This is a genomic window from Actinoplanes subglobosus (assembly GCF_042650585.1).
Taxonomy (GTDB): domain Bacteria; phylum Actinomycetota; class Actinomycetes; order Mycobacteriales; family Micromonosporaceae; genus Actinoplanes; species Actinoplanes subglobosus.
This window is the reverse complement of sequence record NZ_JBHSBL010000018.1, coordinates 112,405-340,393: the sequence shown is the minus strand read 5'-3', so window position 1 is coordinate 340,393 and position 227,989 is coordinate 112,405. Positions and strand designations below refer to the sequence as shown.

The 227,989-nt window shown below is 71.0% G+C and carries 201 protein-coding genes, 3 tRNA genes and 3 pseudogenes (2 of these 207 running past the window's edge); 73 read left to right on the top strand and 134 right to left on the bottom strand.

Annotation, left to right across the window (positions count from 1 at the left end):
* Nucleotides 1-10 carry the final stretch of an aminotransferase class V-fold PLP-dependent enzyme gene (locus ACFO0C_RS23450; RefSeq protein WP_378068805.1) on the top strand. 1,184 nt of this gene lie to the left of the window's left edge, so only the last 10 of its 1,194 coding nucleotides appear in the window; its start codon lies off the left edge, out of view; its stop codon occupies nt 8-10.
* Between the two features lie 7 nt (nt 11-17).
* On the opposite strand, the gene ACFO0C_RS23445 is transcribed toward ACFO0C_RS23450, so the two are convergent.
* The 17 genes from ACFO0C_RS23445 to ACFO0C_RS23365 form a co-directional block, all read right to left on the bottom strand.
* Nucleotides 18-482 (bottom strand): M23 family metallopeptidase, encoded by a 465-nt coding sequence (locus ACFO0C_RS23445; protein WP_378068804.1) that lies wholly within the window; start codon nt 480-482, stop codon nt 18-20.
* Nucleotides 483-554: 72 nt separating this feature from the next.
* Nucleotides 555-878 (bottom strand): DUF2469 domain-containing protein, encoded by a 324-nt coding sequence (locus ACFO0C_RS23440; RefSeq protein ID WP_378068803.1) that lies wholly within the window; start codon nt 876-878, stop codon nt 555-557.
* The gene (locus ACFO0C_RS23435) at nt 875-1,708 is read right to left on the bottom strand and encodes a ribonuclease HII (protein ID WP_378068802.1); all 834 of its coding nucleotides are present in this window, start codon (nt 1,706-1,708) and stop codon (nt 875-877) included. Before ACFO0C_RS23435 ends, ACFO0C_RS23440 begins: the two co-directional genes overlap by 4 nt.
* Before the next feature lie 96 nt (nt 1,709-1,804).
* A complete protein-coding gene (locus tag ACFO0C_RS23430; protein ID WP_378068801.1) occupies nt 1,805-2,278 on the bottom strand; it encodes an NUDIX hydrolase in 474 nt (157 codons plus the stop codon).
* 24 nt (nt 2,279-2,302) lie between these two features.
* Complete coding sequence (lepB, locus tag ACFO0C_RS23425; protein WP_378068800.1) at nt 2,303-2,962, bottom strand: signal peptidase I; 660 nt, start codon at nt 2,960-2,962, stop codon at nt 2,303-2,305.
* On the bottom strand, nt 2,959-3,849 hold the full coding sequence (gene lepB / locus ACFO0C_RS23420) for a signal peptidase I (protein WP_378068799.1): 891 nt from the start codon (nt 3,847-3,849) through the stop codon (nt 2,959-2,961). The genes lepB (ACFO0C_RS23425) and lepB (ACFO0C_RS23420) overlap by 4 nt, the downstream gene beginning before the upstream one ends.
* A gap of 164 nt (nt 3,850-4,013) precedes the next feature.
* Nucleotides 4,014-4,370: a 50S ribosomal protein L19 gene (rplS, locus tag ACFO0C_RS23415; protein WP_378068798.1), complete on the bottom strand. Its 357-nt coding sequence runs from the start codon at nt 4,368-4,370 to the stop codon at nt 4,014-4,016.
* A gap of 123 nt (nt 4,371-4,493) precedes the next feature.
* Nucleotides 4,494-5,258 (bottom strand): tRNA (guanosine(37)-N1)-methyltransferase TrmD, encoded by a 765-nt coding sequence (trmD, locus tag ACFO0C_RS23410; RefSeq protein ID WP_378068797.1) that lies wholly within the window; start codon nt 5,256-5,258, stop codon nt 4,494-4,496.
* A 10-nt stretch (nt 5,259-5,268) separates the two neighbouring features.
* Nucleotides 5,269-5,835 (bottom strand): ribosome maturation factor RimM, encoded by a 567-nt coding sequence (rimM, locus tag ACFO0C_RS23405; RefSeq protein WP_378069129.1) that lies wholly within the window; start codon nt 5,833-5,835, stop codon nt 5,269-5,271.
* A 6-nt stretch (nt 5,836-5,841) separates the two neighbouring features.
* The gene (locus ACFO0C_RS23400) at nt 5,842-6,099 is read right to left on the bottom strand and encodes an RNA-binding protein (protein WP_014447131.1); all 258 of its coding nucleotides are present in this window, start codon (nt 6,097-6,099) and stop codon (nt 5,842-5,844) included.
* A complete protein-coding gene (rpsP, locus tag ACFO0C_RS23395) occupies nt 6,077-6,568 on the bottom strand; it encodes a 30S ribosomal protein S16 (protein WP_378068796.1) in 492 nt (163 codons plus the stop codon). The genes ACFO0C_RS23400 and rpsP overlap by 23 nt, the downstream gene beginning before the upstream one ends.
* A 134-nt stretch (nt 6,569-6,702) precedes the next feature.
* Complete coding sequence (locus tag ACFO0C_RS23390; protein ID WP_378068795.1) at nt 6,703-7,383, bottom strand: DUF402 domain-containing protein; 681 nt, start codon at nt 7,381-7,383, stop codon at nt 6,703-6,705.
* Nucleotides 7,384-7,385: 2 nt separating this feature from the next.
* Entirely contained in the window at nt 7,386-8,792 is a 1,407-nt protein-coding gene (gene proS, locus ACFO0C_RS23385) for a proline--tRNA ligase (protein WP_378068794.1), read from the bottom strand.
* 81 nt (nt 8,793-8,873) lie between these two features.
* Nucleotides 8,874-9,950, bottom strand: a complete 1,077-nt coding sequence (locus tag ACFO0C_RS23380; protein WP_378068793.1) for an amidohydrolase family protein — start codon at nt 9,948-9,950, stop codon at nt 8,874-8,876.
* 18 nt (nt 9,951-9,968) lie between these two features.
* Complete coding sequence (locus ACFO0C_RS23375; RefSeq protein ID WP_378068792.1) at nt 9,969-10,562, bottom strand: Uma2 family endonuclease; 594 nt, start codon at nt 10,560-10,562, stop codon at nt 9,969-9,971.
* An 86-nt stretch (nt 10,563-10,648) separates the two neighbouring features.
* Nucleotides 10,649-12,205, bottom strand: a complete 1,557-nt coding sequence (ffh, locus tag ACFO0C_RS23370) for a signal recognition particle protein (protein ID WP_378068791.1) — start codon at nt 12,203-12,205, stop codon at nt 10,649-10,651.
* A 64-nt stretch (nt 12,206-12,269) separates the two neighbouring features.
* Nucleotides 12,270-12,488 (bottom strand): hypothetical protein, encoded by a 219-nt coding sequence (locus tag ACFO0C_RS23365; protein ID WP_378068790.1) that lies wholly within the window; start codon nt 12,486-12,488, stop codon nt 12,270-12,272.
* A 228-nt stretch (nt 12,489-12,716) separates the two neighbouring features.
* Between ACFO0C_RS23365 and ACFO0C_RS23360 the strand changes: the two genes are divergently transcribed.
* Together ACFO0C_RS23360 and ACFO0C_RS23355 are read left to right on the top strand one after the other, a co-directional pair.
* Nucleotides 12,717-14,474, top strand: coding sequence for a stealth family protein (locus ACFO0C_RS23360; protein WP_378068789.1), 1,758 nt, complete (start codon nt 12,717-12,719; stop codon nt 14,472-14,474).
* 24 nt (nt 14,475-14,498) lie between these two features.
* On the top strand, nt 14,499-15,761 hold the full coding sequence (locus ACFO0C_RS23355; RefSeq protein ID WP_378068788.1) for a nucleotide sugar dehydrogenase: 1,263 nt from the start codon (nt 14,499-14,501) through the stop codon (nt 15,759-15,761).
* Nucleotides 15,762-15,814: 53 nt separating this feature from the next.
* On the opposite strand, the gene ACFO0C_RS23350 is transcribed toward ACFO0C_RS23355, so the two are convergent.
* From ACFO0C_RS23350 to ACFO0C_RS23330, 5 genes are read right to left on the bottom strand one after another with little or no spacing between them, the layout of a single operon-like run.
* Nucleotides 15,815-16,279: a GtrA family protein gene (locus tag ACFO0C_RS23350; RefSeq protein ID WP_378068787.1), complete on the bottom strand. Its 465-nt coding sequence runs from the start codon at nt 16,277-16,279 to the stop codon at nt 15,815-15,817.
* Nucleotides 16,266-17,222 carry a glycosyltransferase family 2 protein gene (locus ACFO0C_RS23345; RefSeq protein WP_378068786.1) on the bottom strand — a complete coding sequence of 319 codons (957 nt, stop codon included), beginning with the start codon at nt 17,220-17,222 and terminating at the stop codon, nt 16,266-16,268. The genes ACFO0C_RS23350 and ACFO0C_RS23345 overlap by 14 nt, the downstream gene beginning before the upstream one ends.
* On the bottom strand, nt 17,219-18,790 hold the full coding sequence (locus ACFO0C_RS23340; protein WP_378068785.1) for a hypothetical protein: 1,572 nt from the start codon (nt 18,788-18,790) through the stop codon (nt 17,219-17,221). The genes ACFO0C_RS23345 and ACFO0C_RS23340 overlap by 4 nt, the downstream gene beginning before the upstream one ends.
* On the bottom strand, nt 18,787-19,407 hold the full coding sequence (locus tag ACFO0C_RS23335; protein ID WP_378068784.1) for a hypothetical protein: 621 nt from the start codon (nt 19,405-19,407) through the stop codon (nt 18,787-18,789). The genes ACFO0C_RS23340 and ACFO0C_RS23335 overlap by 4 nt, the downstream gene beginning before the upstream one ends.
* A gap of 10 nt (nt 19,408-19,417) precedes the next feature.
* Nucleotides 19,418-21,577, bottom strand: coding sequence for a glycosyltransferase (locus ACFO0C_RS23330; RefSeq protein WP_378068783.1), 2,160 nt, complete (start codon nt 21,575-21,577; stop codon nt 19,418-19,420).
* 82 nt (nt 21,578-21,659) lie between these two features.
* Between ACFO0C_RS23330 and ACFO0C_RS23325 the strand changes: the two genes are divergently transcribed.
* Complete coding sequence (locus ACFO0C_RS23325) at nt 21,660-24,119, top strand: glycosyltransferase (RefSeq protein WP_378068782.1); 2,460 nt, start codon at nt 21,660-21,662, stop codon at nt 24,117-24,119.
* A 15-nt stretch (nt 24,120-24,134) separates the two neighbouring features.
* Here ACFO0C_RS23325 and ACFO0C_RS23320 read toward each other — a convergent pair whose 3' ends face one another.
* Nucleotides 24,135-24,308, bottom strand: a complete 174-nt coding sequence (locus ACFO0C_RS23320) for a hypothetical protein (protein ID WP_378068781.1) — start codon at nt 24,306-24,308, stop codon at nt 24,135-24,137.
* Complete coding sequence (locus ACFO0C_RS23315) at nt 24,305-24,559, bottom strand: type II toxin-antitoxin system Phd/YefM family antitoxin (protein ID WP_378068780.1); 255 nt, start codon at nt 24,557-24,559, stop codon at nt 24,305-24,307. The genes ACFO0C_RS23320 and ACFO0C_RS23315 overlap by 4 nt, the downstream gene beginning before the upstream one ends.
* Nucleotides 24,560-24,769: 210 nt before the next feature.
* On the opposite strand from ACFO0C_RS23315, the gene ACFO0C_RS23310 reads away from it, so the two are divergent.
* Complete coding sequence (locus ACFO0C_RS23310; protein ID WP_378068779.1) at nt 24,770-25,234, top strand: CAP domain-containing protein; 465 nt, start codon at nt 24,770-24,772, stop codon at nt 25,232-25,234.
* Nucleotides 25,235-25,346: 112 nt separating this feature from the next.
* On the opposite strand, the gene ACFO0C_RS23305 is transcribed toward ACFO0C_RS23310, so the two are convergent.
* The 8 genes from ACFO0C_RS23305 to ftsY all read right to left on the bottom strand — a co-directional run bounded on the left by ACFO0C_RS23305 (nt 25,347) and on the right by ftsY (nt 37,132).
* Nucleotides 25,347-27,320 (bottom strand): acyltransferase family protein, encoded by a 1,974-nt coding sequence (locus tag ACFO0C_RS23305; protein WP_378068778.1) that lies wholly within the window; start codon nt 27,318-27,320, stop codon nt 25,347-25,349.
* Nucleotides 27,320-28,354 carry a class I SAM-dependent methyltransferase gene (locus ACFO0C_RS23300; RefSeq protein ID WP_378068777.1) on the bottom strand — a complete coding sequence of 345 codons (1,035 nt, stop codon included), beginning with the start codon at nt 28,352-28,354 and terminating at the stop codon, nt 27,320-27,322. Before ACFO0C_RS23300 ends, ACFO0C_RS23305 begins: the two co-directional genes overlap by 1 nt.
* A 56-nt stretch (nt 28,355-28,410) precedes the next feature.
* Nucleotides 28,411-30,780, bottom strand: a complete 2,370-nt coding sequence (locus ACFO0C_RS23295; protein ID WP_378068776.1) for a glycosyltransferase — start codon at nt 30,778-30,780, stop codon at nt 28,411-28,413.
* Between the two features lie 64 nt (nt 30,781-30,844).
* Complete coding sequence (locus ACFO0C_RS23290) at nt 30,845-33,115, bottom strand: [protein-PII] uridylyltransferase (RefSeq protein WP_378068775.1); 2,271 nt, start codon at nt 33,113-33,115, stop codon at nt 30,845-30,847.
* Nucleotides 33,116-33,119: 4 nt separating this feature from the next.
* Nucleotides 33,120-33,458 carry a P-II family nitrogen regulator gene (locus ACFO0C_RS23285; RefSeq protein WP_378069128.1) on the bottom strand — a complete coding sequence of 113 codons (339 nt, stop codon included), beginning with the start codon at nt 33,456-33,458 and terminating at the stop codon, nt 33,120-33,122.
* A gap of 33 nt (nt 33,459-33,491) precedes the next feature.
* Nucleotides 33,492-34,877 (bottom strand): ammonium transporter, encoded by a 1,386-nt coding sequence (locus ACFO0C_RS23280; protein WP_378068774.1) that lies wholly within the window; start codon nt 34,875-34,877, stop codon nt 33,492-33,494.
* Nucleotides 34,878-35,115: 238 nt separating this feature from the next.
* Nucleotides 35,116-35,913 (bottom strand): aminoglycoside phosphotransferase family protein, encoded by a 798-nt coding sequence (locus ACFO0C_RS23275; protein ID WP_378068773.1) that lies wholly within the window; start codon nt 35,911-35,913, stop codon nt 35,116-35,118.
* Between the two features lie 37 nt (nt 35,914-35,950).
* Complete coding sequence (gene ftsY / locus ACFO0C_RS23270) at nt 35,951-37,132, bottom strand: signal recognition particle-docking protein FtsY (RefSeq protein ID WP_378068772.1); 1,182 nt, start codon at nt 37,130-37,132, stop codon at nt 35,951-35,953.
* A 140-nt stretch (nt 37,133-37,272) separates the two neighbouring features.
* Here ftsY and ACFO0C_RS23265 point away from each other — a divergent pair, with 140 nt between their 5' ends.
* On the top strand, nt 37,273-38,952 hold the full coding sequence (locus tag ACFO0C_RS23265; protein WP_378068771.1) for an alkaline phosphatase D family protein: 1,680 nt from the start codon (nt 37,273-37,275) through the stop codon (nt 38,950-38,952).
* A gap of 49 nt (nt 38,953-39,001) precedes the next feature.
* Here ACFO0C_RS23265 and ACFO0C_RS23260 read toward each other — a convergent pair whose 3' ends face one another.
* From ACFO0C_RS23260 to ACFO0C_RS23245, 4 genes are all read right to left on the bottom strand, one after another.
* A complete protein-coding gene (locus ACFO0C_RS23260; protein ID WP_378068770.1) occupies nt 39,002-39,667 on the bottom strand; it encodes a hypothetical protein in 666 nt (221 codons plus the stop codon).
* A gap of 95 nt (nt 39,668-39,762) precedes the next feature.
* Nucleotides 39,763-40,377, bottom strand: coding sequence for an HAD family hydrolase (locus ACFO0C_RS23255; RefSeq protein WP_378068769.1), 615 nt, complete (start codon nt 40,375-40,377; stop codon nt 39,763-39,765).
* A 9-nt stretch (nt 40,378-40,386) separates the two neighbouring features.
* A complete protein-coding gene (smc, locus tag ACFO0C_RS23250) occupies nt 40,387-43,968 on the bottom strand; it encodes a chromosome segregation protein SMC (RefSeq protein WP_378068768.1) in 3,582 nt (1,193 codons plus the stop codon).
* A 202-nt stretch (nt 43,969-44,170) separates the two neighbouring features.
* On the bottom strand, nt 44,171-44,365 hold the full coding sequence (locus ACFO0C_RS23245; RefSeq protein ID WP_043532705.1) for a hypothetical protein: 195 nt from the start codon (nt 44,363-44,365) through the stop codon (nt 44,171-44,173).
* 737 nt (nt 44,366-45,102) lie between these two features.
* Here ACFO0C_RS23245 and ACFO0C_RS23240 point away from each other — a divergent pair.
* The 3 genes from ACFO0C_RS23240 to ACFO0C_RS23230 are packed head-to-tail and all read left to right on the top strand — an operon-like array spanning nt 45,103 to nt 49,144.
* Nucleotides 45,103-46,626, top strand: coding sequence for a DUF3492 domain-containing protein (locus ACFO0C_RS23240; protein WP_378068767.1), 1,524 nt, complete (start codon nt 45,103-45,105; stop codon nt 46,624-46,626).
* Entirely contained in the window at nt 46,623-48,593 is a 1,971-nt protein-coding gene (locus ACFO0C_RS23235) for a hypothetical protein (RefSeq protein WP_378068766.1), read from the top strand. Before ACFO0C_RS23240 ends, ACFO0C_RS23235 begins: the two co-directional genes overlap by 4 nt.
* Nucleotides 48,590-49,144 carry a spherulation-specific family 4 protein gene (locus ACFO0C_RS23230; protein WP_378068765.1) on the top strand — a complete coding sequence of 185 codons (555 nt, stop codon included), beginning with the start codon at nt 48,590-48,592 and terminating at the stop codon, nt 49,142-49,144. The genes ACFO0C_RS23235 and ACFO0C_RS23230 overlap by 4 nt, the downstream gene beginning before the upstream one ends.
* Before the next feature lie 103 nt (nt 49,145-49,247).
* Here ACFO0C_RS23230 and mutM read toward each other — a convergent pair whose 3' ends face one another.
* From mutM to rsmD, 9 genes are all read right to left on the bottom strand, one after another.
* On the bottom strand, nt 49,248-50,093 hold the full coding sequence (mutM, locus tag ACFO0C_RS23225; RefSeq protein ID WP_378068764.1) for a bifunctional DNA-formamidopyrimidine glycosylase/DNA-(apurinic or apyrimidinic site) lyase: 846 nt from the start codon (nt 50,091-50,093) through the stop codon (nt 49,248-49,250).
* A 12-nt stretch (nt 50,094-50,105) separates the two neighbouring features.
* Nucleotides 50,106-51,269 carry a mannosyltransferase family protein gene (locus tag ACFO0C_RS23220; RefSeq protein WP_378068763.1) on the bottom strand — a complete coding sequence of 388 codons (1,164 nt, stop codon included), beginning with the start codon at nt 51,267-51,269 and terminating at the stop codon, nt 50,106-50,108.
* Nucleotides 51,266-51,991, bottom strand: coding sequence for a ribonuclease III (rnc, locus tag ACFO0C_RS23215; RefSeq protein WP_378068762.1), 726 nt, complete (start codon nt 51,989-51,991; stop codon nt 51,266-51,268). Before rnc ends, ACFO0C_RS23220 begins: the two co-directional genes overlap by 4 nt.
* On the bottom strand, nt 51,988-52,950 hold the full coding sequence (locus ACFO0C_RS23210; protein ID WP_378069127.1) for a phosphate acyltransferase PlsX: 963 nt from the start codon (nt 52,948-52,950) through the stop codon (nt 51,988-51,990). Before ACFO0C_RS23210 ends, rnc begins: the two co-directional genes overlap by 4 nt.
* A 36-nt stretch (nt 52,951-52,986) precedes the next feature.
* The gene (gene rpmF, locus ACFO0C_RS23205) at nt 52,987-53,160 is read right to left on the bottom strand and encodes a 50S ribosomal protein L32 (protein ID WP_378068761.1); all 174 of its coding nucleotides are present in this window, start codon (nt 53,158-53,160) and stop codon (nt 52,987-52,989) included.
* A 5-nt stretch (nt 53,161-53,165) separates the two neighbouring features.
* Entirely contained in the window at nt 53,166-53,729 is a 564-nt protein-coding gene (locus ACFO0C_RS23200) for a YceD family protein (RefSeq protein ID WP_378068760.1), read from the bottom strand.
* A 76-nt stretch (nt 53,730-53,805) separates the two neighbouring features.
* Nucleotides 53,806-54,303, bottom strand: coding sequence for a hypothetical protein (locus ACFO0C_RS23195; protein WP_093622215.1), 498 nt, complete (start codon nt 54,301-54,303; stop codon nt 53,806-53,808).
* A gap of 65 nt (nt 54,304-54,368) precedes the next feature.
* Nucleotides 54,369-54,848: a pantetheine-phosphate adenylyltransferase gene (coaD, locus tag ACFO0C_RS23190; RefSeq protein ID WP_317790494.1), complete on the bottom strand. Its 480-nt coding sequence runs from the start codon at nt 54,846-54,848 to the stop codon at nt 54,369-54,371.
* A complete protein-coding gene (gene rsmD, locus ACFO0C_RS23185) occupies nt 54,845-55,408 on the bottom strand; it encodes a 16S rRNA (guanine(966)-N(2))-methyltransferase RsmD (protein WP_378068759.1) in 564 nt (187 codons plus the stop codon). The genes coaD and rsmD overlap by 4 nt, the downstream gene beginning before the upstream one ends.
* Nucleotides 55,409-55,723: 315 nt before the next feature.
* Between rsmD and ACFO0C_RS23180 the strand changes: the two genes are divergently transcribed.
* On the top strand, nt 55,724-56,665 hold the full coding sequence (locus tag ACFO0C_RS23180; protein ID WP_378068758.1) for an LPXTG cell wall anchor domain-containing protein: 942 nt from the start codon (nt 55,724-55,726) through the stop codon (nt 56,663-56,665).
* 78 nt (nt 56,666-56,743) lie between these two features.
* Nucleotides 56,744-58,045, top strand: a complete 1,302-nt coding sequence (locus ACFO0C_RS23175; RefSeq protein ID WP_378068757.1) for a hypothetical protein — start codon at nt 56,744-56,746, stop codon at nt 58,043-58,045.
* Between the two features lie 51 nt (nt 58,046-58,096).
* Here ACFO0C_RS23175 and recG read toward each other — a convergent pair whose 3' ends face one another.
* The 3 genes and pseudogenes from recG to ACFO0C_RS23160 form a co-directional block, all read right to left on the bottom strand.
* Nucleotides 58,097-60,271, bottom strand: coding sequence for an ATP-dependent DNA helicase RecG (gene recG / locus ACFO0C_RS23170; protein ID WP_378068756.1), 2,175 nt, complete (start codon nt 60,269-60,271; stop codon nt 58,097-58,099).
* A pseudogene (locus ACFO0C_RS23165) lies at nt 60,268-61,173 on the bottom strand (DAK2 domain-containing protein); the annotation flags it as partial. The pseudogene ACFO0C_RS23165 and the gene recG, both read right to left, overlap by 4 nt.
* A 1,005-nt stretch (nt 61,174-62,178) precedes the next feature.
* A pseudogene (locus ACFO0C_RS23160) lies at nt 62,179-62,805 on the bottom strand (DAK2 domain-containing protein); the annotation flags it as partial.
* A 157-nt stretch (nt 62,806-62,962) separates the two neighbouring features.
* On the opposite strand from ACFO0C_RS23160, the gene rpmB reads away from it, so the two are divergent.
* Together rpmB and ACFO0C_RS23150 are read left to right on the top strand one after the other, a co-directional pair.
* Nucleotides 62,963-63,154 (top strand): 50S ribosomal protein L28, encoded by a 192-nt coding sequence (gene rpmB / locus ACFO0C_RS23155; protein ID WP_026207002.1) that lies wholly within the window; start codon nt 62,963-62,965, stop codon nt 63,152-63,154.
* A 402-nt stretch (nt 63,155-63,556) separates the two neighbouring features.
* A complete protein-coding gene (locus ACFO0C_RS23150) occupies nt 63,557-64,480 on the top strand; it encodes a hypothetical protein (protein WP_378068755.1) in 924 nt (307 codons plus the stop codon).
* Nucleotides 64,481-64,937: 457 nt separating this feature from the next.
* Here the strand turns inward: ACFO0C_RS23150 and ACFO0C_RS23145 are convergent, their stop codons facing one another.
* Nucleotides 64,938-65,396, bottom strand: coding sequence for a GNAT family N-acetyltransferase (locus ACFO0C_RS23145; RefSeq protein ID WP_378068754.1), 459 nt, complete (start codon nt 65,394-65,396; stop codon nt 64,938-64,940).
* A 466-nt stretch (nt 65,397-65,862) separates the two neighbouring features.
* Nucleotides 65,863-66,801 (bottom strand): thiamine-phosphate kinase, encoded by a 939-nt coding sequence (locus ACFO0C_RS23140; protein ID WP_378068753.1) that lies wholly within the window; start codon nt 66,799-66,801, stop codon nt 65,863-65,865.
* 98 nt (nt 66,802-66,899) lie between these two features.
* Between ACFO0C_RS23140 and ACFO0C_RS23135 the strand changes: the two genes are divergently transcribed.
* The gene (locus tag ACFO0C_RS23135) at nt 66,900-67,133 is read left to right on the top strand and encodes an Lrp/AsnC ligand binding domain-containing protein (protein WP_014447186.1); all 234 of its coding nucleotides are present in this window, start codon (nt 66,900-66,902) and stop codon (nt 67,131-67,133) included.
* 2 nt (nt 67,134-67,135) lie between these two features.
* The gene (locus ACFO0C_RS23130; protein WP_378068752.1) at nt 67,136-67,762 is read left to right on the top strand and encodes a DUF3515 domain-containing protein; all 627 of its coding nucleotides are present in this window, start codon (nt 67,136-67,138) and stop codon (nt 67,760-67,762) included.
* A gap of 5 nt (nt 67,763-67,767) precedes the next feature.
* Here ACFO0C_RS23130 and ACFO0C_RS23125 read toward each other — a convergent pair whose 3' ends face one another.
* Nucleotides 67,768-68,862, bottom strand: a complete 1,095-nt coding sequence (locus ACFO0C_RS23125) for a D-alanine--D-alanine ligase family protein (RefSeq protein WP_378068751.1) — start codon at nt 68,860-68,862, stop codon at nt 67,768-67,770.
* Between the two features lie 120 nt (nt 68,863-68,982).
* Between ACFO0C_RS23125 and ACFO0C_RS23120 the strand changes: the two genes are divergently transcribed.
* Nucleotides 68,983-69,447, top strand: coding sequence for a hypothetical protein (locus ACFO0C_RS23120; RefSeq protein ID WP_378068750.1), 465 nt, complete (start codon nt 68,983-68,985; stop codon nt 69,445-69,447).
* 10 nt (nt 69,448-69,457) lie between these two features.
* On the opposite strand, the gene ACFO0C_RS23115 is transcribed toward ACFO0C_RS23120, so the two are convergent.
* From ACFO0C_RS23115 to ACFO0C_RS23100, 4 genes are read right to left on the bottom strand one after another with little or no spacing between them, the layout of a single operon-like run.
* Entirely contained in the window at nt 69,458-69,817 is a 360-nt protein-coding gene (locus tag ACFO0C_RS23115) for a hypothetical protein (RefSeq protein WP_378068749.1), read from the bottom strand.
* A complete protein-coding gene (locus tag ACFO0C_RS23110) occupies nt 69,814-70,923 on the bottom strand; it encodes a cystathionine gamma-lyase (RefSeq protein ID WP_378068748.1) in 1,110 nt (369 codons plus the stop codon). The genes ACFO0C_RS23115 and ACFO0C_RS23110 overlap by 4 nt, the downstream gene beginning before the upstream one ends.
* Entirely contained in the window at nt 70,920-71,912 is a 993-nt protein-coding gene (locus ACFO0C_RS23105; RefSeq protein WP_378068747.1) for an NAD(P)H-dependent glycerol-3-phosphate dehydrogenase, read from the bottom strand. The genes ACFO0C_RS23110 and ACFO0C_RS23105 overlap by 4 nt, the downstream gene beginning before the upstream one ends.
* Nucleotides 71,909-72,634 (bottom strand): lysophospholipid acyltransferase family protein, encoded by a 726-nt coding sequence (locus ACFO0C_RS23100; protein WP_378068746.1) that lies wholly within the window; start codon nt 72,632-72,634, stop codon nt 71,909-71,911. Before ACFO0C_RS23100 ends, ACFO0C_RS23105 begins: the two co-directional genes overlap by 4 nt.
* A 165-nt stretch (nt 72,635-72,799) precedes the next feature.
* On the opposite strand from ACFO0C_RS23100, the gene cofC reads away from it, so the two are divergent.
* Genes cofC through ACFO0C_RS23080 form a run of 4 tightly spaced genes read left to right on the top strand, consistent with a single transcriptional unit; the run spans nt 72,800 to nt 76,911 of the window.
* Nucleotides 72,800-73,432 (top strand): 2-phospho-L-lactate guanylyltransferase, encoded by a 633-nt coding sequence (cofC, locus tag ACFO0C_RS23095; RefSeq protein ID WP_378069126.1) that lies wholly within the window; start codon nt 72,800-72,802, stop codon nt 73,430-73,432.
* A gap of 20 nt (nt 73,433-73,452) precedes the next feature.
* Nucleotides 73,453-73,650: a cold-shock protein gene (locus tag ACFO0C_RS23090; RefSeq protein WP_378068745.1), complete on the top strand. Its 198-nt coding sequence runs from the start codon at nt 73,453-73,455 to the stop codon at nt 73,648-73,650.
* Nucleotides 73,651-73,705: 55 nt separating this feature from the next.
* Nucleotides 73,706-76,024, top strand: coding sequence for an RNA degradosome polyphosphate kinase (locus ACFO0C_RS23085; RefSeq protein ID WP_378068744.1), 2,319 nt, complete (start codon nt 73,706-73,708; stop codon nt 76,022-76,024).
* An 11-nt stretch (nt 76,025-76,035) separates the two neighbouring features.
* Entirely contained in the window at nt 76,036-76,911 is an 876-nt protein-coding gene (locus ACFO0C_RS23080; RefSeq protein WP_378068743.1) for an NUDIX hydrolase, read from the top strand.
* Here ACFO0C_RS23080 and ACFO0C_RS23075 read toward each other — a convergent pair.
* The 4 genes from ACFO0C_RS23075 to leuC all read right to left on the bottom strand — a co-directional run bounded on the left by ACFO0C_RS23075 (nt 76,838) and on the right by leuC (nt 80,325).
* Nucleotides 76,838-77,299 (bottom strand): hypothetical protein, encoded by a 462-nt coding sequence (locus ACFO0C_RS23075; protein ID WP_378068742.1) that lies wholly within the window; start codon nt 77,297-77,299, stop codon nt 76,838-76,840. The genes ACFO0C_RS23080 and ACFO0C_RS23075 overlap by 74 nt on opposite strands.
* A gap of 91 nt (nt 77,300-77,390) precedes the next feature.
* Nucleotides 77,391-78,104: an HU family DNA-binding protein gene (locus tag ACFO0C_RS23070; protein ID WP_378068741.1), complete on the bottom strand. Its 714-nt coding sequence runs from the start codon at nt 78,102-78,104 to the stop codon at nt 77,391-77,393.
* A gap of 160 nt (nt 78,105-78,264) precedes the next feature.
* Nucleotides 78,265-78,855 carry a 3-isopropylmalate dehydratase small subunit gene (leuD, locus tag ACFO0C_RS23065; RefSeq protein WP_378068740.1) on the bottom strand — a complete coding sequence of 197 codons (591 nt, stop codon included), beginning with the start codon at nt 78,853-78,855 and terminating at the stop codon, nt 78,265-78,267.
* A gap of 15 nt (nt 78,856-78,870) precedes the next feature.
* Nucleotides 78,871-80,325 (bottom strand): 3-isopropylmalate dehydratase large subunit, encoded by a 1,455-nt coding sequence (gene leuC / locus ACFO0C_RS23060; protein ID WP_378068739.1) that lies wholly within the window; start codon nt 80,323-80,325, stop codon nt 78,871-78,873.
* Nucleotides 80,326-80,374: 49 nt separating this feature from the next.
* Here leuC and ACFO0C_RS23055 point away from each other — a divergent pair, with 49 nt between their 5' ends.
* The 4 genes from ACFO0C_RS23055 to ACFO0C_RS23040 all read left to right on the top strand — a co-directional run bounded on the left by ACFO0C_RS23055 (nt 80,375) and on the right by ACFO0C_RS23040 (nt 85,494).
* On the top strand, nt 80,375-81,061 hold the full coding sequence (locus ACFO0C_RS23055) for an IclR family transcriptional regulator (protein WP_014447202.1): 687 nt from the start codon (nt 80,375-80,377) through the stop codon (nt 81,059-81,061).
* 31 nt (nt 81,062-81,092) lie between these two features.
* Nucleotides 81,093-83,834 carry an AAA family ATPase gene (locus ACFO0C_RS23050; RefSeq protein ID WP_378068738.1) on the top strand — a complete coding sequence of 914 codons (2,742 nt, stop codon included), beginning with the start codon at nt 81,093-81,095 and terminating at the stop codon, nt 83,832-83,834.
* A gap of 128 nt (nt 83,835-83,962) precedes the next feature.
* Entirely contained in the window at nt 83,963-84,751 is a 789-nt protein-coding gene (locus ACFO0C_RS23045) for an alpha/beta hydrolase (RefSeq protein ID WP_378068737.1), read from the top strand.
* Nucleotides 84,727-85,494: an MBL fold metallo-hydrolase gene (locus tag ACFO0C_RS23040; protein ID WP_378068736.1), complete on the top strand. Its 768-nt coding sequence runs from the start codon at nt 84,727-84,729 to the stop codon at nt 85,492-85,494. Before ACFO0C_RS23045 ends, ACFO0C_RS23040 begins: the two co-directional genes overlap by 25 nt.
* Before the next feature lie 207 nt (nt 85,495-85,701).
* Here ACFO0C_RS23040 and ACFO0C_RS23035 read toward each other — a convergent pair whose 3' ends face one another.
* The 5 genes from ACFO0C_RS23035 to ACFO0C_RS23015 form a co-directional block, all read right to left on the bottom strand.
* Complete coding sequence (locus tag ACFO0C_RS23035) at nt 85,702-86,373, bottom strand: N-acyl homoserine lactonase family protein (RefSeq protein ID WP_378068735.1); 672 nt, start codon at nt 86,371-86,373, stop codon at nt 85,702-85,704.
* Nucleotides 86,374-86,617: 244 nt separating this feature from the next.
* Nucleotides 86,618-86,693: transfer RNA gene (locus tag ACFO0C_RS23030), tRNA-Glu, on the bottom strand.
* Between the two features lie 477 nt (nt 86,694-87,170).
* A tRNA-Glu gene (locus ACFO0C_RS23025) sits at nt 87,171-87,243 on the bottom strand.
* A gap of 49 nt (nt 87,244-87,292) precedes the next feature.
* Nucleotides 87,293-87,364: transfer RNA gene (locus ACFO0C_RS23020), tRNA-Gln, on the bottom strand.
* Nucleotides 87,365-87,427: 63 nt separating this feature from the next.
* Nucleotides 87,428-88,231, bottom strand: a complete 804-nt coding sequence (locus ACFO0C_RS23015; protein ID WP_378068734.1) for an SDR family oxidoreductase — start codon at nt 88,229-88,231, stop codon at nt 87,428-87,430.
* A gap of 46 nt (nt 88,232-88,277) precedes the next feature.
* Between ACFO0C_RS23015 and ACFO0C_RS23010 the strand changes: the two genes are divergently transcribed.
* Nucleotides 88,278-88,985, top strand: coding sequence for a TetR/AcrR family transcriptional regulator (locus tag ACFO0C_RS23010; protein WP_378068733.1), 708 nt, complete (start codon nt 88,278-88,280; stop codon nt 88,983-88,985).
* Here the strand turns inward: ACFO0C_RS23010 and ACFO0C_RS23005 are convergent.
* Genes ACFO0C_RS23005 through ACFO0C_RS22990 form a run of 4 tightly spaced genes read right to left on the bottom strand, consistent with a single transcriptional unit; the run spans nt 88,974 to nt 91,762 of the window.
* Complete coding sequence (locus ACFO0C_RS23005) at nt 88,974-89,768, bottom strand: fumarylacetoacetate hydrolase family protein (protein WP_378068732.1); 795 nt, start codon at nt 89,766-89,768, stop codon at nt 88,974-88,976. The genes ACFO0C_RS23010 and ACFO0C_RS23005 overlap by 12 nt on opposite strands.
* Nucleotides 89,769-89,806: 38 nt before the next feature.
* Nucleotides 89,807-90,049, bottom strand: a complete 243-nt coding sequence (locus ACFO0C_RS23000) for a helix-turn-helix transcriptional regulator (RefSeq protein WP_378068731.1) — start codon at nt 90,047-90,049, stop codon at nt 89,807-89,809.
* Between the two features lie 7 nt (nt 90,050-90,056).
* On the bottom strand, nt 90,057-90,872 hold the full coding sequence (locus ACFO0C_RS22995) for an ABC transporter permease (RefSeq protein WP_378068730.1): 816 nt from the start codon (nt 90,870-90,872) through the stop codon (nt 90,057-90,059).
* A complete protein-coding gene (locus tag ACFO0C_RS22990) occupies nt 90,872-91,762 on the bottom strand; it encodes an ABC transporter ATP-binding protein (RefSeq protein WP_378068729.1) in 891 nt (296 codons plus the stop codon). Before ACFO0C_RS22990 ends, ACFO0C_RS22995 begins: the two co-directional genes overlap by 1 nt.
* Nucleotides 91,763-91,895: 133 nt before the next feature.
* On the opposite strand from ACFO0C_RS22990, the gene ACFO0C_RS22985 reads away from it, so the two are divergent.
* On the top strand, nt 91,896-92,837 hold the full coding sequence (locus ACFO0C_RS22985) for a 3-methyladenine DNA glycosylase (RefSeq protein WP_378068728.1): 942 nt from the start codon (nt 91,896-91,898) through the stop codon (nt 92,835-92,837).
* A gap of 1 nt (nt 92,838) precedes the next feature.
* Here ACFO0C_RS22985 and ACFO0C_RS22980 read toward each other — a convergent pair whose 3' ends face one another.
* Both ACFO0C_RS22980 and arfB read right to left on the bottom strand, forming a co-directional pair.
* Nucleotides 92,839-93,246 (bottom strand): hypothetical protein, encoded by a 408-nt coding sequence (locus tag ACFO0C_RS22980; RefSeq protein ID WP_378068727.1) that lies wholly within the window; start codon nt 93,244-93,246, stop codon nt 92,839-92,841.
* 18 nt (nt 93,247-93,264) lie between these two features.
* Nucleotides 93,265-93,702: an alternative ribosome rescue aminoacyl-tRNA hydrolase ArfB gene (arfB, locus tag ACFO0C_RS22975; RefSeq protein WP_378068726.1), complete on the bottom strand. Its 438-nt coding sequence runs from the start codon at nt 93,700-93,702 to the stop codon at nt 93,265-93,267.
* A 68-nt stretch (nt 93,703-93,770) separates the two neighbouring features.
* On the opposite strand from arfB, the gene ACFO0C_RS22970 reads away from it, so the two are divergent.
* The 6 genes from ACFO0C_RS22970 to thrS all read left to right on the top strand — a co-directional run bounded on the left by ACFO0C_RS22970 (nt 93,771) and on the right by thrS (nt 99,729).
* The gene (locus ACFO0C_RS22970; RefSeq protein WP_378068725.1) at nt 93,771-95,084 is read left to right on the top strand and encodes a M16 family metallopeptidase; all 1,314 of its coding nucleotides are present in this window, start codon (nt 93,771-93,773) and stop codon (nt 95,082-95,084) included.
* Nucleotides 95,081-96,421 carry a M16 family metallopeptidase gene (locus ACFO0C_RS22965; protein WP_378068724.1) on the top strand — a complete coding sequence of 447 codons (1,341 nt, stop codon included), beginning with the start codon at nt 95,081-95,083 and terminating at the stop codon, nt 96,419-96,421. Before ACFO0C_RS22970 ends, ACFO0C_RS22965 begins: the two co-directional genes overlap by 4 nt.
* Nucleotides 96,422-96,506: 85 nt before the next feature.
* Nucleotides 96,507-96,788, top strand: a complete 282-nt coding sequence (locus tag ACFO0C_RS22960) for a hypothetical protein (protein ID WP_378068723.1) — start codon at nt 96,507-96,509, stop codon at nt 96,786-96,788.
* 53 nt (nt 96,789-96,841) lie between these two features.
* On the top strand, nt 96,842-97,837 hold the full coding sequence (locus tag ACFO0C_RS22955) for an endonuclease/exonuclease/phosphatase family protein (RefSeq protein WP_378068722.1): 996 nt from the start codon (nt 96,842-96,844) through the stop codon (nt 97,835-97,837).
* Nucleotides 97,834-98,373, top strand: a complete 540-nt coding sequence (locus tag ACFO0C_RS22950) for a GNAT family N-acetyltransferase (protein WP_378068721.1) — start codon at nt 97,834-97,836, stop codon at nt 98,371-98,373. Before ACFO0C_RS22955 ends, ACFO0C_RS22950 begins: the two co-directional genes overlap by 4 nt.
* Before the next feature lie 150 nt (nt 98,374-98,523).
* Nucleotides 98,524-99,729, top strand: coding sequence for a threonine--tRNA ligase (gene thrS / locus ACFO0C_RS22945; protein ID WP_378068720.1), 1,206 nt, complete (start codon nt 98,524-98,526; stop codon nt 99,727-99,729).
* Here the strand turns inward: thrS and cimA are convergent.
* Complete coding sequence (gene cimA, locus ACFO0C_RS22940; protein ID WP_378068719.1) at nt 99,712-101,301, bottom strand: citramalate synthase; 1,590 nt, start codon at nt 101,299-101,301, stop codon at nt 99,712-99,714. The two genes, thrS and cimA, sit on opposite strands and share 18 nt — an antisense overlap.
* Before the next feature lie 247 nt (nt 101,302-101,548).
* Here cimA and ACFO0C_RS22935 point away from each other — a divergent pair, with 247 nt between their 5' ends.
* Entirely contained in the window at nt 101,549-102,295 is a 747-nt protein-coding gene (locus ACFO0C_RS22935; RefSeq protein ID WP_378068718.1) for a tyrosine-protein phosphatase, read from the top strand.
* 61 nt (nt 102,296-102,356) lie between these two features.
* Entirely contained in the window at nt 102,357-103,238 is an 882-nt protein-coding gene (locus ACFO0C_RS22930) for a hypothetical protein (RefSeq protein WP_378068717.1), read from the top strand.
* Between the two features lie 238 nt (nt 103,239-103,476).
* Here ACFO0C_RS22930 and ACFO0C_RS22925 read toward each other — a convergent pair whose 3' ends face one another.
* Together ACFO0C_RS22925 and ACFO0C_RS22920 are read right to left on the bottom strand one after the other, a co-directional pair.
* On the bottom strand, nt 103,477-104,574 hold the full coding sequence (locus tag ACFO0C_RS22925; RefSeq protein ID WP_378068716.1) for a branched-chain amino acid aminotransferase: 1,098 nt from the start codon (nt 104,572-104,574) through the stop codon (nt 103,477-103,479).
* A 144-nt stretch (nt 104,575-104,718) separates the two neighbouring features.
* Nucleotides 104,719-105,747 (bottom strand): 3-isopropylmalate dehydrogenase, encoded by a 1,029-nt coding sequence (locus ACFO0C_RS22920; protein WP_378069125.1) that lies wholly within the window; start codon nt 105,745-105,747, stop codon nt 104,719-104,721.
* Between the two features lie 408 nt (nt 105,748-106,155).
* Here ACFO0C_RS22920 and ACFO0C_RS22915 point away from each other — a divergent pair, with 408 nt between their 5' ends.
* Nucleotides 106,156-106,506, top strand: coding sequence for a hypothetical protein (locus tag ACFO0C_RS22915; protein ID WP_378068715.1), 351 nt, complete (start codon nt 106,156-106,158; stop codon nt 106,504-106,506).
* Here the strand turns inward: ACFO0C_RS22915 and serA are convergent.
* The 5 genes from serA to ACFO0C_RS22890 form a co-directional block, all read right to left on the bottom strand.
* Complete coding sequence (gene serA, locus ACFO0C_RS22910) at nt 106,503-108,074, bottom strand: phosphoglycerate dehydrogenase (protein ID WP_378068714.1); 1,572 nt, start codon at nt 108,072-108,074, stop codon at nt 106,503-106,505. The two genes, ACFO0C_RS22915 and serA, sit on opposite strands and share 4 nt — an antisense overlap.
* A gap of 30 nt (nt 108,075-108,104) precedes the next feature.
* A complete protein-coding gene (ilvC, locus tag ACFO0C_RS22905; protein WP_106316312.1) occupies nt 108,105-109,118 on the bottom strand; it encodes a ketol-acid reductoisomerase in 1,014 nt (337 codons plus the stop codon).
* A 32-nt stretch (nt 109,119-109,150) separates the two neighbouring features.
* Nucleotides 109,151-109,669, bottom strand: a complete 519-nt coding sequence (gene ilvN / locus ACFO0C_RS22900; RefSeq protein ID WP_106316311.1) for an acetolactate synthase small subunit — start codon at nt 109,667-109,669, stop codon at nt 109,151-109,153.
* Complete coding sequence (locus tag ACFO0C_RS22895; RefSeq protein WP_378068713.1) at nt 109,666-111,495, bottom strand: acetolactate synthase large subunit; 1,830 nt, start codon at nt 111,493-111,495, stop codon at nt 109,666-109,668. Before ACFO0C_RS22895 ends, ilvN begins: the two co-directional genes overlap by 4 nt.
* Nucleotides 111,496-111,635: 140 nt before the next feature.
* On the bottom strand, nt 111,636-113,990 hold the full coding sequence (locus ACFO0C_RS22890) for a putative bifunctional diguanylate cyclase/phosphodiesterase (RefSeq protein WP_378068712.1): 2,355 nt from the start codon (nt 113,988-113,990) through the stop codon (nt 111,636-111,638).
* Between the two features lie 102 nt (nt 113,991-114,092).
* Between ACFO0C_RS22890 and ilvD the strand changes: the two genes are divergently transcribed.
* On the top strand, nt 114,093-115,940 hold the full coding sequence (gene ilvD, locus ACFO0C_RS22885) for a dihydroxy-acid dehydratase (RefSeq protein ID WP_378068711.1): 1,848 nt from the start codon (nt 114,093-114,095) through the stop codon (nt 115,938-115,940).
* 178 nt (nt 115,941-116,118) lie between these two features.
* Here the strand turns inward: ilvD and ACFO0C_RS22880 are convergent, their stop codons facing one another.
* The 4 genes from ACFO0C_RS22880 to ACFO0C_RS22865 all read right to left on the bottom strand — a co-directional run bounded on the left by ACFO0C_RS22880 (nt 116,119) and on the right by ACFO0C_RS22865 (nt 125,263).
* Nucleotides 116,119-117,165: a hypothetical protein gene (locus tag ACFO0C_RS22880; protein ID WP_378068710.1), complete on the bottom strand. Its 1,047-nt coding sequence runs from the start codon at nt 117,163-117,165 to the stop codon at nt 116,119-116,121.
* 119 nt (nt 117,166-117,284) lie between these two features.
* Nucleotides 117,285-122,726, bottom strand: a complete 5,442-nt coding sequence (locus tag ACFO0C_RS22875; RefSeq protein ID WP_378068709.1) for a peroxidase family protein — start codon at nt 122,724-122,726, stop codon at nt 117,285-117,287.
* Nucleotides 122,727-122,858: 132 nt separating this feature from the next.
* Nucleotides 122,859-123,593, bottom strand: a complete 735-nt coding sequence (locus tag ACFO0C_RS22870) for a hypothetical protein (protein ID WP_378068708.1) — start codon at nt 123,591-123,593, stop codon at nt 122,859-122,861.
* Nucleotides 123,593-125,263, bottom strand: a complete 1,671-nt coding sequence (locus ACFO0C_RS22865) for a multicopper oxidase family protein (RefSeq protein ID WP_378068707.1) — start codon at nt 125,261-125,263, stop codon at nt 123,593-123,595. Before ACFO0C_RS22865 ends, ACFO0C_RS22870 begins: the two co-directional genes overlap by 1 nt.
* A 138-nt stretch (nt 125,264-125,401) precedes the next feature.
* On the opposite strand from ACFO0C_RS22865, the gene ACFO0C_RS22860 reads away from it, so the two are divergent.
* Nucleotides 125,402-127,126 carry an AfsR/SARP family transcriptional regulator gene (locus ACFO0C_RS22860; protein WP_378068706.1) on the top strand — a complete coding sequence of 575 codons (1,725 nt, stop codon included), beginning with the start codon at nt 125,402-125,404 and terminating at the stop codon, nt 127,124-127,126.
* A 96-nt stretch (nt 127,127-127,222) separates the two neighbouring features.
* Here the strand turns inward: ACFO0C_RS22860 and ACFO0C_RS22855 are convergent, their stop codons facing one another.
* The 4 genes from ACFO0C_RS22855 to ACFO0C_RS22840 all read right to left on the bottom strand — a co-directional run bounded on the left by ACFO0C_RS22855 (nt 127,223) and on the right by ACFO0C_RS22840 (nt 132,782).
* A complete protein-coding gene (locus ACFO0C_RS22855) occupies nt 127,223-129,346 on the bottom strand; it encodes a PKD domain-containing protein (protein ID WP_378068705.1) in 2,124 nt (707 codons plus the stop codon).
* Nucleotides 129,347-129,600: 254 nt separating this feature from the next.
* Complete coding sequence (locus ACFO0C_RS22850) at nt 129,601-130,455, bottom strand: carbohydrate ABC transporter permease (RefSeq protein WP_378068704.1); 855 nt, start codon at nt 130,453-130,455, stop codon at nt 129,601-129,603.
* Nucleotides 130,452-131,432, bottom strand: a complete 981-nt coding sequence (locus ACFO0C_RS22845) for a carbohydrate ABC transporter permease (RefSeq protein WP_378068703.1) — start codon at nt 131,430-131,432, stop codon at nt 130,452-130,454. The genes ACFO0C_RS22850 and ACFO0C_RS22845 overlap by 4 nt, the downstream gene beginning before the upstream one ends.
* A gap of 66 nt (nt 131,433-131,498) precedes the next feature.
* On the bottom strand, nt 131,499-132,782 hold the full coding sequence (locus ACFO0C_RS22840; RefSeq protein ID WP_378068702.1) for an ABC transporter substrate-binding protein: 1,284 nt from the start codon (nt 132,780-132,782) through the stop codon (nt 131,499-131,501).
* Nucleotides 132,783-133,054: 272 nt separating this feature from the next.
* On the opposite strand from ACFO0C_RS22840, the gene ACFO0C_RS22835 reads away from it, so the two are divergent.
* Complete coding sequence (locus tag ACFO0C_RS22835) at nt 133,055-134,068, top strand: LacI family DNA-binding transcriptional regulator (RefSeq protein WP_093618989.1); 1,014 nt, start codon at nt 133,055-133,057, stop codon at nt 134,066-134,068.
* On the opposite strand, the gene ACFO0C_RS22830 is transcribed toward ACFO0C_RS22835, so the two are convergent.
* The gene (locus ACFO0C_RS22830) at nt 134,065-136,536 is read right to left on the bottom strand and encodes a putative bifunctional diguanylate cyclase/phosphodiesterase (protein WP_378068701.1); all 2,472 of its coding nucleotides are present in this window, start codon (nt 136,534-136,536) and stop codon (nt 134,065-134,067) included. The genes ACFO0C_RS22835 and ACFO0C_RS22830 overlap by 4 nt on opposite strands.
* Nucleotides 136,537-136,719: 183 nt before the next feature.
* Here ACFO0C_RS22830 and ACFO0C_RS22825 point away from each other — a divergent pair, with 183 nt between their 5' ends.
* From ACFO0C_RS22825 to ACFO0C_RS22815, 3 genes are read left to right on the top strand one after another with little or no spacing between them, the layout of a single operon-like run.
* On the top strand, nt 136,720-137,097 hold the full coding sequence (locus ACFO0C_RS22825) for a PH domain-containing protein (protein ID WP_378068700.1): 378 nt from the start codon (nt 136,720-136,722) through the stop codon (nt 137,095-137,097).
* Between the two features lie 37 nt (nt 137,098-137,134).
* Nucleotides 137,135-138,319: a PQQ-dependent sugar dehydrogenase gene (locus ACFO0C_RS22820; protein ID WP_378068699.1), complete on the top strand. Its 1,185-nt coding sequence runs from the start codon at nt 137,135-137,137 to the stop codon at nt 138,317-138,319.
* A 48-nt stretch (nt 138,320-138,367) separates the two neighbouring features.
* Nucleotides 138,368-140,014, top strand: a complete 1,647-nt coding sequence (locus ACFO0C_RS22815) for a metallophosphoesterase family protein (RefSeq protein WP_378068698.1) — start codon at nt 138,368-138,370, stop codon at nt 140,012-140,014.
* On the opposite strand, the gene ACFO0C_RS22810 is transcribed toward ACFO0C_RS22815, so the two are convergent.
* Nucleotides 139,995-141,044: a hypothetical protein gene (locus ACFO0C_RS22810; RefSeq protein ID WP_378068697.1), complete on the bottom strand. Its 1,050-nt coding sequence runs from the start codon at nt 141,042-141,044 to the stop codon at nt 139,995-139,997. The genes ACFO0C_RS22815 and ACFO0C_RS22810 overlap by 20 nt on opposite strands.
* Nucleotides 141,045-141,178: 134 nt before the next feature.
* On the opposite strand from ACFO0C_RS22810, the gene ACFO0C_RS22805 reads away from it, so the two are divergent.
* Nucleotides 141,179-142,216: a hypothetical protein gene (locus tag ACFO0C_RS22805; protein ID WP_378068696.1), complete on the top strand. Its 1,038-nt coding sequence runs from the start codon at nt 141,179-141,181 to the stop codon at nt 142,214-142,216.
* 73 nt (nt 142,217-142,289) lie between these two features.
* On the opposite strand, the gene gatB is transcribed toward ACFO0C_RS22805, so the two are convergent.
* Complete coding sequence (gene gatB, locus ACFO0C_RS22800) at nt 142,290-143,789, bottom strand: Asp-tRNA(Asn)/Glu-tRNA(Gln) amidotransferase subunit GatB (RefSeq protein ID WP_378068695.1); 1,500 nt, start codon at nt 143,787-143,789, stop codon at nt 142,290-142,292.
* A gap of 95 nt (nt 143,790-143,884) precedes the next feature.
* On the opposite strand from gatB, the gene ACFO0C_RS22795 reads away from it, so the two are divergent.
* The gene (locus ACFO0C_RS22795; protein ID WP_378068694.1) at nt 143,885-145,324 is read left to right on the top strand and encodes a M1 family metallopeptidase; all 1,440 of its coding nucleotides are present in this window, start codon (nt 143,885-143,887) and stop codon (nt 145,322-145,324) included.
* Between the two features lie 35 nt (nt 145,325-145,359).
* On the opposite strand, the gene gatA is transcribed toward ACFO0C_RS22795, so the two are convergent.
* The 9 genes from gatA to ACFO0C_RS22750 form a co-directional block, all read right to left on the bottom strand.
* The gene (gene gatA, locus ACFO0C_RS22790) at nt 145,360-146,823 is read right to left on the bottom strand and encodes an Asp-tRNA(Asn)/Glu-tRNA(Gln) amidotransferase subunit GatA (RefSeq protein WP_378068693.1); all 1,464 of its coding nucleotides are present in this window, start codon (nt 146,821-146,823) and stop codon (nt 145,360-145,362) included.
* Nucleotides 146,824-146,826: 3 nt separating this feature from the next.
* A complete protein-coding gene (gene gatC, locus ACFO0C_RS22785; RefSeq protein WP_317790419.1) occupies nt 146,827-147,126 on the bottom strand; it encodes an Asp-tRNA(Asn)/Glu-tRNA(Gln) amidotransferase subunit GatC in 300 nt (99 codons plus the stop codon).
* 25 nt (nt 147,127-147,151) lie between these two features.
* Nucleotides 147,152-149,182 (bottom strand): putative bifunctional diguanylate cyclase/phosphodiesterase, encoded by a 2,031-nt coding sequence (locus ACFO0C_RS22780; RefSeq protein ID WP_378068692.1) that lies wholly within the window; start codon nt 149,180-149,182, stop codon nt 147,152-147,154.
* A gap of 125 nt (nt 149,183-149,307) precedes the next feature.
* Nucleotides 149,308-151,599: an NAD-dependent DNA ligase LigA gene (gene ligA, locus ACFO0C_RS22775; protein WP_378069124.1), complete on the bottom strand. Its 2,292-nt coding sequence runs from the start codon at nt 151,597-151,599 to the stop codon at nt 149,308-149,310.
* A gap of 47 nt (nt 151,600-151,646) precedes the next feature.
* Nucleotides 151,647-152,645 (bottom strand): methionine synthase, encoded by a 999-nt coding sequence (locus ACFO0C_RS22770; RefSeq protein WP_378068691.1) that lies wholly within the window; start codon nt 152,643-152,645, stop codon nt 151,647-151,649.
* Nucleotides 152,638-153,726 carry a tRNA 2-thiouridine(34) synthase MnmA gene (gene mnmA, locus ACFO0C_RS22765; protein ID WP_378068690.1) on the bottom strand — a complete coding sequence of 363 codons (1,089 nt, stop codon included), beginning with the start codon at nt 153,724-153,726 and terminating at the stop codon, nt 152,638-152,640. Before mnmA ends, ACFO0C_RS22770 begins: the two co-directional genes overlap by 8 nt.
* Nucleotides 153,727-153,735: 9 nt before the next feature.
* On the bottom strand, nt 153,736-154,911 hold the full coding sequence (locus ACFO0C_RS22760) for a cysteine desulfurase family protein (protein ID WP_378068689.1): 1,176 nt from the start codon (nt 154,909-154,911) through the stop codon (nt 153,736-153,738).
* A 202-nt stretch (nt 154,912-155,113) separates the two neighbouring features.
* On the bottom strand, nt 155,114-156,046 hold the full coding sequence (locus ACFO0C_RS22755; RefSeq protein WP_378068688.1) for an electron transfer flavoprotein subunit alpha/FixB family protein: 933 nt from the start codon (nt 156,044-156,046) through the stop codon (nt 155,114-155,116).
* Between the two features lie 20 nt (nt 156,047-156,066).
* Entirely contained in the window at nt 156,067-156,843 is a 777-nt protein-coding gene (locus tag ACFO0C_RS22750) for an electron transfer flavoprotein subunit beta/FixA family protein (protein WP_378068687.1), read from the bottom strand.
* Nucleotides 156,844-157,255: 412 nt separating this feature from the next.
* On the opposite strand from ACFO0C_RS22750, the gene ACFO0C_RS22745 reads away from it, so the two are divergent.
* The 3 genes from ACFO0C_RS22745 to ACFO0C_RS22735 are packed head-to-tail and all read left to right on the top strand — an operon-like array spanning nt 157,256 to nt 158,360.
* Nucleotides 157,256-157,630 (top strand): YidH family protein, encoded by a 375-nt coding sequence (locus tag ACFO0C_RS22745; RefSeq protein ID WP_378068686.1) that lies wholly within the window; start codon nt 157,256-157,258, stop codon nt 157,628-157,630.
* Complete coding sequence (locus tag ACFO0C_RS22740) at nt 157,630-157,983, top strand: DUF202 domain-containing protein (protein WP_378068685.1); 354 nt, start codon at nt 157,630-157,632, stop codon at nt 157,981-157,983. The genes ACFO0C_RS22745 and ACFO0C_RS22740 overlap by 1 nt, the downstream gene beginning before the upstream one ends.
* A gap of 38 nt (nt 157,984-158,021) precedes the next feature.
* The gene (locus ACFO0C_RS22735; protein WP_378068684.1) at nt 158,022-158,360 is read left to right on the top strand and encodes a PLD nuclease N-terminal domain-containing protein; all 339 of its coding nucleotides are present in this window, start codon (nt 158,022-158,024) and stop codon (nt 158,358-158,360) included.
* Between the two features lie 216 nt (nt 158,361-158,576).
* Here the strand turns inward: ACFO0C_RS22735 and ACFO0C_RS22730 are convergent, their stop codons facing one another.
* A complete protein-coding gene (locus tag ACFO0C_RS22730) occupies nt 158,577-160,841 on the bottom strand; it encodes an Hsp70 family protein (RefSeq protein WP_378068683.1) in 2,265 nt (754 codons plus the stop codon).
* 42 nt (nt 160,842-160,883) lie between these two features.
* Nucleotides 160,884-161,657, bottom strand: coding sequence for an enoyl-CoA hydratase/isomerase family protein (locus ACFO0C_RS22725; protein WP_378068682.1), 774 nt, complete (start codon nt 161,655-161,657; stop codon nt 160,884-160,886).
* A gap of 81 nt (nt 161,658-161,738) precedes the next feature.
* On the opposite strand from ACFO0C_RS22725, the gene ACFO0C_RS22720 reads away from it, so the two are divergent.
* From ACFO0C_RS22720 to ACFO0C_RS22695, 6 genes are read left to right on the top strand one after another with little or no spacing between them, the layout of a single operon-like run.
* Nucleotides 161,739-162,200 carry a DUF6232 family protein gene (locus ACFO0C_RS22720; RefSeq protein ID WP_378068681.1) on the top strand — a complete coding sequence of 154 codons (462 nt, stop codon included), beginning with the start codon at nt 161,739-161,741 and terminating at the stop codon, nt 162,198-162,200.
* Entirely contained in the window at nt 162,197-162,550 is a 354-nt protein-coding gene (locus ACFO0C_RS22715; RefSeq protein ID WP_378068680.1) for a DoxX family protein, read from the top strand. Before ACFO0C_RS22720 ends, ACFO0C_RS22715 begins: the two co-directional genes overlap by 4 nt.
* A gap of 51 nt (nt 162,551-162,601) precedes the next feature.
* The gene (locus tag ACFO0C_RS22710) at nt 162,602-163,144 is read left to right on the top strand and encodes a PAS domain-containing protein (protein WP_378068679.1); all 543 of its coding nucleotides are present in this window, start codon (nt 162,602-162,604) and stop codon (nt 163,142-163,144) included.
* Nucleotides 163,141-164,061 (top strand): methyl-accepting chemotaxis protein, encoded by a 921-nt coding sequence (locus ACFO0C_RS22705; protein WP_378068678.1) that lies wholly within the window; start codon nt 163,141-163,143, stop codon nt 164,059-164,061. The genes ACFO0C_RS22710 and ACFO0C_RS22705 overlap by 4 nt, the downstream gene beginning before the upstream one ends.
* A 36-nt stretch (nt 164,062-164,097) precedes the next feature.
* Nucleotides 164,098-164,640 (top strand): PAS domain-containing protein, encoded by a 543-nt coding sequence (locus tag ACFO0C_RS22700; RefSeq protein ID WP_378068677.1) that lies wholly within the window; start codon nt 164,098-164,100, stop codon nt 164,638-164,640.
* Nucleotides 164,637-165,572 carry a methyl-accepting chemotaxis protein gene (locus ACFO0C_RS22695; protein WP_378068676.1) on the top strand — a complete coding sequence of 312 codons (936 nt, stop codon included), beginning with the start codon at nt 164,637-164,639 and terminating at the stop codon, nt 165,570-165,572. Before ACFO0C_RS22700 ends, ACFO0C_RS22695 begins: the two co-directional genes overlap by 4 nt.
* Nucleotides 165,573-165,635: 63 nt before the next feature.
* Here the strand turns inward: ACFO0C_RS22695 and ACFO0C_RS22690 are convergent, their stop codons facing one another.
* The 3 genes from ACFO0C_RS22690 to ACFO0C_RS22680 all read right to left on the bottom strand — a co-directional run bounded on the left by ACFO0C_RS22690 (nt 165,636) and on the right by ACFO0C_RS22680 (nt 168,727).
* Nucleotides 165,636-166,529 (bottom strand): ribokinase, encoded by an 894-nt coding sequence (locus tag ACFO0C_RS22690; RefSeq protein ID WP_378068675.1) that lies wholly within the window; start codon nt 166,527-166,529, stop codon nt 165,636-165,638.
* A complete protein-coding gene (locus tag ACFO0C_RS22685; protein WP_378069123.1) occupies nt 166,529-167,404 on the bottom strand; it encodes an ABC transporter ATP-binding protein in 876 nt (291 codons plus the stop codon). Before ACFO0C_RS22685 ends, ACFO0C_RS22690 begins: the two co-directional genes overlap by 1 nt.
* Before the next feature lie 144 nt (nt 167,405-167,548).
* Nucleotides 167,549-168,727 carry an ROK family transcriptional regulator gene (locus tag ACFO0C_RS22680; protein ID WP_378068674.1) on the bottom strand — a complete coding sequence of 393 codons (1,179 nt, stop codon included), beginning with the start codon at nt 168,725-168,727 and terminating at the stop codon, nt 167,549-167,551.
* Nucleotides 168,728-168,899: 172 nt separating this feature from the next.
* Here ACFO0C_RS22680 and ACFO0C_RS22675 point away from each other — a divergent pair, with 172 nt between their 5' ends.
* The gene (locus ACFO0C_RS22675; RefSeq protein ID WP_378068673.1) at nt 168,900-170,561 is read left to right on the top strand and encodes a glycoside hydrolase family 3 N-terminal domain-containing protein; all 1,662 of its coding nucleotides are present in this window, start codon (nt 168,900-168,902) and stop codon (nt 170,559-170,561) included.
* A 295-nt stretch (nt 170,562-170,856) separates the two neighbouring features.
* Here ACFO0C_RS22675 and ACFO0C_RS22670 read toward each other — a convergent pair whose 3' ends face one another.
* Nucleotides 170,857-175,731: an NAD-glutamate dehydrogenase gene (locus ACFO0C_RS22670; protein ID WP_378068672.1), complete on the bottom strand. Its 4,875-nt coding sequence runs from the start codon at nt 175,729-175,731 to the stop codon at nt 170,857-170,859.
* 166 nt (nt 175,732-175,897) lie between these two features.
* Here ACFO0C_RS22670 and ACFO0C_RS22665 point away from each other — a divergent pair, with 166 nt between their 5' ends.
* Entirely contained in the window at nt 175,898-177,805 is a 1,908-nt protein-coding gene (locus tag ACFO0C_RS22665; protein WP_378068671.1) for a penicillin-binding transpeptidase domain-containing protein, read from the top strand.
* A 1,750-nt stretch (nt 177,806-179,555) separates the two neighbouring features.
* Here the strand turns inward: ACFO0C_RS22665 and ACFO0C_RS22660 are convergent.
* The 3 genes and pseudogenes from ACFO0C_RS22660 to ACFO0C_RS22650 form a co-directional block, all read right to left on the bottom strand.
* Nucleotides 179,556-180,665, bottom strand: a pseudogene (locus ACFO0C_RS22660) (arginase family protein); the annotation flags it as partial.
* Between the two features lie 29 nt (nt 180,666-180,694).
* The gene (locus ACFO0C_RS22655; protein WP_378068670.1) at nt 180,695-181,645 is read right to left on the bottom strand and encodes a tetratricopeptide repeat protein; all 951 of its coding nucleotides are present in this window, start codon (nt 181,643-181,645) and stop codon (nt 180,695-180,697) included.
* A 296-nt stretch (nt 181,646-181,941) separates the two neighbouring features.
* Nucleotides 181,942-183,147, bottom strand: coding sequence for an FAD-dependent oxidoreductase (locus ACFO0C_RS22650; RefSeq protein ID WP_378068669.1), 1,206 nt, complete (start codon nt 183,145-183,147; stop codon nt 181,942-181,944).
* Nucleotides 183,148-183,200: 53 nt separating this feature from the next.
* On the opposite strand from ACFO0C_RS22650, the gene ACFO0C_RS22645 reads away from it, so the two are divergent.
* Nucleotides 183,201-183,782: a PadR family transcriptional regulator gene (locus tag ACFO0C_RS22645; RefSeq protein ID WP_378068668.1), complete on the top strand. Its 582-nt coding sequence runs from the start codon at nt 183,201-183,203 to the stop codon at nt 183,780-183,782.
* Between the two features lie 20 nt (nt 183,783-183,802).
* On the opposite strand, the gene meaB is transcribed toward ACFO0C_RS22645, so the two are convergent.
* Nucleotides 183,803-184,771 (bottom strand): methylmalonyl Co-A mutase-associated GTPase MeaB, encoded by a 969-nt coding sequence (gene meaB, locus ACFO0C_RS22640; protein ID WP_378068667.1) that lies wholly within the window; start codon nt 184,769-184,771, stop codon nt 183,803-183,805.
* Nucleotides 184,768-185,952, bottom strand: coding sequence for an acetyl-CoA C-acetyltransferase (locus ACFO0C_RS22635; protein WP_378068666.1), 1,185 nt, complete (start codon nt 185,950-185,952; stop codon nt 184,768-184,770). Before ACFO0C_RS22635 ends, meaB begins: the two co-directional genes overlap by 4 nt.
* Before the next feature lie 82 nt (nt 185,953-186,034).
* Here ACFO0C_RS22635 and mce point away from each other — a divergent pair, with 82 nt between their 5' ends.
* The 4 genes from mce to ACFO0C_RS22615 all read left to right on the top strand — a co-directional run bounded on the left by mce (nt 186,035) and on the right by ACFO0C_RS22615 (nt 191,131).
* The gene (gene mce, locus ACFO0C_RS22630) at nt 186,035-186,502 is read left to right on the top strand and encodes a methylmalonyl-CoA epimerase (protein WP_378068665.1); all 468 of its coding nucleotides are present in this window, start codon (nt 186,035-186,037) and stop codon (nt 186,500-186,502) included.
* A 279-nt stretch (nt 186,503-186,781) separates the two neighbouring features.
* The gene (locus tag ACFO0C_RS22625) at nt 186,782-188,125 is read left to right on the top strand and encodes a cell division protein DivIVA (protein WP_378068664.1); all 1,344 of its coding nucleotides are present in this window, start codon (nt 186,782-186,784) and stop codon (nt 188,123-188,125) included.
* A 244-nt stretch (nt 188,126-188,369) separates the two neighbouring features.
* Nucleotides 188,370-189,764, top strand: a complete 1,395-nt coding sequence (locus ACFO0C_RS22620) for a Laminin subunit beta-1 (RefSeq protein ID WP_378068663.1) — start codon at nt 188,370-188,372, stop codon at nt 189,762-189,764.
* Nucleotides 189,765-189,910: 146 nt separating this feature from the next.
* On the top strand, nt 189,911-191,131 hold the full coding sequence (locus tag ACFO0C_RS22615) for an AI-2E family transporter (protein WP_378068662.1): 1,221 nt from the start codon (nt 189,911-189,913) through the stop codon (nt 191,129-191,131).
* A gap of 50 nt (nt 191,132-191,181) precedes the next feature.
* Here ACFO0C_RS22615 and ACFO0C_RS22610 read toward each other — a convergent pair whose 3' ends face one another.
* Nucleotides 191,182-191,961 carry an alpha/beta hydrolase gene (locus tag ACFO0C_RS22610; protein ID WP_378068661.1) on the bottom strand — a complete coding sequence of 260 codons (780 nt, stop codon included), beginning with the start codon at nt 191,959-191,961 and terminating at the stop codon, nt 191,182-191,184.
* Nucleotides 191,962-192,015: 54 nt separating this feature from the next.
* A complete protein-coding gene (locus ACFO0C_RS22605) occupies nt 192,016-192,276 on the bottom strand; it encodes a hypothetical protein (protein WP_378069122.1) in 261 nt (86 codons plus the stop codon).
* Between the two features lie 119 nt (nt 192,277-192,395).
* Here ACFO0C_RS22605 and ACFO0C_RS22600 point away from each other — a divergent pair, with 119 nt between their 5' ends.
* From ACFO0C_RS22600 to ACFO0C_RS22590, 3 genes are read left to right on the top strand one after another with little or no spacing between them, the layout of a single operon-like run.
* Nucleotides 192,396-193,889 carry an aldehyde dehydrogenase family protein gene (locus ACFO0C_RS22600; protein ID WP_378068660.1) on the top strand — a complete coding sequence of 498 codons (1,494 nt, stop codon included), beginning with the start codon at nt 192,396-192,398 and terminating at the stop codon, nt 193,887-193,889.
* A 9-nt stretch (nt 193,890-193,898) separates the two neighbouring features.
* The gene (locus tag ACFO0C_RS22595) at nt 193,899-194,561 is read left to right on the top strand and encodes an ABC transporter ATP-binding protein (protein ID WP_378068659.1); all 663 of its coding nucleotides are present in this window, start codon (nt 193,899-193,901) and stop codon (nt 194,559-194,561) included.
* On the top strand, nt 194,558-196,042 hold the full coding sequence (locus ACFO0C_RS22590; protein WP_378068658.1) for a DUF6297 family protein: 1,485 nt from the start codon (nt 194,558-194,560) through the stop codon (nt 196,040-196,042). The genes ACFO0C_RS22595 and ACFO0C_RS22590 overlap by 4 nt, the downstream gene beginning before the upstream one ends.
* 134 nt (nt 196,043-196,176) lie before the next feature.
* Here the strand turns inward: ACFO0C_RS22590 and nucS are convergent, their stop codons facing one another.
* Complete coding sequence (gene nucS / locus ACFO0C_RS22585) at nt 196,177-196,836, bottom strand: endonuclease NucS (RefSeq protein ID WP_378068657.1); 660 nt, start codon at nt 196,834-196,836, stop codon at nt 196,177-196,179.
* Nucleotides 196,837-196,907: 71 nt separating this feature from the next.
* Here nucS and ACFO0C_RS22580 point away from each other — a divergent pair, with 71 nt between their 5' ends.
* The 4 genes from ACFO0C_RS22580 (at nt 196,908) to ACFO0C_RS22565 (ending at nt 202,178) form a co-directional block, all read left to right on the top strand.
* Nucleotides 196,908-197,528: a DUF4126 domain-containing protein gene (locus ACFO0C_RS22580; RefSeq protein WP_378068656.1), complete on the top strand. Its 621-nt coding sequence runs from the start codon at nt 196,908-196,910 to the stop codon at nt 197,526-197,528.
* Nucleotides 197,525-198,862: a hypothetical protein gene (locus ACFO0C_RS22575; protein ID WP_378068655.1), complete on the top strand. Its 1,338-nt coding sequence runs from the start codon at nt 197,525-197,527 to the stop codon at nt 198,860-198,862. The genes ACFO0C_RS22580 and ACFO0C_RS22575 overlap by 4 nt, the downstream gene beginning before the upstream one ends.
* A gap of 38 nt (nt 198,863-198,900) precedes the next feature.
* Entirely contained in the window at nt 198,901-201,363 is a 2,463-nt protein-coding gene (locus ACFO0C_RS22570) for an FtsK/SpoIIIE domain-containing protein (RefSeq protein ID WP_378068654.1), read from the top strand.
* Nucleotides 201,364-201,431: 68 nt separating this feature from the next.
* Nucleotides 201,432-202,178 (top strand): hypothetical protein, encoded by a 747-nt coding sequence (locus tag ACFO0C_RS22565; protein ID WP_378068653.1) that lies wholly within the window; start codon nt 201,432-201,434, stop codon nt 202,176-202,178.
* 754 nt (nt 202,179-202,932) lie between these two features.
* Here ACFO0C_RS22565 and ACFO0C_RS22560 read toward each other — a convergent pair.
* A complete protein-coding gene (locus ACFO0C_RS22560; RefSeq protein ID WP_378068652.1) occupies nt 202,933-203,781 on the bottom strand; it encodes a 3-hydroxyacyl-CoA dehydrogenase family protein in 849 nt (282 codons plus the stop codon).
* Between the two features lie 118 nt (nt 203,782-203,899).
* On the opposite strand from ACFO0C_RS22560, the gene ACFO0C_RS22555 reads away from it, so the two are divergent.
* On the top strand, nt 203,900-204,235 hold the full coding sequence (locus ACFO0C_RS22555; protein ID WP_378068651.1) for a hypothetical protein: 336 nt from the start codon (nt 203,900-203,902) through the stop codon (nt 204,233-204,235).
* On the opposite strand, the gene murA is transcribed toward ACFO0C_RS22555, so the two are convergent.
* Nucleotides 204,236-205,522, bottom strand: a complete 1,287-nt coding sequence (murA, locus tag ACFO0C_RS22550) for a UDP-N-acetylglucosamine 1-carboxyvinyltransferase (protein WP_378068650.1) — start codon at nt 205,520-205,522, stop codon at nt 204,236-204,238.
* Nucleotides 205,523-205,564: 42 nt separating this feature from the next.
* Here murA and ACFO0C_RS22545 point away from each other — a divergent pair, with 42 nt between their 5' ends.
* Both ACFO0C_RS22545 and ACFO0C_RS22540 read left to right on the top strand, forming a co-directional pair.
* Nucleotides 205,565-206,143, top strand: coding sequence for a cob(I)yrinic acid a,c-diamide adenosyltransferase (locus tag ACFO0C_RS22545; RefSeq protein ID WP_378068649.1), 579 nt, complete (start codon nt 205,565-205,567; stop codon nt 206,141-206,143).
* Nucleotides 206,113-206,523, top strand: coding sequence for a VOC family protein (locus ACFO0C_RS22540; RefSeq protein ID WP_378068648.1), 411 nt, complete (start codon nt 206,113-206,115; stop codon nt 206,521-206,523). Before ACFO0C_RS22545 ends, ACFO0C_RS22540 begins: the two co-directional genes overlap by 31 nt.
* Before the next feature lie 348 nt (nt 206,524-206,871).
* Here ACFO0C_RS22540 and ACFO0C_RS22535 read toward each other — a convergent pair whose 3' ends face one another.
* From ACFO0C_RS22535 to ACFO0C_RS22470, 14 genes are all read right to left on the bottom strand, one after another.
* The gene (locus ACFO0C_RS22535; RefSeq protein WP_378068647.1) at nt 206,872-207,687 is read right to left on the bottom strand and encodes a PhzF family phenazine biosynthesis protein; all 816 of its coding nucleotides are present in this window, start codon (nt 207,685-207,687) and stop codon (nt 206,872-206,874) included.
* 77 nt (nt 207,688-207,764) lie between these two features.
* A complete protein-coding gene (locus tag ACFO0C_RS22530) occupies nt 207,765-208,232 on the bottom strand; it encodes a DUF2550 domain-containing protein (RefSeq protein WP_378068646.1) in 468 nt (155 codons plus the stop codon).
* 8 nt (nt 208,233-208,240) lie between these two features.
* On the bottom strand, nt 208,241-208,522 hold the full coding sequence (locus ACFO0C_RS22525; RefSeq protein ID WP_093619050.1) for a F0F1 ATP synthase subunit epsilon: 282 nt from the start codon (nt 208,520-208,522) through the stop codon (nt 208,241-208,243).
* Nucleotides 208,523-208,621: 99 nt separating this feature from the next.
* The gene (locus tag ACFO0C_RS22520) at nt 208,622-209,716 is read right to left on the bottom strand and encodes an LCP family protein (RefSeq protein WP_449191303.1); all 1,095 of its coding nucleotides are present in this window, start codon (nt 209,714-209,716) and stop codon (nt 208,622-208,624) included.
* 144 nt (nt 209,717-209,860) lie between these two features.
* Nucleotides 209,861-211,303 (bottom strand): F0F1 ATP synthase subunit beta, encoded by a 1,443-nt coding sequence (gene atpD, locus ACFO0C_RS22515; RefSeq protein WP_378068645.1) that lies wholly within the window; start codon nt 211,301-211,303, stop codon nt 209,861-209,863.
* On the bottom strand, nt 211,303-212,238 hold the full coding sequence (locus ACFO0C_RS22510) for a F0F1 ATP synthase subunit gamma (RefSeq protein WP_378068644.1): 936 nt from the start codon (nt 212,236-212,238) through the stop codon (nt 211,303-211,305). Before ACFO0C_RS22510 ends, atpD begins: the two co-directional genes overlap by 1 nt.
* Before the next feature lie 2 nt (nt 212,239-212,240).
* Nucleotides 212,241-213,788 (bottom strand): F0F1 ATP synthase subunit alpha, encoded by a 1,548-nt coding sequence (gene atpA, locus ACFO0C_RS22505; RefSeq protein ID WP_378068643.1) that lies wholly within the window; start codon nt 213,786-213,788, stop codon nt 212,241-212,243.
* Between the two features lie 75 nt (nt 213,789-213,863).
* Nucleotides 213,864-214,688: a F0F1 ATP synthase subunit delta gene (locus ACFO0C_RS22500; protein ID WP_378068642.1), complete on the bottom strand. Its 825-nt coding sequence runs from the start codon at nt 214,686-214,688 to the stop codon at nt 213,864-213,866.
* Nucleotides 214,688-215,233 carry a F0F1 ATP synthase subunit B gene (locus tag ACFO0C_RS22495; protein ID WP_378068641.1) on the bottom strand — a complete coding sequence of 182 codons (546 nt, stop codon included), beginning with the start codon at nt 215,231-215,233 and terminating at the stop codon, nt 214,688-214,690. Before ACFO0C_RS22495 ends, ACFO0C_RS22500 begins: the two co-directional genes overlap by 1 nt.
* 26 nt (nt 215,234-215,259) lie before the next feature.
* Nucleotides 215,260-215,484, bottom strand: a complete 225-nt coding sequence (locus ACFO0C_RS22490) for a F0F1 ATP synthase subunit C (RefSeq protein WP_378068640.1) — start codon at nt 215,482-215,484, stop codon at nt 215,260-215,262.
* Nucleotides 215,485-215,561: 77 nt separating this feature from the next.
* The gene (gene atpB, locus ACFO0C_RS22485) at nt 215,562-216,365 is read right to left on the bottom strand and encodes a F0F1 ATP synthase subunit A (RefSeq protein WP_378069120.1); all 804 of its coding nucleotides are present in this window, start codon (nt 216,363-216,365) and stop codon (nt 215,562-215,564) included.
* Nucleotides 216,362-216,523 carry an AtpZ/AtpI family protein gene (locus tag ACFO0C_RS22480; RefSeq protein ID WP_170167211.1) on the bottom strand — a complete coding sequence of 54 codons (162 nt, stop codon included), beginning with the start codon at nt 216,521-216,523 and terminating at the stop codon, nt 216,362-216,364. Before ACFO0C_RS22480 ends, atpB begins: the two co-directional genes overlap by 4 nt.
* Nucleotides 216,524-216,803: 280 nt before the next feature.
* A complete protein-coding gene (locus tag ACFO0C_RS22475) occupies nt 216,804-217,235 on the bottom strand; it encodes a hypothetical protein (protein WP_378068639.1) in 432 nt (143 codons plus the stop codon).
* A gap of 139 nt (nt 217,236-217,374) precedes the next feature.
* Nucleotides 217,375-218,685 (bottom strand): serine hydroxymethyltransferase, encoded by a 1,311-nt coding sequence (locus ACFO0C_RS22470; protein ID WP_378068638.1) that lies wholly within the window; start codon nt 218,683-218,685, stop codon nt 217,375-217,377.
* Nucleotides 218,686-218,767: 82 nt separating this feature from the next.
* Here ACFO0C_RS22470 and ACFO0C_RS22465 point away from each other — a divergent pair, with 82 nt between their 5' ends.
* Complete coding sequence (locus ACFO0C_RS22465) at nt 218,768-220,225, top strand: SDR family oxidoreductase (protein WP_378068637.1); 1,458 nt, start codon at nt 218,768-218,770, stop codon at nt 220,223-220,225.
* A gap of 37 nt (nt 220,226-220,262) precedes the next feature.
* On the opposite strand, the gene ACFO0C_RS22460 is transcribed toward ACFO0C_RS22465, so the two are convergent.
* The 4 genes from ACFO0C_RS22460 to prmC are packed head-to-tail and all read right to left on the bottom strand — an operon-like array spanning nt 220,263 to nt 223,376.
* Nucleotides 220,263-221,228, bottom strand: coding sequence for an L-threonylcarbamoyladenylate synthase (locus ACFO0C_RS22460; protein ID WP_378068636.1), 966 nt, complete (start codon nt 221,226-221,228; stop codon nt 220,263-220,265).
* Nucleotides 221,225-221,818: an arsenate reductase/protein-tyrosine-phosphatase family protein gene (locus tag ACFO0C_RS22455; protein WP_378068635.1), complete on the bottom strand. Its 594-nt coding sequence runs from the start codon at nt 221,816-221,818 to the stop codon at nt 221,225-221,227. The genes ACFO0C_RS22460 and ACFO0C_RS22455 overlap by 4 nt, the downstream gene beginning before the upstream one ends.
* A gap of 1 nt (nt 221,819) precedes the next feature.
* Nucleotides 221,820-222,464: an L-threonylcarbamoyladenylate synthase gene (locus tag ACFO0C_RS22450; RefSeq protein WP_378069119.1), complete on the bottom strand. Its 645-nt coding sequence runs from the start codon at nt 222,462-222,464 to the stop codon at nt 221,820-221,822.
* A 24-nt stretch (nt 222,465-222,488) separates the two neighbouring features.
* Complete coding sequence (gene prmC, locus ACFO0C_RS22445; RefSeq protein ID WP_378068634.1) at nt 222,489-223,376, bottom strand: peptide chain release factor N(5)-glutamine methyltransferase; 888 nt, start codon at nt 223,374-223,376, stop codon at nt 222,489-222,491.
* Nucleotides 223,377-223,443: 67 nt separating this feature from the next.
* Between prmC and ACFO0C_RS22440 the strand changes: the two genes are divergently transcribed.
* A complete protein-coding gene (locus ACFO0C_RS22440; RefSeq protein WP_378068633.1) occupies nt 223,444-224,940 on the top strand; it encodes a GGDEF domain-containing protein in 1,497 nt (498 codons plus the stop codon).
* Nucleotides 224,937-226,307 carry an outer membrane protein assembly factor BamB family protein gene (locus ACFO0C_RS22435; RefSeq protein ID WP_378068632.1) on the top strand — a complete coding sequence of 457 codons (1,371 nt, stop codon included), beginning with the start codon at nt 224,937-224,939 and terminating at the stop codon, nt 226,305-226,307. The genes ACFO0C_RS22440 and ACFO0C_RS22435 overlap by 4 nt, the downstream gene beginning before the upstream one ends.
* Here the strand turns inward: ACFO0C_RS22435 and prfA are convergent.
* Both prfA and rpmE read right to left on the bottom strand, forming a co-directional pair.
* Nucleotides 226,291-227,382, bottom strand: coding sequence for a peptide chain release factor 1 (gene prfA / locus ACFO0C_RS22430; RefSeq protein WP_378068631.1), 1,092 nt, complete (start codon nt 227,380-227,382; stop codon nt 226,291-226,293). The two genes, ACFO0C_RS22435 and prfA, sit on opposite strands and share 17 nt — an antisense overlap.
* A 79-nt stretch (nt 227,383-227,461) precedes the next feature.
* Nucleotides 227,462-227,686 carry a 50S ribosomal protein L31 gene (rpmE, locus tag ACFO0C_RS22425; protein WP_378068630.1) on the bottom strand — a complete coding sequence of 75 codons (225 nt, stop codon included), beginning with the start codon at nt 227,684-227,686 and terminating at the stop codon, nt 227,462-227,464.
* A 196-nt stretch (nt 227,687-227,882) separates the two neighbouring features.
* On the opposite strand from rpmE, the gene ACFO0C_RS22420 reads away from it, so the two are divergent.
* On the top strand, nt 227,883-227,989 hold the beginning of the coding sequence (locus ACFO0C_RS22420) for an RNA ligase (protein ID WP_378068629.1). It continues 961 nt past the right edge of the window; only the first 107 of its 1,068 coding nucleotides appear in the window; the start codon lies at nt 227,883-227,885; its stop codon lies off the right edge, out of view.

Here is a 227,989-nt window from a genome sequence, read left to right as displayed (position 1 = left end):
TCAGCGCTGAGGCACGGTCACGGCGGATCGAGGGGCAGCAGGCGGTAGCGCGCGAGGCCGAGCAACGCCAGCGGATCGAGGTAGGCCTCGTCGCGCCGGAGGCCCCAGTGCAGGCAGGCGGCCTGCGGGCAGCCCGGATGACCCGGCTCGACAGCCCCGATCGTCGTGCCCGCCGCAACGGCCTCACCGACCCGCACGGTCGCGGTGACCGGCTCGTAGGTGGTGCGCAGCCCGCCGGCGTGAAGGATGCTGACGACACCCCGCCCGGCCAGCGGCCCCGCCCAGGCCACGATGCCACCACCGGCGGCCCGCACCGGCGCGCCCGCGGGCACACCCAGGTCGACGCCACGGTGGCCGGCCAGCCACGGCTCAGGAGGTGGGTCGAACCGCCGTAACACCTGTGGCGGCAGCACCGGCCACTGGAAGGGCGGCACCGCGCCGAAGGTGGGCAGCAGGAACAGGATCACGGCGAAGACGGGCATGCCGCCGAGCCTGCCGGGCCGGAACCCGTGTGGCGACCGCCCCTGTGGACAACCGCCGACTGTGGATGACCGTCAGCTGCTGAAGCCCGGCTCGTCGGGCAACGAGATGTCCGGCTTCTCCAGCTCCTCGACGTTGACGTCCTTGAACGTCATCACCCGCACGTTCTTCACGAAGCGGGCCGGACGATACATGTCCCACACCCAGGCGTCGTGCATCTCGACCTCGAAGTAGACCTCACCGTCGGAGTTACGCACGTGCAGGTCGACCTGGTTGGCCAGGTAGAACCGGCGCTCGGTCTCCACCACGTAGGAGAACTGGCGGACGATGTCGCGGTACTCCCGGTAGAGCTGCAGCTCCATCTCGGTCTCGTACTTCTCGAGATCCTCTGCGCTCATCGTGTCTCGCCCTCCATGGCACTATCTTCCCCCACCGACGGCGACGGCTGAGGCTGCTCGCCCGACGCCACGCCGACGGTACCCTCAGCAGCCTCCGGAATCAGCAGCGGCTCGGTAACGGAAACGTCGAACAGGGCGGGTGGCGGGTCGGCCGGGCGCCGCGCCCGTGGGGGCCGGTTGCCGCGGCCGGATGCCGCGGCGACGTTCACATACGAGAAGCGGTGCTCCGGGCACGGGCCGTGGGTGGTCAGCGCGGTGCTGTGCTCCTCGGTGATGTAGCCCTTGTGCACCGCGAAACCGTAGTCGGGGAACCGCTCGTCGAGCTCGACCATCAGCCTGTCCCGGGTGACCTTGGCCAGGACGCTGGCGGCCGCGACACAGGCCGCGACCCGGTCACCTTTCCACACGGCCAAGCCGGGCACGCCGAGACCGTCGACCGGGAAACCGTCGGTCAACACGTACTCCGGGCGGACGTCGAGGGAGGCCAGCGCGCGGCGCATCGCCGCGAGATTGCAGACGTGCAGGCCGCGGGCGTCGACCTCGGTCGGCGGGATGATCATCACGGACCAGGCGAGAGCCTTGGCGACCACCTGCTCGTAGACCCGCTCGCGGGCGGCCGCGGTCAGCAGCTTGGAGTCGGCCAGGCCGGGGATCTCGCCGCGCCTGCCCTCCGGCAGGATCGCGGCGGCGGCGACCAGCGGACCGGCGCAGGCACCGCGGCCGGCCTCGTCGGCGCCGGCCACATGCCGGAAGCCGCGGCGCTGCAACGCCTGCTCCAGGGCATACAGCCCGGCCTCCCGGCGGACGACGGTGCGGGGCGGGGCCAGCATCAGAAACCCCGGACAACGACGGCGACGGTACGCGACGAGGCCGGCACCCACCGAACCTCGGAAGCGACGACGCCGAGACGTGCGGAGGCCGGCATCTCAGGACTCCTCGCGGACGGCGTCGACGGTCAGCCCGCGCAGCAGGACGGCCAGGTCGGCCGGGTAGATCTCCTCGCGGCTCGCCTCGATCTCCGCCACCGACCACCACCGGTGCTCGGTGATGGTGAGGCGCTCCTCCTCATCCATCCCCGCCGTGTCGACCTGCCAGTCGGGCACCCGGAGGAGGTAGAAATCCTGCTCCTGCCGGTATTGCCGCCCGTCGTAGGAGAACTCGGCCACCTCGTGCCGCACCGGCTCGCCGAGCAGGTCGGTCGTCACCCGCAGACCGGTCTCCTCGAACAGCTCACGGCAGGCGGCGTCGACGGTCGTCTCGCCCGTGTCGAGCCCGCCACCGGGCGTGAACCACCAGCGCAGCCCGGGCCGCGCGGGGTCACCGCCGTGCAACAGCAGCACACGACCGGCCAGATCGACCAGGAGGACCCGGCCGGCGCGGCGGTCAATCACCTCGGTCACGCGACCAAGCCTATTGCGCGAGTGTTACTTGCCCGCGTCGGGGATGCCGTCGAACTCGTCCGGAACCGACAGCCAGGTGGCCCGGCCGACCGGCCAGAAGATCGTGAAGGCACGCCCGACGACCGAGTCGATCGGCACGGTCGCCTCGTTGATCTTGCCCGGCTCATCGGTGGCGCTGCTGTCGATGTAGTGCTGGAGCGAGTCACCGGACGCCTCCCGGTGGTCCCCCATGACCCAGAGCCGGCCGGCCGGAACGGTGATGTCGAAGTTCTGGCTGGCGACCTGGTTGCGGGTGCCGTCGGACTCGACATACACATACGACTCGTCGATGGACGTCCCGTTGATCATCAGACGGTGCTGCTCGTCACAGCAGACCACGTTGTCACCCGGCTGGCCGATGACCCGCTTGATGAAGTCCTCGCCGTCGTTGCCGGACTGCCAGACGCTGGGCGCCTTGAACACCACGATCTCGCCCCGCCGCGGCTCGCGGAAGTCGTAGACGAGCTTGTTGACCAGCACCCGGTCCCAGAGCTCAAGGGTGTGCTGCATCGAGGGCGACGGGATGTAGAACGTCTGCAACACGAACGCGCGCACCAGGACTGCGACGAGGATCGCCACGCCCAACAGGATGGGTAGTTCACGCCAGAACGACCCCTGGCGCTTCTCGGTCTGCTCGTCAATCACGCTCGGAGCCTACGTCGTCTGGTCCATAACGACATGCCGGAACGCGCGGATAAAACCACACCGAACAGAAGGGGGAACACGTTTGTGGCGACCACCGGCTCCTCCTCCCGCATCGGGATCGGGCGCGACGCGGCGGCCGAAGGGTACTGCTCGGCGAACTGCTGCCACACGTCCGGCACGTCCAGGCTGGTGAACCGCTCACTGGGCCAGACCACCACGAAGGCCCGGCCGATGATGTTCTCGATCGGCACCGTCCCCTGGCAGCGGGCGTCCTGCGAGACCGAACGGTGGTCACCCATCACGAACATCTCGCCCGCCGGAACGGTCACCTCGGTGAACCTGCGGCTGGTGCACTGGCCCGCGATCGGGGGCTGACTCAGATCGGAGTTGAAGCCGTCGGCGATGTACGCCTCGTCGATGCCGACCCCGTTGACGGTGATCCGCCCGCCGGAGTCGCAGCAGGCGACCTTGTCACCCGGAAGACCGATCACCCGTTTGATGAAGTCGCGCTCGCCGGGCCGGCTCACACCGACCAGGTCACCGACGGTCCGGCCGAGCTTGGCGAGGAAGGTGTTGCTGACCTCCTCGGTCACCTCGGGCGCCCAGTTGTCGGTGCCCCGGAACACCACGATCTCGCCGCGCACCGGATCGCGCATGTCGTAGACGACCTTGTTGACCAGGACCCGGTCCTTGATCTCCAGGGTGCTCTGCATCGACCCGGAGGGGATGTAGAAGGCCTGGACCAGGAATGTCCGAATCAGCACCGCAAGGCAGAACGCCACGATCAGAAGCAACGGAAGTTCCTGCCAGAGGGGCATCTCCTTCCGAACCACGCCTCGCCGCCGTCGTGCCGGCCGATAGCCTTCCATCGGATCCACGCTTCGCATCTCCCGCCGCCTACCGGCCGAACCGCCCCCGGATACAGCACTACCGCCCGAGTTTCCCGGCTAGGGAGAGTTACGGGCGGTAGGACTGGAATGGTTCACCTACAACGCGTCCGGCACGGGCGCAAGCTTAGTGCGCCGGCGCCCGCACGGACACATCTCGATGATCAGACGGTCTGCTTCTCCCGAAGCTCCTTGATCTTCGCCTTCTTGCCACGCAGCTCACGCAGGTAGTAGAGCTTGGCGCGACGGACGTCACCACGGGTGATGACCTCGATCTTGTCGATCGCCGGGCTGTTGAACGGGTAGGTCCGCTCGACACCGACGCCGAAGCTGATCTTGCGGATCTTGAAGGTCTCCCGCAGGCCGGAGCCGTGACGGGCGATCACGACGCCCTGGAAGACCTGGACACGGGACCGGTTACCTTCGACGACCCGGGCGTGCACCTTGAGCGTGTCACCGGCCCGGAAGTCCGGAAGGTCGGTGCGCTTCGACTGGGCGTCAAGAGCGTCCAGCGTGTTCATCGCTGCATCCTCGTACTCTGTGGCGCGTCGGGAGTTCGGCGCGCGGTGGGTGATTCTGACCCCGCCCGACTCCACGGGGTCCTCGTCCCGTCCCCACGGCGCGGGGCTGAGACGGCAACCTCATTACTTTGCCACACCCGGAGCCGGGAGCTGTAATCCGGCTTCGGCGATGGCCTTCCGGTCCTTCTTGTCGAGGGAATCCGGCGGATACGCGGCGTACATGTCGGGGCGCCGCTCGGCGGTGCGCAGCAGGCTCTGCTCGCGCCGCCAGCGGGCGATCCGGCCATGGTCGCCGGAACGCAGCACGTCCGGCACCTCACGGCCGCGCCAGGACTGCGGCTTGGTGTAGACCGGGGCCTCCAGCAGGCCGGCCGCGTGCGACTCCTCGGTCAGCGAATCGGCGTTGCCGAGCACCCCCGGCAGCAGCCGGGTGATCGCCTCCATGATCACGATGACCGCGACCTCGCCGCCGAAGAGCACGTAGTCGCCGAGTGACACCTCGTGCACCGGCATCCGGTCCGCGGCGTCGTCGATCACCCGCTGGTCGATGCCCTCGTAGCGGCCACAGGCGAAGACCAGGTGGTCCAGGCCCGCGAGCCGGTGGGCGTCGGCCTGGGTGAAGGGCTTTCCGACCGGCGACGGTACGACCAGAGCCGCACCCGGAGACGCGACGGCGTCGAGAGCCTCGCCCCACGGTTCAGGACGCATCACCATGCCGGGACCGCCCCCGTACGGGCTGTCGTCCACCGTCCGGTGCACGTCATAGGTCCACTGACGCAGATCGTGCACGGTCAGGTCCAGGGTCCCGGTGGTCCGCGCCTTGCCGATCAGCGACAGATCGAGCGGGGCGAAGTAGTCCGGGAAGATCGAGACGATGTCGACCTTCACAGGCGAGCCTTCACAGATCCAGCAGGCCTTCCGGGAGGTCGACGACGATCCGGCCGCCGCGCAGGTCCACGGTCGGGACGATCGCCGTGACGAACGGGATCAGAGCCGTCCCGCCGCCCTTCTTCGCGAGCACGATCAGATCCGACGCGGGCGCGTGCTCGATCCGCTGCACGGTCCCGTGCTCGGTCCCGTCGGCGGACTCCACGCGCAACCCGACGAGCTGGTGGTCGTGGAACTCCTCCGGATCCTCCGGCGGCGCCACGTCAGCGCTGTCCACCTGGAGGAACACGCCCTTCAACGCCTCGGCGACGTTGCGGTCGTGGACGCCCTCGAAGACGGCGATGCCGCGGCCCTGATGCCAGCGGATCGACTCGAGGACGAGCTGTCGGGGAACCTCGTAGCGAGCACCGGGAGCGGGAGCGGCCGCCGGGCCGGCGCTCACCCGGCGGTCCCTGGGGACCTCCGTGATGAACACCGACCCGGCGGTGAAGCGTTCCTCGGGCTCGTCGGTCCGCACGACCACCGAGACCTCGCCCCGGATGCCGTGCGGTTTACCGATCTGGCCGACGACGAGCAGCATCGATCAGTACGCGTCGACGATGTCGACCCGGATGCCACGACCGCCGATCGACCCGATCACCTGACGCAGGGCCTTGGCCGTCCGCCCGCCGCGCCCGATGACCGTACCCAGGTCCTCGGGGTGCACACGGACCTCGAGCCGCTTGCCACGGCGCGAGTCGACCAGACGAACCCGGACGTCGTCCGGGTTGTCGACGATGCCCTTGACGAGGTGCTCCAGCGCGGGCCGGAGCGCCCCGTCAGCTCGCGTCGGCGCCGGCACCGGCCGGGTCCTCAGCGGTCTCGGCGACAGCCTCGCGGTTCGGCTCAGCGGCCTCGACCGGCTTCGACTCGGCCTTGGCCTCGGTCTTCGCCTTCTTCGGCGTGGCGGCCGGCTTGGTCTCGACCAGACCGGCGGCAGCCTTGGCCTCGGCCTCGTAGACCTCGGCCTTGCTCTGCTTGCTCGGCGCGACCAGCAGCGGGGCCGGGGCGGGCAGACCCTTGAACTTCTGCCAGTCGCCGGTCTTCTCCAGGATGCGCTGCACCGGCTCGGACGGCTGGGCGCCGACGGACAGCCAGTACTGAACGCGCTCGGACTTCACCTCGATGACCGAGGGGTGTTCCTTCGGCTGGTAGATGCCGATGTACTCGATGGCGCGGCCGTCGCGCTTGGTGCGCGAGTCGGCGACGACGATGCGGTACTGCGGGTTGCGGATCTTGCCCATCCGCAGGAGCCGGATCTTAACGGCCACGGTTTTTTCGCTCCTGATGACTGCGTGGTTGAGCCGAACGGAACCCACGTGGGGATTGCGGGACCGAATGTCTCGTGGACTGGCGTCGCGATCAGGGGTTAGAGGGCGCCTGACGCATGCCGGATACCAGCTAATCATTCTGCCAGACGAACCGGCGGGTCTCCCAACCGGGCCACCACCGGCCGGTCCCAGCCGGACGGCAACTCGGCCGGGACGGGCCAGGACGGATCGGGCCGGAAATCGGTCCAGGTGCCGTCGAACGGGAACTCCCCCGCCTCGAGGCTCGCGATCACCCGGCGGCCCTCGGCCCACACCGCCGCCTCGTCGGGCACCCAGTAGAGATCCGGGTGGGCCAGACGCTCGGCGAAGTCGTCCTCGTCCTTCCAGCGCCAGACGCGGTCCGCACCGGCCACGATGTCGAGGTCCTGGTCGATCACGTCGATCCCGCCGACCGCACCGTCGTCCCAGCGGACCGCGGCCTCCTCCAGGTTCACGTAGTACCCGGTGAAGTCGCCCTCGTCGTCCCGGAAGAACCAGACCGAGTGGTTCGCCCCCGGCGGGAAGAACCGCAGCACACCCGGGCCACGCCACTGCGCGGTCCGGGGCGCGCGCTCGGCGGCCATCCAGTCGGGAAACGCCAGATCGCGCGGGAAACGGCCGTCCAGCGTCGTCTCGACCGCGATGGTCGAGCCGCGGGCCACCCAGATGAGCAGCCCGCGGTCGTCGTCGGAGATCACCCGGCCCGGATGCACGAAGGCGATCCGGCCGTGGTGGGTGTCCCGGTGGAGAATCAGCCGACCCGGTTCGAACGTCACGCTCAGTACGAACGACCCAGGTAGGCGATCAGGTCCGGCTCCTCGTCCGACTCGGGCATCGAGCCGTCCTCACGGGTGAGGCAGCGCACCGTGATCGCCTTGCCGTTCGCCTCCTTCTCGCCGGCCTCGCCGACCGCCGACCACGGCACCCGGGCGAAACCGGTCTGCGAGGCCTCGATCGCCTCGGCCAGCGTCTTCACCTCGACCGTGCGCTCCTCGCGGAAGGCCAGGGCGTCGTCGTAGAGGCGCTGCTGGTCGGCCTTGAGCGCGGCCACCACGGCGTCGGTCACCTCGGCCAGGGCGATCGGCGACTTCGTGCCGTCGATCCGGCGGGCCACCACGGCGTTGCCGTTCGCCAGGTCACGCGGGCCGACCTCGATCCGGATCGGGATGCCCTGCAGCTCCGCGTCCACCGCGCGACGGCCGAAAGGGATGTCCGCGCGGTCGTCGAGCTTCACCCGTACACCCGCGGCTTTGAGGTCTTTGAAGAGCTGGGCCGCGGCCTCGGCGACGCCCTCGCCCGCCTTGACCACCATGATCTGGACCTGGACCGGCGCGAGGCGCGGCGGAAGCCGCAGGCCGTTGTCGTCGCCGTGCACCATGATCAGGCCGCCGAGCATCCGGGTCGAGGTGCCCCACGACGTGGTCCAGGCGTGCTCGACGGTCCGCTCGGCCGACGAGTAGGTGATGTCGAACGCCTTCGCGAAATTCTGCCCGAGCTCGTGCGAGGTGCCCATCTGGAGCGCCTTGCCGTCGCCCATCATGGCCTCGACGGTCATCGTGTTGGTGGCGCCGGCGAAGCGCTCGCCCTTGGTCTTGCGGCCCGGGATGACCGGGATGGCCAGCATCTCCGTCATGAACGCCTCGTAGACGTTCTTGTGGATGTCACGCGCGTGCTCGCGGGCGTCGGCCTCGGTCGCGTGCGCGGTGTGGCCCTCCTGCCAGAGGAACTCGGTGGTGCGCAGGAAGGTCCGCGGGCGCAGCTCCCACCGGACCACGTTGGCCCACTGGTTGAGCAGGAGAGGGAGATCACGGTACGAGTCGACCCACTTGGCCATGAACTCGCCGATCACGGTCTCGCTGGTGGGGCGCACGACCAGCGGCTCGGCCAGCTCCTTGCCACCGGCGTGGGTGACCACGGCCAGCTCCGGCGAGAAGCCCTCGACGTGGTCGGCCTCACGGCGCAGATAGTTCTCCGGGATGAAGAGCGGAAAGTACGCGTTCTGGACGCCCTGCTCCTTGATGCGGGCGTCCATGTCGCCCTGCATCCGCTCCCAGATCGCGTAACCGACCGGCCGGATCACCATCGTGCCGCGCACCGGGCCGTTGTCGGCGAGCTGCGCCTTGGCGATGAGGTCCTGGTACCAGCGGGGGAAGTCCTCCGCACGGGGAGTGAGCACGCGAGCCATGAGGAAGCATCGTAGTCGCGCCCCGGGCGCAACCGGCCGGGTGGGCATCCCGTGTCCCTCGCCGGGCGTCTCCACCGCTGATCACCTGACGACGGCACCCCGCAGCACGATCCGGCTGGGCGCCCGCACCACCCGCAGGTCGGCACGCGGGTCGGTCTCGTAGACCACCAGGTCGGCGAGGCCGCCCTCGACCAGGCCGGGAAAGCCGAGCCACTCCCGCGCCCGCCACGACGCGGCGGCCAGCACGTCGGCCGCCGGGATGCCGACCTCGTGCAGGTAGAGCATCTCCTCGGCGGCCAGGCCGTGCCGGATGCCGCCGCCCGCGTCGGTGCCGATGTAGATCGGGACACCGGCCTCGTGGGCGGCGAGCACCACTGACGGGAAACGGTCCCGCAGCGCGATCATGTGGTCGGCGTAGTCGTCGAACTTGCCGCGCGCCGAGTCGGCGATCTTCCCGAACGTCCGGATGTTGATCATCGTGGGCACCAGGGCGGTCTTACGCCGGGCCATCTCGTCGATCAGGTCGAGCGTCAGCCCGGTGCCGTGCTCCACCGAGTCGACCCCGGCCCTGACCATGATCTCCACGCCCTCCTCCGAGAACGTGTGCACCGCGGCCCGGGCACCGGAGGCGTGGGCGGCCTCGACGGCGGCGGCCATGGTCGCGGCATCCCAGCTCGGTGCGAGATCACCGACCCCCCGGTCGATCCAGTCGCCGACCAGCTTCACCCAGCCGGTGCCCGCTTTCGCCTGCGCGGTGACGGCTGCGGCGACCTCGTCGGCGGCCACCTCGACGCCGATGTCCCGCAGATAGCGGCGAGGGGCTGCGACATGGCGGCCGGCGCGGGCGAGGCGGGGCACGCCCGGTTCGTCATCCAACTCGGGGTACGGAAAAGGGGAACCCGCATCACGCAGGGCCAGGACACCCGCGTCACGGTCGATGACGGCCAGCTCACGGGCCTGGTCGACACTCTCGATCGGTTTCGCCCCGAAGGCGATGCCGAGGTGGCAGTGCGCGTCGACGAGCCCCGGAACGAGGAACCCACCGTCACTGATCGTCTCGGCCCCCGCCACCGGCTCGTAGGTGACCCTGTCCCCCACCAGCCACAGATCACGGACCTCACCGTCCGGCAGAACCGTCCCACGCACATGAAACGCCATGCCGTAAGTCCTACCGGATCAAGCCCCGTCCCGCGCAGCGAGGTATTCGTCACGCAAGGCGGTAAGTCCTGGCAGATCGATGGTGATCGGATAGGGCACCTCGGTGTTGAACACCTTGTCGGTGCTCACGACGATCTCGTAGACCCCGGTCCGGCCTGGATGGAAAGCCGTGAGAGTCACTCCGCCCCGCCCCGTCGGGTCAACGACCCAGTAATGAACAACCCCGGCCGCCGCATAAACCCTGCTCTTCGCATGCATGTCCCGGAAGTGGGACGTCGGCGAAATGATCTCCAATAAGAGCAAGGCCCGATCGATCGGCGCCGGGGTGAGCGCCATGACACTTTTGTGCACCACAACGACGTCAGGCCGAGGCTCGTTGCTGCGATCAATCGCCAGCGAGTAGTCAGGAACTGCGTCATGATCCGGCGGACAGTTTTCCTCCAGCGCCTGCGTGAGCTTGTAGCCGAGCTTCTGATGAATACCGGTAGGGGACGGCAAAATCAGCCTTCCGTCGATCAACTCATAACGGAGTCCCTCGGGAAGGCTGGCCAGATCGTCAGTAGTCCAGTCCTGCTTGTCGCGCAGGTCGGGTAGATGAAGGGCAGCGGTCACAAGCTCCTCCTCGCTGGGATCGCCACCCACCATACTTGCCCCTCGACTATTAGCGCAATACAACTTGAACCATGACTAGCCCTAGGTTACCGGTTGTCGTCCTTGGGCTTGCTCAGCTTGTTGAAATCGAGCTTCGGCAGCTTGAAGCCCGGCGGCACACCCTGACCCCCGCCGAGCGCGCCCGGGTCGAGCCCCGGCGGCAACTGCGGCATACCGCCCGGGAAACCGGCCGGCATCCCACCCGGACGCCCGCCGACCCGCGGCCGACCGCCACCCTTGCCCGGCTTGCGCTTGTTCTTCGAGCTCTTCGTGGCGCTGCGACGCCCGCCCGGCAGGCCCATCATGCCGCTCATCTGCTTCATCATCTTCTGCGCGTCGGCGAAGCGGTTGAGCAGCTGGTTGACGTCCATCACGGTGACGCCGGAGCCGTTGGCGATACGCAGCCGGCGGGAACCATTGATGATCTTCGGGTTGGTGCGCTCGCCCGGGGTCATCGAGCGGATGATCGCGGTGACCCGGTCGAAGTGGCTGTCGTCGAGCTCGTCGAGCTGGCCCTTGAGCTGGCCCATGCCCGGCATCATGCCGATGATGTTGGCGATCGGGCCCATCCGCCGGACCGCGATCAGCTGGTCCAGGAAGTCCTCCAGCGTGAACTGCTCGCCACCGAGCAGCTTGCTGGTCATCTTCTCCTTCTGCTCATCGTCGAAGGCCTGCTCGGCCTGCTCGATGAGGGTCAGGAGGTCGCCCATGTCGAGGATCCGCCCGGCCATCCGGTCGGGGTGGAAGACGTCGAAGTCCTCCAGCTTCTCGCCGGTCGACGCGAACAGGATCGGCTGGCCGGTGACGTGCCGGACGGAGAGCGCGGCACCACCGCGGGCGTCACCGTCGAGCTTGGACAGGACCACGCCGGTGATGCCGACGCCGTCCCGGAACGCCTCGGCGGTACGCACCGCGTCCTGGCCGACCATGGCGTCGATGACGAAGATGACCTCGTCGGGGTCGACGGCGGCACGGATGTCGGCGGCCTGCTGCATCATCTCGGCGTCGATGCCGAGGCGGCCGGCGGTGTCGACGATGACGATGTCCTTCGCCGTCCGCTTCGCGTGCTCGATCGAGTCGCGCGCGACCTGGACCGGGTCACCGACCCCGTTGCCCGGCTGCGGGGCGTAGACGTCGACCCCGGCCCGCTGGGCGAGCACCTGGAGCTGGTTGACCGCGTTGGGGCGCTGGAGGTCACAGGCGACCAGCAGCGGCTGGTGGCCCTGGTTCTTCAGCCAGCGGGACAGCTTGCCGGCCAGCGTCGTCTTACCCGAGCCCTGAAGGCCGGCCAGCATGATCACGGTGGGCGGCTGCTTGGCGAACTGGAGCCGCCGCCCCTCGCCGCCGAGGATCTGGATGAGCTCCTCGTTGACGATCTTGATGATCTGCTGAGCCGGGTTCAGAGCCTGGGAGACCTCGGCGCCGCGGGCCCGCTCGCGCAGGCTGGCGATGAACGCCTTGACCACGGGCAGCGCGACATCCGCCTCCAGCAGCGCGAGACGGATCTCGCGCGCGGTGGCGTCGATGTCGGCATCAGTGAGCTTGCCCTTGCCGCGGAGCTTGCCGAAGATCCCGGAGAGGCGGTCACTCAAAGTGTCAAACACGGTGCGACTTCCCGTTGGTCTGAATGGTCACGTCGACCGCAAGCCTAGCCGTACCGCCGGTTCCTCACCGGTTCCGCATGCGGTAGGTCCGCGCTGCCGCCTCGATCCGACGCTGGGTGCGGGTGCCGGGAGCGAGTGAGCGCTTGGCCGCCGCGTAGAGGACGGCGCCGCCACCGAGGACCAGAGCGCCTAGGAACAGGTACCACAGCAGCGGTCCGAGCAGCCAGCTGGCCACCCAGCCCACCGCGACGAGCCCCACCACGAACGCGATCGCCTTACCCATCGCCGGCCTCCCGCCGTCGTCTGACATCACCTCTTCCACCATGCCTTTCCGGCGCAACGGCCCGCATCGGCCGAGACCCCCATCCGTTCCCCTAAGGGTGAAGTCGGCACGACCGGACACGGCTGGCCCACCAAAGCCGTATAACGCACTTAAAGGGGATATAGACCGCAACTTCCATCTGACCGGGCCGTTGAGCCATCGGCGGATGAGCGGCGAAAGGACGACGGCGTGGCCCTGCGACAGGTCCTGCGGCTGGCCCCCTGGCCGGTCCGACGGCGGATCTTCGAGACGGTCGAGACACGTGTCCTACCCCGCGTCGCCCCGGAACGGCGGCTGCGGATCGCCCGCACCCTCATGCCGCTGGGACCGGGCCGGAGCCCGCGGGACAGCGGGGGCACGCTGCGCGTACGCACCGCCGACGGAGTCCTGACCGCCCGCACCGACCCGGCCGCCGCACCCACCGAGGTCCGCCGCCGCAACCTGGACCGGGTGGTGCGGGCTCTCGACGAGGCCGGCGTCGACTGGTTCCGGGTGCCGGTCCGCGCGACCGGGCGTACCGGCGTGGCTGTCCGGGCCGCCGACCGGGCCGCCGCTCTCGCCGCACTGCACCGGCACGCCGCCGACGACCACGGGTCGCTGCGGGTGGCCCGCCCCGGCCGGCGGCGGCGGGAACCCCAGGTCGTCGCGGTGTGCTGGCCGGTCACCGACCCGGGCGGGAGCCTGGTGCTCGGGCACGACCTGGCCTGCGAGGTCGAGTTCTGGACCGAGCGTGACGGCCGCCTGGTGTCGCCGCGCCGGAACCCGGTGGCCGACTCGATCCCGGCCGGTGAACCGGTGACCGTCGCGCCGGAACCGGTGTTCGGGGCGTTCAGCGCACCCGACGACACGACCGGCTACCGGACCCGGCGGATCTTCACGTCCGTCGATCCGGACCGCGTCGACTTCCCGATCGACGTGGTCTACACGTGGGTCGACGGCGGCGACCCGGACTGGCAGCGGCGCAAGGCCCGGGCCCTGGCCGACAACCCGTGGGTCGGCGAGGTCAGCACGCAGGCCGCCAACGACTCCCGGTTCGCCAGCCGCGACGAGCTGCGCTACTCGCTGCGCGCCCTGCACTGCTTCGCCCCGTGGGTGCGCCGGGTCTTCCTGGTCACCGACGACCAGACGCCGGCCTGGCTGGACCGGGCCCACCCGCGGCTCACCGTGGTCAGCCACCGGGAGATCTTCGGCGACACCGGGCGGCTGCCGACCTTCAACTCGCAGGCCATCGAGTCGCGGCTGCACCGGATCCCGGGACTCGCCGAGCACTTCCTCTACCTCAACGACGACGTGATCCTGGGCCGGCCGGTCACCCCCGACCTGTTCTTCACGCCGGGCGGGCTGACCAAGTTCTTCGCCTCGGCGGCCCGGGTCGACACCGCGCCCCGCGGCCCCGCCGACCGGCCCGCCGACTCGGCCGCCAAGAACAACCGGCGGCTCATCCAGGAGACCTTCGGCCGGATGCTGACCCGCAAGATGATGCACACCCCGCACCCGTCGCGGCGCAGCGTCATCGCCGAGATCGAGGAACGGTTCGCCGAGCAGGTCACGGCCACCGCCGGGCACCAGTTCCGGCATCCCGACGACATCTCGCTGCTGTCGTCGCTGCAGCAGTACTACGCGTACCTCACCGGCAAGGCCGCGCCCGGGCGGATCCGCTACCAGTACACCGACCTGTCCGAGCCGACGACGCCGCTGCGGCTGGCCCGGCTGCTGCGCGGCCGCGACGTGGACGCGTTCTGCCTCAACGACGTGGACGTGCACAGCGCCGCCGTCGCCGACCAGGAGGCCCTGGTCGGTGAGTTCCTCCCGGCCTATCTGCCCTTCACGTCCCCGTTCGAGCTGCAACACCGGAACGTCCGCACGATCGCGGCGCCCCGTCAGCCGAGCCCCGGCCGGGACGACCGGCCGGTCCCACCCGATGTGGCGCTGCCGCCCGTCGCCTGACATTTCTGCACGAAGGAGACTCCCTTGAGCTACGACGTCGTCATCCTCGGCCTCGGGTATGTCGGTCTGCCACTGGCGCAGCAGGCGATCCGGGCCGGCATGTCGGTCCTCGGTTTCGACATCGACGAGACCGTCGTCGCCGCACTCGGCGACGGCCGGTCCCACGTGGACGACCTGAGCGACACCGACGTGGAGAAGATGCTGGCCGGCGGTTTCGTGCCGACCTCCGACGAGGCGCTGATCGGGCAGGCCCGGACCGCCGTCATCTGCGTGCCGACGCCGCTGGCCGAGGGCGACGGGCCCGACCTGCGGGCGGTGCTGGGCGCCACCTCGGCGATCGGCCGCAACCTGCGGCCCGGCATGCTCGTCGTGCTGGAGTCCACGACCTACCCCGGCACCACCGACGAGGAGGTCCGGCCGCGTCTCGAACAGCTCTCCGGGCTGACCGCCGGCATCGACTTCCACCTGGCGTTCTCCCCGGAGCGGATCGACCCGGGAAACGAGGTGTACGGCGCGCACAACACCCCGAAGGTGGTCGGCGGCTACACCCCGGCCTGCACCGACCGGGCCGAGGCGTTCTACGGCCGGTTCGTCGAGACGGTGGTGCGGACCCGCTCGACCCGGGAGGCGGAGACCGCGAAACTGCTCGAGAACACGTACCGGCACGTCAACATCGCGCTGGTCAACGAGATGGCCCGGTTCTGCCACGAACTCGACATCGACCTGTGGGACGTGATCCACGCGGCGTCCACGAAGCCCTTCGGTTTCCAGGCGTTCTACCCCGGACCCGGTGTCGGCGGCCACTGCATCCCGATCGACCCGAATTACCTCTCGCACAACGTCCGCAGCAAGCTCGGCTACCCGTTCCGTTTCGTCGAGCTGGCCCAGGAGATCAACACGACGATGCCGGCGTACGTCGCCCGCCGCGCCCAGAACCTGCTCAACGCCGACGGCCACGCGGTCCGCGGCGCCACCGTCCTGCTGCTGGGCATCACCTACAAGGCCAACATCGCCGACCAGCGCGAGTCCCCGGCCGCCCCGCTGGCCCGCCAGCTGGCCGCCCTGGGCGCGACGGTCGCCTACCACGACCCGCACGTGACCACCTGGGAACTCGACGGCGTCCCGGTCTCCCGCACCGACGACCTGGAGGGCGCGGCCGCCTCCGCCGACCTGGTGATCCTCGTCCAGAACCACCGCGAATACGACCCGGACCACCTGGCCCGCATCGCGAAGCGCTTCTTCGACACCCGCGGCGTCACCACGGTCCGCGAGGCCCACCGCCTCTGATCCTCCCGTCCCGTCGCCCCCTCCCCCGCGGGGGCGACGCCGGACCACCGCCTTCAGACCGGCGGTCGCGCTGCCGGCCGTGAGCGGGCAGCCACCTCGCGCCGACAGTTACGATCACGCCGCGTAGCCGTACCGGAATAAAAGGTCCATCGCGAGTTGAGCAGGTAGTTGAGCCCGGGGATGAGCAGGATCGCCACGCCCTGGGCCACCGCATAGGGCGCACCCAGCAGCGACGCCCCCGTCCACAGGATCGCGGTGTTGAGGCCGAAGGCCGCCGCCGTGACGGTGAGGAACCGCGGCCCGGTGACCGTGTGTGCCGCCCCCGATCGAAAGACCCAGGCGCGCTGCAGCAGGTAGGAGACGCCGACGCTGGCGCCGAACCCGACCGTGGACGCCGGCACCGGGGGGAACCCGAACAGCACCGACGCACCGAGCCCGACGGTGAGATGGGTGAGTGCGCTGAGGACGCCACTCACCGCGTAGCGGACGATCCGGGTGACGGTCTCAGCGTTCGGCACGCTGTTCGACCACCCAGCGTTCGGGGACGGCGGATTCGGCGCGTTCCTGGATCAGGTATCGCGGGCGGCCGCGGACCTCCTCGTGGATGCGGGCCAGGTACTCGCCGATGACGCCGAGGCCGATGAGGACGAACGTCCCGGTCACCAGCAGCAGCAGGATGACGGTGGTGAAGCCGGCGACCGAGCCGCCGCTCATCCACCGGACCAGGGTCTGCACGCCGAGGACGACGGCGAACGCGGCGAACCCGAAGCCGGCGAGCGTCACCATGTGCAACGGCGCCGAGGTGAACGAGGTCAGGCCGTTGACGGCGAGGCGGCACAGGCCGCGTACGGTCCAGCGGGACGCGCCGCCCTCCCGGTGGTCGATGTCGATCTCGACGGTGGCCCGGGTGAAGCCGATCCAGCTGCTGGTGCCGCGGAAGAACGACGAGTGTTCGGGCATCCGGCGCAGCGCGTCGACGGCGGGGCGGCCGAGGAGCCGGAAGTCGGTGGCGTCGACCAGGTCCACGCCGGTGAACCGGGTGAAGGTGCGGTTGAACAGCCGGGAGCCGAGCCGGTTGCCGAGTGACTGGCCGGTCCGGTTGCGTTTGACCGCCTCGACCACCTGGGCGCCCTCCTGCCAGCGCCGGACCATCGCCGGGATGACCGACGGCGGGTGCTGGAGGTCGGAGTCGATGATCACCACGGCGTCGCCGGCCGCGTGTTCGAGGCCGGCGAGCAGGGCGGCCTCCTTGCCGAAGTTGCGGGACAGCCGCAGCCCGCGGACCCGCGGGTCGACGAGCGCCAGGCGGGCGATCCGCGACCAGGAGTCGTCGGCCGAGCCGTCGTCGACGAGGACCACCTCGTGTTCGACGCCGGCGTCGTCGAGCACTTCGGCGATGCGGGCAACGAACCGGTCGACGCCCGGGCCCTCGTTGTAGATGGGAGCGACCACCGAGATCATCGGACCGCCGTCCGTGCGCAGAACGGGACGCCGGCCATGGTGCGGGCGGCCAGGTCCAGCGAGTCGGTGTAGCGGTTCTGGAGGAACGGTTTGTGCCGGTTGGTCTGGAGCGCCTCGTCGAGGAGCGCACAGCGGCGGGTGTTCCCGGCCCGGGTCCGTTCGAAGCCACCCATCGCCGCGGCGATCCGGTTGTCCAGCTGGGCGGTCTTGAGGGTCGCGGTGGCGTCGGCGTAGGCGCGGTTGGCGGTGGCCGAGACGGCACCACAGAGCATCAGCGCGGCCAGGATCACGGCCGGGGCGCGGCGTCCGGTGAGCAGCAGCAGCGCGACGGCGAGCAGCATGCCGCCGGGGACGGTGAGCGCCGAGTCGCGCCAGCCCTGTTCCCAGAGTTCCGCGCCGCTCATCGCGGCACGGACGGCGACGCTGAGCGTGGCGAGCAGGGCGCCGCAGGCGAGGACCACGAGGGCGACGGCGGCGAGACCGGTCAGCGCACGGCGGTCCGGGCGTGCGGCTCCTTTCAAAGCTCCGGCGGTACGCACGGCGAGCCCCGCGATCAGCAGGAACGCCACGACCGGAACCACACCACGCAGCCAGGCCCCGTCGGTGCTGCCGGTCGCCGCCCGCCATTGCAGCGGCGGCAGCCACGCGGTCATCCGGACCGGCAGCAGCAGCACCGACCTCGCGTCGACGACGAGATCCGACCCCTGGTAGCAGCCTCCGCCGGCACAGAAGCCCCGGATGATCCACCGGACCGTGCCGAAGACCGGCAGGAACCCGGCCCAGAGCAGGCCGGCGAACCGCGTCCCGGGTGAGGTGAGCAGGCCGGACGGGCTGATACCGAGCACGAACCGGCCACGGAGCAGGACGGCGGCCGTGGCGAGGGGCACGGCGAAGTAGGCGGGCTCGTTGAAGACGGCCAGGGCGGCCCCGGCGGTGACCGCGAGGACGGCGTTCCACCAGCGGAGCCGGTCGAGGCGGCAGGCCGCGGCCGCGACCAGCAGGACGATCGCGGCGGTGCTGAAGTAGAGCCCGCCGAAGAGGATCGTGGTGCTGTCCTGCCCGGCGGCGACGAACCCGGCGCCGACGGCGAAGGGCAGCAACATCGCCACGGTCGACGGGGTGCCGCCGATCAGCCGGCCGCGGTGGAGGACGCTCTCGGCGAAGACGACGACGGCCAGGGTGAGGCCGATCGCGGCGAGGATCGAGACGGCCCGCAGCATCACCGTCGCGGGCAGGCCGAGCTGCTGCATGCCGGTGAAGGCGAGCAGGTCGAGGCTCTTCTCCAGCATCCGGCCGAGCGGCCGGAAGTTGCCCAGCCGCAGGTAGGCGTCGCCGCTGGCGATGGTGTGCGTGACGATCGCGGACGGGTCGTCCCGGAACAGCCCGCCGTGCCAGTAGACGTTGAACCGGTGGTCGCGGGAGGGTGCCACGGCGAGCAACGGGGTCAGGACGATCGCCGGGACGAGCACGCAGCGCCGGGCGACGTGGCCCCACAGCCGTGCCCGCTCCGGCCGCTCCGCGACCTCGGGGGGACGTGCCGCCGGGATCGTCACGGTTTGAGCCGTCATGACTGCTGCAACGACGTGCGCCCCGGCGGGGATGTGTCCAGCATCTCCGGCAGTGTCGGCGGCCGCTCCGGGTCGACGAACACCACATCGGTCGCGTCGTGCTCGGCGAAGAGGCGGGACAGCCGTTCGGAGAGCACCACGTCCCACGGGTGGTCCGGCCGGTGCCGCTCCCAGGTGTGCCGGTCCGGCAGGTACTCCAGGACCAGCCCGGACCGGCGCAGCAACGAGAACTCCGGGTTGTCGGTGAGGATGACGGCCCGGTGGTCGGGTTCGACGAGCACCCGCCGGCGGACCGTCTGGGTGAACTCGCGGAGCCGGTCCAGGTCGAGACCGATCGCCACGTACAGCCGGGCCTGCTGCGGCCGCTTGACCGTACGGCGGCGGACCGGACCGGCGTTGCGGCCCATCCGGCGCATCAGCCGCAGCGGGTCCCGGGCCAGCGTAACCAGGCCACGGCCCAGCCGGTACGACCCACTGCCGCGCAGACGACGGGCCGTCTCCCGTTCCTCGTCGCGTTCCCCGGTCAGGCCGTCGCAGCGGGACCGCCAGGCGTCCCTCTCCTGCTCGACCGTGCGCAGGCGCACCACCAGGGACTGCATCTCGCCTTCGTCGGGCATCACGTCCTCCTCACGTGAGAGCGGTCAGCCAGTCCGCGGCGTCGGTGGCCCCGTTTCCGGGCGCCACCTCCGCGCAGCGGCTCCTCAGCGCGTCGCGGACGTCGGCCCGCACCGCCCGGGCCAGGACCCGGTCCAGGTCGTCGCCGTCCGGGTCCTCGACGATCAGGGCGGCGCCGGCGGCCGCGGCGAAGCGGGCCCGGCTGACCTGGTCGTCCAGGGCGGTCTCCCGGTTCGGCACGAACACCGCGGGGATCCCGAAGGCGATCAGCTCATGGAACGAGTTGTAACCCGACGCGCTCACCACCAGGTCGAATCCGCGCAGGTATCGACTGATCGGGTAGACCCGGACCACATGGGCCCCGGCCACCGGCGGCATCGGATCGGTGGCGATCGCCGACTCGGCCAGCACCACCTGGAAGCCGGCGCCGCGCAGGTGCCGGGCGATCCGGGCGACCGGCGACGCGATGTCGTTGATGTTCCCGGCGCCGAGCTGCAGCAGCGCGGCCGGGCGGCCCGGCACCAGGTCCAGGGCGACGCGCGCCTCGTCCGGCTCGACCAGCTCGGCGGCGTCCAGATAGGTGATCGGCCGGACCGGGAACACGCCGTCCCGGTCGTCGACGGTCGGGCCCTCGTCGGCGGCCGCGGCGAACTCCCCCGGCTCCAGGACGTGCTGGAACGCCGATCGCCGCTCGATCCACTCGGCGCCGGTGCCGCGCCGCCACATCGGCCGGCGCACCCACACCCAGGTGGTGTCCGGCCGCGCTCGGGCGGCGGCGACGATGCCGTCGTGCGGGACGCTGTCGACCGCCACGACGGACGGGCGGTGCAGGTCGATCAGGTGTTCGAGACGGCTGCGCAACAGCTCCGTCCACGCGTGCCGGGGCAGGCCGAGCACACTGCGGGACGGGATGTACTCGGTGAGGAAACCCTCCCGGTGCGCGACCATCGCGCCGTGCGACTGGGTGGCGACCACGGCCGGGGTGTCCGCGGGCAGGCGCCGGCCGATCGCCATCAGCCGGGACAGGTGCCCCAGTCCGACACCGTTGTCGCTGACCAGCAGCACCCCCTTCGGCCGGGCCGGGCGGGGCGGTAGCAGTGCCGGGGGCGGTGGGGCGTCCGGGCGGATGCCACGGGCGGCCAGGCGGGTCAGGTGGGAGGCGTAGCCGTACCGGGACTCGATGAACTCCCGCCCGTGCAGCGAGACCGCCCGGTACCGTTCGCGGTCCGCGTGCAGTTCCCGGACCAGCGGCAGCACACCGGCCGGCGTGGTGTAGAGCGCCGCGTCGGCGAAGATCGGCCGGAAGTGCTCGCCGACGATCACCGGGACGCCCGCCGCCATCGCCTCCATGATCGTCCGGCCGAACGCCTCGATCAGGTCCGGGTCGTGGAAGTAGACGAAGAAGTCCAGCCCGTGCAGGAAGTCGGCCGGCTCGACCGTGCCGAACTCGATGATCTCCCAGTTCGCCGGCTTGCGGCCGAGCCGTTCGACGGCCAGCTCACCGCCGCCGAGCACCCGCACCCGCACGTCCGGGACGTCCGGGTAGGCCTGGAGCAGCTCCTGACGGGTCCGCGGCCACTTCACCGGATCGGGGCGGCCGTGCCGGCCGATCACCGCGGGGCCGGTACGGGCCGGGCGCTCCCGCCACCAGCCGGCGCCGTCGATGATCTCGTGCCAGTCCACGGCGGTCAGGGTCGCGCCCGGGTCGGCGCGGAGCACCTCGGCGCGTACCTGCGGGCTGATCGGCGCCCACTCGATGCCGGCGCCGAACAGGCCCTCCACCCGCTGCCGGACCTCGGCGAAGTCGTAGTAGCGGGCCGGGTCCCCGGCGTCGCCCGGCGCCTGGTTGAGGACCATCACCGCCCGCCCGGCCCGCACCGGCGGCCGGGTCGCCGGGTCCTCGGTGAAGATCCGGGGCTGCCGGACCACCAGCAGCTTCGCGGTGGCCTCCTCGCCCTCGGCGGCCAGGTACGCCGACCCGTCCCGGATCAGCTCGGTGATCAGCGGATGGAACGGGCGGTCCTTCTTCAGATGCGGCGACCGCACGTGCACGAGCACGGTGGTCAGGCCGGCCCGGGCCTGGGCGCGGACCTCCGCGGCGATGCTGGCCGACGTGCCGCCCGGATAGCGGAAGTCCGAGAGGATCGCCACGTCGTGGACGGTCGCGGTCATGGTCAGGTCAACGAACCGTGCACACCCCGCGTCACGCACCCCGGCCCCGGAGCGTTGATCCTCCCGACAGTCGAGGGGGGCCATGCGCAGGCAGCACACCACACCGGACGCGTACGGCACAGAGCTGCTGGAACGATACTGGCGGGACCTGACCACGGTGGCACCCACCGGTCCCGCCACCGCCGCCCTGCACAACCGGTCGGCCGGGGCCCGTACGCTGCTCGCCCACGCCGCCGCCCGCCGCCCCGCCGACGAACTGGTCGCCGCCGCCCGCGAGGGCCGGCTGTTCCCGGACGCCGACGCCTGGGCACTCGGCGAGCTCGCCCGGGTGATCGCGCTCCAGGACCTCTTCCCGGGCGACCGTTCCGACGCGCTGGCCCTGTTCGACTCGCTGCTGCGCACGTTCGGCCCGGCCGGGGTGGCGCCCGGGCACCAGGGCCTGCACGCGCAGATCGCGTTCGCGGCCGCCGACCCGGTCCGGGTCGCGAAACTGCTCGCCGACTACCCGTCGGTGGCGGAACCGATCCGGGAGGCGCTCGCCGTCGACATGGCGACCAAGGACGAGTGGCCGGACCGGTTCACCGCCCTGCTGCCGGCGGCCGGGCTCACGCTGGCGCCCACCGACATCACCGGCTTCGACCGGATCCGGTCCGCACCCGCCGCCCGGCACGGGTCACCGCACCGGATCACCACGATCGTCACCACCTACCGGCCCGGACCGGGACTGGTCACCGCGGTCCGCTCGCTCGTCGCGCAGAGCTGGACCAACCACGAGATCCTGGTCGTCGACGACGGGAGCGGCGCCGGCTACGAGTCGATCCTGGACCAGACGGCGGCCCTCGACCCGCGGGTACGGATCGTCCGGATCCCCTCCAACGGCGGCACCTACCGGGCCCGCAACGCCGGGCTGGACATCGCGAGCGGCGAGTTCGTCACCTTCCAGGACTCCGACGACTGGTCGCATCCGCTGCGCCTGGAGCGTCAGGCCGCCCCGCTGCTCGCCGACCCGGCGGTGGTCGCCACCACGTCATCGGCCATCCGGGTCACCGAGGACCTCGTGGTCACCCGGCCCGGGTTCACCGAGTTCCGGTCGTACAACCTGTCGTCCCTGATGATCCGCCGGGAGACCGCCCTCGACCGGCTCGGCTACCTCGACCCGGTCCGCAAGGGCGCCGACGCCGAGTACGTGGAACGGGCCCGCGCCGTCTTCGGCCGGCCCGCCGTCCGTCATCTCGGTGGCGAGCCACTCGCCCTGATCCGGCTCACCCCCGGGTCGCTGTCCGGATCCGACATCGGGCCCGGCTGGATGCATCCGGCGCGGCACGCGTACCTCTCCGCCTTCCAGGCCTGGCACACCCGGGTCGCCGCCGGTCAGGAGTCCGCCGTACGCCCCCGCTCGCCGCAGCGGCGGCCGTTCGCCGCGCCCCGCGGCCTGGCCGGTGACGCCGGCCTGCGCCGCGCCTCCTACGACGTGATCCTGGCCGGCGACTGGAACGCCCATGGCGACACCGCCTGGCCGGTCGCCGAACGCCTCCGGGCCCTCACCGGTCCCGGCCGGGCCGTCGCGGTCCTGCACCTGAACACGCTCGGCAGCGTCGCCGGGAAACCCGCCCGGCTGGATCCCGCGCTCCAGCAGATGATCAACGACGGGGCGATCGACCAGGTGGTCCTGGCCGACGACGTGCACACCAGGCTGATCCTGGTGCACGACCCGGAGATCCTCGGGTTCGCGCCCGGCGTACCGTCCGGCATCCGCTGCGCCCGGATCGTCATCGCCGCCGACCCGCCCTGGACGCCGGCGGCCGCGCACTGTGCCGCCGAGGCCCGTCGCCTGTTCGGTGTCGAACCGCACTGGGCGCCCGCCGACCCCGCCGCCCGCGCCACCCTCGCCGACGGCCCGATCGGCACCCGCCTCACCACCACCGACCTGCCCGGCACCGTCAACCTGCGGCGCTGGCGGCTGCACCGCTCCGGCCCGCGCGCCGACCGCCCGGTGATCGGCCGCATCTGCGCCGGCGGCCCGGCCGAATGGCAGCGGCTGCGCGCCGGCACGTCACCCGGCCTGGACGTGCGCGTCCTGGACCGCAACGAGCCGGCCCCGGCGGTGCCGCACGGCTGGCTCGTCTACCGCCCGTCCGACCTGGACACCCGCGGATTCCTGCACCAGCTCGACTTCTACCTGCACCTGCCGGCCGACGACCGGCTACCGGCCACCTGCCCCGAGGTCCTGATCGCCATGGCGGCCGGCTGCGTCCCGGTGCTGCCACCCCGTTACGCGGCGGCGTTCGGTGACGCGGCCGTCTACGCCGAACCCGACGAGGTCACAGCCGTGGTCACCGCCCTGCACCGTGACCCGGCGGCGCTGCTGGCCCAGAGCCGGCGCGGCCTGGCCTTCGTCCAGGAGAACCACCCGCACACCCGCTACGTCGAGGCGATCGACGAGTTGCTGACGCCCCCGGCCCCGACCGGCGAGGCCATCACCGGCGAGATCATCGCCGCCTCCGGCCAGGTCCTGCCCCCACTCCCGGCCGGCGGCTCCTGACGAACGGTGGTTCCGTCAGGCCTTGAGCAGAGCCACGTCGTACTGCGCGATCGAGGCATCTCTCGTGACGAGCGTGAGCCCCTCGACGATCGCCCGCGCCACCAGCAGCCGGTCAACGAGATCCGCGGTGAGAGCCGGATCTCCCGTGATGAACCACAGCGGGACATGGGTGTCGAGCAGTAGCGTCATGCGCCGATCCCGAAGTCCTTGGCGATCTCGGCGTTGGTCTCCGGCGAATCCCAGTCACCGGAGAGGTCGACCTGGCCGGCGAGTGAGCCGTATCCGGTCCGCCGGGCCTTCCGCACCAACGGCACGAGCCGAGCCACCGGCGTACCCGCCCGGTCGATGATGATCTCCTCGCCACGTTCGACGCGCTCGATGATGCGCGATAGATGGGTCTTGGCCTCGTGCATGTTGTAATGCACCGCTTCCGCTGACATCAACCCGCCCGACTCGCCACTTGGCTAAGAGGCTAGTCGGGTCTCTGGCGCGCGGCCATCGATCGTCCCTCGACAAGGGTGGTCGGCAACTCGACAGCGACGAAGCGGCACCTGTTCGGCATTCCAGCGGGAGGAGAGCGGGCCGAAGAGAACGGTGAGCCCGGCGGTGCAGCCGGGCGCCGTACTCCGGAAGGGTCTCTCTTGCGCTCGATGTTCCGCCGCCTCGCCCTGGCCGCTCTCGCCCCCGCCGCCGCCGTGACCTTGCTCGCGACGCCGGCCCAGGCAGCCACGCCGGTCACGACGTTGCAGGCCGACATCGCGAAGCTGACCAACGTGCAGCGCAAGTCGCACGGCTGCGGGGCCCTCACGGTCGACTCGAAGATCACCAAGGCGGCCCGCGCCCACAGCGGGTGGATGGCGCGGACCGGCACGTTCAGCCACACCGGTTCCGGCGGGTCGAACTTCTCGGCGCGCCTCAAGGCGGCCGGCTACAAGAAGCCGGGCGGCGAGAACATCGCCTGGGGCTACCGGTCGGCCACCGAGGTGATGACCGGCTGGATGAAGAGCCCGGGACACCGCGCGAACATCCTGAACTGCAAGTTCAAGACGATCGGTGTGGGCGCCGCCTACTCGGCGGGCGGCACCGCCTACTACACCCAGGATTTCGGCTTCTGAGAGATCCGACAGGCACGGGCCGGAACCCCCTCCCGGCCCGCGCGGTGCCCCCGCACCGCGATATGCGCGCCCCCGCCGTCACCCCACGGCGGGGGCGCGCTCACTTTCCCGGTCACCGCAGCCGGACCTCCAGGAGAGGAGCGACCAGGCGGGCGTACGCCTCCGTCAAATGGTTGCTGTCGCGGTAGATGAGTGTGTCCCCGACCACGAGCGGACACCGGGTCGTGCACAGCCATGGCACCGGGTCGATCACCGGTACCCCGGAGGCGACCGAGATGGCCCGCAACTGTTCGCGCCAGCGGGGTTCGGGCAGCACGTCGGCCCGGGGCGCCGCGCACCGGGAGATGGCCGTGGGGTTGGTGCTGAGGCAGTCGGCCGGAGCGACGGTGAGGAACGGCGTGTCGGCGATCAGCCGGACGTTCCCGGCGAACCGCTTGAGCACGGTGAACGTGCGGACCCAGCCGGTCTGCCACACGGCGTCGGGGGCGGTGGGCTTCCCGCTCAGCACCTGGCGGTAGTTGACGCTGGACGAGACGACCAGCAGGTCGGGCCGCAGCCGGCTGATCCGGGCGACGACCTGTGTCCGCCACGCGTCGCATTCCAGGTAGCGGGCCTGTGCCCGGCGCTCGTCGAGGGCGATCTGCGCGGGGCTGCACGAGCTGCGGGTGAAGCTGTAGAGCCGCCACCCGTTCTTGCGGGCGAGGCTCTCCATGGCCGGATACCACTGGAGGGCGTGCGAGTCACCGAAGAGGACGACCACCCGCCCGCCGGCGGTGTAGGAGCAGTCGCTCTTCGGCCGGAACGGGCCGGTGAGCCCGACGTGACAGCCGTCGAGCTGCGGCGCGACCCGCTGGGTGGCCGCCTTCTCGAAGGTGGGGCGCAGGTTGCGGGGCAGATCGGTGGCGGTGACCCCGGCCGTGAGCATCCGTTCGAGGGCGGCGGCCGGGTTCTGTGCGGCGGCGATGGTGCGCCCGGCGTCGGGTGCGACCCCGCGGGCCGGGATCTCCGGCGGGTGCAGCATGCCGAAGGCGGCCAGTGCGGCGGCCGAGGCGGAGAGGCCGAGACCGAGGAGCAGGCCACGGCGGGGGCGTACGGTCCACACACGATGATGCCGCACCGGATTCTCCAGCAGGTGATGGCTGACGACGGCGAGCCCCAGCGCCGCGACGGCGACCACGATCCGTGCGGCCGGGCCGGGCGGGGCGAGGAGCAGGAGCGGCCAGTGCCACAGGTACCAGCCGTAGGACATCCGCCCCAGCCAGCCCATCGGCCCGGTGGCCAGGAGCCGGTTGCCGCCGGCCGCGATGACCGCGAGGGCACCGAGGACCGGCAGCAGCGCCGCGGTCCCGGGGAACGGGGTGGTCTCGTCGTAGAGGACGGCGGCCGCGCCGATGGCGGCGAGCCCGGCCCAGCCGAGCCACGGGCGGCGGCGGGTGACGACGAGGGCGAGGAGCGCGCCGGCGCCGAGTTCCCAGGCCCGGCCGGGGGTGCCGAAGTACGAGGTGCCCTGCATGCCCCAGGCGAACGATCCGAGCGTGACCGCCACCATGAGCAGCGGCGCGATCCGTCCCCGGGCCACCAGCAGCGGCCAGAGCAGGTAGAACTGCTCCTCCACGGCGAGCGACCAGAAATGCTGGAACGGTGACGGTGCGGGGTCACCGAAGTAGTCGGTTCCGGTCGTGTCGAGCCGCACGTTCATCGTGTAGGTGGCGGCCGCGACGGCGTCCCCGGCGTAGGCGGCGAACCGGGTCGGCGGGGCCAGATACCAGGCGCCGGCCAGGGCCACCACGATCACCAGGGTGGCCAGCGGCAGCAGCCGGACCGCCCGCCGGGCGTAGAACCGGGCCAGCCGGACCCGCCCGGTCGTGGCGTACTCGCGCCGCAGCAGCCCGGTGATCAGGAAGCCGGAGATCACGAAGAAGACGTCGACGCCGATGAACCCACCGGCCAGACCCGGCACACCGGCGTGGGCCAGGACCACGAGCAGCACCGCGACGGCCCGCAGCCCTTCGATGTCCGCCCGATGGGCGGTCGGCGCCGTGCCCCGGGCCGGCCGGCTGCGGCGCCGGGGCAGCGTGACCGTCATCAGGCGCGGGCGGCAGCCATCGCCGGCGGCCGGGCGAACGCCAGCACCGCGTGCCGGCCGAGCAGTTCGCCCTCACGGGTCAGGCCGGTGAACCGCTCGGTCCATGCGGCCATAGCGGCCTGCTCGTCGGCGCGGCCGGCGTCGTCGAACACGATGGTGGCCCGGTCCGCGAGCCGCTTCTCGATCATGTGCATGGCCGGGTAACGGGCGTCCGCCCCGGTCGCCGCTGGCGGGCCGTCGATCAGGACGAAGTCGATGTCGTGCAGGTCGGCGAGCGCCTCCGGGTCGTACCACGGGTAGTCGCGCCCGTCGATGCCGCACGGGGTGAGCGGCGCGTCCCGTACCTCCGCGATGCCGGAGAGGCCATGTGCGGCGAGCGCCGCGCGGGTCCGCGCCGCGTAACCACCGTCATGGTCGAGGGAGACCAGGCGGCCGCCGGACTTCTCCAGGGCGTAGGAGATCCACACCGACGACGTGCCGCTACCCAGCTCCAGGACGAGACGGGGCTGCCGGACGCGGATCAGGTGCAGCAGTTCGAGCAGGTCGGTCGGGTTGAGCGCGAAGTCGCCGGACGACGGCATCGGGGCCCGTGGCGTGAAGCCCTGGAAGAGCTGCACGGTGGCCTCGAACTCCCGGGGCAGGCCGAGGACCTGCGCGGAGGCGGCCTTGCGGTCGGTGACCTGCTTGACCCGGGCGATGGCCTCGGCCAGTTCCAGGTGCCGGTCGCCGGCGGTGAGGCGTTCCCGTTCGACGGCGGCGACCAGGCGGCGCTGCATCTCCTCGACGGTGGTCCGCAGGTCGCGCTGAGCGGCCAGCCCGGCCTTCTGCACCCGGGCCAGCCGACGGAACAGCAACAGGAGCCCGGCCAGGATGATCCCGCCGAGCAGGGCGAGCAGGGCGGTGGCGATCCCGGTCTGCCCGGTGAGGGCGGTGGCCGCGGCGCCGGCGCAGAGGATGCCGGCGGCCGACATCACCACGGCCTGCGCCCCGGTGAGGCGGGGCAGCCTCCGGCGGATTCGGCTCAGTTTGCTCATGCGGGACTCCTCGTGTTGCAGATTCCGACGGGGTAACGGGGCCGGGACCGGCCTCGTTACGGCACGCGCTGTGCGGGCGCCGGCGCTCCCGTGGGGAGGAGGGCGGCGATCCGATCGGCGAACGCCGACGGGCGGTGGTCGCGGGCGACGGCGGTACGGGCCAGCCGGCTCTGTTCCGCATATCGGGCGGGGTCGTCCCGGAACCGCCGGACCAGGGCCGGGACCTCGTCCGGCCGGCACGCCACGGCGGTGTCGCCGAACGCTCCGGCGAACCGTTCCGGTACGAGGACGACGCAACCGGTCGCGGCCGCCTCCAGGGCCGGCCGGGAGAGTGGCTCGGCCGTCTGTTCCGGAGGGAAGTGCAGGTAGAAGTCGAGCTGGGCGGTGAAGGTCCGCGGGTCCAGGTCGGACGGCTCGTAGACCAGCCAGTGCGCGGGCAGGCCGGACGGGCGCAGCGGGGTTTCCGGCAGCCGCAGCCGCACGTCGGCGTCGGTGCACCGGCGGGGCACGTCGAGGACGGCGGCCAGGTCACCGGGCCACTCGCCGGCGTCGCACAGGTCGATGCCGACGACAGCCTGTCCACGGGGCAGCGGCCGGGCGACGTCCACGGGCTGGGCAACCGCCGGCAGGTCGGAAGGCGCCCATACCGGCGGCGCTCCGAACAGGCGTTCCGCCGCATCCGACACCGCCGTCACGGTGTACCGCCGACCGGTGCCGTCCAGGCGAGCCGGTGCCCGGTCCGCGACGATCAGCACCCGCCCCGCCCGGACCGAACAGCCGTCCTCGGGGGCGAACTGGAGCACCTCGGGCTGCCGGACCAGCACCACGCCGGCGGTGACGTCGTCGGTCTCCAGCACCTGCTCCAGCTGTCCGGTGTTGATCAGCCGCTGGACTCCGTCGCTGAGCGACCGCCGCTGCCGGTGCACCGAGCGCAGCGACTCCAGGTGCAGGATCGCCACCGAATGCCCGGCCTCGCGCAGAGCCCGGATCTCGGCGAGCGCCGACCGCTGCGTCCCGGTGAGGAACCGCCAGTCGGCCGCGACCACCACGTCGAAACGGCGGGGCCCGGACGTGCCGCTCAGGTGGGCCGGGGTGACGAACGGGTGGCCGGCCCGCTCCCGGTGCAGCGGCCGGGTCGAGGCGTGCCAGCACCGGTAGGCCGACATGTACGCGGTCCGCGCCGGATGCATCCAGTAGGCACGGATCTCGGACCGTGACAGTGAGCCCTCGGAGAGCCTGATCAATGCCAGTGTCCGTGGGATACGGCGTACCGCGGCGGTGCCGAAGGCGGTCTGGATCCTCTCCAGGAACTCGGAGTCGGCCGCCTTGCGCACGCCGTCGAACCAGCCGATCCGCCGGATCACCGCCTCCCGCCGGAACATCAGCGACGACACGTTGACCCGGCCGCGCCGGATGCCGGGACGGGTCATCACCAGCTGGTCGGTGACGCTGATGCCCTCGGAGGTGGTGGCGGCCACCGCCGTGTCGGTGAGCATCGGCTGCACCTGGAGCTCGATCCGCCGCGGATGGGACCAGTCGTCGGAGTCCTGGAAGGTGACGAAGTCGCCGCGGGCCGCCGCGAGCCCGGCGTTGCGGGCCGCGTAGGTGCCGCCGTTGGCCGGCATCCGGATCAGCCGCACCCGCGGATCGAGGTCCTCGGCGGCGGCCAGGATCGCGTCGTGCTCCGGCGGCGACGCGTCGTCCACCAGGATGATCTCCAGGTCCGGCCAGGACTGCGCGGCGATCGACCGGACCGCGGTGAGCAGGCCCTCCCCCGGGCGGTACGCGGTGACGACCACCGACACCCGCTCACCGGCCGTCTCGGCGGGGTGTCCCGCGGAACCGGTGAGCCGGTCGAACGGCGTCTTCTCGGGGGCGGCCACCAGCATCGGCGCGGGCGCCGGGAACAGCGCCCCGAACCGGGCCAGCCAGTCCTCGGGCTCCACCGGCCCGCCGGCGAACGGATTGTCCAGGTCGATCTCCAGCGACGACCGGGCCGCCGCCGGGATCCGCCGGTACGCCCCGAGCAGCTGCCGCGCGTTGGCCGGCCCCTGCCAGGCGTAGACCAGCTGGACGTGCAGGGCCTGATGCGCCGGTGGCAGCGCACGGGCCCCGCGTCCGGTACGGATCAGCGCGTACAGGGCCAGAGCGTCGTCCCGGTCGCCGGGCAGCTCGTCCTGCAGGGCGATGGTCTGCGCCAGCCCGGCCAGCAGCACCGGGTCGACCGGCCGCCGGATCCGGCGGGTGTCCCCCTTGCGGGCCGCCTCCAGAACCTCGTCCAGGTCGATTCCGGCGGCCCTGGCCAGCACCCGCCGGGCGGCGACCGAGCGGTTGCGCATCGCCGTGTTCGGCAGCGACACCTCCGCCCCGGCGCCGGCGAGGGCGATGTGATCGTCCAGCAACGCGACCGGCTGCGCCTCAGCCATCGGCTCTCCGTCCGTACCCGGCAATGTCCTTCCGGATCAACGCGGGCGCGACGGTCGGGTGACGCTAGACGGCGGCGAGGACGGCGGCCTCCACCCGTTTCCGCTCGTCAGCCGAGGCCCAAGCCCCGACCAGGTAAAACGCGTCGACGACATCGCTGCCGAGGGTGGAGATCCGGGCCGCCCGGATCTCCGCGCCGGCCTCGTCGAGGGCGTGTGTCACGCGGTAGAGCAGGCCGGGCGAGTCCGCGGCACGCAGTTCGAGCACCACCGCGTCGGTCGCCACGTCACGCTGCCACACCACCCGGGGCGAGGCGGTCCCGCCGCGCGCGCTCATCGCCCGGGCGCGGACCCGCTGGGTCACCGAGACGTCCCCGGCGCCGACTCTCCGCAGGTCGGCGGCGAGAGCGACCGGATCGTACGGCGACCCGTACCGAGGCGAGGTGGAGAACTCGACGATGGCCCGCCCGTCCACGGTGATCGTGTCGGCGGCGACCACGTCGAGCCGGTGCATGGCCAGGCACGCGGCCACCCCGGCGAGCAGCCCGCGCCGGTCGGCGGCGGCCACCGCCACCCGGTCGCCGTCCAGATGCACCACCGGCAGCACGCCGTCGAGCAGCTCCGGGTCGGGCTCGGGCGGCTCGGGCAGGGCGCCGGTGTCGAGCGCCGTGTCCACCTTGGTGACCAGCTCGGCCATCAGCCGGCCCTTCCAGTCCGACCAGGCGGCCGGGCCGGTGGCCAGCGAGTCGGCGCGGGCCAGCGCGTGCAGCAGGTGCAGCGTATGGGTGTCGCCGACCTTCTCGGCCACGGTGGAGATGGTCTTCGGGTCGCTCAGGTCACGGCGGGTCGCCACGTCCGGCAGCAGCAGGTGCAGCAGCACCATCTTCTCGACGGTGGCGACGTCGGCCGGGCGCAGGCCGATCCGGGTGGCGATGTCGGCGGCGATCGGGGCGCCGACGATGCTGTGGTCACCGGGCAGGCCCTTGCCGACGTCGTGCAGGAAGGCGCCGATCAGCAGCAGGTCGGGGCGGTCCACCTCGCGGGCGAACGCGGTGGCCTCGTACGCGGCCTGCACCAGGTGACGGTCGAGGGTGTAGCGGTGGATCGGGTGGTGCTGCGGGAGACTGCGCATCCGGGCCCACTCGGGCAGCCACGCGTCGATCAGGCCGTACCGGTCGCAGGTCTCCCAGGTGGGCAGCAGACCGGGGCCGGAGCCGAGGAGCGAGACCAGCGCGGCGCGGGCGGCGGGCGGCCAGGGGGTCGGCAGCGGCGGGCAGAACGCGGCCAGCCACTCGCAGGTGGCCCGGGCGATCGGCAGCTGGGTGATGGCGGCGGCGGCAGCGACCCGCAGCGAGAGGCTGGGGTCCGGGACCGGGCCGATCGCGGCGCGGGCCAGCACCAGCTCGCCGTCCTGCTCGACGACGTCGCGGGCGACCGGACGGCGGCTCGGCGGGGCGGACGGGCCTCCGCGGCGGCGCCCGCCGCGCAGGCGGTCGATGGCACGCCAGGCGTCGTCCACGGCATGGGCGACGGTACGGGCGTCGCCCGCCACCCGCCGCAGCAGATTGTCCGGCTCGTCGATGTCGAGGAGGTCGGCGACGGCCTTGCGCTCCTGGGCGACGAGCCGGTCCACCCGGCGGCCGACGGCCAGGTGCAGGGCGTCCCGGGTGTCGAGCAGGCGCAGGGTGGCCGCCCGCACGGCGGGGCGCATCGTGTCGGCGATACCGGCGCGGCCGATGCCACGCAGCAGGGTCACGTCCCGGAGACCGCCGCAGGCCTCCTTGACGTCGCCCTCGAGCAGGAACGCGAGCTCGCCGTGCTGGGTCCAGCGGCTGGTGGTGAGCTCGCGCAGCTGGGGCATCAACCGGACCGCGGTGCGGCGCCACTGGTCGGAGACGGCGGCGATCAGCTCGGCGGAGAGGGTGGCGTCACCGGCCAGGTGCCGGGCGTCGAGCAGGCCGAGGGAGACCTTCACGTCGTCGTGGGCGACGGACAGAGCCTCGGGGAGGGTACGCACGGAGTGGTCCAGCCCGAGGCGGGCGTCCCAGATCGGGTACCACAGAGCGGAGGCGATCCGGTCGATCCCGGCGGTGCCGTTGTGCACCAGCACCAGGTCGAGGTCGCTGTAGGGGGCGCAGTCGCGCCGGCCGAGCCCACCGACCGCGATCAGGCTGACGCCGGGCAGGTGGGACGGGAAGAGCTGTCGGAGCCAGAGGTCGAGCGCCGACGCCCGCTCGCCGCGGGCGGCGGCGCCGATGTGGTGCTTGAGGTCGTCGAGCGAGCCGCCCGCCGCCGGACGTGCGGGCGGGGCCGGCGGCTCACTCAACGGGTTCGTCATGGGATCAGAGGGCGTCGAGGCCGCGCTCGCCGGTCCGGACCCGGACGACCTCGTCCACCGAGGTCACCCAGACCTTGCCGTCACCGATCTTGCCGGTCCGCGAGGCGGTGACGACGGCGTCGACGATCTTCTCGACGTCGATCTCGTCGGTCAGCACCTCGACCTTGATCTTCGGCAGGAACTCGACGGTGTACTCGGCACCCCGGTACACCTCGGTGTGGCCCTTCTGCCGGCCGTATCCCTGCACCTCGCTCACGGTCAGCCCGGCGACGCCCAGAGCGTGCAGAGCCTCCTTCACCGTGTCGAGCTGGTACGGCTTGATGACCGCGGTCACCAGCTTCATGCTCAGTCCTTCCATTGCAGCCATCGGGGGAATCTAGCTGGAGACCTTCTGGCTGACGGAAGCCTTGCCGTCAGCGTCAACGGTTTCCTTGTTGCCGATACCGGCCAGGGCGAACGCGCCGCCCCCGCCGGCCCCGGAGGCCGGGGTGAAGTCGTAGCCGGTCTCGCCGTGCGCCGAGATGTCGATGCCGCCGACCTCGGACTCGTCGCTGACCCGGCCGAGCTTGATCAGCTTGAGGATGAAGGCCAGGATCGCGGCGACAGCGAAGGAGTACACGGTGACCAGGGCGCTGGCCTCGAACTGGCGAACCAGCTGAGTGGCGCCGCCGCCGTAGAAGAGACCGTTGCTGGCGTTGAGGATCTTCTCGTCGGTGATGCCGGCGTTGACCGAGTCGGTGGCGAAGAAGCCGATCGCCAGGGAGCCGATCCAGCCGCCGACGAAGTGGACGCCGACCACGTCGAGCGAGTCGTCGTAACCGAGCTTGTACTTGAGGCCGACGGCCAGGGCGCAGAGCACACCGGCGATCAGGCCGATGATGACCGCCGGCAGCGGCTCGACGAAACCACAGGCGGGGGTGATGGCGACCAGACCGGCGACCGCACCGGAGGAGGCGCCGACCAGGGTCGGCTTACGGTCCCGGATCCACTCGACGGCGACCCAGCCGACGAGCGCGGCGCCGGTGGCGACCTGGGTGTTGATGAACGCGATGACGGTGGTGCCGTCGACGGTCAGCTCGGAGCCGGCGTTGAAGCCGAACCAGCCGAACCACAGCAGACCGGCGCCGAGGGCCACGAACGGCACGTTGTGCGGCCGCATGTTGTCCTTCGGCCAGCCGATCCGCTTGCCGAGGACCAGGACCAGCGCGAGGGCCGCGGCACCGGCGTTGATGTGGACCGCGGTACCACCGGCGAAGTCGAGCGCCCGGATCGTGGTGCCGATGAAGCCGCCACCCCAGACCATGTGGGCGACCGGGATGTAGACCAGGGTGAACCAGCCGAGAGCGAACAGCACCCAGCCGCCGAACTTCATCCGGTCCGAGATCGCACCGCTGATCAGGGCGACCGTGATGATCGCGAACATCATCTGGAAGACCAGGAAGGCGTAGGTCGGGATGCCGGTGTTGGCCCCGAAGAACAGCCACTCCTCGGTGATCTTGGCCGCGTCGGCACCGAGGTAGTCGAAGTTGCCGATGATGTTGTTCAGGCCGGAGCTCTCGTTGACCCCGAAGGCGAGGCTGAAGCCGTACAGAACCCACAGGACGCTGATGAGCCCGAGGCACGAGAAGCTCATCATCATCATGTTCAGAACGCCCTTGGACCGGTTGAGGCCACCGTAGAACAGCGCCAGACCGGGGGTCATGAGCAAAACGAGCGCAGACGACAGGAGCAACCAGGCGGTATTGCCGGTGTTGATCTCCACGCTGCCTCCTCTCGGAATAAGGTGTCCTCACACACCGGACCTGGGGCAACGCCGCCTGTCGGCCGGTTCGGCGCGAAGCTTTCCGGCCTGCTGTTTCGAGCACGGTCTTCGCGCGATTTCCGAGACGTCACGCGTTGTTTCCGACGTGTGAAGAAAACCTCACAGTCCGCACGGGCAGTGGCGCTGAGCTGCCACGATATCGCCGCTTTCGCCCCGATCGCAGCGCTTTCACGCCAGGTCAGCGCAACGCGTACTCAAGGGTATGGCGCTCGTAATCCAGCAGCCGCAGGTCACGCATCGGGCGCCGCAGGTGGCCCTTGTGCACGATCCGGACGAACGCCGGGTCGCCGGCCGCCGCCATCCGGCGGATGCCCTCGACGTGATCCACGATCCTCTTCCGGATCGTACGGACGAGGCGATGCCGGTCACGCGGAATCAAACCGTACGCGTCGGCGAACAGCCGCAGGCGCCGGGGCCGGTTGGGCCGTTTCCACCCGAGGGTGTAGGAGTCCCGGTCGCTGAACAGCGGCACCCACGTCCACGCCGCATAGGCCACGTCGTAGAGCCGTGAGCCGGGCGACGCCAGATCGAAATCGATGAGCGACAGAGTGCCGTCGGGCCGCCAGACCACGTTGTGCGGGGCGGCGTCGTGGTGACAGATCACCTCGGTGTCCGGCGGGGGCGGGCCGAACGAGCGCCACACCGCGCCGGGCGGGGGGACGAAACCGTACTGCGCGTCGTGGAACATCCGCAGCATGGTGCCGACGGTGACCAGCGCCTCCTCGGTCACCCAGTGCGGGGCCAGCGGATACTCCCCGCACTCCCCGTCCAGATAGGAGAGGACCTCGCGGCCCTTCTCGTCCATGCCGAGGGCGTGCGGCGAGCCGGTGAACCCGACCCGCTCCAGGTGCAGCAGGAGGGCGTGCACGGCGGGCGTCCACGGCCCCGCGTTGCGCCGGACCGTGTCGCCGATCCGGGAGACCGTAGAGACGTTTCCACCGTGCAGCGGTATCTCGCGCAGCGGCTCCTGCGTCACTCACGGCCTCCCAGATAAAGACTGCATGACCGCGAGCCTACGCGTCGCCGTCGACAAGGGCCTCGACGAAGGCCTTCGGCTCGAACGGGGCCAGATCGTCCGGACCCTCGCCGAGACCGACCAGCTTGACCGGGATCCCGAGTTTGCGCTGCACCGCGATGACGATGCCGCCCTTGGCCGTGCCGTCCAGCTTGGTCAGCACCACACCCGTGACATCCACCACCTCGGTGAACACCCGGGCCTGCTCCAGACCGTTCTGCCCGGTCGTCGCGTCGAGCACGAGCAGGGTCTCGTCGACCGCGCCGTGCTTCTCCACCACCCGCTTGACCTTGCCCAGCTCGTCCATCAGGCCGACCTTGTTCTGCAGGCGGCCGGCCGTGTCGATCAGCACCGTGTCCACGCCGGTGTCGATACCCCGTTTCACCGCGTCGAACGCCACGCTGGCCGGGTCTCCCCCCTCCGGGCCACGGACGGTCTCGGCGCCGACCCGCTCGCCCCAGGTCTGGATCTGATCGGCCGCGGCGGCCCGGAAGGTGTCGGCCGCGCCGAAGAGCACGCTGCCGCCGTCACCGATCAGCACCCGGCCGATCTTGCCGCACGTGGTGGTCTTGCCGGCGCCGTTGACCCCGACGACCAGCACCACGGCGGGACGGCCGTCGTGCGGTGCCGTCCTCAGGCTGCGGTCCAGACCCGGCTCCAGAGCGGCGACCAGCTCGTCGACCAGCTGCTCGCGGACCTCGGCGACCGTACGCGTACCGAGGACGCGGACCCGCTCGCGCAGCCGCTCGACGATCACCTGGGTGGCCTCGATGCCGACGTCCGCGGAGATCAAGCTCTCCTCGATCTCCTCCCAGTCCTCCTCCTCCAGGTGGTCCCGGGAGAGGACGCTGAGCAGGCCACGGCCGAGGACGCTCTGCGACCGGGCCAGCCGGGCCCGCAGCCGGACCAGGCGGCCGGCCGACGGCTCCGGCTTCTCCAGAACGGGAGCCGGCTCCTCCTCCTCCACCACCACCGGGGCGGGCGGCTCCTCCACCACGACGGGTGCGGGAGGTGCGCCCGGCTGCTCGATGAGCGGCGGGATCTCCTCCTCCACCGGCGGCACCGTGGGCGCCGTGGGGGGCGGCGGGAGATCGCGGCGGCGCATCCTCGGCACCACCAGCCCGACCGCGCCCACGAGCAGGACGACGAGCAGGATCACTGCGGCGACCACGTATTCCATGCCCGAATCCTGACAGATGAGCCGTCCGGCCGTGGCGGAGGCCGTGCACTGGCGATTCCGGGCCGGATTGAAGGAGGATGGGACGCCCCTTGAAACCCCCGTGGAGGATCCCCGATGCGGCACAACCCCGGCGCCATCCGGTGACCGCGCAACTACTCATCGGACCGGTGCTGCGCAGGGTCGACGGTGACCGCGCCACCCTCTGGTTGGAGACGAGCTCGCCGGCGCTGGCGCGGGTCGAGGTGGACGGCGCGGGCGCCGGTTCCACCAGGACCTTCTCGGCGTACGGCCACCACTACGCGATGGTGACGGTCGAGGGCCTCGCCCCCGACTCGGCGAACCCGTACCGGCTGTTCCTCGACGACCGGCAGGTCTGGCCGGAGGCCGAGTCGGAGTACCCGCCTCCGGTGATCAGCACCCGCCCCACCGACGACGCCGCCCAGCCGGTCAGCCTGATCTTCGGCTCCTGCCGGAAGGGCACCCCGCAGGTGAGCGGCCGCTGGCTGCCACCGGACGCGCTCGACGCGTTCTCCCGGCGGCTGATGACCGATCCGGAGACCCGTCCCGACCTGCTGGTCCTGCTCGGCGACCAGGTGTATGCGGATGAGACCTCGCCCAAGGTGCGGCGTTTCCTGCGTGCCCGCCGGAGCAACGGCCACGACGGCCCGGCCGATCAGGTGGTCGGTTTCGAGGAGTACACGAAGCTCTACCTGGAGTCGTGGCGTGACCCGGAGGTGCGCTGGCTCTTCTCCACCGTGCCGAGCGTGATGATCTTCGACGATCACGAGCTGATCGACGACTGGAACACGTCGGCGTCCTGGCGTTCCGACATGGCCGCCCAGTCCTGGTGGCGGGAGCGGATCTCGGCCGGCCTGGCCTCCTACTGGATCTATCAGCACCTGGGCAACCTGAGCCCGGACGAGCTGGCCGCCGACCCGCTGTTCCGGAAGGTGTCGGAGGCCGAGGACGCCACCGAGCTGCTGCACGAGTTCGGGCTGCGGGTGGACGAGCCCGGCTCCGCAGAGAACACCGATGTGCCGTACCAGTGGAGTTTCTCCCTGGACCTCGGCCGAACCCGGCTGATCGTGCTGGACAACCGCTGCAACCGGGTGCTGACGCCGGGCGCACGGGCGATGCTGCCGGCCGCCGAGTGGAACTGGTTCGTCAACCGGGCCCACGGCGACTACGACCACCTGGTCGTCGGCTCGTCGCTGCCGTGGCTGATGCCACCCGCCATCCACTACCTCGAGGCGTGGAACGAGCGGATCTCCGAGTCGCACCGGCCCCGGTCGGCGGCGTTCGGTGAAAAGGTGCGGCGGACCTTCGACCTGGAGCACTGGGCCGCGTTCGGCAAGTCGTTCGCGGCGCTGGGTGAGCTGTTCCGGCGGCTCGGCGAGGGCGGTCCGGAGGCGCCCGGGCATCGGGTCGGTGCCGGTGGGGCGTACCGTGCTCCCGCCTCGATCAGCGTGCTCTCCGGTGACGTTCATCACTCGTATGTGGCGCGCGCCGACTTCGGTCACGCCATGGCGACCCCGGTCTACCAGTTGACCTGCTCGCCGATCCACAACGAGGTGCCGCTGCCACTGCGGCCGCTGATGCGGGTGGCCTGGTGGCCGGGGGTGGTCCACTCGGTGCGTGCACTGGCCCTGACCATGTCGGTGCGCAAGCCACTGCTGCGCTGGAAGAAGCTGGCCGGGCCGTACTTCGGCAACGCGGTCGGTACGCTCCGGCTGGACGGCACGGTGGCCAGCGCCCGGATCGAGGGCACCACCAAGGAGGGCGACCTGCACGACGTGGTCGCGGTCGACTACCGCCGCTGACACGACGACCGGCCCCGGCGTGATCGCCGGGGCCGGTGCGCGTCCGCGGTCAGTCGCCGAGGTGGGGCAGGGTGGACTTGCCCTTGTCCTGCACGGTGAAGGTGCTCATCGCGTCGCCCTCGCCGCTCTCCTGGACGACCACCTTGCCGTCCGACGTGTCGGTGAGCGCGTAGAGGCCGTTCACCTCGATGTAGAGGCCCTTGCCGCCGGTGGCCTTCGGGAACGTGAAGACCTGGTCCTTCTCACCGGCGTCACAGGCGGCGATCTTCAGCTGCAGCGGCGAGGTACCGCCGGGCTTGTGCACCTGGAGGCACCACGGCTCGCCGCCCTCGATCATCCGGGCGGTCTGCATCAGGTAGCTGGTCGAGCCGGGGGCGAGCGGCGTGGTGACGAACAGGGAGCGGTCGCCGGGCTTGGCGGTGGCGGCGGCGATGCCGTCGGCGCCCACGGTCAGGGTCTTGCCGGCGCTGTCGACGAAGGCGAACTCCCGCTCACCCCTGATCGTCGCGCTCGCCGTGCCGGTCGTGGTGGTCGTCGTGGGCGTGGCCGACGCCGCCGGAGCCGGAGCCGAGCCGGCGGCGCTGGCGGCGGTCGTGGCGGTCGCCGTCGGCGCGGCGGCAGGTGTGTCGGTCTTCTGTGTGGATGCGCACGCCGCCAGGCCCGCGACGAGCGCGCATCCGCCGGCGACAACGGCGATCCTGGTCACAGCAGACATATCAATCCCCTTCAGACAAAGCGTGCCTCACTGGCACGACTCATATCCTCGGGGACAGGCGACACCCGGTCAGCTCACGGACACGGCACGTGGCATCAAACCGGTAGATCGAGAACCTTGCGCAGATATGGTAGGTGTTCCGGTCCCGCCCACCGGTATCCGGAGAGCCCCGCCGAGCGCGCGCCACGGATCACCCGGTCGTCGTCGTCGACGAAGAGGACGTGCTTGGGCAGCGCCCCGATCCGCTCACAGGCCAGCTGGAAGTACTCCGGGGCCGGCTTGTGCGTCTTCAGCTCCCAGGAGCTGAGGACCAGGTCGACCTCGCCGGTGAGCCCGAGCGCGTCCAGGTCGGGACGGAGCCGGTCGGTGGCGTTGGTGGCGATCGCGACCTTGCGCCCGCCGGCCCGGACCTCGCGTACGAAGGCGAGCACCTCCGGGTCGACCTCGCCGCGGTAGGACTGCCACTCGGCGACGGCGGTGGTGGCCTGCTCCGCCTCCAGCGGCAGCCGGTCGGCGACCAGCTTCATCCACTCGGCGTCGGTGATCTCACCGGCCATCGCGGGCCGGTAGATGTCCCACGACATCGCCGTCTCCAGCAACGAGGCCGGCTTGAGGCCGTAACCGACCTCGACGGCGATCATCGGGGCCGGGTCCCAGCGGCGCAGCACGCCGTCCAGGTCGATCATCAGGGCCTGGGCGCGGTCGCGCATGTGGTTCCTCTACTCCTCCGGGTCGCGTGCGAGGCGCTGGCTGATCACCTGGGTGACGCCGGCGCGCATCGTGACGCCGTACAGGGCGTCAGCGACCTCCATCGTCCGTTTCTGGTGGGTGATGATGAGCAGCTGGCTCTTCTCACGAAGCTGCTGGAAGAGGGTAATCAACCGGCCCAGGTTGACGTCGTCGAGGGCCGCCTCCACCTCGTCCATGATGTAGAAGGGCGAGGGACGGGCCCGGAAGATGGCGCAGAGCATCGCCACCGCGGTCAGCGAGCGCTCGCCACCGGACAGCAGCGACAGCCGCTTGATCTTCTTGCCCGGCGGGCGGGCCTCGACCTCGACACCGGTGGTGAGCATGTCCTCCGGGTCGGTCAGGATCAGCCGGCCCTCACCGCCGGGGAAGAGCACCTGGAAGACGGTCTGGAACTCCCGCGCGGTGTCCTCGAACGCCGACGTGAAGACCTCCAGGATCCGCTCGTCCACGTCCTTGACCACGGTCAGCAGGTCCCGGCGGGTGGCCTTGAGATCCTCCAGCTGGTCGGAGAGGAACTTGTACCGCTCCTCCAGGGCCGCGAACTCCTCCAGCGCGAGTGGGTTGACCTTGCCGAGCAGGGTGAGGTCGCGCTCCGCCTTGTTGGCCCGTTTCTCCTGGGTGGGCCGGTGGAACGGGACCGGCTGCGGCTCCGGCTTGCCGTCCTTCTCGGCCTGCGCCACGTCGGCCTGGGTCGGCGGGACGAGCTGGTCCGGGCCGTACTCGTTGATCAGCGTCTCGACGTCGAGCGAGAAGTCCTCGGCGGCCTTCGCCTCCAGCTGCTCGATCCGCATCCGCTGCTCGGCGCGGGCCATCTCGTCGCGGTGCACCTCGCTGGTGAGCCGCTCCAGCTCCGACACGAGGCGTTTCGCGTGTGCCCGTACCTCCTGGAGCTCGGCCTCCCGGCTGGTCCGCTCCTGGGCGAGTTGATCGCGGTGCTCGGCCGCCCCGGCCAGGGAGACCGCGACATGCTCCAGGGCGGCGGCCGCACCGTGCGCGACCGCCCGGGCGATCTCGGCGCCGCGGGCGCGTGCCGCCCGCCTCGCGGCGGCCCGCTCCCGGGCCTGACGTTCCTGGTTGGCCTGGCGCAACAGCGAGTCGGCGCGGCCGGCGATGGAGGAGACACGTTCCTCAGCGGTACGGACCGCGAGCCGCACCTCCATCTCGTTCTGCCGGGACTGGGGCACGAGCGCGGCGAGCCGGTCACGTTCCTCGGTGGACGGCTCCTCGTCGATCGGGGTGTCCTCGGCCAGGCGCAGCCGCTCCTCCAGCTCGGCGACCCGCATCAGATCGGCCTCGCGGGCGGCCTCGGCCTTCTGCCGGGAGGCGCCGAGGCGCTCGCTCTCGGCCCTGGCGGACCGTGCGGCCGCACCCAGTTCGGCCAGGCGCCGGGCTGCCGCGTTGCGCTCGCCCTCGGCGGCCCGCTTGGCCTGCGCGGCCACCGCGACCGCCTGCTTGAGCTCGGCGACCTCGGCCCGCGCGGCGCCGAGCTGCTCCTTGACCTCGGCGATGGTCGCCTCGGCGACGGCCCTCTTGGCCTTGGCCTCGTCGACGGCGGCCTGGACCTCGATGTAGCTGGTGGCCTTGGCCGAACCACCGGCCGCCGCGAAGGCACCGAGCACGTCGCCCTCGGGGGTCACCGCGCGCAGCTCACTGTTCGCCGCGATCAGGGCGGCGGCCGCGGCCAGGTCGGGGACGAGCACCACGTCGCGCAGTGCCCGGTTGACCGCGGGCCGGAGCTGCTCCGGGCAGTCGACCACCTCGGGCGCCCAGGCGGCGCCGTCCGGCAGGTTCGGCCGCAGGCTGGCGAGCGGGCCCTGCATGCCGGGCCCGGCGGAACCGGCGACCATCAGGTCGGCCCGCCCGGCGTCGGCGATCTTGAGGGTGCGCATCGCCTCGATCGCCTCGTCCACGCCGGACAGGGCGACCGCGTCGGCCAGCCCGCCCAGTGCCGCGGCGAGCGCCACCTCGTGGCCGGGCCGCACGGTCAGCATCGACGCGAGACTGCCGAGCAGGCCGGGCACCTGACCGGCCCGGGCCAGCAGGGCACCGGCACCGTCCTTGCGCTTGAGGCCCATGGCGAGGGCCTCCTCACGCGCCTTCCAGCTGGCCGCGTCCTTCTCGGCGGCCCGCTCGGTGTCGTTGAGCTCACGGACCACCGCGGCGGCCCGGTCGTGGGCGGCCACCGCCTCGTCGTGACGCGCGTCGAGATCGGCGTTGTCCCGGTCGGCCTCGCTGGACTCGGCCGACACCAGGTCGACCTCGCCCTGCGCGGCCTCGGCCCGCATCAGCGCGTCCTCGTGGGCGATCGCCAGGCGCTCGATCTCCTCGGCGGCGCTGGTGGTCCGGGCACGGGCCGCGTTCACGTTGCCGGTCAGCTTGGCCAGGCCCTCGCGGCGGTCGGCGATCGCCTTGGCGGCGGCCCGCAGCTCCCCCTCGGCCGCGGCCAGCTGGCGCTCCTGGTCCTGCCGGTGCTCGACCGCCTCGGCCAGGCGCATCTGGTCCTCGGTGAGGGCCTCGCGCAGCTCCTCCTCCTGCTCGCGGACCCGCTCGGCCTCGGCCTCCAGCATCTCCGGGTCGCGGCCGGGACGCTCGTCGTCGGGGGTGGCGGCCAGGTGCCGCAGCCGCTCGGTGGCCAGCTGCTCGGTCGACCGGAACCGCTCCTGAAGCGTCGACAGCCGGTACCACGCGTCCTGCGCGGCGGCCAGCAGCGGCGCGTCCTCGGCGTGCGCGGACTCGAGGTCGGCCAGCATCCGCTGGACCTCACGGTTCTCCTCCTCGACCTGGCCGCGCCGGTCACGCATCGCCGACTCGTCGGCGATCTCCTTGTCCAGGGTGGTGCGCAGCGTGTGCAGGTCGTCGGCGAGCAACCGGAGGCGGGCGTCACGCAGGTCGGACTGGATGCCGGCGGCCCGGCGGGCCACCTCGGCCTGCCGGCCCAGCGGCTTCAGCTGCCGCCTCAGCTCGGTGGTCAGGTCCCCGAGGCGATTGAGGTTGACACCCATGGCGTCCAGCTTGCGGATCGCCTTTTCCTTGCGCTTGCGATGCTTGAGTACGCCCGCCGCCTCCTCGATGAACGAGCGGCGGTCCTCGGGCTTGGCGTGCAGCATGGCGTCGAGCCGGCCCTGGCCGACGATGATGTGCATCTCCCGGCCGATGCCGGAGTCGCTGAGCAGCTCCTGGATGTCGAGCAGCCGGCAGGAGTTGCCGTTGATCTCGTACTCACTGGCGCCGTCCCGGAACATCCGGCGGGTGATCGACACCTCGGTGTAGTCGATCGGCAGAGCACCGTCGTTGTTGTCGATCGTGAGCGTCACCTCGGCCCGGCCCAGCGGGGCGCGGCCGGCCGTACCGGCGAAGATGACGTCCTCCATCTTGCCGCCGCGCAGCGCCTTGGCGCCCTGCTCGCCGAGAACCCAGGCGATGGCGTCGACGACGTTGGACTTGCCGGAGCCGTTCGGCCCCACCACACAGGTGATGCCCGGCTCCAGCCGCAACGTGGTGGCGGAGGCGAAGGATTTGAAACCCTTGACCGTCAGGCTCTTGAGGTGCACGGATCTCCGCCAGTGTCGTCTGCTGTTCGTCTGCTGGGTGGCAGGCTACCCGCCGATCGCCGCTAGGACCGGAATCACGTGGTGAGAAAAAAGCTGCGCGCCGCCACGGGAGTGGAGGCGCGCGTTTTCTCTGGTGCGTCTGGTGTGCGAGGGGATGTGACGCCGGATGGCTACCCCGCAGTACCGCCCGGCATCAGGGGACTCAGGTCAGAGCCGGCTCGGTCAGCCGTGCGAACTCGTCTGCCTCCGCGGCCGCCGCCGCGAGACGGTCGTTCTCCGCCTGGAGACGGGTGACCTCGAACTCCAGGGACTGGACCCGGGAGCGCAGTCGGGTGACCTCGTCGAGGAGGCGCCGGTCGGGCGCCGCACCTACATGGCCAAAGAGGGCCTTCGCCATCGTGACTCCTTGTGACGCGCTGCGTCGATTTTGTGTGGTGCGCTGTCTTTTATCGCTGCCGGAAAAGCCGGCCAGCGTGGCGCCCTGTTTCACGCACCCAACGGTTCAGTGCGCAGTGAAACTCATGCGAACCGACACACCACATGCTCACGGGCACGCGTGAACGCAGAATCCCGCCAATGACACTGCGGGGCTCTTTATGGTGCAGGAACCCAGGCCCCGGGCAGACCGAGGCATGAGTGGGCGCGACTGGCGACAACTCCATAGTCCGCCGATACCCATCCTCCGTCAAGCCGAGGCAGTGCCGGTTGCGCGCGTGAGTCAAGTGAATCACGACACGGTCGCGCTCCGAAGGCACCTCAGGGGTATCCCACCAGGTCTTATACATCTTTCGCGGGCATGTCGATCTCGTCAAGAGCGGTCCGTTTTCGCAAGATCCGACGCACTCGGGCAGGCTCGTCCCCTTCCGTCCCGGCGGCTCGCCATCGAACCCACACGGACGGTTTCCGGCGAGGGACACGGTGTCACCACACGGCGATCCGGCGGCGGCGGCGCTATTGATCGACGATCGGCCGGGGTACCGGCGCCGCCGGCAACCGGGAATCCGGGCAGCACGTCGTGGCCTTTCGGGCAAAAACGGGCAAACGCGGCTGACAAATCCGGGCAAAAGTGACGTAATTGTGTCGCCTAGCCGACATGCTCCGGCAACTTCGACCGGTTGTGTCGTTGCGTCCAGCGTGAATCCGACCCCGTCGCGCGAGCGCATCTGTCTGCTCACCGGCGGCGGGTACCCGTACCGGCGGGACGCCCTCGGAGGATGGTGCCGGACCCTCGTCGAGGGACTTCGCCGGTTCCACTTCGAGTTGCTGACCGTCACGGACCGTGACCTGCCGTCCGTGCCCGCGTACCCGCTCCCCTTCAACGTCGGCTCCGCGCACACCGCCGCGCTGGGCCGTGACCCGTCCCGGGCCGAACGGCGGCGCGGTCCCGTCCCCGACGGTGCGGCCGAGGCCGCCGCCCTGCTCTGCCGAGGCCTGCTCGGTGACGAGACGGCGGGCAACGCCTGGTTCAGCGACGGGCTCCGGCGCATCGCCGCGCTCTGCCCGCCCGGCACCGGCCCCGGCGCACTGGCCGCGCTGCCGCTCACCGACGCCCTCCAGGAGGCCTGGCGGCAGCGGCAGGCACACGCCGGCGACGAGACGCCACTGCCCCGGCTCAGCGTGCGCGACGCCCGGGCCGCGACCACCCTGCTCCGGCATGCGCTGCGCGCGGTCGCCGTACCGGTGCCCGAGGTCGAGCTCGTCCACTGCGTCGGCGGCACCACCCCGCTGCTGGCCGCCCTCGCCGGGCACTGGCGCACCGGAACACCCCTGCTGCTCACCGAGGCCCGGGCCGCCGTACCCCGGCAGCGGCCCGCCGAGGAACGGCTCTCCCCGAGCGTGCGCACCGTGCTGCGCCGGTTCCGTGAAGCCGTCGCCCGCACCGGTTACGCCGAGGCCGAACTGATCGCGCCCCTGAGCACCTACCACCACGGGTGGGCCCTCGACCACGGCGCCGAACCCAGCCGGCTCGTCCCGGTGCCGGCCGGCGTCGACCCCCGCGACTACCCGGGCGCCGCCGAACTCAGCGAGACACCCACCGTCGTGTGGGCCGGCAGCGGCGGGCCGGACAGCGGGCTCGGACTCGTGCTCGAAGCGTTCACCGAGGTCGCCGCCGCGGTGCCCGGTGTGGTGCTGCACCTCGTCGGTGTCACCGCCAGCCACGAGGAGCACTGTGCCGAACAGATCGAGCGGACCGGGCTCGGACGGGCCATACGACTCCACCCGCTGCCCGCCGACCCTCGCGACAGGTACACCGTCGGACAGGTCGTCGCCCACGTGCCCGGGCCCGCCGATCCGCCGTACCGCCTGGTCGAAGCCATGATGTCGGGCCGCGCCGTGGTCGGCGTCGACGTCGGGCCGTCCGCCGAGACCCTCGGCGACACCGGGATCCTCGTCCCCGCCGGCGACCCGTCCGAACTCGCCATCGCCATCGTCGGCCTGCTCCGCTCCCCCGGCCGGCGGCGGGCCCTCGGCGACGCCGCCCGCCAGCGCGCCCTCGGCCACTTCACCGTCGACCGGGTCGTCCGGGTGTACGGCGCGCTCTACACCGACCTGGCCGCACCACCCCCGGCGACCGCCTTCGAACTGGCGCTCACCGTTCCCGCACCCCGGAACACGACACCCGCGACCCTGCGCTGGCTCACTCGGGAGACCTCATGACGACCACCCCGCGCGGCGGGACCGCCACCACACGCACCGCCCGCAACCGCACCCGCAGGCGGCAGAACAACGCCGCCGGGGAACCCCGCCACGCCGCCGCCCAGGCCGACCTCGCCCCACCCCGGCGGCGCGGCGGACGGCACGCGGCCGAGGAACCCGCCGCCGCGCTCGACGACGTCGAGTTCCCGGCGCCCGGGAGCCTGGAGATCCCGGCGCCCGCCTGGGACCCGTGGGCCACCAGCACACGGCAGGCGCTGCCGGCGGGCCGGACCGATGATCCACTCGAATCCTCCGGCGTGGTCGACCGCCACGCGTTCTGGGCGGATCCGGCGGACTCCGGATACGTGCCGGCCCGGGACGGGCAGCCCGCGACATGGGCCGACACCACCGGGGTCCACGAGGTCTGGACCGCCGGCACCGGCACGGACGCCGCCGCGGGCGACTGGACCGGCGACACCGGCGCCGGATGGGCCGGCACCGGTGGGCGCGGCTCCAACGACACGTCGCTGAGCTGGGCCTACACCTCCGGGGGCTGGGACGTCTCCGGCGCGGCGAGTCCGGACGAGGACGTCGCGCCGGCCTGGCTCGATCTCGACGAGGACGACGCCCGCCTCGTTCCGGAAGGCGGGGAAGCCTCTTCCGTCGACGGTGGCGCGCGGGGACCGTACCGGAAGAAAGGAATCGAAGCCGGACGGCGTCACATCGGCCGTTGGTCGCATGCGCGGCGGCCGCGGATCGCCTACCTGAACGCCGCCCTGGTCCGCTGCGGGCTCTATCTCGGGCCGCTGAGCGTCGCGATCGCGGCGGCCGAGCCGCTCGGGCGGGTCGCCTGGCCGGTACCGGCCGTGATGCTGCTGCTCGGATGGACCGCGGCACAGGGCCTGACCAGCCTCGGCATGGCCGTCGCCGGGCGCGGTGGGCCGGCCGCCGCGGCCCGGACCGTCGGCGCCGGATTCGCCGCCGTCATCGGGTTCTGGTGCGCGCTCGCCTGGATCGCCCCCGACGCCCTGCTCGGGCCGGACCGGCTGCTCGCCGTCACCACCGGCATCGGCGGGCTCGCCGCCCTCGCCGTCGTCACCGCCGCGCTCGTCACCCGGGCCGAAGGAGTGGTCGCCGGCTGGTTCACGCCGTGCTGGCTGCTCGCCGCCGCCGTCATGGCCGGCGCCGCCGGAGTAACGCACGCAGCCCTCGTGCCCGTCCAGACCCTCCTGCCGGCGGCGATCGTGGCCGTCGCGATCCGCGCGTTCCGGCCCGCCCTGCTGCCCGCGCGGGCCGTCCGCACCGCGAATCCCACCGCCGCCGACCGCCGACGGGCCGCCCGCACCACCGCCGCCGACCGGCGACCGGCCGGCCGCGCCCCGCGGCTCACCGCCGCGGACCGGCGACGGGCCGCCGCCTACCTGATCATCGGCGCGGCCCAGGCGGTCTCGGTGGTCCTGCTGTGGCGCGGCGGGCCCGCGGTCATGCCGCTGCCCGCCGCACTGCCGCTGCTCCTCGCCGTGCCACTGCTCGAAGGCCTGATCGGCTGGCACACCGACCGGCTCGACGCCGGCCTCGACGCCGCCGAGACCCCGGAGGAATTCGACCGGCACGTCCGCAACGTCACCGCCATCACGCTGGCCGGCCTGCTGCCGCCGCTCGCCGCCGGATGCGGGCTGCTCATCGCCGCCTACCGGCTGCCCTACGGACTCTCCGGCGTACCCGGCGCCCGCGACGCGGTCCTCGCCCTCGCCGCAGCCACCCTCCTCGGCGGGGTGTTCGCCGTCACGTTCCTGCTGGCCGCCCGCACCCGCCACGGAATCGCCGCGACCCTCGCCGCGATCCCGCCGCTCGCCGCCGCCGTACTCGTCCTGTCCGCCCCGCCGGCCGGACTGCTGCCCGCCGCCGTCGCGGTCCTGGCCGCCACCCACCTGGCCGGCCTGCTCATCGTCGCCCTGACCGCCGCCGACCTACGGAGGACGCCGTGAAAACCCTGTTCCCCCCGTACGCCCACCCGTCGCCCGAGCTGGAACTGGACGCCGACACCTGGATCGTCCGCGAACAACCCGGCGACCGGCGCACCCTCCACCAGTCACTCGGCCGCATCGACCTCGACTGGGGCAGCCGCTCCCTGGCCGACGTCCTCGCCGACGTCGACGCCTGGCGCGCCGACGGCGTCGAAGGCCTGTTCCTCGACCGCGCCCCCGCCGGCTCCGGAGGCGTCGGCCCCGTCGCGCTGACCGTCCGCCTCGCCGCCCGCCGCGGCCTGCACCGGGTGGTCCTCAACCCCGGCGTGCCGACGCATCCGCTCTACCGCGACCTGGGCGTGCGGATCTGCACCTTCGAAGGACCGTGGACGGCCTATCAGAGCTGGGACGGCGAAGGGGTGCGCCCCGGCGACGGCCACATCGTGTACGGCGTACCGGCCCCGCTGCTCACCGCCGCCCGTCGCCTGATGGGGCGGCGTGGAGCGGGATTCGGGCTGGCCACCGACGCGGGGCCGCGGGTCGACGCCGGTCAGGCCGCGGTCCCCCGCTGAACCGCCGTCTCCCGGTGGCCGCCGATGAACCGGCGGCCCCCGCCCCTGGACGGACCCACGGGACACGGGGGTGTGGTCGGGGGCCGCCGTCTGCTCCGTACCGTCAGGATCGGGGTTTGGGCTGGCAGCGAGGGCAGGAGAAGCTGGACCGGTTCATGAACTGTTCGCGGCGGATGATCGCTCCGCAGCGGTGGCACGGCTCGTTCTCGCGGCCGTAGGCGTTCAGCGACCTGTCGAAGTAGCCGCTCTCGCCGTTGACGTCGACATACAGCTCGTCGAAGCTCGTCCCCCCGGCGACGATGGCCTCGGAGAGGACGTCGCGGACGTGGCCGAGCAGGCGGGCCACGGCGGGGCGGGTGAGCTGATCGGTGGGGCGCGTCCCGTGGAGTCCGGCGCGCCACAGCGCCTCGTCGGCGTAGATGTTGCCGACTCCGGAGATCAGGGTCTGGTCGAGCAGGGCGCGTTTGACCTCGGTGTGGCGGCCGCGGATGCGGGCGGTGAACGCCGTGTCGTCGAAGAGCGGGTCCATCGGGTCGCGGGCGATGTGGGAGATCTCGTCGGGGAGTCCGGCGCCGCCCTCGGAGACCGACAGGCCACCGAAGGTGCGCTGGTCGACGAAACGCAGCTGCGGGCCGCCGTCGGTGAAGGTGAACCGGACCCGCAGGTGCTTCTCGTCCTCGGCCTCGGCCGGCTGCATCAGGAGCTGGCCGGACATGCCGAGGTGGCCGATGATCGCATCGCCGGAGTCGAGTGGCAGCCACAGGTATTTGCCGCGGCGGGAGACGTCGAGGACGGTGCGCCCGGCGAGCACGGCCGCGAAGTGGGCGTCGCCGGGCAGGTGCCGGCGGATGGCACGCGGGTGCAGCACCTCGGCGGTGGCGATGGTGCGGCCGGTCACCCACTTCGACAGGCCGATGCGGACGGTCTCGACCTCGGGGAGCTCGGGCAACTTCAACGTCCTTTACAACGTGTACGGCCAGACGGTTACCAGGTAGGCGCCAAACCACAGCCCGAACAGCGCCCAGGCGACGATCGACAGGACCGCGACCCGGGGGCGGGCACGGGCGGCCGCCACCACGGCGGGCAGCAGCGTCAACAGTACGGGCAGCAGCAGCCGCGGCTTGGAGTGGTAGAACCCGGCCTGGCCGTAGACGAGGATCATCGCGACCACCCCGTAGACGGCCAGCGGCAGCCACGGTTTCTGCGCGAGGGCCACCCCGGCCGCGGCCAGCGCCACCAGCAGGATCAGCGCGACACTCATCGGAACCCAGCCGTCGCCGGAACGCAGCGTGGTCCAGAGGAACTTCCCGGTGCTCTCGCCGTAGTCGAACGAGGTGCCCCAGCCCGCCGTCTGGATCTTGAACCAGGCGGTGAGGTCGCCGACCCGGTAGGCCACCCAGCCGAGGTACAGCGGCACGCCGGCGAGGGCGGCCGCGGCGGCGGCGAGCGGCTTCCACTTCGGCTGGTCGTCGTGCTTGAGGGCGAGCAGCGCAGCCACCCCGAGGCCCAGTGCGGCGGCCGCACCCGTCGGCCGGCTCAGTGCCGTGAGCAGGCCGAGGAGGCCGGCCGCCCACCAGACCCGGCGGTGCGCGGCGACGAACATGCCGGCGACCAGGGCGATGAAGAGACTCTCCGAGTACGCCATGGACAGCACCACCGAGGCCGGCGCCGAGCAGCAGATGGCGACCAGGGCCCAGCCGGCCCGCTTGCTGTAGAGCGACGAACCGAGCAGGTGCAGGGCGATCGCGGCGCAGACCGAGGCGAGCCAGGCGACGGTGAGTGCGGCGGCGCTCGGGTCGATGCCGAGGGCGGCACCGGCCCGGATCAGCATCGGGTAGACCGGGAAGAAGGCGAGCTCGTTGCCTTCGAGCTGGCCGGTGGCGCTGTAGGTGTAGCCCTCGGGGTAGCCGTCCATGGCGACCCGCAGGAACCAGCCGGCGTCCCAGATGAGGAGCCGTTCCCAGATGGAGCGGGGCTCGGCGACGCCGCCGTTGAGCCACCAGATCATGACGAGCTGGCCGATGCGGGTCAGCGCCAGGATGCCGACGGCGGTGAGCACTCCGCTGAGCTCACCCGATTTATCCCATAAAGACTCTTTTTTCGTCGTTTCCTCTAGTACCGTCACGGCTCGGTCTTCTCCGACTGTTCCGTAAGGGTGCGCCACGCCGCGGCGGCGGCACGCTGCTCGGCCTGCTTCTTGCTACGGCCCTCGGAGCCGCCGTACCGTTCGCCGGCCACCACCACCCAGGCGGTGAACGTCTTCGCGTGATCGGGGCCGGAGTCCTCGATCTCGTAGTCCGGCACGCCGAGGCCCAGCGCGGCGGTCAGTTCCTGGAGGCTGGTCTTCCAGTCCAGCGCGGCACCCCGGCCGGCCGACTCCGCCATCAGCGGGTCGAACAACCGGTGGATCACCTCGCTGGCGATCTCCAGCCCGTGCTCCAGGTAGATCGCGCCGAGCAGTGCCTCCAGGGTGTCGGCCAGGATGCTCGCCTTGTCCCGCCCGCCGGTGGTCTCCTCGCCCTTGCCGAGCAGCAGGTGCGGGCCGAGACCCAGCGGGCCCAGGCCACGCGCCACGTCGGCCAGCGCGTGCATGTTGACCACGCTGGCCCGGAGCTTGGCGAGCTGCCCCTCCGGCAGGTCCGGGTGGTTGTGGAAGAGAGCGGAGGTGATCACCACGCCGAGGACCGAGTCGCCGAGGAACTCCAGGCGCTCGTTCGTCGGCAGGCCGCCGTTCTCGTAGGCGTACGAGCGGTGGGTCAGCGCCCGTTCCAGCAGCTCCGGCTTGAAGGGGACACCGAACGCCTCCTCGAGCGGCTCGGTGGACGGGCGTCGGCGCTTGTCAATCATTCGATACCTCGCTGAGCGCTCAGAAGATCGGCGATCGCCGCGACCGAGTTGCGGCGGTGCAGGTCGGCCGCGAGCGCGATGCCCGCGGCGAGGTCCGGGCCGGTGGCCGCGCCGTGGCAGACGACGACCGTGCCGGAGACCCCGAGCAGTAGCGCTGCCCGGGGCGGTGGATCGGTGTTCCGGGAGGGCGGGCCGGACAGGGCGTACACCGTCTCCAAGCCCTTGAGCAGTACGTTTCCGGTGAAACCGTCGGTCACCACGACGTCGGCGGCTCGGCCCAGCACGATGTCGCCGCCCTCGACCAGGCCGGCGTAGCGGGCACCGCCGGGCAGCGGCAGGTCGACGAGCTGGGCGGGCAGGGCACGGCGCAGGCGGTCGCCCTTGCCGGGCTCGGTGCCGATGGTGAGAAGGCCCACGCGGGGCGCGGGCATGCGCAGGACGACCGAGGCGTACGCCGCCCCCAGCCGGGCATGCCACGCGAGGGTCTCCTCGTCCGGGTCCACGGACGAGCCCACGTCGAGCAGGACGAGACGGCCGGCGGCGGTCGGCAGCACGGCGGTCAGTGCGGGGCGGCGGATACCGGGCCAGCGGCCCAGCTCCCGGGCGGAGGAGAGAACCACGGCCCGGGTGTCGCCGGCCGAGACGAGGGCGTCGGCGCGCCCCTCGGCGACGGCGTGCACCGCGGCGCCGACGGCGTCGGACGGGGCGGGCACGGTGGTGATGCGGCGGCGGTCACCCGGTTTCAGGGCGGCCAGAACCGCGTCGGCGGCGTCTGCCGGGCCGACAAGCGTCAGGTGCAGGGCCGGGTCTGCCTTGCAAGCACGCAGAGCGCCGTCAACCACGACGGCGGGAGCTTGGTCCCCGCCGAGGAGGTCGACGGCGATCCGCGCGGTGCCCGGCTCCCCGACAGTGCGCTGTCCAGGAGCCGTGGCACCGGTGGCTCGCCACCGCTCGGGCACGACCCGCCCGATGATCGGGCGCGTCACGCGGCGACGTCAGACCTCGAGGACCTGGCGGCCGTTGTAGGTGCCGCAGACCGGGCAGGCGGCGTGCGGCAGCTTCGGCGACTTGCACTGGGAGCAGGCCGCGGTGGGAACCACGGTCGCCTTCCAGTTCGCCCGGCGCGAGCGGGTGTTGCTGCGCGACATCTTGCGCTTGGGGACGGCCACGGTTCCTACTCCTTGTTGTTTGACAGGTTGCGCAAAGCGGCCCACCGGGGGTCGACTTCCTCATGGCTGTGGTCAGCCGGGAGTTCGTCGAAGTGCACCCCGCACTCGGGGCACAACCCTGGGCAGTCCGGGCGGCAGAGCGGATTGGTCGGCAGGGTCAGGACGATGGCGTCCCGAACCGCCGGCTCCAGGTCGAGCAGGTCGCCCTGCATCCGGCCGACCTCGTCCTCGTCCGTGGTCTCCTCCGTGGTGCTGTCCGCGTAGGCGAACAACTCCGCGATGGACACCTCGAACGACTTGTCGATCTCGTTGAGGCAACGCCCGCACTCGCCGGTGAGCGAGCCGCTGACGGTGCCACTGACGTAGACCCCCTCGGAGACCGACGTCAGGCTCGCATCGAGCGTGAGATCGGACCCCACGGGGACCGAGATCATCTCCAGACCGAGGTCTGCCGGGGCCGGCACCACCCTGTTCAGGGCACGCGTCGCACCAGGCTGCCGCGGCAGTTTCGTCGTGTCGACGACCAGCGGTTGCCTGGGGTCCAGGTGGCTCTGCGGTGACTTGGGCATCGTGATTCCTCAGCCATGGGTAGGCCGACCGAAAACATTACCTGAGCTTGCTGTACGTCGTCGAATCGGCCCCGGGTCAGAACGGGAGCGGCCGCTCGGCATCCTCACCCTGGAAGGTGCCGATCTCGCGCAGCGCGTGCATCTTGTCACGCCCCCGCTCGATCGACGCCAGCGCCCTGGTCAGGAACTGCTCGAAGTTGGCCAGCGCGGTGTCGACGTAGTCGTCGACCTCCTCACGGAGCCGTTGCGCCTCGGTCCGTGCCTCGGCGATGATCCGCGCGCCCTCGTGCTCGGCCGAGACCGTGATCTCGTTCACCGAGACGAGGCGGGCGTGCTCGCTCTCGCCCTCGCTGACGATCCGGTCGGCCTCCCGGCGGCCGGCGTCGACGATCCGGTCCCGCTCGTCCAGGACCGCGGCCGCCTTGCGCAGCTCCGAGGGCAGCTCGGCGCGCAGCTCCTCGAGCCGCTCGATCATCTCGCCGCGGTCGAACATGAAGTTCGTCCGCGACATCGGCACGGAGCGCGCGTCCTGGACGAGCTCGATGAGCTCGTCGATACGGTCGAGCGGATCCACCGGTGCCTCACTCCCGTCGTCGAACCGCCACCCAGCGTGGTGCGATCACGTTACTGCAGAGCCGCCTAATTCTGCTTCAACCGGCCCACCAGGCGTGCCAGCACGTTGTCCGGCAGGTACGACGAGGCGTCGCCACCCCACTTGACCACGTCTTTGACCAGGCTGGACGACAGGAACGAGTAGAGCGGGTTGGTCGGCATGAAAAGTGTCTCCACACCGGAGAGCCCGATGTTCATCTGCGCCATCTGCAGCTCGTAGTCGAAGTCACTGACCGCGCGCAGGCCCTTGACCACCACCGCGGCACCCTGCGCGCGGCAGAAGTCGACCAGCAGACCGTGGAAGGACGCGACCCGGACGTTGCCGTACTCGGCCGTCGCCTCGCGGAGCATCTCCAGACGCTCCTCGATGGTGAACAGCCCGGTCTTCGACTGGTTGATGAGGACACCGATGATGACCTCGTCGAAGAGCCGGCTGGCCCGTCCGATGATGTCGAGATGCCCGTTGGTGACCGGGTCGAAGGAGCCTGGACACACCGCTCGTCTCATGATCGGCGACCGTACCAAAGCGTGGTCTCGCCATAACGCCGGGTACGGTCCCCGGCCAGACCGTCCACCCAGCTCAGCGGCTCACCGCGGGTGGATCGCTCGAAAATCACGACGGCGTCCGGCGCCAGCCATCCGTTGGCCACCAGCTCCTGCTGCACGGTGGTGATCTCGTCGTCCCCCACCGCGTACGGCGGATCGGCGAAGACCACGTCGTACGGTCCACCGGACGGCGGATCCCCGAGCACCTGGAGAACCTTGCCGGTCACCAGCTTCGCGGCCGGGCCGACGCGGAGCGCGACGATGTTGTCACGGATCGCGCGGGCCGCCTTGGCGTCCGACTCGACCAGGAGTGCGTGGACGGCACCCCGGGAGAGCGCCTCGAGTCCTATCGCACCGGATCCGGCATAGAGGTCGGCGACTCGCGCACCGGACAATTCGGTCATTGTCTCCAGCGAGCTGAAGAAGGCCTCCCGGACCCGGTCCGATGTGGGCCTGGTGAGTGCGCCGGGCGGAGCGGAGAGCCGCCGGCCGCCGTGTGCGCCCGCGATAATCCTGGTCATCACAAGGGACGCTACTTCACCAGCCCCGAGGGGCCATGGTGGCGTGAGTTTTTACCTCCCCGCGAGCACTACGGGCGACGATACGGTTCCGTTCGGTACAACGAAGATCTCAGATGTGCAACAACACCCTTAGCCGAGGCTGAGACGTTTCTTTGATCTCGGGAAATGACTAAGGTCGGGCGACGTTGCGGGTGCGTTCTATCGTCCCCGCCGATGACGTGGGGAGGCGTCGTCGCCCGGTTCGCTTCATCCACCAGCGACACCGTGCTCTCTTCCCCGCTCACTCCTTTTCTACCCCCATACACAGGAGATGGCGTGAACGTGTCCAAGTCCCCGCTCCGCCGGGCGTCCGCCCTCGTCGCCGGGTCCCTCATCGGTCTCGCCGGCGTCGCGGTCTTCGCTACCCCGGCTCTGGCTCACCACAGCACCGTGTCGGGTTCGGCATCGTGTGACCAGGAGTCCGGCAAGTGGGTCGTCGAGTGGACCGTCAACGCCATCGGCGACGGTTCGCAGGGCCAGACCTTCCAGTTCACCCAGGTGGACCTGACCCCGGCCGGCACCACGCTGGACAACCCGGTGATCGCTGTGAACGCCGCGGCCCAGCCCGCCGGCGTGCCGATCACCGCGAAGCAGCTCGTCCCCGGTGACGCCGCCAGCTCGTCGCTGACCATCGCGTCCCAGTGGAGCAACGGCTTCCAGGACAAGAAGCCGGCGTCCTCCACCGTCGAGTTCGGCGAGAAGTGCGTGAAGACCCCGGACGAGGAGCCGAGCACCCCGGCCGAGGAGCCGAGCCCGTCGCCGAGCACCCCGTCGGAGGAGCCGAGCACCCCGCCGGTCGAGATCCCCGAAGAGGTCCCGGCCGAGCCGATCCTCGACATCACCTGCGACACCATCTCGATCGGTGTCGACAACACCAAGAACGACACCCCGTTCACGGTGGAGTACAAGACCAGCAAGGGCGAGGAGCGCACGCTCGTCGTCAAGCCGGGCGAGTCGAAGTCCGAGAAGTTCAGCGCGACCGAGGGCTTCTTCGTCGAGGTGACCTTCACCGTCGAGTTCGAGGGCAAGACCTACAGCTCCTCCGGCACCATCCCGTGGACCGAGCCCGAGGAGGGCTGCGACGACGGTGAGGGTGGCGGCCTGCCCGTCACCGGTGCCGCCGCTGGTGGCGTCGCCGCCGGTGCCGCCGGTCTGCTGGTCATCGGTGGGGCTCTCTTCTTCGTCGCGCGTCGTCGCAAGGTGAAGTTCACCGCCTGATAACAGCTGCAAACCGGGGGCGCGTCGAATCTTGCATTCGACGCGCCCCCGCCCATTTCCCCTCAAGATGGAGCACGAATGAAGAAGTTCCACCGCGTAGCGGCGATCGCGGCCGCCGCGCTGGTCGGCCTCAGTGGGCTGGCCGGGTTCTCCTCCCCGGCCGGCGCGACCGGCGCCGACTGTGTCACCGCAGCCGAAGCCAAGTACCAGCACACCTTCAACGGCCCCGCCGGGACCGCCAGCATCGAGATCACCAACGGGCCGCTCTGTGCCGGCCAGGAGCAGGCGTTCTCGCTCGTCTCCTACACGGCCCCCTCGGCGAAGTTCTCGGTCCCGCAGTACGTCCTCGAGTCCTCGACGGACAGGCTGACCGCCCCGACCGGCGCGGAGAAGCTCACCCGCAGCAAGCTCGAGTTCAAGGTCGAGGTGCCGGAGTGCTTCACTCAGGTCGACTTCGTGTTCGGCGACCAGATCATCGACCCGCTCACCGACAAGAGCGACCGCTACAACGACCGCAAGGTCGGCAGCCAGAACGGTGAGGGCTCGCGCTCCACGGCCAAGCCCGGCAACCCGCAGAGCGCCTGGTACAACGGCGGATCCGGCACCTGTGTGGCAGCGCCCGCGGTCGAGGCCCTGTCCGACTGCGACGGCACCGTCACGCTCAAGCTGATCAACCGGAGCACCTCCAGCGCCCCGTTCGTGATCACCGCCGACAACGGCTTCAGCAAGACCGAGACTCTCGCGGTCCGCGCCGAGCCGGTCAGCGTCACCGTGCCGGCCGCCGACGCCGGGAACATCCGCGTGACCTCGCGCGGCACCGAGCTCTTCCAGGGTGGCTGGACCAAGCCGGAGGACTGCAAGACCCCCGAGGTCGGCAAGCCCGAGGGCTCCGTGACCAGCGACTGCAACGGGCTCACCTTCACCGTGAAGAACCCGGAGAACGGCGCGGTCGTCACCGCCACCTTCACCCCGAACCAGGGTGCGGCGCAGACCGTCACCGCTCAGCCGGGCGACACCAAGATCGTCGTCTTCAAGGGTTTCGAGGGCCTCAAGGTCACCGTCTCCAACGGCCTGGACGTCCTGAACGGTGAGGTCGTCTGGACCGAGCCGAAGGACTGCTCGGCCGAGAGCAGCCCGTCGGCGACGCCGTCCCAGACACCGTCCGAGACCCCCTCGGCGACCCCGTCCGAGTCGGTCTCCACGAGCACCAGCACCAGCCCGGTCGCGACCACCCCGGTCGCCGGTGACGACGAGGACGGCTCGCTGCCGCTGACCGGCTCCGCCGCCGCCGGCATCGCGGGCGGCGCGTTCCTGCTGCTCGTCGCGGGTGCCGTGCTGTTCATCCTGGCTCGTCGCCGCAAGGTGAACTTCACCGCGTGAGTCCTGCCCGGGCGCGGTCGGCAGTCGTGATCGGCTGCCACCGCGCCCGGGTCAGCCCTTCTCCAGATACTCGGCGCGGTCCTCGTCGACCAGCGCGGCGACCGAGGCCGCCAGCGCCGGGTACCGGGTGAGATCGGGGTCGTCGCCGATCAGATCGGACGCCTCGGCCCGGGCCTCCTTGATCAGTTTCTCGTCGCGGAGCAGCGACAGCAGCCGCAGATGCGAGTGCTTGCCGGACTGCGACGCGCCCAGCACATCGCCCTCCCGCCGCTGCTCCAGATCGATTTCGGACAGCTTGAAGCCGTCGGTCGTCGAGGCCACCGCGTCCAGCCGCTCCCGTGCCGCCGAGCCCTCGACCGCCTCGGTGTGCAGCAGGCAGATGCCCGGCGCCGAACCCCGGCCCACCCGGCCACGCAACTGGTGCAATTGGGACACCCCGAAGCGGTCCGCGTCCAGGATCAGCATCACCGTCGAGTTGGGCACGTCCACACCGACCTCGATGACCGTGGTCGCCACCAGCACATCCAGATCGCCGGCCGCGAAGGAGCGCATCACCGCGTCCTTCTCCTCCGGCGGCATCCTGCCGTGCAGGGCCGCGATCCGCAGACCCTTCAGGTACTCGTCCCGCAGCAGCGGCAGCACCTCGGTCACCGCCAGCGGCGGGCGGCGCGACGGCTCGTCGTCCTTCGGCGGCGTCTCCTCGTCCTCGCCGATCCGCGGGCACACCACGTACGCCTGGTGGCCGGCCTTCACCTCCTCCTTGATCCGCACCCAGGCGCGGTCCAGGTAGGCCGGTTTCTCCAGGGCCGGCACGACGTGCGAGGCGATCGGCGAGCGACCACGGGGCAACTGCGACAGCACCGAGGTCTCCAGGTCGCCGTAGACGGTCATCGCCACCGTCCGCGGGATCGGGGTCGCCGTCATCACCAGCACGTGCGGGGGCCTCGCCGCCTTCGCCCGCAGCGCGTCCCGCTGCTCCACCCCGAACCGGTGCTGCTCGTCCACCACCACCAGGCCGAGATCCTTGAAGTCGACACCCTCGTACAGCAGCGCATGGGTGCCCACGACGATGCCGGCGGTCCCGTCGGCGACCTTGGCCAGCGCCGCACGCCGGGCCGCCGCACCCAGCGAGCCGGTGACCAGGGTGAGCTGCGTGCCCTCCGGATCACCGTCCAGCTCACCGGCCCGGCCCAGCGCGCCCAGCTGGGCACTGATGCCGCGGAAGTGCTGGGTGGCCAGGACCTCGGTCGGCGCCAGCAGCGCGGCCTGCCCGCCCGCATCGACCACCTGCAGCATCGCCCGGACCGAGACCAGGGTCTTACCGGAACCGACCTCACCCTGCAGCAACCGGTGCATCGGGTGCGGGCGAGCCAGGTCCGCGGCGATCTCCTCGCCCACGTCCCGCTGCCCCTCGGTCAGCTCGTACGGCAACCCGGCGTCGAACTTCACGAGCAACCCGGCGTCCGCCCGGGGCCGGGCGGTGCCGGGCGCCGCGGCCGCCTTCGCTCGCCGTTGCACCAGCGTCAGCTGTACGGCGAAAGCCTCATCCCACTTCAGCCGGTGCTTCGCCGAGTACAGCGAGGGGTCGGAGCTCGGCCGGTGGATCTCCCGCAGCGCCGTCCCGATACCGACCAGGTTCCGTTTCGCCCGGATCTCCGCCGGCATCGGATCCTCCGGCGGCTCGAACGTGTCCAGCAGCGTCCGCACACACTTGGCGATCACCCAGGTCGGCACCGCCTGCGCCGCCGGATAGACCGGGATCAGCGCCCCCGCGAACTCCTCGATCTCGGCCGCCGCGTCGTCCTTCGACGCGTCCGCACTGAGCAGCTGATAGGCCGGGCCGTTGAGCTGCCGTTTCCCCCGGAACTCGGTCACCTTGCCGGCGAACAACCCCCACACGCCCTTGCGCAGCTCCCGCTCACGCCAGGCCTGGTTGAAGAACGTGCACGTCAGCGTGGCGCCCGAGCCGTCACCGATGGTCACCTCGAGCATGTTGCCGCGGCGCTGCCGCATCGGCTTCACGCTCATCCCCTGCACCTGCGCCAGTACCGTGACCTGCTCGTCCACCTGAAGACTGCGCAGATCGGTGTGCTCGCCGCGCTGGTCGTACCGCCGGGGGAAGTGATAAATCAGATCACCCGCCGTGTGCAGATCGAGGTGATCCTCGAGGGCCTTGGCGGTCTTCGCACCCAGCACCTTGGTCAACGGGGTGTCGGTCGTGGTCATTCGACTCCTGCCAGCAGGTGGTAACGGGGCTGACCGCCCGCGTAGCACTGCACCTCGATGAACGGCCAGGTGCGGTGCACGTGACCGTTCAGGACATCCTCGAACCCGGGCGGCGCGTCCGCGCCCAGCACCAGGGTCACCAGCTCGCCGCCACCGCCGAGCATCCGGTCCAGCAGACGGCGGCTCACCTCGGTGACATCCTGGCCGATCACGTGCACCTCACCGTCGACCAGGCCGAGCAGATCACCGGCACGACACTGGCCGGCCACCGTGAACGCGTCCCGCTGCGCGGTACAGACCTCCCCGTAACGGCAGGCGCCGGCCGCCTCCGCCATCGCGATCACGTCATCGGCGAACGGGCGCTGCACGTCCCGCACGGCCAGAGCGGCGAGCGCCTGCACCGGCGACCGGGTCGGGACGACACTCACCCGGACCCCCGCGGCCTCGGCCTCCCGGGCCGCCGACACCGCGACCGCGTGCGTGTTCGCGTCGTTCGGCAGCAGCACCACCGAACGCGTACCCGTCGCATGGATCGCCGCCAGCATCTCGGCCGTCGACGGATTGCGGTCCACCACGACGGCCCCCTCCGCCTCGAACAGCGCCGTGAGCCCGTCGCCGGCGGCGACGACCACGGCGCCCCGCTGATCACTTCCGGTCCGCTTCTCCTCGAGCAGGGTGACATTTATCCGGTACGGCCGCCCGGCGACGATTCCCGCCTCGATAGCCGGGCCGACCTCGGTGACATGAACGTGCACATTCCAGGTAGGCGGATCCCCGTCCCCGGTCCCCACCACGACGAGCGAGTCCCCCAGTCGCCCCAGAGTCACCCGAAGCCGCTCGACGGCATCCTCAGTGGCGTCCAACAGATACTGAACCTCGAACCCATACCCCGAACACCCCGCTTCCCCGTCCCGCCCACCCGCTGCGGAGCCCTCACCGCGCCCCAAACCACCGCCCGACCCGACACCGCCGGCCGACCCGAAGTCCTCACCGCGCCCGAAACCACCGCCCGACCCGACACCGCCGGCCGACCCGGAGCCCTCACCGCGCCCCAAACCACCGCCCGACCCGACACCCCCCGCCGACCCGGAGCCCTCACCCCGCCCCAAACCACCGCCCGACCCGACACCCCCGGCCAACCCGGAGCCCTCACCCCGCCCCAAACCACCGCCCGACCCGACACCCCCGGCCAACCCGGAGCCCTCACCCCGCCCGAAACCACCGCCCGACCCGACACCCCCGGCCAACCCGGAGCCCTCACCCCGCCCGAAACCACCGCCCGACCCGACACCCCCGGCCAACCCGCCATGCCCGCCTTGTCCTGTGGCCTCGGACTCCGCGACGCTCTCACTTTGCCCGGCACCTCCGGACTGCCCAACCTGCCTGTTTTGCTCCGCGCTCCCTGTCTGTCCGACAACGTGGGGCCGTCCACCGGTCCCGGCACCGCCGGGCCGCCAAGCGCCGTCGGCCCGACCAGGTCCCGCGGCTTGCCCGGCGCCTCCGGCCTGTCCGCTCTCCGCACTTCCAGCCTGGCCGTCGCTCTCAGCCTGGCCGTCGCGCTCCGCGGCGTTCCAATGTCCGAAATATCCGTCATATTCGGTGGGGCCGCCGGGCCTGATGGGCCCGGCCGACTCACCGGCCGCAGGCGGTAAGCCATGCACAGGCGTGCCGCTCATCACATCGGCTCCCCCAGCCACACCGGCCGCCGGACCAGCGAAGCCCGGGCCGCCCGCTCCAGGACGACCGTCCTCGCGCACCTCGCCCTCGCGCACCCCGTCCGCACGCACCCCATCCGCACGCACCCCGTCCTCGGGCACGCCACCCTCGCGCACACCGTCCTCGCGCACACCGTCCTCGCGCACACCGTCCTCGCGGACGCTGCGTCTGGTGTCGCCGGCTCTCGTTTCGATCGCCTCGACGAGGGCGTCGAGTAGCAGGCACAGGCCCCGGCCTCCCGCGTCGACGACGCCGGCCCGAGCGAGAACGGGGAGCTGCTGCGGCGTCCGGGCTAGGGCCTCGGTGGCGGCCCGGGCCGCCTCTCTCGCGACGATGCCCAGGTCGTCGGATCTGATCCGGCCGGCGGCCTCCGCGGCGGCAGCCACGACCGAGAGCACCGTGCCCTCGACCGGGCGAGCCACGGCGGCGTAGGCGGCGTCCGTCGCCGTCCGTAGCGCACGGGCCAGCTCACTGCCGCGGACCGCGACCGTGCCGGAGAAGGTGTCGGCCATGCCCCGCAGGATCTGCGAGACGATCACACCCGAGTTGCCGCGGGCCCCGAGCAGGGCACCCCGCGCCATCCGCCGCATGAGCCCGGCCACCCCGTCGTCACCGGCGTGAACCCCGGCTCCGCGGCCGCCGCGAGGCTCCAGCGCCTCATGGGCGGCGGTCAGAGTGAGGACGAGGTTGGTGCCGGTGTCGCCGTCGGGGACCGGGTAGACATTCAGGTCGTCTATCTCACGCTGATGAGCCCGGAGCGCCTCTAGCCCACCGTCGCACCAGCGGCGAACCGCGGCGGCATCGAGGGTCTCCAGCACGCGAAAATCGTACTAACCACCCCTGACAATCGCCGGGCACGCACCCTGACCGGGGGCGATTGGCTGTCGCCCCAGAGAATCGGGTAAGCTCGCCGGGTTGCCTGGGCCATTCTGTCCCCAGGCGCCTTCAGTTTCGAATCACACCCAGGAGTATCCCGTGGCTAGCGTGTGCGACGTCTGTGGCAAGGGACCGGGCTTCGGCCACAACGTGTCCCACTCGCACCGGCGGACCAACCGCCGCTGGAACCCGAACATCCAGTCGGTGCGCACCCCGGCCGGTGGCGGGACCACCAAGAAGCTCAAGGTCTGCACCTCGTGCATCAAGGCCGGCAAGGTCGTCCGCGCCTGACCGAGCCTTCACAGGCCGATCCGAGTAGCCGCTGTCCCTTCGGGGTCGGCGGCTACTCGCTTTCCACCTCGACGCCCACCGATGGCCCCGACGCCACGCCCTTGAGACGTCGCCCTCCTGAACGCCCGCAATCCACAGGCTCCACACCCGCCCGGCCCACCTCCGGCCTTTTGCTCACAGGCCCCACACCTGCCCGGCCTCCCTGCGGCCCTTTTGCCCACAGGCTCCACACCCGCCCCGGCCCACCTCCGGCCTTTTGCCCACAGGCCCCACACCTGCCCGGCCGCCCTGCGCCCCTTTGCCCACAGGCCCAACACCTGCGCGGCGTCCCTCCGGCCCTTATCCACAGGCTGCTGGTGCCTCGCTGGCTCTCGGGCATCTGCCGGGGGCAGCATGGCCGGTGTGCTCACCGACCGCGATCCCCGATTGCTCGCGTTGCTGGCGCGACAGGCCGGCGTGCTCAGCCGGTCCCAGGCCTTGCGCTACCTGACCGGCCGCGTGGTTGAACGCCGCCTCGGGTCCGGGCGCTGGCAGACCGCTCACCGTGGCGTATACGTCGCCCATTCCGGACCGATCGACCGGCAGGCTCGCCGGTGGGTCGCCGCCCTCAGCGTCGGTGCCGGACGGCCTGCACTGCTCGGCGGCCTGTCCGCACTTGAGACAGTGGGATTTCGCGGGTTCACTTCCGAGCGCATCGACGTGCTGGTTCCGGCACGGATCAGCCCCTCCAGCCCACCGAAAGGTGTCATGGTTCACCGCACCACGATCCTTCCCGACTCGGACTTGCACCTGACGGGTCGCCCGCCCGGGACGATGCCGGCTCGATCCCTGATCGATGCGGCACAGTGGGTGTCGTCCGATCGGGGGGCATGGGCCGTCATCGCGGCCGGATTCCAGCAACGGCTGGTGCGCGCCGACGACATTCGGCCGGTTCTCGCTCGGATGCCCCGGGTCCGGCGGAGAGCTCTGATCGCGGAGGCGATCACCTGGTCAGCGGGAGGAGTTCATTCGGCAGCCGAGGCCGATTTTCTCCGTCTGTGTCGGCGGGCCCGACTTCCCGAGCCCACGATGCAACATTCGCGCCTGGACGGGCAGGGCCGCCGGAACTACCTCGACGCCTATTTCCCGGACCATGGCCTGCACGTCGAGATCGACGGCGGCCATCACATCGACGTGCGGCAGTGGTGGGCCGACATGCACCGCCAGAACCAACTCTGGGTCCCCGGCGACCGGATCCTCCGCTTCCCCGCCTGGGCCGTCCGACACCGCCCCGAAGAGGTGGTGGCCCAGCTTGGGGCCGCACTGGCCAACCCTCCAAGATCTTGATCGAATCACCACCGTTCCGGGTATGCCGTTCCCGGTGGCATAGCGGCCAAGATCGTCGCGAAAGCACCCTCCACCGAAATCTTGTCCTTTTCCCACCAAAACCGGTGGCAATGCGGGCAAGATCGCCAGCGCCGCTCTCCGGCGACAAGGACGGCGCTCTCCGAGCGAAGATCTTGACCGTTTTTCTACCGGATCCGGTGGGAAAACGGTCAAGATCGCTGAGGAACGCGGGCGGGCGCGAGCGCCGAGCGGCGCCGACGCACAGCAACGCGGACGCGCAACGGCGCGGGCAGGCGCGGACGCACAACAGCGCGCGCAGGCACGGACGCACAACAACGCGCGCAGGCACGGACGCACAACAACGCGCGCAGGCACGGACGCACAACAACGCGCGCAGGCACGGACGCGCAACGGCGCGGGCACTGAGGGGGACTCTGGGCGGCGTCGCTGGGGCCGGTCAGAGGGACTTGGCGTATGAAAGGACGTCGGGATAGTCCTTGTAGTAGCCGAAGTCGTCGATCCGGGCGTAGCCCGCCGACTCGTAGAGGGCGATCGCCTCCGGCTGGCGGTCTCCGGTCTCCAGGATGACCCGGTTGCAGCCGGCCTCCCGGGCTGAGTCCTCGATGCGCGTGAGCATCCGGCGGGCCACTCCGCGGCCTCGGGCGGCCTTGGTGGTGAACATGCGCTTGAGTTCAGCGTCGTTGCCGCGCCGGCGCCAGCCCGCGCTTCCGATCAGTTGGTCGTCGAGGACCGCGACCAGGAACGCGCCCTGCGGCGGCGTGAAATCAGCGCCGGAGATGGGGCTGTCGTCGCCGCTGCCGCCATACCGCTCGGACAGGTCACGAAGGTTTTCAGCGACGAGTTGCTGCACCGCCGGGTCGTCGAAGTCCGCAGTGATGATCTTGATGTCGTGCACGCCGCAAGACTAGCCACAAAACCGCCCGTCAGCGTTCGCGTGGACGTCCGCGTCTCGAATCGGGCCACAAGCGCCGGCAGCGATCTGTGGCCCATGCGCGGCTCAGATCGGATCACAGGTCACCACACGCACATCATCGCCGGCGGCAGGGCAGGCCAGGTAGCCAGGACAGGTTCCGCGGCAAGGCAGACCGGGTAGCCAGAACCGGCCCCGCGGCAAGGCAGACCGGGTAGCCAGAACCGGCCCCGCGGCAAGGCAGACCGGGTAGCCAGAACCGGCCCCGCGGCAAGGCAGACCGGGTAGCCAGAACGGGCCGGGTGGCAAGGATCGGGCCGGGCGGCCAGGAACGGGCCCGGACGGCCAAGAACGGCCGGGCGGCCAAGAACGGCCGGGCGGCCGGGCGGCCGGGCGGCTGGGGCAGGGACGGACGGCCGTAACGGGCGCGGAAGAGTGGATGGGTGTGGGGTCAGCGGAAGTGGTCCCAGCCGAGGCCTCCGGTCCACGGCTTGTGGTCGACGGTGATGCCGGTTCCGGGGAGGACCGTTCCGATGGGGCGCCAGTGGGGCGGCAGCGCGACGCCCGCCGGGAACGTCGCCGCCAGCGGGTGGTCGTCGCCTCCGGCCAGGAGCCACTGGTACGGGTCGACGCCGAGTGCCTTGGCCGCGTCGCGCATCTGGTCGGGGAGGTCGAACGCCTCACGCCGCACGTCGATGGCGACCCCGCTGGCCTCGGCGATGTGTCCGAGGTCCTGGAGCAGGCCGTCGGAGACGTCGATCATCGAGGTGGCGCCTAGCAGTGCCGCCTCGGGGCCGGCCGCGTACGGGATGGAGGGGCGGCGATACGCCTCCACGAGCAGTTTGGGCGTACGGAATCCGCGGGAGAGAACCGTGAGGCCGGCGGCCGCGTAACCGATCCGCCCCGCGAGAGCCAGGGTGTCGCCGGGTTTGGCGCCGTCGCGGCGGACCGGTGCCGCGCCGCGCAGGTCGCCGAGTGCGGTGACCGCGATGGTGAGGGTGGGGCTGGAGGAGGTGTCGCCGCCGACGACGGTGGCGCCGGTGAGCGCGGCTTCGGCGGTGAGGCCGTCGGCGAGCCCTTCGACCCAGCCGACGTCGAGCCCGGTGGGCACGCAGAGGGCGACGAGCAGCGACGTCGGCACGGCGCCCATGGCGGCGATGTCGGCGAGGTTGGCGGCGGCGGCCCGGTGGCCGACGTCGGCGGCACCGCACCAGTCCCGGCGGAAGTGGCGTCCTTCGACGAGGACGTCGGTGGAGGCGACCACCCGCCCGTCGGGGGTTCTGACCACGGCGGCGTCGTCGCCGGGGCCGATCACTGTGGTTTCTCCGGTGCCGAGCCGGGGAACGATTCGGCCGATCAGCCCGAATTCACCGGCCTCTGCGATGCTCACGTCTAAGTCCTTCGATGGTGGCGTCCCGCTGCCGGGTCGCTTCGTACGGTAGTTTCACGACCGGGGATCACCGACGCAGTGGCGGATTGGAGTCGATCGTGGTCCAGGCATACATCCTCATTCAAACGGAGGTCGGTAAGGCCCGTGACGTGGCCGCCGCGATCGAGAAGATACCGGGGGTGGTTCGGGTCGACGCGGTGACCGGGCCGTACGACGTCGTCGTGCTGACCGAGGCGCACACCGTCGACGAGTTGGGTGGGCTGATTGTGAGCAAGGTCCAGTACGTTCCGGGCATCACGCGGACGCTCACCTGCTCCGTGGTAAACCTCTGACTATGGTGGATGTGGACACGCCGAGGACGGCGCCGGGGAAAGACCCGGTCAAGAGGGCCGCTGCCCTTTGGGCGACGGCGGTGGCCGTTCCGGTGACGCTGCTCGTCGGCGTGGTCGCGTTCCTCACCATCATGCCGGATGATCCGGACAAAACCGAAAAAGCGGCCATTCCGGTGCCGTCAACTCCCGTGGTGATGGACGCGCCGAAACTCGACGAGCAGACCGCCCGGGTCTGTCTCGCGGTGACGTCCCAGCTGCCGGAGAAGATCCGGGACCTGCCGGGCCGCCCGGTGAGCGCCGGCCCCGAGCAGAACGCGGCTTACGGCGAGCCCGCGATCACGGTCTCCTGCGGGGTGCCGCAGCCGGTCATGTGCACCACACCGGAGGACACCACGCCCGGCTGCGTCGCCATGGACACCGAGCTGCTGATCATGAACAACGTGTGCTGGTATGCGGCGCCGGGCGCGGACACGGCCACCATCACCACGATGGACCGTGAGGTCCCCGTGCGGGTGACCGTGCCGGGCACCTACGAGAACCCGGCCCAGTGGGCCAACGAGTTCTCCGACACGGTCGTCGCTACGGTCAAGTCGAAGGCGATCGGCAGCATGCCGAGCGGCTGCGAGTAACCGGATCAGTGCAGGCCGGTGCCCCGTCGCAGCGCGGTCCGGATCAGCCGGTCGACGACCTTGGGATATTCCAGCCCGGTGGCCGCCCACATCCGGGGGAACATCGAGTTCGGCGTCATCCCGGGCATGGTGTTGATCTCGTTGAGGTAGATCTCGCCGGCCTCGGTCACGAAGAAGTCGACCCGGGCCAGGCCGGCGCAGTCCAGCGCGGTGAAGGTGCGCAGCGAGTACTCCTGGATCTGCCTCGTCAGCTCGGCGGGCAGGTCGGCGGGGACGGTGTAACGGCCACCCACCAGGTATTTCGTCTCGAAGTCGTACCACTCGACGTCGTCGATGTGGATCTCCGACAGCACTGAGGCCTCCGGCTCCCCGCCGGCCTCACCCTCGAGCACCCCGCACTCGATCTCGCGGCCCACGAGCGCCGCCTCGACGAGCACCTTCGGGTCGATGGTGCGGGCCTCGGCGATCGCGGCGTCGAGGTCGGCCCAGTCGGTGACCTTGGTGATGCCCAGCGACGACCCGGCCCGCGACGGCTTCACGAAGACGGGCAGGCCCAGCCGCTCCTTGTCGGCCTCGGACAGCGACATCCCGGCGCGGAGCACCGCATAGGGCCCGACCGGGATGCCCTCGGCGGCCGCCAGCTTCTTGGTGAACTCCTTGTCCATGGCCGCCGCCGACGCGAACACGTTGGCGCCCACGTACGGAATACCGGCCATCTCCAGCATGCCCTGGATCGTGCCGTCCTCGCCGTAGGCGCCATGCAGCACCGGGAACACCACGTCCACACCGGCCAGCTCGGACACGCCGTCGGCGGGCTCCCGCACGATCAGGTCGGTCGCCGTCGGGTCGGCGGAGAGCACGATCGCGTTGCCCGACTCGGCGGTGATCTCCGGCAGTCGCCGGCCGCTGATCGCGAGTTGCGACGTGTCACCCGAAGCGAGGACCCAGCGCCCCTCACGGGTGATTCCGACCGGGACCACCTCGTACTGATCAGGGTCCAGAGCGCCCAGGATCGCACCCGCGCTGACGCAGGAAATGGCGTGCTCAGTGCTGCGACCGCCGAAAACGATCGCGACGCGGGTCTTGCGGGGGGACGTCACTTCTCTCTGCGCCTTCCAGCTAGCGGGCGTGCCGGGGGTGACCCTACTCTGCGTAGGCCGAATTGGGGATTCGTGACAGCGCCGTTGAGCAACGTGCAAGTCAGGGAGGACGAAGCGTTCATGGCTCCAGCACTCCACGTGATCGCCGGCCCGGGCCCGGGTCAGCTCGCGACGATGGCCCATCCGGCGGACGAGCCGTGGTCACCGCAGGAGCTGGGCGCGCTCGCGCGTGCCGGGGTGCAGGTGCTGGTGTCGTCGGCCGCACCCGGGCCGGACACCGCCGGCATCGAGGTGGTGCCGTTCCCGCCGACCGCGGCGTCGTCCTCGTCGAAGGAGATCTCGTCGAAGGATATGCAGCAGGAGGCGAACCAGGTGGTCGCCCTGGCCATCCGTCTCGCCCGTGAGGTCCGGGCCGGCCGTTTCGTGGTCACCCAGGCGGCCACCGACAACGGGCGCTCGACGCTGCTGGCCACGATGACGCTGGCCCTGCTCGGCATCCGCCCGGGTGAGGCGCTGCGACGCACGGCACCGGGTGGCGACATCGCCCCCGACTGGCTGCACGATTTCGTCGCCACCCACGGCTGAAAGACACCGGCTACGCGGTGAAGGTCTGGGGCAGGGCTCCGGTGTCCCACAGGGAGTCCAGATGGGCCAGGAAACCGGTGAGACTGCGTTCCAGCTCGCGCCGTGCGACCGGGTCCAGGGCGGCCAGCGGGTCGGAGAAGATCAGCCCGTCCGGGTGGCGGGCGCGGGTACCCACGAACTTGTCGCAGGCAGCGCACCAGACATAGCTGACCAGGGTCGGCCGTTTGGCGTTCTCCGGCGCCGTGACGTAGGTGCGCAGCCGCCGTTGCCCGCAGGCCGGGCAGTCCCGCTCCCCCGGCTCGGCGAAGAAACTGGCGCCCTGGGTGAGTGCCGCCACCTCGTCACCGTCGAAACTGCTCCACGCCGTCACGAGGCGAGCGCCGCGGTGATGTCGGCGATCAGGTCGGCGGTGTCCTCGATACCGCAGGAGAACCGCACGAACCCGGCCGGCGTGTCGTCACCCCACTGTGCTCGCCGGTCGGCCGTGGTGTGCACGCCACCGAACGACGTGGCAGCGAACACCAGCTTCGCCGCCGACAGGAACCGTCCGACCCGTTCGGCCGAGCCCAGGTCGAACGACACCACTCCGGGGATGCGCCGCATCTGCGCCGACGCGATCGGGTAGGACGGGTCGGACGGCAGCCCCGGCCAGCGCACCCCGGTCACGTCGTCGCGGGACAGCAGCAGCTCGGCGACAGCCGCCGCGTTCGCGGTCTGCCGGGCCAGCCGCAGGTCGAGCGTGGCGATCGAGCGGTGGGCCAGCCACGCGTCGAACGCCCCGGGCACGGCACCGGTCTGCTTGCGCCAGGTCTCCACCCGCGCCAGCAGCGCAGGGTCGGTCGCCGACACGTATCCGAGCAGGACGTCGGAGTGACCGGTGAGCGCCTTGGTGCCGGAGGCGACGACCAGGTCGGCCCCGAGCGTGAGCGGGTTCTGCCCGAGCGGCGTGGCGGTCGTGTTGTCCACCGCGACGAGCGCCCCGGCGGCGTGCGCGGCCTCGGACAGCGCCCGGATGTCGCACACGTCGAGGCCCGGGTTGGCCGGTGTCTCCAGCAGCACGAGCCGTACGCCGGCGAAGTCGGGGTAGGGCCCGGCCGTCGGCACCGCCACGGAACGGACACCCAAATCCCGGAGGAAACCGTCGGCGAACGCCCGTACCGTGAAATAGCCGTCCGAAGGGATCGCCACGGTGTCACCGGATCGCAGAACCGCGAGGAGAAGCGCGGTTATCGCGGCCTGGCCGCTGGAGAAGACGAGCGTCGGCCCGCCCTCCAGGGCGCCGATCGCCGACTCCAGCGCCTCACGGGTGGGGTGCTCGGTCCGCGCGTAGCCGTTCGACCCCGGCCCGGTGACCGGGTCGAGGTGGTAGGGCGCGGCGAACACCGGCCCGGGCAGGAACGGCTCACCCACCTCCGGAGCGGGGAGACCGGCGTGGACCGCGCGGGTTCCGTCGGAGAAGGAGGAAAGGGAACTCACTCGGGTTTCATCTCCCGTGTCATCAGCAGTTTGACCGCGATGCGCGGGTCCACCCCTTCGTGGCACACGCGCTCGACCTGCTCGACGATCGGCATCTCGACACCGTTCGCCCGGGCCAGATCGCGGATGGACAGGCAGCTCTTGACGCCCTCGGCGGTCTGCCGGGTCGCGGCCTGCGCCTGTTCCAGGGACTCGCCGCGGCCCAGGTGCTCACCGAACATCCGGTTGCGGGCCAGCGGCGACGAGCAGGAGGCGACCAGGTCGCCGAGACCGGCCAGGCCGGCGAAGGTGAGCGGGTCGGCGCCGAGCGCCACACCGAGGCGGGCGGTCTCGGCGAGACCGCGGGTGATCAGCGAGGCGCGGGTGTTGTCACCGAGACCGAGCGAAACCGCCATGCCGTACGCCAGCGCGATCACGTTCTTGCAGGCGCCCCCGAGCTCGCACCCGATCACGTCGTCGCTCGTGTACGGCCGGAAGTACGGCGTGGCGAGGGCGTGCTGGACCTGCTTGGCCCGGCCCTCGTCGGAGCACGCCACGACGGTCGTGGTGGGCTGCCCGGCGGCGATCTCGGGAGCCACGTTGGGACCGGAGACGACCACCACCCGCTCCGGGGCGACACCGGCGGTCTCGACGATCACCTCGCTCATCCGTTTGAGGGTGCCGAGCTCGATGCCCTTCATCAGGGAGACGACGGTGGAGTCGGCGGGGAAGAGCCCGGCCCAGTCGGCGAGGTTGCCCCGCAGGGTCTGCGACGGCACCGCGATGGCGATCACCTCGGCCGCGGCGAGCGCCTCGGCCAGGTCGGTCGTGGCGGTCACGCTCTCGGCGAGCCGGACGCCCGGCAGGGAGCCCTCGTTGCCGCGGGTCTCGCGGATCTCGGTGGCCACGGCTTCCCGCCGGGCCCACATGGTCACCGACGATCCGGCGTCACCGAGCACCTTGGCGAACGCCGTACCCCAGGATCCGGATCCGATGACGGCGGCCTTCATGGCGCTTCCTCCGAGGTTGTGGCCCGTCGTGCGGGCCGGTCGTAGAGCGCCGGCGCTTCGCCGTCGCGGATCTCGCCGAGCAGGTCCCGGACGTCCAGCATGATCTTCTCGGTCATCTCGTCCAGCACCGCCCGGGTCGGTTCGAGGCCGGCCCAGCGGCTCAGGTCGACCGGCTCGCCGGTGGTGACGGTGACGTGCGAACGGCGCAGTTTCAGTTTGTTGGTCCGCGGGTCGAAGATCGCCTGCGGACCCCAGTTGGCGATCGGCACGACGGGCGCCCCGGTGAGCAGGGCCAGCCGGGCCGCGCCGGTCTTGCCGCGCATCGGCCACAGGTCGGGGTGCCGGGTCGTGGTGCCCTCCGGGTAGATCACCACGGCACCGCCCTCGTTCAGCGCGTCGACCAGGGTGTCCAGCGACTTCACCGCCTCCACACTGCCCCGCTCGACCGGGATCTGCCGGGTCTTGGTCAGCAGGAACCCGATCACCGGCACCTTCCACACGCTGGCCTTGCCGAGGAACCGCGGCCACCGCCCGGACCGGAAGATGTAGTGCGCGACGACGAGCGGATCGAAGTGCGACACGTGGTTGGGCACGAGGATGACCGGGCCGGTGGCCGGGACGCGGTCCTGCCGGAGCCAGGTCTTGCTCGTCAGGGCCGTCATGACCGGGATCACCAGCATCACGGCGACACGCTGCCAGAAGCCGAGCCTGAGCTGTGCCACGGCGTCCCCCGTCCCTCGAACGGCGACGTCCACGCCGCCTCCCCACGTTCACCTGCGACGAAATCATGCCCGCTCACGTCCCGGCGGACCAGGCAGGGGTCTTTCGAATCACGTGTGTGGGGCCCGCGGTCGCACTGATCGTTCGGGCAGGATGGTCAGGTGCAGATGTGGACGGCGGTGATCCCGGTCAAACGGCTCGGAGCGGCGAAGACTCGGCTGCGCGGCGCCGTGCCGGCCGACCGTCATCCGGAGCTGGCCCTCGCCATGGTGCGTGACACCGCGGCCGCGGTGCTGTCCGCCTCCTCGGTCGCCGGCCTGCTGGTGGTGACCGACGATCCGGAGGTCGGTGCCGCGGTGCGGGGACTCGGTGCCCGGGTGGTGGCCGATCCGGGCGGCGGGCTCAACGCGGCGATGCGGTTCGGCGCGGACGAGGCGGCCGGTCTGTCGGCGCACCGGGTGGTGCTCGCCGGCGATCTGCCCGCCCTGCGCCCGGGCCAGCTGGACGAGGCGCTGAGCCGGGTGTCCGGCCGGGCCTTCGTGCCGGACGCGGCCGGGATCGGGACGGTGCTGCTGGCCGCTCCGGCACGGTGGGCGCTCGATCCGCGGTTCGGCGGTCCGTCGGCGGCGGCTCACGCCGGATCGGGGGCGGCGCTGCTGCACGGCGACTGGCCCGGCCTCCGGCAGGATGTCGACACGGCGGCCGATCTGGACGCGGTGCTCGGCCTGGGTGCGGGCGAGCAGACCTGCGGGCTCCTGCGGGAGCTGGGCCGCGCGACGGCATGCGCGCCGGCCGCCTGATACGGGTAGCGTTCCGTTCCATGCAGGGCACGATCGCGACTTTCGACACAGATTCCCGCAGCGGCACGCTGTTGCTCGACGACGGCACCCCGCTGGCTTTCGGCGCGGAGGCGTTCCAGCGCTCCGGCCTGCGTCTTCTTCGTCTCGGCCAGCGCGTGACGGTCGAGTCGGACGCGACTGGTGTGGTTTGGCGGGTGTTAATTCCCGGAGTAGCTTGATGTGATCATCCGGTAGTTCGTTTCACGTTTCTCCGGAAACGGCAATGATGTAAGCATGACGACCCCGCCCCGGATTCCTGAGACCCGCCGGCGTGGCCCGAACGGCCGCTTTCTGCCCCGCCCCGAGTCGGCAGAGACGCAGCTGATCGAGGCCCCCGACCCTGCGGAGGCGGCTGTCGAACCGGATCCGGAGCCCGCTCTCACCGAGCGCGAGGTCACCGAGCTGGCAACCAGCGAGATGGTCGCCGATCTGAGCGTCGCCGACGACAGCGACGAGGACGAGGACGAGGACGAGCCGGGCTACGCGCTGCCCGAGGACCGTTTCCTGAACCGGGAGTTGTCCTGGTTGGACTTCAACGCCCGGGTGCTGGCCCTCGCCGAGGACCCGGGCACGCCCCTGCTGGAGCGGGCGAAATTCCTGGCGATCTTCGCGAGCAACCTGGACGAGTTCTACATGGTCCGGGTGGCGGGGCTGAAGCGGCGTTTGAGCGCGGGCCTGCCGATGCGCGGCGGCGACCGGTCCCCGCTGCGCCACCAGATCGAGATGATCACCGAGCGGACCACCGACCTGGTCACCCGGCACGCGGCCTGCTTCTCCGACGAGGTGCGGCCGAAACTGGCGGCGGAGAGCATCGAGCTGGTCTCGTGGAAGGAGCTGAACGCCGCCGAGCAGGGCCGGCTGCGGACCTTCTTCCGGGAGCAGGTCTTCCCGGTGCTGACGCCGCTCGCGGTCGACCCGGCGCACCCTTTCCCGTACATCAGCAGCCGGTCCTTGAATCTGGCCGTTGCCCTTCGTTATCCGGACGGTGACTCGCCCGAACTGTTCGCGCGGGTCAAGGTGCCGAACAATGTGCCGCGTTTCGTGACCGTGCAGAACGACAGCCGTGGCATCCGGTTCCTGCCGGTCGAGGAGCTGATCGCGGTCCATCTGAGCCAGCTGTTCCCGGGCATGCAGATCCTGGAGTGGCATCTGTTCCGGGTGACCCGCAACGCCGAGCTGGAGGTCGACGAGGACCGCGACGAGGATCTGCTGCAGGCCCTGGAGCGGGAGCTGGCGCAGCGCCGGTTCGGCCCGCCGGTGCGCCTGGAGGTGGCCGCGTCGATCAGCGACCACGTGCTCGACCTGCTGGTCCGTGAGCTGGACATGGACAGTCAGGACGTGTTGCGGGTGCCCGGCCTGCTCGACCTGTCGGCGCTGTGGCAGGTGTTCGGCGAGTGCGACCGCGACGACCTGAAGGACCGGCCGTTCGTCCCGGCGACGCACCCGCACCTGGCCGACGGTGAGGTGCCGCGCAGTGTGTTCAACCGGCTGCGCGAGTCCGACATCCTGGTCCACCACCCGTACCACTCGTTCTCCACGAGCGTGCAGCGGTTCATCGAGCAGGCCGCGGCCGATCCCGGCGTGCTGGCCATCAAGCAGACCCTCTACCGCACCTCGGGCGACTCGCCGATCGTGGACGCGCTGGTCGACGCGGCGGCCGCCGGCAAGCAGGTGGTGGTGCTGGTCGAGGTGAAGGCCCGGTTCGACGAGGTGGCCAACATCGCCTGGGCGCGGACGCTGGAGCGGGCCGGCTGCCACGTCGTCTACGGCCTGGTCGGCCTCAAGACCCACTGCAAGACCTCCCTGGTGGTACGGCAGGAGGGCAACCAGATCCGCCGGTACTGCCACATCGGCACGGGTAACTACCACCCGAAGACCGCCCGGCTGTACGAGGACTTCGGCATGCTGACCGCCGACCCGGAGGTGGGCGCCGACGTCACCGACCTGTTCAACGTGCTCACCGGGTACAGCCGGCAGACCACCTACCGGCGGTTGCTGGTGGCCCCGCACGGCGTCCGCAAGGGCCTGCTGGAGCGGGTCGACGAGCAGGCCCGGATCGCCCGGGAGGGCGGCGAGGCGCTGGTCCAGTTCAAGGTGAACTCGCTGGTCGACGAGAAGACCATCGACGCGCTCTACCGGGCCTCGCAGGACGGGGTCAAAGTGGACCTGATCATCCGGGGCATGTGCGCGCTGCGGCCCGGCGTGCCCGGGCTGTCGGAGAACATCCGGGTCCGCTCGATCGTCGGCCGGTTCCTGGAGCACTCTCGGGTCTTCCGGTTCGGTCCGGGGCCCGAGGCCGAGTACTGGATGGGTTCGGCCGACCTGATGCACCGCAACCTGGACCGCCGGGTGGAGGCGCTGGTCAAGGTGACACTGCCGTCGGCTCGCGAGGAGCTGCGGCATGTTTTGGAACTGTCGATGGCGGAGACCACCGAGGGGTGGGACCTGGACGCGGACGGCCTGTGGCGCCGCAATCAGGGCACCCCGGGCCGTCCGCAGGTGCACCTTCAGGCGGCCATGCTCCGGCGGATCATCGGCAAGAAGAACACCTGAGAAAAGGGCTCATGACGGAAGTGGAACGTGCGGCCGGCGGGGTCCTGTACCGCCGGTCCGGTGACCGGGTCGAGGTGTGCCTGGTGCACCGCCCCCGCTATGACGACTGGAGCCTGCCCAAGGGCAAACTGACCGGCGGCGAGCACCCGCTGGCCGGTGCGCTGCGCGAGGTCGGTGAGGAGACCGGCGCGGAGGCGATCCCCCAGTTGCGGCTGCCGGACGTCGACTACGTAATGCCGGACGGCCGGGCCAAGAACGTGGCGTACTGGCTGATGGCGGCCACCACCGACGGGCCGGTGCGGGACACCGGTGAGGTGGACGAGGTGGCGTGGCTGCCTCTGGAGGAGGCGGTGGGGCTTCTCTCGTACGCCGAGGAGAAGACCGTCCTCGCGGGAGTCGCCGCGCTGCCGCCGGTGACCGCGGTGATCGCGCTGGTCCGGCACGCCAGGGCCGGCGAGCGGAAGGCGTGGGCCGGCCGTGACGAGCTGCGGCCGATCGACCCGATCGGCGCGGGACAGGCGGACCGGATCGCCACCCTGCTCACCCCGATGCGGCCGCGCCGGCTGGTGGCGGCCACCCCGCTGCGGTGCGCGCAGACGCTGGAACCGCTGGCGGCGGCGACCGGCCGCCCGATCGTTCAGGACGGGGCGTTCGCCGAGACGTCCGGGCCGGACGGTGTGCCGGCCCGGGTGGCGTCGGCGCGGGCGCGGCTGGCCGAGCTGCGCGGGTTCGAGCGGGCCGTGGTGTGCAGTCAGGGCAAGCTGATGCCACATCTCATCGCGTCGCTGACCGGCGCGGCCGATCACCGGCCGTTCAAGACGCCGAAGGGCGACGGGTGGTTGCTGACCTGGGCCGGCGAGAGGTTGCTGGGCGCTTCGCGGCTGTGACGGTACGGTGCGCGGGCGCATCGGCCCGCCAGTGCCCGATCAGGTCACCGGTCAGCCAGCGTGCCTGCCACAGTTCGTCGCGCCGCGGCTCCCAGTCGCGATAGGGCAGCAGCGCCAGCCGCCAGCTGAGGATCCCGGCCAGGTACCAGCCGTAGAGCGGGACCGCCCCGGCCAGCCCGTCCATCCGGCGGTAGGAGGCGTACGGGGCGCCGGCCGTCACGGCCAGTCCCGACCAGCCACAGGTGATCACCCAGTCCAGCACCGGCCATCCGGTGCCGGTCTCGGCCAGGTCGCCGAGTGTCCACCCGGGCACGATCGCGACGGTGAACAGCGCCGCGGCGATGCCGGCCCGGCTGGTCAGGCCACGTGGCCTCGATCCTCGCTGCATGATGCGGACGGTAGGACGGCCGGGCGGGCCCGCGCCGGAACACCGAAAAGGCGTCCACCGTACGGGTGGACGCCTTCGGTACTACGCGAGGTCAGCGGCTGCGACGCGGCGACGCCGCCCGTGCGGGCGCCGGTGCCGGTGCGGCCGTCTTGCGGGCGGTCCGCTTGGCCGCCGGAGCCGCCTTCGTGGTCTTGGTGGCCTTCGTCGCCTTGGCCGCCTTCGTCGCCGGCGCCGTCTTGGTCGCCGCCGTTGTCTTGGTCGCCGGCGCGGTCTTCTTCGCCGTCGTCTTCTTCGCCGCCGCCGTTGTGGTGGTCTTCGCCGGCGCCGCCTTGGTCGCGGTCGTCTTCTTGGCGGCGGCCGTGGTCTTGGTGGCCGTCGCCTTGGTGGCCGCCGTGCTCTTGGCGGCCGTCGCCTTGGTGGCGGTGGTCTTCTTCGCCGCCGCGGTCTTGGTCGCCGACGCCGCCGTGGCCTTGGTGGCCGGAGCCGCCTTGGTCGCGGTGGTCTTCTTCACGGCGGCCGCCTTGGCCGGCTTTCCGCTGGCGACCAGTTCCCGGAAAGTGTTGCCGACCTTGAAGACCGGGACCGACGTCTTCTTGACCTTCACCGGTTCACCGGTTCGCGGATTACGCGCGACCCGCGGATTACGGACCCGCTTCTCCCAGGAACCGAATCCGGTGAGTGCCACTCGGTCGCCCTTGGCGACAGCATTCTGCACCTCACTGATGAACGCGTCGAGCGCCAGGGTCGCGGTCTTCTTGTCGCCCAGCTTGACTGCGAGCGCCTCGATGAGCTCGGCCTTGTTCACGGTTTCCTCCCGGACGTGAGAACTGGCCCGTCACGGGCCATTCTGCGCGCACGGTATGCCCTGTGACCTGGTTACAGAAACATTCAGGGGAAAAAACCGTTGTGTCCCAACGAATTCGCCCCTGCCGGGTGACCCGGCAGGGGCGAAAACGGTGCCCGGACTAAAGGACGACGACCGGCTTGAAAGCGGGACGGCCCTTCTCGTACGCGGTAATCGCGTCCTCGTGGCGCAGCGTCAGTCCGATGTCGTCGAGGCCTTCCATGAGACGCCAGCGGCTGAAGTCGTCAATGGGGAAACCGTAGGCGGCGTCGTCGACGCGGACCACGCGGCCCTCCAGGTCGACGGTGATCTCCTTCTCCGGCTCGGACTCGGCCAGGTCCCAGAGGCTCTCGACGATCTTCTGGTCGAGCTGGATCGGCAGCAGGCCCTCCTTGAGGGAGTTGCCGCGGAAGATGTCGCCGAAGCGGGAGGCGATGACCGCCTTGAAGCCCCAGTCGCGCAGCGCCCAGACGGCGTGCTGGCGGGACGAGCCGGTGCCGAAGTTCGGCCCGGCCACCAGGATGGTGGCCCCCGCGTGCTGAGGGCGGTTCAGCACGAAGTCCGGGTCCTCACGCCAGGCGTTGAAGAGGCCGTCCTCGAAGCCGGTCCGGGTGACCCGCTTCAGGTAGACCGCCGGGATGATCTGGTCCGTGTCCACGTCGGAACGGCGCAGCGGCATGACCTTGCCGCTGTGGGTGACGAACTTGTCCATGATCAGCTCCCGTGATCAGAGGTCGGCGGGGGCGGCCAGCCGGCCGACCACGGCGGTGGCGGCGGCGACCTGCGGCGAGACCAGGTGGGTACGCCCACCCTTGCCCTGCCGGCCCTCGAAGTTGCGGTTGGAGGTGGACGCGGCGCGCTGGCCGGGGCTGAGCGTGTCCGGGTTCATGCCGAGACACATCGAGCAGCCGGCGAACCGCCACTCGGCGCCGGCCTCGGTGAACACCTTGTCCAGGCCCTCGGCCTCGGCCTGCTCGCGCACCAGGTAGGAGCCGGGCACGATCATCATGCGGACACCGTCGGCGACCCGGCGGCCCCGGATGACGTCGGCGGCGGCCCGCAGGTCCTCCAGCCGGCCGTTGGTGCAGGAGCCGACGAAGACCACGTCGACCGGGACCTCACGGAACGGGGTGCCGGGGGTGAGGTCCATGTACGCCAGGGCGCGCTCGGCGGCGGTCCGCTCGACCTCGTCGAGGAAGTCCTCGGGGGCCGGCACGACACTGTTCAGCGCGGCGCCCTGGCCCGGGTTGGTACCCCAGGTGATGAACGGGCTGATCGACGCGGCATCCAGGATGATCTCGGTGTCGTACTCGGCGCCCTCATCGGTGGCGAGGGTGCTCCAGTACGCGACCGCGGCGTCCCACTGCTCGCCCTGCGGGGCGTGGGTGCGGCCCTTCAGGTAGTCGAAGGTGGTCTCGTCCGGCGCGATCATGCCGGCCTTGGCGCCCCACTCGATCGACATGTTGCAGATGGTCATCCGGCCCTCCATGGAGAGCTTGCGGATGGCCTCGCCGCGGTACTCCACGATGTGGCCGTTGCCGCCGCCGGTACCGGTCTGCGTGATCAGGGCGAGGATCAGGTCCTTCGCGCTCACGCCGGGGCCGAGCTCGCCGACGACCGTGACGGCCATCGTCTTCGGCTTGGACTGCGGCAGCGTCTGGGTGGCCAGCACGTGCTCGACCTCACTGGTGCCGATGCCGAAGGCCAGCGCGCCGAACGCGCCGTGGGTCGCGGTGTGCGAGTCGCCGCAGACGATCGTCATGCCGGGCTGGGTGAGACCCAGCTGCGGGCCGATCACGTGCACGATGCCCTGGTTCACGTCACCCAGCGGCCGGATCTCCACACCGAACTCGGCGCAGTTCTTGCGCAGGGTCTCGATCTGCGTCCGCGAGACCGTGTCGGTGATGGTCAGCAGATCGCCACGGCGGGTGTTGAACGCCGGGTCGGCATAACCGGTCGGCGTGTTGTGGTCCTCCGTCGCGAGCGTGAGGTCGGTGCGGCGGACCGGGCGGCCGGCCATCCGGAGACCGTCGAACGCCTGCGGGCTGGTGACCTCGTGCAGGAGATGCAGGTCGATGAAGAGCAGGTCGGGCTCACCCTCGGCCGTGCGCACCACGTGGTCATCCCAGACCTTCTCGGCCAGGGTCCTGGGTTTCCCGCTCTGGGGAGTGACTCCCACCATCTGGACATCCTAAATTCTGGAATGTATGTTTCGGCTTGTGGGACACAGTATGAGCGGTGTAGGCGTTCTCGACAAGGCGGTTGTCATCCTCGCCGCATGTGTCGACGGCGCCAGCCTTGCCGAGTTGGTCGAACGCACCAAGCTGCCGCGGGCGACCGCACATCGCCTGGCCCAGGCCCTGGAGATCCATCGGATGCTGGTGCGCGACACTCAAGGAAGATGGCGTCCGGGCCCGCGATTGGGCGAGTTGGCCAATGCCGCACCGGACGTTCTGCTGACCGCCGCCGAGCCCCTGCTGTCCGCACTGCGGGACGCCACGGGCGAGAGTGCTCAGCTCTACCTGCGCCGTGCCGACGAGCGCATCTGCGTCGCCGCCGCCGAGCGCGCGAGTGGTCTTCGTGACACCGTGCCGGTCGGTTCGGTGCTCCCGATGGTCGCCGGTTCGGCCGCACAGATCCTGCTCGCGTGGGAGCCCCCCGAGGCCGTGATGCCGCTCCTGCCGCGCTGCAAGTTCACCGGCCGCACCCTCGCCGAGGTCCGCCGCCGCGGCTGGGCGCAGAGCGTCGCCGAGCGTGAGCCCGGTGTGGCCAGCGTCTCCGCGCCGATCCGCGACCGGACGGGCCGGGTCATCGCGTCGATCTCGATAAGCGGTCCGATCGAGCGCCTCGGCCGCCGCCCCGGTGAGCGGCACGCGATGGCCGTCGTCCGCGCCGGCCAGCGTCTCTCCGGCCTGTGATCCATTGATCACCGTCCGATAGGCTGCCGCGGTGCGGCTCTTCGGGCAGGGTGATCGGCTCTTCGGACGCGACAGCGAGTGCGCCCGGCTCGACGGTCTCCTCCGGGAGGCGCGAGGCGGGCGCAGCGCGGCGTTGATCCTGCGCGGCGAGGCAGGCGTCGGCAAGACCGCATTGCTTCGGTACGCCGTGAGCACCATCCCGGCAACCCTCACCATCAGTGGCATCGAGTCCGAGGCGGACTTCCCCTACGCGGGACTGCACCGTCTGCTGATCCCGGTGCTGCCGTTCCGGGATCAGCTGCCGGCCCGCCAGCGCGCCGCCCTCGACGTCGCCTGCGGTCTCGCCGAGGGCCCGCCGCCCGACCTCTACCTGGTCAGTCTCGCCGCCCTCACCCTGCTCGCCTCCGAGCCCCGGGTCTGTGTCGTCGACGACGTGCAGTGGCTCGACCCCGAGTCGGCCCGCGCCCTGGCCTTCGTCGCCCGCCGCCTGCACGCCGAGGGTGTCGTCCTCCTCTTCGGCCAGCGGGTGGTGCCCGACGACCCAGGGCTCTTCGCCGGCGTCGACGTGCTCGACGTCGGCGGCCTCGGCCGGGACGCCGCGATGGCGCTGCTCTCCGACGTCGTCACCGGCGACCTCGACCTCGGCCTGGCCGAGCAGATCGCCGAGTCCACCGGCGGCAACCCGCTGGCCCTCACCGACCTGGGCCGTGAGCTGACCGCCGGGCAACTGGCCGGCGCCTCCCCGTTGCCCGACCCGGTGCCGATCGGCAGTCGTCTCGAGGCGCACTATTCGGCGCGGGTCCGGGCGTACCCGGAGATCACCCGCACCTGGCTGGTCCTCGCCGCCGCCGGCGCGGGCGGACGCACCGACCACCTGCTGTCCGCGGCCCGGGCTCTCGGCGCCGGCCCGGAGGACGCCGCGCCGGCCGAGTCCGACCGGCTGATCAGCGGTTTCCCTCCGATCGACTTCCGCCACCCCCTGGTGCGGTCCGCCGTCTACGGTGACGCCGAGCCGGCCAGGCGCCGGGCCGTCCACGACGCGCTCGCCGCCGCCACCACCGACCCGGCCGACGCCGACCGCCGGGCCTGGCACCTCGCCGCCGCGGCCGTGGCGCCGGACGAGGCCATCGCCGCCGACCTGGAGCGCAGCGCCGACCGGGCCGGGGCGCGCGGCGGTCACACCGCGCGGGCCGGTTTCCTGACCCGGTCGGCCGAGCTGACCCCCGACCCCACGGTCCGGACCGGCCGGCAGGTCCGCGCCGCCGGAGCCGCGATGGCCGCCGGAGCCCCGGTCCGGGCCCTGCTCCTGCTCGACGGTCTCGACGAGGCGCTGCTCGCCGGGCCCGACCTCGGCGAGGCACTGATGACGCGGGCGAACGCCGCCGTCAACGCCGGTGTGCCGCACGGCCTGCGGGACGCGGCCGCCATGTGCCTGGCCGCCGCCGAAGCCTTCGGCACCGACCGGGTCAGCGCCCGGATCGCCGTCATCCAGGCCATCCAGCACGCTACGACGGCCGAGCACCTGGGCAACGTCACCGAGCCGGAGATCGCCGCGGCCGCCCGGCCGCTCGCCGGGGACGACCCGGCCGACGTGGACGGACTCCTGCTCGCCGGTTACGCCGCGTTCATCACCGACGGGTTCGCGGGCGGGGTCCCGGCACTGCGCCGGGCGATCGCCGCCATCGCCGACCCCGAGCTGCCGGACGAGGTGCTGCTCACCCGGTTCATCCTGGGCATCAACTTCTGCAACATGGTGTGGGACGACGCCACCAAACAGTTCCTGATCGACCGGGCGGAGGGCGCCGCCCGACGGACCGGTGCGCTGCACGCCCTGGACATCGTCCATTTCATCGGCGCGATGACCGGCGCCTTCCTCGGCCGGCTCGACGACGCCGACCGTCACGACGCGGCCGGGCAGCGGGTCCGGCGGGCGATCGGCATCACCGCCGACCAGGAGCAGGTCTGGCGGCACCCCGAGCTGGTGGCGTGGCGGGCACCGGACGGTCTCCGGGAGACGCTGCCGCACGCGCTCGGCGTCTTCGAGATGCTGCACATGGGTGGCATGCACGCCGTCACCCGGCTCAGCCTGGCCATCCTCGACAACGCTGTCGGCGACTACGCGGCGGCCCGCGACGGTCTGCTCGGCATCGTCGACCTCGGGCGCCCGCTGCGGTACGCGTGGGCGCTGCCCGACCTGGTGGAGGCCGCGGTCCGCTCCGGCGACCGGGAGACCGCCGAGCGGGCCTACGCCGATCTCGAACTCGCCGGCCGGGCCAGTGACACACCCCGTGCGCTGGGTCTGCTGGACCGGTCCCGGGCGCTGCTGTCCGAGCCACGGGAGGCGGAGGCGCTCTACCGGGCGGCGATCGAGCGGTTCGACGACTCGGTCTCCTACGGTGATCTGGCCCGGACACGGCTGCTCTACGGCGAGTGGCTGCGCCGCCGTCGCCGCCGCCGAGACGCGCAGGAGCAGCTCGGCACCGCGCTCGCGATGTTCGAGGCGGTCCGGGCCACCGCTTTCGCCGCCCGCGCCGCACGGGAACTGGCCGCGCTCGGTGAGAACGTCCGGACCCCGGTGCCCGACGCCGACGACACGATCCTCACCCCGCAGGAGGCGGCCGTCGCGATCCTCGCCCGGGCCGGTGAGACCAACGCGGAGATCGCGGCGCAGCTGTTCCTCAGCGCCAACACGGTCGACTACCACCTGCGGAAGGTGTTCCGGAAGCTCGGTGTCACCTCCCGGCGGCAGCTGCGGGACTTCCTGCCCGACTGAGCCCGGTTCCGGCCCCGCGTGCAAGGGTGACTACGTGCCGCACGTGATTCGGCGGTGGGCTCGCTCCCATGAGGATCGGGGGCAGGGGGTGGTCGTGGCCACCCGGCTCTCGTCGAAGGGGTACCACCATGAAACCGATCGTTCTCGTGCACGGGTTCTGGGTCACGCCGCGCAGCTGGGAGAACTGGATCGCCCACTACGAGGCCAAGGGGCACCGGGTGATCGCGCCGGCCTATCCGGGGTTCGAGGTCGAGGTGGAGGCACTCAACGCCGACCCGTCACCGATCGTCGACGTCACCGTGCCGCAGATCATCGAGCACATCGAGGCGCAGATCCGGGAACTGCCCGAGGCCCCGATCATCATCGGTCACTCGGCCGGCGGCGCCTTCACCCAGATCCTGCTCGACCACGGATACGGCGCGGCCGGCGTCGCGATGAACTCGGCACCGACCGAGGGCGTCCGGGTGGTCCCGCTGTCCCAGGTCAAGTCCACGTTCCCGGTGCTGAAGAGCCCGGCCAACCGGCACAAGGCGGTACCGCTGACATTGGAGCAGTGGACGTACGCCTTCACCAACACGTTCAGCCCGGAGGAGTCGAAGGCGCTCTGGGAGCGGTACGCGATCCCCGCCAACGGTGGCATCCTGTGGGGCAGCGTGCTCGCCAACTTCCAGCCCGGCCACCAGGACACGTGGGTCGACTACCACAACGACGAGCGGGCGCCGCTGCTCTTCGTCTCCGGCTCCGAGGACCACATCATGCCGCCTGAGGTGCAACGCTCCAACCACAAGCACTACAAGTCGAACACCGTCACCGAGATCCGCGAGTACGAGGGCTACGCCCACCTGCTCCCCGCGCAGAAGGGCTGGGAGCAGATCGCGGACGAGGTGCTGGAATGGGCTCTGCGGCACGCCCGATGACCGCCACGATCACCCACATCGGCGGGCCGACGACACTCGTCGAGATCGGCGGGGTACGGCTGCTCACCGACCCGACCTTCGACGCCCCGGGCCGGCGGTACTCGTTCGGCCTGGGCACGTCCTCGGTCAAGACCGCGGGCCCGGCCGTCCCGTTCGAGTCACTCGGCCGGATCGACGCCGTCCTGCTCACCCATGACCACCACGGTGACAACCTGGACATCGCCGGGCGGGCGCTGCTGCCGTCGGTGCCGGTGGTGCTCACCACGGTCAGCGGCGCCCGCAGGCTCGGCGGCAACGCCACCGGTCTCGCGCCGTGGGGCACCGCCACCGTCGGCGACGTCGAGGTGACCGCCACCCCGGCCCGGCACGGCCCGCCGCTGAGCCGGCCGATCGTGGGCGAGGCCATCGGTTTCGCGCTGCGGCCGCCCGGTGCCTCGTCGGTGATCTGGATCTCCGGGGACACGGTCCTCTTCAACGGGGTACGGCAGGTGCCGTCCCGTTTCACCGTCGACACCGCGATCCTGCACCTGGGCAGCGTGCAGTTCGGCATCACCGGCCCGCTGCGCTACACGATGACCGGCCGGGACGCGTCCCGTCTCGTCGAGCTGGTGCGGCCCCGCAAGGTCGTGCCGGTCCATTACGAGGGCTGGTCCCACTTCCACGAGGGCCGTCCCGGGATCGAGGCCTCCTTCCCACCGGGCGCACTCACGTGGCTGGATCCCGGAGTCCCGACCGTCGTCTGACCTCCCCCGCCCGCCTCGCCCGACCGACCTGCCCGATGTACCCGGCCTGGCGTGCCTGCCCTGCCGGCCTGGCGTGCCTGCCCTGCCGGCCTGGCGTGCCTGCCCTGCCGGCCTGGCGTGCCTGCCCTGCCCTGCCGGCGTGCCCGGCCTGCCCGGCCTGCCCGGCCGGCGCGACCCGGATCGTGGTCGGTCGGGCCGGGCCGGCGGTCAGGGGGTCCAGACGGCGTTGTCGTGGGCGAAGACGATCCGGCGGGGGTCGAAGGCCAGCAGGGTCTCCATCCAGGCCGGTGAGGCGCCGATCCCGGTCCGGTGCGCCAGCACGTCGTAGGTGAACGCGGTGGCCTGATCGTGACTCTGCCCGGCCACGATCATCGTGCCGTCGGCCGCCGTCACCACCACCGACTGGTGACCGTCGGTGTGCCCCGGGGTCGGCACGATCCGCACGCCGGGCAGGATCTCCGCCGCACCGTCCAACTCCTCATAGCGGACACCGGCGTGGTCGATCAGCTCCGGCAGGGTGTGCCATTCGACGGTACGGGCCAACGCCAACTCGGTCCGCTGGGTGAAGACCGGACGACCGGCCAGCTGCGGATTCCCTCCACAGTGGTCGAAGTGCAGATGGCAGTTCACCACGTAGGAGATGTCCTCGATCGTCGCACCGACAGTGGCGAGGGCGTCCCCGAGCGGAACCCGTCGCGGCCGGTAGTGCGCATCCACCTCCGGGTGGCCGCCCATCCCGGTGTCGACCAGGATCCGCCCGGCCGGATGCTCGATCAGGTAGCCGAGAGTCGGCTCCACCCGATCCGCACCGGTCCCGGTCTCCTCGGCCGGCCGGACAAACCATCCGAAGTCGACTCGCCGCACCACGATCTCACTCATCGCCGAAGTATCACCGCGGAGGCCCCCGCCAGCCCCCGGAATCTCCGCCCAGCAGAACACCGGGAACCGGCTGGTCGTGCGGAACCACAACCCTGGCCGGCTCCGGGCACCCCGATCAATCGCGCTGTCACCGCCGAACACCGATGAACCCACGCAGCCACCCCGGAAACACCGACCGGTCCACGCGGTCGCCCCGGAAACGCGGATCGGCCCGCACCGTTACCGGTGCGGGCCGATCCTTTTCTGGTAGTCCCGAAGGGATTCGAACCCTCGCTACCGCCTTGAGAGGGCGGCGTCCTAGGCCGCTAGACGACGGGACCAGAACTTTCCGTTCACCGCCCTGTTTCGGCGGCGGACTGAACTCTATCAGCACTCCGCCCGCAGCCGAAATCGGATATCCACCCACCTCAACCAGGGTGACCAGCGCCACCGCACACCCTCATCCAGCCGTCGCCCACACCGGTATTCCGCCCACGAAAGCCCCTGAACGACGGCCGACGACCCAGCCGCCGTCCAGACCGGCCAAGCTGCCGCCGAAAGGCGGCTGAGCAACGGCCGACAGCCCAGCCGTCGCCCAGACCGGCCAAGCCGCCGCCGAAAGGCGGCTGAACGACGGCCGGCGATCTCACGGCGACCGTCGCATACACCCGTGAGGCGCGGTTCGGTCCGGAATGTCGCCCACGGCGCGCGACAGCCACGGCCGGTGATGGGATGCGGTTGGGGAAGCCGTCTCCCGTACCACTGCATGGTTCAAACGCGAAACGACCCGCACCGATGGGTGCGGGTCGTTTTCTATGTAGTCCCGAAGGGATTCGAACCCTCGCTACCGCCTTGAGAGGGCGGCGTCCTAGGCCGCTAGACGACGGGACCAGAACATGCTGTTTCTTCCAGCACTGCCCTTCCCGGAGGAAGGACTGCGCTGGGGTACCAGGACTCGAACCTAGACTAGCTGAACCAGAATCAGCCGGGCTGCCAATTACCCCATACCCCATTTGGCCCGGCTTGCCGCGCCGTGGAGAACTTTACCTGAGCCCCTGTGCGCCGCCAAATCGGGTTACCGAAATAGATCGACGTGACGGCGCACCCACGCGGCAAAGCTCATCGCCGGCCGGTTGAGCAGGGTCGCGGCGGTCGGCAGGGCGGGCTGCGGGTGTTCGGCGAGTTGTGCGAGGCCGTTCAGGTACCAGTCGCCGAACTCACCCATCAGCTCGCGGTAGTGGGCGGCGGCGACGTCGCCGGCCAGCTCGACGTAGGTGAGATCGCGCCCCAGCTCCGCACCGATCATGGCGACCTGCTGCCGCCGGCTGATCGTCTCCGGGCCGGTCAGCTCGTAGGAACGGCCGAAGTGATCGTCGGAGAGAAGCACCCGGGCGGCGATCGCGGCGATGTCCTCCTGGGCGATCGGCGCGTTCGCCGCGTCGCCCCACGCGTCGCGGACCTCGTCGCCGGCCCGGATCTGCGGCGCCCAGCCGGTGGCGTTGGCCATGAACTCACCCGGCTCCAGGTGGGTGAACGGGACGCCGCACGCCTCCACCGCGTCCTCGATGGCCTGCCAGTGCAGGCCCTTCACCCCGGCCAGGTCGACAATGTGCCGCACCCCGGCCTCGGCGGCGGCCCGGCAGACGGCGTCGACGGTGGGGATGTGTGGTGCGAGATACATCCGGTCGACGCCGTCGAGGGCGGCGGCGACCGTGTCCGGCCGGTTGAAGAAACCGGTCACCACCTCGACGCCGGCGGGCAGGGCGGCCCGGGCCGGGTCGACGGTGAAGGCCCGCACATCGGCCACACCGAGATCCAGCAGCTCGTCGACGACCATGCGGCCGATGTTGGCGGTGGCGCCGGTCACCAGGATTCGCATTCTCGTACTCCCTACGGAAAGTATTTCCCGTAGGGTATACGGAATCATGGAGAACTACCCACTGCTCTGGCGCAGAAGTCAGCCCGCGAAGAAGGCCGCCGGCCGCCCGCCCCGGCTCAGCGTCGACGCCGTGGTGGCCGCCGCGATCCGGATCGCCGACGCCGACGGGCTGGAAGCGGCCTCGATGGCGCGGGTCGCCGCGGACCTCGGTGTGGCGACGATGACGCTCTACACCTACGTGCCGTCCCGCGCCGATCTGGTCGCGCTGATGGTCGACGAGGTACTGCTGGCCAGGCGGCTGAGCGCCTCGGCCGAGAGCTGGCGGGAGCGGGTGGCGCTGTTCGCGGCGCGGACTCGGGAGATGTATGTGGCGCACCCGTGGCTGACCGAGGTGTCGCTGGTCCGGCCGCCGCTCGGGCCGGGGACGATGGCCGAGCGGGAGTTCCTCATCGCCACCATGAGCCTGGCCGGCGTGCCCACCGCGACGATCAACCGGGCGGCGCTGTCGGTGACCGCGTACGTCTACGCCTTCGCCCGCGAGGCCGGTGAGGACGCGCGGCTCGCCCGGACCAGCGGGCAGTCGACCGAGTCGTGGTGGCACGAGCGCGGCGACTTCTGGGAGAACTGGTTCGACGTCGAGGCCCATCCGGCGATGACGGCGCTGTGGAACGCCGGTGGATTCGACGAGGGCCAGACCGCGTTCGATTACGGCCTGGCCCTGCTGCTGGACGGGATGGAGCGGTCAGTCGAGTGAGACCACCGGGTTCCGCAGCTCGCCGATGCCCTGGATGCTGACCGACACCGTGTCGCCCGCGGTGATCTGGCTGACCCCGGCCGGGGTGCCGGTCAGGATGATGTCGCCGGGCAGCAGCGTCATCACGTGCGACACGTAGGAGATCAGGCTCGGGATGTCGAAGACCATGTCCTTGGTCCGCCCGATCTGACGGACCTCCATGTTCTCCGGGTCACGGCCGACCTCGCAGCGCACCTCGACGTCACTGACGTCCAGCCCGGTGACGATCCACGGGCCGATCGGACAGAACGAGTCGAAGCCCTTGGCCCTCGTCCACTGCGGGTCCTTGCGCTGCAGGTCACGGGCGGTCACGTCGTTGCCGCAGGTGTAGCCGAAGATCGCCTTCTCGGCGCCGGCCCGGTCGACGCGGCGGGCGCCACTCGCGCCGATCACGACGGCGAGCTCGGCCTCCTCCTCCACCCGCTCGGTGACGCTCGGGATGCGGATCGCGTCGTTCGGCCCGATCACCGAGGTGGACGGCTTGATGAAGATCAGCGGCTCCTTGGGCACCTCGTTGCCCATCTCGGCGGCGTGGTCGGCGTAGTTGCGGCCGATCCCGATCACCTTGCTGGAGAAGATCGGGGCGAGCAGCCGGATGTCGGCCAGCGCCCACCGCTGGCCGGTGAAGCGCACCTCGTTGAACGGGATGCTGTCGATCTCGGCGACCGTCAGCCCCGAGGAGCTGTCGCCCTCGACGACGCCGAACGACACTCCACCAGGGTGGACAAAACGGGCGAAGCGCACGGGTAATCCCATCTCTAGCAATGCTGGCGCCTCAAAATCTACGCCGGTCGGGACTCCGCCCCGAGCCGTGGGAACGGCTCCAGCGAGAACACCACCTCGACCGGCACCTCGAAATAGGTGCAGATGCGCAACGCCAGGTGCAGGCTAGGGCTGAACTCGCCGCGCTCCAGATAGCCAACGGTCTGATAATGGACGCCCAGGGCGTCGGCGAGCTGCCGGCGGGAGATGCCTCGCTCCGCGCGCAACATCGCGATCCGGTTGTACGTGACCTCGCTGCCCATGGCTCCCTCAGATGACCCGGGTCATCGCCCGTTCCCGACGGGCCGCCACCAGCGAGCCGGACTCCCGGCGGGCCATCCGCCGCAGAATACGCGGCGCCAGGGCCAGCCCGATCACGGCCCAGAGACCCAGCACCACGATCGTGCCCAGGTGCTGCGGCGGCTCACCGGGCAGGAACGCGGACCGGAGCCCGGATCCCATCCAGTACATCGGGAAGGCCTTGGAGACACCCTGCACCCAGCCCGGCAGCGCCGCATGCGGGTAGAAGACCCCGGAGATCGCGGTGAGGACGATCACCGGCAGCATCAGGACCGCGGCGCTCCGGGCGGTCTCGAAGAACGAGCCGAGGATCGCGCCGACCGGCAGCAGCGCCAGCATGGTCAACGGCAGCAGCCAGAGCACGATCAGCCAGGTGCCGAGGTCGAACCGCAATCCGTCGACCACGAACGCGCCGGGGATCAGCGACACCACGCAGGTGATCACCATGACCCCGGCCACCAGCACGATCTTGCCGATCAGGTAACCGGCCATGCCCCTCGGCGTGGCCTTGGCCCGCAGCAGGGTGCCGTCCTCCCGATCCATCGTCAGATACTGCGCGGTGGACGTCACCCCGCCGATCACCAGCAGCAGGGCCAGCGAGCTGACCAGGCTGTACGCCCCGAGCGACACGGTCGAGCCGGGCACCTCGTCGTCCCGCACCAGGTAGAGCCAGCCGATCAGCAGGCCGACCGGGAACAGGTAGCCGAAGATGTCGGCGGCGCTCGTCACGGTGTGCCGCAACTCGATCAGGCCGCGGCGCAGCCCCGCACGGATCAGCCGGCTCATCACCCCTCCACCTCACGGACCAACCTCATGTACGTCTCCTCCAGGCTGGCCCGGCGCACCTCCAGGTCACCGATCGCCTCGCCGTGCTGCTGGAACAGCTCCCGCACGAACTCGGTGGCGTCGACACCGGAATGCACGAACCGCCGCCCGTCCAGCGTCCAGCGGACCTCGGACTCGGCGGCCACCTGCCGGGACAGCGCGTCGGCCGACCCGCACGCCACGATCCGCCCCCGGGCCAGGATCAGGATGCGATCGGCCAGCTTCTCCGCCTCGTCGAGGTCGTGTGTGGTCAGCAGCACGGTCGTCGAGTCCACATCGGTCATCCGGTGGATCAGGTCGTGGAAGTCGCGCCGCGCCTCCGGGTCGAACCCGACGGTCGGCTCGTCCAGGAAGAGGAGATCGGGCCGCCCGACGATGCCGATCGCCACGTCGAGCCGCCGCCGCTGGCCACCGGAGAGCCGGCCGATCACCGTGCTCGCCGAGCCGGCCAGGCCGACCACCTCGAGCAGCTCGCCGATCACCCAGGGCCGCTTCTTGTCCGGTGTGGAGTAGGCCTCGTAGTAGGACCCGAGATGCTCCAGCAGCTCGCGCACCCGCCACTTGCTGTGGTCGCGCCACGACTGCAGGACGACACCGAGACGGGCCCGCCACGCCTCGCCGCCCTCGGCCGGATCGACGCCGAGCACCCGGACGTCTCCACCGGACCGCATCCGGAAGCCCTCCAGGATCTCGATCGTGGTCGTCTTGCCCGCCCCGTTCGGCCCGAGCAGCACGACCACCTCGCCCGGCGCCGCCGAGAACTCGACGCCGGACAGCACCTCCCTGTCGCCGTAACGCATGCGGAGGTCGCTGACCTCCATCACCGGCGTGTCGACCAAGGTTCCCAACATGTCCAGCACGCTATCAAATATGTAGTACATCTACTACACATCAACGCACGTCTCTCATGCCAGATTCCGTGGCGGAACTCATTCGCGCCAAACGGTGATCGTGTTGATCGCCTCGGCTAGATACATTGGTGCGATGGGGATCAAGCAGGTGAGGGCACTCACCACCACGCTGCCCTCGGTCACCTGGATTCCCCTCGCCCGGGCGCACTCCGAGCGCGCCGACCAGATGACCGCGGGCCACCGCGCCCGTCGCGCGACGGGCGAGAAACACGCCATCGAGGATTTCCTCTACGACTACTACGGCACGCGCCCGTCGCTGATGCGCCGCTGGCACCCGGGCGTCGGTACCGGGCTGTCCGCCGCACCCGACGGCCTGGCCGAGCACGCCGGGTGGAAGTTCTACCAGTCCTATCCCGACGGTGTCGTCACCCTCGACCAGGACGCGTTCATGCACGCCCGCGCCGAGAGCGTGCGCTACATCCACGGCCTGCTCACCGCGACCGCATCCCGCCCGGTCTTCTCCGGGTGCTTCGGCCTGCACGAGTGGGCGATGGTCTACCGCGACTCCGAGCACCGTCACGAGCTGCCGCTGCGCCTCGGCCAGGCCGGCACCGACGAGGTCGTCGAGGGCCACAGCATCCGCTGCACGCACTTCGACGCGTTCCGCTTCTTCACCCCCGAGGCGGTCGGCCTCAACCGCCTCCAGCCGACCCGCGCCACCCAGGTCGACCTCGACCAGCCCGGCTGCCTGCACGCCGCGATGGATGTGCACAAGTGGGCCCAGAAACTCGGTCCCGCCGTGCCCGGCGCCCTCGCACTGGACTGCTTCGCCCTGGCCGGCGAGATCCGCCTGCTCGACATGCAGGCCAGCCCGTACGACCTGACCTCCTACGGCCATCCCCCGGTCAAGATCGAAACCGCGGAGGGCAAGGCGGAGTACGTTGCCCGCCAGCGCGAACTGGCCCGGCGTGCGGCCGGCCTGCGCAGCCGTCTCATCCGCGTCTGTGAGGCCCTGCTGGGTGCGGAGGCCGCCGCCCAGAACCGGGAAGCGGTGGCCCCCTTCAACCAGCGCTAGGTCAGAGCCGGGCGATGTCCTTATGGGCCAGGCCGGGGGTGTGATATCCGGCCAGGCGCACCTTGATCGGATGGCCTTCGGGCGCCTTGATCAGCGTGCCGGGGTTCTCCAGCAGGGTGTTGCCGTGACACGGCATCTCGCTGATGAGCGACTTCCAGCCGTCGTCCGACCGGGGATCGTTCCACTCGACCCCGACACAGTCGGGCTCGGACGAGTTCGCCAGCACGGTGAGGATCCGGAAGGCGTTGGCCGTACCGTCGACCTGTTTGTAGGTCACCGACGCGGTGTTGCGATGGTTGCCGGCGCCGGCGACCAGGTCGATGGTGACGCGGCCGGCGGGGCTCGCACTCGCACTCGCGGGAACCGCGCCGCAGGCGAGCACGACAGCGGACAGGACTGTTACACGCATGACCTAGACGTAAGCAGGTCAGTCGGTGTCGCTGCGGCGATTTCGCTTGGTCTGGGCGCGGCGCTTCTTGTCGGCGATCCGGCGCTCGACCGAGCCACGTGTCGGCTTGGTCGCGCGGCGGGCCCGGGGCGGCGCGGCGACGGCTCCGGCGATCAGGCCGGACAGGCGGGCGGCGGCGGCCTCGCGGTTGCGGAGCTGGGACCGGTGCTCGGAGGCGATGACGGTGATCACACCGCTCACCAGCCGGGAGCCCAGCCGCTCGGCGGCCCGCTCCTTGAGCATCGGGGGCAGCAGGTCGGAGCCGAGCACGTCCCACGACAGCTCGACCCTCGAATCGGTGGTGTTGACGCCCTGGCCACCGGGGCCGCTCGCGCGGGAGAAACGCCACGAGAGTTCGGCCGCCGGGATGGTCAGGCGGTCGTTCACCCGTACGTCCTCAAGCACGTCGCCCAGCATCGCACCCGCCTTGATCGTGCGCCACGTAGTAAAACCGGAATCGTGCCCGACAGGGCAAGATTGGTCGGGTGACGTCACCATCCGCACCGGTCGCCACGACCGGCTATCCGTGGCCCATCGAAACCACGCAGCTCGCGAACGGTCTGCGCGTCGTCGTCAGCGAGGACCGGACGGCGCCCGTCGTCTGCGTCAACCTCTGGTACGACGTCGGTTCCCGGCACGAGCCGCCAGGCCAGACCGGGTTCGCGCACCTCTTCGAGCATCTGATGTTCGAGGGCTCGCAGCATGTGAAGAAGACCGAGCACATGAAGCTGGTCCAGGGCAACGGCGGCTCGCTGAACGCCACCACCAACCCGGACCGGACGAACTACTTCGAGACCATGCCGTCGGAGCATCTGGAGCTGGCGCTCTGGCTGGAGGCGGACCGGATGGGCGGCCTGGTCCCGGCGCTCACCCAGGAGACGCTGGACAACCAGCGTGAGGTGGTCAAGAACGAGCGGCGCCAGCGGTACGAGAACGTGCCCTACGGTGACGCCTGGCTGCGCCTGCTGCCGCTGCTGTATCCGGAGGGCCACCCGTACCACCACTCCACGATCGGGTCGATGGAGGATCTGAACGGCGCGGCGCTGGACACGTTCAAGGCGTTCCACGCGCAGTACTACGCACCGAACAACGCGGTCCTGACGGTCGTCGGCGACACCACACCGGCCGAGGTGTTCGCGCTGGCCGAGAAGTACTTCGGCGCGATCGCCACGGTTCCGGACATCCCGGCGGCACCGGACGGCACCCTGCCCGGCCCGGCCGAGGAGGCGGTCCGCGAGGAGGTCACGGCGAAGGTTCCGGCCGCACGGATCTACCTGTCGCACCGCACCTACCCGTTCGGTACGGCCGGGTACGACGCGATCACGGTGTTGTCGACGGTGCTCGGCAGTGGCCGGGGCAGCCGGCTCTACCAGCGGCTCGCCGACGGCGCCCGGATCGCCCAGCCGGACTACATCGGGGCGTACGGGGTGGATCTGGCGCACGCGCCGGCCCCGTTGATCATCACAGCCACCGCGAAGGACGGCGTCGACCTGGCGACGCTGGAGGCGGGCCTGGTCGAGGTGGTGCAGAGCCTGATCGACGAGCCGGTCACCGCCGACGAGCTGAACCGGGCGAAGGCGCTGCTGACGACCGCGTGGTGGCGGGGCGTGTCGACGGCGTACGGCCGGGCCGATCTGCTGGGCCGGTATGCGACCCAGTTCGGTGACCCGGCGACCGCCGCCGACCGTCTGCCGAAGTGGCTGGCGGTCACCGCCGACGACGTCACCGAGGCGGCCCGGCACGTGCTGCGCCCCGAGTCCCGCGTCACCCTCACCTACGTTCCCGGGGAGCCGTCATGACCCTCGTCACCACCCGGCCGGGCACCGGAGCGGCCCGGCCGTACGCGTTCCCGGCGATCCGGCGGGTCACCGCGCACGGCGGCACGGTCATCGCCGCGCACCTGCCGGGCCAGATCCTGGCGAGCGCGTTGCTGCTGCTGGACGCGGGTGCGGCCCGCGAGTCGGACGGCCGCGAGGGTACGGCCACGGTGCTCGCCAAGTCGCTGGAGGAGGGCACCCGTAAGCGGGATTCGGCGGCGTACGCGCTGGCGCTGGAGAGCCTCGGCGCGGAACTGTCCCCCGGGGTCGACTGGGACACGTTCCGGGTCGGGGTGTCGGCGCCGGGCCCGCTGCTGGCCGATGCGGTGCGCCTGGCCGCCGAGGCCGCCCGTACGCCGAAACTGGATCCGGCGGACGTCCTGCGGGTCCGCGACGACGAGGTGACCGCGCTGCGGATGGACTGGGCGCAGCCCGGCCCGCGCGCCGACGCCACGCTGCGCGCGGACCTGTTCGGCGCGGACGGGCGGTACAGCCGCCCGCTGCACGGCGATCCCACGTCGGTGGCCGCGGTGACCGTCGAGGACGTGCTGGCCTTCCACGAGTCCTGGCTGCTGCGGCCGGGGGTGTTGCTGGTCGCCGGCGATCTGGACGCGCTGGACCTGGCGGCGCTGGCCGAGGCGGCGTTCGAGGGCACTTCCGGGGAGCCGCTGGAGCAGGCCGGGCCGCTCGGGGTGGTGCTTCCGCCGCGGCGGCGCACGATCCTGGTGGACCGTCCGGACTCGGTGCAGTCGACGCTGCGGCTCGGGCACCGGGCGCCGGAGCGGGCCACTCCGGACTACGTGCCGATGACGCTGGCGGCGACGGTGCTGGGCGGTGCTTTCACGTCCCGCCTCAACCACCTGATCCGCGAGGTGAAGGGGTACACGTACGGGATCCGTGGGTCGTACGCGATGACTCGCCGCTGGGGCCGTTTCGAGGTGGCCGCCGGGGTGCAGACCGCGGTGACCGCCCCGGCGATCCGGGACACGCTGGGCGAGATCGCGCGCACCCAGGCGGAGGGCATCACCGAGGAGGAGCTGGAGGTGGCACGCTCCTGGCGGGCCGGTCAGCTGTCGGTGGAGATGCAGACGCCGGGGGCGATCGCCGGGGCGCTGAGCACCCTGGTGGTGCACGGCCTGCCGGACGACTACTACGAGACGCTGCGCCGGGAGTACCTGGAGGCGACCGTGGAGCAGGTGTCGAAGGCGGCCGCCGAGCACCTGTCGGTGGAGTCGCTGACCCTGGTGGTCGAGGGTGACGGCGCGGCGATCCGGGCGGACCTCGACGAGTTCGGCGAGGTCGTCGACTCGGAGATCTGACGACGGACAGGGTGTGCGATCCGGTGATCGCACACCCTGTCGCAGGACTAGTCGTCATGAGCCAGCTAGCGGTACGCTAAGTGTCATGACGCGCATCGGATACAGCCTGCCGAAGGATCTCCTGCGACGGATGGCCGCCCGGGCGGAGGCCGAGGGCCGGGCGGAGGGGCGCCTGAGCGGCATGACGGGGGCCCTGTTCCACGTGCTCAAAGCCCGGGGCGTGGAGGTGTCCGGCGAGGCGCGCGACACCATCCGGGACTGCCGGGATCCCACTCAGATCTATCGCTGGGTCAGGCGGGCGGCGACCGCCGACCGGGTGGAGGATCTGGGCGGTCCACTCGCCCGGCGACCACCATCGATGATGTGAGCTGAGCTGCGTTCACCCATCCGGGGTGGCGGCTTGCGGATAGCGTCGCCGCCATGACGATCACCGACGCGCCACCCGTGGCACGCCCGGTCGGGCGGCGACGCATGGTGTGGACCGTTCTGCTCTGGTTGTCCCTGGTCCCGGCGACGATCTGGCTCGTCGCCCGCACGTTCGGGTGGGATGCCGGCTTCTGGGTGCAATTTCTGGCCTTCACGCCGTACGTCGCGATATGGACCTTGATCCCCGCTCTCGGTGCCCTGATCGCCCGCCGGTGGGCCGCCGCCGCGGTGGCGGTCCTGATCTCCTTCGGTTTCGCGTCGGCCGTGGTGCCGCGCGTCGTGGCCGACGGCGACCGGGGCCCGGCGACCGGTGTCGAGTTGCGGGTGATGACGTCGAACATGCTGTTCGGTGGGGCCGACGCCACCGAGATCGTCCGGCTGGTGCGCGACAACGACATCGACGTGCTGGCCGTGCAGGAGTTCACCGAGCACGGGCAGCAGGCTCTGCGGGCGGCCGGTCTGGAGCAGTTGCTGCCCTACCAGCAGCTGGCCCCGGAGTGGGGTGCGAGCGGCTCCGGCCTCTACTCGCGGTTCGGGTTCGCCGAGCAGGCGTCGCGCCGCAACGACGGCGGCTTCCAGCAGGCGCACGCGGCCGTGCAGGTGCCGGGCGCCGGAACGATCTACGTCGAGTCGGTGCACCCGCTCGCCCCGTCCAGCCGTGACACGCTTTCCGGCTGGTCCGCCGACCTGCGCGACCAGGTGCCGGCCGACGGTGGGCTACCCAAAATCCTGATGGGTGACTTCAACGCGACGCTCGACCACAAGCCGCTGCGCGACCTGATCGACACCGGTTACCGGGATGCCGCCGACACCGTCGGTAAGGGCTGGATCGCCACGTGGGGCCCTTACGACGGTGATCCGATCCCGCCGGTCACCATCGACCACGTGTTGGCCGATGACCGGATCGGGGTGAAAGATGTCCAGGTGCACAGTGTGAAGGACTCCGATCACCGCGCGGTGATCGCCTGGCTGACCCTGCCAGCGGCATGAGCGACGTCGCGATCCGGTTGATCAGCCCGGCGGACGCCGAGGAGATGGCGGCCCTGCTGCGGGCCAACCGCGAGCACCTGGCGCCCTGGGATCCGTTGCGTGAGGCGAGCTACTACACCACCGAGGGCCAGTGGCAGATCATCTCCGACTCACTGCGTGCGGGCAACGCGCTGCCGCACGCGATCGTCGAGGCCGGCCGGATCGTCGGCCGGGTCAATCTGTCGAACGTGGTGCACGGCGCGTTCCAGTCGGCCAACCTGGGCTACTGGGTGGACGTGTCCGCCGCGGGCCGCGGCGTCGCGAGCGCCGCTGTCGCGGCGGTGATCGAGGCGGCCTTCCTCACTTACGGTCTGCATCGGCTCGAGGCGGGCACACTTCTTCATAACGTACGGTCACAGCGTGTTCTGGAACGCAACGGCTTCGTCCGGTTCGGGATGGCGCCCAGGTATCTGATGATCGCCGGCGAGTGGCAGGACCACTACCTCTTCCAGCTCCTCTCGGAAAACTGGTTGGAGGCCCGTTCCACCTCCTCATAGCATCGTCGGCATGATGCGCAGCGCGATGATCACGACCACGCCGGGAGTTCCCGGCGACGAGTCGATGCTGCGCTAGAGAGCGACGACCGGCCCCGGGCGACATGCCCGGGGCTTTGTCGTCCGGGGTCCCCGAAACGAGGGAGACCCACGATGTCCATCGATCACCGCCGGCTCGGCCGTGAGCTGAACCTCTTCGACTCCGACCCGCTGATCGGTGCGGGGCTGCCGTTCTGGCTGCCGGACGGCGCGGCGGCGCGCCACGAGGTGGAGTCCTACCTGTTCGACCTGGAGCGGCGCGCCGGATACCGGCACGTGTATTCGCCGGCTCTGGGCAAACGCCGGATGTACGAGTTGTCCGGCCACTGGCGCAACTTCGCCGACGACATGTTCCCGCCGATCCGGGTCGGCGACGACGAGCTGGTGCTGCGGCCCAGTCTCTGCCCGCATCATGCCCTGATCTTCCGGTCCCGCGGGCGGTCATACCGGGAACTGCCGTTGCGGATCGCCGAACTGGGCCCGATGTACCGCGCCGAGCGGTCCGGCGTGGTCGGCGGTCTGTCCCGGGTCCGGCAGATGCTGCTCAACGACGCGCACATCCTCTGCGCCGAGGATCAGGCCGGCGCCGAGGTGGCCGGGGTGCTGGCGCTGATGCGGCGGGCGCACGCGGCGCTCGGTATGGGCCCGGTCTCCTACCAGCTGTCGCTGCGCGGACCGGGGAAGAAGTACGGCGGGGACGACGACTCGTGGGCCCGTGCCGAGGCGCTGCTGCGCGGGGCGCTGGCGGACGCCGGCGTCGAGTACGCGGCGGTGCCCGGTGAGGCCGCGTTCTACGGTCCGAAGATCGACATTCAGGTGGCCGATCCGTCCGGCCGGGAGTGGACCCTCGCGACCGTGCAGATCGACTACCACCAGCCGGAGCGGTTCGAGCTGGAGTACGTGAACGCGAGCGGCGGACGGGACCGGCCGGTGATGGTGCACCGGAGCCTGGCCGGGTCGATGGAACGGCTGTTCGGGCACCTGATCGAGGTCCACGAGGGCGCGTTCCCGCTCTGGTACGCGCCGGTCCAGCTGGCCGTCCTCCCGATCGGCCCGGATCAGGACGCGGCCGCCCGCTCGTTCGCCGCGGAAGCCGCCGACCTGCGGGTGGAGGTGGCACCCGACGGTTCGGTCGGCGCCCGGATCCGGGACCGTCGCCGGGTTCCGTACCTCGCGGTGATCGGAGCCCGGGAGGCCGCCTCGGGGCAGGTGGCCCTGCGTCTCCGGGACGGGAGCCGGCTGGATCCGATGCCCGGGGCGGCGGCGATCGACCTGATCAGGGCCGCCGCCCGGGAACAACGGTCAGGAGGCGGGAGCTGACGTACGGGCCAGGCCGTAGGTGAGGGCGTCGACGAGGGCGGTCCAGCTGGCCTCGACGATGTTCTCGTGCACGCCGACAGTGGTCCACTCCCGGCTGTGGTCGCTGGTCTCCAGCAGCACCCGGGTCACCGCGTTCGTACCGTGGCTGCCCTCCAGGATCCGCACCTTGTAGTCGGTCAGCTCGAACGACTTGAGGTGCTCGTAGTGGCTGGTCAGCGCGGTGCGCAACGCCTCGTCGAGGGCGTTGACCGGGCCGTTGCCCTCGGCCGTGGCGATCACCCGCTCGCCGCGGACCCGCACCTTCACGGTCGCCTCGGAGATGACGGTGCCGTCCTCGCGGTGCTCGACCAGCACCCGGTACGACTCCAGGGTGAACGGCCGGGCCAGGTCGGCACCGGGCAGTTCACTGCGTACCAGCAGCTCGAACGAGGCGTCGGCGGCCTCGAACGACCAGCCGGTGGCTTCCAGGTCCTTGACCTTCCGGGTCACCTTCGTCAGGGTGTCCGGGTGGCCGGCCAGGTCCAGTCCGAGCTCACGGCTCTTGAGCTCGATGCTGGCCCGGCCGGCCATCTCCGTTACCAGGATCCGCATGTCGTTGCCCACAACCGACGGGTCGACGTGGTTGTAGAGCAGCGGATCCACCTTGATCGCGCTCGCGTGCAGCCCCGCCTTGTGAGCGAAAGCGGCGGCCCCGACATAGGCCTGGTGGGTGTCGGGGGCGATGTTGGCGATCTCGGCGAGCGCGGTGGAGACCCGCGTCGCCTTCTCCAGGCATCCGTCCGGTAGGACCTTCAGCCCGAGCTTGAGTTGCAGGTTGCTGACGACGGCGAACAGGTCGGCGTTGCCGGGGCGCTCGCCGTACCCGTTGGCGGTGCACTGGAAGTGCCTGACGCCGGCCTCGACGGCGGCGACGGTGTTCGCGACCGCGCAGGCGGTGTCGTTCTGGCAGTGGATGCCGAGCCGGTCGGCGCTCACCCCGGTCATGGCCACGACCTGGTCGATCGCCTTCGTGACCATCGACGGGAGCATGCCGCCGTTGGTGTCACACATGATCACGCGCTCGGCGCCGGCCTCGAACGCCGCCTTCACGACGCTCGCGGTGTACTCCGGGTCGTGACGGAAACCGTCGAAGAAGTGCTCACAGTCGACGAACGCGCGCCGCCCGTTCGCCACCAGGTGCCGGACCGTGTCGCGGACCATGTCCAGGTTCTCGTCGCCGGTGGTGCGCAGCGCCCGCTCCACGTGCCGGATGTCGGACTTCGCTACCACGCAGACCACCGGGGTCTCCGCGTCGAGCAGCGCCTTGACCTGCGGATCCTCGGCCACGTCGACGCCGGCCTTGCGGGTCGCGCCGAACGCGACGAGCACCGCGTGTTTCAGGTCCAGCTCGGTCTTCGCCCGTTCGAAGAACTCGGTGTCCTTGGGCATGGCGCCCGGCCAGCCACCCTCGATGAACCCGACACCGAATTCGTCCAGCAGGCGCGCGACCGCGAGCTTGTCGGCGACCGTGTAGCTGATTCCCTCACGCTGCCCGCCGTCCCGCAGCGTCGTGTCGAACACCTGGTAGTCCATCGGGGAAAGTCCTTTCGATCGGTCACCCGCCAAGCACAACAAAAAGACCCCCCGCGGATGCGGGAGGTCTGCGCGTCGGCGGAGAAGTCAGCCGGCGCGCTAGGTGCGAATAATCAGCACGGAGCGGGTCACGATCCGAAGCATGCCACGGGCTGCCACGACATGAGACCGAAATCCACTGGCTGAGACGGCGGGAGTGACGAATTCGACCGGTGGGGTGTTCGCCGGCGCCGGTTAGGTTGGGGGCGTGGTCGCCGAATCGTATTCACGTAGTCTCCCGTTCACGAAGGCCTACAACTTCCGGGACGTCGGCGGTTACGCCGGTCTCGACGGGCGGCGGGTCCGCTGGCGGCGCCTGTTCCGGGCCGACTCGCTGCACCGGATGCGCGAGGCCGACGGCCAGGCGTTCGCCGCCCTCGGCATCCGCACCGTCATCGACCTGCGCCGCGAGTTCGAGGTGGAGAAATTCGGCCGGGTGCCCGAGGAACACGGCGTCGACTACCGCAATCTGGTGATCAGGCACGTCGAATGGGACGGGATCGAACACTCCGCGGACGTGCCCCACGAGCGCTGGCTGGCGGACCGGTACCTCAACTTCGCCGAGGACGGCCGTGAGGGCATCGCCGGTTCGCTGCGTGTCATCGCGAACGCCGAGGCCGCCCCGGTCGTGGTGCACTGCATGGCCGGCAAGGACCGGACCGGTACGGTCTGCGCGCTGACGCTGTCCCTGCTGGGCGTGTCCGACGAGGACATCGCCGCCGACTACGCCCTGACCACCGAGGCGATGCGGCCGCTCACCGAGTACCTGCTGCGGGCGAGCCCGGAGACGGTCAAGGGCAACGAGCACATGTTCGACTCCCCCGCCGAGGCGATGCTGCTCTTCCTGGACGACCTCCGCGCCCTGCACGGCTCGGTCGAGTCCTACATCAGGGAGATCGGCCTGACCGACGACGACCTGCATTCCCTACGGTCGCATCTCCTCACCGACAACTAGGGGTACGACCACCTGTCCAGCGACTAGCACTCGGGAGTCAACTAGGTATAGGTTAAGTGCCATGCCCTCGCAGGTACACGAGGTTCTGATCGACATGTTCCGCGGCCGCCCTTCCCTGGCCGCGGAACTCCTCGACGGCCCACTACACGACGCCCTTCCGCCCTACGACGAGGCCCACCTGGCCTCAGCCGACCTGACAGACGTAGCCCCCACCGAATACCGAGCCGACGCCGTGGTCACCCTGACCCGGATGGGCGAGATCGTCGCCGCAGTCGTCGTCGAGGTCCAACGACGCGTCGACAAGAAGAAACGACGAAGCTGGCCGGCCTACGTCGCAACCCTGCACGCCCGCCTGGGTTGCCGAGTTGATCTGCTGGTCGTCTGCCCCGATCAGAAGGTGGCCGATTGGGCCGCCTCGCCCATCGTCATCAGCCTCTCGCAGTCGACGATCCATCCGGTGGCGTTCGGCCCAGCCCAGACGCCCGTCATCACCGATCCGGAAACCGCACGGCGGCTACCCGAGTTGACCGTGCTGTCCACCCTCGCCCACGCGAGTCGCTCCAACCCGATTCCACTGTTCGAGGCCCTGTTCGCAGCCCTCGAGGCAATCGATTCCGCCCGGGCCGGCGTTTACCATGACTTTGTGCGTGGGGTACTACCGGCAGCATCCCGCAAGCTTCTGGAGGATCTCGTGAGCACCACCAAAGACCGATACTTCAGCGACTGGGCACGGCAGCAGCACGCCGAGGGCTATGCCGAGGGTCAAGCCGAGGGCGAGGCACGCTCGCTCATCACGGTTCTTACCGCGCGCGGCATCGGGGTCTCCGACGAGGCACGCGCAAAGATCACCGGCTGCACCGACCTCGAGCAGCTCGAGCAGTGGATCCGGCACGCCGCTGTGGCCGAACGCATCGAAGACCTTGGTGGATCACTCGCCGAGTGAGAGCGCGGTCGCGGCTGGCTCCCCACCGCTGTCTCAGCAGCGCTGGGACAGCGGTGGGGAGCAGCCCGAACCGTGAGGGACGCATACGCCCCGGCGGACGCGCCGGGATCTGGACGGACCGCGGTGGTCGCGGCGTAGTCCGGGACGGGGTGGGTGCGTTTGCCGGCGCTCCCACCCGGTACCGGCAAAGGGTGTGACGTTGTGGCGGTGACCCCAGCGAAAGGGTGACCGGACCTGCTTAAAGGACCTTGTGGACCCAGCCGAAGGGGTCCTCGGCGCGGCCTCGCTGGATGTCGACGAGTTCCTTGCGGATGGCCATGGTGACCTCGCCGGAGCCGCCGTCGGCGACGGTGAAGTCGCCGCCCTCGCTCTTGATCGTGCCGATCGGGGTGATCACGGCTGCGGTGCCGCACGCGAAGGCCTCGCGGACCCGGCCCGAAGCCGCGCCGGAACGCCACTCCTCCAGGCTGATCGGGCGCTCCTCGACCTTGCGGCCGGCCCGCTCGGCGAGCTTGATCACCGAGTCGCGGGTGATGCCGGGCAGGATCGTGCCGGTCAGTGGCGGGGTGATCAGGCTGCCGTCGTCGAGGACGAGGAAGACGTTCATGCCGCCGAGCTCGTCGATGTATTTGCGCTCGACCGCGTCGAGGTAGACGACCTGGTCGCAGCCGTGCTCGGACGCCTCGGCCTGGGCCGACAAGCCCGCCGCGTAGTTGCCGCCGCACTTGGCCGCGCCGGTGCCGCCGGGGGCCGCGCGGGTGAAGTCGGGCGTCACCCAGATGCTGACCGGCTTGACGCCACCCGAGAAGTACGGGCCGACCGGCGAGGCGATGACCAGGTAGAGGTACTCGTTGGCGGGACGGACGCCGAGGAACACCTCGCTCGCGTAGGCGAACGGGCGCAGGTAGAGGCTGCCCTCCGGGTCCTCGGGGATCCACTGTCGATCGATCTTGATGATCTCGTGCAGGGACTGGAGGAACGTCTCCACCGGCAGGGCCGGCATCGCCATCCGGGCCGCGGACTGGTTGAACCTGTTCGCGTTCGCATCCGGGCGGAACATCGCGACACCACCGTCGGGTGTCGTATACGCCTTCAGACCCTCGAAGATCTCCTGGGCGTAGTGCAGGACGGCACTGGCCGGGTCCATCGGGATCGGGCCGCGGGCCTCGACGCGAGGCTCATACCAGCCTTTGCCGTCGGCGTAGCGCACCGTGACCATGTGGTCGGTGAAGATGCGGCCGAAACCGGGATTGGCCAGCAGGGCGGCGCGGTCCGCGTCGCTGACGGGTGCCGGGTTCGGACGGATCTCGAAATCGAGGTGGTCACCACCGCTCATGACAGGTGGACCTGCTTTCTGCGCAGAAGTTTGGAAGCATGCATGGGGGCACCCGTAGTGCCCCATGAATTTACCCCGAACGGTCGTTAAAAAATAATGACCATGGGTGATGAGCCCCGTAGGGCTGGGTGACGGGCCGGCCGGTCAGGCGGCAGCGGCGGCGACGCGGTCGCCGACTTCGGCGGTGCGCAGCGGCGCGCCCGGAGCACGGGACGCGACCTCGGCCGCGACCGCCTCGGTTACTCGCCGGGCCTCGTCGAGCTTGCCCAGGTGCTCCAGCAGCAGGGCCGCGGACAGGATCGCGGCCGCCGGGTCGGCGATGCCCTTGCCGGCGATGTCCGGCGCGGAGCCGTGCACGGGCTCGAAGGTCGACGGGTAGACGCGCTCCGGGTTGACGGAACCGCTGGCCGCCATGCCGATACCGCCGGTCACGGCCGCGGCGATGTCGGTGAGGATGTCACCGAAGAGGTTGTCGGTGACCACGACGTCGAAGCGCTGCGGGTTGCTGACCATGAACATGCTGGCCGCGTCGATGTGCTGATACTCGGTGGTGACGTCGGGGAACTCGGCGGCGACGGCCGCGAACGTCCGCGACCACAGGTTGCCGGCGTGGGTCAGCACGTTGGTCTTGTGCACGAGGGTGACGTGGCGGCGGTCGCGGCGCTGCGCGCGGGCGAACGCGTCACGGACGACCCGCTCGACGCCGTGCCGCGTGTTGAGGCTCTCCTCGGTCGCGATCTCGGCGGGCGTGTTCTTGTGCAGGACGCCGCCGGCGCCGACGTAGAGACCCTCGGTGCCCTCACGGACCACGACCATGTCGATCTCGCCGGCCTTGACGCCGGAGAGCGGGCTGGTGGTGCCCGGCCACAGCTTGGAAGGGCGCAGGTTCACATACTGATCGAAGTCGAAACGGAGCTTCAGCAGCAGGCCGCGCTCCAGGACGCCCGGCGGGACGGTCGGGTCGCCGATGGCGCCCAGCAGGATCGCGTCGTGGCCGGCCAGCTCGTCCTCGACGGACTGCGGCAGGACCTCACCGGTGCGGTGGTAGAGGCGGGCGCCCAGGTCGTACTCGTTGTAGTCGACTCCGGGGAGGACAGCGTCGATGACCTTGCGGGCCTGAGCGGTCACCTCGGTACCGATGCCGTCGCCGCCGACAACCGCGATCCGCGCCACGCTCACGTCAACTCCCCCAACGATTCTGGTGAACCCTGGCCAGGCTACCCGCCTGTCCCGAGCACCGGTACGGGAGTCCCACCAAGTGAACGGCGAGTCGAAAACAAACAGCCCCCGGACCGCGGCAAACGGTCACGGGGGCTGTAGCGACGAGAAATCCCGCCGGGATACGCACCGCGCGCCCGGAGACGGACACCATCACCCGAAGACAGGCCCGTTCGAAACGTGCGGCTTGGGGAACAACGCTAGCGAGACGGACTTATGGCGCGCAAGGCACCCGCCCCGCGTGTCGCTTTCCGGTTCGTTCCGTAACAGCTCGGACCCCGAGACGCATTCACAGATATGAGTCACCCGCGTGTCGGGTACGCGGTTCATGACGCCGGGCACCGGTGATGGCACCATGCGCCGGTGAGTTTCGACCTTGTGGTGTGGGCCATGGACCAGACGGCGGACCAGGAAGCGGTCCGGGCCGCGAACGCGCGCTGCTTCAGCGGCGTTCATCCGCAGCGTGCCGCCGACCCACGGGTCGTCGCCTTCTATGACGCGGTGACCAGCCATTTCCCCGACCGTGGACCCCGTGCCGCGGAGGCCGGGTCACCGTGGGCGAGTGCCCCGCTGCACGCCGAGGCCGACCACATCCACATGAAACTCGACGAGAACTGCGCCGACGTGGTGCTCGAGATGATCGAGAAGTACGCCGCGCAGTTCCATCTCGACCTCCTCGACCTGCAGGACGGCTCGGTCTACCGCGCTTTCTAGGGCACGGCCCGCAGATCGGCCACGGCGGCACGCGACGATCCGATCGCGGCGCCCACCCGGGCCAGCAGGTCCGGTTCGACGGGTGAGTCCACGGTCAGGGTCATCAGCGCCTCACCACCGGCGGCCCGGCGGGCGACCTGCATGGCCGCGATGTTCACCCCGACCTCGCCGAGCATGGTGCCGATGCGGCCGACCACGCCGGGACGGTCGGTGTAGCGCAGGAACAGCAGCACCCCGTCCGGTGTCAGGTCCAGGTCGAAGTCGTCCACCTCGACGAGCTTGGCCGTGTCCCGCCCGGCGACACTCACGGCACGGCCGTCCGGCAGCGCGCCACGGACCCGGAGCAGATCACCGGCCTCATCGACGGCGGACATCTGCACCGTGACCCCGCGTTCGGCGGCCAGGCGGGGCGCGTTCACGTACGTCACCGGCTCGCTCACCACCGGAGCGAACAATCCCTTCAGTACGGCCAGCTCCAGCACCGAGACGTCGTGCCCGGCCGCGGCGCCGTGCACCTCGACGGTCACCCGCTCGGGCAGATGGCCGGCGACCGCGGTGAGCACCCGGCCCAGCTTCTCGGCCAGCGGCAGCAGCGGGCGCACGTCCTCGTCGACCGGCCCGCCGGCCCGCACGTTCACCGCGTCCGGCACGAACTCGCCGCGCAGCGCCAGCCGGACGCTGCGGGCCACGGCCAGGCCGGCCTTGTCCTGCGCCTCGATCGTGGAGGCGCCCAGATGCGGGGTGACCACCACGTTGTCCAGGGCGAACAGCGGTGAGGAGGTGAGCGGCTCGGTCTCGAAGACGTCGAGTCCGGCGCCGGCCACCCGCCCGTCGGCCAGCGCCTCGGCGAGGGCCCGTTCGTCGACGAGGCCGCCGCGGGCCGCGTTGACGATCCGCACCCCGGGTTTGACCAGGTTCAGTTCCTTCTCGCCGATCAAACCCACGGTCTCGGGGGTACGGGGCAGGTGCACCGAGACGAAGTCGCTCTCCCGGAGAAGCTCGTCCAGCCCGACCAGGTGCACGCCGAGCTGGGCCGCACGGGCCGGCTGGACGTAGGGGTCGTACGCGATCAGCCGTACCCCGAAAGCTGCCATGCGCTGCGCGAACAGGACGCCGATCCGCCCCAGGCCGACCACCCCGACGGTTTTGCCGTGCACCTCGACCCCGGTGTACGCCGAGCGTTTCCAGGCGCCCGCCTTGAGCGCGGCGCTCGCCGCCGCGGTGTGCCGGGCCACGGCCAGCAGCAGGGCCACCGCCTGCTCCGCGGCCGAGACGATGTTGCTGGTGGGAGCGTTGACGACGAGCACGCCCCGCGCGGTGGCGGCGGGGATGTCGACGTTGTCGAGGCCGACGCCGGCGCGGGCCACGACCTTGAGACGGTCCGCCACGGACAGCGCCTCGGCGTCGATGGTCGTCGCGCTGCGAATGATCACCGCATGCGAATCGGGCAGCGCCCCGAGGAGCGCTGCCCGATCCGTGCCGTCGATCTCTCTGATCTCGAAGTCCTCGGCCAGCACGTCGAGTGCGGCCGCTGCCAGTTCCTCGGTGACGAGCACTACTGGACTCATGGACCTCGATGTTAGAGGCCTTTCACTAGATCAGGCGGTCTCGGTGATGGGCCGGTCCACCCAGCTCATCATGCCGCGCAGCTTCGCACCGGTGATCTCGATCGGGTGCTTGGCGGCCTCCTCGCGGAACTTCTTGAGCTCCGGCGCGCCGGCGTCGTCGTCGGCGATCAGGCGACGGGTGAACTCGCCGGACTGGATGTCGGCGAGGATCTTCTTCATCTCCTCCTTGACCGACGCGTTGATCACGCGCGGGCCGGAGACGTAGTCACCGAACTCGGCGGTGTCCGACACGCTGTAGCGCTGGCGGGCGATGCCACCCTCGTACATCAGGTCGACGATCAGCTTGAGCTCGTGCAGGCACTCGAAGTAGGCGATCTCGGGGGCGTAGCCCGCCTCGGTCAGCACCTCGAAGCCGGTCTGCACGAGCGCGGACGCGCCACCGCAGAGGACGGCCTGCTCACCGAAGAGGTCGGTCTCGGTCTCCTCCTTGAAGGTGGTCTTGATGACGCCGGCACGGGTGCCGCCGATCGCCTTCGCGTAGGAGAGAGCGAGCGCCTGGCCGTCGCCGGTCGGGTCCTGCTCGACCGCGATCAGGGCCGGGACGCCCTTGCCGTCCACGTACTGGCGGCGGACCAGGTGGCCCGGGCCCTTCGGGGCGACCATGGCGATGGTGACGTCGGCCGGCGGCTTGATCAGCTCGAAGCGGATGTTCAGGCCGTGGCCGAAGAAGAGCGCCTTGCCCGCGGTCAGGTTCGGCTCGATCGACTCGGCGTAGATCTTGCGCTGCGCGGTGTCCGGCGCCAGCACCATGATCACGTCGGCCCAGGCGGACGCCTCGGCCGGGGTCTTCACGGTGAGGCCCTGCTCCTCGGCCTTCGGGCGGCTCTTGGAGCCCTCCTGCAGGCCCACCACGACCTCGACACCCGAGTCACGCAGCGACAGCGAGTGCGCGTGACCCTGGCTGCCGTAGCCGATCACGGCGACCTTCTTGCCCTGGATGATCGACAGATCGGCGTCGCCGTCGTAGAACACTTCCGCGGTCATGATTCCTTCTTCTCTCAGGCTTGCTTCGTAGGTCAGGCGGCGCGGAGCGCCGGGCCCGTGGTGATGGACCGGGACCCGCGGCCGATGGCCACGAGGCCCGACTGGACCATCTCCTTGATGCCGTACGGCTCGAGGTCGCGCAGCAACGCATCCAGTTTGTCGGGATTGCCGGTGGCCTCGATCGTCAGGGTGTCCGGAGCGACGTCGATCACTCGCGCCCGGAACAGCTCGACGGTCTCGAGCACCTGGCCGCGCTGCGCCCGATCGGCACGCACCTTGACCAGCAGGAGCTCGCGCTGGACCGACTGGGCCGGGTCCAGCTCCACGATCTTCAGGACGTTGACCAGCTTGTTGAGCTGCTTGGTGACCTGTTCCAACGGGGACGAGTCCGCGTTGACCACGATCGTGATGCGGCTGACGTCCGGGTTCTCCGTCTCGCCGACCGCCAGGGAGTCGATGTTGAAGCTGCGCCGGGAGAACAGTCCGCTGACCCGGGCGAGCACGCCGGGCTTGTTCTCGACCAGCACGCTCAGCGTGTGTTTGTTGGTCACAGGTCGTCCTCTTCGAACGTCGGGCGCACGTCCCGGGCGAACATGATCTCGTCGTTGCTGGTGCCGGCCGGGACCATCGGCCACACCATGGCGTCCTTTCCGACCGTGAAGTCGATGACCACCGGGGCGTCGTTGATCTCCATGGCCTGCTTGATGACCTTGTCGACGTCGTCCTTCGACTCACACCGCAGGCCGATGCAGCCGAGCGCCTCGGCCAGCTTCACGAAGTCCGGGATCCGGTGCTTGTGGGTGCCCAGCTCGGTGTTGGAGTAGCGGCCGTCGTAGAACAGGGTCTGCCACTGCCGGACCATGCCCAGGTTGCCGTTGTTGATCACGGCCACCTTGATCGGGATGCCCTCCAGCGCACAGGTGGCGAGCTCCTGGTTGGTCATCTGGAAGCAGCCGTCGCCGTCGATCGCCCAGACCGTGGTGTCCGGCTGCGCGACCTTGGCGCCCATCGCGGCCGGGACCGCGTAGCCCATGGTGCCGGCGCCGCCCGAGTTGAGCCAGGTGCCCGGCTTCTCGTACTTGATGAACTGGGACGCCCACATCTGGTGCTGGCCGACGCCGGCGCAGTAGATCGCGTCCGGGCCGACGATCTCGCCGATCCGCTCGATCACGTACTGCGGGGCCAGCGTGCCGTCGGTCGGCTCGTCGTAGCCGAGCGGGTAACGCTCACGGATGTCGTTCAGCGTCGACCACCAGGCGGCGTACTGCTCGGTGCCGCCCGCGGAGGCCGAGACCGCCGCGATCAGCTCGTCGATGACGTGCCGCGCGTCGCCCACGATCGGGACGTCGGCATGCCGGTTCTTGCCGATCTCGGCCGGGTCGATGTCGGCGTGCACGACCTTGGCGTCCGGCGCGAACGAGTCGAGCTGGCCGGTCACCCGGTCGTCGAAACGGGCGCCCAGGGTGATCAGCAGGTCCGACTTCTGCAGCGCGTAGACCGCCGGCACCGTGCCGTGCATGCCGGGCATGCCCAGGTGCTGCGGGTGCGAGTCGGGGAACGCGCCGATGCCCATCAGCGTGGTGACCACCGGGATCCCGGTGAGCTCGGCCAGCTTGCGCAGCCCGTCGGTGGCGCCGGCCTTGTGGACGCCGCCGCCGACGTACAGCACCGGGCGCTTGGCCGCCGCGATCAGCCGGGCCGCCTCGCGGATCTGCTTGCCGTGCGGGTGCAGCGTCGGGCGGTAGCCCGGCAGGTCGAGGGTCGGCGGCCACTGGAAGGTGGTCTGCGACTGCAGCACGTCCTTCGGGATGTCCACCAGGACCGGGCCCGGCCGGCCGGTGATCGCCAGGTGGAACGCCTCGGCCAGGATCCGGGGCAGCTCCTCGGCGTTCTGGACCAGGAAGTTGTGCTTGGTGATCGGCAGGGTGATGCCCTGGATGTCCGCCTCCTGGAAGGCGTCCGTCCCGATGTACGGCCGGCCGACCTGCCCGGTGATCGCGACGATCGGGACCGAGTCCATGTACGCGTCGGCGATCGGCGTGACCAGGTTGGTGGCGCCCGGCCCGCTGGTCGCGATGCAGACACCCACCTTGCCGGTGGCCTGCGCGTAACCGGTCGCCGCGTGACCGGCGCCCTGCTCGTGGCGCACCAGGATGTGCCGCACCTTCGAGTCGAACAGCGGGTCGTACGCCGGCAGGATCGCCCCGCCCGGAATGCCGAACGCGACCTCGACCCCGAGCGCCTCGAGCGACCGGACGAGCGCGCCGGCACCGGTGGTGGCTACCGGGCCCACGCTGGTGGCAGCGGTGTTCACGGCCGCCGCGACGGTGGCCGGAGTGGCTCGGTGTGCGAGGGATTCAGGAGTGGGTCTCGTCATGGCAAGTCAGACCTTTTCGGTAAGCGGTCCCGGAACTTGAGCAACAAAAAAGGCCCTCGTGCAGTGATGCACGGGACCTAGCGCACTCTCCTCGTGGAGAGTGCGCTCAGATAAGTACTCGGGACACGAAGCACATGCGCCTAACCTTGCCCCATCTCACGGCCTGAGTCAACTGATCCCACATTTTGATCACGGGTCGCCGCCACAAAGTCCGGATCACTGGGCAGCAACGCTCTGACCTGCCGCATTCCCGGTCCGAGCTGAACCACCTGGCTGCGGGCGGGTGCATCGTTCTGCGGCGCTGACCGGGGTGCCGGAGCCGGCCGCGGCGTCGACGAGCGCAGTGACAGCAGGCGTGACTCGAAGTGTTCGGCCGGGACGCCCCACCCGAACAGCGAGCCCTGCCCGAGACGGCAGCCGGCCTCCTCGACGATCTCCCGCTGCGCCGGAGTGCCGATCCCCTCGGCCAGCACCTCCAGGCCGAGCCGGTGCCCGAGCCGGACCACCACGTCGACGAGCGGCGCCGCCGTCCCGGTCCGCGACTCGGGCTCGGCCACCAGCGCATGGTCGATCTTCAGGATGTCCACCGGAAGGGTGCGCAGCTGGGTCAGCGACGAATACCCGGCGCCGAAGTCGTCCAGCGCGATCCGCACCCCAGTCTCCCGCAGCTCGGCGAGCCGGCGGACCAGCTCCTCCATGTCGGTGGCGACGGCGTGCTCGGTCACCTCCAGCACCAGGCGCTGCGGGGGCACGCCGTACTCGGCGAGCACGTCGGCGACCCGGCCCGCGTAGTCGGCGTCGTGCAGCTCCTTCGGTGACAGGTTCACCGACAGCCAGACGTCGTGACCCTTCGCCCGCCACTCGGCCAGCTGCTTGACCGACTGCTCCAGCACCCACGCGCCGACCCGGTTGATCAGGCCGGACTCCTCGGCCACCGGGATGAACTCGAGCGGGGCGACCCGGCCCAGCTCGGGATGGGTCCACCGGAGCAGCGCCTCGGCACCGACCGGGCGCATCGACGGCAGCGCCACCACCGGCTGGAACACCAGATGCAGCTGGTCACGGTCGATGGCATGGCGCAGCTCACCGGTCAGCGTCCCGCGGCGGCGCAACAACTCGTCGTACCCCTGCTGGTATCGCTCCACCCGGTTCTTGCCGCGCTGCTTGGCGTAACGCAGCGCGAGGTCGGCGTCGTGCAGCAGCTCACCGGTCGCGGCCACGCCCAGACTCGCCGAGAGGAAGATCGAACCACCATCGACGTCGTACGGCTCCCCGAGCACGGCCAGCAGCCGGTGGGCCGCCAGCACCGCCTCGTCGGCGTCCCCGTGCATCAGCACCGCGAACTCGTCGCCGCCGAGCCGGGCCGCCACGTCCCCGGCCAGCAGGTTGCGCCGCAGCCGCGCGCCCACCTCGGCCAGCACGCGGTCGCCGACGTCGTGCCCGCGCAGGTCGTTGACGGTCTTGAAGCCGTCCATGTCGATGCCGATGAGCGCGCCCTTGTCGCCGGCTGAGCGCAGCGCCCGCTGGAGCCCCCGGCGGTTGGCCAGCCCGGTCAGCGGATCGGTGTGCGCCAGCTCCCGGAAGTGCGCCTCGCTCTGCCGCAGCCGCAGCGTGTAACGGCGGACGTCGCCGAGCGCCAGGTACTGCCGGGAGACCAGGGCCAGGCCCTCGACGGTGCAGCCGAGATAGCCGAGCACGTCCATCGTGCCGCCGCGGGCCAGGTGGTAGCCGAGGGCGGCGATCATCGCGACCATCGGGGCGACCGCGTAGGCCCCGCCGCGCTCCAGCACGTCACCGGACACCTCGACCGGCCGGTCGGCGGCCCGCACCGCCCACGCCACATGCGCCAGCCCGGCGGTCAGGAGCAGGCCGCTGACCAGCGTGTAGCCGTCGTGCTCCCGGCAGATGCCGATGGCCAGCACGTTCGCCGCGGCGGCGACGACGGTCACCCCGGCCGCCACCCGCACGGTGTGCCGCCGCGGCCGATGGGCGTGCAGCGCCAGCACCGCGGTCAGGCCCGTCGCGAGCACCAGGAGCAGGGCCGGCAGCAGGATGGCGAGACACCGGTTCGGTGTGGCGTCGCCCAGGATCCGGGTCGGCCGGCTGATCAGCACCCACCCGACGAACCAGATCGCGGCCGCGATCACCAACCCGTCCAGCACGTGCCGGACCGCGGCGGCCGGGCTGCGGGCCGAACCGGGCAGCGCCACCGTGCCGGCCAGCAGCGCGAGCATGCCCAGGCCCATGCCGGCGGCGACCGCCGTGGCCAGCGTCCGGCTGTGCCCGGGCACGGCGTGATGGCCCGCCAGCAGCGCCGTGACCAGGCCGGCCAGCGCGGCCGCGGTCACCACCGCGCCGCCGGCCGCCAGAAGGAGATGGGCTCTGCGGGCCGCGGCGGTGTGCCGGCGGCCGGACGGGCCGAGATAGGCGACCGCCGGGACGGCGGCGAGCAGGCCCGCGAGGGCCGCCAGCTCCATACCGGACGGTGAGTGCACGGACACACTGTGCCGGATCTTCTCGGATTACGACACCCCCGGCGTCCCGCGCTGTGGACGTCCGGCACGGTCCGCGGCCCGGGCGGTGGCACTATGGGTGGCATGCCTGAGCTGCGCTCCCGGACCTCGACCCACGGTCGAACGATGGCCGGTGCCCGCGCCCTGTGGCGCGCCACCGGCATGACAGACGACGACTTCGGCAAGCCGATCGTCGCCATCGCCAACAGCTACACCCAGTTCGTACCCGGGCATGTGCATCTCAAGGACCTCGGCGGCCTCGTCGCCGAGTCGATCTTCGAGGCCGGCGGCATCGGCCGCGAGTTCAACACGATCGCCGTCGACGACGGCATCGCGATGGGCCACGGCGGCATGCTCTACAGCCTGCCGAGCCGCGAGCTGATCGCCGACGCCGTCGAGTACATGGTCAACGCGCACTGCGCCGACGCGCTGGTCTGCATCTCGAACTGCGACAAGATCACCCCGGGCATGCTGCTGGCCGCGCTGCGGCTCAACATCCCGACGGTCTTCGTCTCCGGCGGCCCGATGGAGGCCGGCAAGACGATCGCCATCGAGGGCATCGTCCACGAGAAACTCGACCTGGTCGACGCGATGAGCGCCGCCGCCAACGACAAGGTGACCGACGCCCAGCTCGACACCATCGAGCGCTCCGCCTGCCCGACCTGCGGCTCCTGCTCCGGCATGTTCACCGCCAACTCGATGAACTGCCTGACCGAGGCGATCGGCCTGTCTCTGCCCGGCAACGGCTCGACGCTGGCCACGCACGCGTCCCGCAAGGCGCTCTTCACCGAGGCCGGCCGGCTGATCGTGGAGATCGCCAGGGACTACTACGAGAAGAACGACGAGTCGGTGCTGCCGCGGGCCATCGCCAGCCGGGACGCCTTCGAGAACGCTGTCGCGCTGGACGTGGCGATGGGCGGCTCGACCAACACGATCCTGCACCTGCTGGCCGCGGCACGCGAGGCCGACCTCGACTTCAGCGTCTCCGACATCGACGAGATCTCGCGCCGGGTGCCCTGCCTGTCGAAGGTCGCACCGAACAGCCCGAAATACCACATGGAGGACGTGCACCGGGCCGGCGGCATCCCCGCCCTGCTCGGTGAGCTGCACCGCGGTGGCGTGCTGAAGACCGGCGTCCGCGCGGTCCATTCCCCCGACCTCACCACATGGCTCAACAAATGGGACATCCGCGGCGAATCACCGTCGGCGGAGGCTCTCGAACTGTTCCATGCCGCACCCGGCGGGGTCCGCACCACCGAGCCGTTCAGCACGCAGAACCGCTGGGCCAGCCTCGACACCGACGCGGAGGGCGGCTGCATCCGGTCGGTCGAGCACGCCTACACGGTCGACGGCGGCCTGGCCATCCTCTTCGGCAACCTCGCGCCCGACGGCTGCGTCGTCAAGACCGCCGGCGTCGACGAGTCGATCTGGAAATTCACCGGCCCGGCCCGCGTCTACGAGTCGCAGGACGACGCGGTCGCCGGCATCCTCGGCAAGGAGGTCGTCGAGGGCGACGTCGTGATCATTCGGTATGAAGGGCCCCGCGGTGGCCCCGGCATGCAGGAGATGCTCTACCCGACGTCGTTCCTCAAGGGCCGCGGCCTGGGCAAGGCATGCGCGTTGATCACCGACGGGCGGTTCTCCGGCGGCACCTCCGGGCTGTCGATCGGGCACGTCTCGCCCGAGGCGGCCGGTGGCGGTCTCATCGCACTGGTGGAGACGGGTGACGAGATCACCATCGACATCCCGGGGCGGTCGATCACGCTCAACGTCCACGACGAGGTGCTGGCCCAGCGGCGGCACGAGCAGGAGCGGCGACCCAAGCCGTACACGCCGGTCTCCCGTCAGCGTCCGGTGTCCGCGGCGCTGCGCGCCTACGCGTCGATGGCCACTGCGGCCAGCGACGGCGCCTACCGCCGCGTTCCCGAGTAGAAACCACGCGATCAGGGCCGGGAGATCCCTTTCTCCCGGCCCTTTTCCGGTACGGCCACCACTCCCCGGAACCACGCCGTCCCGGACCACCGCTCGACGCAGGCGACCCCTCCCGGCCGAGACGCGACCGCCGGGCTGAATGCGACCGTCGACGTCAACCCCGTCCGAAACGCGACCTCTAGTTCCAGGAGGGGAACGGCCGGCCGGGGGACTTGCGTTCGAGGTAGCGGAGGACCTCGCGGCAGTCGATGTTCGGTGAGCTGTAGGTGCCGCCCTTGAGGGCCTCCAGCAGCGGGCGGTCGCCGGAGAGCTGGTCGTCCTCGTTGTGGCAGGTCAGCCTGGTGTCGACGGCGGACTGCGGGATCCGCATGACGTAGCGGGTGTCGGCGTGCAGGACCGTGACCCACTCGTCGGTCTCGGCGATCGGGTAGCCGACGAACCGGTTCTGCGGCAGGACCTGCAACTTGTTGACGCCGTCCGACAGGTTCTGCGTGGAGGGCACGACGGGGGTGTTGAGCAGGAACGCCTGTGCGGACACCCACGGGGCGTCGAGGCTGTGCATGAACTGGAACGCCAGCGCGGCGGCGCCGACGTAGACCACGGACAGTCCTCGCCAGCCGGACAGGGCACGGTGCCGGCGGTTCGCGGTCTCGTCGGCGGAACCGGCCCACCTGCGGCGCAGATGGCGCATGACCAGCTCGACGACGAGGGCGATGAGCACCACGGTCAGGCACTGGAGAAGGTATCGGAACGGTGAGGCCAGGGCGGTGACCGTGGCGACGATCAGGATCAGGGGCCACAGAGCCGGCTGGATCCTGGCCCGGAACCGGACGGCGAACCACAACGTCCCCAGCGCGATCGCGGGAAGCACGTAGTAGGCGTAGATGGTCACCGTGCCCAGCGCGACCTGCACCGGGGTCGCCGCCAGGAGGGCCGTCGTGGTGGTCAGCGAGTACCGGCCCACGCCGTAGATCTTGATCAGGAACAGCAGCAGGAGCAGGGCGGATCCGATCGCCACCAGTTCCCGCGTGGTGATCTTCGGTTCGGCCGACGGCGCCGCGAAGAGATCAGCGGGCGGCGCGGGGAGATCAGCGGGTGCGGGGAGATCAGCGGGTGCGGGGAGGCCGGCAGGCGGCGCGGGAGGGTCGGCGGGCGCGGACTGGCGCGGAATCTCGGCAGGTGGGTGGTACGGATGGACACGGGAGCGTTTCCTGGGGTTCGCCATCGCCGCGCAGCCTCTCGTGAGCCGGTGTCCCGCCCGTCAGCGTAGGTACCGCCCACAATGGCCGGAACGGCAGGCGCCGCCGTCCCGGGCGGGACGACGGCGCCTGATCTCGATACCGGTCAGCGGACGGTGGTGGTCACCGCCGACCCCGGGGCGGTGCCGGCCGCGTTCACGGCGCGAACGGTCACCCGGTACCGGGTTCCGGCTGGGACACCGGTCGGTGCGGTGAAGCTCGCCGCCTTCGCCCCGGCCGGGACGGTGGTCACGATCGCCGCGCCGCGGGCCGTGCCCTTGGCGTTCAGGCGCTGCCAGGTGATCCGGTAGCCGGTGATCTTCGATCCACCGGTGGCGGCCGGGGCGATCCAGCGGGCCGTCGCGGTGACCTTTCCGCCCTTGCCGCCGGGCGTCGCGGTCAGATCACGGACCTTTCCGGGTACGGTCCGCGGCGTCACCACCGAACTCGAGGCGGACCACGGGCCGGCGCCGATCGCGTTGACCGCCCGCACCCGGAAGCGGTATCCGGTGCCGTTGGCCAGCCCGGTCACCGTCTGCACGGCGGCCGAGGCGGTGGCGGTCCGCAGCTTGCCGGACTGGCTGCCGTCACCGGTCAGTACCTGGATCTCGTACCGCTGGACGGGGCTTCCACCGTTGTCGGCCGGAGCGGTCCAGCGGACGACCGCGGCGCCGGCGGCCGGGCCCGGGACGCCGATGCGGGCGGCGCCGGGAACGGTCCGGGTGTCACCGGGGGTGCCGGGTCCGCCGGGGGCCGGCGTGGTGGTCCCGGTCGGGGTCGGCGTGGCGGTCGGCGAGACCGAACCGGTCGGCGTGGGCGTCACGGTCCCGGTGGGCGTCGGCGTCACGGTCCCGGTCGGAGCCGGCGTGACCGGAACGGTGGAGCCGGGGTTACCCGTACCCGTTCCGGGGTTACCGGTACCAGGGTTGGTGCCGGGGTTGCCGGTACCGGGGTCGGTGCCGGGGTTGCCGGTACCGGGGTCGGTACCGGGGGTACCGGTGCCGGGGTTACCGGTACCCGGGGTGGCTGCCGTCGGCGTGACCGTGTTGGAGATGCCGGAGTAGGCGCTGGCGCCGGCCGCGTTCACGGCACGGACCCAGAACGCGTAGGGAAGCCCGTTGGTCAGCCCGGTCATGGTCATCTCGGTGGTTCCGGCGTCGGCCACGTCGACACCGATCACGATGCCGGTCTCAGCGTCCAGTGCCTGGATCTCGTAGCCGTAGATCGCGGTCCCACCGTCGTAGAGGGGTGTGCTCCAGCGGACGACGGCGCTCTCGTCCCCGGCGGAGGCGACGCCGATACCGGGCGCGTCCGGGGCGACCGGGGTCACCGGCCGCGGCGGAACCGTGGTCGGCGGCGCCGTGGTGGGCGTCACAACCGGCGGCACGGTGGTGGGGGTGACGACCGGAGTGGTCGGGGTGACGACCGGCGGCACGGTGGTGGGGACGGGGTCCGGAGCGGGCTCCTCGTTCTCGCCCTCCTCCTCGTTCTCGCCGGGCTCGGCCGGGTCGTCGTCGCCGGGGACGGTCGCTACCGGGGTGACCGGGCCGAACGGCGAGGTGAAGACGCCTGGGCCGGCGGCGGTGTCGGCGCGGAGCCGGAACGTGTAGCCGGTGCCGTTGGTGAGTCCGGTGACAACGAGGCTGCGGGTGCCCGCGTCGAGGCTGGTCAGGATGGTCTCGCCGCCGCCGGTGCGCTCCAGGGTGAGGCCGGTGACCGGGTCGGTGCCGGTCGCGTCGGGCACGGTGATCAGGACGGTGGCCTGGCCGTCGCCGGCGAAGGCACTGACACCGAGGAAGGCCGTCATGCCGCTGATGTCCACGATCTGGTCGTCGAAGTGCAGCAGCTCGACGTTGCGGACGATGTCGTTGCCGTCGGGACCGGAGACGAGGACGCCACCGGAGATCGGGGTGACCGCGTACTCGGCGCGGGCTCCGGCGAAGACGGCCGTGTCCCTGCCGGGCGTGGGTGAGGTCGCGATCTCCCGTACCGTGATGATGTCGTCGGGGTTGATCCTGCCGGCGAAGACGTCGGCCTGGAGCTCGGTGAGCGACGACGCGGTGATCGAGGTGCCCCGGACCGCGAGCCGGACCGTCAGGTAGCGGTCTCCGTCGATGATGTCGTTGCCGAGGCGGCCTTCGATGAGGTCGTCGCCGGCGCCGCCGAGCAGGATGTTGCCCTCGCCCCAGACGTTGCCGGTGAGGTCGCAGTCGCGGCCGGTCCGGTTGGCGACGGCGGTCGCGGGCATCGGCAGTTCGGTGACCACCTGGTCGAGGCCGTGGATCCGGGCGAGGCCGGCGGCGTCGAGGGCGTCGCAGCCGATCGCGCCGTCGGTGGCGGGAACCGTGTCGTCGCCGCGCAGGACGTCGTCGCCGTTACCACCGGAGAGGGATTCGACCTCGTCGTAGCGGTCGCGGACACCGGTCTCCAGGCCGTCGAGGCCGAGCAGCGGCAGGTCGAGGTCGGAGTCGACGGCTTCCGGTGAGGAGCCGGCGATGGACCAGTCCCAGCCGGAGCCGCCGGCGTTCTTCTCGATGCCGGGGCCCTGGACGCCGATGTCGTCGCCGCCCTCCATGTCGTAGTCGTCGTCGCCACCCTGACCGATGAGCACGTCGTGGCCGGGCTTGTTGGAGTCGTCGCGGAAGAACAGGTTGCCGCTGTCGCCGGAGAGCAGGTCGGGCGAGTTGCCGCCCTCGATCCAGTCGTCGCCGGAGTCGCCGAACGCGCTGTCCTCGCCGTCCCCGGCGATGATCATGTCGTCGCCCTCGCCGCCGAACGTCTCGTTGGCGTTGGCGCCGCCGTTGGTGAAGTCGCGTCCGTCGCCGCCGAGGATGATGTCGGCGCCGGGGCCGGCGTCGATGGCGTCGTTGCCCGGGCCGCCCATGGAGAAGTCGGCGCCGCCGGAGTCGGTGAGGATGTCGTCGCCCTCGCCGCCGACGGTGACGTCGTCACCGGCGCCGCCTTCGAGCACGTCGTCGCCCTCGCCGCCCCAGATCGTGTCGTTGTCGTTTCCGGCGCGGACCCGGTCGCTGTTCTCGGTTCCGCTGTAGACGGACTGGGCGTTCATGCCGGCCTTGTCGACGCTGTTGCGGGCCCGGTACGCGATGGTGCCGTCGGGCAGGCGCAGCAGCAGGGCACGCTCGTTGCACTCACTGGCCGGGTCGTCGTCGACGAGGTTGCCCTGCCGGCTGTATCCGGCGGCGGTGCCGTCGAGCGCGGCCAGGTCGAACTTGCAGTCGGCGGTGGCGAACACGTCGGCACGCAGGCCGCTGGCCGTGGTGTTGCGGCTGATCAGCTCGGCGAACGTGTTGCCCTCGAGCTGGCTGCGCAGGTTCATGCCGGGGGTACGGGCCAGGTAGTACAGCCGGTCGCCGTTCTGCAGGGCGGTCAGCTGGGTCTCGAAGACGTAGTCGAAGGTGCTGCCGAGCAGGCCGCCGAAGGGCTCGGTGGTCTCGGCGAGCCCACCGATCCACAGGTCGATGTCGTCGAGCCCGGAGTTCGCCGTGGTCCAGGTGCCGGTGGCGTTGAGGAAGTCGGCACCGGCCGGGGTCTCCAGCAGGGTGGTCGCGGCGGCGCGCTTGGCGTCCACGGAGGTCGCGCTCAGGATCGACGGGTGCCTGCCGTACGCGGCGACGAAGTTGACCAGCGACTCCGGGTGCTTGAGGTGCTCACCGAAGTCGATCCAGCTGACATAGGGCCGCAGCCGTCCGTCGTTGCTCCGGTTGTGCAGGACGCGGCGCAGGTTGTTGAGCGTCGGGATGCCCTCGGAACGGCCGCGGGCGATGTTGATCGCGCCGAGGTCCATCGGCAGGCCGAGCAGGTTGCTGCGCAGCGTGTCGGTCATGAACTCGTCGAGGTCGTTGCCGACCTGGTCGGTCATGCCCATGACGATCTCGCCGGCCGCGGTCTCCGGGGACAGGGTGCCGTTGTTGGTGAACGCGGGCGGGTTGAGGAAGCCGTCGAGCAGGGAGAGGTTGCCGGCGTTCGGGCGCTGGATGCTCTCGTTCAGCATCGAGTGACCGAACCGGTAGACGGCGTGCGCGAACTCGGCGTAGACCGCCGGGTCGAGCTCGGCCTGGGTGAACGCGGCCGGCTGGAACGGGTTGATCGCCGGCTGGATCTTGCGGGCGAACTCCTCGAAGACGAGGTGCTGGTACTCCATCTCGTTGATGAACTTGGCGGCCTGGAAGATCCGCTCACCGGTCCACTCCGGGTCGCCGTCGATGATCCGCGCGATGTCGCTCACGAGCCGGTTGTGCTCGGAGTGGAAGATCTGGTGCACCGCGGTGAGGCCGATGTTCTCGTTGGCCCGTCCGTCACCGGCGATGTAGTGGGCGGCGAGCATCTCGTCGTCGTAGGTGCCGGCCGGCTGGGACGCGAAGTCCGCGCTGGCGATCGAGTCGGCGTCCGCGACGAGCGTCTTGGAAGGCGTGGCGTTGTGCGCGATGTCGGTGAGGAACGGGGTGTCGAAGTGCACCACGTTCGCGGGCACCGCCACCGGGTTCGCGAGGTCGCCCTCGACCAGGCCGGTCGCCGTGACGTACTGCGGGAGGCCGCGGGCCGGGCCGGGGACGAAGTTGCCGTAGGCGTCGGCGAGCACCATCGGTACGTCCAGCGCGTCCAGGTCGCTCAGGGCCAGGCCGAGCGTCGCACGCGACTGGCGCTTGACGTCGGCCCAGGTGGGCAGGCCGCCGTCGGCACCGGTGAGAAGGTTGCCGGTCGCCTGCGCGGACGGCGTGTACTCGCGGAGGAACACCTGGTGCGCGGCGTGCGACGTGTAGGTCTGGGAGTTGTCGACGTACGGCGTGTCGGTGTTCTTCGACGGGTTCTTCGCCCGGGTCAGCATCATGAACCGCATGGCCGGCGGCACGTACTTCGCGTCGCCCGGCTTGGGGTCGTCGGCGGTGCCGGTGAGCCGGTCCGGGCCGGCGACCAGCGGGTCGTCGGCGCGCAGCGGCACCATGACGATGTCGTTGCCCTTGACCGTCTGGTCGATGCCGTGGTCGAAGAACTGCCCGAAGAGCGTGAACCACGAGTTGTACGGCGCGGACAGCCCGAAGTCGGTGGTCACGTTGGGGATGAAGAGGGTGACCCCGTCGGTGTTGCCGCCGGAGACCGCGACGGCCGCCGGGTTGGCCGCGGTCTGGTCGGCGATGATGTTGCTGATCTGCCGGGGAGCCGCATCCACCGGACGGGTGCCCCGGTAGACACCGGTGTACTGGGCCGGCGCGAGACGCGGGAACTCCTGGTCGGCCGCGCCGTACCTCTCCTGCCCCGGGGTGAGGTGGTTGCAGGTGCCGTCGACCGTGCGCAGGCCCATCGAGAGCAGTGGGCTTCCGAGCTGGTCCAGCAGGGCGCCGCAGGGGCCGGTGTCGCTGGTGGTGGCGGCGACGTGGGCCTCGGCGATCTTGATCTGTTTGAGGATGTACGACAGATCGGCTTCGGTGATCGTGAAGCCCTGGCCGATCGGGGCGGCCTGGGCGGGAACGACCATGACGGTGGTGGCGAGCAGCGCACCGAGTGCTGCGGCGGACCAGACTCTACGCAAGGGGGGACCTCATCCGGAGAGCGCGAATGCCCGTTTAGGTGGGCTATTTCGGCATATGTTCTGGCAGCCGGCAGTGGTCCACCTGTGGTGTTCCTGAAAAGAAGAAGGCCCCCTCCGCGGAGGGGGCCTTCGTCAATGTCCGTGCTTCTCGTCCGACAGATCCGGTACCCCGTGTGACAGGTCCACTCCCGGGCCCGGGAGGTTCGCCTCCACGTGCACCCGATCCGGTGGCACCCCGGCCGCCCGCGCCATCGACTCGCGCACCGCGGCGATCTGCGTGTCCCCGAGCACCGCCCCGAAGTAGCGGACCGTCACCCCGTCCGCCTGCACGTCGGTGACGTAACCGCCCAGCGAGTCGCTCAGCACGCCCTCGGTGTCCTGCCGGTCCGACACCTGCCGCGGCGTCACCCCGGCGGCCGGCACCACGCAGAACGTCAGATCGTGCACCAGAACCGGCTGCACCAGGTAGAACGCGATACTCGCCGGCTGGTGGTCACGCATGAACGCCTCGGCGTCGTAGACCCGCGCGCCCTCGTCGAGGACGAACGTCATCTCCGGGACCAGGTACTCCAGCATGTCCTCGGAGAAGACCGCGAACGTGGCGTCGGTCAGCGTGCCGATCTTCGCCTCGGCGGCGAGTTCCCGCAGTTCACGGGCGATGGCGCCACGGTCCGCGCCGGGTGCCGGATGGATCGCGATGGCGGCCCGCCGGCGCACCATCGGGCCGTCGAAGGAGGTGTCGGCCAGGCCGTCGCCCTTGTCCCCGGCGACGACGTGGGCGACCGGCGCGGGCGGTTCGGCCGCGGGGTACGCGTACCAGGCGACGCCCGCGGCGGCCACCAGCAGTCCGGCGAGTGCCCGTTTCATCAGCTGCCCAGCGGGTAGCTCGGCGCGTACGACACCGGCATCTCGGCCGAGGTGTCGTCGTAGGCCGGGTCCGCGTGGATCGGGTCGTTGTTCATCATGTCGCCGACCGCGAACTGGATCATCATGTCGCTGTCCTCGTGGACCAGGTTGTGGCAGTGCAGCATGTACCGGCCGCCCGCGTTGCCGTCGCCGGTGGTGAACTGCATGAGCACCGACGCGGTCTCGTTCTCGCCCAGGTAGAAGACGTCCTTCGGGCCGTTCTCCCAGGCGTACGGCTTGTTGCCCGGGGTGTTGTTGCGGGAGAGCAACTGGCCGTCGATCAGGTGGATGTGCACCGGGTGGAACCAGCCGCCCGACTCGTTCACCAGGTCCCAGATCTCGACGTCGTACGGGTTCGGGTTGCCGAGCACCCGCTTGAAGTCGCTCTTCTCGACGTCGTCCCAGGTCTCCCCGTTGACGGTCCAGAGTCCGTGCTTGCGTTCCACCCGGACCTTGCGACGGGCCTTGGCCATCTCCGGCTTCAGCTTCATCGGGTCGAGCGCGCCACGGTTCGACCACGGCACCGGGCCGGCGTCCAGAGTCGTCGGGATGACGTAGGTGTCCGGCGCCCCCGAGTCGGCGACGACCTCGAACTGCATCACCTTGTCGGTGTTCTTGAAGTCCTCGTTGTTCTTGTTGCTGAGGTTCTTCAGATCGATCTTCTGACCGACCTTGTACTTCCTGAAGTCGATCAGGACCTCGTAGCGCTCGGCGGCGCCCTGGCGGAACGACTCGACCGCGGCGACCTTCGGCACCATGCCGCCGTCGGTGCCGACGATGTGGAACGGGTCGCCGGTGCTGAGCCGGAACCGGTACGAACGGGAGATCGACGACACCAGGAAACGGAACCGGTAGACGCGCGGCTTGACCCGCATCTTCGGCCACGGCACACCGTTCACCATGATCACGTCACCCATGAAGCCGGCGTGATCCTCGTCGTCGAAGGCCACCGAGCCGTCCGGCTTGAACGCGATGTCGCTGACCACGATCGGTACGTCGTACTGGCCCTGCGGCAGTTGCGCGGCCTCGTACTCGTCGGTCAGGTGGTACTGCGCTGCCAGACCGGAGTAGGCGTTCGCGGCAGTGGTGCGGTGGTTGTGGTCGTGGTACCAGAGCGTCCGGGCCGGCTGCCAGTTCGGGTACTTGTACGTCTTGCACTGGCCCGGGTGGGTGTGATCGTTGGCGTACCCGTCGTACTGGGGCAGCGACGCCGAGCCGTGCAGGTGGGTGACCGTGCTGAACGGCTGATTGTTGATCTTGTTGATGGTCAGCGAGTTCTTGATCCGCACCTCGGAACGGGTGCCGCGGGGAACCCGGATGGTCGGGCCGGGGAAGATGCCGTTGTAACCGGCGATCGGCGTCGTCAGGCCCGGCACGAGGCTGGCCTGCCCGACCTTCTGGGTGAGCCGGTACTTCTGGAACGGTCCCTGGTCGTCGACGCCCTCCTCGTACGGCATCAGCACCGGGGGCCGGCGGAACATGTTCGTGAACGGTGTCGGCGTGTTCTTCGAGGCCAGGCCACTCGACTTGGCGATCACCGCGCCGCCGCCGGCCGCGATGACCAGGCCGCCACCACCGAGGGCAATCGCTCCCTTGAGCAGGTCACGTCGGCTCAGACTTCCCCGTGTCATCGAACTCCCTCGCACATCCGGTCCATCAGTCGGGGCCAGAAGCTATGAGCAGGGCCTTTGGTAATCCTGTGGAAAGCCTCAACCCGATACCGCCGAGCGCCGAAACGTCCTTGCGCAAGGAACTCACGAGGAGGCCACATGCGCGTCAGCGTGCTCGGGCAGCTGACCGTCACCGGCGATTCCGGCGAGGCGCTGCCCGCCGGTGAACTGCCCCGCCGGGCACGCCAGGTGCTGGCGGTACTGGCCGCGCGGCACGACCGGATCCAGTCGAAGGACGCGCTCGCCGACTCGGTCTGGGGCGAGGACCTGCCCGGCAACCATGTGGCCGCGCTCGAGCACTACGTGTCGGTGATCCGGCGGCGGCTCCAGCCCGACGGCTCCTCGGCGAACTGGTTCATCGTCACCCGCAGCGGCGGCTACCTCTTCGACACCACCCGGGCCGGGCTCGACCTGGCCGACCTGCGTGCGCTGATCCGGCGGCTGGACACCGTCACACCGGGCTGCCCGGAGCGCCTGGCCGTGCACGCGGAGATCCTGGCCCTGGCCCGCGAGCTGCCGTTCCCGGAGGACCCGTACGCGGAGTGGGCCGAGCCGGTCCGCACCGAGGTGCAGGTGGCGGCCGTGAACGCGCTGCTCCAGCACTCCGGGGCGTCGCTGTCCGGCGACCCGGCCCGGTCGTTCCGGCTGGCCCAGGAGGCGATCGAGCTCGACCCGTTCCTGGAGTCCGGCTATCGGGCGGCGATGACGGCCGCGATCGCGATGGACCGGCAGGACGACGCACTGCGGATCTTCGAGCGGTGCCGGCAGATCCTCGACGAGGAACTCGGCGTGACGCCGTCGGCCGACCTCGTCCGCCTGCAACGGGAGGTGCTCGCGGGCCGTACCGCCGCGATCGATCCCGAACCCGCCCCGGTCGCCACGGCATCACGCCCGGCGCCGCCGCCCGACCCGTCCCGGGAGCGTTTCCTGGGCCGGATCACCGAGCTGCGGCTGCTGCTGGAACCGGACCCGCCACCGGTCGTGCACATCGTCGGGCCGTCCGGCTCCGGCAAATCGGCGTTCCTCGCCGAACTCGAACGCCACGCGCCCGGCCGGGTCGGCATCGGGCACGGCGCGTCCTCGGTCGGGGTGCTGCGGCACGCCTGGCTGCGGGCCGCCCTCACCGACCTGGGCGCGCCGGCCGAGGTGCTCAAGGTGGTCGACGAGGCCGGGCCGGAACGGCCGCTGCTGCGCCCCCACCTGGAGACGATCGGCGCCGCCTTCGACGGTCCGGAACCCGTCTTCGTCGCCATCGACGACGCCGCCGACCTCGACGCGGCGAGCGTCGCCGAGCTCTCCTGGCTGGGCCGGCACTGCCCGGCGCTGCGGATCGTGCTCACCTACTGCTATCCGTCGGAGATCGCCGAACGTCCGCTCTCCGGGCTCGGCTCGCCGGTCGTCCTCCGCCTCGAACCGCTCAGCGACCCCGACCTCGCCGTCCTCGGCGACCGTGACCTGGCGGAACGCACCGGCGGCATCCCCGCGCTGGTCGGTGCGGCGCTGCGGCCGGCCGAGGTGTCGCACGCGGTGGCCATGCAGATCGCCCGGCAGCGCACCCGCTGGATGCCGGACCCGTCGTGGGAGATCCTGCGGCTCTGTGCGGTCCTCGGCCCGCTCAGCGTCGGCGAACTGTCGACGCTCACCGGCTATCCGCTGCCGGAGTTGCTGTCCTGCGTCGACCACCTGGTCCATGCCCATCTGCTCACCGAGAACGAGGACGGCCGGGTCCGGCACCGCAGCTCGCTGATCAGCGCCGCGGTCTCCGGGCAGGTCTCCGCGGCCTCCGCCCGCTACCTGCGCCGCCGCCTGGCGGCGGACAACTGACGAACAACGAGCGGCGGGCCCCTGGAGGAGGCCCGCCGCCGGCTCACTTCTCTTGATCTTTTACGGCCACCCGAACCGTGGCCGCGGAAGAGGTCGTCAGTTCGTCACGTTCACCGGGAACGCGAGGACCTGGCCACCGGTCGAGCTGACGAAGCTGATCGTGCGGACGGTGCCCGGGTTCGGCCCTGTCACCCGGATGCTGAACGCGCCGGCCGCGTCGACCGTCGCCGGGGTGCCGACGACCCGCCCGGCCAGGGTGCCGCCCAGGACCGCGGTGATCCGCTGCCCGGCGAGCAGGCTGCTGGTGCCGGAGATACGCCACTCGTTGTTGCCGGTGCGGTACCGGACGGTCAGCCCGGTGAACGTCTCCGCCAGCGGCCGGACCGTGACCCGCGAGGTGCTCGTACCGGCCGGGTTCGTCGCGGTCAGCTCCAGCACCACCGGGTCGTTGTTGTAGACGTAGGTGGTGTTCGGGCCGGGTGCCGCCGGCAGCGTCAGCGCCGGGTAGGTGAAGGTCGGCTTCGGGCCGGCCGCACCGGTCAGGTTCACGGCCGGGCCGGACACCTGGCGCCACTGGTAGGTCTCGGCGCCGGTCGAGGCGGAACCGTCCAGCGCGACGGTACGGCCACGGATCACGGTCTGGTCGGCGCCGGCGTTGGCCACCGCCGGGGCGGTACCGGTGACCGTCACCGTGACGGTGACCGGCAGACCCGCGCCGCCGGGACCGGAGACGATCAGCCGGAACGCGTAGGTGCCGGCCTGCGTGGCGACGAACGAGGCGGTCGGGGTGGCCGCACCGGTCAGGATGACCGCCGGGCCGCCCGTCTGGGTCCAGGAGTAGGCGTCGATCGCACCGGTCGAACCGGAGCCGTCGAGGGTGACCTTCTGCCCGGCGACCGCACCGGACACCGCGATCGCGTTGGCCACCGGCAGGTCCGGGACGAACGCCTGGCCGGAGCCGGTCAGCGGGACGGTCGTCGACCCGCCGCTCGACGAGGTGACGGTGACCGCCGACGGCGGCGCGGTGACCCCGGTGAACGGTCCGGTGATCGGGCCGAACCCGGTGACCGACAGCTGCGGCGGCGTCGAGTCGGCGTCGCTGGAGGTGGCGGCGACGGTCAGGGTGCCGGCGTCCGCGTCATAGCGGGCGTCGGTGACCCGGACGACGTCGACGAGCTTGCGGGTCTTCCTGGCGACCGGACGGTCACCGGCGTTGACGACCTCGATCGTGGCGCCGGTGGACGGCACCGATCCGGTCACCGGGAACCGGCCGTAGTAGCGGCCGTTGTCGCCGCGCAGCTTGGTGGTCCGGAAGCCGAGCTGCGCGTTGCCGGTCACCTCGATCGACTGGCCCGGCTCGCTGCTGGCGTACACCTCGATGACACCGGTGCCGTTCGAGCCGACCGTGTAGGTGGCCTGGTCGATGTCGACACCCGAGTTCGTGGCGTAGCGGCCCTGCACGCTGAACAGGTCGGTCGATCCGAGGTCGGCGATGGTGGCGCCGCTCACCGGGTCGAGCTGCTCGACACGGACGAAGTTCGTGCCGTACGGGCTGCCGACGACCCGGTGCTCGACGCCCGGGTCACCGGTGTAGCCGGCCGGAGCGGCCGGGGCGACCGCCGGGTCCCACTTCAGGAACGGGCCGACCCGGCTGGTGATCGCCTGTCCGAACGCGCCCGGCGTGGTACCGATGTCCTCGGTCATCCGGATCCCGCGGTCGTCGGCGGTCAGGTCGTCCACGCCGTACGGGTGGGTGATCCGGTAGCGGGTGCCCTCGACGGCGTCGAACCGGATCCGGATCCGGCCGAACACCATCTGGTCGCCGTCCTTGACCTCCTCGGCCGCCCAGGCGCCCTCCAGGTCCATACCGATCCCGAAGTCCACCCCGTTGGCCAGGGTCATCTCGGCTCCGGCGAGCTGGTAGAAGAACTCGCCCGGGAAGTTGTCCGGGTACGAGACCGGCGCGTCCGGGTTCGGCACCTCGTCCGGCAGCGTCGAACAGAGCGGGTCGTCCAGGGTCGTGCACGCCTCCAGCCGCAGCCCGTTGCTGTCCCGGTACCAGGCCGGGAAGCCGTGCTCGGCGAGCGGACCGGCCTGGGTGAGGCTGCCCTGCCGGGTGGCGGTGGTGACCACCACCGCGGCGGCCGTCGTGGCGATGGGCGCGATCACCGCCACGGTCACCCCCGCGGTGACCGCGAAACGGCGCAGTTTCTTCTTCATCGAACTCCTCAGGGTTCTCCGGACGGCTCGATGCGCACCCTGCCGGGACGACCCTTGGTCCGCCTGAATTCACCTGCGTGCGGGCTTAGTTTTCGCTGAAAGAGTGGTGTGAGTCCGAGGCCGGTAGCCGCCGGAGGCGGGGAACTGGCGCATTGTTTCTGTGGACTGCGTGGCCGTACCAGATGCGAGGTTGAAAGAAACGGCGAGGCCCGCCCACCGTGACCGGTGGACGGGCCTCGCCTCGCGGATGCGTCTTACTTGAGCGCGCCCTCCATGATGCCGCGGACCAGCTGCCGGCCGCCGACCAGCAACAGGATGACCAGCGGGACCGTGGCGACGAAAGCGCCGGCGAGAACGCGCCGATAGACCACGTAGTTGCCGCTCGCCAGGTCGGACAGGGCGACCATCGAGGTGGGGAAGTCGGTGCCGTTCAGCGTGATCAGCGGCCACTGGAAGTCGTTCCAGGTCGCCACGAACGTGAGCAGACCGAGCACGGCCAGTGCCGGGCGGATCGCCGGAACCACGACGGTCCAGTAGATGCGCAGCGTCAGCGCGCCGTCGATGCGCGCCGCCTCGACCAGTTCGTCGGGGATCGCGTGCGCGATGAACTGACGCATGTAGAAGACGCCGAACGCGCTGACCAGGCCGGGTGCGATGACCGCGATCAGCTGGCCGTTCCACCCGAGCTTGCCCATCAGGATGTAGAGGGCGACGACGCCGAGCTGATTCGGCACCGTCAGGGTCAGGATGACCACGAACATCAGGACGTTGTTGCCCTTGAAGCGCAGTTTCGCGAACGCGAACCCGGCCAGCGAGCAGAAGAACAGCGTCGACGCGGTGACCGCGAGGGCCACGATGAGGCTGTTGATCAGCGACGCGGTGAAGTAGACGTCCTGCATGGTGAAGACCTCACGGAGGTTCACCATCAGCTGGTCGCCGGGGATGACCGACGGCGGCGACTTCATCACGGCGTCGTCGCTGCTCGTCGCGATGACGAACATCCAGTACACCGGGAACGCCGAGACCAGCAGGATCGCGGTCAGCCCGAGGTAGGACTTCCAGGTGCCGGGGGTGTCCTGGGGTGCACGGCTCACCAGGCGGGTGCTCATTTTCCGCCTCCGAGGCGCCGGGTGACCAGGAAGTTGACAGCGGCCACGACCAGGATGATCAGGAACAGCGCCCAGCTCATGGCGGCCGCGTATCCGAGGTTGAGGTCACGCCAGCCGACCTTGAAGATGAGCTGCGCGATGGTGCGCCACTGGTGGTCGTAACCACCGTTGGCCAGTGCCGGGTTCTCGTCGAAGAGCATCGGCTCGTTGAAGAGCTGCAGCCCGCCGATGGTCGAGAGGATCACGGTGAACAGGACGACCGGCTGGATCATCGGCACGGTGATGCGCCACAGCGCGCGCCACGGGCCGGCGCCGTCGACCGCCGCCGCCTCGTAGACGTCCTTCGGGATGGCCTGCATCGCGGACAGGTAGAGCAGCGCGTTGTAGCCGATCCACTTCCAGTTGACCATGGTGGCGATCGCGAGCCAGCTGCTCCAGGTGGTGGCCCGCCAGTCGAGCGGCTGCTCCTCGCCGAAGCCGACCAGTGACAGCAGCCAGTTGGCCATGCCGTAGTCACGGCCGAAGAACACCGCGAAGACCAGGGTCGACGCGGCGACCGGAGTGACGTACGGCAGCAGGATGCCGATCCGCCAGAAGGTCGCGCCGCGCAGCTTGCGGTTCAGCAGGTTCGCGATGATCAGGGCCAGCAGCAGCTGCGGAACCGTGGACAGGATGAAGATGCCGAACGTGTTGAGCAGCGAATCCCAGAAGTCCGAGTCGGAGAACAGCCTGGTGAAGTTCTCCGTACCGGCCCAGCCGGTCTTCGTCGGGTCGTCGAGGCGCCAGTGGCGCAGGGCCACGATGCCGTTGAAGATGATCGGGAACATGCCGAAGATCGCGAAGAGCACGAAGAACGGCGCGATCAGCAGATAGGGCACTGTCTTGGTGTCGAACCGGTGGAGCCAGAACTTCGCCTTGCGGGGCGGCGCGTGCTTGGGCTCCTCGTTTCGCACCACGCGAACGTCGGTGAGGGACACGAGAACTCCTCGGAAGGGCCGGAAGGCGGGGCGGCCGCAGCCGCCCCGCCGTTCTTCAGGGATGGATCAGGAGCTCGCGACCTTCTCGGCTTCCTTGACAGCCTCGGCCCACGCGTCGGCCGACTTCAGCTGGCCCTGGCCGACACGGTTGATCACGTTCTCGACGGCCACGCGGGTCGGGCCGTTCTTCTTGCCCAGGTACTGCGGCTTCAGGTTCTCCGCGGTGGCGGCGAAGATCTGGCCGGTCGGGGCGTTGGTGAAGAATTCCTTCTTGAAGTCCAGGACGTTGGGGTCCTTGTAGAGCGCCGGCTGCGAGGGCAGGTTGCCGACCGTCTTGAAGACCTCGATCTGCTGCTCGGGCTGGATCAGCCACTCGACGAACTTGTAGGCCTCGTCGACGTTCTTGCCCTGCTTGGGGATGGTCCACCAGGAACCGCCCCAGTTACCGCCGCCGCCCGGGATCGCGGCGATGTCCCACTTGCCCTTCTGGTCGGGCGCGGTGTCCTGGATGTGGCCGAGCATCCACGCGGGGCAGGCGAGGACGGCGAACTGGTCCTTCTTGAAGCCCTGGTCCCAGTTCGGCTGGAAGCTGGCCAGGTTGGCGGAGATGCCGGCGTCGAGGGCCTTCGTCGCGACGTCGAACGCGACCTTCGGGCCGCCCTCCATCTGGAGCTGCTCCTGCTCGTTGTAGAAGCCGACCGGCTGCTGCGAGAGGACCGGGTTGAACAGGTTGGTGGCGGAGTCGACGAACTTCTTGCCGGTCTTGGAGGTGTAGGTCTTACCGGTCTCCAGGAAGGCGTTCCAGTCCGGCCAGAGCTTCGAGACCGACTCACGGTCGGTGGGCAGGCCGGCAGCCTTGAACAGGTCGGTCCGGTAGCACATGGCCAGACCGCCGACGTCGGTGCCGAGGCCGATCTGCTGACCGGCGGCGGACTTCGAGGCCGCCCACTTCCACGGCAGGTACTTCGCCTCGTACGAGGCGGCGCCCTTGTCGACCAGGTTGACGAACTGGTCGGCCTGGCCGCGGAACTGAACGATGAAGCCCTCGTCGACCGCCGAGATGTCCGGCGCGCCGGAGCCGGCGACCAGCTTCTTCTGCAGGTCCTCGTGCTGGGCGTTGTACTCGCCGGAGTTCAGCGCGATCTTGACGTTGGGGTGGTCCTTCTCGTACTTGGCCTTGAGCGCGTCGAGGCCCATGTCGCCCCAGAAGTTGACCTTCAGGGTGATCTGGCCGGCGCCGGCGTCCGAGCCGCTGTTCTCCAGGGCCTGGCCGCTACAACCGGTTATCGCCAGCGCGGCCACGAGGCCGGCGGCGCTCACGCGCAGGGCGCGGCGTCCGAACTGTTCCATGTCATTTCCTCCGCAAGGAGATCCGCATCACTGAACCGGGTAAGTTGGGGGAACCGTAAGCCTGGCTTTCAGCGGTGTCAATAGCCGGTTACGGGCGCGCTCCCACTCCGTATCAAGCCGGATTTTTCGGACGGGCGGAAATCGACGGTTTACATCGTGTGCTGTGTGCCGTAACACTTAACCGATCAAGCGAGCGTCCAACGTCGAGGGAGTCCGGCGGCCACCAACCCGGGCCCGATAAGCTCGGCGGCAGTGGGGACAGAGGAGATTGAGTGAAGCGGCCCACGATCGCCGACATCGCCCGGCGGGCCGGCGTGTCCAAGGGCGCCGTGTCGTATGCCCTCAACGGCCAGCCCGGCGTCTCCGAGGCGACCCGCAAGCGCATCCTGTCGATCGCCGAGGAGATCGGCTTCAACGCCAACAGCGCGGCCCGGGCCCTCTCCGGAGCACGCGCCCGCGCCGTCGGTCTCACCCTGTGCCGTCCCGCGCGGATCCTCGGCATCGAGCCCTGGTTCATGGGGCTGATCAGCGGCTTCGAGGCCGAGCTGGGCGCCCGCTCGTATGCGCTGACCCTCCAGGTGGTGGCCACCCCCGAGCAGGAGGTCGAGGTCTACCGCCGCTGGTGGGGCGAGCGCCGCATCGACGGGGTGATCGTCACCGACATCCGCGAGGACGACATCCGCATCCCCGTCCTCCAGCAGCTGCAGCTGCCGGCCGTGGTGATCGGCGGGCCCGGTGACACCGGCCCGATCGCGCAGATCTGGTCCGACGACGCCGGCGCGATCACCGAGGCGGTCCGCTACCTGGTCGCCCTCGGCCACCACAAGATCGCCCGGGTCAGCGGTGTCGCCGACCTGCTGCACACACAGAACCGGACGAAGGCCTTCGAGAACGTCTGCGCCGCCCTCGGGCTGGACAACGCGATCACCATCCCGGCCGACTACACCGGCGAGGAGGGCAGCCGCGCGACCCGGCGGCTCCTGATCGGCGGCGACCGGCCGACCGCGATCATCTACGACAACGACGTGATGGCCGTCGCCGGCCTGGCGGTCGCCCAGGAGATGGGGCTCTCCGTCCCCGGCGACCTGTCCATCGTGGCCTGGGACGACTCACCGCTGTGCAGCCTCGTGCACCCGCCGCTCACCGCCCTCAGCCGGGACATCTCGGCGTACGGCGCACAGGCCGCGCTCGAGCTGCTCAACGCCATCGACGGCCGGACCGTCGGAAACGTCGAGGCCGGCCGGGTGCACCTCACCCCGCGCGGGAGCACCGCTCCGCCGCGTTAGCCCCGGTGGCTGTCGAGGTATGCCTCGACCCGCTCGGCCGGACCCGGATGACCCAGCGCGAACCCCTGGCCGTACCGGCAGCCGGCCTCCTTGGCGCGGGCGATGTCGTCGTCCGACTCCAGCCCCTTGGCGACGATGTCCAGACCCAGCCGGCGACCGAGACTGACCACCACGTCGACCACCGAACGATCGGACATCAGCGCCGGGCTCAGCTTGAGCATGTCCACCGGTAGCCGCCGCAGGTGCGACAGCGACGTCTGGCCCGAGCCGAAGTCGTCGAGCGCCGCCTTCACACCGAGTTTCCGCAGCCCGGCCAGGGCGGCCACGATGGCCGGCACGTCCTCGTCGATCCACGTCTCGGCCACCTCGACGACCAGCCGTTCCGGGGCCAGGCCGTACCGGCGCAGCGTGGCGCCGACCTGATCCGGGAACCGGGCGGTCAGCAGCTCCCGCGGGCCGACGTTGACCGACAGCCAGAACTCGTCGCCCACCGTCCAGCCGGCCAGACGGCGGCAGGCCTCCTCGAGTACCCATTCGTCCAGCTCGGCGGTCATCCCCAGGGCCGCGGCGATCGGCAGCAGTTCCTTCGGCGGGATCGGGCCCAGTTCCGGATGCCGCCAGCGCAGCAGCGCCTCCACACCGGCCGGGCGGCCGTCGGCCAGCCCCGAGACCGGCTGGAACACCAGGTCCAGCTCACCGCGGGCGGCCGCGCCGAGCAGCTGCTGCTCCAGTTCCATCCGGCGGTGCAGCTGGATCTCGACGTCCGGGTCGTACCACTCGACGCGGTCGCGGCCCAGCTGACAGGCGCGCTGCCGGGCCAGGTCGGCGTGGCGCAGCACCTCGCCGGAGTCCGCGCCGCCGGCGAGTTCGGCCAGGCCCACGCTGGTGTGCAGGTCCAGGGTGGCGCCGGGCAGCGCGTACGGCTCGGCCAGTTTCGTGACGATACGGCTGGCCAGGGCGTAGGCCGGCACCGACGAGTCCGGGGTGAGCACGGCGAACTCGTCGCCGCCGAGCCGGGCCGCCACGTCCTCGCCGCCGATCAGGGCGCGCAGCCGCCGGGACACCTCGATCAGCACGGCGTCGCCGACCTCCCGGCCCCGCGCGTCGTTGATCTCGGCGAGCCCGTGCAGGTCGATCACCAGCAGGGTGCCGCGCCGGCCCGGCTGCCGTCGGAGAGCGAGCAGGTCCCGCATCAGCGCCTGCCGGTTCGCCAGGCCGGTCAGCTGGTCCAGGTAGGAGAGGCGGTGCAGGGTCCGTTCCAGGTGGCGACGTTCCCCCACATCCCGTACGTGTACGACGAGCGCCGCCACCTCGGGGACGCTGCGCAGGTCGGAGATGGTCGACTCGGTGTCCCGCCACATCGCGGCGCCGTCCCGCAGCCGGGCGCTGACCAGGACCGGCGGCCCACCCTCGTGCTCACCGGCCAGCACCGATCCGATGACCGCCCGCGCGTCCGCCTCGTCGTCGGGGTGGATCAGCTCCCCGAATCCCCGGCCGATCACCTCCTGATCGCGGAGCCCGAACAGCCGGGCGGCCGCCGGGGACTGCCAGCGGACGGTCAAGTGCTCGTCGAGCACCAGGGTGAGATCGGTCGCGCCGGTCACCATGGAACGGAAGTGGGCCTCGGTGACCCGGAGGCGCCCCGCGTAGCGGCGGATGTCCCGGACCACGAGCAGCTCGCGGAAGACCAGCACGCTGACCATCACGAGACCGAAAACGATCGCCTCGGTGCCGAACTCCTCGACGGCGAGCAGGTGCCAGAACGCGGCGATCACCCCGACCGCGGCCGGCACCGCCAGCAGTGGATAGCTGGCCAGGTACTGATCCGGGTGGCGGGGCTCCAGCGGCGGGGGCGGAAGGTCACGGCGCGAGCCGCCCCACGCCGAGGCACCCAGCCCGGCCACCACGCCCAGACCCGCCACCAGGGCCGCCGGGCCGGTCGCGCCGAACGCCAGCACGCCGAGGCTGAGCATGACCAGCGAGGTGCCCGCGCCGCACCAGGCCGCCGCGCGGGGACGTGGCCGGGCGCGCAGCACGATCACCGTGACGATCGCGACGCCACCGGCCGCGATCAGCAGTGCCGGCACCGCCCCGGGGCGGCTGGACGCCGCCGGGATCAGGTAGATCGCGAAGCCCAGGCTGACACCGAGACCGACGCCGTCGTACGCCCGCCGCAACCGCACCACCCAGTTGCTCGCCGCGCCGGGCAGCAGTGAGGTGCCGGCCACGAAACACGCCGTGGCCGCGGTCAGGCCGGCGGTCATCCCGGCGGACCGGTGTTCCGGCGCCCACCAGAGGACCTGCACGGTGAGGGCGGTGAGGAGCGCGCCCATGCCGACCAGGCCGGCGCCCCGGCACGAGGCGAACGCCCGCTCGGCACGATGCAGCGCGAGAGCGGCGCGGATGAGGACGGCGCCCGCACACAGACCGGCGGCGCCGATCGCCCCCGCGAGCAGCACGGCGATCATCGACGAGTCCTCTGTTGTAGGGGAACTGCACCGGGTCAACGACGGTCCCCGGATCGGGTTACGGCACGGCGTGTCGTCGTCCCACGAACGGATCGTCGGTCATCCAGCGATGACGGTCAACAGGTGAGCCGGCCCGGCGGGTCCGGCAGGACCGCCCGGCACGGCGAGTGGGAGGATGGGGGCGTGAGCAGTCGTCCCGTTCTCCGCGTCCGCAAGTCCGGCGCCGTGCTGGTTGCCGCGTTGATCGCGCTCGTCGGCACGATCCCGCTCGCCGGCTCCTCCTGGGCCCTGAGCCCGCTGCTGCTGATCCCGATCGCCGTCCTGGCGTGGACGTGGCGGGCCGGCACCGACGTCTATCCGGAGGAGCTGCGGGTCCGCGCCCTCTTCGGCGGCAGCCGGGTGCCGTTCACCCGGATCACCGAGCTCGCACCGGACGATCGCGGCCGGGTGTCGGCGCTGCTCGACAACGGCAACGTCATCCGGCTCACCGGGATCACCCGGGACAATCTGCCGCAGGTGCTGGCCGCGAGTGGCCATCCGGTCGGCGCCGGCGATCAATGAGCGGGCACTGTCAGACTGCGCGGCTACCCTGGTCGGCATGACCGGAGGGGGTGGTTCGGACGTGCGTTTCCGCCGGAGCCGTGCGATGGCCGCGAGTTCCGCGGCCCTGCTGGCGCTGACCGCCGGGTGCAGCTTCGGGCCGCCCGGCCCCGACCAGGCCGGTTCACCGCCCAACCTGCCCCGGCCGTCGGTCGCGCCGACCGCCGGTGGTGACGACTCCTCGCGCGAGCTGGCGATCACCGTCCTGGCCAGGGATCTCGAGGTGCCGTGGGGGCTCGCGTTCCTGCCCGACGGCGGTGCGGTGGTCACCGAGCGCGACACCGCCCGCATCCTCAAGGTGGGTCCCGAGTCGACGGCCGCGGGCCTCGCGGTCACCGAGCTGCGGCGGCTCAGCGAGGTCAAGGCCTCGGGTGACGGCGGCCTGCTCGGCATCGCCGTGTCGCCGTCCTACAAGACCGACAAGACGCTGTTCGTCTATTACTCCACCGATCAGGACAACCGGATCGGCAAGCTGGCCGGCGACGGCGAGCTGGAGCCGATCCTCACTGGCATCCCGCGGTCGGCCGACGACAACGGTGGCGCCCTCGCCTTCGGGCCGGACGGTTTCCTCTACGCCGGCACCGGCGACGGCACCGCGGACGGCAGTCAGGCGCCGAGCGCCAAGAGCCTCGGCGGCAAGATCCTGCGGATCACCACGGCGGGTAAGCCGGCCCCCGGCAACCCGGTCAAGACCTCACCGGTGTGGAGCTCCGGGCACCGCAACGTCCAGGGTCTGACGTGGGACAAGACCAAGAGGATGTATGCGACCGACCGCGGCCAGCCACGCAACGCCGAGCTGAACGTGGTGGTGAAGGGGAAGAATTACGGCTGGCCCAAGGCCGACGGCGCGAGCGGCGACGCCACGCTCACCGATCCGCTGGCCTCCTGGCCGTCCGACACGTCGTCGTGCGCCGGGGTGGCCTCGATGGAGACCCTGGTCGCCACCGCCTGCCTGCTCGGCCGCCGGCTCCAGCTGCTCGACGTCACCGGCAACGGCACGGTGCTGGGCAGCCCGCAGGAGTTGCTGACCGACGAGTTCGGCCGGCTGCGTGCGCTGGCCACCGCCCCGGACGGGTCGTTCTGGGTGGGCACCTCCAACCAGGAGGACGCCGGCCGTCCCGGTCCCGAGGACGACCGACTCATCCGGCTGGTCTTCTCCGACGGCGGCGCCGGCCGGAGTTGACGGCCATGACTGTTTCGTCCCGAGCCCGATAGGGCAGGTGAGGCCCCGATGAAGGATGAGCCGCCCGCGTGGCGACAGCGATGGCATGCGGCGACCGAGCTGACCGGCCGGACGGCCGGACGTGCGGCCGGCCTCCTGGGCCGGGCGTTCCGGCACCGCTGGGCCCGCCGGGTCAGGGTGTCCACGGCCGTCGTGCTGACCGGGGTGGCCGGGGCACTCATCGGGGTGATGCTGTTCGCGCGGGCCGACCTCAACGTGGGTCCGTTCAGCGCCGAGATGTCGGTGGAGCCGTCGGTGACCGGCGGCACCGAGATCAACATCCCGCCCCTCGGGTCGTTGCATCTGGACAGTCATCGAGGCCCGGTCCACCTCCGTGTCGACCTCGGCTCGCTGGACCAGAGCCGGACCGAGGCGCTCATCGACAACCCGTCGGCGATCACCTCGGCCGGTGACCGGGCGGTCGAGGAGGTGGTCGCCGGGGTGTCCCGGCTCGGGCTGCGCACCATGGGCCTGGCCGTGCTCGGCGCGCTGCTGCTGGCCGCGCTGACCTTCCGCGACGTGCGGCGGACCGCGGCGGCCGGCCTGACCGCGCTGGTGGTGACGGCCGGCAGCCTGGGCCTGGCAGCCGGCACGCTGCGCCCCGACTCGATCAGTGAGCCCCGTTACGAGGGCCTGCTGATCAACGCGCCAGCGGTGGTCGGTGACGCCCGGCGGATCGCCGACAACTACGGGCGCTACGCCGAGCAGCTCCAGGCCATTCTCGGCAACGTCAGCCGGGTCTACTCGACCATCTCGACGCTGCCCGTCTACGAGCCGGCCGGTAATACCACCCGCCTGCTGCACGTCTCCGACCTGCATCTGAACCCGGCGTCGTGGGGCCTGATCCGGACCGTCGTGGAGACCTTCGAGATCGACGCGGTGGTCGACACCGGCGACATCGTCGACTGGGGCAGCAGCGCCGAGACCGGCTACGTGTCCTCGATCCCGTCGATCCAGGTGCCGTACGTCTACGTTCGTGGCAACCACGACTCGCAGGCCATCCAGGCCGCGGTCGCAGCGCAGGGCAACGCCGTCGTGCTGGACAACGGGCTCACCGAGATCGACGGCCTGACCATCGCGGGCATCGGTGACCCCCAGTTCACGCCGGACAAGAGCGAGACCAACGAGGCGGGCGACGAGGCCGGCCCGGAGTTGCTGACCACGGCCGGGGAGAACCTCGCCCAGACCATCCGGGGTTCCGGCAAGCAGGTCGACATCGCCCTGGTGCACGACCCGGCGATGGCGCAGCCGCTGTCCGGGCTGGTCCCGCTCGTCCTCGCCGGCCACCAGCACGCGCGCTCGGTGTCGATGCTCCCGGCGCCGGCTCCGCCCACCCCGGATCCGTCGGCGTCGGCCTCCCCCGCGCCGTCCGCGTCGGCGCTGGCCCTCACCCAGCCCACCGTCCCGACACGGCTGATGATCGAGGGCTCCACCGGCGGCGCCGGGCTGCGCGGGCTCGAGCACGAGGAGCCGACCCCGCTCAGCCTCTCGGTCCTCTACTTCGACGAGAACCGCGAGCTCAAGGCCTACGACGACATTCAGCTCGGCGGTACGGGTCAGTCCAACGTGGAGATGCAGCGCAACGTGATCGGCCTCGACGAGGAGGCGGCCCCGGCACCGACGCCGTCCGCCCCGGTCAGCCCGTCCAGCGGCTGAGGTCCAGGGTCAGCGTGCCGGCGTCCAGGCCCTCCGGGTCGATCTCGACCGTGTAGGTGCCGGCCGAGGTGCTGAAACCCAGGGCGGCGGCGGGTTCGGCGATGGTCAGGTTCGCGCCGGCGACGTCGAGGCCGGCCGGGGTCCGCACTCGCACCGAGGCACGGGCCCCGGTGACACTGCGGACGGTGAGCCGGAGCTGTTCGGCCTCGGCGGCCCGGAAGGTGACGTAGGCCCGCTCCCCCGGCAGGCCCAGGGTGATCCGGGTGGGCTGCCCGGGCACCAGGGTCGCGGTGACCGAGCCGGTCAGCTGGACCGTGAGGGTGCCGGTCCGGTCCGTGTCCGGGTTGACCTCGACGGTGTGGGTGCCGGTCTCGGTGATGTCGAGGTCCAGGGTGCGGTCATCGGACTCGTAACCGATCGCCCCGGACGTGGTCGGCGCGCCGGACGGGCCGCGGATGTCCAGGTAGGTGTACTCGTCCTTGGACAGGGTGCCGCGCCGCGCGACGAGGGTGAGGCGCTGGCCGGCGGTGGCCGGGAAGGTCAGGAACGCCCGTTCGCCCGGCACCACGATGGTGACCGTCCGGGCCGGCCCGCGGAGGGTGAGCGTGCCCGCGGTGGACCCGGCCAGGCTGACCAGCAGGGTTCCGCGATCCTTCACCGCACGGGGGCTGATCCGGACCGTGTACGCCCCGGCCGCCGCCGCGGTGAAGTCGACGCTGACGCTGGACCAGGTGACGATCAGCGTGCCCTCGGCCACGGTCCGGCCGTCACGGGTGATCGTCACGTCGGTGTTGCCGGCGGTGGTGAGTGTCCGGCGCCGGACGACGACGGTCAGGTGCTGGCCCGCGGTGGCCCGGAAGCCGACGGTGGCGGTCCCTTTCACATCGAGCAGGACACCGGGGCCGCCGACGGTGAGCTGCCCGCCCGGGCCGGGTGCGGCTCCGGCGGGGGCCGGTGATCCGGCGGCGAGGGCTGCCGCCAGCAGGACGACGAGCCAGGAGCGACGGGTCGCCGCGGAGTGCACTGCCATCGGCGCAGGCTATGCCACCGCATGCCGCAAAATCCGAGGTTACGGACGAAGTCCCCCGGCCGGCGAAAACGCGGCTGCCGAACGCATTGAAGATCCACTATCGTGACGCGGCCGCATCTCACACGGGGGTATCCATGAGCGACATTCCACCCGGGTCCGTGCACCCGCCACGCACCTGGGAACTGGGCACCAACGTCCTGCTGCTGACGATCGCCGGGTCGGCCCTCCTCAACGCCCTGGCCGTGGTCCTCAACATCGCCCTGCACCAGTGGCTGACCAGCGACGACGAGGAGATGCCGGCCTTCCTCGCCGGGATCGTGGACAACCCGTACCCGATCGACGGCCTCAACCTGGCACTGGTGATCGGCTACATTGTCGGATTCATCGTGTGGCGGCGCCGCACCCGCACGCTGGTGGCCCGGTTCGGCGCCGATCCGGTGAGCACCACCCGGCACCCGGGGATCCCGACGTGGACCGTCGGCGTCCTCGCGTCGCTGTGCGTGGGACGGATGCGGCGCGAGGACGAGGTCACCGACGTGGACGGGGCGATCCGCCTCCTGCAGATCGACTCCACCGCGACCGTTCTGCGGATCATCGGCCTGGCCGGTCTCGCCGTCGCGATCTGGATGATCCGCGACCGGGTCCGGGCGACGCTCGCCGCCTACGTCGCGGCACCGGCGCCGGTCTTCACGCCACCGCCGGCGTTCACCCCGCCCCCGCCACCGCCGGTCACGCCGGTTCGGTCGGCGGCCCCGGCCCGTGACGTCCCCGGGATCGACGACCTGCCGTTCGCGGACGACGACTTCTGGCATCGGGTCCGGCAGGCGGGCGCCACCGCCGACCTGGCCCTGCTGGAGACCAGTGGCCCACGCATGCACCGCTGGCTCCTGATCCCGGCCGACACCGACCCGGCCGCGGTACGGGAGAACCTGGCCCCCGGCTCGGCGATCACCGTCTTCACCGAACCGCCGGTCAGCCGCGACACGGCCGGATACCACCCGCCGGCCGCCACCGAATACCACGGCCTGCTGGAAAGCTCCGGGACCGGCGCGGTCTGGTACCAGTCGGTCACGCCGCGACGGCTCTCCGGTTTCCTGGACCGCGCGAAGATCGGTGGACGGTGGGCGCTCTACCCCGTCGACGACCCGGGCGCACTGACGGCCCGGCTGTAGCGAACCTCGCCGGAACGAGCTGAGCCCGGCCCCGTGACAACGGGACCGGGCTCACCCGTACATCTGAAGGGTCTCAGGAAGCGCCGAGCCGGGAGAGGATGAGCTCGCGGACGGTCTTGGCATCCGCCTGGCCCCGCGTGGTCTTCATGACCGCGCCCACCAGGGCGCCGGCCGCGGCGACCTTGCCGTCACGGATCTTGTCGGCGATGTCGGGGTTGGCGGCGATCGCCTCGTCGACGGCGGCGGTGAGCGCGCCGGTGTCGTTGACCACCTCGAGCCCGCGTGCCGCCATCACCTCGGCCGGGTCACCCTCGCCCGCGACGACGCCCTCCAGCACGGTCCGGGCGAGCTTGTCGTTGAGCTTGCCCTCGTCGACCAGCTTCTGCAGGGCGGCGACCTGGGCGGGGGTCGCGCCGACCGCGGACAGCTCGATGTCCTGCTCGTTGGCGCGGCGGGCCAGCTCGCCCATCCACCACTTACGGGCGCCGGCCGGGGACGCGCCCGCGGCGATGGTCTCCTCGATCAGGTCGACGGCCCCGGCGTTGGCGACCGACTGCATGTCGAGCTCGGAGATGCCCCAGTCCTCGCGGAGGCGGGCCCGCTTGGCACTCGGCCGCTCCGGCAGCTCGGTCTTGAGCTGGGCGACCCACGCCGGGTCGGGCGCGATCGGCACCAGGTCGGGCTCGGGGAAGTAGCGGTAGTCGGTGGCGGTCTCCTTGGAGCGGCCCGGCCGGGTGTCGCCGGTCGTCTCCTGGAAGTGCCGGGTCTCCTGGAAGATCCGGGTGCCGGCGTCGAGGAGGCCGGCCTGCCGGATGACCTCGGAACGGACGGCGCGCTCGACCGAGCGGAGCGAGTTGACGTTCTTCGTCTCCGTACGCGTGCCCCACTCGTCGCCCGGCAGGTTGAGCGAGGTGTTGACGTCGCAGCGCAGCGAACCCTGCTCCATGCGGACGTCGGAGACGCCGAGGGAGCGGATGATGTCGCGCAGCTCGGCGACGTAGGCCTTGGCGACCTCGGGAGCCAGCGCGCCCAGGCCCGGGACCGGCTTGGTCACGATCTCGACGAGCGGGATGCCGGCCCGGTTGTAGTCGACGAGCGACTCGGTGGCGCCGTGGATGCGACCGGTGGCCCCGCCGACGTGCAGGGTCTTGCCGGTGTCCTCCTCGATGTGCACCCGCTCGATGCCGATCCGGTACTCCTTGCCGTCGACCACGACATCCACGTAGCCGTCGACGCAGAGGGGCTCGTCGTACTGCGAGGTCTGGAAGTTCTTCGGCATGTCCGGGTAGAAGTAGTTCTTCCGGGCCATCCGGCACCACTGCGCGATGTCGCAGTTGAGCGCGAGGCCGATCCGGATGGTGGCCTCGATGGCCGCGCCGTTCATCGCCGGGAGCGCGCCGGGCAGGGCGAGGCACACCGGGCAGACCTGCGTGTTCGGCTCGGCGCCGAAATCGGTCTTGCAGCCGCAGAACATCTTCGTCTGCGTGCCCAGCTCGACGTGCGTCTCCAGGCCGATCACCGTCTCGTAACGGCTGGTGGCGTCTTCGTAGGACGGCAGCGCGATGGTCGTCATGTGCGTGCGGCTCCGGCTCTGATGACTGCGGGACGAGTCCCCAGCCTAGTCGCCCGGTCTGACAGAGTTTGCATCCGCCCAGGAAGATCTAGCGCATGGGCCGCACCTCCGCCGTCGCCGCAGTCGCCGCGACACTCCTCATCACCGGCTGCACGTCGGCCGGCACCGACGAACCCACGCCCGCGAAGTCCGCCGGCGAGGCGGCGATCGACTACGGCCCGTGGGCGGCCGGGCGCTCCACACCCGTGGCCGACGAGCTGTACCCGGAGAAGGGCAACCCCGGCCTGGACGTGCTGCACTACGGGCTCGACCTGGACTGGAAGCCGGACACCAGGGTCCTCACCGGCACCGCCACCCTGCGGATCCGGCCGGTCGCCGCCGCGAGCGAGATCAAACTGGACTTCACCGGGCTCACCGTCGACAAGGTCACCGTCGACGGTACGGAGGCCACCGGCACCGTCGCGGACGAGAAGCTGGTGGTGCCCACGGCGGTCACCGCCGACCGGCCGGTGACGCTGACCGTCGCCTACCACGGCACGCCGAAACAGGTGGAGATGCCGTCACACCGCGGCGACGCCTCCGAGGGCATCGGGATGCGCTCGTCGAAGGACGGCGTCCTCTGGACCATGCAGGAGCCGTGGGGCGCGCTCACCTGGTACCCGGTGAACGAGCACCCGTCCGACGAGGCGCTCTACGACCTGGCGGTGACCGTCCCGGAGGGCTGGGCGGCGGCGGCGAGCGGCACGCCCGGCGCGGTGGAGGGGAACACCTACCGCTACCGCAGCGCGGACCCGGTGGCGGCGTACGTGACGACCCTCGCCGTCGACCGGTACAAGAGGATCGAGCAGACCGGCCCGCACGGGCTGAAGATCACGAACTTCGTGCTGCCGAAGACCGACGACCGGTACCTGAACACGCTGAAGAAGACGCCGAAACTGATCGAGTGGCTGGAGGAGCGGTTCGGGCCCTACCCGTACCCCTCGGCCGGTGCCCTGATGAACGGCTCCATCTCCGCCATGGAGACGCAGCAGATGCTCAGCATGGGCCGGCAGGCGTTCAAGGACGGCGATCTCAAGGAGTTCGAGGCGGTGCTCGTCCACGAGTACGCCCACCAGTGGTTCGGCAACGCGGTCACCCCGGCGACCTGGACCGATCTGTGGCTCAACGAGGGCTTCGCCACCTACATCCAGTACCTCTACGAGCAGGAGCTGTACGGCTTCGACGACGCCTACCTGGAGAACTACCTCCGGGAGAGCGACGCCAAGCTGCGCAAACGGGTCGGCCCGCCCGGCAAGCCGACCGCCGGCACGTTCGCCGAGAGCAACGTCTACGTCTGCCCGGCGGCCATGCTCAAGGAGCTGAACGACGCGCTCGGTGACAAGGAGTTCTTCGCGCTGGCCACGGCCTGGGTGGAGAAGAACCGCAACACCAACCAGGACCGGGCGTCGTTCACCGCTTTCGTCAACGCGGAGACCGGCAAGGACTTCACCGGGCTGATCGACGCCTGGCTCGACTCACCGACCACGCCGGCCTGACATCGCGAGGGGGCCGTGGGCCCCCTCGCGACACGTCAGAGCGCCGGCGGCGTGAAGGTGCCGACAGCCGACTCCAGGGCGGCGGCGACCCGGTACATCCGGTCGTCGGCCATGGTCGGGCCCATGATCTGGAAACCGACCGGCAGGCCCTCGGAGAGACCGCACGGGACCGAGATGGCCGGGCCACCGTACAGGTTCGTCGGGATGGTGAACAGGTCGGCGAGATACATCTGATACGGGTCGCTGGTCCGCGAGCCGAACGGGAACGCCACGAACGGGGTGGTCGGCGAGACCAGCACGTCCACCTGCTCGAACGCGGCCTGGAAGTCGCGGGTGATCAGGGTCCGGACCTTCTGCGCCTGGCCGTAGTAGGCGTCGTAGTAGCCACTCGACAGCGCGTAGGTGCCCAGGATGATGCGCCGCTTGACCTCGGGACCGAAGCCCTCGTCACGGGTCAGCGACATGACCTCCTCGAGCGACCGGCTGCCGTCGTCGCCGGAGCGCAGGCCGTACCGCACGCCGTCGAAGCGGGCCAGGTTCGACGAGCACTCGCTCGGGGCGATCAGGTAGTACGCGGGCAACGCGTACTGGAAGTTCGGGCAGGACACCTCGACGACCTCGGCACCCAGCTTGACCAGCTTTTGCAGTGTCTCCTGGAAAGCCGCGGTCACGCCGGGCTCGGAGCCGTCACCGGCGAACTCCTTGACCAGGCCCAGCTTCACACCGGTCAGGTCACCGGTCGCGCCCAGGCGGGCGGCGGCCACCACGTCCGGCACCGGCTGCGGGATCGAGGTCGAGTCGCGCGGGTCGTGGCCGGCGATCACCGCGTGCAGCAGGGCGGTGTCCTCGACGGTCCGGCCGCACGGGCCCGGGGTGTCCAGCGAGGAGGAGAACGCGATCAGGCCGTAGCGGGAGGTGCCACCATACGTCGGTTTGGCGCCGACCGTGCCGGTGACCGCGCCGGGCTGACGGATCGAGCCGCCGGTGTCGGTGCCGATCGCCAGCGGCGCCTCGTAGGCCGCGAGCGCCGCCGCCGAGCCACCGCCCGAGCCACCCGGGATGCGGCCCAGGTCCCACGGGTTGTTGGTGGGGCCGTAAGCGCTGTACTCCGTGGAGGAGCCCATCGCGAACTCGTCCATGTTGGTCTTGCCGAGGATCGGCATGCCGGCGGCCTTGAGGCGCTCGACGATGGTCGCGTCGTACGGCGGCTTCCACCCCTCGAGGATCTTGGAGGCGGCCGTGGTCGGGATGCCCTTGGTGGTCACCACGTCCTTGACGGCGATCGGCACACCGGCCAGCGGGCCGGTGATCTCGCCCCGGTCGACGGCCTCGGCCGCGGCGAGCGCGCCCTCCCGGTCGACGTGCAGGAACGCGTGGACCCGCTCGTCGACGGCGGCGATGCGGTCCAGGTGGGCGGTCGCCACCTCGACGGCGGAGACCTCCCGCGACGCGATCATCGACGCGAGCGAAGCGGCGGAGAGCCTGGTCAGGTCACTCACAGGTCAGTCCTCCTCGTCCAGGATGCGCGGCACGCGGAAGCGGCCCTCGTAGGCGTCCGGCGCGCCGGACAACGCCGCGTCCTGCGCCAGGCTCGGCGTGGGGACGTCCTCGCGATACACGTTGGTCAGTGGAACCGAGTGCGAGGTCGGCGGAATGTCCTCCGCGGCCACCTCACCGACCCGGGCGACCGACTGGAGGATCACGTCGAGCTGCCCGGCGAATCGGTCGAGCTCCTCCTCGGTCACGGCGAGCCGCGACAGGCGCGCCAGGTGCGCTACCTCTTCGCGGGAGATGGCGGCCATCCTGCCCCCTTGCTGATTGAGCGTCTCAGTTGCTTGACGTTTGCGATGTGCCCACAGAGTCTATTTCGCCGCGATTCCCGGGTCGGACCGGGCGGTACCGCGACAGCCAGTCAGCCAGATCCGCGGCCGGCATCGGACGGGCGTGGAACCAGCCTTGCGCGATGTGACAACCCGATGCCGCGAGAAGACGCCAGGTCACCTCATCCTCCACACCTTCCGCGACGGCACGGAGCCCGAGGGCCTCGGCCAGACCGATCACCGATCGTACGATCGCCGCGTCCCCGGAGTCGGCGGCCATGCCGAGCACGAACGAGCGGTCGATCTTGACCTCGGACAGCGGCAGCCGGCGCAGGTGCTGGAGTGACGAGTAACCGGTGCCGAAGTCGTCGAGCGAGATCGCCACCCCCATCCGGGACAGTCGCGTGGTGGTCTCCAGCACCCGGTGCGGGTCGGCCATCAGCGCGCTCTCGGTGATCTCCAGCTGGAGCAGGTCGGCGGGCACGCCGTACCGCCCCAGCAGCACACCGACCCGGTCGGCGATGTCACCGGCGTGCAGATCGCGGGCGCTCACGTTGACCGCGGCCCGCAGCGGGACGCCGGCCTCGCGCCACGCCGCCAGCTGGGCCACCACCTCCTCCAGCACCCGGGCGGTGAGCAGGCGCATCACCGGGGTCGGCTCGGCCGCCCGCAGCAGTTCCTCCGGCCCGATCGTGCCGCGCCGCGGATGCCGCCAGCGCAACAACGCCTCCACCCCGACCACCTCGCCGGTCGCGATCGCGATCTGCGGCTGGTAGTAGAGGACTATCCCGTCGTCCGGCGGGTCCCGTCGCAGCGCCGTCCGCAGGTCCGCGACCAGGCTCAACCGGTCCGGGGTGTGCTTGGCCGCCTCCGGCCCGTGCACCGCCACCTGGTCGCCGCGCTGTTTCGCCTCGTACATCGCCGACTCGGCCTCGCGCAGCAGGGTGCTGCCGTCCCGGCGGCCGGCCTGGAGCGCTATCCCGATCGACGCGCTCAGCTCGACCGGGGTGCCGTCCAGCGGGAACGGGCGGCTCAGCGCCTCGGCCAGGTGCTGGGCGATCCGCCGGGCCGACGCCGGGTCCTCGACCCGGGTGGCGAGCACCGCGAACTCGTCCCCGCCGAGCCGGACCACCAGGTCGTGGGCGGGCACCACCGCGGTGAGCCGGTCGGCGACCCGGCTCAGCAGCCGGTCGCCGGCACCGTGGCCGAGAGCGTCGTTGACCGCGCGGAACCGGTCCAGGTCGAGCAGCAGCAGGGCGCGGCGCCGATCGGCGGGGCGCTCGGCCATCGCCGTCTGCAGGGCACGCCGGTTCGGCAGGCCGGTCAGCGGGTCGAAGCGGGTGGCCCGCTCGGACTCCCCGGCCCAGCGGACCATCCGGTGCACGGCGTGCAGGGCCAGCAGCGCGAGCGGCAGCAGGGCCGGGCTGACCAGGGCGGCGACCAGCACCACCGGGCCGAGCAGCAGCAGGGCGGCGGTGGCGAGCAGGTCGGCGTGCCCGCGGCGGCGCCGGGCCGGGGCCCGGCTGTCCGAGGTGAGGCCACGGACCAGGCCGGCAACCGCGTGCCGGGCGGTGATCCAGGCGATCGCGGCGGCACAGATGACCAGCGCGTCCCACCAGTCGGGGCTCGGGTCGACCCGCAGCCGGCCCAGGCCCGCCACGCCCGCGGCCGCGCCGAGCGCCGCGACGTGCTGGACGCCGAGATGCACCGTCCGCCGCAGCGACTGCCGCATCCGGGCGCCGGCCACGGCGACCGCGACCAGCTGCACCGCGATCGCCGGTGCCGCGCCCCAGGCCAGCGCCACCGCGAAGGTGAAGCAGATCGAGGGCAGGATCACCGCGCTGGCCCGGCGCCCGGGAACCACGTAAGGCCTGGCGTCGACCACGACGGCCAGCAGGGCCATCGCCCAGAAGGCGGGTGGCAGGGCGTCGGCCGGCCCGAACAGGAGCGCCAGGGCGGTGGCACCGGCCGAGGCCGTGGAGACGATCACTGTGCGCCGGTGCCGCCGGCCGGCCGTCCGCGGGCGAGCGGCATCCATGCGACCTCCATGATGGCCTCGATCACCGATCGCATACACCATAGATCCACATGGCGCTTTTTGCCCTAAAGCACCTATACGTTGTTAAAAGGTATTGACCCGCAGAACGTACGATCCGTGATGTTTCACCCTTCCGGGGCGGTCTCGGCGATCGCGCGGGCCGCCTCCGGACCGTCGGCGAGCAGCACACCGAAGCCGGCCTCGTCGAGCACCGGCACCTTGAGCGCCATCGCCTTGTCGTACTTGCTGCCCGGGTTCTCACCGACCACCACGAACCCGGTCTTTTTCGACACCGAGCCGCTCACCTTGCCGCCACGGGACGTGATCTCCTCGGCCGCCTTGTCGCGCGTGTAGCCGGCGAGCGTGCCGGTCACCACGACGGTCAGCCCGTCCAGCGTGCGCGGGCCGGCCTCGACCCGCTCGTCGGCCATCACGACGCCGGCCGCCCGCCATTTCGCCACGATCTCCCGATGCCAGTCGACGGCGAACCACTCCCGCAGACTCTGCGCGATCGTCGGCCCGACACCCTCCACCTCGGCGAGCGGGTCGACGGGCTTGGCGGCGCGCCGCTTGGCCACGGTCTCCTCCGCCACCGGCTCACCCGCCACCGCAACGGCATCCTCGGGCGCCGCGTCAGGCAAGACCTCGGGCGCCGCGTCAGGCAAGACCTCGGGCGCCGCGTCAGGCAAGACCTCGGGCGCCGCGTCGGAGGGGACCTCGGGCGAGGCCGGAGCCACCGCCGACGTCCGGTCGATGAGCTCCTCAATCGCCGCCATCGAGCCGAACTCCAGCGCCAGCGCCCCCGCCGCGTCAGGCCCCACATGCCGGATCGACAGCCCCCGCAGGATCCGGGCGAGCGGCCGCGCCTTGGCCTCGGCCAGGCTGGCCAGCATCTTGGCCGCGTTGGCCCCGAGCGTCCCGTCCTTCTTCACGAAGAAGGGAGCCCGCAACAGGTCCTCCTCGGTGAGGTCGAACAGGTCGCCCTCATCGAAGATCACCCCCGAGTCGATCAGCGCCCGCGCCGATTTCTCGCCCAGCACGTCGATGTCGAGGACATTGCGATGACCGACATAGGTCAGCCGCTCGCGCCGCTGCCCCAGGCAATACCGCGAGTTGGGGCACCGGATGTCGATGTCGCCCTCTTTCGCCGGGGCCAGCGGCGTGCCGCAGTCGGGGCACTCGGTCGGCATCACGAACGCCCGCGCGTCCGCCGGCCGCAGCTCCAGCACAGGCCCGAGGATCTCCGGGATCACGTCACCGGCCTTGCGCAGCACCACCGTGTCGCCGATCAGCACGCCCTTGCGGACCACCTCCTGCGCGTTGTGCAGGGTGGCGAACTCCACCTCGGACCCGGCCACCACCACCGGCTCCACCACGGCATAGGGGGTGACCCGGCCGGTGCGGCCCACATTGACCTGGATGTCGACCAGCTTGGTGGTGACCTCCTCGGGCGGGTACTTGAAGGCGATCGCCCAGCGTGGCGCCCGGCTCGTCGAGCCGAGCCGCCCCTGGATCGCCACGTCGTCGATCTTCACCACCACGCCGTCGATGTCGTGCTCGACGGAGTGCCTGTTCTTACCGTAGAAGTCGATGAACTCGCGCACCCCGGCCAGATCGTCGACCAGCCGCCAGCGCGAGCTGACCGGCAGCCCCCATGCCCTCATCGCGGCGTAGGACTCCGACTGGGAGGCCGGGCTGAACCCCTCCCGCGCGCCGAGACCGTGCACCACCATGCCCAGGCCGCGCGCCGCGGTGACCCGTGGGTCCTTCTGCCGGAGGCTGCCCGACGCGGCGTTGCGCGGATTCATGTACGTCGGTCTGCCCTGCTCGACCAGCATCGCGTTGAGCGCCGCGAACGCCTCCGCCGGGAAGTAGATCTCGCCGCGCACCTCGACCAGGTCGGGCACGTCGTCGCCGGTCAGCCGCTCCGGGATGTCGGCGATGGTCCGCACGTTGGGCGTCACGTCGTCGCCGACCCGCCCGGTGCCCCGGGTGGCGGCCCGGACCAGCACACCCTTCTCATACGTCAGGTTGATCGCCAGGCCGTCGATCTTGAGCTCGCAGAGGAACCGCACCGGCCCACCGGCGTCACGCACGGCGCGCTCGGCCCACGTGGTCAGCTCGTCGAGGTTGAACACATTGTCCAGCGACATCATGCGCTCGGCGTGCTCGACCTTGGGGAAGTCGCCGGAGACCGTGCCGCCGACGGTCTGTGTGGGCGACTCGGGAGTGCGCAGCTCGGGGAACTCCGCCTCGAGCGCCTCCAGCTCGCGCAGCAGCAGGTCGAACTCGGCATCCGACACCGTCGGCGCGTCGAGCTGGTAATAGCGGTGCTGATGCTCGCGGATCTCGTCGGCCAGCTCGGCATGCCGGGAAGATGCCTCTGGTGTCGCCACTGAACCGAACCTCCGTGTCAGGAATACCTAGGTGGCACGGTAACCCCACCCCCTGACACTTTCCGCCCTCAGACCTCGGCGATCCGGCGGCCGGCCTCCGTGCACGCCTTGAGCAACGCGCGAACGTATCCCATCGGCGCGCCCGCCAGCCCGCACGCCGGGGTGATCACCACCTGCTCGGGCAGCCGGGCCGCCGGGAAGCCGAGCTTGCGCCACAGGGCGCTCACCCGCTCGGCGATCTGCTTCGAGTCGGGCGGCCGCGCTCCCGCCGCCGGGAGGGTCGGCGCCGCACCGGCGAAGATCCCCAGCCCGGCCTCGATCGCCTCGCCCAGCGGGTCCAGGTCTTTCAGCAGCGACAGGTCGAGGGCCACCGCGGCGGCCCGGGAGTCCCGGATCACCTGGAGCGGCACCCCCGGCGCGCAGCAGTGCACGATCACCGGCGCGTCCACGGCCTCGGCCACGGTCCGCAGCCTGGTCGCCGCGTCGGGGCCGTCGACCTTCCGATACGCGCTGAGGCCGCTCTCGGTCGGCACCCGGCCGGCCAGCACCGTGGGCAGTGACGGCTCGTCCAGCTGCAGCAGGATCGTCGCCCCGGGCACGCGTTTGCGCACGTCGGTCACGTGCCGCCGGAGCCCCTCGGCGAGCGAGTCGGTCAGGTCACGCACGGCGCCCGGGTCACGCAGCATCCGGCCGCCGATCGGCAGGTCCAGGCTCGCCGCGAGAGTCCACGGCCCGGCCGCCTGGATCTTGAGCGGGCCGGAGTAGCCGTCGGCCTGCTCGGTCAGCTGGTCCAGGTCACGCTCAAGCAGGTCGGCGGTCCGCCGGAGGTCCTGCCCGGGACGCGAGGCGATCTGCCAGCGACCGGCGTAGAGCTGCACCGGCAACTCGACCAGGAACCCGGCCGTGCGCCCGATCATGTCCGAGCCGGGGCCGCGCGCCGGCAACTCGGGCAGGTGCGGCAGGCCGGGCAGCTCACCCAGGACGATCCGTTGCGCCTCGGCGATGTCAGTGCCGGGCAGCGACCCGATGCCGGTGGCGACACCCGGCCCCCAGGGAAAGTCAGACATGCGTCGAGGCCCGTGAACCGGCAGTGATCGTCGCCGAGCCGAGCACGATGTCGCCGGCCGGGTCGGGCCGGTAGGCCACGATCGCCTGACCTGCGGCGACGCCCCGAGCGGGAGACTTCAGCGTCGCCACCAGAGAGTCGGCCGTGACCGCAACGGAAGCCCCGACGACCTCACCGTGCGCCCGGAGCTGAACCTCACAGTCCGAGATATCCGAAGACGAGTGCCAGATCGGGCGATCCGCGGTCACCAGGTCGACCGACAGGTCCTCACGCGGCCCGACGGTCACCGTGTTGGAGACGGGAGTGATCGACAACACGTAACGAGGGCGGCCGTCAGCGGCCGGGACCCGCAGGTCGAGGCCCTTGCGCTGACCGATGGTGAAGCCATACGCCCCGTTGTGCGTCCCCAGCTTCTCCCCGGTCCGCCCGTCGACGATGTCGCCCGGCGCCGCCCCGAGCCGGCTCTCCAGGAACCCGCGGGTGTCGCCGTCGGAGATGAAGCAGATGTCGTGCGAGTCGGGCTTGTCGGCCACGGCCAGGCCGCGCTCGGCGGCCTCGGCCCGGACCTGCTCCTTCGTCGAGTCGCCGAGCGGGAAGATCGCCCGGTCGAGCTGCGCGCGGGTCAGCACGGCCAGCACGTAGGACTGGTCCTTGGGCAGGTCGACACTGCGGCGCAGCAGGCCGTCGGCGCCCAGGCGGGCGTGGTGACCGGTGACCACGGCGTCGAAGCCGAGCGCGACCGCCCGGTCCAGCACCGCGGCGAACTTGATCTTCTCGTTGCAGCGCAGGCACGGGTTGGGCGTGCGGCCCGCCGCATACTCGCTCACGAAGTCGTCGACGACGCTGTCGTGGAACTCCTCCGCCATGTCCCACACATAGAACGGGATGCCGATCACGTCGGCGGCCCGGCGCGCGTCGCGCGAGTCCTCCAGGGTGCAGCAGCCGCGCGCCCCGGTCCGGAACGTCTGTGGATTACGCGCCAGCGCCAGGTGCACACCGGTGACGTCGTGGCCGGCATCCCGCGCACGGGCAGCGGCGACCGCGGAATCGACACCACCCGACATGGCCGCAAGAACTCGCATGGAGCAAGCCTATCTGGACGTCTTCCAGGCCCCCGCCCGCCGGGCCCGCTCCACCGCACCCGGCAGGGCCACGAGCAGCGCGTCCACATCCGCCTTGGTGCTGTCGTGGCCGAGGCTGAACCGCAGCGACGCCCGTGCCCGCCCGTCGTCGGCACCCATCGCGAGCAGCACGTGACTGGGCTGCGCGACCCCGGCCGAACAGGCCGACCCGGTCGAGCAGTAGATCCCCTGCGCGTCCAGGAGCAGCAGCAACGCGTCCCCCTCACAGCCGGGGAAGGAGAAGTGCGCGTTACCGGGCAGCCGGTCGCCGGGATCACCGTTGAGGATCGCGTCCGGGATCGCGGCCCGCACCCGGCCCACCAGGTCGTCCCGCAGCGCGGCGACCCGGGCGATGTGCTCCTCGCGCTCGGCGACCGCGGTCTCGACCGCCGTGGCGAACGCCACCACACCCGGCGTGTCCAGCGTCCCCGACCGCACGTCACGCTCCTGGCCGCCGCCGTGCAGCAGCGGTGTGCACGGCACGTCCCGCCCGAGCAGCAGCGCACCCACGCCGACCGGGCCGCCGACCTTGTGTCCGGTGAGCGTCAGCGCCGCGGCCCCACTGCCGGCGAAATCGACCGGCACCTGCCCGACCGCCTGCACCGCGTCGGTGTGAAACGGCACACCCGCGCCCGCCGCGATCGCCGCCAGCGCGGTCACCGGCTGGATCGTGCCGACCTCGTTGTTGGCCCACTGCACGCTGACCACGGCGATCTCGTCACCGTGCGCCCTGATCAACTCGGCGAACGCCACCGGATCGACCCGCCCGGCCTCGTCCACCGGCTGCAGCGTGACCTCGGCGCCCTCGTGCCGCCCGAGCCACTCGACCGCGTCCAGCACCGCGTGATGCTCGACCGCCGACGCGACCACACGACGCCGCCGCGGATCGGCGTCCCGCCGCGCCCAGAAGATGCCCTTGGCGGCTAGATTGTCCGCCTCGGTGCCGCCGCCGGTGAACACCACCTCGGACGGACGCGCCCCCAGCGACGCGGCGACCCGCTCGCGGGACTCCTCCACCAGCCGTCGGGCCCCCCGCCCCGCCGCGTGCAGCGAGGACGGATTGCCAAGCTCACGCGCCGCCGCGACATAGGCGTCGAGCGCGGCGGGCAGCATCGGCGTGGTAGCCGCATGATCGAGATAGGCCATCGCCCCCAAGCTTAGGCCGTCCCCCGGCCGCCGCCCGTGCCCGTCCTCTCTCAAAAGATCAACACCACACCCCCGCTGTGGTACGCCGCACGCCGCCCCCGGCCGCGAACCACGCCGTCCCGGCCGGGCGAGGCCCGTGGCGTACCCCGGGAAAGGCGAACGGCCCGGCGGAAGACCGCCGGGCCGTGACCGGATGCCGGTGTTACTTGCGCTTGCGGATCTCCTCGGCGGCCTGCGGGACCACCTTGAAGAGGTCGCCGACCACGCCGAAGTCGGCCAGCTCGAAGATCGGGGCCTCGGCGTCCTTGTTGACCGCGACGATCGTCTTCGAGGTCTGCATGCCGGCCCGGTGCTGGATCGCACCGGAGATGCCGAGCGCCACGTAGAGCTGCGGCGACACCGTCTTGCCGGTCTGCCCGACCTGGAACTGGTGCGGGTAGTAGCCGCTGTCGACCGCCGCACGCGACGCGCCGACCGCGCCACCGAGCAGGTCGGCCAGCTCCTCGACCAGCTTGAAGTTGTCCGCGTTGCCGACGCCGCGACCGCCGGAGACGACGATCCCGGCCTCGGTCAGCTCGGGGCGCGAGCCCTTCTGCTCGGCGACACGCTCGACGACCCTGGTCAGCTTGTCGCTGTCGGTGACGGCGACGGTCAGCTGCTCGACCGCGGGGGTGGCGGCGGACGCCTCGGGGGTGACCGAGTTCGGCCGGATGGTGACGATCGGCAGGCCCTTGGTGACCTTGGACTTCACGATCGCCGAACCAGCGAAGATCGCCTGGGTGGCGGTGCCGTCGGCGTCCAGCCCGACCGCGTCGGTGAGCAGGCCGTTGTCCAGCTTGACGGCCAGACGCGCGGCGATCTCCTTACCCTCCTGAGTGGAGGCGAGCAGCACCGCGGCCGGCGAGACCTGCTTCACCAGCTCGGCGACCACCGTCGCCTTGGGGGCCACCAGGTAACCCGAGACGTCCTCACCGGACGCGACGTAGATCTTCTCGGCACCGAACTCACCGAGCTTCGCGGTGTCGGCCTCACCGAACACCACCGCCGAGACCGACCCGAGACCACGGGCGATCGTCAGCATCTCGAGGGTGACCTTCTTGACGCCGTTCTCGACGACGACCAGTACCTCAGCCATTTTCCGCTATCCCCTCGGGCTCAGACGAACTTCTCGGTGGCGAGGTAAGAGACGAGCTGCTCGCCACCGTTGCCCTCGTCGACGACCTTGGCGCCACCGGTCCGCGCCGGGCGCTTGGTGAACTCCAGCACCTGGCTGGTCGCGCCGGCCGAGCCGACCTCGTCACCGGAGATACCCAGGTCACCCAGCGACAGGGCCTGCACCGGCTTCTTCTTGGCGGCCATGATGCCCTTGAAGGACGGGTACCGCGGCTCGTTGATGGTGTCCCACACGCTCACGATCGCCGGGGTCGCGGCCGTGACGACCTCGTAGCCCTCGTCGGTCTGCCGCTCGACGGTCAACTGCGAACCGTCCACGGTCAGCTTCCGGGCACCGGTCAACGCGGCCACACCCAGCAGCTCGGCCAGCATGTGCGGAACCACCTGGACCCGGCCGTCGGTCGACTCGGCACCACTGAGGATCAGGTCGGCATCCAGCGTGCGCAGCGCGGCGGCCAGCACCTTGGACGTGGCGACCGCGCAGGAACCGTGCAGGGCATCATCCTGAACATGGACGGCCTTGTCGGGTCCCATGGAGAGGGCCTTACGGATGGAGTCGGTCGCGCCCGCCGGACCGACGGTCAGGACGGTCACCTCGCCACCGTGCGCCTCTTTGATCTTCAGCGCTTCCTCGATGGCGTATTCGTCCATCTCGTTGATGACATTGCTCGACGAGGCCCGGTCCACCGAGAAATCAGGGCTCAGGGTGCGCTCGGCACCGGAGTCGGGTACCTGCTTCACCAGTACGACGATGTTCATCGCGCTACTACGACCCTCCTGTATTGAACGCACCGTTGCGGTCGACCCTGTCCTTGGCGCCGGAACGATGCCGGGGCGGCGGACATGTCAGCCAGGTTACCCGCCAGTAGCTTCACTGTTGCCGGCCACCCAGAGTGACACACCTCACCCGCGCGGCGATCACGATCGCTACAGTGGGCGATGAGGAGGTGTCAGACATGTCCGGTCAAAACGTCTCACTCGTGGAGGGCATGAGCCCATCCACGACCCATACTCCCCCACGGCCCGATCCTCTGGAGCCGCAGTCCCATGGACGAGCGGGCCCGGACTCTCCGTGGTGCCGGTGCGGGCGGCCACGGGAGGCCTGTGTGAGTGACGAAGTACGCAATCTCTGGTTCCACCTTCTCGACCCAATAGGTCAATAATCGGCAGCGTGTTCGGTGAGTTGAGGCATTGGTTCGCGGCGTCACAGACCGGCACCACTCCCGACTATCGCTTCTCCCTCGCCAACGAGCGCACGTTCCTGGCGTGGATCCGCACCGGACTGGCCCTGATCGCCGGCGGCCTGGCCTGCGCACAGTTCCTGCCGCCGCTGCCGGTCCGGCATCTGCGCGAGATCATCGCGATCCTGCTGCTGGTGCTCGGCGCCCTGGTGGCGTTGAGGGCCGTCGACCACTGGGTGCGTACCGAACGGGCCATGCGGATGGGCACGGACCTGCCGCGCTCCCGGTTCCCGGCGGTGCTGGCGATCGCGGTGGCCGCCGGCGCTGTGGTGATCATCGTCGCGGTCCTGATCCAGGTGTTCTGATGACCGGCCCCTGCGCCGAGCACCATCGCGATCCGGGGGCGTGCGCCGGGGTGCGCCGCGATCCGGGCGCCTCGGCCGAGCGGACCAGGCTGGCCTGGCGGCGTACCGGGCTGTCCGCGGCCGCGGTGGCGTTGCTCACCGTCCGGCCCGCGTTCACCCCGGGTGCCGGCCCCGCCGAGTGGCTGACCGCCGCCGCCGCGATGGGTGCCTTGGCCGGGATAGCCGGGATGGCCATCCACCGGTCGAGGGAGCTGCGCGACCGGTTCCCGGGGCCCGCGCCACGGACCGTCCGGGCCTACGCGGTGCTGGTGACGGTGCTGGCGCTCCTCGGCGGCTGGGTTGTCATGCTCTGATCGTCGCCGTCCCGGCGAGGGAGAGGCATCATTGCGGCATGGTCCGGTTGTTCATCCTCCTGGCCGGGGCGGCGCTCGTGCTGCTCGTCCTGGCACTCATCAGCGTCCTGTCGGCCGAGCGGGTGCGCAACGCGCCTCGTGCCGTCTGGGTCCTGGTGATCCTGCTGCTCCCGATCGCCGGTCCGATCGCCTACTTCTTCGCGGGCCGGCCGATCGACCGCAGCAGCCGCCCGTCCCGCCGTCCGTCCTCACCCGACGACGACCCAGACTTCCTCCGTTCGATGGGCGGCGACGAACAGTCCCGGCGTGACCGTGAGCTGCTCGCCCAGTGGGAGCGCGAGCTCCACCAGGACGACGAGCAGCAGGACCGCCCATAGCCCCAGCCAACCGCGCCCCTCGGACAGCCGCGACCCCTCCGGTCACCGCGCCCCTCAGGCAACCGCGCCCCTCAGGCAACCGCGCCGCTCAGGCAACCGCGCCGCTCAGGCAACCGCGCCGCTCAGGCAACCGCGCCCCTCAGGCAACCGCGCCCCTCAGGCAACCGCGCCCCTCAGGCAACCGCGCCCCTCAGGCGGCTGACGCCCGCCATGCGGTCATCGGAGCCCGATCAGCTCCGCGATCTCCCGGAAGACGTCCACCGCGTCCTGCTCGATCGTCGCGTCGTTGCCGTAACCGAAGGCGAGGATCAGCGCCGCGATCGGCACCGTGATCATCACCACCAGGCTGAGAAGTATCTGGAACGCGCGCCGCACCCGCCCCCGCTTGCGGGGCCGATGGACCAGAGCCGGTTCCGGCGTGTGCTGCTGCGGCACGGCGGCCATCGCCCGCGGCGGCGGCGAGACCGGCCGCGCCGAGCCCACCGCCGGCGAGACCGGCCGGGCATGGATAACCACAGGTTGCTGGGCACGCTGTGGGCGCGACGCTGGTCCGGACTTCCTCTGCGGCGGTACGGGCGTCCGGCTCTCCCGCTGCGGCGGTACCGGTGTCCGGCTCTCGCGCGGTGAGGGCACGGGTGTGCGGCTCTCGTACTCCGGCGGGCTGGTCGCGACGGTGGCGTCCGGGTCCGGGCGCCACGTCACCGAGGCGGCGTTCGGCCACGGGTCGACCGGCGGGCGCAGATGCGCCGGGGTGTCCGGGGGACGCTGCGGCCCGCCGGCACCGTTGCTCCGACCGGACCGGGACTGACCCGACCCCGGCTGACCCGGACGAGGCTCACCCGACCCCGGCTGACCCGGCCGGGACTGCGGCACGGCCTGGCGTTTCGGCAGGGCCTCGACGTCGGCCTCCGGCGCGGCCTGGGCCGGAACCGCCAGTACCGGCGCCTTCACCGTCTCGTCCCCCGACGGCTCGTCATCGGCCGCCTCGGACCCCTGCTCGGAGGGCACGGCCGGCACCGGCGTGGTAGCCGGGATCGGCTTGTCGACGAGTGCGGTAGGCCGATCCGCCTCGATCTCCGCTTTCGTCGCGACGACGGTCGGCCGGTCCGCCTCGACCGCCACCGGAGGGGCGGACTCCACCTTCGTGGCGGCCTCGACCCCCAGGGCGATCTCGGACTTGCTGGCGACGACCGTCGGGCGATCATCCACCAGCGGCTTGTTGGCGACGACCGTGGGCCGGTCACCCACCAGCGGCTTGCTGGCGACCACCGTCGGCCGATCGTCCGGCTGCGGTTTCGCGGTGACCGTCGTCGGGTCTCCGGACGGTTCCGTCCCGGCTCCGACCGGCAGCGACTTCGACGGCAGCCGCAGTTCCTCGGTGGGGCCGGGTGCCGCCGGTTCGGTGGTGAGCAGGGCCGCGCCGGCCAGGATGCTGCCCTCGGCGACGACCAGTTCGGGTTGTTCGATGACGACCGGCGGGTCGCCGAGCGCGCGGTGCAGCAGCGTCGCCACGAGCGGGATCCGGCTGGCCCCGCCGACCAGGAAGACACCGGCGAGCCGGCCCTCCGGCAGATCGGCCCAGCGCAGGAGATTTTGCGTGATCTGAACGGTCTGCTCCAGCACCGGCCGGGCGACCGTTTCCAGTTCTTCCCGGGTGAGGTGTGCCTCGATGTCGAGCAGCGGCACCACGAAGTCGGCGGACTGGGCGCGGGAGAGCCGCTCCTTGGCGATCCGCACGTCGTCCCAGAGCTGGCGGCGGGCGCGGCGTTCCTCGACGGTGGCCGGCTCCATCAGCCGGGACCAGTCGTCGGTGTGCAGGTGCTCGACGATCGCGGCGTCCACGTCGAGGCCGCCGAGATCGTCGCGGCCGTCGACGGCGAGGACCTCGAACCCGGACGACGTCCGGGCGACGACGCTGGTGTCGAAGGTGCCGGCCCCGAAGTCGTGCACCATGACGACCGAGCCGATCGGCACGTCCCGCCCGAGGACCTCGGCGAAGTAGGTGGCGGCGGCGACCGGCTCGGCGACCAGGCGCGCACCCTCCAGCCCGGCCCGGGCGGCGGCGTCGGCCAGCAGTGTCCGGCGGGTCGCGCCCCAGGTGGCGGGGCAGGTGAGGGTGACCTCCGGGCGGTACGGCCCGACGGCCCGGTGCCACTCCTCGGCGACCCGGGCCAGCACGGCCGCGATCAGCTCGACGGTCTCGAACTCGCGCTCACCGAGCAGCACCAGGCCGTCGTCGACGCGACGTTTCGGGTTGGGCTCGAACCTGGCCGGGTCGAGCCGGGCGCTGTGCACGGCGTCCCGGCCGACGAGCAGGTTGCCCTCGGAGTCGGCGAAGACGGCGGACGGCAGCAGCGGTGAACCGTCGACCAGGATCGGCCGGGCACGGCCGTCCGGCCATCGCGCCACGGCGACGGTGTTGGAGGTGCCGAAGTCGATGCCGAGGGCGTACCGCTTCGGACCACCCTGGTCGATGGACATGCCCGCAGTCTAGGCAATGACTGCCCGCATCCGGCTCATCCACTACCGTCCGGTGAACTTCGGGGTCCGCTTCTCGACGAACGCGGTAGTCCCTTCGATCCGATCGTCGGTGGCGAACAGGCCCGCGAACAGGTGCGACTCCAGGGACAGACCGGACGCCAGGTCGACGCCCAGACCGCCGTCGACGGCCTGTTTCGCCGCGCGGAGCGCCAGGGCGGGGCCGGTCGTGTACGGCCGGACCAGCTCGACGGCCGTCGCGTAGACCTCGGCGGCCGGCACGACCCGGTCGGCGAGCCCGATCCGCAGGGCTTCGTCACTGTCGACCATCCGACCCGAGAAGATCAGATCCTTGGCCTTGGCCGGGCCGATCAGCCGCGCCAGCCGCTGGGTGCCGCCGGCGCCCGGGATGAGGCCCAGCTTGATCTCCGGCTGGCCGAGTTTCGCGTCGTCGGCGATCACCCGCCAGTCGCAGGCGAGGGCCAGCTCGCAGCCCCCGCCGAGGGCGAAACCGGTGATGGCGGCGACGACTGGTTTCGGGATCCGCGCGACCGCGTCGAAGGCACCGGAGAGCGCGTGCACCCGGGTCACCATCTCCTGGTACGTCACGCCGGTGAACTCGGTGATGTCGGCGCCCGCGGCGAAGTGCCGCCCGGCACCGTGCACGACCACGGCCCGCACCGACGCGTCCGCCCCGGCGGCGTGCGCGGCGGCCCGCAACTCCTCCTGGACCTGGGTGTTCAGCGCGTTCACCGGTGGCCGTTCGAGCCGGATCGTGCCGATGCCGTCCGCCACTTCGAGCCGCACGAACTCGCCCACCCGGACCTCCCTGTCATCGAGTCGATTGCCGCCAGCCTACGACGGGTAGGCATTACATTGGGTCCCCTGGGGAGGAAGAAGATGACCACGTACTACCGGGATCCGGAAGTGCTGATCACATCGTCCGGCGTCTGGATGAACGGCCGCGAGTTCCGGCTACCCGAGCTCATTCAAGTCTGGTACACGAAGGGCGCCCGTTCCTGGGGCGTCATCGCCTGGCGGGGCGCACTCGGGCTCGCCGTGCTGCTGCCGCTGCTGGTGGGCGCACTGGCGGTGCTGGTGGCCCTGCTGATGGATCTGGAGCTCTGGACCACCGTGGCCATGGTGGTCGGCGGGCTCCTGGTCGGCCTGGCCGTGGTGCCGGTCGCCGACCTGATGCTGGAGGGCGTCGACCGGTCCTACGACCGGGGCACCCGCACCCTGGAGATCTGGGGGCGGGTCCGCGGTGGCGACGTCCTGCTGATGCGCACGGACAACGCGCAGCGGTTCGGCCGCATCTACCGGGCGCTCCAACGGGCGCTGGAGCCGGCGGTGCGCCGGTGAGGCGCGATGCCGCCGGGTTGGCCGGGTTGCTGGCGACCACCGGCGTCCTGCATTTCGTGGCGCCGAAACCGTTCGACGGCATCGTGCCGCGGTCCCTGCCCGGCTCGCCGCGCACGTGGACATACCTGAGCGGGGCCGCGGAGCTGGCGGTGGCGGGCGCCGTCGCCCATCCGCGGACCCGCCGGGCCGGTGCGCTGGCCGCGGCGGCACTGTTCGTCGCGGTGTTCCCGGCCAACGTCAGGATGGCGGCGGACTGGCGGCACGCCTCACCGGCGAAGCGGGCCGTGGCGTTCGGCCGGTTGCCCCTGCAGGCTCCGTTGATCGCCTGGGCGCTGCGGGTGGCCCGCTGATTCGGGCGTTTGCCACCGTAATGTGGCCTGATTGGCGACGATCAGGACATCATGCGAACCACCGAGGTACGGCCCACCGGCATCGAACGCACGTTCGGCGAGAACGAGCTGATCGTCTCCAAGACCGATCCGCGCGGGGTCATCACGTACGCCAATGATGTCTTTCTCCGTGTCTCGGCCCTGCCGGAGGAGCAGGCGATCGGCAGCCCGCACAACGTGATCCGGCACCCGGACATGCCGCGGGCCGTGTTCAAGCTCCTGTGGGACGTCCTGGAGGACCGGCGGGAGATCTTCGCCTACGTGCTGAACCTGGCCGCCGACGGTGCCCACTACTGGGTGTTCGCGCACGTCACGCCCTCGTTCGACAGGTCCGGGCGGCTGCTCGGTTACCACTCCAACCGGCGTCGGCCGTCGCCGGCGGCGATCACCACGATCCGTGACGTCTACGGCCGGCTCCTGGCCGAGGAGCGACGGCAGACCCGGACACCGGACGCGGTCGCCGCCGGTATGGCGGCCCTGCGGGGGATGCTCACCGAGCGCGGCGTCACCTACGACGAGCTGGTCTGGGAGATCACTGACGGCGGCCGGCGATGAGGGCGAAGCCGGAGACCGTCGACGCGGCGGCTCTCGATCAGGCGGTCCGGCTGGTCACCGAGGTCTGCGAACGGGCCTGCAACGGTGACCTGGAGGCCCGGGTGCCGATGATCGGCGGCTCCGAGCGGGCGGCCCGGATCCGGACGGCGATCAACGGGCTGCTCGATCATGTGGACGCGTTCGTCCGGGAGGCGGGCGCCGCGTCGGCCGCCGCCTCCGAGGGCCACTTCCACCGGCGGTTCCTGACGCAGGGGCTGGACGGGGCGTACCGTGCGGCGGCCGAGAAGATCACCCACTCCAACCAGGTGATGAGCCGGACGGCGGCCCAGTTCGCCGAGGCGGCCCGGCAGCGGCAGGCTCTCGCCGACGAGTTGGAGTCGGCGGTGCTGACCGTCTCCGAGCAGGTGGCCACGGCCGCGACCGAGATGGGCCGGTCGGCGAACGGGCTGGCCGACTTCGCCCGGGTCGCGGTCAACGACGCCGAGCGCGGCCTGGGCACGGTGTCGTCGCTGCGCACTTCGTCGGACGAGATCCGGCACGCCGTCGATCTGATCAACCAGGTGGCGGCACAGACCCGGTTGCTCGCGCTGAACGCCACGATCGAGGCGGCCCGGGCCGGGTCGGCGGGGCGGGGGTTCGGCGTGGTCGCCAACGAGGTGAAGAACCTCGCCAACGAGACCAGCTCCTCCAGCGAGCAGATCATGAACCAGGTCAACACGGTGCAGCAGTCGGCGGCCGACGCGATCGCCGTACTGGAGGCGGTGACCAACCGGATCCGGGAGATGAGCGAACTGGTGGAGGGCATCGCGCAGGCCGTCGACGGCGGCCAGCACACCGACAACGCGGGGTTGTCGCAGCTCGCCGAGGTGTTGCGAGCAGAGGTCTCCCGGTTCGTCACCACGATTCGCGAATCCTGATTTTCAGGCTTTAAACCCTGCAAAATCAAATTCATCATGAAAACAACTCGGGTACGGCCGACCGGTCGCGAACGCACGTTCAGCGACGGCGAGCTGATCGTCACGAAGACCGATACTCGTGGGTCCATCACCTACGCCAACGACGTCTTTCTGCGCATCTCCGCCCTCGACGAGGACGACGCGCTCGGGCAGCCGCACAATCTGATCCGGCATCCGGACATGCCCCGGGCCGTCTTCAAGCTCCTCTGGGACACCCTCAAGGAGAAGCGGGAGATCTTCGCCTACGTGGTGAACCTCGCCGCCGACGGCGCCCACTACTGGGTGTTCGCGCACGTCACGCCCTCGTTCGACGCCGCCGGCCGGGTGGTCGGCTACCACTCCAACCGACGGGTCCCGTCCCGCGAGGCGGTCGCCGCGGCCGACGACCTGTACCGGGTGCTGCGCGCCGCCGAGGGCCGCCACGACCGGGCCCCCGACGCGGTCGCCGCCGGTCACGCCACGCTCCAGCGGATCCTGGCCGAACGCGACCGCACCTACGACGAACTGGTCTGGGACCTGTCCGCGGGAGCGACCCGATGACGAACGCCCTCACCCGCCGCCCCGTCCCGGAACGCGCCGCCCCGGACGGTGACGAGGAGTCGCTGTACGCGATCGCGGACGTCTGCCGCCGGGCCGCGTCCGGGGACTTCGAGGCACGCGTGCCCCGGCTCGGCGACTCGGACGCCGAGGTCGAGGCCCGCCTGGCGATCAACGAACTGCTGGATCGGACCGACGCGTTCGTCCGGGAGGCGGGTGCGGCGTCCGCGGCCGGTGCGGCCGGGCACTTCTACCGGCGGTTCCTGGCCGGTGGCATGGGCGGGGCGTATCGGCGGGCGGCCGAGGAGATCGGCCGCTCCGGTGACGCGATGAGCCGCAACGCCGAGCAGATCGCCGCGGCCGCCGAGTCACGGACGGCCTTCGCCGACGAGCTGGAGTCGGCGGTGCTGGCCCTCTCCGAACGGATCGCCGCCGCGGCCGGGGAGATGGGCCGCTCCGCGAACGGTCTGGCCGGGTTCGCCCGGGCCGCGGTCACCGACGCCGAACGCGGTCTCGGCACCGTCAACGACCTGCGCCGCGCCTCCGGCCAGATCCGCAACGCCGTCGACCTGATCAACCGGGTGGCGATGCAGACCCAGCTGCTCTCCCTGAACGCGTCGATCGAGGCGGCCCGGGCCGGTGCGGCAGGGCGGGGGTTCAGCGTGGTCGCCAACGAGGTCAAGACGCTGGCGAACGAGACCGGCGAGTCCAGCGGCGAGATCATCGACCAGGTCGACGCGGTCCAGCTCGCCTCCGAGGACGCCGTCCGGGTGCTGCGTGCCGTGACCGACCGCATCCGCGAGATGAGCGGCCTGATCGACGGCATCGCCGCGGCCGTGGACGGTGACACCGCCCAGGAGACGACCGGCCTCTCCGAACTGGCCGCCGTCCTCCGCACCGAGGTCCAGCGCTTCCTCACCGCCGCCCGGACCTGACACGCCACCCCACCACCGTGGTGGGCGACGGCCGCGCGGGCGGGTCAGGGCTCGGTGTAGTGGTCAGGGCTGGGTGTAGAGGGTCTCGATGTCCTCGCGGGACGGGAGGGCGTTGCTCGCACCGACCCGGCGGACGCACGCGCCTCCGGCGGCGTTGGCCCAGCGGACGGCATCGACCAGGTCACGGCCCTCGCCCCACGCCACGGCCAGGGCGCCGGTGAAGGCGTCACCGGCCGCCGTGGTGTCGGCGACCTCCACCCGGAACGCCGGCACGTGCACGTCGGTGCCGTCCCGGTCGGCGTAGCGGGACCCGTTGCCACTGAGCGTCAGCACCACCCGGGGCACCAGGTCGAGCAGCGCCTTCACATCGGGATCGTCACCGCCGGTGATCGCGCGGGCCTCGGTCTCGTTGACGACCAGCAGGTCCACCTCGTCGAGCAGGCCGGACGGCAGGACGCGGGCGGGTGCCGCGTTCAGAATCGTCCTGGTCCCGGCGGCACGGCCGGCCCGGAGCGCGGCCAGCACCGTGGCCATCGGGATCTCCTGCTGGCAGAGCAGCACGTCGGCGGCGGCGATCGCGGCCGACTCCTCGTCGGTGAGACCGACGAACGTCCGGTTCGCTCCCGGGCTGACCAGGATCGAGTTCTCCCCGGCCCGGTCCACCATGATGACCGCCACCCCGGACGAGCCGTAACTGGTCCGTACCAGATCGACGCCCACGCCGGCCGCCGCCAGCCGTGCGTTGAGGGTGACGCCGAAGGCATCGGAGCCGATGGCTCCCAGGAAGACCGTCTCGCCGCCGGCGAGCGCCGCGGCGATGGCCTGGTTGGAGCCCTTGCCGCCGGGCGTCATCACGAAGTCGTCGCCGAGCACGGTCTCGCCCGGCCGGGGCAGGCTCGGCGCCAGCCCGACCAGATCCATGTTCGCGCTGCCCGCGACGACGACCCGGGTGGCCATCAGCCGGCCCGTGCGGTGAACCGGTCGCCGAACCGGTCGACGATCAGCGGCAGCCCGAAGGTCTTCGTCAGGTTCTCCGCGGTCATCACCTCGCCGAGCAGGCCGCCGGCGACCACGGTGCCCTCACGCAACAGCAGGCCGTGGGTGAAGCCGGGCGGAATCTCCTCGACATGGTGGGTGACCAGCACCATGGCCGGCGCGTCCGGGTCGAGGGCCAGCTCGGTGAGGTGGCCGATCAGGGTCTCCCGGCCGCCCAGGTCGAGGCCGGCGGTCGGCTCGTCGAGCAGCATCAGCTCGGGATCGGTCATCAGCGCCCGGGCGATCTGGGTGCGCTTGCGCTCGCCCTCCGACAGGGTGCCGAACTCGCGGTCGGCGAACGCGGCGATGCCGAGCTGGTCGAGCAGCTCACGGGCCCGCGCCTCGTCCTGCGGGTCGTAGGACTCCCGCCAGCGGCCGACGACCGACCAGGCGGCGGTCACCACGACGTCGAGCACCCGCTCGGACGCCGGCACCTGATCGGCGAACCGGCCGGTGGTGATGCCGACCCGGGTCCGCAACTCCGTCACGTCGGTCCGGCCCAGCTTCTCACCCAGCACATACGCGTCGCCGCGGGTCGGGTGCATCCGGGCGGACGCCAGGTTGAGCAGGGTGGTCTTGCCCGCGCCGTTGGGACCGAGCACCACCCACCGCTCGTCCAGCTCGACCTGCCAGGACAGGTCGCGGATCAGGTAATTGCCACCACGCACCACGTTGACGCGGTCGAAGGCGATGACGGTGTCCTCGTCGGGCGGAATCGATACGGCAGCCTCGCGCACGCGTCCATCCAACCACGTCCGCCCCCGGCGGCCGGACGGCGTGCCGGTGACCCACCCCAGCGGGCAGATCCAGCCGGCCGTCACCGCTGTCCCGCCCCGAACCGTCGGAGCCGTCGGAGCCGGCGGAGCCGGCACCCAGCGCTGTGACGACCACACCGAAACAGCACCGAGGGCTGGCCGGACATGTCGGGCCGGGTGGGCGCCTCAGTCGGTGGTCGAGCCGAAGACCTCGTCGCGGACGGCGTCCAGGGCCGTCCGGAGGGCGCCGTGCAGGACCGGCTCGGAGGCGACACCGGTCACCACCACCTTGGGCGAGACCAGGGTGATCGCGGCGACCTCGCGCTCGACCCGGTCGGACAGGGCGGGACCGCCGGCCCGGCTGACCTCGCCGGCCAGCACGACCAGCGGCGGGTCGAGTACGGCGCAGGTGGCGGCCACGCCGAGGGCGAGCCGGCGGGCCAGCTCGTCGAGGACGGGCTCACCGGCGGGACCGGCGGCGACGGCGGCCCGGACCACGTCGGCGGCCTCGGCGCCCCGGAACCCGAACTGCTTGCCGATCGCCTTGACCGCGTCGGCGCCGGCGATCGCCTGGAAGGCGCCCTTCACGCCGCGGCGGGAGGCGTTGTGCGGCACCTCGGCGCCACCGACCGGCAGGTAGCCGATCTCACCGGCGGCACCGGTGGCGCCCTGGTGCAGGCGGCCGTTGATGACCGTGGCCAGACCGACGCCCCGGCCGATCCAGACCAGTGCGAAATCGGTCACGCCGGTGGCCGCGCCGGTGCTGGACTCGGCGACCGCGGCGAGGTTGACGTCGTTGCCGAAGAAGACCGGGATGTTCAGGTCGCGGCGCAGGTCGGCGAGCAGGCCACGGTGCCAGCGGGGCAGGTCGTGGGCGAACGAGATCTCCCCGGACTGCGGGTCGACCAGACCGGGGGTGCCGAGGACGACCCGGCGCACCGAGGACATGTCGGCGCCGGCCTCGCCCGCGGCCTGGACGACGGCGTTGTGCACGACACCGACCGGGTCGTCGGTGTCCTTGGTGCTCTGCTCGACGCGGCTGATCACGGTGCCGGTGATGTCGGCGCAGGCGGCGACGACACCGTCCGGCCCGACCTCGGCGCCGATGACGTGCGCGCTGCCCGGGGTGACCGCGTAGAGCTGCGCGTTCGGCCCGCGGCCACCGGCCTGCTCACCGACGCGGCGGACGAGCCCGCGCTCCTCCAGGCGTTCCACCAGCTGGGATGCGGTGACCTTGCTGAGGCCGGTCATCTCGCCGAGCTGCGCCCGGGTGAGCGGGCCGCGGGTGAGCAGCAGGTCCAGCGCGGCGCGGTCGTTGAGAGCGCGCAGCAACCGGGGCGTGCCCGGAAGGCGAGTGGCGGCCATAACGTAGTCCCCTAATACTAAGGATTCTTTCCTGTTACAGTGTCGACGCACGACACGCAGCCGCAGCGTAACGGTAGGCAATGTCGCCGGGCCGGAAGGTGGCTATCGACTCCGAGCGATCATGGCAGCTCCCGGCTACTCACGGCCAGAGTTGCGTCGACGGAAGGACACCATGGCGATCGACCCCGGCCTCCGCCGGCTGGCCCTGCGGACGCTTCTCGCGGCTTTTCCCGGCCCCACCGCGCCGGCCTGGGCCGCAGACCTGCTGCTCGACGGGCTGGCCGGGCACACCCTGTTCGGGGGCAACGTGGTCGATCCCGGTCAGGTCGCCGATCTGACCGCACAGTTGCGGTCGGCCCGCGCGGACGTTCTGATCGCGATCGACGAGGAGGGTGGCGACGTCACCCGGCTCGGGCACCGGACCGGGAGCGCGTACCCCGGGAACGCCGCCCTCGGTGCCGCCGGCAACCTCGACCTGACCCGCCTGGTGTACGCCGCGATCGGCACCGACCTGGCCGCCGCCGGGATCAACCTCGATCTGGCACCGACCGTCGACGTCAACACCGCCGACGACAACCCGATCATCGGGACCCGGTCGTTCGGGGCGGATCCGGCACTGGTCGCCCGGCACACCGCGGCCGCCGTCACCGGACTCCAGTCCAGCGGCGTCGCGGCCTGCGCCAAGCACTTCCCGGGTCACGGCGCCACGGTCACCGACTCGCATCTGGAACTGCCGACCGTCGACGTGCCGCTGTCGGTGCTGCGCACCCGGGATCTGCCGCCGTTCGCCGCCGCCGTCGAGGCCGGGGTCCAGGCCGTGATGAGTGCCCACATCCGGGTGCCGCAGCTGACCGGGGACGGGCCGGCCACCTTCAGCCGGTCGGCGCTGAACGGGCTGCTGCGCGACGAGCTCGGGTTCCGCGGCGCGATCGTCACCGACGCCCTGGAGATGCGGGGCGCCGCGGGGTCGGCCGGCAGCATCCCGCGGGCCGCGGTCGCCGCCCTGGCCGCCGGCGCGGACCTGCTCTGCATCGGCGCGGTCGTCGACCTGGACCTCGTCGAAGCGATTGCGACCGAGATAGCGGCCGCCACCGGCGACGGCCGCCTCGCCCTGTCCCGCCTGGAGGACGCGGCCACCCGCACCGCCGCCCTGGCCGACTGGAGCAGGCCGAAAACGGCCCCACCAGCCGGCACCCACCCGCCCACCTCCGCCGCGCCCGGCACCCAGGCCTCCGCCGCAGCCGACTCCCGCCCCTTCATCTCCGCCGCAGCCGACTCCCGCCCCTCCACCTCCGCCGCAGCCGACTCCCGCCCCTCCACCTCCGCCGCAGCCGACTCCCGCCTCTCCACCTCCGCCGCAGCCGACCAGGAGCCGGGCCCGACGACCGGCCACCGGCCCGATTTCGAGCTCGGTGTCGAGGCCGCCCGCCAGGGGATGCGGTTCGAAGGGTCGGACGACCGCCTGCGGAACCCGATGGTGGTGCGTTTCGTGGCCGGTTACTCGATCGCCGAGGGCAAGGTGCCGTGGGGCCTCGCCCCGCACCTGGCGACCGAGGAGCTCGAGGTCGTCGCCGCCGACACCACCGTCGAGTCGATCACGGAGCGTGCCGGTGATCGCCCGATCGTGTTCGTCGGCCGCCGCCTGCACAACTCCCCGGCGGCCCGGACCCTGATCGAGAAGCTGGCCGCGGACCGCCCGGTCGGTGTGGTCGAGATGGGCTGGCCGTCGGAGTGGCGGCCGGCCGGCGTGGACGCCTTCGTGATCACGCACGGCGCCAGCCTCGCCAACAGCCGTGCGGCCGCCGAGGCACTCGGCCTGGCCAGCAGGCCCTGAAAGCCGCTCGGGGTTGACGATCGACATTACGGTGCGTCACTAGCCACGCGCCGGAAGTCACCGATGTCCGCCTATGGGCGAAACTTCTGGGCGAACCGGACTAACCGAACGGACAATCTGCCTACGCTCCGCTTCCCCACCTGCTATCACCTCACCTAGCGTGATGGCCAGAAGGTGGGTCTGGGGAACGTCGCGGAACTCGGCTCGGGACCAGTGCGAACCGCGACGCAGACGGTGGGCCGGACATTCGGCAGGGCTTCGGGAGCTGCCCGCGGAACGTCCGGCCCACCAAAAATCAGGCCGCCGACGAGGTCTTGACCAGCGTGCGGATCTGACGCAGCAGCACCGACAGTGCCGCCAGGTCGGCCGGGGTGTCCTCCACGTTGCCCATCGCGTTCGACGCGCGAGCGATCGAGGCCGCGTTCACCTGCTCCCACTCCGACACCCGATCCTCCGGGGACGCCGTCGACGGGGTCGACTGGAGCACCTCGGCGGTCAGGGCGGCCAGCGCCGCGTACAGGTCGTAGCGCAGCGCCATCCGAGCCAGGGTCTGCCAGCGGTCACCGCGCGGCAGCCGGGAGATGTGCGACAGCAGCGCGTCCACCCCGAACCGTTCGGAGAGCACGAAGTAGACCTGCGCCACCTCGTCCGGCCCACGGTCGATCGAGGACGCCGCCTCCAGGATGTCCAGCAGGCCGAAGCCGTAGAACACCCGGGCCACCGCGGCGGCCAGGTGCTCCGGCACGCCCTTGCCGGCCAGCTCCTCGGCCCGGTTCTCCAGCGAGCGGCGCTCCCGGCCGACGAGCACCTCCGGCAGGCGCGGCAGGAGGTCGGCGATGCCCGGTCCGAGTTTCGTGATCTCGCCGGCCACGTCGATCGGCGAACGACGGGTGCTGACCAGCCAGCGCACCGCCCGGTCGAGCAGCCGCCGGGTCTCCAGGAACACCAGCGTCTGCGCCGGGGTCGGCACCTCGTTGTCGAGCGCCTCGCCGGCCGCCCAGATCTCCGGCAGCCGGTAGACGTCCCGGATCACCACGTAGGCCCGGATCACGTCGGCCGCGGACGCGCCGCTCTCCTCCATGGCCCGGTAGACGAACGACGTACCCCCGCGGTTGACCACCTCGTTGACCAGCGACGTCGAGATGATCTCGCGCCTCAGCCGGTGTCCGGCCATCCGGCCGGCGAAGCGCTCGCGCAGCGGCGTCGGGAAGTACTCGGAGAGGACCTCGCTGGTCCAGGCCTCGTCGACGAGTTCGTCGGCGAGCACCTCCCGCTCCAGACTGATCTTGACGTACGCCAGGAGCACGGCGAACTCCGGAGCGCTGAGCCCTTCGCCGTTCTCGTAGCGGACGGCGAGCTCCTTGTCCGTCGGCAGGGCTTCCAGCTCCCGGTTCAGCTCGCCGCGCTGCTCCAGCGAGATCAGCATGCGCCGGTGCACCGGAAGCAGCGAGTGTGCCTGCGAACGGGCGTTGCCGAGCGCCATCGCCTGCTCGTAGTTGTCCCGCAGGACCATCTCGCCGACCTCGTCGGTCATCGCCGCGAGCATCTCGTCGCGCTCCGGGATGGTCATCTCACCGTCGACGACCGCGCCGCCGAGCAGGATCTTGATGTTGACCTCGTGGTCGGAGCAGTCCACACCGGCCGAGTTGTCGATGAAGTCGGTGAACACCCGGCCACCGGCCCGGGCGAACTCGATCCGCCCGCGCTGGGTGAGACCGAGGTTGCCGCCCTCGCCGACCACCTTGACCCGCAGGTCGCCGCCGTTGACCCGGATCGCGTCGTTGCCCTTGTCGCCGACCTCGGCGTGCGACTCCGACGCCGCCTTCACGTAGGTGCCGATGCCGCCGTTGAAGAACAGGTCGACCGGCGCCAGCAGGATCGCCCGCATCAGGTCGCCGGGGCTGATGACCGTGGCCTCGCCCAGCTGGAGCACCTCGCGGACCTGCGGGCTGACCGGGATCGACTTCGCCGACCGCGGGTAGACGCCGCCACCCTCGCTGATGAGGGACTTGTCGTAGTCGGCCCAGGAGGAGCGGGGCAGGTCGAACAGGCGCTTGCGTTCCGCGTACGAGATCGACGAATGGGGGTCGGGGTCGAGGAAGACGTGGCGGTGGTCGAAGGCCGCGACCAGCCGGATGTGCTGCGACAGCAGCATGCCGTTGCCGAAGACATCGCCGGACATGTCGCCGACGCCGACCACCGTGAAATCCTCGGTCTGGGTGTCGACGCCCAGGTCGCGGAAGTGTTTCTTGACCGACTCCCACGCGCCGCGGGCGGTGATGCCCATCTTCTTGTGGTCGTAACCGGCCGAACCGCCGGAGGCGAACGCGTCGCCCATCCAGAAGTCCTTGCCGACCGAGATCTCGTTGGCGATGTCACTGAACGTGGCGGTGCCCTTGTCCGCCGCCACCACCAGGTAGGGGTCGTCGCCGTCGTGCCGGACCACGTCCTTCGGCGGCACGATCTTGCCACCCAGGATGTTGTCGGTGACGTCGAGCAGCGCGGTGATGAAGCGCTTGTAGCACTCCACCGCCTCGTCCCGGTCGCCCGGTTTCTGCTTGAGGACGAAACCGCCCTTGGCGCCCACCGGAACGATCACCGAGTTCTTCACCATCTGTGCCTTGACCAGGCCCAGCACCTCGGTACGGAAATCCTCGCGCCGGTCCGACCAGCGCAGGCCGCCGCGCGCGACCGCGCCGAAGCGCAGGTGCACGCCCTCGAAGCGGGGCGAGTACACGAAGATCTCGAATTTCGGCCGTGGCTGCGGCAGGTCCGGGATGGCCTGCGGGTCCAGTTTGAAGGCCACGTAGGACTTCGGCCGGCCCTCCGGACCACGCTGGAAGAAGCTGGTCCGCAGCGTCGCCTCGATCAGCGTCAGGTAGGAACGCAGGATCCGGTCCTGGTCGAGGCTCTCCACCTGGTCGAGCAGCTCGGTGATCCGGTCACGGACCTCCCCGGCCTGCCGGGCCCGCTCGTTCTCCCCGACCACCAGGGCCGGCGAGAAACGCACCTCGAAGAGCTTCACGAGCAGACCGGCGATCTCCGGGTACGCCGTGAAGGTCGACTCCAGGTAACGCTCGGAGAAGACGTTGCCGGTCTGGCGAAGGTACTTGGCGTAGGCCCGCAGGACGACCACCTGCCGCCACGTCAGGCCGGCCAGCAGCACCAGCTCGTTGAAGCCGTCCACCTCGGCCTCGCCCCGCCAGGCGGCCGCGAACGCATTCTCCACCTGCGGGCGGACCTCGGCCAGCTCGCGGTGACCGGCCGGGGGCAGCAGGCCGAAGTCGTAGAGGTAGATGACACCGTCGGGGCGGCGGATCTCGTACGGCCGCTCGTCGGTGACCCGGACACCCAGCGAGTGCAGCACCGGCAGCACCGCGGACAGCATCATCGGCTCGCCGTAGCGGTACACCTTGAAGCGGACGTCACGCTCGTCCGGCTCGGGGGTGCCGTCGGGGCCGAGACGACGCCGCCGGAACAGGTGCATGGACAGCTGGCCGGGCTCCTCCAGGAGCTCCAGCTTCGCCAGGTCCTGCATCCCCTCGTACGGCGTATGGGTGTTCTTGTAACTCTCCGGGTAGGCCGAGGAGTAGCTCAGGAACAGCCGCCGGGCCTGCTCGTCGCCGAGTTTGCGCTCCAGCACCAGGGAGAAGTCGTCGTCCCACATCCGGGTCGCGTCGGCCAGCAGCTCGGCCAGGTCGTTCGGCTCCAGATGACCGGGCGGGGCGGCCGGGTCGGTCCGCACGATGAAGTGGACCCGCGCCAGCATCCGCTCGGTGACCCGGGTGGTGTAGTCGACGCCCACCCCGTTCAGCTCGCGGAGCAGGATCTCCTGCATGCGCAGCCGGTTGCCGGTGGTGAACCGGTCCCGCGGCAGGTAGATCAGGCACGAGATGAACCGGCCGTAGCCGTCGCGCCGCAGGAACAGGCGCAGCTGCCGGCGCCCGGCCATCCGCAGCACGCCGATGACCGCCTCGTACAGATCATCGGTCTTGATCTGGAAGAGCTCGTCGCGGGGATAGGTCTCCAGGATCTGCAGCAGGTCCTTGCCGGAGTGGCCACGGGGCGACAGACCGGAGCGGTCCATCACCTCCTGCACCTTGCGCTTGACCACCGGCAGCTGGCGCACGCTGGTCCGATAGGCCGAACTGGAGAACAGGCCGAGGAAGCGGCGCTCGCCGACCACCTCGCCGGCGTCGTTGAACAGCTTGACGCCGATGTAGTCGAGGTAGGCGGAACGGTGCACGGTGGCCCGCGAGTTCGCCTTGGTGATCACGAGGAGCCGTTTCTCCATGGCCCGCTCGTAGATCTCCTCGGCCATCTCGGCGGCCAGCCGGCGCGGCTTGCTGGCGCCGCGCAGTATGCCCAGCCCGGTACCCGGGACCGCGGTCAGGACGCCGTCGTCCAGCCGGTACTCCCGATAGCCGAGGAAGGTGAAGTGGTCGTTGGCGAGCCACTTGAGCAGCTCGATCGAGTCGGTGACGTCCTTGTCGGGCACCGGCAGGCCCCGCTCCGAGCCGCGGGCGGCGGCCAGCTCGTCGGAGATGACGAGGGCCCGCTGGCGCATCCGCGGCCAGTCCTCGACGGCGTCGCGCACGTCGGTGAGCACCCGCCGCACCTCGTTGAGGAGCTGCTCGCGGGCCTCCGGCCGGCGCACCGGGTCGATCTCGATCCGGATCCAGCTCTCCACCAGGTCGCCCTCGATGGCGTCGTCGGCCTCGACGTCCGCCTCGAGCTGGGCGAGCGCGCCGAGCGGCTCGCGGCGCACCACGATCAGCGGGTGCACCATCAGGTAGACCTGCAGGTTGTGGGCGGACAACAGGGCGATCACCGAGTCGACCAGGAACGGCATGTCGTCGGTGACGATCCGCAGGACGCTGTGCGCCTGCGGGCCACTGGGCTCGGTGATGGCGAGTTTCAGCTCACCGGGCAGGCGGTTGCGGGCCAGCTCGCGGTGCTCGACCGCGGCCTCGTACATCTCGTCGGGCGTGAATCCGATCAGTTCCTCATCGGGCGCGAACCGCCAGAAGCGGCCCACGAGCGATGCGGTGTTGTGGTCCTCGCCCGCTCGCTCGACCGCCTGGGCCACCAGCCGTTCGGCGTTGGGCACCTCGTCACTCAACAACGCGGTCTGATCAGAATCGGTCGCTGCCTCGTCGGCGACAGCCATGGTCCGGCGCTCCCCTCACCCACGGCACTGTGGGCTCGAACATGTCGAGGACAGCCTAGAGCCAGTCCCCCGTACCCCTCACACCCCCGGTGTGCCCGATACGCGGGACAGCCGAACGGGCATTGATTTATTACGGTTCGTTAAGCAACTCACCGAGAGGACCCACATGCGCCGCTCCCCCGCCGGCCTGGCCGCCCTGCTGCTCGCCGCCTGCTGCGGGCTCACCGCCTGCTCCTCCGACCCGGCCGAGGACTCCGTCAAGGCCTTCGTCGACGGCTGGGCCGGCGGAAAGATCGGCGACGTCGGGTTCGTCACCGCGGCCGGCGGCAAGATCGCGGCGAGCGAGGTGCAGAGCCAGATCAACGGCCTCTACGGCGACCTCACCGGCCTGCCGCTCACCGTGACCACGGCCGGCGCCACCCAGGAGGACGGCGACAACGCCAGCACGCCGATCACGGTCAAGTGGACCCTGCCGGGCGGCGTCGAGTGGAGTTACGGCAGCACGATCCGCAGCACCCAGGCCGGCAAGGACGGCTGGAGCGTCGTCTGGGAGCCCGCGGTGGTCCAGCCCGAGCTCGTCGCCGGTGAGAAACTGCGGCTCCGCCGCGTCGCCGCCACCCGGGCCGGCATCCTCGACACCAAGGGCGAGGTCCTGGTCGGGCCGCAGAAGGTGACGATCGTCGGGGTCAGCCCCGAGCGGATCACCGACCTCACCCAGCTCCAGAAAGACCTGGCCGAGTCCTTTGACAAGATCAATGTGGACGTCGACATGAGCGACCTCAAGGACCGGGTCGCCAAGGCCGACCCCGGCGCGTTCATCGATCTGATCAGCCTGCGGCAGTCCGATTACCAGAAGATCAGGTCAGAGGTACGGCCACTGCCCGGCACCGTCTTCCGCGACGAGACCCGGCAGCTCGCACCCACCCGGGCCTTCGCGCGCGCACTGCTCGGCACCGTCGACCCGGCCACCGAGGAGGACCTCGCCGCCAAACCCGGCGTCCTGCTCGCCGGCGACCAGACCGGGCACGGCGGCCTCCAGCAGAAATACGACGACCTCCTGCGCGGCACCGCCGGCCTCTCCGTCGTGATCGCCCGCGACGCCACCGACGGCGGCACCGAGGACACCAAGCTCTTCACCAGCGAGCCGATCGCCGGCAAACCGATCAAGGTGACGCTCGACACCCGCGTGCAGAACGCCGCCGACACCGCCCTCGCCGCCGAGAAGCAGCCGAGCTCCCTGGTCGCCATCCGGGTCAGCGACGGCGCGGTGCTGGCCTCGGCCAACGGCCCCGAACCCGGCGGGGTCAACACCGCCTTCACCGGCCAGGTCCCACCGGGGTCCACCTTCAAGATGATTTCCGCGTACGGGCTGCTGGCCCGCGACGCCATTACCGCCGACACCGCCGTCGACTGTCCAAAAACGGTCACAGTTGACGGGCGGGAGTTCAAGAACTCGCACGATCAGGCGCTCGGCAAGGTGCCGTTCCACGTGGACTTCGCGAAATCCTGCAACACCGCGTTCGCCGGTCTCGCCCCCAAGCTGGGCTCGGCCGGCCTGCAGGAGGCATCAGCCGCGCTCGGCCTCGGCGGCAAGTGGGATCTCGGCGTCGACGCGTACTCCGGCCAAGTCTCCGACGGCGGCACCGCCACCGAACTCGCCGCCGCCGTCTTCGGCCAGGGCAGCACCGTCGTCAGCCCGCTCGCCATGGCCGGTGCCACCGCGGCCGTCGCCAAGGGCCAGTTCCAGCAGCCCAAACTGGTCCTCGACCCGGCTCCGGCCGGTGCCGTGGCCGCCGGACCGCAACTCGACCAGGAGGCGGTCACCGCCCTGCGCGCCATGATGCGCGAGGTCGTCACCGGCGGAACCGCGACGGCGCTGCGCGGAGTCCCCGGAGGCGCGGTCCACGGCAAGACCGGCACCGCCGAATTCCAGACCGGATCCGAGGACACCCACTCGTGGTTCATCGGCTACCAGGGAGACATCGCCTTCGCCGTCATGGTCCAGAAGGGCGGCGCCGGCTCCGAGGCCGCCGTCCCGGTGGTGCAGCGCTTCCTGACCACCCTAGGCAAGTAGTCCCCGATGCGGTGTGGCGACCTACGGCCCGGACCCGACCGCCGGCCACCACGCCGCGGCAGGAACCGGACCGCGTGGCGACCTACAGCCCGGACCCGAGCGCCGGCCACCACGCCGCGGCCGGAGCCGGTCAGGCGACGCCGGGCGGGAAACCGGTGAGCGGGCCCGGCCCGGCGGCGGGCGGGCCGAAACCGCCGTCGGCCGGGGGACGTGGGCGCAACATCCCCGGGCGGGTCGCGGGCAACGGCTCGGAGTCGAGGAGCGGGGCCGATCCGAGAGGACGGGATAGCAGGCGGACCTCGGCGCCGTCGCTCTCTGGACGGGTCCGCTCCGGTCGCGGGGCGTCCCCGGCTTCCGCCGCCGGCTCGGAGCCCGGCGTCACCGCATCGGGATCCGGCTCCTCCCCAGCGGTTTCCCCGTCCTCACCGGCGGCTTCAACGGCGGCCGGCTCCCGGTCATCAGCCTCGTGATCCTCGGCCTCCCGGTCCTCGCCGGTGACGTCCCGGACAGAGGCGTCGACCTCGTCGTGTACAGCGTCCGAGATGACCAGTCCGACAAGATCGAGCACGACCAGGTTGGATCGACGGGGTTCAGCGGTGTTCGTGGTCGTGCCATCCACGGAAGCGGGATCGGCGGAAATGTCGTCCGCCTGGTCCGTGGGCCGCCCGTTCGCCTCGGCGCCTGGCTGTCCGTTCGACTCGACGCTTGGCTGTCCGTTTACCTCATCGCCTGGCTGTCCGTTCGACTCCGAGCCTGGCTGTCCGTTTACCTCGGCGCCTGGCTGTCCGTTCGACTCGATGTCGGTGCCCAGATCGAACTCATCGGACGCGGCGAGTGCCGCAGCCAGGAGGAAATCGGCATCGGCCATCGAGAGGTTGTTATTGACCGATGTGGTTTCACCGTTCCGGGTGGCGCCCGGACCAGGGATGATCGCGATGGCTTCCGACGCTGGTTCGGCATCAGGGGTCTTCCCCGGCGCCACCAGGTCGGCGGGATCGGGAACGGGGTCCGGAGAGGACGGCGCACCGGATCTCCGGAGCCCGGCGGCACGGGAGTCCTGGACCCAGCTCGAGATCACCGCGGCGATGGGATCGTTGGATGGCCGACGGCTGCCGAGGCGCGACTGGCCCCGGCCCGAGCCGGCGGTCGTCGCCACCGAATCCGACCCCGTGACCGAATTCGATCGGTGGATGGTCGTGTCCACACCGGAACTCGATGTGTCGCCATCCGGATCAGTCGACACCTCAGCGGCGGCCGAAGGCTGGTCGTCGGATTCCGCGGCCGGTCCCGATGCTGGTACCTCACCGTCCGGGTCGGCCACAGCGGCACCCGATGCCGAGTCAGCGGCGGGGTCTTGGACGCCGGAGTCCGCGGCATCCGAGTCCGCAGCACCGAAGTCCGCAACGCCCGAATCCGCATCCGCAACGCCCGCATCCGCGACACCCGCATCCGCGGCACCCGAGTTTGAACCGGCGGGATCCGACACCGCAGAGGCCAAGGCGGTTTTGTCGGGGGCATCCGCTCCCGGGCCATCGGCGTCCAGGACGGCCAGATCCGGCGACGAGGCCGGGTCCGAAGCGGCTGCTGACGCTCCGGGATCTGCGACGTCGACGTCGTCGGGTCCGGGCGTGAACACCGACGCGTCGGGCTCGGCGGCAAGGTCGTGACGCGCCAGTTCCGCAGAGTCCGACCCGGCTAGGTCGTGACGCGCCAGTTCCGCAGAGTCCGACCCGGCTAGGTCGTGACGCGCCGGTTCCGCAGAGTCCGACCCGGCTAGGTCGTCGGCAGCAGGGCCGGGCACGGTCGCAGCGGTGACGTCGCTGTGTGCCGGGTCCGGCGAAGCAGTGGCGACGGATGCGGCCGGGCCGTCGTGGGCAGGGACCGGAACGGCCACGGGAGCCGGCTTGTCGAGGTCGCGGCGGGCGGCCGCCAGGTCGGGGCGGGGGGCCGTCAACCGTACCGGAGAAAGGCCGCTGACCACCGCGGACGTGATCTCGGCGGCATAGCGGCCGTCCGGATCGTAGTCGGGGTCGAAGACCGTGATCTCGACGCCCAGGCAGTGCGGGGACTCGACCAGGCCGGTGAGGAGGAGTTCCAGCTCGGGGAAGGCGATGCCCCCGGGATCGGGTGCGTCGACGGCCGGCATCACGGCCGGGTCGAGGACGTCGACGTCGATGTGCACCCAGTAACCCGCGCAGTCGACGAGCTGGTCGCGGGCCCACTGGGCACTGCGGGCGGCACCCTCGGCGCGCAGGGCGGGGACCGGGCGGGTCACGATGCCGGCGGCCTGGAGGTCGAGACGGTACTCATCCTGGGCCCGGATGCCGAGGACGACCACGTCGATGTCGCGGAAGTAGGGACGGCGGGACTCGATGGCCGCCAGGTCGGCCTGGCCCCGGCCGGTGACCAGCGCCAGGTCCTCACCGGCGGCGGCGCCCACGTAGGAGGCGTTGCCGGGATGCCGGAAGTCGGAGTGACCGTCCACGAAGACCAGGCCGATGCGGCCGCCGACCGCGTCGCCGAGACGGTGCATGGCGATGCCGGCGCCGATCAGTATCGAGCAGTCGCCGCCGAGGATCACCGGGAACTCGCCGCCGTCGATGATCGCGCCGATCCGGTCGGCGAGCGCCCGGGAGTAGGCGGCGATCTCGGTGGCGTGGGCGACTCCGTCACCGGGACGCCAGTCGCCGGCGTCGTAGCGCGGCGGGGTGAGGCAGCCCGCGTCACGGGCCCCGAGACGGCTGAGCAGACCCTGGTCGCGGAGGGCGCCGGGCGCCTTGGCGCAGCCCGGCACCGACGTCGCGGTCGGCGGGCGCAGGCCGAGATTGGACGGTGCGTCCAGAACGGCGATGCGGCGCACGACGCCCCCCTTCGTTGTGAAGCCGCAGCTTAGAAGAGTGCGCTGGCCAGCGCACGCCTTGCGCCGGCCACCGCCGGGTCGTCCGGCCCGGCGACGGCGAACAGTGACAAAAGGTGCTTGCGCACCGCGTCACGGTCGTCACCGGCTGTCTTCTTGACCAGGGTGATCAGCCGCGAATACGCCTCGGCGGCCTGCCCGCTGAGCACCTCGATGTCGGCGGCGAGCCGCTGGGCCTCGACGTCCTCCGGGTCGGCGTCGGCCTTGGCCAGGGCGGTCGACGGGTCGACGCCGGCGATCCGCCGGTACAGCTCCACCTGGGCCAGGCCGGACTCGGCGGCCGCGTCGGCGGGGGACTCGGCGAGAATCTTCCGGTACGCCGCCTCGGCCGCGTCCAGGTCGCCACCCATCAGGGCGTCGTCGGCGGCGTCGAGACGCGGGTCCTCCGGGGTGGCCACGCTGACGCCGGCGGCCTTGAGGACCGCATCGACATACTGCCGGACCTGGGTCTCGGAGAGGACACCGCTGAAGCCCTCGACCGGCTGCCCGCCGATCAGCGCCGTCACCTGCGGGATGCCCTGCACGCGGAAGACCTGCGCGAGACGCGGGTTCTCATCCACATTGACCTTGCCGAGGATCCACGAGCCGCCGTACTCCACGGCCAGCTTCTCCAGCACGGGCGAGAGCTTCTTGCAGGGCTCGCACCAGTCTGCCCAGAAGTCCAGCAGGATCGGCGTGGTCAGGGACCGCTCCAGGACGGACTGGAAATCGGCCTCGGTGACATCGATGATCACATCCGGGGTGACCCCGGGAACAGCGCCGGGAACCGGGCCGGGGCCCGGGACAGCGCCGGGAACCGCAGCGGCCGGGGCGGCGGCGGGACGGCTCGGCGCGGCCGGTTTGGCCGGCGCCGAGGGACGCAGCGCGCTGAGATCGACCGCGCCGCGGGTGAAGATCGACGGAGTGGTCCGTGGGTCGCTCATGGTTACCTAGTCTCGCACGCTGTCACGCCTGTTCGCGCCGCCACCAGGCCGCCGATATCGGACGTCACAGCCCACCTATCCACCACCCGCACGCCGCCTCACCACGCCGCGATCCGGGGCGGCCCGGCCGCCCCGCCGACCACGACCTCGCAAGATCGCGGCGAGGGCCTTACCGCGGCGGCTCACCGCAAGGGTTTTCCCGGTTGCCGCCCGGACGGCCGGAAACGAGAGTGGAGGGCAAGCAGTTCCCCAGAGGCCCCGGTGGCGCCCGCCAACGCCGCCGGGGCCCCCACGACTCACCGCGGCGCCGGCGTCAGCGACGGCACCCGGTGCTCGAAGATCCAGGCCTGCGGATCACCGCTTCGGTGCAGCATCCGCATCACCAGCGGCATCATCGTGTCCCGGATCGCCGCGCCGACCGACCCGGCGACCTTCGTGCTGCTGCTCCGGCGCCCCTGCGCGACCACCTTCTCCACCCGCGGCCGTCTCGCGCTCTCGTAGGCGGCCAGCGCCACCGCCTGATCACGGTGCTCCCGCAGACTGTGCCCGAGGACCACCGCGTCCTCCAGAGCCAGCGAGGCGCCCTGCCCGGACGACGGCGCGACGGCGTGCGCCGCGTCACCGACCAGCACCATCCGGTCGCCGTGCCAGATCGGCACCCGCGGCAGGTCACGGGTGCTCCACGGGCCGAGGACCTGGCTGGTGGCGCGGATCAGGTCGCCGCCCGGCTCGCCCTCGAACAGGTCCAGCAGGTAGGCGCGCCAGGTCTCGGCGGTGAACTCGCCGGGCTCGGCCGGGCGTTTGCGCGGCGGGTTGGCGAACCACCAGACGCTCCCGTCCGGGGCGGCGGTCCAGCCGAAGAAGGCCTTCCGGCCGAACGACATCTGCATGACTCCGGGCGGCGGGATCAGCGCGGGGTCGACCGGGGCGTCGGTGAAACCCCCGGTGTCGAGGAGGCCGAGGAAGTGCGGCGCGGGCGAGGACGGATCCAACGCGGTACGGGTACGCGAGTTCAGCCCGTCCGCGCCGACGAGCAGGTCCCCGGTGACCGAACGGCCGTCGGTGAACTCCGCGGTGACGCCGTGCGGGCCGGGGCGTGCGGTGGCGAGCCGGTGGCCGTACACGATCTCGATGCCCTGCCGCTCCGCCTCGGTGCGCAGCGCCGCGTAGAGGTCGGCGCGCCGGATCGTGGTGGTGACCGCCCCGTCCGGTGTCGGGCCGCCGAGCGGCAACTCGGCGAGCAACCGGCCCGAGGCGCGGCGCAGCGCGAGCCGTGGGGTGGCGAATCCGCGGGCCAGCACGACGGCCGGGTCGGCGCCGAGGGAGCGCAGGGCGTTCACCCCGTTCACCGCGATGGTCACGAAGACGCCGCGCTCGGCGTCACCCGGCCCGCGGGCCTCATGGATCACCGGGGTACGGCCGGCGAGGCGCAGGGCGATGGCGGCGGCGGTCCCGGCGATGCCGCCACCGACGACGATGGCATCTTCTTCTCGTGTAGTCATAGAATGACTATTGATGAGATGACTAAGAACCGTCAACCCCTAAGCTGACCCGCATGAAGCGGTCTCCCCTGGCGATGGTTCTGCTGGCACTGTTGGTGGAGGCGCCGATGCACCCGTACCGGATGCAGCAGGTGATCAAGGAGCGCGGTCAGGACCAGCTGGTCAACGTCGCGCAGCGCAACAGCGTCTATCAAACCCTTGATCGATTGGTACGGGAAGGACTGGCCCGTCCCGGCGGCACCAGCCGGGAGGCCGGCCGTCCGGAGCGGACCGTCTACGAGGTGACCGAGGAGGGCGCGGCCACCCTGCGCCGCTGGCTGCTGGAGATGCTGCCCGAGCCGGCCCGGGAGTTCCCGGAGTTCCCGGTCGCGCTGGCCTTCCTGCCGATGCTCACCCCGGCCGAGACCCGCGAGATGCTGCAGCGGCGGGCCGAGTCACTGGCCGAGCGGGTAGCCGCCATCGACGCGCAGGCACCACCCGGTCTGCCCCGGCTGTTCCTGATCGAGGACGAGTACCGGGCCGGCATGCTCCGGGCCGAGATCGCGTGGCTGCACCGGCTCGTCGACGAACTCGGCGACGGCACCCTGAGCTGGGACCGCACCCTGATCGACGAGACACTCGCCCGTTTCGGCTAGGCCGCGTTCCGGCATTCGGCCTAGAGGCTCGCCAGCAGCTCCGCGGCCGCGGCGTGCGGGTCGATCGCACCGTCGGCGACGCGGGCGGCGAGGGCGGGCAGCGCCGTACCGCCGCGCAGGTCGCCCATCCGGGCCCGCAGCGTGCCCAGCGCCAGCGCGGAGATCTCCGCGGCGGCCCGTTGCTCACGGCGTTTACGCAGGTTGCCGGTGCTCTCCAGCCACTCGCGGTGCTTGCCGACGGCGGCCACCACGTCGTCGATGCCCTCGCTCTCCACCGCGACCGCGCGCACCACCTGGGGCCGCCACTCGCCGGGACCGCGCTCACCGAGGGCGAGCATGCCCTGGATGTCACGGTAGGTGGCGTCGGCGCCCGGCCGGTCCGCCTTGTTGATCACGAAGACGTCGGCGATCTCCAGCACGCCCGCCTTCACCGCCTGGATCGCGTCACCCATCCCGGGCGCGAGCAGCACCAGCGTGGTGTCGGCGAGCGAGGCGATCTCCACCTCGGCCTGGCCGACACCGACCGTCTCCACCAGAATCACGTCGCAGCCGGCGCCCTCCAGCACCCGGACCGCCTGCGGAGTCGCCGCCGACAGCCCGCCGAGCTGGCCCCGGCTGGACATCGAGCGGATGTAGACCCCGGAGTCGGCGGTGTGGTCCTGCATGCGGATCCGGTCGCCGAGGATGGCGCCGCCGGTGAACGGGCTGGACGGGTCGACGGCCAGCACACCGACCCGGGCACCGGTCTCCCGCAGCGCCCGGACCAGCTCGTTCGTCGTGGTCGACTTACCCACCCCGGGCGCGCCGGTGAGCCCGACGACCTGGGCCCGCCCGGCGTGCGGCGCCATCGCGGCGGCCACCTCGGGCAGGGCGGGATCGTCGTCCTCGACCAGGCTGATCAGCCGGGCCACGGACCGTGCGTCACCCTCCCGCGCCTTGGCGATCAGGGAGGGGACGTCACGGCCACGCCGCCCGGCTCCGCTCGTCACGCCGCGGGGACCTTGATGATCAGCGCGTCGCCCTGACCGCCGCCGCCGCAGAGGCCGGCCGCACCGAGACCGCCACCGCGCCGCTTCAGCTCGAGCGCCAGGGTGAGGACCAGCCGGGCGCCGGACATGCCGATCGGGTGGCCGAGGGCGATGGCCCCGCCGTTCACGTTGACCTTCGAGTCGTCGACCTTCAGCTCGCGGGCGGACTGGATGACCACCTGGGCGAACGCCTCGTTGATCTCGATCAGATCGAGGTCCTCGACGGCCAGGTGCGCCTTGTCGAGGGCGTGCCGGATGGCGTTGGCCGGCTGGGACTGGAGCGAGCTGTCCGGGCCGGCGACGTTGCCGTGCGACACGATCTCGGCGAGCCAGGTGAGACCCAGTTCCTCGGCCTTGGCCCGGCTCATCACGACGACGGCGGCGGCACCGTCGGAGATCGGCGACGCGCTGGCGGCGGTGATCGTGCCGTCCGGGGTGAAGGCCGGTCGCAGCCGGGCCAGCGACTCGCCGGTGGTGTCCGGGCGGACGCCCTCGTCGCCGTCGACCGGACCGGCGGCGTTGCGGCCACCGGCCGGGACCGGCGCAATCTCCTCGGCGAACCGGCCGTCACGCTGGGCGGCGGCGGCACGCTGGTGGCTCTGCGCGGCGAACGCGTCCTGCTCCTCGCGGGTGATGCCGAACCGGACACCACTGGCCTCGGTGGACTCACCCATCGAGATGCCGGCCCACGGGTCCATCAGGCCGTCGAACGCGGTGTGGTCCCGCACCAGCACGTCACCGAACTTACGGCCCGCGCGCTGATCGGTCAGCAGATGCGGGGCATTGGTCATCGACTCCATGCCACCGGCCACCACGACGTCGAACTCGCCGGCCCGGATCAGCTGGTCGGCCAGAGCGATCGCGTCGAGGCCGGAAAGGCAGACCTTGTTGACGGTGAGCGCCGGGACGGACATCGGGATGCCCGCGGCGACGGCGGCCTGGCGGGCCGGGATCTGGCCGCAGCCGGCCTGGAGGACCTGGCCCATGATCACATACTGCACGAGACCGGGCTCGATGCCGGCGCGGCTGAGAGCCGCGGCGATGGCGTGCCCGCCGAGGGCGGTGGCGGGCAGGTGCTTCAGGTTGCCGAGCAGGCGCCCCATCGGGGTCCGGGCGCCGCTGACGATGACGGAGCTGGTCACAGTCGTGATCCGATCTGCGCGACCGGGCGCGGAGGAACACCCGGGGTGGCCTTAACGATGGGTCAGGTCCGAGACTAGCCCCATGACTGACGACACACCGAGCGGCAACGCGGCTGAGAATGTCACATTCTCCGATGTCGGCCTCCTGAGAATCGATCATGTGGGGATCGCGGTGGCCGATCTGGACGAAGCGCTCCGCTTCTATGCCGAGAACTTCGGTTTGCACTGTGTGCACCAAGAGACGAACGAGGAGCAGGGGGTCCGCGAGGCCATGCTCGGGGTCGGCGACGGCAGCGGCCCGCGCATCCAGCTGCTGGCCCCGGCCCGGCCCGACTCGGCGATCGCCAAATTCATCGACCGCAGTGGCCCCGGGCTGCAACAACTCGCCTACACGGTGGCCGACGTCGAGGCTGCCGCGGACGCCCTGCGAGCCCGCGGGCTGCGACTGCTCTACGACACGCCGAAACGGGGCACCGCCGGTTCGCGAATCAATTTCGTGCACCCGAAGGACGCCGGGGGTGTGCTGGTGGAGCTGGTGGAGCCGGCGTGAGGCGTACCTCTCCCGGGTGATTCGACCTGACGCGGGACCGCCCGCCTGGCAGGATCGGGGCCATTGAGCAGGGCCGACGATCCCGGCGACAGGTCCGGAATCCCCCGAAGCCCCGAGTGGGCAGGTGACAGCGGGACGACGCCGGACCGGCCGGTGAGTCACCGGCACTCCCCGAACGGCCCGGGGGCGGTCTCCGCTCCAGGTCGAAGCTGATCTACGATGCGGTCCGGATGCCCATCGGCTCTTGCATGTCCGATTCCTCTTCGCCAGGATGGCGCAATGCCCCAGCAGCAGGATCAGAACCTGGCCTTCTTCGAGACCGCTAACTCGCAGCACGACTTCACCGTCGTCCTGCGTGGTTACGACCGTCACCAGGTCGACGGACACATCGGCCGGCTGCTCGCCGCGCTGAACCAGTCCGAGGCCGCGCGTGGCGAGGCCGAGCAGCGGATGAACGATGCTCAACGCCGTCTTCGTCAGGCCGAGCAACGACTCAACGCGCTCGAGCAGAAGCTGGCCGACAGCAACAAGCTGCTGGAGGAGAACAACAGGCCGACGCTCTCCGGGCTGGGCACCCGGGTCGAGCAGATCCTGCGGCTCGCCGAGGAACAGGCGAACGATCACCGCAACGAGGCGAAGCGGGAGTCCGAGGGCATTCTCTCCGCGGCCCGTCTCGAGGCCCGCGAGATCACCGACAAGGCGCGTGCCGAGGCCGCCGCCATGAAGGCGACCGCCGAGCGTGAGGCCGGCCAGGTCCGCACGCACGCCGAGCGCGAGGCCGCCGAGACCCGGGTCCAGGCCCGCCGCGAGGCCGACACGCTGCGCTCCGACGCCGACCGCGAGACCAAGCAGCTGCGTACGGTCACCGCGCACGAGGTCGCCGAGCTCAAGTCGACCGTGGAGCGTGAGGTCGCGTCGCTGCGCGCCACCGCCGAGCGGGAGATCACCCAGGCCCGGGCCAAGGCCGCCCGGGAGGCCGAGGAGAAGCGCGCCGAGGCCACCAAGCTGCTGACCGACGCCCGTGACAAGCGTGAGAAGGACCTCCAGGCCCTCGCGCTGGAGATCGCCGAGCGCCGGGAGAAGGCCGAGGCCGAGGAGTCCCAGCGGCACGCCGCACAGGTCGCCGCCACGCAGAAGATGGTGGCCGAGGCCGAGGGCCGGGCCCGCGCCGCCGAGGATCGCTCGAAGGAGATCGAGCAGCGCGCCGAGAACCGGCGGATCGAGTCCGAGCGTCACTCGTCCGAGACGGTGGAGAAGGCCAGGGCCCTGTCGGAGAAGACGGTCACCGAGGCCCGCCAGGAGGCCAACCGCCTGCTCAGCGACGCCCGCCAGGAGGCCGAGCTGACCACCCAGGCCGCCCGCCGCGAGGTCGAGGACCTGACACGTCAGAAGGATGCCGTCACCAACCAGCTGGGTCAGATGTTGTCCGGTCTGTCCGGCCTGGTGCCCGGTGTCGGCGGGCCCGCTGCCGCGCCGGCCGCCGCCGCAGCGGTCGCCGCTGCCGCCGCCAAGCCCGCCGACGCGCCCGCGCAGCGTGCTCCGGAGCAGGTCACGGCCGCGGACGAGCTCGCCGAGACGGACGAGGCCGCCGACGAGCCGGTGGCTGCCAAGACGAATTCCTGACCCGAGACCCTCGTCTCTCTCCGGTTGCGGAGCCGCCGCAGGTGCGCGACGGTAAACAGCGGCCGGGGCACTCGTAGACGAAATCAGGCCGTATCGGAGTTTCTCCGGTACGGCCTGACTCGTTTCGCGCTTGCCTGGGTTTATCGAGCCGAGGTCAGACAGATCACAAACTACCCGGATCGTCTCTTTCAAGCCGGTGTGTATCGACACGCCACGGGACGATGCGTATGTGAGGATGGAAAGCATGTCGCACGGCGGTGAAATTCTCGGTCTCGGCGGAGATTCGGCCACCGAACCCAGCTTCGAGACCGCCCTGCGGGGTTACGAGCGCAAGCAGGTCGATCGATATGTGATCCGGGCGGAGAACGAGATCGCCGCCCTTCTCGCCGATCGCGAGCAGGCCTACTCGCAGATGCAGGCGATGACGGCCCAGATAAAGGGTCTGCAGGCGGAGCTGTCGCAGGCCCGCCGCGACTCGGGGATAAGCGGTGAGGTGTCGTTCCGGCACCTGGGCCCCCGGGTCGAGCAGATCCTCGCGCTGGCCGAGGAGCAGGCCGAGGCGATCAAGGCGTCCGCCACCGACGACATCGCCTCCCGCCTGGCCGAGGCCGAGCGGATCCGGGCCGAGGCCGAGGCGCACGCCCACAACGGCATCCGCGACTTCGAGATCGCCCTGGCCGCGCGCCGCGCCGAGGAGGAGAAGTCGGACACCGCGAGGCGGGCCGCCTCCGACAAGGCGCTCGCCGCCGCCCAGCAGGCCGCCGAGCAGATGCGCAAGGAGGCGGAGGCGGTCCTGGTCCGCTCCCGCAACGAGGGCAAGCATCTGGTCGAGCAGGCCACACAGGACGCCGCCCGGGCGCGCGCCGAGGTGGACGGCTACGTGCAGTCCACCCGCATGCAGGCCGAGCAGGAGCTGAAGGCGCTGCGCGAGAAGACCAGCCAGGAGATCGCGGCGAAGCGGGCCGAGGCCGAGCGCGAGCAGGCCGATCTGAAGGCGTCCGTCGAGCACGAGCTGGCGCTGCGCCGGCACTCGGTGATCGAGGAGCTGGGCCAGATGCGGTCCGGCGTCGAGAAGCAGTGCGCCGACCTGCGCAGCGAGGCCGACAAATATGCCGAGGAGGTCCTCCGGCGCTCGGACGAGCAGGCGACGGCCGTCCGCAAGGAGATCGCCGCCCAGCAGGAGAAGATCGCCCAGGCCGGCCGTGAGCTGGAGTCGGCCACCGCCGAGGTGGCGCAGGCCGAGCAGCGGCGCGCCACCTCGCAGGAGCAGGCCCAGGCCTCGGAGAAGGAGGCCGAGCGGGTCCGCCAGCGTCTCGCCGAGACGCAGCAGCAGCTGGAGGTGGAGCTGAAGCGGGTGGCCGAGGCCCAGCGCTCCGGGGAGGCCGCCGAGCGGCACGCAGCCGAGGTTCGCCGCCAGGTGCAGAAAGAGGCGAAACGGGTGGCTGAGCTGGCCGCCGCCGCGGTGCTCGCGGCCGCCGCCGACCCGGAGGAGCTGGAGAAACCGGCCGAGCAGCCCGCCGAGACGGCTCCGGTGGCGACCCAGCCGCAGCCCACGGAGAAACAACAGCCGGGCAAGGTCACGGCCTCGGCGAAGGTGACCGTCCCACAGGCGAGCCGGGTCCCCGCCGACGCGGAGTGAATTCCGGCCCGGAGGGAATTCCGGCCCGGAGTCACCGGCCCGGAGTGAGTCACCGGCCCGGCGCGACCTCGGGGTCGTTCCCGGTGGCGGGCTGAGCTCGGCGGCGATAGCCTCCGATCGCCGGATTCGGCGATCGAGGAGGTCCGATGTCCGCCGAGCCACCCGCCGACACGGCACCGCAGCCGGCATCACGACCCGACGAGCCGTCGCGGGCGCAGCCGTCATCGGGGCCGCCGTCCGGGCCGTCATCGCCGCCGGGTGTGCCGCCGCCGGCACAGCCGTCGTCGGGGCGTGAGGAACCGGCGGCGGGCGTGGGGAAGCCTTTCGGTGAGCCGGGACCACCGCTCAACCGGCGCAACCCGTTCCTGCTCGGGTTCCTCTTCGGGCTGGGCCTTCTCGTGGCCTATGCGCTGTTCCTCGGCATCCGTAACGCCACGTCGATGCTGATCCTGATCTTCATCGCCCTGTTCCTGGCGATCGGCCTCAATCCGGCGGTGACCCGTCTGCGCCGCTGGGGCCTGCGCCGGGGCGCCGCGGTGGCGATCGTCGCGCTCGGCGTGGTCGGTCTGCTGGCCGGCGGTGTGGTTGCGCTGATCCCGCCGCTGGTCACCCAGACCACCGAGCTGATCAACAACGCACCGGACGTGGTGGAGAGCCTGCGCCGCAGCGAGACGGTCAACGAACTGGTGCAGCGCTACGACATCGCGAACCGGGTGCAGGGCGCGGTCAACGCCGGGACGATCACGAACGCCCTGGGTGGCGTGGTCGGCGGCGCCCGGCTGCTGTTCGGCACGATCTTCAACATCCTGACCGTGCTGGTGCTGACGATCTACTTCATGGCGTCGTTCGAGCGGATCAAGACGACCGGTTACCGGTTGGTCCCGGCCTCCCGCCGGGAGCGGGTGTCGCTGCTGAGCGACGAGATCCTGACCAAGGTCGGCGCCTACATGGTGGGGGCACTGGCGATCGCGGTGCTGGCCGGGGCGAGCACCTTCGCGCTGGCTCTGGCGCTGGGTCTGGCGTACCCCTTCGCCTTGGCCGTGGTGGTCGCGATCTGTGACCTGATCCCGCAGATCGGCGCCACCCTCGGCGCGATCGTGGTGAGCCTGGTCGGTCTGGCGTCCTCGGTTTCCGACGGTATCGCCTGCATCGTGTTCTTCATCATCTACCAGCAGATCGAGAACTATCTGATCTACCCGCGGGTGATGCGCCGGTCGGTCCGGGTCAGCGACGTGGCGGCGCTGGTCGCGGCCCTGCTCGGAGTCGGGCTGTTCGGCGTGATCGGCGCGCTCGTCGCGATCCCGATGGTGGCCGCCATCCAGCTGATCATGCGGGAGGTCATGTTGCCGAGCCTCGAGGACCGCTAGGCCGTGCCTCGGAAACCGGCCGGGGCTACGGCGCGTTCGACACCGGTCACCTACTTCTTGTCGAAGGCGGCGACTGTGCGGTCGGCGTAGGCGGTGGCGTCGCCGGTCTCCATCGGACCGTCCCAGGTCGTCGGGAGCGGGGTCGGCACGCCCGGTGCCACCCGCCGGACGATCTCGTCCAGCACCTTCTCGGCGTCACCGACCCACAGGTGCTTGGCGCCGGGCATGGCGACGACCTCGGCCTGCGGGATGGCCGCGAATCGTTCGGTGGCCTCGGCCGGCCGCAGGTAGTCGTCGAACTCGGGGATCAGTGCGGTCACCGGCTTGCCGTCCGCGGCCCAGGCGGCCAGGTGCGAGGGCTGGGAGAACCGCAGCGGCGGGGAGAGCAGGATCGCCCCGGAGACGGCCGGGTCCAGCCCGTACATCAGGGTCAGGTCGGTGCCGAAGGACCAGCCGACCAGCCAGATGTCCGGCAGGTCGGCGAACTCCGCGTACTCGATGGCGGCGGCCACGTCGAAACGCTCGTCGACCGCTTTGGCGAAGGTGCCGCCGCTGGTGCCGCGGACACTGCTGGTGCCGCGGGTGTTGAAGCGCAGCACCGCGAGACCGGCCAGGGCGGGTAGCCGCCACGCCGCCTTGCGGTAGACGTGGCTGTCCATCATCCCGCCGTGGGTGGGCAGTGGGTGCAGGCAGACGAGGGTGGCCACCGGGTCGCGGTCGAGTGGCCGGGCCAGCTCACCGACGAGGGTGACGCCGTCCGCGGTGTGCAGCTCGATGTCCTCCCGGTGTGCGGGAAGGATCGAGTTGGCACGGATCTGGTTGCTGCTCATGAGGAGAGGTTTTCATTTCCGTCAAAGGGGCGGTGGGCGGGGCGGCCGGATGGCTCACCCGTAACGGGGAGCGTTGCGTGAGCGCTCCACCCCGGGGGCGCGCCGGTCGCGGCCGCGCCAGCAACCGGTGTGCCAGTGGCGGCGGTCGGCCATGTCGCCCCAGCCGTCCGCGGGCCACGCGACCACGTGCGCCACCCCGGGGCGGATCTCCTGCATGCAACCGGGGCAACGGTACGTCTTGGCGGCCGCCGCACCGAAGATCGACCGCACCATCCACTCGCCGTCCTGCCACTGCTGGACGCGCTGCTCGGTGATCCCGGGACGGTCCGGGTTCGGCTCGTCGTCGGACGGGCGGCGGGGGCGGTTACGGCGGGGGCTCACGAGGTCAAGCGTACGTAGTGACTCGCTGGTAACAATCACCCTAGACTCGGGACATGACGGCGACTCACGTTCCCGGCCTCCCCGTGATCGATGACGGCTGGCTGATCTCCACCAACCCGGCCACCGGTGCGGAGGCCGGCCGTGTGCCGGTCGCCGACGAGAAGGCCGTGGTCGCGGCCGTCGAGCGGGCCCGGGCGGCTGCCGTCTGGTGGCAGGGGCTCGGCTTCGACGGCCGTAAGATCCGGCTGCTGCGCTGGCGCACCCTGATGGTCCAGCGGATCGAGGAGCTGGCCGAGCTGGTCCACAAGGAGTCCGGCAAGCCGCTGGCCGACGGCACGATCGAGGCCGTCGCCGCCGTCGAGCATCTGGACTGGGCGGCCCGCCACGCGAAGAAGGTGCTCGGCCCGCGCCGGGTCCGCACCCGCATCCTGGTCGCCGAGCACTCCGGCCACCTGGAGTACCAGCCGTACGGCGTGGTCGGCGTGATCGGCCCGTGGAACTATCCGATCGTCACGCCGGTCGGCCCGATCAGTGGCGCGCTGGCCGCCGGCAACGCCATCGTCTTCAAACCGAGCGAGTACACGCCGATCGTCGGGCAGTGGCTGGCCGACACGTTCGCCGAGGTGGTCCCGGAGCACCCGGTGCTGCAGGCGGTGCACGGCCTCGGTGACGTCGGCGGCGCGCTGTGCCGGTCCGGGGTCAACAAGGTGTCGTTCACCGGTTCCACCGCCACCGCCAAGAAGGTGATGGCCGCCTGCGCCGAGAATCTGGTGCCGGTGGTGCTGGAGGCCGGCGGCAAGGACGCGCTGATCGTCGACGCGGATGCCGACGTGAGCGCCGCCGCCGAGGCCGCGGTCTGGGGCGCCATGACCAACGCCGGGCAGACCTGCATCGGCATCGAGCGGGTCTACGCCGTCGAGCCGGTCTACGACAGGTTCGTCGAGGCCGTCGTGGAGAAGGCGGGAAAGCTGCGCACCGGCGAGGAGATCGGCCCGATCACCATGCCCAAGCAGCTCGACATCATCCGCGACCACATCGAGGACGCGCTGGCCAAGGGCGGCAAGGCGGTGCTCGGCGGCGCCGAGGCGGTGCAGGCGCCGTTCGTCGCGCCGACCGTGCTCGTGGACGTGCCGGACGACTCGTCGGAGATCCGCGAGGAGACCTTCGGGCCGACGCTGACGATCACCAAGGTGCGCGACGCCGACGAGGCGGTGGAGAAGGCCAACGACACGCCGTACGGCCTGGGCGGCTCGGTCTTCGGCAAGAAGAACGCGATCCGTATCGCCCGCCGCCTGCGTTCCGGGATGGTGGCCGTCAACGGCACGCTCACCTTCGTCGGCATGGGCAACCTGCCGTTCGGCGGGGTCGGCGAGTCCGGTTTCGGGCGCATCCACGGTGAGGACGGTCTGCGCGAGTTCGCCCGGGCCAAGGCGATCACGGTTCGCCGGGGCCCGTCGCTGCTCCCGGCGATGACGTTCGAGCGCACCCCGGCCCAGGTCCAGCAGATCGTCAAGGCGCTGCGCCTGCTGTACGGCCGCAAGCCCTAGTCTGTGTGGGTGGTTGATCACCCAGCGGTCGAGGTCAATGGTCTGTACGTGAGTTACGGCTCGACGCCGGTGCTGGTGGACGTGGGACTGACCGTCCCGGCCGGCGCCGGCGTCTGCGTGACCGGCGAGAACGGCATCGGCAAGTCCACACTGCTGCGTTGTGTGAGCAGCCTCCAGCAGGCCGACGACGGTGACATCCGGGTCTTCGGTGCGGCGCCCGGTGACAGCCCCGAGTTCTGGCGCGCGGTGGCCACCACGGTCGAGCCGCCCACCTGGTACCCCGGCCTGACCGTCCGCGAGCACGCCGAACTGGTGTGCCGCGCGCACGGCCAGGACCCGGACGAGTCCGGCATCGACGAGGCGCTGGAACGGTTCGGGCTGGCCGGGCACGCCGACGCGATCCCACCGTCGATGTCGTCCGGTCAGAAACAGCGGCTGACCCTGGCGCTGGTGCTGCTGCGGCCCAGTTCGCTGCTGATCCTGGACGAGCCGGAGCAGCGTCTCGACCCGGAGGGCCGGGCGATGGTCGCCGGGATGCTCGCCGACTACCTGTCCACCGGCGGCTCCCTGCTGCTGGCCAGCCACGACGACAAGTTCTCGGTCGCCTCGGGCGCGGAGCTCGTGTCGATGGAGCAGCTGACCGGTCCGGGCACCGGGGCCGGCCCGTCGTGACGGCCGTCGTCGCGCTGCGGCCGGTGCGCCGCTGGATCCGTAAGGCGCAGGCATCGCATCGGGACCGGGGTGACGCGCTCGCGACCATCTACACGGTGGTGTTCTCGATCGCCGTGCTGTCGGTGATGGCCCAGGACACACTGCGGGCCGTCTTCAGCCCGCTCGTCCCCCACCTCAGCGGCGTCGGCGCGATCGCCACGGCCGCCTGCGGTGCCGGCCTGATCTACCTGGCGCTGCGCCGGCTCGGGCCCGTCTCGGTCACCCGCCCGGCCGCGTACTTCCTGCTCACCGCACCGGTCAGCCGGCCGAAACTGCTGGCGCCGTCGTTGCTCGCGGCGGCCTTCGGTGCGGCGGTGGCCGGCGGTGCCGCGGCGTTCGGCGTCCTCGGCAACACGGTGGCGAGCGCGTCTCTCGTCCTGGTGGTCACGGGCGCGCTGTCCGGCGTACTCCTCGCGCTCCTGGCCTCTGCCGCGCAATCGCGGCCGCGACTCGCGTCGCTCACCGACACCGTCGCCCGCCTCGCGCTCGCCGCCGGCCTGGCCGGTCTGGTCGCCGAGGCGACCGGCTGGACGCCGCCCGACCTGGGCGCAGAGGCCGCGGCATCCGTCGTGGTCACGGTCACCGGCGCCCTCGCGGTCCTCGTTCTCGGCGCGTTCCTTCTGGGGGTACGGGACCTCGCGCGCACACCCAACGGCGCGATCCTGGAGTCCGCCAAGACCGCGGGAACACTCGCCGACTCCGTCTACGGCATCGAGCCGTCGTTCCTCTCCGAGATGCTGGAGCGCCGGTACTGGGCGTCCCGGCGGCTACGTTCGGCCCGGCTCCCCCGCCGGCTGCCCCCGCTCACCGGCCAGGACCTGCTGCTGGCCCGGCGCCGCCCGGCCCGTCTGGTGTGGACCGCCGCGTCCACCGCGCTGCCGCTGCTGCTGATCTCCGTCCCGCGCTGGGTGCTGGTGATCGCGCTGCTGGCCGGCATGGTGATCGCGGCCAAGGCCACCACCGCCACGATCAAGACCGACGCCGGTAACCCGGTGCTGCTGCGGATGCTCGGCCTCACGTCGCGTCAGGTGGTCCAGCAGCGGCTGTGGGTGCCGGCCGTGCTCGGTGCGCTGTGGGCCGCCGTCACGCTGGGGTTGCTCCAGGCGGCCGGAGGGCTCCCGCCGGGCCAGTGGTGGGCGATGGGCCTGGTACTCGGCCCGGTCGGCGGCGCCGTCGCGGTCCGGGCGGCCCGGGCCGGTTTCGTCCGCAACGATCTGATCCCGGTCGACACGCCGATGGGCTCGGTACCGACCGGTCCGATCGTCTACGCCTTCGCCGGAGTGGACCTGCTCGTTCTCGCCCTGCCCGCGGTGATCACCCTGCTCGGTCACCGGCCGGCCACATGGACCACGATCGCCGTACAGGCCGGCGTGACCGCCCTGGGCATCCGTGCCTACGTCTCCTGGACAACCGGCCAGTCCCGAGTAGGCCTGGCAAAGTAGCCGCCCCCACACGCATTACCTGTCTGAGGACCGGCTAGGCGGAACTCAGGAGGGCGAGCGGGTGTCTCCGGCTGTGAGGCTCGGTGGTGGGCGCGAGTCGCGGTGCAGGGAGCTGCGCTTTTGTGGCCGTACGCTCAGAAAAGGGTTAGTTCGTCTTTTTTCATGCCGCGCAGCGCGTCGTAGTCGACGACCACGCAGCGAATGCCGCGATCGGTGGCCAGGACGCGTGCCTGGGGCTTGATCTCCTGCGCGGCGAAGACGCCCTGGACCGGGGCGAGGAGCGGATCACGGTTCATCAGTTCGAGGTAGCGGGTGAGCTGCTCGACGCCGTCGATCTCGCCACGGCGCTTGACCTCGACGGCGACCGATCTGCCCTCGGGGTCCTTGAGGAGCAGGTCGACCGGGCCGATCGCGGTCATGAACTCGCGACGGACCAGCGTGAAGCCCTCGCCGAAGGTCTCCGGGTGCTTGGCCAGCAGCTCCTGCAGGTGCGCCTCGACACCGTCCTTGACCAGGCCGGGGTCGACACCCAGCTCGTAGGAGTAGTCCTGGAAGACCTCCTCCAGGGTGATCCGCAGCTCCTCGCCGGCCTTGTTCACCACCTTCCACACGCCGGGGGCCTCCTGCAGCTTGCAGGGCGGGCTCATCCAGTTGAGTGGCTTGTAGGCACGGTCGTCGGCGTGGATCGACACCGACCCGTCGGCCTTGACCATCAGCAGCCGCACCGCCGGGGGCAGGTGAGCGGAGAGACGGCCGACATAGTCCACGGAGCACTTCGCGATGACCAGACGCACCGCACGACGGTACCTGACGATCCGCGGATGCCCGGCGGGCGGCACGTGCGCGGCGGTGCGATCCTGAGATCGTGTTCGAAGTATTGACCGGTACCGGTCTGGCCGCCTCGGCCGGGCTCAACGCCTACATCCCGCTGCTGACCATGGGTCTGCTGGCCCGTTACACCTCGGCGATCGATCTGCCGTCCGGGTCCGACTGGCTGGCCAACGGCTGGACGCTGACGATTCTCGGCCTCCTGTTCGCCATCGAGGTGGTGGCCGACAAGGTGCCGGTGGTCGATCACGTCAACGACATCGTGCAGACGTTCGTCCGGCCGACGGCGGGTGGCCTGGCGTTCGGCGCGGGCTCGGCGTCCGAGACGGTCACCGTCACCGACCCGGGCGCGTTCTTCACGTCGAACCAGTGGGCGCCGATCGTCGCCGGCGTGGTGATCGCTCTCGTCGTGCACGGCGTGAAGGCGGCGTCCCGGCCAGTGGTCAACGTGACGACCGCCGGATTCGGCGCGCCGGTCGCCAGCACCGCCGAGGACATCGGCAGTGTGCTGATGTCCGTGCTGGCCATCGTGCTTCCGGTGCTCGTTCTGGTGGGTCTCGGCGTGCTCGTGTGGGCGGCGATCTGGGTGGTCCGGCGGAGGAATCGCCGAAAGCGGGAGCGGGCCGGGAGTGTCGGTCCGGGTCACTCGTTTGGTTGACTCTCGGGGTGCCCGCGATCGCCGTACCCGCCTTCGCCCTGAGTTGCTGGCTCGCCTGCTACCTGATCGGCCGTGATCCGGGCAGGGCCACCCTGCGCTGGTCGGCCACGGCGCTGGTGTCCTATGCGCTCGGGGTGGCCGCCTGGGCCGTGTCCCCCGGATCGGCCACCGCCGAGGTGCTGCTCTGCATACCGGCGCTGTGCTGGGCCGGGGCCGTGGTGTCGCTGCTGCCGCTGACCCCGGTCGAGCGGCGGCCGATCGACCGGGGTGCCCTGCTCCTCGGCGGGGCCTTCCTGCTGATGATCGTCTTCCTGCCGCAGGCGGGCCGGCTCGTGGTGCTCGCCCCGATGGTCGGCGCGCTCATCCTGATGTGGCGGCTGCGTGAGCAGGTCGTGCCGAAGATGCTGCCGCTCGCGCTCACCGTGATGGCGGTGCTCTGCACGGCCGCGCTGGTGCTGCTGTTGTTCACCACGTCCGGTGAGCTCGCAGCGATCGCCGCCCTCGGCCTGGACCTGCTGGTGGTCGGCTATCTGATGGCGGTGGCACACGCCGGGGAGAGCGGTGAGCGGCTGCGGCCCGACCTGCGGCGCTCACTGGTGGCCCAGATCGCGGTGCTGGTGCTGGTCGGTGTCCCGGCCGGCGTGACGATGTGGCTGGTGCCCGGCCACGACGGGGTGGCGCTGCTCCAGTTCGTGGTGCTGGCCGCCGGGTCGGCACTGGCCGGGCTCGGCTCCCAGGCGCGCCGGGCCCTGGACCGGGTGGCGCTCGCCGACGACCAGCCGCTGCGCTCGGACCGGTCGGCGCTGTTCCTGAACGCGGACGCGCTGCTGCGGCGGCGCGAGCAGCGGCGGCTCAACACCATCGGTGAGCCGGAGTTCCTGCGGATGACCAGGCGGGCGCTGACCGACTTCGGTGATCTGAACCGGCTGGCCCGCAGCCCGCTGACCGATCTGCCGGCGGTGGCGCGACGGCTCGCCGGCAAGGACGACCAGCCGCGGGCGCGGGCCCGGGAGCTGCGGGCGGTGCTACGCGAGTGCGTGTCGGCGATGCGCCCGGCGGGGCCGTTCGGGACGACCGAGGAGTGGCGGTACTACAACGTTCTCCAGTTCTGCTGCGTGATGGGCCTGAACCCGTACGCGCGGCGGCCGCGGACCGACGGGGTGAGCCGGGAGGCGCGGCTGGCCGTCGAGTGGTTCAAGCGGTACGTGCCGCAGGACATCACGAAGCAGTGGCAGCGTGAGGCGGCCATGCTGGTGGCCGAGCAGCTGTGGATCGATGTGGTCGGCCGGCATCGCGCCCTCCCTTCAGCTGATATCACGACACGCACCACCTAAACCCCATAAAAGGTCATTTAGGGCTAATATCCCCGACCATGAGGCACCGCAACGCGCTGGTCGCCGCGGTGCGGCAGGAGCTCGCCGAGGCCCGCGGCACCGCCCGCGCGGTCCTCGCCGCCGCCGAGACGGCCCGCGGTGAGGCACAGCACCGGCGGCGGCTGGTGCGGGAGGCCTACGCCACCTGCCTCAACCAGCTGGCCGCCGCCCGCGAATCCGCCCGCCAGGACATCCAGCACCGCTACCGCGGCGAGGCCGACCGGCTCGCCGGGCACCTGCGTGGACTGGCCACGATGAGCTCCACCGGTGCCGCCGGTGCGCCCTGGCGATACTGGGCGCCCAGCGAGCCCGAACCGGGCACGGCACCCGGGCTGCTGCGGATCGGCACCATCACCTTCGACGAGACCGCCGCACTGCCCGCGCTCGTCCCCCTGCTCGACCGTGCCCACCTGCATCTGAGCGGGCCGGCCAGCACCCTCGACGAGGTGATCGGCGGTGTTCTGCTGCGGGCGATCGGCAGCACCCGTCCCGGCGACGTGGACCTGATCGTCTACGACCCGGAGAGCCGCGGCGCGTTCGGGCAGCTCGGGCCACGGCACGTCGGACCCGGCGGGCTCGGGGCGCTGCTGGAGGAGCTGTGCCACGCCGAGGACCACGAGTCGTGGCGGGTCGTCGTACTGCTCGCGGACCGGGCCACCGGTGACGAGATGACCCGGGTGCAGCGGGCGCAACTGGAGCGGATCGCGCGTACCGGGGTGGAACGCGGGGTGCATCTGGTCGTCCGGGGGCTGGACCTGCCGGACGACCCCGCCGTCGAACGGATCGTGGTCCACGACCGAGTCGCGGCGTGCACGTCGCTCGGACGCCTCGAGATCCACCTCGACCCGCCGCCGCCGGCCGCGCTCTGCCGCGACGTCGCCGACCGCCGACGCCAGGGCCCGCCGCCGGCCCGGCTCGCCGATCTGGAGCCGGCCGGCCTGTGGGACGAATCCTCCCGGTACGGCCTGCCCGCCCCCATCGGTGACAGCACCGACGGTGTGCTCGTCGACATCCCGCTCGGCGACGACCTGCCGCACGTCCTGATCGGCGGGCCGTCCGGCGCGGGCAAGACCAACCTGCTCTACACCTGGCTGGGCTCCCTGACCACCCGGTACGGCCCCGGCGAACTCGCCCTCTACCTGCTCGACTTCAAGGAGGGCGGATCGTTCGCCCGGTACGCGCCGGGGCCCCGCGACCCGAGCTGGCTGCCACAGGTCCGTCTCGCCGGAGTCAACGTCCGCGAGGACCGGGAGTTCGGTCTGGCCGTACTCCGCCATCTCGGTGAGGAACTGCGGGCCCGGGCCGCCCGCCGCACCGGGCCGGACGACCGGCCCCGCGTCATCGCCGTCCTCGACGAGTTCCCGGTGCTGCTCGGCGGCCGGGACGCCCTCGCCGACGAGGCCGCCGACATGCTCGAGGACCTGGCCCGGCGCGGTGGTGACCACGGCATCCACCTGGTGCTGTCCACCCGGGACGCCGACGGCCTCCGTGCACTGCAGGGCCGTCCCGCGCTGATCGCGCCGTTCACCCTGCGGATCGCCCTGCCCAAGGCGAGCCACATCCTCGCCGACGACAACCTGGCCGCTTCGGTCATCCCGGCCCGGCACGCGGTCGTCAACACCGAATCCGGGCTGGCCGGCGCCAACCGGGTGGTCCGCCTGCCGGACGCCGGCGACCCGGCCGCCTGGCGCGCCACCCAGCGCCGGCTGTGGCGGTCCCGTCCGCTCGGCTGCGAGGAGCCCCGGCTGTTCGACGGGGACGCGGTGCCGCGGCTGCCGTCGTCGTACCGTCCGTCCGGGCGGGTACCAGCGGCCGGCGAACCCGTCGGCACCTCACCCGGGGCGGTCCTCGGCGAACGGATCGACGTGTCGGCGCGGCCCGCCCGGGTACGGCTCGGCCGGATGCCCGGGCGCAACCTGGCGGTCATCGGCACCCGCGCCGACGAGGCCTGCGACGTGCTGGCCGCGGCCGCCCTGTCGCTGGCCGCGCAGGGTCCCGCCCACTTCAGCATCATCTGCCTCGACCCGGCCGCGGAACGCTCGGCGGCCCGCCTCGTCGCCGAACTACCGGCCGCCGACTGGTACGACAAGTCCGACGTCCACTTCGACCCGCCCGCCTCCGAGGTACCCCGGTACCTGATCGGATACGGACTCGAAGCAGCCGGGCCGTCACACCGCCCGGCTCTGCGCGCCCTCCTCGACACCGGACCGTCCCGGCGGGTGCACGTGCTCGGCTGGTGGCGTTCGGTCAGCCGGCTCCGCGACGACCTGGCCGGCCGCTTCGACCCGATCGGCGCCTGGGTGGCCCTCGACGTGCACGGTGGCGACCTGGCACCGCTCTACCCCCAGCCGGGTGGACCGCTCTGGCGCCCACGGCCGCGCCGGGCCCTCTTCTTCGACAGGTCCGTGCACCGCACCCCCGAAGTGATCATCCCGTACGAGGTGAACAGTGACCACACGTGACCGCCACCGCAGCCTCCGAGCCGAACCGTGACCACACGCGACCGCCACCGCAGCCTCCGAGGTGAACCGTGACCACACGTGACCGTCAACCGCTCGGCCGTGACTATCAGTTGATGGTCAGCGCTCTCGCCGACGTGACCCGCCGCCGCGACGCCGAACTCGACGACGCCGAACAGGCCTACCAGGACAACGCCGCCCGGGCCGCCGGCGAACTCGCCCGCGCCGAGGGCGAGGCCCTGGCCGCCGACCGCTGGGCCGGTGCCGCCGCCGCGCAGGTCCTGGACGTCGACCGCGAGGCCGCCCGGCTCTGGGACCAGCTCCGCCGAGCCCGTGGCCTGCGGATCCGTGCCATCGGCGAGGTACCCGACCCGGCACCCGTCGAGGCGATGCCCCGAGTCGCCCTGCAGCGCCGCCCCGAACCCGGCGAGGACGTCGTCCCGATCGGCCGCCAGTCGCCGCGCGTCCTGCTGTCCCGCGCCGCCGACCGCATCGACGTCACCGTCCACCCGGCCGGACTCCCCCGCTGGGCGCTGCCGCTGCTCCCGCTGATCGGCGCACTCACCGCCTTCGGTACCGGCCTGGTAGCGGCGGGCCTCGTGACCTTCGGTGACAACGCACTGTGGGGTGGGGTGATCATCCGCGGGCTCGGCTGGTTGACGTTCCTCATCGCGCCGTCTGCGGGGGTACCGGTCGCCGCCTACCTCACCCACAGTCGCATGCACGCCCGGATGGACATCGGCGGCATCGGCCTGACCCTGCTCGGAGGCATGCTCGCGGCCACCCTGCTGTCCCTGTCCTTCGCCGCCACCCGCTGACCACTTCCGGTCAATCGTCGGCCCAGGCGCCGCCACCGTCCGTTCCCGCCCCCCGCCACCGACCCTCCCGGCCGGGACTTCCCCCACCGCCCGGCCCCACCCCAGCCCGCGGCAGGCTCACCCCACGCCCACCCAAACCACCAGTGGGTGCCACCACCGCCCACCCCGCGGCGGCGACAGCACCCACACCACAGACCGGGCGCAACCACCGCCCCCCAAGGACCACCCACACACCCACCGCCCCCAGCGGGCACAACCACCGCCCACCCCACGGCGGCCACAGCACCCACACCGCCGACCGGGCGCCACCACCGCCCCCAAGGACCACCCACACACCCACCGCCCCCAGCGGGCGCCACCACCGCCCACCCCACGGCGGCCACAGCACCCACAACACCAACTGGGCGCAACCACCGCCCCCAAGGACCACCCACACACCCACCGCCCCCAGCGGGCACAACCACCGCCCACCCCACGGCGGCCACAGCACCCACACCACAGACCGGGCGCCACCACCGCCCCCAAGGACCACCCACACACCCACCGCCCCCAGCGGGCGCCACCACCGCCCCGGCGAAAGGCGCTTCGATGACCGGCGGGCGGTCGGCCCCACCGGCGGTAGCCGCCGAAGGCGGGGGACGAGTGCGATGCGGTGGTGGGAGGTGTGGCACGTACCGCCGCGGGTTTGGATGGAGAAACGGATCGTGCCGGGCACCGCACTGCGGCACCCGGCACGAACGCTGGCCGAATTTGATCAGTAGCTGTAGAAGCCCTTGCCGGTCTTGCGGCCGAGGTCGCCGGCCGTGACCATGCGCTGCAGGAGCTCCGGCGGGAAGAACTTCTCGTCGGCGGTGTCGCGGTAGATGTTGCTCGTCGCGTTGAGCATCACGTCGAGGCCGGTCAGGTCGACGGTGGCGAGCGGCCCCATCGCGTGGCCGAAGCCGAGTTTCATGACCGTGTCCAGGTCGGCCGCGGAGACGACACCGGACTCGACGAGCTGGATGGCCTCGACGAGGATCGCGGAGAACAGCCGGTTGGAGACGAATCCGGCGACGTCGCGCTTGACCTCGACGCACGTCTTGCCGACCTCTTCGGCGTAGTTGCGCGCGGCCGCGAGCGTGTCGTCGGAGGTCTGGTAGCCGCGGACGAGCTCGACCAGCTTCATCATCGGGACCGGCGAGAAGAAGTGGATGCCGACGACCGATTCCGGTCGGCTGGTGACGGTGGCGATCTGGGTGATCGGGATCGCCGACGTGTTGGTGCCGAGGACCGCTCCGGGCTTGCAGATCTTGTCGAGGGCTTTGAAGACCTCGTGCTTGGCCTCGACCTTCTCGTAGATCGCCTCGACCACCACGTCGGCGTCGGCGGCCGCGTCGAGGTCGGTGGTGGGCGTGATCCGGGCGAGGGTGGCCTCGACGTCGGCCTCGGCGATCCTGCCCTTGGCGGCGAACCGGCTGAGCGAGTCCTTGATCGCCGACATGCCACGGTCGAGCGAGGCGTCGTCGACGTCCCGCATGGTGACCTGCCAGCCGGCCTGCGCCGACACCTGGGCGATGCCGGAGCCCATCAATCCGGAACCGATGACCGCGAGACGTCCTGCCATGATCCACTCCTTCGTGAGAGGACGTCAGTTTACCGGCGTTCCTTAACGGAAGTTCAGCCCGGTTCCCGATCGGGGCGAATCGCCGGAAAACGCGCGACCACGGTGCCAGACTGTGCACATGGCCACGAGCGACGGCTGGTACCTGATCGGACCGCTGATCGCCGTCGGTCTGGTCGGCTTCCTCGGTGCCGTCTTCTGGCGCATGGGCCTGCAGCCCACCGCCGTCCCCGAAACGGCTCCCGACGGTCTGGCGATCTTCGGTGAACCCGACGACTACGGCCTGCTGTGGCCCGCCGCCGTCACCGACGAACCCGAGGTCGCCGACGAGATCCGGCGACTGCTGTCCGACGCGGGCATACGGGCCACCACGGCGATCCGGCGCGACGGCCGGGTGAGCGTGCTGGTCTTCTCCGAAGAGGTGGAGGAGGCGCGACGGCTGGTCGCGTCCCTCTGATCAGAAGTCGAATGTCGGCTCGGGAACGTCGGTCCGCTCCACCTCGACACCGAGACTCTCCAGGTCGGAGACGAAGTCCGGGTAACCCCGGTCGATGTGGTGCACCTCGCCGACCTCGGTCACCCCGTCGGCGCACAGGCCGGCGATGACCAGGCCCGCACCGGCCCGGATGTCGGTGGCCCGCACCGGCGCCCCGGACAGCCGGTCCCGCCCGTTGACGACCGCGTGGTGCCCGTCGGTCCGGATGTCCGCACCCAGGCGCACCATCTCGTTCACGAACATGAAGCGGCCGTCGAAGATGTTCTCGGTGATCAGCGACGACCCCTCGGCAACCGCGGCCAGGCCCAGCGCCATCGGCAGCAGGTCGGTCGCGAACCCGGGGTAGGGCAGCGTCACGATGTCGACGCTGCGTGGCCGCTCGTCCATCCGCACCCGGAACCGGTTGTCCCCCGGCTCGACGACGGCACCGGCGTTGACCAGCTTGTCCAGCGCGATGTCCAGGAACTCGGGCCGCACCCCGTGGACGGTCACGTCACCACGGGTCATCACCGACGCGAACGCCCAGGTGCCGCCGACGATCCGGTCGCCGATCGTCTCGTGACGGACCGGCCGCAGCGAGTCGACCCCCTCGACGATCAGGGTCGACGAACCGGCTCCCTCGATCTTCGCGCCCATCTCGGTGAGCATGTTGCAGATGTCGACGATCTCCGGCTCGCGGGCCGCGTTGTCGATCTCGGTGACGCCCTTGGCCAGCACCGCGGCCATCAGGATGTTCTCCGTGGCGCCGACACTCGGGAAGTCCAGCCAGATCTTCGCCCCGCGCAGCCCGCCGGGCGCCGACGCGATCACGAACCCGTGCTCGCCGGAGATCTCCGCGCCCATCCGGGCCAGGCCGGACACGTGCATGTCGAGCCCACGGGACCCGATCATGTCGCCGCCGGGCAGCGCCACCCGCACGTAGCCGCGCCGGGCCAGCAGCGGCCCGAGCACGCAGATCGACGCGCGCAGCCGCCGCACCAGGTCGTAGTCGGCCTCACTGCCCGGCTCGGCGGGCACGTCGATGACCGCCTCGGTGCCGTCGAGCGTGACGTCGCAGCCCAGCCGCCGGAGCACCTCGGCCATGATGGCTATGTCGGTGATCCGGGGGACGTTGGACACCACGCTGCGCCCCTCGGCCAGCAGCGCGACCGCCATCAGCTTGAGCGCCGAGTTCTTCGCGCCACCCACCGTGACGTCGCCGGCGAGGCGTGCCCCGCCCTTCACCCTGATCACATCCACGCGGGCCATCGTATGGTCCCCCGCCCACTCCCGCCTCGTAGGGTGGGGCGCATGGCTGTGCATCTCACCCGCATTTACACCCGGGCCGGCGACGCCGGACAGACCAGGCTGGTCAACAACGAGGTCGCGCCGAAGACCTCACCGCGGATCGCGGCATACGCCGACGCCGACGAGTGCAACGCCGCCCTGGGCACCGCGATCGCCCTCGGTGACCTGCCCGACGACGTCCGGCAGGTGCTCGCCACCATCCAGAACGATCTGTTCGACCTGGGTGCCGATCTGGGCAATCCGCTGAGCGACGACCCGCCCTATCCCCCGCTGCGCATCACCGAGGCCTATGTGACGAGGCTGGAGGGGTGGTGCGACGAGTTCAACGAGCGGCTGGCCCCGCTGGACAGTTTCATCCTCCCGGGCGGCACCCCGGGCGCGGCGCTGCTGCACGTGGCACGGACCGTCTCGCGCCGCGCCGAGCGCACCGCCTGGGCCCTCTACGAGCTGGAGCCGGAGACGACCAGCGTGCTGCCGCTCAAATACCTGAACCGGCTCTCCGACCTGCTGTTCATCCTGTCCCGGGTGGCCAACCCGGCCGGCGACGTCAAATGGGTGCCCGGCGGCGACCGCCAGCGATGATCCACCACATCGAACTCTGGGTGCCCGACCTGGCCGGCGCCGTCCGGCCGTGGGGCTGGCTCCTGGAGTCCCTGGGCTGGACACCGTTCCAGGAGTGGCCGGCGGGCCGCTCCTGGAAGCACGGCGGCCTCTACGTGGTCCTCGAGCAGTCCCCCGCCCTCACCGGGACCTCCCACGATCGCTGCGCACCCGGCCTCAACCACCTGGCCTTCCACGCGGGCCCGCCGTCCGCCGTCGACCGCCTCGCCGCGGAGTCCGCCGCCCACGGCTGGTCACCGCTGTTCGCCGACCGCTACCCGCACGCCGGCGGTCCGGACTGCTACGCCGCCTACCTGACGGACGCCTGGGGTTACGAGGTCGAGCTGGTCGCCGAAACCTGACCCCCTCACCGCGGGCGATCCCCTCCCGGTTCCGGTTCCCTCGTCCGCCGCGCCTCATCCGGTACGCCGTCGGCCGCCCCCGACCGCAAGCCACACCTCCCGTGGCTCCCCCGCGACGCAGGCGGCTGGTCCCGGCCTGCAGAGCGCCCTCCGGGCCGCATCCGCCCCACCAGCTCACCCCAACCCCCACCGCCCGGCGCCACTTCCAGGCCGCTGGTTCCCAAAGCTGGCTTTGGCGGCTGTCCCGACGCCCGCAAGACAGCCGCCAGGACCAGCCGGAACTTCGTGGGCTGGCTGTCACCTCTGCCTCGACGGTCGTGGGACGGCGGTGACAGCCGGCCGGAACGGTCAGGGCAGGAGACTGCCGTCGATGGTGGTGACGGCGTGGCCGCTCAGGTGGGTGCGATCGCCGTGCAGGGCGACGCGGACCAGGCCGCCCCGTGGCGACGCCTGGTAGCCGGTGAGTTCGCCCCGGCCCAGCCGCTGTGCCCAGAACGGCGTGAGAGCCGTGTGCGCGCTTCCGGTGACCGGGTCCTCGTCGACGCCCACGGCCGGGGCGAAGAAGCGGGACACGAAGTCGTAGCCGGATGCTGGGTTCTCGGCGGCCGCCGTGACGATGACACCGCGCCGGGTCAGCCGGGCGACCGTCCGCAGGTCGGGGTCGAGGCCACGGACCGTCTTCTCGTCGGCGACCTCGAACAGCAGGTCGTCGGTGTTGGGCCCGGTGTGCAGGACGGTCCGGAAGTCGATGCCGAGGGCCGCCACGAGCTCCCGGTCGGCGTCGACCGGGCTCAGTGGTGCGGTCGGGAAGTCCAGCGTGATCAGCCCGGCATCGTCGCCTGCGGCCCTCAGAACGCCGCTGAGCGTCCGGTAGCGCACCGGCCCGTCGTGGTATCCACCCCGGCTCAGCACGTGCGTGGTGGCGAGGGTGGCGTGGCCGCAGAGTGCCACCTCGACGGCCGGTGTGAACCAGCGCAGTGCCCAGTCCGCATCCGAGCCCTCGGGCAGCCGGTGGACGAAGGCGGTCTCGGCATGGTTGACCTCGGCGGCGACCCGGAGCATCCAGTCGTCGTCCGGGAAACGGTCGCCGTCGAGAACGAGCACTCCGGCGGGGTTCCCGGCGAAGGGGCGGTCGGTGAAGGCGTCGACGATTCTGATCCGCATACACCAACGCTATGAAGTCCGGCCCGGCCGCACGACGGCCAATCCGAATCACGCGGCCGTCACCCGCTGGAGGTGGGTCAGCCCTCGATCGGGCGGGGGCCGAACACCGGCCGGCCGCGGAGGCTGCCCGGGTCTCGGGGTGGGCCGGCCTCGAGCCAGGAGAGGAAGCCGGTCACCGTGGTGTCGGCCATCGCGATCTCGATGACCGAGTCGGCGGTGCGGCAGCGGAGGACCACCCAGTGGCCCGGCATGGTGAGGCGCTCGGGCCCGGCCGGCAGACGCCGCTCCTCCACCGTGAGGGTCCGCCGGTCGAGAACCCGCTTGGGCCGGATCGCCAGGCTGAACATGCGGTGGAAGCGGAGCTCGTCACCGACGAACTGGCCGAGGCCGGGCGACCAACCGCGACCGGGCACGATCGTGTTGATGTGCACCTGGAGGCGAATGGTTCCGCCGCCGGTCATCAGCAACCGGCGGCGGAAGAAGATCGCGAAGAAGAATGCGAGCAGCGCGACGACGCAGATTCCGGCGACTTCCAGAATCCGCATCGCCGGTGTCAGTGGGACTCGGGCGTGGCGGGCGTCGCGCTCTCGGCGAGAACGGTCACGCCGTTGGCGTCGATCGAGAGGAACCCACCGGCGACGTCGTAGGTCAGCTGGTCGCCCCCGGCGAGCTTGACCCGCACCTGGGACGGCTCCTTGAGCAGACCGAGCAGCGGCGCGTGGCCCGGGAGGACACCGATCTCACCCTCGGTGGTGCGCGCGACGAGCATCTCGGCCTCTCCGACCCAGACCTTCTCCTCGACCGCGACGACCTCGACGTGCAGCTGGTTGGCCACGCTGTGTTCCCCTCAGGTGCTACGGATCCCTCAGATGCTACGAACCGAACGGGTGAAGTCTAGTCGGCGGCCCACGCCGACGTGGTACGGGGTACCGCCTCAGCTCTCCCTGGCCACGTAGGCCGGGTTGTCGAGCAGGAAAGCGGCGACCCGATCCTCCGCGACGGCCTGGAAGAACCGGGAGGTCGAGGGATCCAGTTGTTCGCCTAGGTAGGCGCCGTTGGAGAACAGGCCACCGCCGGGGAGTTTGACGAGCGTCATGTCGCTGGTGTTGATCCCGCGCAGCGCGAGAGCCCAGTCGATCACGCTGCTGCCGCCGCCGTCGAAGGTGAGCGAGTCACCGGCGGCGTCGAGGACGGCGAGCAGCTTGGCCGGGTCGGTCACCACGTCCCGGCTCATCGCCTGCTCGGCCATGGCCTTGATGAACTGCTGCTGGTGCCGCTGCCGGTCGTAGTCGCCGTTGGGCAGGCCGTACCGCTGGCGCACGTAGTCGAGGGCCTCCCATGCCTGGAGGTGGTAGGTGCCCTTCTCGTAGACCTTCTGCGGACCGACATACGGATGATCGCACCCGCCGTTGACACAGGCGGCGCTCTTGGGCCGGGCCTTGCCGTTCGGCTGGAGGTGCTCGGACCGCACGTTCTGGTCGATCGTCATGGTGACGCCGCCCATGGCCTCGACGATCCTCTTGAACCCGCCGAAGTTGATGATCGCTCCGGCGTCGAAGTTGCGGATGCCGGTGAACGCGGTGACCGTCCGGGCGAGCAACTGGAAGCCCTGCTCGACGTCGTGCGTACCGTCACCGACCTCGCTCCCGAACGACATCGCCGAGTTGATCTTCGCGGTGCCGCCGCCGAAGCCGGTCCTGGCGAAGGCCGGGATCTGCACATACAGGTCGCGGGGGATGGAGAAGAGGTAGACCTGGTCCATCGTCGCCGGCACGTGGGCCACGATGATCGAGTCGGAGCGCGGGGCCTGCGAGTCGTCGCGCGGGTCGATGCCGGCCAGCAGGATGTTGAGCGGGCCCCTGATCTCCGAGTCGCCCCGGACAGCACCGGACGCGGGGTCGCCGATCAGGCTGCCGCCCGCGTCGACCGACCCGGTGTATCGCGCGATGAGGGCCTGACCGGTGACCAGCACACCGCCGCTGCTGACCATGAGCACGCACCCGAAGGCGGCACAGAGCCGCGCCCACATGGGCGCACGGCGGCGCTTCCTCGACTGTGGCACGGGGCAAGCATACCTGCGTTGACCTGCACGAATGCTGTGGAAGGGGTACCCGGGAACGCGAAAGCCGCGCCGGTATCCACCGGCGCGGCTCCCTGAAAGACCGACGTATCGTCAGCCCTTCATCAGCTCGTGCGCGTTCTTCTCGAGGTCCTCGAGGCCACCGCACATGAAGAAGGCCTGCTCCGGGAAGTTGTCGTACTCACCCTCGGCGATCTTCTTGAACGCCTCGATGGTCTCCTTCAGCGGGACCGTCGAGCCGGGGACGCCGGTGAACTGCTCCGCCGCGTAGGTGTTCTGCGACAGGAACCGCTCGATGCGGCGCGCGCGCTGCACCGTGACCTTGTCCTCCTCGGAGAGCTCGTCCATACCGAGGATGGCGATGATGTCCTGGAGGTCCTTGTACTTCTGCAGGATCCGCTGGACCTCACGGGCCACCGTGTAGTGCTCGGCGCCGACGAACTCCGGCGCCAGGATCCGCGAGCTGGAGGCCAGCGGGTCCACGGCCGGGTAGATGCCCTTGTCGGAGATCGACCGCTCGAGGTTCGTGGTCGCGTCCAGGTGGGCGAAGGTGGTGGCCGGCGCCGGGTCGGTGTAGTCGTCGGCGGGCACGTAGATCGCCTGCAGCGAAGTGATCGCCTTGCCCCGGACCGAGGTGATGCGCTCCTGGAGCTCACCCATCTCGTCGGCCAGCGTGGGCTGGTAACCCACGGCGGACGGCATACGACCGAGCAGGGTGGAGACCTCGGAACCGGCCTGGGTGAACCGGAAGATGTTGTCGATGAAGAGCAGCACCTCCTGGTTCTGGACGTCCCGGAAGTACTCCGCCATGGTCAGAGCGGTCAGGGCGACCCGCAGACGGGTGCCCGGCGGCTCGTCCATCTGGCCGAAGACCAGCGCGGTCTTGTCCAGAACGCCACCCTCGTCCATTTCCAGGATGAGGTCGTTGCCCTCACGGGTGCGCTCGCCGACGCCGGCGAACACCGAGGTGCCACCGAAGTTACGGGCAACCCGGATGATCATCTCCTGGATGAGCACCGTCTTGCCCACGCCGGCACCGCCGAACAGGCCGATCTTGCCACCACGCACGTACGGCGCGAGCAGGTCGAGCACCTTGATGCCGGTCTCCAGCATCTCGGTCTTCGGCTCGAGGTCCGCGAACGCCGGGGGCTTGCGGTGGATCGCCCAGCGCTCCTGGATGTCCAGCGTCGACGGGTCGACGTTGAGCACCTCGCCGAGGGCGTTGAACACGTGACCCTTGGTCACGTCACCGACGGGCACCGAGATCGGAGCGCCGGTGTCGGTGACACCGGCGCCACGGATCAGGCCGTCGGTCGGCTGCATCGAGATGGCGCGGAGCAGGTTGCCGCCCAGGTGCTGGGCGACCTCCATGGTCAGCGTCTTGGTGCCCTCGGAGAGGGTGACGTCGACCTTCAGCGCGTTGAAGATCGCGGGCATGGCGTCACGGGGAAACTCGACGTCGACGACCGGGCCGATGACCCGGACGACGCGGCCGACAGCGGTCTCCGCCTTGGTGGGCTCAGCTACAGCAGTCATCACACATCACTTCCCGCCTCGGCCAGCGCGTTGGCGCCGCCGACGATCTCACTGATTTCCTGGGTGATCGCAGCCTGCCGCGCGGAGTTCATCTCGCGCGTGTACCGCTTGAGAAGGTCGTCGGCGTTGTCCGACGCGCTCTTCATCGCCCGCCGGCGCGAGGCCGACTCGCTGGCCGCCGAGTCCAGCAACGCCGCGTAGATCCGCGTGTTGAGGTACTTCGGCAGCAGCGCGTCGAGCAACTCGTCGGCGTCCGGCTCGAACTCGTACGCCGCCTTGAGCTCGGAGGACTTCTCCTCCTGCGACTCCTCGACCTGAACCGGGGCGAGCGGCTTCGCGTTGGCGTTCTGCGTCATCAGGGACTTGAACTCGGTGCTCACGATGTGGAGCTCGTCCACACCCGCGATGCCCTCGGGCCCGAAGGTCCCCTCGGTCGCCGAGCCGGCCTGGAAGCCCTCGATCAGCCCGTCGCCGATGCGCTTGGCGTCGGCGAACGACGGGCGCTCGGAGAAACCGGTCCAGCTCGCGGCCACCGGCCGGTTGCGGAACGTGTAGTACCCGTAGCCCTTGCGGCCCACGATGTACAGCGCCACCTCCTTGCCCTCCGACTTCAGCTGAGCGATCAGCTGCTCGGCGGTACGGATGGCGTTGGCGTTGTAGGCGCCGGCCAGGCCCCGGTCACTGGTGATCAGTAGGACCCCCGCCCGCTGAACGCGCTCACGCGCGGTCAGCAGCGGGTTGTCGACCGAGGCGTTCGACGCGAGAGCGCCGAGCACCTTGGTGATCGCCAGCGAGTACGGCCGGGAGGCGTTGACCCGTTCCTGGGCCTTCGCGATCCGGCTGGTGGCGACCAGCTCCTGCGCCTTGGTGATCTTCTTGGTCGACTTGACGGTGCGGATGCGCCGACGCAGCGCCGATACCTGACCGGCGGCCATGCCTAGCTACCGCCCTGGAACGACTTCTTGAACTCGACGACGCCCGACTTCAGGCTCTCGATGTTGTCGTCGCTCAGCAGGTTCGTCGACTCGATCGCGGTGTACGTGTCGCTGTTGTGCTGCTTGAACCACTGCAGGAACTCCTGCTCGAAGCGGCGCACGTCACCGACGGCGATGTCGTCGAGCTGACCCGTGGTGCCGGCCCAGATCACGATGACCTGGTCGACGGTCGAGTACGGCGAGTACTGCGGCTGCTTCAGCAGCTCGACCAGGCGGACGCCCTTCTCGAGCTGGGCACGCGACGCGCGGTCCAGGTCGGAGGCGAAGGCCGAGAAGGCCTCCAGCTCACGGAACTGGGCCAGGTCGAGACGGAGGCGGCCGGAGACCGTACGCATCGCCTTGACCTGCGCCGAACCACCGACGCGGGACACCGAGGTGCCGACGTTGATGGCGGGACGCACACCCGAGGCGAACAGGTCGGTCTCGAGGAAGATCTGACCGTCGGTGATCGAGATCACGTTGGTCGGGATGAAGGCCGAGATGTCGTTGGCCTTGGTCTCGATGATCGGCAGGCCGGTCATCGAGCCGCCACCCAGCTCGTTGGAGAGCTTGGCGCAACGCTCCAGCAGGCGGGAGTGCAGGTAGAAGACGTCACCCGGGTACGCCTCACGGCCCGGCGGGCGGCGCAGCAACAGCGACACGGCGCGGTAGGCCTCGGCCTGCTTCGTCAGGTCGTCGAAGACGATCAGGACGTGCTTGCCGTTGTACATCCAGTGCTGTCCGATGGACGAGCCGGTGTACGGGGCGATGTACTTGAAGCCGGCCGGGTCGGACGCCGGCGCCGACACGATGGTCGTGTACTGCAGCGCGCCCTGAGCCTCCAGGGTGCCCCGGATGCTCGCGACGGTCGAGGCCTTCTGGCCGATCGCCACGTAGATGCAGCGGACCTGCTTCTCCGGGTCGCCGGAGTCCCAGTTCGCCTTCTGGTTGATGATCGTGTCGATCGCGACCGTGGTCTTACCGGTCTTGCGGTCGCCGATGATCAGCTGGCGCTGGCCACGGCCGATCGGCGTCATGGCGTCGATCGCCTTGATGCCGGTCTGCAGCGGCTGCTTCACCGGCTGCCGGGCCATCACGTTCGGCGCCTGCAGCTCCAGCTCGCGGAAGCCTTCGTTCGGGATCTCACCGAGACCGTCGATCGGCTTGCCCAGGGCGTCGACCACGCGGCCCAGGAAGGCGTCGCCCACCGGGACCGAGAGGACGCGGCCGGTGCGCTTGACCGGCTGGCCCTCCTCGATGTTCGCGTAGTCGCCCAGGATCACGGCGCCGATCTCACGGACGTCGAGGTTCGACGCGACGCCCAGGGTGCCGTCGGCGAACTCGAGCAGCTCGTTCGCCATCACCGAGGGGAGACCCTCGACGTGCGCGATGCCGTCGCCTGCGTCGGAGACGACGCCCACCTCTTCACGGGTGAGGTCGCTCGTGGCGGACGAGACGTAGCGCTCTAGCGCCCCCCGGATCTCGTCCGAGGAGATGGTCAGCTCGGCCATCCTCTGCCTTCTCTGTCTAGCTCGGGACGTCACCGCCGCCGAGGGGGCTTCTCGATGGGAATCGAGGGGAAAAAGCTACTTGGCGAACGCCTGCTTGGCTGCGTTCAGCTTGCGCAGGACCGTGCCGTCGTAAAGGTCGGAACCGACCCGGACGCTGACACCACCGAGAACGCCGGGCACGACGTCCACCTTCAGCGACACGTCGCGGCCGTACACCCCCGACAGCTTCGTGGCCAGGGCCTGCTCCTCGGCGTCGGTGAGCGGCTTGGCCACCGTCACATACGCCACCTCACGGTCGCGCTTGGCGGCGGTCGCCTCGACCAGCCGGGTGAGCGAGGCCTCGAAGCCACGGCCACCGAAGCCGGTCAGCGCCACCTCGACAAGACGAACGGTGACGACGTGGGCCTTGCCCTTGAGCAAGTCCTCCACCAGCTTAACCCGGCCCCCGAGGGGGGCGTTCGCGTCGCTGAGGGCGCTGGTCAGCGCGGTGTCGCCGGCGACGATCTGGCCGAACCGGAACAGTTCGTCCTCGACGTCGGCGAGCTTGCCGTCACGCTCCGCCGAAGCGAGGAGCGCGTCGACACCCAGGTGCTCGGTCGCGTCCAGCAGCTGGCCCGGACGGGCGAACCGACCGGCCACCAGCGTGCCCACCGTGTCGACGGTGGGCTTGGAGACCTTGCCGGTCAGCAGCGACTCGATCAGCCCGGAACGGTCCGAACCGGGCCGGGACGGGTCGGTCAACGCCCGGCGCAGGCGCAGGTCGGACCGCAGCAGGCCGGCCACCGACAGGATCTCGTCGGCGACCGTCACCAGCTGCGGAGCCGTGATCGACGCGGTCTCGGCGGCCAGCCGGTCCGACGCCTCGCCGTAGGCCTCGCGGCTTACGCTCGGGGACGTCATCAGCGCTGTCCCGCCGTGTCGAGGTCGGCGATGAACCGCTCGACGGTGCCACGGGTGCGGGCCTCGTCAGCGAGAGCCTCGCCGACGATCTTGCTGGCCAGGTCGACCGCAAGCGTGCCGACCTCGGACCGGAGCTCCCGGACGATGGCCTCACGCTGGGCGGACAGCTGCTCGTTGCCGGCCGCGATGATGCGGTCCGACTCCTCGCGAGCCTTGGCCAGCACGTCCTGACGGATGCCCTCGGCGTCGGCCCGGGCCTCGTCGCGGATGCGAGCGGCCTCGGTCCGGGCCTCGGCGAGCTGCGCCTTGTACTGCTCGAGCAGCTGGTTCGCCTCGGCCTGAGCGGTCTCGGCCTTCTTCAGGCCGCCCTCGATGGCATCCACCCGAGCCTGGAACGTCTTCTCCATCTGCGGGAAGACGAACTTCATCAGCACGAAGCAGAGCACCGCGAAGGCGACCGAGCCGATCACGATCTCTTCCCAGATGGGAACGATCGGGTTGTGCCCGGCCTCTTCCGTGGCCGCGGCCAGGTAAAGGTCGATCATGGGAACCTCCTAGTCGAGGTCGAAGATCATCCGGCCCAGATGAAGCCGAACGCGATGCCCAGCAGCGCGAGCGCCTCGATCACGGCGAAGCCGATCCAGACGAACGGCAGGGTCAGGCGGGACGACTCGGGCTGACGCGCCGTGGCCTGGATGTAAGCCGAGAAAACAAGGCCGACGCCGACGCCGGGGCCGATGGCGGCGAGGCCGTAACCGATGGCGGCGGTGCTACCGACAACTTCGGCGACAATCATTCTCTGTTCCTCCTGGTATCTCGCGTGGCTGTCACGCGGGACGACAAACGGGGTGTTGCTAGGAGATCGGGAACTGCTCAGTGCTCGTCGGCGAGCGAACCCTGGACGTAGCTCGCGGTCAGCACCGTGAAGACGTAGGCCTGCAGGCAGATCACCATGAACTCGAGGAAGGTGATCGCGATGGTCAGCACCCACGACAGCACGGAGACCGGCGCCAGGAAGACGTTCGCGTTGATCATCGCGAATCCGCCGAGCGTGAACACCAGCAGCAGCATGTGGCCCGCGAACATGTTGGCGAAGAGACGAACCGCCAGCGAGAACGGCCGGACCAGGAAGTTCGAGAAGATCTCGATCGGGATCAGCAGCGGCAGGATGCCGACCGGAGCGTTCGGCTTCACGGCGTGCACGAAGTACGCCAGGCCGTGCTTCTTGATACCGACCCAGATGAACATCACGTAGCTGACCACCGCGAGGACCGCGGGGAAAGCGATGTGCGACATCGGCGAGATCTGCACGAACGGCAGGATGCCGAAGAAGTTGTTGACCAGAATGAACATGAAGAGCGTCGTCAGGTACGGCGCGAAGCGCACGCCCTGCGGCCCGATCATGTCGACCGCCACGTTGTTCCGCACGAAGCCGTAGATGCTCTCGGCGATCCACTGCTTCTTCGTCGGCACCAGCTGGGGTTTCCGGTACGACGTCAGGAAGAAGATGATGATCGCCGCGACCGCCACCCAGACCAGCACCGTGATCTTGGTGAACCAATAGCTCTCGTGTTGGTTCCACGGCAGGATGCTGGGCAGGTAGAAGTCCTCGACGCTGGGCGGGAACGCCGCCGCGAGGACCGTCGACTGACTGATCACCTTGGCCCTTCCTGTCAGGCGCCGAGACGGCGCACGATGAGGTACACACCACCGGCGACCCCGAGGATCGCGCCGATTCCGGCGAAGATGCCCTTGGTTCCGACGAAGTGGTCGACAAGCCAGCCGATCCCACCCCAGGACAGAATGCCCGCGATGAGATACGACAGTGCGGTCATGCCCGCACCTGAGTCAGGAGGCGGGTTTGAACCGTCGTCACCGCGGGATTCGGGGGGAGGTTTCTGGCCGGTCATGACGGCCCGAACGATATCAGCAGGAAACACGAAGCTAAGCGGGACCCCCCGCACAACCGTAGTTGTCCAGGCGTCAGGGGTCTCGCAACTGACTGGACACGGTACTCCTGTCGCGCCAAATCGGAACACAGCACGAGCGAGGAGGTCACCGGATAGTGGTGACTTGCCCGGTTCTCACATCGCTGACCAGCGAAAATGAGGTGCCCTAGATCACTTTCCGCATGACTCGCCGGTGCACCCACCAGGCCTGGACACCGGTCCAGACCACCACGCCGGCGACGATGCCCCAGCCGAGAGCGGTCCACCCCGGCCAGTCGATGTTGACGCCGTACGCGAGGACGACTCCCAACAACGAATATTTCACCACATAAGTGAGCATGCCGAGCGGCATCAGCAAAGCTGGGCGGACCGTGTCGGCCCAGGCGATGACCAGGGTGGACATCGTGAAACTGACGGTAACGATCAGCACGCCGGCCGCCGCGCCCAGAGCGGCGTCGGGCCCGCCCGCGAAGAAGCCCGCCGAGCCGGCGAAGAGCAGCAGCGCCGTGGAGACCGCGGAGAGCAACGGCAGATGCTCGATCCGCCAGGCCGGATCCGCCGGCGGGGCCGGTCGTTCCTCGGTCGGCACCTGACTCACCACAACCCCCTGAAGAGACGACCCGCAGCGCGCCACGCTATCACCGCACCGGGATCACTCCGTGAATCAATCCACCGCCGGTTAAGGCTCGTTAAGGTGCCGTTCCCGGAAATCCTCCCGGGAATTCGCCGCGTCCGATTCAGTGCGCGAACGCGGAATCCACCGGCAATTCCGTGTCGTACGGATAGGGCGGGAAGCCGCCGACCATCTCGGAGACCTCACCGGCCACCTCGGCGAGCACCCGCTCCCCCGCCGCGGTGTCCGCCCCGTCACGCACCACCCGGCCGATCAGCCCGGCGATCCGGCGCATCTCGCCCTCGCGCATCCCCTGCGAGGTGACGCTGGGGGTGCCGACCCGGACGCCCGAGGCCACGGCGGGACGCTCCGGGTCGTACGGCACCGGGTTCTTGTTGAGGGCGATGCCCGCCCGCGCGCAACGCGCCTCGGCCTCCCGGCCGGTCACGCCCACCTCGCGCAGATCGAGCACCGCGAGATGGTTGTCGGTGCCGCCGGTGACCGGGCGCAGGCCCTCGGCGGTGAGCCCGGCGGCGAGCGCCCGCGCGTTGCGCACCGTCTGGTTGGCGTAACCCCGGAAGGACGGCGTGCCGGCCTCGCGGAAGGCGACCGCCTTCGCCGCGATGGCGTGCATCATCGGCCCGCCCTGGGCGAACGGGAAGACCGCCTTGTCGATCCGCTGGGCCAGCTCGGACCGGCAGATGATCATGCCGCCGCGGGGGCCGCGCAGCGCCTTGTGCGTGGTGCCGGTGACCACGTCGGCATAGGGCACCGGCGACGGGACGGCACGTCCGGCCACCAGGCCGATGAAGTGCGCCGCGTCGACCATCAGGTAGGCGCCCACCTCGTCGGCGATCTCGCGGAACCGGACGAAGTCGATCAGCCGGGGGTACGAGGTCGCGCCGCAGATGATCAGTTTCGGCCGGTGGGCGAGGGCGAGGTCGCGCACCTCGTCGTAGTCGATCAGCTCGGTGTCCGGGGTGACCCGGTAGGCGATCGGGTGGAACCACTTGCCGGAGAAGTTGGCCCGGGAGCCGTGGGTGAGGTGACCGCCGTGCGGCAGCCCCATCGCCAGCACCACGTCACCGGGCTCCGCCAGCGCGGCGTAGGCGGCCAGGTTGGCGCATGCCCCCGAATGCGGCTGCACGTTGACGTGCTCCGCGGCGAACAGGTCCTCGGCGCGCTCGACGGCCAGCGCCTCGGCCCGGTCCACGTGCGCGCACCCGCCGTAGTAACGCTGCCCCGGATAACCCTCGGCGTACTTGTTGGCCAGGGTCGACCCGAGTGCCGCCAGGACCGCCGGCGAGGTGAAACTCTCGCTCGCGATCAGCTGGAGCGTGTCCCGCTGACGTGCCACCTCATCGACCAGCACAGCCGCGATCTCCGGATCCTCGCGTTCCAGCATCGCGAAGTCCGGCCCCCAGAAGGTGCCCACGCTGGCCTCCCGAGATCGAGGAGCCTTCCGGTTTCCGAGCATATGGCTTGTGACCCCGGCTTCGTGGGCACAGTCTCCAGTTATGCGGTGCTTGGTGACCGGCGCGACCGGATACATCGGGGGTCGGCTGGCCCCCAGACTTCTCGAAGCGGGACACGAGGTGCGATGTCTGGCACGTAGCGCCGGACGGCTGCGGGACGTGCCGTGGGCCGGGCGGACCGAGATCGTCGAGGCCGACCTCGCCGACCCGGCCACCCTGCCCGCCGCGTTCGAGGGCGTCGAGGTCGCCTACTTCCTCATGCACTCGCTGGGACGGCCGGACTTCGAGCGGCTCGACCGGGAGGCGGCGAAGAACTTCGCGGCGGCGGCGCGCGCGGCGGGCGTACACCGCATCGTCTATCTCGGCGGCCCGGAGCCGCCCGCGCACGAGCGACCCTCCGCCCACCTGCGCTCCCGGGCCGAGGTGGCCCGCATCCTGCTGGGCAGCGGGGTGCCGACGGTGGTGCTCCGCGCCCCGGTGATCATCGGTTCCGGGTCGGCGTCCTTCGAGATGCTGCGGCACCTCACCGAGCGCCTTCCGGTCATGGTCACCCCACGATGGGTCAGGAACAGGATCCAGCCCATCGCGGTACGGGACGTCCTGCGCTACCTGATCGGTGCGGCCGGTCTCCCGCCGGAGATCAATCGCGGGTTCGACATCGGTGGCGCCGACGTGCTGACCTACGCCGAGATGATGCAGCGGTACGCCCGGGTGGCCGGCCTGCCCCGCCGGATCGTCGTGCCGCTGCGCCCGCTCAGCCCATGGCTCTCCGCGCACTGGGTCGGCCTGATCACCCCGGTACCCAACGGCATCGCCCGTCCCCTGGTGGCCAGCCTGGTGCACGAGGCGATCGCGCACGAGAACGACATCGCCGCGTTGCTCCCCGGTCCCCCGGTACTGGGCTTCGACGAGTCGGTACGGCTGGCGCTCGGCAAGATCCGGGACGCCGACGTGGAGACCCGCTGGTCCACCGCCTCCGGCCTGAACCCGTCGGCCGAGCCGCTGCCCAGCGACCCGGACTGGTCCGGCGGCAGTGTCTACGTCGACGAGCGCTCCCGCCCGGTGCGGGCGAGCACCGGCGAGCTGTGGCGGGTCATCGAGGGCGTCGGTGGCGAGAACGGCTGGTACTCGTTCCCGCTGGCCTGGTCGGTGCGTGGCTGGCTGGACCGGCTGGCCGGCGGGGTCGGGCTGCGCCGGGGGCGCCGGGACCGGCACCGGCTGCGGGTCGGTGAGGCACTCGACTGGTGGCGGGTCGAGGAGATCGAACCGGGCACACTGCTGCGGCTGCGCGCCGAGATGCGGGTGCCGGGCCGGGCCTGGCTGGAGATGCGCGCCGAGACCGGCGACGACGGTGGCACCGTCTACCGCCAGCGGGCCGTCTTCCTGCCCCGTGGGCTGGGCGGGCACCTCTACTGGGCGTCGGTGCTGCCCTTCCACGGCATCGTCTTCAACGGCATGGCCCGCAACATCACCCGCACCGCCGAGCAGACCGGCGCGTGACCGTGGGCCGGCGGAGGCGCGCTGTCACACGGCCGGTTCAGGCTGCGGACCGGGACAGCCGGTCGCGGACGGCCAGCCAGTCCTCGGTGCGTGGTGGCTCCTGGACGAGGATCGTCGCGAACCCGGCGTCGTCGAGGCGGTGCAGGGCCGCATACAGGTCGGCGGCGTATTCCCGGGGGTCGGAGGACAGGACCTCGGCGCCGTCGCCGCCCTCGTACGCCAGGACGCCGACCGGCTCCGCCAGCCCGCCCCGCTCCACCTCCCGCACGTCCTCGCAGAGAATGACCCTGGCCCGCGGCGCGTAGTGCCGGCGGCTCATACCCGGTGACGACCGGGCCGCGCCGTCCGCGGTCTCCGCGACCGGTAGCGCGATCGGGCCGGCCACCTCGCGCAGCGCCCGCAGGCCGAGCGCGCCCGGACGCAGCAGCCGTGGCACGTCGCCGGTCAGGTCGAGCACCGTCGACTCGATACCCCACGAGCACGGGCCACCGTCCAGCACCATCGGCACGTCCGGCAGGCTGCGGACCACGTGCTCGGCGGTGGTCGGCGAGATGCCCTCGGAACGGTTCGCGCTGGGCGCCGCCAGCGGCAGACCGGAGGCCCGGAGCAGGTCGAGCGCCACCGGATGGGCCGGCACCCGGACCGCCACGGTGTCGTTGGCCGCGCCGATGCCCGGCAGGCGCGGCGCCCGCCGGACGACCAGAGTGAGCGGGCCCGGCCAGAACCGGGCGGCCAGCTCCTCCGCCCTGTCCGGCCAGGCGGCGGCGAGCGAACGGGCCGCCGCCACGTCGGCGACGTGCACGATCAGCGGGTTCCAGGTAGGCCGGTTCTTCAGCCGGTAGATCTCGCCGACCGCCGACTCCGAGAAGGCGTCGGCGCCCAGCCCGTAGACGGTCTCGGTCGGGAAGGCCACCACCGAACCGGACTTCAGCAGGCCGGCCGCGCGGGACAGACCGTCGGCGTCGGGCGCGACGATCCGGTCACGCCAGGGCGAGTCGCTCACGGGAGGAGCAACGCGGCGAGCGGCATCGTGGTGTCCTCGATCTCGTCCGCCACCCGCTGGAACGTCTGGTCGCCACGCCCCCACGGGTCGTCGAGGTCGTCGCCGGGCTGCGGGGTGTCGGCACCGCGGAGCCGGGACGCCGCCTCCACGATGGCCACGCCACGGGCGTGCACCGCGTCCGGTTTCGGCTCGGCCGGCGGCAGGGCGGCCGCCTCGACACCGCTGAGCAGGCGGCCGAACTCACCGAGGACGAAGGTGCGGTCGGCGGCGTCGGGACGCAGCGCCACCACGTAGTCGTACTGATCGGCGGTGGCCGTGAGGATCAGGTCGGCCTCGTCGATGAAGTCACCGCGCAGCTTGCGGGCCAGGAAGCCCTCGTCGGTGCCGCGGCGGGCGCGGACCAGCCGGGCGGCCGGAGGGTTCATCTCCTCGCCCTCGTGCCAGCCGCCGGTGCCGGCGCTGACACTGCGCAGCAGTGGGCCGTCGGCGTCGCCGCCCCGCTCCCGGACGGCCCGGGCCAGCAGCCGCTCGGCCATCGGGGACCGGCAGATGTTGCCCATGCAGACGTGCAGAACGGTGAACGGAGCCAAGTCAGGCCTGCCCATCGACGATGTCCGGAACCACGTCACGGAGTTTCTCCAGCGGGATCGCCCCGGCCCGGAGAATGCGGGGGACGTCGCCGGTGACGTCGACGATCGTGCTCGGTGCGGGGTCGGCGGCGGGACCGGCCTCCAGGTAGACGCGCACCGCATACTCCAACTGGTCGCGGGCCTCGTCGGCGGTGAGCGGCGCCGGGGAGCCGAGCTTGTTGGCGGTGGTGACGGCCATCGGGCCGACCTCGCGCAGCACCTCCAGGGCGACCGGGTGCAGCGGCATGCGGACGGCCACCTGGCCCCCGGTGTCGCCGAGGTCCCACTGCAGGCTGGGCGAGTGCTCCACGATGATGGTCAGCGCGCCCGGCCAGAACGCGTCGGCCAGCTCACGGGCCGCCCGGGGCAGCGAATAGACCAGCCCGTCCAGCGTGTGGCGGGAGCCGACCAGCACCGGCGGCGGCACCCGGCGGTCCGAGCCGCGGGCGTGGTGCAGCTGGGTGATCGCGTGGGTGGCGAACGCGTCGGCGCCCACCCCGTAGACCGTGTCGGTGGGGAAGACCACGAGCTCTCCGCTCTTGGCCGCCTCGACAGCGGCGGCGACGCCACGGTCCCGGTCCGTGACGGTGGCGCAGTCGTAGAGCATCACGAGATGCAGTGTGCCATGTGACTACCCGGCGTCCCACCGGCGGCGGGCCGTCGCGTACCGCGGCCGGCCGGTGAGGTCGTCGTGGGCGGTCACCTCGATGAACCGGCCGTCGGCGCGCAGCAGCGCCGGGACCGCCTCGCCGTGCACGTCGTCGTGCTCGATCCCGACCGATCCGCCCGGTTTGAGCAGTGCCGCGGCGAGGGCGACGACCGGCCGGATCACGTCGAGGCCGTCCGCGCCGCCGAAGACCGCCTCGGCCGGATCGTGCTCGGAGACCTCCGGCGGCACCGCGGTGCCGTCCGGCACGTACGGCGGGTTGCACAGCACCACGTCCACCGTCCCGCGCAGGTTGGACAGCAGATCAGGATCGGTCACGTCACCGGCGACCACCTCGACCGCCGGGTACCCGGCGACGTTGCGGCGCAGCCAGGTCAGCGCGGCCGGTGACCGCTCCACGGCGATCACCCGGCCCGCCGTCGTCTCGTCGGCGATCGCGATGGCGATGGCACCGCTGCCGCTGCACAGGTCCACCACGAGCGCGCCCGGCCCGGTCCGCTCGGCGCCCCAGCCGGCCAGCAGCTCCGTCTCCGGCCGGGGCACGAAGACGCCGTCACCGACGGACGGCTCCACGTGCCGGAAGGCCGCCGTGCCGAGCAGGTGCTGCAGCGGCACCCGGCCGGCCCGCCGGGCGACCAGTTCGCGGAACCCGGCCAGCTCGGCGGGACGGATCGTGTCGATCAGGAGCAGCCGTCCACGGGAGACCCCGAGCACGTGCGCGACGAGCAGCTCGGCATCGACACGCGGTGATGACACACCGGCTCTCGCGAGATCGGCGGTGGCCGCTGCCAGCTCCGGGGCCAGGCGCGCCCGATCCGTGTCCTCGCGGGGGTGTTCGTGTCGCGGTGTCACGGCATAATCATGAGACGTCGCGCACGCGGGCCCGCCTGCGACCCGCCGATGCCGTGGGAGGCGCCTGGTGAGTTGGTTGGACCAGCTCGCGGAACACGTCGATGAGCTGCGCCACGCCGGGGAGCTCCAGCAGAACGGGCAGTCGGCGACGGCACTGCCGATTCTCGACCGGGTGCTCGCCGCCGCCTCTGATCCGGCCACCCGGGCGTACGCGTTGGTCCAGCGGTTCGGTGCGCTGATCAACCTGGGCCGGCTGGGTGAGCTGGCCGCCGCGATGGCGGCCGCCGCCGAGGCCGTCCGTGAGGTGCCCGACCCCTACCTGCGCGGGCAGATGCACGCGTTCGCCGCCCTCGGCGCCCACCTGCAGAGCAACCTGGACCGTGGCGTGACGCACCTGGTGCAGGCGGCCCGGGCGCTGGCCGCGGTGCCGGAGCGCGACTCGGAGACCGCGTGGGGCTGGCACGACCTCGCGATGGCCTACTCCTACCTGGGGTTCCACGGGCAGGCACTGACCGCTGTGGAGCAGGCCCGCGAGATCGGCGCGGCGGCCGGCCTGGCCCCCGAGGTGTTCGCCGCTCCCGGCATCCGGCTGCGCAACGCGGTCGCCCTCGACCATCACGGCGACACCGACGGCTGCCTGCGGGTGCTGCGCGACATGGACGCCGAGTTGTCCCGCTACCTGGCCACCGACCGGCTGCGGCCGGGCAGCCGCACGGTGTACGGGTATGCACTGGCCCGCCGTGCCGCGCTCGGTGAGCCCACCGGCCCGGAGGCGGCCCGCTGGCTGACCGGCGGCGGCGACAGCGCCCGGACCAGGGATCTGCGCCACCTCGGATCGGTCTGTCTCTCCATCGCGTCCGGCCGTCCGCAGCAGGCGCTCGCGATGCTGGCCGCCGTGCCGGTCTCGGCCGACGTGCTCGGTCCCGCCGAGCCGGCCCGGCTGCGCAGCATCTGCCACGCCAGCGCGGGTGACCACGCCGCCGCGCACGCCGCCGACCGCTATGCGTTCCGTCTCGCCGCGCTGCGCATCGACCAGCTCCGCGACGGCTACCTGGACGGGGTGGCCGCACGTCTCGACGCCCAGGAGACGCACCGCGACCCCGGGCGCTACAACGACGAGACCCTCACCGACCCGCTCACCGGTCTGCCCAACCGCCGCCAGCTGGAGCGGTATGTGGACACGCTGCTGTCCCGGGGCGAGCGCGCCGCCGTCGGGGTCTGCGATGTGATCGGATTCACCACGGTCAACCTGCGGCACGGCCGGCACTGCGGTGACCTGGTGTTGCAGCGGATCGCCGGGGTGCTGCACCGGGTGATGCGACGGGGTGACTTCGTGGCCCGGTTCGCCGGCGACGAGTTCGTGCTGGTCCTGCCCGGCGCCGGCCCGCACCAGGCGGCCGAGGTGGCCCGGCGGATCGGCTCGGCCGCCACCACCGAGAACTGGCAGTCGCTGGTCCCGGGCACACCGATCGGCCTGGCGTCGGGCTGGTCCGAGGTGGGCGCCAACGGGCGTGGGCTGAGCGCGGCCCTGGCGGCCGCCGCGGCGAGCCGGAAACCCGCATGACCGTGTCCGTCATCGACCTCGGTGACGTCAGCTACTCCCCCGACGATCCGGAGGATTATCGGGACGGTCGTCGCGCCATCGACCGGATCCGGGTCAGCCGGGCGGCGAGGGTCGCGCTGGTGCTGCTGGTCGCGCTGTTCCTCGGCGGTTCCGGGCTGCCCGGCCCGCCGGTGCTGCGCGAGATGTGGTCGGTGCCGTTCTCCGAGGCCGACTCGATGGTGATCGGGGGTGACGCGCTCTACGTGCGGCGCTCGCTGCTGGGCGTGTCCGAGCTGACCGCCTACGACCTGGCGACCGGCACGATCCGCTGGACCCGTGGCACCGGTCCGGGCCCGGCCTGGATGGGCATCGAGCCACGGCCGCAGGTGTTGCTGCTGCCCGGCGAGGAGCAGGTGAGCGAGGTGCGGGCGGAGGACGGGAGCTCGATCAGCTTCTCGTACGGCGGCACGCTGACCGCCCTCGACCCAGCGACCGGCGAGGCGCTGTGGGAGCGCCCCGGCCTGCAGTACTGGGACAGTCCCGGGGACACGATGCTGATGTTCGAGCGCGTCCGGGACGGCTCGATCTCCTGGATCCGGCTGGTCCGGACCAGGGACGGATCAACCGTCTGGGAGCGGCGCGCGGCAGCGGGGACCGACAACGTGGTCGTCCAGTTCGACGGTGACGTGCCCACCCGGGTCGTCACCGCCGATCCCGAGGGTGAGCTGACGGTGCTGCGCTACACCGACGGCACCGTGGTCACCTCCGGGATCGTGCCGTGGACGCCGATGTCGTACAGCACCGGGGCCGGCACCTCCCTCAACGCGGTGGCCGGCCGGATCATCGTCGCCGACACCGGTCTGGGCCCGCAGCTCGACGAGAGCCGGGTGACCGCCTACCGCACCGACGACCTGGTCAAGCTGTGGAGCCGCGACACCTCCGGCTGGCCGAACGTGCAGGACTGTGGCCCGGTGATCTGCCTCGGCACCGCGCAGGACCAGATCGAGGGGGTCGAGCCGGAGACCGGGGCGAAACGGTGGGGCATGCCGGGCGGCCAGTTCGTGGGCACCCTCCCCGGCACCGGGAACGTTCTGGTCGCCGGCACCGACGACAAGCCGCTGCAGACACTCGTCGACGCGGCCACCGGCCGGGTAATCGGCACCGGCGGCAGCGGCGGCCTGCTCCACCACGACCCGGTCGATGGCAGCGTGACGCTGCTCCGGGGTCGTGAACTGACCAGCAGCGCGGTGAGCCGGCTCGACACCGCCACCGGCCGGAGCACGACGCTCGGCGTCGTCTCCGGCGGCAACCAGCGTTACTGCATCGGGGAGGGCCGCCGGATCGCCTGCACGACCGGCGACCGGCTGGTCGTCACTGCCGTCGGCTGAGGTCCGCGTCACCGGCCAGGCGGGCCGCCCGGTCGGCGCCGGCGAGCGCGTCGAGCACACCGTCCAGTTCGCCGCCGAGCACCAGGTCCAGGTTGTAGGCGGTGTAGCCGATGCGGTGGTCGGTGATCCGGTTCTGCGGGAAGTTGTAGGTGCGGACCCGCTCGGAGCGGTCGACCGTACGCACCTGGGCCTTGCGGGCGTCGCCGGCCGCCGCGTCCGCCGCCTCCTGGGCCACCGCCAGCAGCCGGGACCGCAGGATGCGCATCGCCGACTCCTTGTTCTGCAGCTGGCTCTTCTCGTTCTGGCAGCTCACCACGGTGCCGGTGGGCAGGTGGGTGATCCGGACCGCGGAGTCGGTGGTGTTGACCGACTGCCCACCCGGCCCGGACGAACGGAACACGTCGATCCGCAGGTCGCCCGGCTCGATCTGGACCTCGACGTCCTCGGCCTCGGGCAGCACCAGCACGCCGGCGGCCGAGGTGTGGATGCGGCCCTGCGACTCGGTGACCGGCACGCGCTGCACCCGGTGCACGCCGCCCTCCCACTTGAGCCGGGACCAGACGCCGTGCCCGCCCTCGGGGAGGCCCTTCGTCTTGACCGCCACCGAGATGTCCTTGACGCCGCCGAGGTCCGACTCCTGCGAGTCGATCACCTCGACCACCCAGCCGCGCCGCTCGGCGTACCGCGTGTACATCCGCAGCAGGTCGCCGGCGAACAGCGCGGACTCCTGGCCGCCCTCGCCCGCCTTGATCTCGATGATCACGTCCTTGGCGTCACTCGGGTCGCGCGGCATCAGCATCTCGCCGAGCTTCTCCTCCAGCGCGGGCAGCGTGGCGGCGACCGCCTCGACCTCGGAGGCGAACGACGGGTCCTCGGCGGCCAGCTCCTTGGCGGCGGCCAGGTCGGCACGGGCCGACTCCAGCTCGGTGTGTGCGGCGTTCAGCGGGGCCAGCTCGGCGAAACGGCGGCCCACCCGGCGGACCAACGCCTGGTCGGCGTGGATCGACGGGTCCTCCATGCGCTTCTCGAGGTCCGCGTACTCGGCCAGAAGCATGCTCAAACGGTCAGTGCTCATCGTCTTCTCCCAACCAGGACAGCGGACCACATGCGAACGGCGCCCGCCCCGGAATCCGGGACGGGCCCCGTTGACGCAGTTACTTCTTCTTGGCGGCGGTGACCTTCGCGTACTTCGCCTGGAACTTCGCAACCCGGCCCGCGGTGTCGAGGACGCGCTGCTTGCCGGTGTAGAACGGGTGGCAGGCGCTGCAGGTCTCGACGCGGATCTCCGCGCCCTTCGCGGTGCTGCGGGTGGTGAAGGTGCTGCCGCAGGAGCAGATGACCTCGGTGGTCGTGTACTCCGGGTGGATGCCGCTCTTCATGTCTTCTCGGTCCCTCTCAGATGGTCGGGCCGCCGGGTCGCCTGTGACGCACGAGGCGTGAACCGGAACCCTTACTGGCCGATGTACCAGTCTGCCATGCCTCCCATACCGGCCGGAAATCAGGAGGCGCAACCCGATACACGCTGGTTAACGTGAGCGTCCCTTACGGCATTCCCACCCCTCGAAGGGCCCTGTCATGACGCTCCTGAACGACGTCCTCGATCCGGTCGAACTGGCCGACGCGATCGGCAACGGGCTCGTCCGGCTGCAGCGTCACCCGACACTGCCGTTCGTCATCTACAA

What these genes read in the sequence shown, in the direction of transcription:
- ACFO0C_RS22735 (WP_378068684.1), top strand. Translation starts at nt 158,022, where the DNA reads ATGGTCCGGTTGTTCATCCTCCTGGCCGGGGCGGCGCTCGTGCTGCTC.
- cofC (WP_378069126.1), top strand. Translation starts at nt 72,800, where the DNA reads ATGTGGACGGCGGTGATCCCGGTCAAACGGCTCGGAGCGGCGAAGACT.
- ACFO0C_RS23055 (WP_014447202.1), top strand. Translation starts at nt 80,375, where the DNA reads ATGAGCGGTGTAGGCGTTCTCGACAAGGCGGTTGTCATCCTCGCCGCA.
- ACFO0C_RS22465 (WP_378068637.1), top strand. Translation starts at nt 218,768, where the DNA reads ATGCGGTGCTTGGTGACCGGCGCGACCGGATACATCGGGGGTCGGCTG.
- ACFO0C_RS22820 (WP_378068699.1), top strand. Translation starts at nt 137,135, where the DNA reads ATGACCGGAGGGGGTGGTTCGGACGTGCGTTTCCGCCGGAGCCGTGCG.
- ACFO0C_RS22780 (WP_378068692.1), bottom strand. Translation starts at nt 149,182, where the DNA reads ATGGATGCCGCTCGCCCGCGGACGGCCGGCCGGCGGCACCGGCGCACA.
- ACFO0C_RS23090 (WP_378068745.1), top strand. Translation starts at nt 73,453, where the DNA reads ATGCAGGGCACGATCGCGACTTTCGACACAGATTCCCGCAGCGGCACG.
- ilvC (WP_106316312.1), bottom strand. Translation starts at nt 109,118, where the DNA reads ATGACCGCGGAAGTGTTCTACGACGGCGACGCCGATCTGTCGATCATC.
- ACFO0C_RS23325 (WP_378068782.1), top strand. Translation starts at nt 21,660, where the DNA reads ATGCGCAGGCAGCACACCACACCGGACGCGTACGGCACAGAGCTGCTG.
- ACFO0C_RS23175 (WP_378068757.1), top strand. Translation starts at nt 56,744, where the DNA reads ATGAAGAAGTTCCACCGCGTAGCGGCGATCGCGGCCGCCGCGCTGGTC.
- ACFO0C_RS22740 (WP_378068685.1), top strand. Translation starts at nt 157,630, where the DNA reads ATGACCGGCCCCTGCGCCGAGCACCATCGCGATCCGGGGGCGTGCGCC.
- ACFO0C_RS22770 (WP_378068691.1), bottom strand. Translation starts at nt 152,645, where the DNA reads ATGTCTGACTTTCCCTGGGGGCCGGGTGTCGCCACCGGCATCGGGTCG.
- ACFO0C_RS23035 (WP_378068735.1), bottom strand. Translation starts at nt 86,373, where the DNA reads ATGAGTGAGATCGTGGTGCGGCGAGTCGACTTCGGATGGTTTGTCCGG.
- ACFO0C_RS22530 (WP_378068646.1), bottom strand. Translation starts at nt 208,232, where the DNA reads ATGCGGATTCTGGAAGTCGCCGGAATCTGCGTCGTCGCGCTGCTCGCA.
- ACFO0C_RS22480 (WP_170167211.1), bottom strand. Translation starts at nt 216,523, where the DNA reads ATGACCGCACTGTCGTATCTCATCGCGGGCATTCTGTCCTGGGGTGGG.
- ACFO0C_RS22930 (WP_378068717.1), top strand. Translation starts at nt 102,357, where the DNA reads ATGCCCTCGCAGGTACACGAGGTTCTGATCGACATGTTCCGCGGCCGC.
- ACFO0C_RS23300 (WP_378068777.1), bottom strand. Translation starts at nt 28,354, where the DNA reads ATGAGCAAACTGAGCCGAATCCGCCGGAGGCTGCCCCGCCTCACCGGG.
- recG (WP_378068756.1), bottom strand. Translation starts at nt 60,271, where the DNA reads ATGACCACGACCGACACCCCGTTGACCAAGGTGCTGGGTGCGAAGACC.
- ACFO0C_RS23105 (WP_378068747.1), bottom strand. Translation starts at nt 71,912, where the DNA reads ATGAAGGCCGCCGTCATCGGATCCGGATCCTGGGGTACGGCGTTCGCC.
- ftsY (WP_378068772.1), bottom strand. Translation starts at nt 37,132, where the DNA reads ATGGAATACGTGGTCGCCGCAGTGATCCTGCTCGTCGTCCTGCTCGTG.
- ACFO0C_RS22810 (WP_378068697.1), bottom strand. Translation starts at nt 141,044, where the DNA reads ATGGCAGTGCACTCCGCGGCGACCCGTCGCTCCTGGCTCGTCGTCCTG.
- ACFO0C_RS22540 (WP_378068648.1), top strand. Translation starts at nt 206,113, where the DNA reads ATGGGTGCCCGGCGGCGACCGCCAGCGATGATCCACCACATCGAACTC.
- thrS (WP_378068720.1), top strand. Translation starts at nt 98,524, where the DNA reads ATGTCCATCGATCACCGCCGGCTCGGCCGTGAGCTGAACCTCTTCGAC.
- ACFO0C_RS23435 (WP_378068802.1), bottom strand. Translation starts at nt 1,708, where the DNA reads ATGCTGGCCCCGCCCCGCACCGTCGTCCGCCGGGAGGCCGGGCTGTAT.
- ACFO0C_RS22700 (WP_378068677.1), top strand. Translation starts at nt 164,098, where the DNA reads ATGAAAACAACTCGGGTACGGCCGACCGGTCGCGAACGCACGTTCAGC.
- ACFO0C_RS22535 (WP_378068647.1), bottom strand. Translation starts at nt 207,687, where the DNA reads ATGCGGATCAGAATCGTCGACGCCTTCACCGACCGCCCCTTCGCCGGG.
- ACFO0C_RS23295 (WP_378068776.1), bottom strand. Translation starts at nt 30,780, where the DNA reads ATGGCTGAGGCGCAGCCGGTCGCGTTGCTGGACGATCACATCGCCCTC.
- ACFO0C_RS23345 (WP_378068786.1), bottom strand. Translation starts at nt 17,222, where the DNA reads ATGATCTCGGTGGTCGCTCCCATCTACAACGAGGGCCCGGGCGTCGAC.
- ACFO0C_RS22795 (WP_378068694.1), top strand. Translation starts at nt 143,885, where the DNA reads ATGGGCCGCACCTCCGCCGTCGCCGCAGTCGCCGCGACACTCCTCATC.
- ACFO0C_RS22760 (WP_378068689.1), bottom strand. Translation starts at nt 154,911, where the DNA reads ATGGCCTATCTCGATCATGCGGCTACCACGCCGATGCTGCCCGCCGCG.
- ACFO0C_RS22895 (WP_378068713.1), bottom strand. Translation starts at nt 111,495, where the DNA reads ATGACGAGACCCACTCCTGAATCCCTCGCACACCGAGCCACTCCGGCC.
- ACFO0C_RS22570 (WP_378068654.1), top strand. Translation starts at nt 198,901, where the DNA reads ATGAGGCACCGCAACGCGCTGGTCGCCGCGGTGCGGCAGGAGCTCGCC.
- ACFO0C_RS22615 (WP_378068662.1), top strand. Translation starts at nt 189,911, where the DNA reads ATGTCCGCCGAGCCACCCGCCGACACGGCACCGCAGCCGGCATCACGA.
- mnmA (WP_378068690.1), bottom strand. Translation starts at nt 153,726, where the DNA reads ATGCGAGTTCTTGCGGCCATGTCGGGTGGTGTCGATTCCGCGGTCGCC.
- ACFO0C_RS23085 (WP_378068744.1), top strand. Translation starts at nt 73,706, where the DNA reads ATGACGACCCCGCCCCGGATTCCTGAGACCCGCCGGCGTGGCCCGAAC.
- ACFO0C_RS22655 (WP_378068670.1), bottom strand. Translation starts at nt 181,645, where the DNA reads ATGAGCGACCCACGGACCACTCCGTCGATCTTCACCCGCGGCGCGGTC.
- ACFO0C_RS22450 (WP_378069119.1), bottom strand. Translation starts at nt 222,464, where the DNA reads ATGCTCTACGACTGCGCCACCGTCACGGACCGGGACCGTGGCGTCGCC.
- ACFO0C_RS22950 (WP_378068721.1), top strand. Translation starts at nt 97,834, where the DNA reads ATGAGCGACGTCGCGATCCGGTTGATCAGCCCGGCGGACGCCGAGGAG.
- ACFO0C_RS22490 (WP_378068640.1), bottom strand. Translation starts at nt 215,484, where the DNA reads ATGATTGTCGCCGAAGTTGTCGGTAGCACCGCCGCCATCGGTTACGGC.
- ACFO0C_RS22665 (WP_378068671.1), top strand. Translation starts at nt 175,898, where the DNA reads ATGCGCCGCTCCCCCGCCGGCCTGGCCGCCCTGCTGCTCGCCGCCTGC.
- ACFO0C_RS23320 (WP_378068781.1), bottom strand. Translation starts at nt 24,308, where the DNA reads ATGACGCTACTGCTCGACACCCATGTCCCGCTGTGGTTCATCACGGGA.
- mce (WP_378068665.1), top strand. Translation starts at nt 186,035, where the DNA reads ATGACTGACGACACACCGAGCGGCAACGCGGCTGAGAATGTCACATTC.
- ACFO0C_RS22650 (WP_378068669.1), bottom strand. Translation starts at nt 183,147, where the DNA reads ATGACTACACGAGAAGAAGATGCCATCGTCGTCGGTGGCGGCATCGCC.
- ACFO0C_RS22860 (WP_378068706.1), top strand. Translation starts at nt 125,402, where the DNA reads ATGCGCGTCAGCGTGCTCGGGCAGCTGACCGTCACCGGCGATTCCGGC.
- ACFO0C_RS22620 (WP_378068663.1), top strand. Translation starts at nt 188,370, where the DNA reads ATGTCGCACGGCGGTGAAATTCTCGGTCTCGGCGGAGATTCGGCCACC.
- ACFO0C_RS22730 (WP_378068683.1), bottom strand. Translation starts at nt 160,841, where the DNA reads ATGTCCATCGACCAGGGTGGTCCGAAGCGGTACGCCCTCGGCATCGAC.
- ACFO0C_RS22750 (WP_378068687.1), bottom strand. Translation starts at nt 156,843, where the DNA reads ATGAACATCGTCGTACTGGTGAAGCAGGTACCCGACTCCGGTGCCGAG.
- ACFO0C_RS22695 (WP_378068676.1), top strand. Translation starts at nt 164,637, where the DNA reads ATGACGAACGCCCTCACCCGCCGCCCCGTCCCGGAACGCGCCGCCCCG.
- cimA (WP_378068719.1), bottom strand. Translation starts at nt 101,301, where the DNA reads ATGGACTACCAGGTGTTCGACACGACGCTGCGGGACGGCGGGCAGCGT.
- ACFO0C_RS22870 (WP_378068708.1), bottom strand. Translation starts at nt 123,593, where the DNA reads ATGAAACGGGCACTCGCCGGACTGCTGGTGGCCGCCGCGGGCGTCGCC.
- ACFO0C_RS22710 (WP_378068679.1), top strand. Translation starts at nt 162,602, where the DNA reads ATGCGAACCACCGAGGTACGGCCCACCGGCATCGAACGCACGTTCGGC.
- ACFO0C_RS22850 (WP_378068704.1), bottom strand. Translation starts at nt 130,455, where the DNA reads ATGAGCACCCGCCTGGTGAGCCGTGCACCCCAGGACACCCCCGGCACC.
- rpmE (WP_378068630.1), bottom strand. Translation starts at nt 227,686, where the DNA reads ATGAAGAGCGGCATCCACCCGGAGTACACGACCACCGAGGTCATCTGC.
- ACFO0C_RS22705 (WP_378068678.1), top strand. Translation starts at nt 163,141, where the DNA reads ATGAGGGCGAAGCCGGAGACCGTCGACGCGGCGGCTCTCGATCAGGCG.
- ACFO0C_RS23130 (WP_378068752.1), top strand. Translation starts at nt 67,136, where the DNA reads ATGGTGGATGTGGACACGCCGAGGACGGCGCCGGGGAAAGACCCGGTC.
- ACFO0C_RS22965 (WP_378068724.1), top strand. Translation starts at nt 95,081, where the DNA reads ATGACCCTCGTCACCACCCGGCCGGGCACCGGAGCGGCCCGGCCGTAC.
- leuD (WP_378068740.1), bottom strand. Translation starts at nt 78,855, where the DNA reads ATGGACAAGTTCGTCACCCACAGCGGCAAGGTCATGCCGCTGCGCCGT.
- atpD (WP_378068645.1), bottom strand. Translation starts at nt 211,303, where the DNA reads ATGACTGCTGTAGCTGAGCCCACCAAGGCGGAGACCGCTGTCGGCCGC.
- rplS (WP_378068798.1), bottom strand. Translation starts at nt 4,370, where the DNA reads ATGAACACGCTGGACGCTCTTGACGCCCAGTCGAAGCGCACCGACCTT.
- ACFO0C_RS22670 (WP_378068672.1), bottom strand. Translation starts at nt 175,731, where the DNA reads ATGGCTGTCGCCGACGAGGCAGCGACCGATTCTGATCAGACCGCGTTG.
- ACFO0C_RS22520 (WP_449191303.1), bottom strand. Translation starts at nt 209,716, where the DNA reads ATGTGGGCGCGGCTCTGTGCCGCCTTCGGGTGCGTGCTCATGGTCAGC.
- rnc (WP_378068762.1), bottom strand. Translation starts at nt 51,991, where the DNA reads ATGATTGACAAGCGCCGACGCCCGTCCACCGAGCCGCTCGAGGAGGCG.
- ACFO0C_RS23040 (WP_378068736.1), top strand. Translation starts at nt 84,727, where the DNA reads ATGGGCTCTGCGGCACGCCCGATGACCGCCACGATCACCCACATCGGC.
- ACFO0C_RS23000 (WP_378068731.1), bottom strand. Translation starts at nt 90,049, where the DNA reads ATGGGCAGCGAGGTCACGTACAACCGGATCGCGATGTTGCGCGCGGAG.
- ACFO0C_RS23340 (WP_378068785.1), bottom strand. Translation starts at nt 18,790, where the DNA reads ATGACGGCTCAAACCGTGACGATCCCGGCGGCACGTCCCCCCGAGGTC.
- ACFO0C_RS22600 (WP_378068660.1), top strand. Translation starts at nt 192,396, where the DNA reads ATGACGGCGACTCACGTTCCCGGCCTCCCCGTGATCGATGACGGCTGG.
- ACFO0C_RS23010 (WP_378068733.1), top strand. Translation starts at nt 88,278, where the DNA reads ATGGAGAACTACCCACTGCTCTGGCGCAGAAGTCAGCCCGCGAAGAAG.
- ACFO0C_RS23330 (WP_378068783.1), bottom strand. Translation starts at nt 21,577, where the DNA reads ATGACCGCGACCGTCCACGACGTGGCGATCCTCTCGGACTTCCGCTAT.
- ACFO0C_RS22880 (WP_378068710.1), bottom strand. Translation starts at nt 117,165, where the DNA reads ATGGCGAACCCCAGGAAACGCTCCCGTGTCCATCCGTACCACCCACCT.
- ACFO0C_RS22680 (WP_378068674.1), bottom strand. Translation starts at nt 168,727, where the DNA reads ATGGCCGCCACTCGCCTTCCGGGCACGCCCCGGTTGCTGCGCGCTCTC.
- atpA (WP_378068643.1), bottom strand. Translation starts at nt 213,788, where the DNA reads ATGGCCGAGCTGACCATCTCCTCGGACGAGATCCGGGGGGCGCTAGAG.
- leuC (WP_378068739.1), bottom strand. Translation starts at nt 80,325, where the DNA reads ATGGTGGGAGTCACTCCCCAGAGCGGGAAACCCAGGACCCTGGCCGAG.
- ACFO0C_RS22755 (WP_378068688.1), bottom strand. Translation starts at nt 156,046, where the DNA reads ATGGCTGAGGTACTGGTCGTCGTCGAGAACGGCGTCAAGAAGGTCACC.
- ACFO0C_RS22510 (WP_378068644.1), bottom strand. Translation starts at nt 212,238, where the DNA reads ATGGCCGCCGGTCAGGTATCGGCGCTGCGTCGGCGCATCCGCACCGTC.
- ACFO0C_RS22990 (WP_378068729.1), bottom strand. Translation starts at nt 91,762, where the DNA reads ATGTTGGGAACCTTGGTCGACACGCCGGTGATGGAGGTCAGCGACCTC.
- ACFO0C_RS23380 (WP_378068793.1), bottom strand. Translation starts at nt 9,950, where the DNA reads ATGGCGTTTCATGTGCGTGGGACGGTTCTGCCGGACGGTGAGGTCCGT.
- ACFO0C_RS22840 (WP_378068702.1), bottom strand. Translation starts at nt 132,782, where the DNA reads ATGGAACAGTTCGGACGCCGCGCCCTGCGCGTGAGCGCCGCCGGCCTC.
- coaD (WP_317790494.1), bottom strand. Translation starts at nt 54,848, where the DNA reads ATGAGACGAGCGGTGTGTCCAGGCTCCTTCGACCCGGTCACCAACGGG.
- ACFO0C_RS23200 (WP_378068760.1), bottom strand. Translation starts at nt 53,729, where the DNA reads ATGCCCAAGTCACCGCAGAGCCACCTGGACCCCAGGCAACCGCTGGTC.
- ACFO0C_RS23235 (WP_378068766.1), top strand. Translation starts at nt 46,623, where the DNA reads ATGACGACCACCCCGCGCGGCGGGACCGCCACCACACGCACCGCCCGC.
- ACFO0C_RS23080 (WP_378068743.1), top strand. Translation starts at nt 76,036, where the DNA reads ATGACGGAAGTGGAACGTGCGGCCGGCGGGGTCCTGTACCGCCGGTCC.
- ACFO0C_RS23315 (WP_378068780.1), bottom strand. Translation starts at nt 24,559, where the DNA reads ATGTCAGCGGAAGCGGTGCATTACAACATGCACGAGGCCAAGACCCAT.
- ACFO0C_RS22925 (WP_378068716.1), bottom strand. Translation starts at nt 104,574, where the DNA reads ATGAGCGGTGGTGACCACCTCGATTTCGAGATCCGTCCGAACCCGGCA.
- lepB (WP_378068799.1), bottom strand. Translation starts at nt 3,849, where the DNA reads ATGCGAAGCGTGGATCCGATGGAAGGCTATCGGCCGGCACGACGGCGG.
- ACFO0C_RS23045 (WP_378068737.1), top strand. Translation starts at nt 83,963, where the DNA reads ATGAAACCGATCGTTCTCGTGCACGGGTTCTGGGTCACGCCGCGCAGC.
- ACFO0C_RS22805 (WP_378068696.1), top strand. Translation starts at nt 141,179, where the DNA reads ATGAGCGACATTCCACCCGGGTCCGTGCACCCGCCACGCACCTGGGAA.
- prfA (WP_378068631.1), bottom strand. Translation starts at nt 227,382, where the DNA reads ATGAGCACTGACCGTTTGAGCATGCTTCTGGCCGAGTACGCGGACCTC.
- ACFO0C_RS22830 (WP_378068701.1), bottom strand. Translation starts at nt 136,536, where the DNA reads ATGATCGCCGTGCTGCTCGCGGGGGCGATCGGCGCCGCCGGTCTGTGT.
- ACFO0C_RS22500 (WP_378068642.1), bottom strand. Translation starts at nt 214,688, where the DNA reads ATGACGTCCCCGAGCGTAAGCCGCGAGGCCTACGGCGAGGCGTCGGAC.
- ACFO0C_RS22960 (WP_378068723.1), top strand. Translation starts at nt 96,507, where the DNA reads ATGACGCGCATCGGATACAGCCTGCCGAAGGATCTCCTGCGACGGATG.
- ACFO0C_RS23305 (WP_378068778.1), bottom strand. Translation starts at nt 27,320, where the DNA reads ATGACGGTCACGCTGCCCCGGCGCCGCAGCCGGCCGGCCCGGGGCACG.
- ACFO0C_RS23310 (WP_378068779.1), top strand. Translation starts at nt 24,770, where the DNA reads ATGTTCCGCCGCCTCGCCCTGGCCGCTCTCGCCCCCGCCGCCGCCGTG.
- ACFO0C_RS22560 (WP_378068652.1), bottom strand. Translation starts at nt 203,781, where the DNA reads ATGGCAGGACGTCTCGCGGTCATCGGTTCCGGATTGATGGGCTCCGGC.
- ACFO0C_RS23335 (WP_378068784.1), bottom strand. Translation starts at nt 19,407, where the DNA reads ATGCCCGACGAAGGCGAGATGCAGTCCCTGGTGGTGCGCCTGCGCACG.
- ACFO0C_RS22985 (WP_378068728.1), top strand. Translation starts at nt 91,896, where the DNA reads ATGGGGATCAAGCAGGTGAGGGCACTCACCACCACGCTGCCCTCGGTC.
- ACFO0C_RS22610 (WP_378068661.1), bottom strand. Translation starts at nt 191,961, where the DNA reads ATGAGCAGCAACCAGATCCGTGCCAACTCGATCCTTCCCGCACACCGG.
- ACFO0C_RS23365 (WP_378068790.1), bottom strand. Translation starts at nt 12,488, where the DNA reads ATGGGTAAGGCGATCGCGTTCGTGGTGGGGCTCGTCGCGGTGGGCTGG.
- ACFO0C_RS22955 (WP_378068722.1), top strand. Translation starts at nt 96,842, where the DNA reads ATGACGATCACCGACGCGCCACCCGTGGCACGCCCGGTCGGGCGGCGA.
- gatC (WP_317790419.1), bottom strand. Translation starts at nt 147,126, where the DNA reads ATGGCCGCCATCTCCCGCGAAGAGGTAGCGCACCTGGCGCGCCTGTCG.
- ACFO0C_RS23290 (WP_378068775.1), bottom strand. Translation starts at nt 33,115, where the DNA reads ATGACGAACCCGTTGAGTGAGCCGCCGGCCCCGCCCGCACGTCCGGCG.
- arfB (WP_378068726.1), bottom strand. Translation starts at nt 93,702, where the DNA reads ATGCTGGGCGACGTGCTTGAGGACGTACGGGTGAACGACCGCCTGACC.
- ACFO0C_RS22435 (WP_378068632.1), top strand. Translation starts at nt 224,937, where the DNA reads ATGACCGTGTCCGTCATCGACCTCGGTGACGTCAGCTACTCCCCCGAC.
- ACFO0C_RS22555 (WP_378068651.1), top strand. Translation starts at nt 203,900, where the DNA reads ATGGCCACGAGCGACGGCTGGTACCTGATCGGACCGCTGATCGCCGTC.
- ACFO0C_RS23120 (WP_378068750.1), top strand. Translation starts at nt 68,983, where the DNA reads ATGGCTCCAGCACTCCACGTGATCGCCGGCCCGGGCCCGGGTCAGCTC.
- ACFO0C_RS23260 (WP_378068770.1), bottom strand. Translation starts at nt 39,667, where the DNA reads ATGTCTGCTGTGACCAGGATCGCCGTTGTCGCCGGCGGATGCGCGCTC.
- serA (WP_378068714.1), bottom strand. Translation starts at nt 108,074, where the DNA reads ATGAGTCCAGTAGTGCTCGTCACCGAGGAACTGGCAGCGGCCGCACTC.
- ilvD (WP_378068711.1), top strand. Translation starts at nt 114,093, where the DNA reads ATGCCTGAGCTGCGCTCCCGGACCTCGACCCACGGTCGAACGATGGCC.
- ACFO0C_RS22995 (WP_378068730.1), bottom strand. Translation starts at nt 90,872, where the DNA reads ATGAGCCGGCTGATCCGTGCGGGGCTGCGCCGCGGCCTGATCGAGTTG.
- ACFO0C_RS22690 (WP_378068675.1), bottom strand. Translation starts at nt 166,529, where the DNA reads ATGGCCACCCGGGTCGTCGTCGCGGGCAGCGCGAACATGGATCTGGTC.
- ACFO0C_RS22495 (WP_378068641.1), bottom strand. Translation starts at nt 215,233, where the DNA reads ATGATCGACCTTTACCTGGCCGCGGCCACGGAAGAGGCCGGGCACAAC.
- ACFO0C_RS22980 (WP_378068727.1), bottom strand. Translation starts at nt 93,246, where the DNA reads ATGCGTGTAACAGTCCTGTCCGCTGTCGTGCTCGCCTGCGGCGCGGTT.
- ACFO0C_RS23285 (WP_378069128.1), bottom strand. Translation starts at nt 33,458, where the DNA reads ATGAAGCTGGTGACCGCGGTCATCAAGCCGTACCAGCTCGACACGGTG.
- ACFO0C_RS22625 (WP_378068664.1), top strand. Translation starts at nt 186,782, where the DNA reads ATGCCCCAGCAGCAGGATCAGAACCTGGCCTTCTTCGAGACCGCTAAC.
- proS (WP_378068794.1), bottom strand. Translation starts at nt 8,792, where the DNA reads ATGGCTCGCGTGCTCACTCCCCGTGCGGAGGACTTCCCCCGCTGGTAC.
- ACFO0C_RS22645 (WP_378068668.1), top strand. Translation starts at nt 183,201, where the DNA reads ATGAAGCGGTCTCCCCTGGCGATGGTTCTGCTGGCACTGTTGGTGGAG.
- ACFO0C_RS23445 (WP_378068804.1), bottom strand. Translation starts at nt 482, where the DNA reads ATGCCCGTCTTCGCCGTGATCCTGTTCCTGCTGCCCACCTTCGGCGCG.
- ACFO0C_RS22815 (WP_378068698.1), top strand. Translation starts at nt 138,368, where the DNA reads ATGAAGGATGAGCCGCCCGCGTGGCGACAGCGATGGCATGCGGCGACC.
- ACFO0C_RS23015 (WP_378068734.1), bottom strand. Translation starts at nt 88,231, where the DNA reads ATGCGAATCCTGGTGACCGGCGCCACCGCCAACATCGGCCGCATGGTC.
- ACFO0C_RS22855 (WP_378068705.1), bottom strand. Translation starts at nt 129,346, where the DNA reads ATGAAGAAGAAACTGCGCCGTTTCGCGGTCACCGCGGGGGTGACCGTG.
- ACFO0C_RS22720 (WP_378068681.1), top strand. Translation starts at nt 161,739, where the DNA reads ATGACCACGTACTACCGGGATCCGGAAGTGCTGATCACATCGTCCGGC.
- ACFO0C_RS22675 (WP_378068673.1), top strand. Translation starts at nt 168,900, where the DNA reads ATGGCGATCGACCCCGGCCTCCGCCGGCTGGCCCTGCGGACGCTTCTC.
- ACFO0C_RS23245 (WP_043532705.1), bottom strand. Translation starts at nt 44,365, where the DNA reads ATGGCGAAGGCCCTCTTTGGCCATGTAGGTGCGGCGCCCGACCGGCGC.
- gatB (WP_378068695.1), bottom strand. Translation starts at nt 143,789, where the DNA reads ATGACGACCATCGCGCTGCCGTCCTACGAAGACGCCACCAGCCGTTAC.
- ACFO0C_RS22545 (WP_378068649.1), top strand. Translation starts at nt 205,565, where the DNA reads ATGGCTGTGCATCTCACCCGCATTTACACCCGGGCCGGCGACGCCGGA.
- ACFO0C_RS22865 (WP_378068707.1), bottom strand. Translation starts at nt 125,263, where the DNA reads ATGACACGGGGAAGTCTGAGCCGACGTGACCTGCTCAAGGGAGCGATT.
- ACFO0C_RS23255 (WP_378068769.1), bottom strand. Translation starts at nt 40,377, where the DNA reads ATGCGCGACCGCGCCCAGGCCCTGATGATCGACCTGGACGGCGTGCTG.
- rsmD (WP_378068759.1), bottom strand. Translation starts at nt 55,408, where the DNA reads ATGACCAGGATTATCGCGGGCGCACACGGCGGCCGGCGGCTCTCCGCT.
- murA (WP_378068650.1), bottom strand. Translation starts at nt 205,522, where the DNA reads ATGGCCCGCGTGGATGTGATCAGGGTGAAGGGCGGGGCACGCCTCGCC.
- ACFO0C_RS23075 (WP_378068742.1), bottom strand. Translation starts at nt 77,299, where the DNA reads ATGCAGCGAGGATCGAGGCCACGTGGCCTGACCAGCCGGGCCGGCATC.
- ACFO0C_RS23440 (WP_378068803.1), bottom strand. Translation starts at nt 878, where the DNA reads ATGAGCGCAGAGGATCTCGAGAAGTACGAGACCGAGATGGAGCTGCAG.